Source organism: Streptomyces sp. GQFP, from assembly GCF_021545335.1.
GTDB lineage: Bacteria > Actinomycetota > Actinomycetes > Streptomycetales > Streptomycetaceae > Streptomyces.
Genome location: NZ_CP089312.1, coordinates 6,064,859 through 6,292,578, shown reverse-complemented (window position 1 = coordinate 6,292,578; position 227,720 = coordinate 6,064,859). Strand labels below are relative to the sequence as shown.

Here is a 227,720-nt window from a genome sequence, read left to right as displayed (position 1 = left end):
ATAGCCGACAAGGACGGCAAGCTCGTCGGCGACGGTTTCCAGTCGCAGGGCGGGAACTTCTGGGGCGACAAGGACGCCCGGTACCCGCTGAAGGACGGCACCGCGCCACGCGGCGCGAACCAGGTCGCCCTCGACGCGAAGACCGCCGAGCGGACCGGTTACCAGGTCGGCGACACCGTGCGCCTGTCGGTGGACGGACCGGTGCTCACCCCCACCGTCTCCGGCATCTTCACCACGGACGACGGCAATGTGGCGGCCGGCGGCAGCCTCGCCCTCTTCGACACGGCGACCGCGCAGCAGCTGTTCGGCAAGGTGGGCACGTATGACGAGATCGACGTCAAGGCGGCGGCGGGCACGAGCCAGAGCGCGCTCAAGGCGGCCCTGGACAAGGCCCTGCCGGGCGACACCATCGAGACCACGACGGGCACCCAACTCGCCGACGACCAGGCGAGGATCATCGCCTCGTCGATGAGCGGCCTCAAGCAGGGCCTGCTGGTCTTCGCGGGCATCGCGCTCTTCGTCGGTACGTTCATCATCGCCAACACCTTCACCATGCTGGTCGCCCAGCGCACCAAGGAACTGGCGCTGCTGCGCGCGGTCGGCGCCTCGCGCCGCCAGGTCACGCGGTCGGTGCTGATCGAGGCGTTCGTGGTCGGCGCGGTGGCGGCGGTGACCGGGCTGGTCACGGGCATCGGGATCGGGGCCGGACTGAAGGCGCTTCTCGGTCTGCTCGGCGCGACCGTGCCCGACGGGCCGCTGATCGTCACGCCCGGTACGGTCGGCGCGGCCCTCGCGGTCGGCATCCTCATCACGATGCTGGCGGCCTGGCTGCCCGGCCGCCGCGCCGCGAAGATCCCCCCGGTGGCCGCGATGAGCAGCGTCCACGCGACCGCGACGACCAAGTCGCTGGTGCTGCGCAACACGCTGGGCGCGCTCTTCTCGGGCGCGGGCGTCGCCGTGGTCCTCGCGGCCACGACGATGAGCGGCTCGGACGGCCAGGCCCCCATGGGCATAGGGGCGGTGTTGCTGATCATCGGGATCTTCATCCTCACCCCGCTGCTCTCCCGCCCGCTGATCGCCGCCGCGGCCCCGCTGATGCGCGTGTTCGGCGTCTCCGGGAAGCTGGCCCGCCAGAACTCGGTCCGCAATCCCCGTCGTACGGCCGCCACGGCCTCCGCGCTGATGATCGGGCTCACCCTCATCACCGGCATGACCGTGATGGCGGGCAGTCTCCAGAAGTCGATCGACAAGATGGCCTCGTCCTCGATCAGGGCGGACTACGTCGTCTCCATGGCCAACGGCATGGAGCTCTCCCCCGAGGTCGCCGAGAAGCTGGCGAGGACGACCGGAGTGACCGACCTCAGCCCCATGCGCAACACCCCCGCGCGCATCGACGGCTCCACGGAGTACCTGACCGGCGTCACCGGCTCCGCGTTCGGGAAGCTGACCCAACTGCCGATCAACGAAGGCACGTTCGCGATCGGCGGCACCCAGGTCGTCGTGGACGATTGGACGGCCGACTCCCATGGCTGGAAGGCGGGTTCGGCCTTCACCATCGGCTACGAGGACGGCAAGAAGCAGCAGCTGACGGTGGCGGGCGTGTACGAGGGCAACGAGATGATCAGCGGCCTCCTCGTCGACGACGGCCTTCTGGCCCCGCACCGGACGGCCGCCGACGACATCGGCGACATGCAGGTCATGGTGAAGACCTCGGGCGGCGCGACGGACGCGACGAAGGACAGGCTGGAGAAGGCCCTGGGCACCAACCCGGCCATCCAGATCCGGGACAAGAAGGACATCTCCAACGAGATCGCCAGCGTGTTCACCCTGATGCTGAACATGCTCTACGGCCTGCTGGCGATGGCGGTCCTGGTCGCGGTCCTCGGCGTCATCAACACCCTGGCCATGTCGGTCTTCGAACGCTCCCAGGAGATCGGCATGCTCCGCGCGATCGGCCTCGACCGCAAGGGCATCAAGCGCATGGTCCGCCTGGAATCCCTGGTCATCTCCGTCTTCGGCGGCGTCCTGGGCATCGGCCTGGGCGTGTTCTTCGGCTGGGCGGCCGGCGAACTCATCGGCACGACCATGCCGACGTACGAACTCGTCCTGCCCTGGGCCAGGATGGCGTTCTTCCTGCTCCTGGCCGCGACGGTGGGCGTCCTGGCGGCCCTGTGGCCGGCCCGGCGCGCGGCGCGGCTGAACATGCTGGCGGCGATCAAGTCGGAGTAGGCGGCGGGAGTACGGCAGCGGGGGCCCGCTGCCGTACTCCCGTTCGGTCGTTCAGTTCCAGGTACGGGCACGCAGAGGCATCCCGGAGTCACCCTCCCCCGAGGTCCGTACGGCGAGGACTTGGTTGACGCCGATCCGGTTGTGCTCGAAGGCGAGGGCGGAGGCGGCCATGTACAGCCGCCAGACGCGGGCCCGCCCCGGGCTGGTGAGCTGCTGGGCGCGTGCCCAGTCGCCCTCCAGGTTGGTGACCCACTGCCGCAGCGTCAGGGCGTAGTGCTCCCGGATGGACTCGACGTCACGCACCTCGAACCCGGCCCGTTCGAGCTGGGTGACGGTGGTGCCGATGGGCTCGAGTTCGCCGTCCGGAAAGACGTAGGCGTCGATGAACCCGTCGAGGGTGTACGCGTCCTCGTCCGCGTGCGGCCGACGGGCGATCTGATGATTGAGCAGCCGCCCACCGGGTTTCAGCAGGGCGTACAGATCACGTGCGTACGTCAGATACTGCTCGCTCCCCACGTGCTCGGCCATCCCCACGGAGGAGACGGCGTCGAAGGGCCCGTCGGTGACGTCCCGGTAGTCCTGCACCCGGATCTCGACCCGGTCCGTGAGCCCCTGGTCGGCGACGCGCTTACGGGCGTACGCGGCCTGCTCCTGCGAGAGGGTGACACCGACGACGTGTACGCCGTGCTCGCGGGCGGCGTGGATGGCGAGGGAGCCCCAGCCGCAGCCGACGTCGAGGAGCCGCAGACCGGGTGTGAGGGCGAGCTTGCGGCAGACGAGGTCGAGCTTGTCGCGCTGGGCGCCCTCAAGGGTGCCGGAGCCGGAGGTTCCTCCGGGGGCATCCCAGTAGGCGCAGGAGTACACCATGGACGGCCCGAGGACGATCTCGTAGAAGTCGTTGCCGACGTCGTAGTGGTGGCTGACGGCTCGCTTGTCGGTGCGCTTGGTGTGGAGGTGCCGGCGCCGGCGCGGAACCTCTTCACGGGGCGGAGCGGGAGGGAGGGGAAGCCCGGCGATCTTCACGAGCCCGCGCACCGCTGCCCGTACCTCGGGTTCGCGCAGTGCCTCGGTGAGGGTCCGGGCGTCCTCCCCGCGCTCCCAGACCAGCCCGGACAGCAGGTCGAGGGCGGCGTAGAAGTCCCCTTCGATGTCCAGGTCGCCTGCGACCCAGGCCCGGGCGAGTCCCAGTTCGCCCGGTTTCCACAGCAGCCGGCGCAGGGCGCGGCGGTTGCGGACGACCAGGGTGGGGGCGCCGGGCGGGCCTGCCTCGGAGCCGTCCCAGGCGCGGATGCGCATCGGGAGCGGGGCACCCAGCAACTGTTCGGCGAAGCTCTGCAGCCGCGACGCGGCTTCGGGCATGACGCACACCTCCGTTACGGCACAACCGTGAATGTCCAACACCCACGAAAACACCAACACGCCTGGCTCGCAGTCCCCCGGGGGGATCACAACTGGGCAAAGGGGCTGCCCAGGGGGACAGCGCGGCTGCGTCGGACGTCGATTTTCCTTCGCCCCCGCCGCCCCTACCCGTCCCATCCCTGGGGGCTGCGCCCCCAGACCCCCCTTTCGGCCTGAACGGCCTCGTCCTCAAACGCCGGACGGGCTGGAGGGTGGTGGCGGCCGGGTGGGTGGGAAAGTCGCGCTGAACGCGCTCGTCCTCAAACGCCGGACGGGCTGACTACCCAGCCCGTCCGGCGTTTGAGGACAAGGCCCGTTCAGGGCCGTAGCGGGGGTTCGGGGGCGGCAGCCCCCGAGGATGGGACGGGTAGGGGCGGCGGGGGCGAGGAAAAACCCGAAGGGGCCGCCCGCACCACGGATGGCGGGCGGCCCCTTCGGGCTCAAGCAGGGGTGATTCAGTGGACGGAGGTCAGGATGCCTTGGCCTCTGTCTTCTCTTCCGTCTTCTTCGCGGCAGCGACCGGCGCCGGCTTCGCAGCCTCGTAGAACTCCTCACGAGGAGTCTCCAACGCCCCCAGCGCCACAACCTCACGCTTCAGGAACATCGCCAGCGTCCAGTCCGCGAACACCCGGATCTTCCGGTTCCACGTCGGCATCGCCAGACCGTGGTACCCGCGGTGCATGTACCACGCGAGCCGGCCCTTGACCTTGATCTTCACCTTGCCGAAGACGATCATCGCGACGCCCTTGTGCAACCCGAGCCCCGCCACCGCACCCTTGTTGGAGTGCGAGTACTCCTTCTGCGGAAAGCCCCGCATACCGGAGACCACGTTGTCGCCGAGCACCTTCGCCTGCCGCAGAGCGTGCTGCGCGTTCGGCGGGCACCAGGCGTTCTCCACGCCGGCCTTGCGGGCGGCCACGTCCGGCACCTGGGCGTTGTCGCCCGCGGCCCAGATGTAGTCCGTACCCGTGACCTGGAGCGTCGGCTGCGCGTCCACGTGACCGCGCGGCCCGAGCGGCAGGCCGAACCGGGACAACACCGGGTTGGGCTTGACGCCAGCCGTCCACACGATCGTGTTGGAGTCGACCTCAAGGCCGTTCTTCAACACGACATGGCCGTCCACGCACGAGTCCATCGAAGTCGAAAGATAAATCTCGACCCCGCGGCTCTCCAGGTGCTCCTTGCCGTACTGGCCCAGCTTCGGCCCGACCTCGGGAAGGATCTTGTCGGCGGCGTCGACGAGCACGAACCGCATGTCCTCACGGGACACGCTGGGGTAGTACTTCGCCGCGTCGCGCGCCATGTCCTCGACCTCGCCGATGGTCTCCGCACCCGCGAAGCCACCGCCGATGAAGACGAAGGTGAGCGCCTTGCGGCGGATCTCCTCGTCGGTCGTGGACTCGGCCTTGTCCAGCTGCTCGAGGACGTGGTTCCGCAGGCCGATGGCCTCCTCGATGCCCTTCATGCCGATGCCCTGTTCGGCGAGGCCGGGGATCGGGAAGGTGCGGGAGACCGCGCCCATGGCGATGACGAGGTAGTCGAAAGGCAGCTCGTACGCCTCACCCACGAGGGGGGCGATCGTGGCGACCTTGCGGTCCTGGTCGATGGTGGTGACCCGACCGGTGAGGACTTCCGCCTTGGGCAGCACACGTCGCAGCGGTACGACGACGTGGCGCGGCGAAATGCTGCCGGCGGCGGTTTCGGGGAGGAAGGGCTGGTAGGTCATGTACGACCGGGGGTCGACGACCGTGACGGTCGCCTCGCCGTAGCGCATCTTCTTGAGAATGCGCCGAGCTGCGTACAGGCCTACGTACCCACCGCCTACTACGAGGATCCTGGGACGCTCCGTGGTGCTCATGCCATCGAGTATCCACCCGGCCCAGGGGGGTCGCTCGTGAGCCCCTTCACAAGCATATGGACCCCCTCTGCTACACTGCGCGGCCCGCATGGCCGAGGCCGTGTCGCGCGGGACGAACCAGCGGGCGGTACGCCCCGATGTCAATGCCGCGTGAACTGCCCTTCCGGGTCGCCGGAGTGACTGGACCAGCCTCCCGCCACACCCACCGGAAACGCCGCCGAAACGCTATCCCGAGCACGCTCCCGCCCCTGGTGAGCCCCCGAAAGGGCCCTGCGGAGCACGTTCGTCGCCCAACAGGGCCGAATTCCTTGTGAAGAACTTCACGAACTTTCCCGAGGGGGCGTCACCCGGGGGCCGCGAACAGCCCCACAAGTGCGCTCATACGTTATCCGACCTGCTCAGGAGAGGCCGAGTCGGGGGACTCGGAGGGGCTCCGCGGGGGCTCGGTGGACCCCCCGGGTAAGGGCTCAGCACACGTCCCGATACGGCACGTCGGGGAGGTAGCTCTTCCAGTCGGCGCGGGACAGTCCGCCGCCCGCCCGCTCGCACACGGTGGTGGCGACGTGCTCGGGATCGAGGTCGTAGGAACGGGAGCGGCGGTGGGTGCTCGCGGCGTACAGGGTGTCCCCGTCGGGGCCGAAGGCCACGGACTGCACACGGCCGCCCAGGGCGGGGAACACCGTGGGCTGGAGATGGGGAGCCTCGGTCTGCCAGATCTGCAGCGTTCCGCCGGCGGTGCCCACGGCGAGGTACCGGGCGTCCGGCGAGAAGGCGACCGCCGTGACGAACTGGGCGTCGTCGCCCGTGGCCCCGGCCGCGTCACCGTCGGGGACGGCCGGCAGGTGCGCCAGGCGTCGCCGGGCGTCCCCGTCCCAGATCGTGACCCCGCCCCTGCCGCCCACCGCGAGGTAGCGTCCGTCGGAGCTGAAGACCACGGCCGACAGGGGGTCCGAGGCGTTGCGGTGGGTCACCTTGCCGGAGGGCAGGTCCACGTAGTCGCCGCCCGATGTGGCCAGCAGACGTCCGTCGGGCCTGACGGCCGGGACGTCCCGCACGCCGCTGAGCACCCTGGTCCTGGTCCGGCTGCGGACGTCCCACAGTTCGATCGTCCCGCTTCCCTTGATCCTGGAAGCCAGGAAGGTCTTCCCGTCCGGGCTGAGCCCGATGCCCTCCACGCCGGCCGGAAGGGCCAGCGAGGCGATCTGGCGGTGGGTGCGGACGTCCCATACGTAGAAGGTGATCGTGGAGTAGCGGCCGGCCGGTGGCTCGGCGCCGTAGGCGAACGTCCCTCCGTCGGCGCTGAACGCGGTGTGGTTCTCGCAGTTGGGATCCGGCAGGCAGAACATCTGCGGGTTCGGCAGATCGGCCAGGACCTCGGCGGTCGCCGCGTCCAGGAGCTGGAAGCGGGTCGCGCCGTCGAGCCGTCGTACGGCGGCGAGGGTGCGGCCGTCCGGGCTGTAGGTGGCCGCCCGGACCGGGCCGACCGGGTAGGCGGAGTCCAGCGCCTCGTCGAGGGCCAGGGACGCCACCGAGATCCTGCGCTCCCAGCCGCGCTCCTCCAGGTAGCGGATCCTGCGCCGGTCCAGGTCCAGCCTGAGCGCCGAGGTCCCGCCGAGATCGTAGGAGCCGGTGGAACTGAGCGAGTGCCGCAGGACGGGAACGGCGGGGTCGGCGGTGCGCCACAGCAGGATCTCGTCGTCGTCCGTCACCGCGACGAACCCGCCGTCCGCGCCGAACGTCATGCGGGGGCGGGCGTTCTTCGGCCAGGAGTGTTCGATCCTCAGCCGCTGCTTTCCCGACGCCAGGTCCCAGGCGCGCACTCCGGAGCCGTCCGGGAAGTCGCCCACGACGGCCAGGGCACGGCTGTCCGGGGTGAACAGCAGCCGGCCCTCAAGGGAATCGCCGGCCGCCGAACCGAACCCGTCCGACCGGCCCGGGCAGAGATCCCGGTTCGCGGCCGCCCACGGAATCGGCAGTTTCCGCCGTTCGACGGTGTCCCACACCTGCACCGGTCCGAGGCGCCGGCAGATCGCCAGCAGTCGTCCGTCGGGGCTGACGACGGCGTCGGCGCCCGAGTCGTCCTTGAGGTTCTGTTCGAAGACCGCACGGCCGAGCGCGGTGTCCCACAGACGGAAGAGGTTGCCGGACCGTCCGACGTAACGGCTGGAGAGGAGTATCCGCGTGTCGGTGACGAACGAACCGGTCGTACCGGCAGAGAAATCGTCGGCCGAGCCGACGCGGGCGCCGACCAGCCGGCCGGCGTCGACGTCCCACAGCCGCAGACCGTCCTTCGTCCAGATCATGAGCGTGCCGCCGTCGGGACTGATGCCCTGGACGCCGGGGAACTCCAGGTCCCCCGTGCCGGGGAACGAGCCGGTCCGCCGCCGCGTGGAGGTGTCCCAGCGTTCGACACGGTCGTCCGTGACCGTGGTCAGAACGCGCCCGTCGCGGCTGAGGAACCGCTGCACCGGGTCGTCATCGTCGTCGGCCGCGGCTGCCCCCTCCCCGGGATCGAACCGGTCCAGCTCGGTCTGGGCGAACGAGTCGAGGAGGGCCGAGCGGCTGTCGGGCAGGTCGGCGAGCCCGTAGGCCGCCGCGCTGAGCCGCATGGCGGTCCTCGGGTCGGAGGAGCGGAGGCTGGCGGCCATCGCGGCGATCCGGCGGGCCTCGGCCTGGAGCTGCTGCCGGGTACTGGCCGTGCTCTGGTTCCAGGCGGTCAGTCCCGCCACGACCGCGAGGGCGACAAGGATCGTCAGCGCCGTGGTCAGTCCGCGCAACCGACGGCTCGTACGGGTGGCCTGGCGCTGTTCCTGCCGGCGGGCGTCGAGGCTCGCGGTGAGGAAGGCCCGCTCCAGCGGCGTGAGCGGATCGGGCTCGGCGACCGGCGTGAAGGCCTCCGTGGCCACGGTCAGCCGGGCCCCTCGGTACAGGACACCGGCGTCGCGGTCGAGCTGCTCCCAGGCGGTGGCGGCCTCGGTGAGCTGCCGGTGCCGGCGCAGCAGTTCGCGGTCGCTCTCGATCCAGCCGTTCAGCCGGGGCCAGGCGGTGATCAGCGCCTCGTGGGCGAGGTCGACGGTGTCGTCGTCGAGGGTGACCAGCCGGGCGCCGACCAGCCGGTCGAGGACGGCGGCGGCATCGGCGGCGAGTTCGGCGCGGCGGGCGGGCCGGCTGGTGTCGTCGGTCCCCTCGCCCGGCGCGACGAGCCGCAGCATCACCTGCCGGGCCAGCGTGGCTTCGCGCACGGAGAGCCCGCTGTAACACTCCTCCGCGGTACGGGCGATGGCACCATGCACCCCACCAACGGCTTCGTACCCCTTGACAGTCAACGCCCCGCCACGACGCCGCCGCCAGGTCTCCATCAGCGCGTGGGACATCAGCGGCAGCCCGCCGGGCTGGTCGGCGACGTCCGCGATGATCTGCGCGGTCAGGGCTCGCTCGACGACCAGCCCCTCGGCAGCGGCGGGCTTGACGATCGCCTCCCTCAACTCCTCCACGCTCATCGGCCCGACGAGCAGCCCGGCACCGCGCAGGGCGGCGGCGAGGTCACGATGCTCACCGCAGCGGCCGTAGAAGTCGGCGCGTACGGCGATCACGACACGCAGCCGTCTGTCCGGCCGTACGGCGGTGAGCAGCATGTCGATGAAGCGGGCACGCTCGGCGGGTTCCCGGCAGAGGGTGAAGACCTCCTCGAACTGGTCCACGACGACCCAGGTGTCCCCGCCGCCGTCGACAGGGACCAGCGCGCGGGCGTGCGCATGAGCGGGCCGCGCGCCCGGGGTGAGGATCCGGATGGCGGCAGGCCGCTCCCCGGCCCAGTCCCCACCCCGCAGCACCGGTATCAGCCCGGCCCGCAGCAAGGACGACTTCCCACTCCCGGAGGTACCCACGACGGCCACGAACCGACTGCCCAGCACCAGCTCCGCCAGATCGGCCACCAACTGGTCCCGCCCGAAGAAGCAGCCACTGTCCCCGGGTTCGAACCGCGCGAGCCCCCGATACGGCGCCGCGCTCCCGTCACCCTCGGGCAGCTGCCCGGCAGCGTCCTCGGCGGCCCGCTGCCAGCGCCGCTCCCACTCCTCGGCATCCCCACCACAGGCGGACACATACGCCAGAGCCACCGCCAGGGACGGAAGCCGCTCCCCCGCCGCGGCCTCGGACAGAGTCGCGGCCGTATACCCGGCCTCCACGGCCATGGCCCGGTAGGTGGTCCCCCCGGCCTCCCGCCGCAACTCCCGCAACGCGAAGGCGAACCGCTCAACCGGCCCACCCTCCGGATCCAACGGCCTCTCAGGGCGCCCCATCCGGCTTCCCTCCCGTACGAAGACGACGCCGTTCGAACCCCTCGATCGGCCGACGCACCGGAGTCCCCCGCCCTGGTGTCCCACGCTCCCTCCCCTGTTGGGAACGTGGGACACCACCCCCGATGCACCTCAAGTCCAGTCGCCGGAAGGTTGATTGGCAGCCCCGATCCGGCCCACCAATCAATTCACGGACGTGCGGTTGGCGCCAGATCAGGCGATGCCGTCGAGCATGTCCTCTGCAAGGACACTGGTCGTTCCCGACGCGGGCGAGGTCGACGGCTGGCGACACGGTCGAGCGACGGCAGGAACATCGTGCTCGGTCGGCACCATGTGGCGGAAAAGGCGCAGCAAGCGCGTGACCAGAACGTAAGCGCCCGACCTGAAAAGGTCGGGCGCTTACGTAGTCTCATTTCTGCTCGAACTCGCCGTCAGGCATCGTCCTCGCATTCGGCAATTACTCCGTCATGCCCTGCGGGCGACAAGTACTTACCGAACATCCAACCGCTATATTTATCCTCGCGGCTGCTTTTACCGATACTGTCGCTCGGCTGATCGCTGGGCCACAGAACCTTGTACCAGGTGGTGCCACCATCAGGCTCACCGCCGTTGAACCCCGAGTCCGTCTTGCATGACACCCAAACCGCATGGTTCTGCAACACGAGGCCGAGCTGTTCTCCAGAATCAGGGCCTTCACAGTCGTCGACGTTGCACACGCGGACCTTCAAGCCCTCATCGCGGTTATCCACAAAGGTGTTCACGACCCTGTACCGCCAAGGCCCTTTGTCCGCCGCCGCTTCCTCCCCCTGGAAGCTGTCGGACTCGTCGGCCTTGGGCTCATTGCAGGTGACGTTTCCGCCAGCCTGGATGGCTCCACAACTCACCTTGGAGTCATCGACAGAGTTCTTGTCTCCGTCAGAGTCAGACCCCTGACTCATCAGGACGGCACCCACGATGGTGGCAGATCCCGTGACGAGAGCCGCTCCCAGAATCACCTTGTGGCCTTTTTTCATGTCCCCTCACCTTTGAGGATGCGATGAGCGACGGGCGCCGCCGATATCAGTAAAGCGTCCCCGAAAGCTAACCGCCGATGAGCACCGAAGGAGGCAAGGTTTAGACCACCAAAAAGAGAAAGCGCTCTCCAGTGCACGCCGCTAGACATAGCGGCAGGTCACAAAAGATCCACACAGGTTACCAACAGTTTTACCGTTGAGTAAGATCTTGATTACCGATCGTTAACATGTGACCGAGATCACCGATCTCAAGGTGCGCCGTAAGGGGTGACGCACGGTCACATCCCTTTACTTGCACAGCTACCACTCCGCGGCCGCCTACTCGCGGACGAGTCCCGTACAGGCCAGGAAGTCCGACCCGGCCACCGTCGCCCTCGAACTGGAGCGGATACGCCGGGCGATCGAGGCGGGATCACCCGCACCCAGTAGACAGAAATGCGCCCCCGTCACCGACCCATGCAGGAGGCGGGGGCGCATTCGTGCCCTCAGCTCGTACGGCCGTCAGCTCTTCAGCGCCGCGACCTCCCGCGCGCGTCCGGCCAGTTCCCGCACGGGCCGCGCCGTCACGTGCCTCCGCAACTGTGTGCGCATCGTCTCGAAGTGGTCATCGCCGCGAGCCGATGAGACGTGCTCGTACTCGTCCAGAAACCGCCCCCACGAATCACACGACGCGTCGAGATGCCCATACCCGTACTGCCGTTGTGCCAGCAGCGCGTACGAATGCACGCGGCCTTGCCGCTCCACCTTCGGTTGCACCTTGATCGACTGCTGCAGAGCCTTGATGCTGCCGGGTAGGTCGCGCTCCTCGTACAGCACATGGGAGAGGTGAAACAGCCACGCCGTTTGGTCGTACCCGCCGATCGCGTCCCGGTGGTTGTCCGCCTGGGACAGCGCGGCCTCGGCCTCCCTCAACCGGCTGTGTGCCATGTCCCGATCGCCGACCATGCTCGCCGCGTGTGCCTGCTGTCCCCGCAGGAACGCCACCAGGCGAGGACCTGCGGCCGGTGCGGCCTCCGCAGCCGAGTCGGCAAGCTCCAGCGACTTTCGCCCGTAGCCGAGATTGGATGCCTGCAAGCTCATGCCGCGCAGCGTTCGGCAATAGGTCACGTGGTCCTCTGCCTCGTTCGCCAGCTTCAACGCCTTGACGTAATAGGTCTGGCCAAGGCCGTGGGCCTTTTCGTACATGGCCATCCACCCGGTCAGATACGTCAGGTCGGATGCGGCGGCGAGCATGTCGAGGCGTACCTGTTCGCTCGCCTGTGCCCGCAGCCACGGCCCCACTGTGTTGACGAGGAACGCAGCGGCCATGGGCCGGGCGTGCCCCGCGCCGAGTTCGTCGAGGATGTCCGCGATGCGCTCCGTCATGGTGCGCACCGCCGCGACCTGCGAGGCACCAACACGGATCGTCCTTTTGCCGGGGCTGACCGGCTGATCTGCGGCGTACGCAGGGCTGGAGAAGCCAGGAACAGCAAGGGCCGCCGAGAACACGCCTACAGCGAGCAGGCCGCGCCGGGATGGGTCCATATCCGCCCTTCCAAGGTCTATCAACTCCTCGACAGTGTCGGCCTGTTCGGACCCCAGAACTGACGGGGCGGGTGTGAGCCCTGCTTCGGCGTGGGTGACGGGCCGGCCCAACTGTGCCGAGAGCACCTCGACGATCAGGGCCCTGGCCTCGGGCTTCGGACGCGCCCCGGCGATCCAGTGCGAAACGGTGGATTGGCTGTAGTGGAGATCCAATCCTGCCTGTACGCCAAGGCGGTTCACGCGCTGAGCGAGCTGCGTCCGAGTCAGTTTTGCCTGGTCAAGTAACCCCGCAAGAGCAGGGTTGGGCGTGCGCTTGTTCCTGGCCATGGCTCATCTCCCGACGACATTCATGGCGTTCACGTTCCCCTCAGCCTCCAACGGTACCTGCGGAGGGTGACCACGCGGTTACCTCTTCAGAGAACCCCGCATGATCTCGGCCTACCAGGGGGCCTGGTTTGACCATGACCGAAGAGCACGTGTCCGGCACGGGCGAGCAAGTACGCCCGGCCGTCCACACTGAACCGCAACTCGACGCTGCCATCACCAAAAAGGTGATCCAGGACAGCAGACGGACACACCCACACCCAACACTGCAAGTCGGCCCGCCGCCGATCCTTTTGCTGGCGAGCGAACCTGAATCAGCAAGAGCAGCCCGCAAGTTCGTACGTGAGTACGTCGGCTACCACGTGCCAGAGGCGAGCGAGGACCACGTCGAGACCGTCGTACTGGTCACGTGCGAGCTGGTCACCAACTCCATCCGGTACGGCACCGAGCCCGATGACCTCGTACGCGTCGTGATCGACGCCGACGACGGCCGAACCCGCGTCGAGGTACACGACCCTGTCCGGCGCCGCCCTCGCGTACGGCCCGAATCCGACCAGCGCGACCGAGGGCGCGGCCTGCTCATCCTCGATTTCCTGTGCCATCGGTGGGGCGTGACCGATATCCCCCTCGGCAAGGCGGTATGGGCGGAGGTGACTGCACGGTGACAGTGCCCGAGACAAAAGCACCGCCCAGCCCCGGGTTCGTCGCCGGCATTTGCCTGGGGACCGGCGTGTACCGCGGCTACGTGTTCCCGGTTGCCCAACTGCTCGCCTACCACGCACCGCCGTGCTTCGACCATGAGAGCGTCGACAGCCTCCGCGAGGGCATGCAGGCGTTCGCCGAAGCGCTGCACCTCGGCCCGCACAACGACCCCCCACCACCCATCGGACACCGCATCCGCATACGGCAGGGCTCACCGTGGCTCGACTACGGCGACGGCGCGCGCCGCCTGCAACTTCCCGCCGCCCGCTCGTGGTTGGACGTCGTCGAAGCAGGCGGACCCGTCCGCGTCCTGATCTTGTTCGAGCCGCTCGCCGCCGGGACCGGACAAGCGGGCATCGAAGCGCACGTACGCGCATGCTACGAGCGCGGCGCGATGCGCTGGGGCACGACGTACCACGTCTGACCTGCTCACCACACGCAGAAGAACGGGCCGCCCCTCGGCCGCGCCACCCGTGCGACGGCCCCGAAACCTCCGAGCGAGGTACCGGGGCCGTCTCGCGCCTAATCTCGGCACGCCACCGCAGGTCAGTCCCCCTTCTTACCCTCTTCGGCCTCTTCTGCCACTTTGAAAGCGATCCCGTCGAGCATTGCGCACGTTTGACACTCAGCGACCCCACTTGCCGTCGTCGAGCGGTGCCCATACCGGAATCACCTCTGCCTCTGTCTCGTACCTGCTCGGCCGAGGATAGACACGGATGCACCTGATGATCTGTTTCAAGATCAAGTTTCGCTGCACGGTCCCGAACGTCTTCCACTCCGGCAGCATGCCGACGATCAGCGGCCGGATCTCCTCGCGCGTCGGCGGGGTGTCTTCTTCGGCTTCGAGTTCGCCGTCGCCGCCGAGTTCCGCGATCCGGGCAGCGAGCTTGTCGCGGTCCGACTCAAGGTCTTGGCGCGCCTTGTCGTAGGCGTCGGTCGGGTACCTCTGTGGGTTCTTCGCGTAGTCCACGATGAGCCGCGATAACGCATCTTGCAGGCCGGCGTGCTCGATTCGCAGCTCGCCGAGCTCTTGCTCGACGCTCGGCTCGATGGCTGGTGCGTTTGGCTCGGTGGCTGGTAGTTCGTCTACATCGTCGGCGACGTCTTGTAGGAACTCCAACACGATCCGGTCGAACTCACTACCAGTCCCCGTGACGCCCTCACAGTCACCGCCCGCATCGTGCCGGGCGCACCGCCAGAACACATCGGTGCGCTTGCCGTGCCCACCCATGGCTCCTCGGCAGCGTTGGCAGCGCGGTAGGCCGGTGGTGTCGTGGGCGACCGCGCTCGGCCGGGCCCGGATTGGTGTACGGGCGACGGACACACGGCGGGCGCGGTACTCCTGCCAGACCTCGTCGGGGTCGCGGCCCGAGCCATACGCGATGACCGGGGTGTGTGCTCCGCGGAAGTACCGCCAGTGCCCGCAGCTCTTATACGTCCTGCCGTTCCCGGCCTTGGGGCAGTTGCAGTCGTCTCGCACACGGAGGAGTCCGGCGGCGAATCCTGAATCGAGGTACCGCAGCAGGGAGTCTTGCCGCCACACCCCGCCAAGCATCGTGCGCAGGCTGGCCGCGTTGAGCTGCTTCGAGAGGTCGACTGCGCCCTTGCCCTCGATGTACTGCGTGTAGCAACTCGCCACGTATGGCGCGGTGTCGGGGTCCGGCTCGTAACGCTCCTCTTGCAGTCGGAATCCGGCGGGGGCGCTCGGGTCGGGCACGCGCCGCGGGTACCAGACGTAGCCGAACCGCGGTCGGCCGCCGGACGGAAGTAGCGCCTTGAGTCGGTGCTCGTGCACCTCTTTCCACTGCTCGCCGGTCCGGTCGCTCTCGAACGCACCGAACTCAAGGATCATGCCGCGCTGAAACCGGCCGATCGCGGTCGTCGCGTCGACTGGTTCCGTCGCCGACTCCAGTCGGCCGCCGATGGCCTCAAGCCGCGCGAGGTTGATCGCGTTGCCGACGCGGTCGCGACCGAAGCGCGAGTACCGCCATACGGCGATGCCGAGCGCCTCGCGCCGCTCGACGCGTTCGATCGCGCCCATGATCTTTCGCTGGAAGTTGCGCCCGGTCGCGTCGAGGTCGACAACCCATGCGACGATCCGGCCCCCGCGCCGGCGGGCCCATTCCATGATGGACGCCTTTTGTATGTCTGGGCTGATCTTCTCTTCACGCCATGTGGAGACCCGTACGTACCCGAGCCACGGCTCGCCGTCCGGCGAGCTTCTGAACGTGTCTGGTAAGTCGAGTTGGGTCACTGTGCCTTCCGTTCACGATCTGCACCTCCGCCCTCGGGCGGGCGGCGCAGGTGGATAACGTTGTCTGACGTGCTGGTTGCCCCTGGTCCGGGGGTCGGCATCGTGCCCTCGTCGAGCCGGCCGCTTGCGACGTCGGCAAGTGCTCTGCGGTAGCCGGTGTTTTCGGCGGTTGCGAGCTGGTCGTCACTGGCCTGGTGTGCTTGCAGGATCGTGCGGCGCACGGTTTCGAGGGCGCCGAGTGCCATCACAAGCGACCCGGTCCAGACGAGCCGCTTTTTGTTCAGGATGAGACCGAGTGAGGCGCCGGATATCCCGCCGGCCAGGAGTAACGGGGCGAGGACATCGGCGGCGCGGTTTCTCATTCGGTCTCTCCCATCTGAGGGTCAGGTTCCGGCGGCGCGGTTGACGCCTCCCGTCCTGGCCTGGTGCTGGTGCTGGAGTGCATTGGTGCTGGCGATGAACACGGATCGTTCCGGTTCAACGCCCTCGACGAATCCGAGGCCGTCGGCAGCCTGTTCGGGGGTGAGGTGGTGGCCGGTCGCCGCGGGGGGTGTGGGGTTTCGTACGGCGGCGAGTTCTTCCCAGGTGGTGATGCCGGCGCGCACGAGTACTTCCCCGTAGGGCACACCTAGGGTTTTCGCGATGGCCTTGAGTACCTCGGTGTCTGTGGCGCCCTTGCCGCCGAGGATGCGCCCGACCGTGGAGCGGCCGAGGCCGGCGTCTTCTGCGAAGCGGGATTGGCCGCCGCCGCGTGGCGAGAGGACGTAGCCGCGTTGTTCGAGGCGGGCGTGTAGCCAGTCGCCGAACTCGCGCCTTGTCTGTTCTGGGTCGCGCTCAGAGTCTTGTTCCATGCGTGGAACATACCGCGCGTGGGCGGTCCGTAGTCCCGGAGCTCATTTTTTGGCCCGCGGGCCGTCTGAAATATGCGCATGGCATGTTCGCCCCCATACCGAACAGGTGAGCGAAACCCTACCCGAACCTTGCGTTCCGTGGCCACTAATTGGCACCGCGTGATCAGAAAGCGCCCTCTGACCAGCATTGATGTGCATTTAGTGAAGGAAACGTAAGGATCTCCGTCACTTTCTGCCATCCATTCGATCTTGCGCCACCTGCCCACGCGTGTACTGTTCCACCCGTGGGCGGTACGTACCGCCCACGGGAAGGACTGGACAGTCACATGTACGACCGCACCGTTCTGCACGCCGCCGCCCAGACTCTCGGCGACTGCCGCCCCGTAGACCTACAGCACCGGTTGAAGGTTGCGCGGACCACGGCATGGCGTTTGTGGCACGGCCGCAACGCGCCGTCCGCCGCCCTCGCCGTTCGCGTCGAGGCGCACTACGGCGTGAACGCCGCCCAGCTCATCAAGACGACCGCGCCGGCCGTCGGCGAGCAGGCCGCCATATGAACGCCGACGTGATCCCCCGCGCGCAGGCCATCGCCAATGCGCGCCGTGCCCTCGATCTCGCCCGCGCTCGCCGCGACGCCGACCGCGCCGCCGGCCGCCTCGCCCCCGAGGCCGAGCTGATCATGCGGCGCCTCGAACGCGAGCAGCGCCAGCAGACCCCGGCCCGCGCGCACCGCGCCGCCGCCTGAAACACGACGGGCCGCCCGGTTGCCCCCGGACGGCCCGCCCGACAGCACCAGAAAGGCACCACCGTGAACACCCCGCAGCGTACCCGCGTGCCGCGCGCCGTCGCCGGCGTACAGGGCGCCCACCGCGCCCGCCGGCAGCTCACCCGCCGCAGCGTCATCGCCCGGCAGCTCGCCCAGATCGCCCCCGGTACCGTCACCGTGCAGACGCACGCCGGCGAGGACGGCCGCGCCAAGTGGGTTGTCCTCGCCGACAGCACCGGCCACCCCGTGGGCGCCGACGCCGAGCAGCACCGCGCCGCATACGGCCTGCTCCGCCGTCTGCTCCCAAATGTCGATTGGTCGGGCCCACGCACGTACAGCGTGGCCACCGGCACCGTCACCGAGACGGAGCCGGCCGCGTGATCACCCCTCAGCTCACCGGCAACGGGCAGGCCGTTCGCCTGCCCCTCAGCAGCCGCGTTGCTGCTCTGCTCGACGACCTCGCCCTGTCCTACACCGCCGACCCGGACGCCGTGGGCGCCCTGCTCAACGCGCACGCCGCGCGCGTGCTGCGCCTCGACTTCGCCCAGGTCTCCGCGGACGTGCCCGACCACGTGCGCGCCATACGCGCCGCCGAGGCCGACGGCACCCGCGAGGCCCTGCTCGACGAGTGCCCCAGCGCCGACCGCCTCGACGACGTGCTCACGCCCGACGACGCGATCACCCTCGGCACCCGCCTCACCAAGCACGCCGCCCACATCCGCCACACCCAGACTCGGAGCCCCCGCACGTGACCGTCACGACCCTGCCCGTTGCCACCCCGCAGGCGACCGCGCCGGCCGTCCGCGGCGGCGCCGGCGCCCTGTCCCTCGCCCACATGACCCCGTACGAGGCGTGGCAGTTCTGCGAATCGCTCGCCGCAACGCCCCTGCTCCCCGACCCCTACCGGCGACAGCCGGCGTCCATCCTGTGGGCGATGGAGTACGGCCGCGCCCTCGGCCTCGACGTGGTCACCACCATCACCACCATTCACGTCATCAAGGGCAAGCCCACACAGTCCGCGGACCTCATGTTGGGCCGTGCCCGCAGCGCCGGGCACCGCGTGCGCATCAAGTCGGAGCGGCGCCAGTGCGTTGTGTCCATCCAGCGGCACGACGACCTCGAGGACGAGACCGTGATCGAGTGGACGCTCGACGACGCCGTGACCGCCGAACTCTGCACGCTGCGGAACAACAAGCCGTACGCCCGTGACGACAAGGGCCGGCCCACGCCGTGGGAGAAGTTCCCGCGCGCCATGCTGCGGGCCCGCGCCATCGCCGAGGCCGTACGCGCCGCCTGCCCCGAGGTACTGCACGGCGCCATCTACACCCCCGAGGAACTGGGGGCAGTGGTCGACCAGGAAGGCAACCCGGTCATCGTGGAGCGGGCCGACGCGCCGCCCATGCAGACGGACGTGACCGTTGTGCAGTCGACGCCGAACGGGCCGCCCCCGGCCGAGGCGCCGCGCGACTATCTCGCCGAGGCCGTCGCCACCGTGGACGCCGACCAGCTCGCCGCCATCGTCGCGGGCGCGCAGGCCGCCGGCGCCCCCGCCGACTACCTCGCATGCCTCGGCGACGTCCTCGACGCGCACGCCGCCGAGGACGCGGCCGGCGTCCGTCGCCTGTACGACGCGGCCAAGGCCCGCAACGTGCACCCCGACCACCTCGACCGCCTCGCCGCCATCGGCGCCACCAAACCCGGAGCCAAGGCCCCGCAGCAGGACGCCCCCGACGAGACCCCGGGCACGCCGCCGGCGGGCGCCGAGGCCGGTCCCGCCCCTTACTCCGTGTCCGACGCCATCGCCGCCGAGGGCGCCGTGTCGACGCCGGCCGCGGACGCCGAGGCCGCCGCCGCGCGCGCCGAGGAACGGCTCAGGCTCGCCGCGTCCCGCGCCGGCATGCAGAGCCTCGACGCCGATTTCGAGCGCGCCTACGGCGTGCCGATCGAGCAGGCGCCCGCGCAGCAGATCAACGCCATGGCCGACATGATCGAAAAGGCGGCCCAGACGTGAGCGAGCAGCCCCTCACGGACATCGAACAGCACCACCTCGACACGATCACCGAGCGCATCGGCCTCAACCGCCTCGCCGTCGAGGAGGCCGCCGCCCGCGGCGAGGAGCCCACGGAGCCGACCCCCGAGGCCGCCGAGGAGCCGACCGCGCCGGCCCCGCCGGACGCAACCGCGGTCCGCGACGCCGTGACGCGTCAGGCCGTCCTCGGCGCCCTGCTCGACCAGGTCAAGGACGCGTACAACGACGCCCGCCGCGAAGCACACGACCTGTTGGAGAAGCAGCACAAGGCGACCGGCAGCACCAAGACGGACGCCACGTTGCCCGACGGAACGAAGGTTGGTTCCGTCTCCCGGCAGGGCGGCGAGCGGGCCGCGCAGGTGGTCGACGACGAGGCGTTCCGCGTATGGGTGCGCGACCACTACCCGTCCGAGCACGTCGTCGAGGTCATCCCCGCTCAGGTATCGGTCAGCGTCCGACCCGGTTTCTCCGGCAAGGTCCTCGCCGAGGCGACCGCGGCCGGCGTCGCCCGGTACGTCGCCCCCGTCACGGCCGAGGTTCACGAGTTGCCCGGCGTCCAGATACGGCCGTCCCGTGCCGCCTCGCACCGCATCAACTACAACCGCGGCAGCAAGGCGCAGCCGCTCACCGGGCGCGAGTTGGTCGCCGTCGCGTGGCGTACGAGCGCCCTTGCCACTCACGTACTGCCCGACCTCGCCCCGGCCGCCGCCTCGACCGAGGGGGGTGAGCAGTGACCCGCGCGACCGCCGCCAGCCTCGACCGCATGCGGCGCCGCCTCGACGAGCCGCCGCCCGAGAACGTGCCCGGACAGCTCGCCGTCGACGTCCCGGCCGGCGAGGACAAGCCGCCGAAGGTGTGCGACTACGGCAACCCCCGATGCGGAGCCGTGCCCGTCCGCTTCTACGCGAACGGCTGGAAGTGCGACGAGCACCAGCCGGCCCGTACGAGCCGGCGCACCGCCCACTGAGCAGGCCCGGCGGCGAGGACGAGCGCACGCGCCCCTCGCCGCCGCCCGCCCCACCCCGACAGGAGCAATCCCCGCCGTGACCCTCGACGCCATGGATTGGGTGTGGCAGCACTCCCGCACCCGCGGTAATCCGCGCATGGTCATGCTTGCGGTAGCCGACGCCATCACCGGGCCCGAGGCGACCGCGCGTATCGGCACCGCGACTCTTGTGCGCCGGTTGAACGCCACCAAGGGCACGACCCTCGCCGCCGTCGCCTCGGCCATCGAGTCGGGCGAGTTGGAGATCGAGCAGCCGGCCGCGGGCAGTCGCGCCGCCCTGTACCGGATCCCGGCCGCCGTCAACTACAGCCGCCGTTCCGGTCGGGAATCCGGACCACAACCCCAGCGGTCGGAATCTCCGACCACAAAGCGCTTGCGGTCCGAGGCCCCGACCACAACCGCGCCGGATAGCGGTCCGGAATCCGGTCCGCAAGGCGCAGTGTCCCAAGACGGTTTCTGGTCTGAGTTTCAGACCGCTAGTGGTCCGGATTCCGTACCCCATCACTCACCCATAGAGGGAGTGAGTGAAGGAGGGAGGGAGCGCGGGCGCGCGTCCGTGGCGGGGATCCCGGCATTCGCCCGCCCGCTGGTTGACGCGATCACCGCCGCCGGCGTGATCGTCCGATGGGACCTGAACCCCACCGAGTGGTTCACCGTGGACGCCCGGTTGAAGCAGTCCGGCGCCGACATGCTCGCCGCCGTCGCCGTCCGTGCCGCCGGCCGTAAGGACGTGTCCCACGCCCGCTACTTCCTGCGGGCATGGACCGGACTCCCCCCGGCCCCCGCCGCCGGCACTACGCCGGCCGCCGCCCCTGCCGCGGGCCCCGGGGCCGACGTGATCCCCCTGAACCGCCCCCGCACCGCCGGCACCGGCCGCGCCGCCCAGGCCGCGGATTGGTACGCCGACCTGCTCGCCGAGGAGAAGTAACCCGATGGACCGCCACCAGGTCGCCGCCCTGCTCGCGTACGCCGACCGCCTCGACCCGACCCGCGCCCCCGCCGACAAGGCCGCCGCCGGCGAACGCCTCGCCCAGTGGGCCGACCTGCTCGCCGACGTTGCCCCCACCGCGCCGCACCCCGAGGGGCGGCATTGGGACGCCTCGCAGGCCGTTCGCCGCCACATCGCCACCAGCCCGTACCCGATCAAGCCGTCGGATGTGTCCCGCCCGTGGGCCGACTTTCGCCGTGACGTCCTGTCGCGCCACGTCGACCCCGTGCCGGACGTCGACCCCGACGACCAGGCCGCTTACCGCGCCCGCCTCGCCGCCCACCGGTACGCCATCGAGACCGGCCAGACGTCCGCCACGCCGCGGGCCGCCCTCACCGCCGGCCCGGCCGCGGAAGAAGTCGCCCGCCGCCTCGCCGAGTTGGGCACGTACATGCCGCGCACCGTCGCCCAGCAGCTCGCCACTTATCGGCCCCGCCGGGCCGAACGCGAACGCCTCGCCGCCGAGAACGCGCCCGACCCGCTCACCGTCGCGTGCACGTGGTGCAACGCCGGCGAGGGCGAGCCGTGCCGAGGACGCCGCATCAACCCCAAGGGCGGAGAGATCAAGTACCGCCGCCGCGCCGCCGCGCATCACTGCCGCGTGGAGGACGCCACCACCACCCACCGAGCCCCGGAGACCGCCCGATGAGCCCGACCCCGAAGCAGGCCCGCCGGCACCACCGCAAGGCCAAGACGTCCGACCGCACGCACAACGTCAACAGCTACCGCGTGGAGGGGAGTTGGAACGACCGCCCCAACCGGCCGGCCGCGACCAAGACGCCCGACAAGCGCAAGGCGTACCGCATCGCCCGCCAGTGGGCCGCCGATGGGGCGTACGTGATCGTGCAGGAGCACACCGGTTGGGACACGTGGCGCACCCTCGACGAGTTCGACGGCCCGGCCCAGCTCGCTGAGCAGCGTAGGGCACAGCGCGAGGCCATCGAGGAGGCCCGCCGTACCGCTGAGGAGGCCGAGCGCCGCCTCGCCGCCGCCGAGGAGCGCGACCGCGAAACCGCCGCCCTCGAACGGCTCATGGTCCGCCCGCCCGTCCCGCGCGACGCCACCGGCCGCGTCACCGCCCGCCACACCGCAGGAGCCCGCCCGTGACCACGCCCCACGCCGCAACGGCCGTTGTCCGCGCCGCACTTGAAGACGCCACCGTGCGCGAGTTGCTGAACCGACCCGGCACGACCGCGTGGCGCATCATCCGCGCCCTCGAAACAGACGGATGGACGCTCATCTCCACCCCGGACGCCAACGGCCCAGAAACGGGCGTACAGAGCGCCCGCTAGCAGGTCACCCCCCAGAAAACCCGGATACCAGCGCAACTCTGCACCTGCTATCGTCCAGCCGTGGGCGGTACTTACCGCCCACGGCACATGCATGCAGCTCATACATCCCGGCGGAGGTACATCCCATGGCAGCGATAGCCCGGACCGTGCCGACGCCGGCCGAACGCTTCACCGCCAAGACGAAGCCCGGCCCCTGGTCACTCCGCCGAGACTGCCCCGGCCCCTGTCGACTGTGGGACGGAGCGATCAACGAGGACGGCTACGGGCACTTTTGGCTCGCCGGCCGCACCGTCAAGGCACACCGCGCCGCCGTCGCCCTCGCCGACGGAACGCCCGTCCCCGCACACCTCGACGTCGACCACCGATGCCGGCGCCGCGCATGCGTGAGCCGCGCCCACCTCGAACCGGTCACCCACCGCGAAAACGTGCTCCGCAGCTCAAACCACGTCGCCGCCCGCGCCGCCGTCACGCACTGCCCGGCCAGACACGCCTACGACGCGGCGAACACCATCCGCGCGAAGAACGGGACCCGGAAGTGCCGCGCGTGCAAGAACGCCGCCGCCCGCGCCCGCCGCGCCGAGGCCCGCGAGCAGCAGACCGCCCCCGTCATCACCCTGCCCACCCACCGCATCCCCGAGAGGACCGCCGCGTAATGGCTGGAGAAACCACCGTCACCGTCATCGGGAACGTCGTGAACGATCCCGAGTTGCGATTCACCCCGTCCGGCGCCGCCGTCGCCAACTTCCGCATTGCCTCGACCCCGCGCACGTTCGACCGCCAGACCAACGAATGGAAGGACGGCGACAGCCTGTTCCTGTCCGTGGCCGTGTGGCGCCAGCAGGCCGAGCACGTCGCCGAGTCCATCACCCGCGGCATGCGCGTGATCGTGGTCGGTCGCCTCGGACAACGCACGTACGAGGACAAGGAAGGCGCCAAGCGTTCGTCCTACGAGATCCAGGCCGACGAGGTGGCCCCGAGCCTCAAGAGCGCCACCGCCACCGTCACCAAGGCCAACGGCCGCCCGAGCACCACCGCGAACGGCTACGGCCAGCAGGCACAGAGCGGCTACGCCCAGCAGCAGGCACCCCAGGGCGGATACGGCCAGCAGCAGCCCCAGGGCGACCCCTGGCAGACAAGCGCCCCCGCCGGCCGCTACGCCGACGAGCCCCCGTTTTGACCGATCCCGCGCGCGCCCGCGACCGGTCGCCGGCCGCCCCGCGCGCGCGGGCCGACCGGTCGTGTTCATGGCGCCCGTGTTCACCGACGTGCCGCACACGAACGTGCAGTGGTTCACCGCCAACGCCGCGACGCCCGCATTTATCCCTGCACTTCCGGGCCACCGCGAACACCGACAACCGACTGATGAGGAACCGTCCATGCCCGAGCCCGCCGACTCCCAGAGCGCCGAGGTTGTCGACCTCGACCAGCACCGCGCCCCGCTCACCCCCGAGGCGCAGCACGGCCGTTGTGGTCGTGCCCTCGCCAGCGGCGCCCCGTGCCCCGATCACCCCGTGTCGCCCTCGGCAGCCCTGCTCGCCGCCTCGGCTGGCGCCGCCGAAGCCTTCACCCGCGCCATTGCCACCGTCGGGCCGAACGGCCGCCGCGCCGTCGAAGAGACGCGCCTGACCATCGAGTTCCACGCGAGCAGCACCTCGCCCACGCTGCACGCCCTCGCCGCCGCCCTGCTCGACCCCCAGCCGCGCACCGCCGATGCCGCGTACGCCACTGCCCGCACCCTGCTCGCCGCCCACACCCGCGAGTGCGCCCGCCTCGCCCGTGCCCGGCACGAGGAGACCCGCGAGCGATGGGGCGTGAACCGCGGAACCCGCGCCCTGCTCACCGGCATGGACAGCATCCGCAAGGCCCTCGACGCGCACGCCGTCGACCTCGACCCGGCCGAGGCGCAGCAGTGAGCGGCACCACCGGGACCGTCCTCGCCACCCTCGCCGGCGTCATCGCGTCCGGCATGCCGTTCGCCCTGCTCGCCTGCCACCGCGACCCCGGCCCCCTCGCCGACCGCGACCGCCTCGACCGCGGCGAGCGCCGCCGCGCACAGGACGACCGCGACCTGTTGCGGCTCGCCCGCAACCACGACCGCCGCAGACGGAGGAACCACCCGTGAAGCCCACCGCGCACCTCGCCGCCACCGAGGAGGAGCAGCGCGACCCGGATTTTTGCTGGACGTGCCGGCGCAAGTGCGGATCCCAAGCGCACCGGTGACGTGCCGGCGATGTGGCCGGCCCCTACGCCGGCCCGCCGCCGACCGCCTCGGCCCTGTCTGTCGCCGTCGCGACCGCGCCGCCGAGGCCGCACATGCCGGCGTAGTCCTCGCCCTCACCCGCGGCACCCGACAGCCCACCCTCGACCAACTCGCTTTCCCCGAGCAGGAGTTCACCCCGTGACCCAGCGCCAGCGCGCACCCAAGCCGTCCCACCACGACCGCCGCGACCGCCGCGCCACGGTCGACGTCCTGCTCGGTCGCATGCTCCGCGGAGTCCTCACGCCAGCCGAGGCCGCCCTACTCGCCGAGCACGCGCGCACCGAGCAGCGCCTCGGCGACGCCACGCGCAAGAGCCTCGGCGAGACCACCCGCGCCCTCGCCAAGAACCGCGAGGCCGCCGACGACGCGATACGCGAGATGGAACAGCGGGCCGTCGACGCCGAGGAACAGCTCAGGATGTATCGGGCCGTCGAGGAGCAGCGCCAGCAGACCGAGGCGACCGCGCTCCGCACGTGGCGAGAGAACGCCCGGAAGTACCGCAGCGACCTCAACACCGCCGAGGCCACGCTCAACCGCGTACGGACCGCGCCCAGCCTCGGCGACGCCCTCGCCGCCGTCGCCGCGTACGACGGCCTTTCACCCGAGCAGGTCGCCATACACACCGCGTTCGCCAAGGCCGCCGACAGTCCGCGCGCCCTGCTCGACGAGCAGGCCCGAGAGCACGCAATCGCCCTCGCCACCGAGCGCCGCCGCGGCGACGGATGGAAGCGGCACGCCCTCGACGCCGACCACAAGGCCGACCGGTACCGCACCGCATGGCTCGCCGCGCGCCGCGACCGCCGCGCCGACCGCGCCGCCATGGCCGCCGAGTTGCCCGACGTCATCGCCGGACAGCAGACCCGCGCCGCCGGCATCACCGCCACCGAAGCCACCCGCCGCGTGCGCCGGTACGCCGCCGCGGGCATCCCCGCAGCCCAGTTCGCCACCACCACGGAGCAGCCCCGATGAGCACCCCGACGTACACCGCGCCCACGACCCCGAGCACACCGCCCGCCGGCCGCCGCGCCGCCGTCAACCTCGCCGCCGTACGCGAGCAGTGGGGCGACCTGCTCGCCGCCATCGAGCAGCCCCCGGCCGCCGAATGGCCGCCGCGCGAGTGCGCCGGGTTCCTCGACCAGCTCGCCGCCACGCAGGCCGCCGACGACCCGATGCCCGCCGAACCGACCATCGGCCGCGTGCCGTTGATGCTGCGCGAGCACCCCGCCCCGCTCAACCTCACCGCCCTCGACGCGGCTCTGTCCGTCGAGCGCGACCTGTTCGACCTCGCCGACGCCGTGGCCGAGCAGGTACAGCGCCCCGCCATCGACGAGTACGACCGCGACAACCTCGCACGGTGGCGCCTGCCCACGTCCCGCGACATAGGCCCGGCCGCCGCCGCCTCGGCCGGATCCCGCGCGTACGGGCTGCATTGGGCCGCCGTGTGGCTGGAGGGTCGGGCCCTCGACGAGCCGGCCGGCGACCTGTTCCGGCCCATCCCTGCCCTGCTCGCCGAGCACGTCGCCGGCGTGGCCGCCCGCGCGCGCCGGACCGTCGAGCGCGCCCTGAACCGCGACAGCAGGTCGACGACGCTCGACTACCCGTGCCCATGGTGCGGCGGGCCGCTCACCGGCGTCACGCAGGCCGGCGACGTCCCGGCCGTGTTCTGCCCCCGCGGCGAGCAGTGCCCAGCCCCGGCCGTCCTCGACCGCCGGCGCCGCGTGTGGCAGGGCGCCGAGTTGGTCGATCTGTGGGCCGGCGTGATGGCCGCACGCAAACGGGCCGAGGAGCAGGCGTAGCAACTCACGGGGGCCGTATGGGAGTTGAGTCGGCCCCCGCACCACACAACATCTCTGAACAAAGTCCTGAACCGGGTTGTGAACTGAGTTCTGAACTGGATACAGTGGCGTTCCCGCCGGACGTCACCCGGCGGACCACAGACCGACGAGCCCAAGGGAGCAACCCCCAATGAGCGCAGTCACCATCCCCGGCGCCCTCGCCGACTACCTCACCGACCAGTTCATCGGCGACGACGAGACCGCCGCCGCCCTCGACGCCGCCCGCCGCGGTCGCGGCCGAACCCTGGTCATCGAGCCGACCAGCCCGCGCGTCCTGCACGTCATCAGCCGGTACGCCGAGGCCATCCTCGACACGAAGCGCAACCGCGCCCAGCGCGACGCCGCCCGTCTGTGGATCAAGCGCGCCGGCAACTCCCCTGCCCGCATGACGCATCACTTCACCAGCACCGAGACCGCCTACAACCACACGCAGACCCGCTACGACATCCGAGATGGTGACGTGCTGGTCGTCTTCTCCGAGCAGGTTGTCGGCATCCTGGTCAGCGCCTACCCCGCCGCCATCACCAAGGAAAACGGCCACCTTCACACCCTCACCGCGCCGGCCCGCGAGATCGAAGATGGCGCGTACGCGGCGAGCGCCGAGGCCGCCGAGCAGGCCGCCCGCAGCTACGGTTTCCCCCTCGCCGGCGAGGAGACCGAGCCGGCCCCCTACGCGGAAGGCGCCCGCGTTCAGCAGGGCAACCGCACCGGCACTGTGACCGCCGTCAACGTGCCCGTATTCCACCTCAACACGCAGACCACCACCCGCGACAACGTGACCATCAAGTGGGACCACGGCACGGAATCGACCATCCACCCGAGCCACGTCGAGCCGGCCGTCGAGGACGTCGAGGCACGGCAGGCCGTCGCCGAGGTGACCGAGGCCGAGGCCACCGCCGGCACGTGGCGGGGCGAGTGGATCGGCGAGCAGCCGGCCGGCACCACCCTGTTCGACGTCGAGCCGGCCGCGGAACAGGGCGCCCTGTTCGTCGAGGACGAGCAGCCCGCCCGCGAGGCCGTCACCGTGCGCATGACCCCGGAGCCGGCCGGCCTCGCCCGCATCCGCGCCAAGGCCGCCGCCGACCGCGAGGCGTACCGCGCCAAGATGGACGAGCGACAGGCCGCCGACCACATCGCCCACGGCGCCCCCGTGCCGCCCGCCGTACAGGCCCGTATCGACGCCCGCCGCGCCGCCGAGGCCACGCCCGAGCAGGGCGAGGAGTTGCCCGCCCGCCGCGTCATCGAGGGCGTCATCGTCGGGCACGCCGGCACGGCCGAGGGCAGCATGCCCGCGGACGCCGGGCACCCGAACGTGATCGCCGCGCGTGCCGCCCTCGCCAGCCTCGCCGCCGCCCGCATGACCGACCACCACGACGTGAGCGACCCCACCGACGCCGAGCAGGACGTACGCGGCTATCTGGTCGAGCCCCGAGGGGGCGCCCGCGTCGCCGTCTACTGGCTTGAGGGCGGGCGCATCATCCGCCGTGACACCCCCATCGACGGGGCCGCCCTCGATTGCCTCGCCCATACCCTCACCCGCCGCGGCTGGACGGTCGAGAAGATGCTCAAGTCCTCGCAGTGCGTCTTTGCCCACCGCCCAACGAACTGATCACCCACTGGCCCGCCCTCGCCCGAGGGCGGGCCCCGCCCGAACAGGAACACCGAAGATGAGCCCTCACGCGCCAACCGTCGCAGAGCTACGCGCAGACCTCGCCGCGGATCTGGAGAAGGCCCCGCCCGGCATCGGCGCCGACATGCTGCGGCAATTCGTCGCTGTATTGGACGACTACATGCAGCAGTGCGCCCCCCAACAACCGGCCTCCCCCACGATTCGCGAACGGCTCAATGAGGCAGGGCGCAAGCGCCGCGCGTGGAAAGCCTTTGAGCACGAGTTGCCGGCACTCTTCGCCGAGGCCAACGCAACCGGCCGCTACGGCGCCGAGAGCATCGCCGGAATCGTTGGCGTCTCCCCGTCATACGTCTATCGAAAGTTGCGTGAGCAGTCAGGCGAAGTGACCGGCGAGGCACCGCCAGTCGGCGAGTAACAGCTCAGCACTCGCAGCGACAACCACCAACCCGCACACAGGTGCGGCCCGCACACGGTGACGTCACCACCGGGCGGGCCGACTAACCGATGGGAGCAACCCCCATGGCCACCACAGAGACTACCGGCGCCCTCGACCTCGCCGAGCGCCGCGCCACCGTGCGCCGCCTCGCCGCCGACAGCCTGTCTAACCGCGAGATAGCGCGCCGCCTCGGTATCCATCACCGCACCGTGGCGCGCGATCTCGAAGCGCCGGCGCCGGCCGCAGCACCACAGACCGCGCCGCAAGCCGCGCCACCTGCCCCGACCAGCGGCGCATCACCCGCGCCACGGCGCCCGTCGCTCATCAAGGAACTCGACCCGCGGCTCATCCAGGACCTGAACGTGTTGGTGGACCGGCGCACCGGCGCACTTCCCGCGCCCTTGGATCGCATCGTCCGCGCCTACGCCGACCGGACACGCGCCGCGTGGAGCGCGGCGATGGAGCGCCGCGCCGAGGAGGAGGCGTAGCGCGCGACCGGACGCGCGCCGGCCCGCGCGTGCGAGTTGCGCCGTTATCGATCTGTGACCTAGAGTTGGGGCCGTCCCCGGCGTGCCCGGATACTGGCAGCACGCATGCAGCCGAACGCCCCACCGTCCGCCGCGGTGGGGCGTTCGCATGCACACTGCAACCTTCACACCCCCCTCACGCGTCACACACAGGAATCATCCGCACCCGTGGGGGGAACCACGTGAAGCACCGCAGCACCGCCGCCGCCGTCCTACTCGCCGCCCTCGCAGCGCTCACCGCTTGCAGCAGTGGCGATGACAGCAGCAGCGACAAGGCCGCCGACGTACCCGCGTACGAGATCACCAAGCAGGACACCAGCGGGAATCAGCGCACGGTCACGGTCGAGGTGAAGACGACCAAGGGACTGCGCGCCGTGTTTGACGACGTGGCCGGCAAGCTCCACGAGGACGCTGGTTACTTCGTGGAGATCAACTGTGCGACCGGCGGCACGGCCAGCGTGGACAATCGGTTGGCCAACGGCCGTAAGGCTGTCGGCAACATCGGCGCCGCCTCGACCGGCCTCGACGACGGGAAGACCGAATACGAGGCGCAGGAAGGCCGTACCTGCCCCGCCAAGTAGGAGCACCACCGGACCACGCCCCCACCGCGCCCCCGTAGCGGTGGGGGCGTTCCCATGCCCGAGGGGGTGAGCCGTGGGCCGCCCCATCGACGACGACGACCGCCGCCGCGTGCGCGAGCTGCACGCCGCGGGCAAGTCCCGCAACGACATCGCCCGCGCCATCAAGCGCAGCCCCTCGACCGTTTCGAAGATCGCCGCCGCGTTCGAGCCGCCCCTCACGTTCGACCGCGCCGCCGAGGTGGCCGCCGCCACCGCCGTACGCACGGCAGACCTCGCCGACCGCCGCGCCGCCCTCGCCCTCGCGCTGCACAACGACGCCGAGCGGCTACGCGCGCAGCTCTGGCAACCAACCGTCTACGGGGAGTTCGCCGGCAAGGACGGGAAGTGGCAACAGGTCCACCTCGACCAACCCCGTTTCGCCGACCAGCGCCAGATCATCGGCGCCACCGCGACCGCCATTCAGCAGTCCCTACGCCTCGCCCCTGTTGAGGGCGGCGAGGGATCCGAGCAGGTGCGTTCGATGTTGGGCGCCCTCGGCGACGCACTGACGCAGGCCGCCGGCGACCCGGACCCCGGGGAGGCCGCGGACGGGGGGTGAGCCGTGTTGCTCGACCTCGACCGCCTGCCCCTGTCCCGCAAACAGCTCACGTCCATCGGGCAGGCCACGGCCCGTATCAACCTCTGGCATGGGTCGGTCCGGTCCGGCAAGACGATCGCCTCGCTACTGGCGTTCGTCATCGCCATTGCCACGGCCGGCCCGTCGGGACTCATCATCATCTGTGGGCGCAGCCTTCAGACGATCGAACGCAACGTTCTCGAACCCCTGCAAGACCGCGCCCTGTTCGGCCCCCTCGCCCGGCACGTCGTGCACACCCGAGGCGCCACCACGGCCGTCATCCTCGGCCGCACCGTCCACCTGATCGGCGCCGCCGACGCGCGCGCCGAGGGCCGCCTACGTGGCCTCACCGCGCAGCTCGCCTACGTGGACGAGGCAACCCTGTTGCCCGAAGGGTTCTGGACTCAGCTACTCGCCCGCCTGTCCGTGCCCGGCGCCCGCCTGTTCGCCACGACCAACCCGGACAGCCCGAGGCACTGGCTCAAGACCGGATACATTGACCGCGCCGGCGAACTGAACTTGCGCGCGTGGCACTTCCGCCTCGCCGACAACCCGTCGTTGTCTGCCGAGTACGTCGCCGACCTCACTGCCGAGTACGTCGGACTGTGGCGCCGGCGGATGATCGATGGCGCATGGGTGGTCGCCGAGGGCGCCGTCTATGACATGTGGGACGAGGCCCGGCACGTGGTCGCCGAGCTACCGGCGATGCGCCGTTACTGGTGCGGCATCGACTACGGCACCACCAACCCGTTCGCCGCCGTCGTGTTGGGCGAGGGAGTCGACGGCCGCCTGTACGTCACGAACGAGTGGCGGCACGACTCCCGCGCCAAGCACCGCAGCATGACCGATGCGCAGTACAGCGGCGCCGTCCGGTCATGGCTCGCCGACCTCGCCATCACGCCCGAGTGGACGTTCATCGACCCCTCGGCCGCCTCTTTCACTACGCAGATGTGGCAGGACGGGCACCCGGGCCTCGCCCGCGCACGGAACGACGTGGTGGAAGGCATCCGCAGCGTGGCCGCCCTGCTCGCCGCCGGCCGGCTACTGGTGCACGAGTCCTGTACGGGCCTGCTCGACGAGTTGCCCGGTTACTCATGGGACCCCAAGGCCACCGAGCGCGGCGACGACGCCCCGATCAAGTCGGACGACCACAGCGCCGACGCACTGCGCTACGCCGTGCACTCCACCGCCCACGAGTGGCGGCACCTGCTCACCCTCGCCGCCTAGGAGGCCGCCGCCGTGGCGCACACCCCGCCCCTCTCGCCGACCGTTCACCTGCCCGTGCGCCTCGACATCGGGGGCCATGTGATCGAGGCCGGCACGCTCGCCCTCGACCCCGACCAGCCGACATGGCCGCAGTGCGCCGCCGCTTTGCGCGACCTTGCCGCCGCCCTGGTGCTCGCCGCCGACGAGCCCCCCGACGACGAGCAGGAGGTGACCGCCGATGCCGCTCCCCGCGAATAACACGCCGTGGCCGCCGCCGCAGTGGGCCCGCCACTACCGCGAGATGGCCGTAGACGATGCGTGGTACTCCGGTGACCGCCACCGCCTGTCCAACCTCTACCGCCACCAAGCCACCCGCGAGCGAAAGTGGCGACTGTGGGGGCGCCGCCGCAACGGCGACACCAGGCCGGACCACCGCCTACACATCCCCCTCGCCGGCGACATCGCCGCCACCTCGGCCGATCTCCTGTTCGCCGACATGCCGAAAGTCACGGCCGCCGACACCATGACTCAGGATCGCCTCGACGACCTCGCGGACCGCGGCCGGCTGCAATCTCTCTGCCTCGGCGCCGCCGAGCAGGCCGCCGCCCTGTCCGGCGTCTACCTGCGGACCACATGGGACCGCGAGGTTGCCGACTACCCGATGATCACGGCCATGCAGCCCGACCAGGCCATACCCGAGTTCAGGTTCGGCATGCTCCAGTCGGTCCAGTTCTGGCGAGAGTTGCCCGGCCCCGCCGGCGACCGCGAGGTATGGCGGCACATCGAGGCACACGAGCCCGGCTACGTCCGCCACGCCCTGTACCAGGGCACCCGCGACAACCTCGGCCGCCTCATGTCGCTCGCAGACCACCCCGACACCCGCGGCATGGTCGACAGCCTCGACCGCGAGGGCGACGGACAGACCATCAGCACCGGCATACCGCAGCTCACCGCGAGCTACGTGCCGAACATGCTTCCCAACCGGCTGCACCGCACCGCGCCGATCGGGCGCAGCGACTACGCCGCCCCGATTCACGACCTGCTCGACAGCCTCGACACAACATGGACGAGTTGGATGCGAGACATCCGCCTCGCCCGCGCGCGGCTGATCGTCCCGGACGGCTACCTACGCGACAACGGCCCCGGACAGGGCGCCACGTTCGACGAGGAAGCCGAGGTATGGGCCGGCCTCAAGATCCCGCCCACCGAGGGCGGGAACGGCATCACCCTCGCCCAGTTCGGGATCAGGGTCGACGAACACCGGTCCACCGCCGAGAGTCTGGTGAAGCAGGCAGCGCAGGCCGCCGGCTACTCGCCCAGTTCGTTCGGCCTCGACGCCGACGGGCAACCGGTGACCGCCACCGAGGTTGACGCCCGCACGCAGCGCAGCACGATCACCCGGACCAAGAAAGCCGGACACTGGCGCCACGCCCTCACCGAGCAACTGCACGTACAACTCATGCTCGACCGGCTGATGTTCGGCAGCAGGGTCACACCGCAGCGCCCCACGGTCGAGTTCGGATCGGGCGTGGCCGAGTCCATGCAGTCGGTCGGGACAACCCTCGACCTGCTCGCCCGCGCCGGCGCCGTCAGCACCGCGACCAAGGTCAAGGTGTTGCACCCCGAATGGGACGACACGGCAGTAAAAGCCGAGGTGGCGCTCTTCTCCGAACCAAGCACTGGGCCTGTGCAGGATGAGCAAGGGCGCCGCGTCCGCTTGTTCACGCCTTGGCGCGGGTCAGCCGCTCAGAAGCTTGGTCGCGTAGGGCGCCAAGCGCGATCGGCTGTTTCCCGTAGAGGACTTCTGTGCGGGCATTGTGAGCCGCAGGCCAAAGGCTGGCAGCCCAAGCGATCTGTAGCTCTTCGGTTGTGAAGGCACGTCCACGACTCTGTTGGTACACATCAAGGAAGACCGCAGAGCTCTCGACCGGAGCCAGGGTTGGGTGCTCGGCGCTGGCGAAGGTTCCGGAAGCCGCACCCGCGATTGCCGCCTCGGGAAGCCAGGCCAGGCTGTCCCAGTCGTGGACCGCGTAGGCTCTCCCGCCCTGCCACCGCACGTTCTGTGTCTCCCAGTCTGCGTGGCCGACCACGCTCGGCAGCTGGGTACGTGCCATCCGGGATCGAACGCGTATGGCGGTCTCCTCAAGATCGCGAGGCAGTTCGACTTGGTCCGCCCGTGCATCGTGCCAGTCGTAGGTCGGCCACACCTCGGAGTCCCGGTGGTCCCAGCGGACCCATGCCGGGTTCGGAAGCGGAGGCGGCACATCGACATGCAGTGCGCCGGTGACCAATTCTGCGAGCAGCGCAGCGAACTTCGCAGCGACATTCGGGCCATCGCCACGAAGCATGTCACCGCCCGGAAGCCACTCCTCGGCATGAACGGCCTGCCCTTCCATCACGGTCACGGCGGTGAGGGGCCGCGGGCAGGGGTACCCGCTGTCCGCCAGGAAGTGCTGGACGTCCACACAAGCCCTGGCGCGGCCTGCTTCATCGGGCCGGATCTTGACGACGATCCGGCGGCCGTCGTCCAGACGAACGGCCGCCACTTCCGACATCTGCGTGGTGGAGAGCAGTCTCTCGACGGGCGTTCCACCCAGCTCGCGCGTGCACCACTCGACCACGAGTGCTGGCAGTCCAACTGGTTCCTGCATCCGCTCAACGTAGAAGATCACAGGCCAACAGGGCGAGCAGGTTTCGCACTGCCGAGCACGACCACCGGTTACGGCACCGCCTTTAGCTGTCGGTGTACGAGGGCCAGTGGTCTTCTGCCCACTCCGACCACCCCGGCCAGCCCGGCGGCGGGCTGGGAATCTCGCCGCCATCGAGTTCGGCGGCGTCAGGCACCTGGAACTGCTCCCGCCATTGGTCTACGTCGGCCTCGCTCATCGGGAACGTCTGATGCGGTGTCGTCGCCTGGCGGTGCGCGATGCGGGCGAGTTGGACGTCCTTGTCCACGGGCACGTAGACCACCTGGCATGCTGCCCCGGCCGACCGTGCCAGCCAGCGCAGTGCCGACCGTTCATCGCGGCCCCAGAGCCCGTAGTCGAGCACGACGCTGGTCCCCAGCCGCAGCGCCTGCAGAGCGACCGAGATGAGCCGCCCTTCGAGCACAAAGCGCTTGCCGTCGGCCATCGAATCGCCAAACAGCGGGATCATCCAGTGATCTGGGGTCAGCCGCAGCGCCCGGTGCGTTGCGGCGAGCTCTTTGGCCCGGGTGGTTTTCCCGGCTCCGGGGAGCCCGACCATCAGGAGCAGGGTGGCGACACGCGGGTCCTGCGTGACGGGCCTGGCTGCATCCGGGCATGGGAATGGGTTTTCGTACTGTGAATCGAAACGCTGCGACTGAGACATGACTCCCCTGATCAGGCAGGATGGCCCGGCAGCACAGAATTAAGGGAGTGACTGCCGGCAGGACACTGATCCGGCGGTACGTCTTGGCGCTGGCCCCGGCAGGGGCAGCAATGAGGCCGCGGTTACAGCAACCTCGGGTACCGCCGCTAAGCGGCGGTACGGGTAGTCATGGGGCAGCACATGCCTTCACCATAGCCGACAGCCGACCTGCCAGGGACGGATATCCTTTCTACGCGAGGCTGTCAGCACCGGAACCAGCGTTCGTACTGTTCAGCGGGCAGAACGGACTCCGGCACTGGTCGGCTGGCGGTGCTGCCCGCCGTACGCGATCCGATACGCGCCCTGGCCTGTCGATGGTCAAGGCCGCCGCGTTTCGCTGTCTATCGACTCTGATTTCATCTCGTCGACTCATCTGGATCGCTGGCCCTGTGAAACCCTGGGCTTTCGCTTGTGCGGCCGACTACCTGATCAAACGAAGGGACTCCAAGGAAAATTGGAGACCTTTTTCGTTCTTCCCTAATGTTCAGTTGCGTGATCTTCTCATCAGCTGCGGTGAGACTGACCCGTAGCCCCTCTGCTTCTCCCAGCCACCCTTCACGCTCTGCTTCGGAGATGCGGTCTCGCAAGTTGTCCCGGATTTCAATCAGCCGGGGTCGTTCGGTAGGGCTGGTAATGAGTACGGGGCAGCGGACGCACGCATGCTCGTGACTGCATTCGGTTCCGTAGGCTCGCCCACACTCCCCGAGGGCGAGTTTCCTCCTTTCAAAATGGCCGAGGAATTCGTCCCATTCCTCTGGTGTGACTGTACGGTACTCTTCGGCAGGCCGGTCCTGGCGTCGGCGAGCGATGAAAGCACGGTGCGCCTCGATGGCTTCGGCAGGGTAGATTGCGGCGTAGCCCATCGTGCTCGTGAGGCTGTCATGGCCTGCGATAACTTGGGCAATGTGGGGCGGCAGGCCGTTCATGATGGCGTCGGTGATGAAGATCCTACGGAAGTCGTGCGGCCGAAAAATCAGCGGCATTCCGGATTTGTCTATGAGTCCGGATGCTTCGAGGGTTTCATCCAAGGCCCTGCGGATGGTGCCATATGAGATGGCTCTGTGTTCACCACTGACGGCCCACTGGAAGAGGATGGGCATCGGGGCATTCCAGACCCTTTCATGCGCGTCGTATGTTTGGATTGATGGAATAGTCCCGTCGGGTTGACGGGCGCGACTGATGACTGCGCTCAGAACGTCGGCAAGTTCTGGGTCGATGAGCAGCAGTCGCTCTTTGTCGGTCTTTGACGGCGCGATCTGAAGGAGGGGGACCGTCTCGCCGGTGGTGGGGAGCTTGTAGCGGATGATGCTGTGATGGCTGAGTTCTTGGAGCTCCTCAATCCGGATGCCTGTATGGCGCAGGATTTCGATCGTCGCCCACGCGAAGAACGCCCGCTTTTCTTCGCCACGGATGTCCCGGCTGGTCCCGTTGATGTCCCGGACGCGTCCTGGTTTTCCGTCGGCGCGGCTGGAGGACTCGGGGAGGGTGAAGGTCTCCCCGCGAAATTTCACGGTGGAGCCCAACGGAGCTGATTCAATAGTTTCGAGGCGTGCAGTGGCTTCTTTGAGGAGCAGCTCAGCGGTTTGGACAATAACCGGCAATACAGGCAGACGTTCACGGGTGCGTTGGTCTGACCTGGACTTCTTCCGCTGCTCATGCTTCTTCTTTGCCAACTCCGCTTCGCTGACCGGGCATGGTGCAGCCCAGTGCCCCCATCGTTCGGGCTCGTCGAGGGCCCACTCCGCGAGGTCCAGATAGAAGGCGCGTACCGAAATCTTGACGGCCGGTGCGCTCTCGCGGGGTTCGATCGTTGTCTGGACGGTGCCGTCAGGGCGACGCCGACGTGTGGTCTTCACCGCGATGCGTGCTTTCCAGGCGTCACTCACGTCTTTCGGCAGCCGGAGGGTGTCGATGCCGGGGTGGTGATGTTCGAGATCAGCCCAGAATAGGCGGCCCAGTTCGGAGGCGAGGCTCTTGAGACTGGTGTAATCGAGGGTGGGCTGGCGTTCGGTGAGGTAATCGACCAAGAGATCACGAACGGGCCGGCAGTGCAGCTTGTAGCGATCTATGAGCTCGGCTGGTCGCAGCTGTCCCGTGCGGACAGCCACGTGGTTGAGGGTGACGGGGGCATCAGGAGGGAACTGACCCCGGTTCCGGAGCCAGGTGTAGGCGAGTCGGACGGCTTTTCCGCTCGACCCTGCGACCAGCTTCGGATGAGTCAGCAGGTCGCCTACGACAATGTCGTCGACGCCACCGCCGTAAGCGGCGACGATTTGGGCGATGAACTTATAGGCTTCTGAGCTGTTGCGGTTGGCCCGGTCGTGTCCAGAGGTGTCACTTACCAAGCGGGCAAATCCAGTGGGGTCGCGCGTAGCGGCGATAGCGGGCCGCAGGTATCTCGAGGAGTTCCCGGCCAGCCATTCCATACTGGGGCGGATGACATCCGCGCAAGTCAAAGCCAGCAGGCCAGACTTGAGTGCAGTACGGCTGGGGCTCCTGCCGAGGGTAGACGCCCAGGCCAGGATTCCCTGCTGCCAGTTGTCGTAGGCAGCGGAGGCAGGAGCGGCGTTCCATCGTTCCTGCCAGGTCTCGCCGGGGAATGTCTCCAGCCAGCTCAGCAGCAGACGGGCTCCGACCATATGAGAGCTCCGAACTCCTGCGTTCTCTCTTCGGAGGGGCGGCTTGTCCAGGCGGTCAAGGACCGCCTCGCGTGGTGCTGTAGTCAGTGGCCACGAGGTTGTCCGGGAACGAGGCGGGAACGCTCGAAGCAGGGCGGCAGCCTCTTCTCCCCGATGAGTGGCCGACGCTGGGCGGGAGGGCACGGCGAGGCGGCTGGTCACGAAGAGGGCCTTCCGAAAAGGATGTTGAGAGAGTCGGGGTTATAGGCCGGGGCTGGCGGTGCCGGCGGCGGATTCTCTCGACGCTGCTGCTGCCGGGCATGGTGGGCGAGCCCGGCCGTGATGACGTCGTCTTTGGTGGGACGGTTGTAGATGTCCAAGGTCGACAGGTACTTGTGGCCCAGGATGTGCTGGACGTAGACGGGCGGCATGTCCGGGTCGTCCAGCATCAGGAACGTTGCGGTGTGCCGCAGATCGTGAAGGGTCCAGTTCGTGCCCAAGAGTTCGTTGGCCCGGTTGAACATCATGCGGGCCGCGTCGTACTGCAATGGCCGCCAGGGACGGCGCAGTGTCCACCACAGTGGCCGCTTACGTCCGCGAGGGACGCCCTTCTTCCAGGCTTCCTCCTGGTAGAGGCGCAGCCACACGAACGCGTCGCGAGTGGCAGGGAGTTCCTGGTAAGCGCGGCTGCCCTTACGAATCACACCGATGGTCTGCTCGCCGACGTCGGCGTCACTCTGAGTGGAGGTAAGCAGTTCCTCCGCGCGGGCCCCTGTCGCGACCCAGAACGCCAGCAGAGCCCGGTCGCGATGCGAGCGGAGGCCCGCGAAGACCTCGGTGTACTTCTCCTCGGGGATCTGCCGCGGGATCCGCTTGGGTAGTTTGGGCCGATATAGGCCGGTACGTTGGTTTCTGTAGGGCTTTTCAGGGCTGTGGTGCGCATTAGCACGGGCCGAGCGCCTGCTACGGACAAGAGGGAACGGGTTGACCAGCAGCGATCCGGTGTTGCGCTCCAAGTGGAAGTCGTAGAACGACCGCAGCACCGTCTCGCAGTGCGCTCGTGTGCTCGGCGCGTACTTCTTGCCGACGGAGGGCTTTCCGGTCACCGGATTCGGCGTACCGGGTTCCGGCCTGGCAGTCCGGGAGGAGGCTGGGATCTCCGCCGGGTCCTTGCCTCGATGACGCCAATGAATGCGCACCGGCTTGTCTGCAAGCCGCATCCACAGCATGAAGTCCCGGGCGTCTTCCCGAACCGCGCGGTCCCACTCGAGCCCGAACGCCCACAGGTACCGCCACCAACGCAGTAGATCCATACCGTATGAGCGCGGAGTCAGGGGTGAGCCGTCCGCTGCAACCAAATCCTTGAGGTACACCGCAACGGCCTCGATCGGTATGCCGTGCGGGTCCAGTACCTGGTACGGCTCCCAACAGTCTCCCGTCTCCAATAATCGGCCCACTTGAGGCAGGACGAAGTTCTTCAGGTCCCTTCCGGGACGTCGTTCGCCAGACACGGCGCGAAAACTAGCAGAAAGGCACTCTGACCTGCGAATACGCATGATTTAGTTCGGTCAACACGTCATCCTTGCCGAGACCGGCGCCGCAGCGCCCGACCCGGTTGGCAGTTTCCCAATGTGACCGCCTCCGCCGTGTCCTGAGGCGCCTCGGCGTAGAACAATCGCACTATTGCGAAGAATCCGACTCGCCGGCATCAGGCGCCTCACCACGCCGTGATTCCTGATCACCGGGCTCAGTACGCTCATTCAAGGAATCCGGTTCCGAAGGCTGCCGCGAATCATCAATCCCGAAAGCGGCTCGGATCTTCGCACTCACCCCCGCAGCCGTGGCGTTTCCAGCCTCGGCAACTACGGGGGTAAGGAATTTAACCAGGAAGATTCCCCCGAGGTAAGCCCCGACCATAGCCGGTCCGCTACTCCCCCACGTAACGCCAAGCCCTATAGCTGAAGCCTGCTCGGCAACCACCCTGACAGGCGCCCAAGTGGAGGGCGGAGAGTTGAAGTGCGGAACAACAGCTTCGTCACTGAAAAGAAGCTCAAGCAGGTATTCACGCAAATTCACCCCCTCCAACTGCGCAGCAGATTCGGCCAGAGAAGCGAATGCGTACATACCCACGGCTGGAAAGGCATAGTAGCGAGTGGCAACAAAATCGCTAAGCGTAGGGGAAGAAATTGGCCCCGTCCGGGCGACTCGCCGACGCTGAATCCTTGCCGCTTCCGAGTCAGTTAGTCGCTCGTCACTACCGCTTATTTCCAGGACCCCGACGTGACCCGCCCCCGGGACCTCGATATCTACTCGAAGGGTCACGGATCTACGCTGCACCCGCCCCGGGGGACGCCACGGAATCGATTCTCTGGCCTGCCCAGCCCCTCCATCGCTCGTCTCTCTTTGACTGGGCACTGGGCTGCTGGCACTCCGCCCAGCGGTCCCTATTCTCGGCTCCGACATTGCGTCTCCCCTCCGCCGCAACAGCGTAGACGGCCCAGTCTCCCTAGATCACTAGCTTTCGCGTCACTCGGGGGAGGGTGTCCGATGCCGATCCATCCGGGCATGGTCGAAGACCTCGCCGCGGGCACCCGCGACCTGTACGCGCAGGCCGAGGAACGCTTGTTGGGCATCATCGCCCGACAGCTCGCCGCCGGCCTCGACGCCCCGGGGTGGGCCGAGCGCAAGCTGTCCGCCGTGCAGGCCCTACGCACCGCCTCACAGGCCGTTGTCGACGAGGTGGGAAAGGCCGTCGCCCTTGACGTGTTCGACGCCGTGGCCGAGGCGTACAACACCGGTCACCGGTCCGCCGTCGCCGAGTTGGGCGCCCTGTCCGACGACGCGCGCCGGCTGGTCGACGACGTCACCCCGCAGGCTCAGGCCGTCGACCGCCTCGCACAGGAAACCGTCGACCTGCTCACCGACCGGCACCGATCGATTCTGCGGACCGTCGAGGACGGATACCGCGCCGTGGTCGCCGAGGTGACCGCAACGCCCCTGCTCGGTACCGGCACCCGCCGGCACGCCACTCAGGACGCCATGCGCGCATGGGCCGACCGCGGCATCACGTCGTTCACAGACCGCGCCGGCCGCCGATGGCAGCTCACGAGCTACGCCGAGATGGCCGTACGGACGTCCGTCGGACGGGCCGCGACCGAGGCGCACGCGCGCACCCTCACCGACGCCGGAATCGATCTGGTCATCGTGTCCGACGCCCCGCGCGAGTGCCCCCTGTGTCGCAGGTGGGAAGGCAAGGTGTTGTCCCTGTCCGGGGCCGCCGGCGCCCGCACGGTCGAGGTTGAGCACGCCGTCGAGGACGGCCGCATGGTCCGCGTGGACGTCGCCGGATCCCTCGACGAGGCCCGCCTCGCAGGGTTGCAGCACCCCAATTGCCGCCACTCGACGTCCGCCTACACCCCCGGCATCACCCGCCTCGACGAGCCGGACAGTGACCCCGACGGGTACGAGGCAGGGCAGCGACAGCGCGAGATCGAGCGGCACATCAGGAAGTACAAGAACCGCGCCGCCGCCACCGTCGACCCCGAGGCGAAGCGACAGGCGAACGCCAAGGTGAGGCAGTGGCAGAGCAACATGCGCGACCATCTCGCCGCCCACCCCGACCTACGCCGGCTCAGGCACCGCGAGCAGCCCGGAGCCTCGAACCTCCCGGATCCGCGCACGCCGGCGACGCCCGAGCAGGTCGACGCCGCCCGCGTGTGGTCCGGCGACGAGCGCAGCGTGCGCGCCATGACCGATGACCAGCTCGCCGCCGCGGAACGCTCCGGCCTGCTCGACCAGCAGGCCCGCGACCGCATCCGCGCCGAGGCCGACCGCCGCGACGTCGCCGACCTGCTCGACCGCGCCGCGCCCGGCGGACGCCTGTCCGACGACCTCACCGGGTTGTCGGACGACGAGTTGGGGCGCCTGCTCGCACACGTCGACACGTCCGACGCGTTGCGCATCGCCGGCGAGATGGACCGCCGCGACCTCGCCGCCCGCTTGCCCGACGTCCGCACGGACCTTGTCCGCCTGTCCGATGACCAGCTCGCCGCGCGTGTGCGCGAGGCCATCGCGCACGGCACCGACGACGTGGCCAGCCTCGCCGCCGAGGCGCACCGCCGCGACCTGCTCGCCGCGCACTTCCCGAACGGGACGCTTGCCGCGGATCTCTCGCAGGTGGGGGACGACGCGTTGGCGTGGTGCATGCAGTACGCCAACAACGACGAGCTACTACGGATCGCCGCGGAGATGGACCGCCGCGACGCCGTGCCCCTGCCCTCGCCGGCCGCGACCGGCGACGCCGTGGCCGACCTGCTCACCGACCGCGACGCCCTCGCCGACGCCATGGGCGACGCCCCCAACCCCGACGGTTGGGGCGCCCTCGCCGATGACGCCACGTGGGCCGACGAGTTGGCTACCGCCATTGCCGCGGACGCCGCCCGAGGAGTGACCGCGGAGACCGCCCGGAAGGTCACCCGCGCCGAGGCCCGCGCCATGTATGACGAGTACTGCTACCGGCAGATGCTCGCCGCCGAGGACGCCACGAACGGCTACCTACTCAATAAGAAGGCGCAGGCCGCCGGGCACAACCCACAGTCTCTGTTCAGCGGTCCGGCCCGCATCGCGTACGCGCGCGCGTCGGACGAGCTGAAAGAGTGGTGGGCGACGCACGGCCGTCTCACTCAGGCCGAGTTCATCGAGAAGGCGACCGGCCAGGAACAGCGTTGGGCGTCCGGCGCCCGCAAGAACGAGAGCGACCAACAGAACAAGAGGTGAGCAGTGGGGACCCGCGAGGACATCGTGCGCGCGCTACTGGCCGGCGCCGAGGCCGGACGCAACGGCGACGAGCCGAGGGCGTGCCCGTACCCCGCAACGTCTCTGCTCCGTACGGCGTGGATCAAGGGCTATGCCCGCGAGCGCCCGATCGCAGACCAGGGCGAGGACGCCGACACGTAGCGCTCACCCGACCACCTCACCCCCAGGGGGCCCGCCGCGGCGGGCCCCTTTTGCATGCCCGCGAACCCCAGGAAGGGACCCCCCGATGCCCGAGTCGACCCCCTCGAACGCCCCCGCCGCACCCGCCGCGCCGGCCGCCCCAGTGGCGCCCGCGGCCCCGGCCGCGCCGACCCCGACGCCGGCGGCACCTGCCGCGCCTGCCGTCCCGGCCGCGCCGCAGACCCCCGCCGTTCCGGCCGCGCCGGCGCCGGCCGCGCCGAACGCCCCGGAGGCGCAGGACGTCGCGAGCCTGCCCCAGTGGGCCCAGGACCTGATCAAGGGCGCCCAGCAGCCCGCCCAGGCCCCGCAGACGCCCGCCGCGCCGGCCGCGCCGGCGCCGCAGGCCCCGGCCGTCGAGGGCAACGTGACGAGCCTGCCGAGGTGGGCGCAGCAGGCCGTGACGGGCGGACAGGATGCCGCTCGACAGCTCGCCGCGCAGTCCGCCGTGATCGCCGCGGCGCCGGCCGCGGGCGCCGACGTGTCCCGCCTGCTCGACTCCCGCGCGTTCATGGACGCCATGGGCCAGGTGAACGCCGCCGACCCGAGCGCCGTCACCGCCGCCATCACGGCCGCCGTGCAGGCAAACCCGCACCTCGCCCTCACCGTCGGTCCGGCCCGCGGCGGCGCCGCGTTCGACGCCAACCCGGCCGGCGACACCAAGCCCACCACGCTCGACCAGGCCATTGCGGCGCGATTCGCCGCCAACGCCTGATCACCCTTCCCCGCCCCATCGGGCCCGTAGACAGGAGCACCACCCATGCCCGCCGTTTCTCTGGCCGAGGCCAAGAACAACGCCACCGATGATCTCGACGTCCAGGTCATCGACGAGTTCCGCAAGTCTTCCGCGGTCCTCGATTCCCTCCAGTTCGAGCAGGCCGTCAACCCGACCGGTGGCGGCGCGACCCTCACCTACGGGTACCGGCGCCTGATCACCCAGCCCACCGCCGGGTTCCGTGCGCTCAACAGCGAGTACACGACCAGCAACGTGACCACGCAGAAGTACAGCGTGGATCTCGCCGTCCTCGGTGGGGCGTTCGAGGTGGACCGCGTCATTGCGCAGATCGGCCCGGCCGCGTCCGGCTCTGTCGCGCTGAACATGGCGCAGAAGATCAAGGCGACGTCCACCCAGTTCCAGGACGCCGTGATCAACGGCGACACGGAGACGGACGAGAACGGGTTCGACGGCCTCGACAAGGCCCTGTCCGGTTCGAACACCGAGTTCCGCCTCGACCGCGTCACGAACTGGTCGGACTTCGACGCCGACCCCGCGAGCGTGCACAAGGCCCTCGACGCCATCGACGAGTTCCTGTCTCTGCTCGACGGAGCGCCGACCGTCATTCTCGGCAACGGCCTCGCCCTCGCCCGCGTTCGGGCCGCCGCGCGTCGGGCCGGCATGTACACCCGCAACCCGGTCGACGGCCTGCTCGGTCCCGGTGGCCGCCCGGTCGAGCGCGAGCAGTACGGGAACATCGTGTTCGCCGACCCGGGCACCAAGGCCGGATCCAACGACCCGATCATCCCGGTAGAGAACCGGACCGTGGGCGGCACCGCCGCGACCGGCCTCACCGACCTCTACGCCTACCGCGCCGGCCTCGACGGTTTCCACGCCGTGGCCACCGCCGGCGGACAGATCGTGTCCACCTACCTCCCCGACTTCACGACCGCCGGCGCCGTGAAGAAGGGCGAGGTGGAAATGGGACCGGTGGCCGTCGCGCTCAAGGCGACCAAGGCCGCCGCCGTGTTCCGCAACATCAAGGTCCGCTAATGGCCGTGATCCACACGCCCCGCGAGGGGTTCACCGGCCGTGGCGTGGCCGGCGTCCAGTTCGAGGACGGCCGCGCCGAAACCGACGACCCGGCCGTGATCGCCTACGCCAGGCGCCACGGCTACACCGTCACCGACGAGGACGCCCCGCCCGCGAAGAAGCCGGCGGGGCGTTCGCGTTCGAAGGGAGCGTGAGCCGTGGCCCGTCGCCTCTACGCGACCGCGGACGACTACTTGGGGTGGACCGGCGAGCAGACCGCGCCGGCCGACATCGCCCGACTCATCGCCCGTGCGTCCGAGGACATCGACGAGGCCCTACTCACCGCCGTCTACTGCACCGACGCCGCCGGCATGCCCGCGCACCCCGAGGTGATCGAGGCCCTGTCCAACGCCGTCTGTGCCCAAATCGAGTACTGGCAGGAGACCGGCGACACCGGCACAGGCGCCGCCGGCCGATGGGACTCCGTCAGCCTCGGCCCCCTGTCCCTGTCCGGCCGCCGCGGCGGGCCCACGTACCCGGGCGCCGTCGACCTCGCCGACCGCGCGCACCGCGCCCTCAACCGCGCCGGCCTGCTCCCGGGGGTGATCGGCGAATGCCCGCACTGCCACGGTGGCTACTGAGGCACCGGATCAAGGTCGAGGCGTACCGCGGCGATTCCGCGTACGGCGGACAGTACGAGCCGGCCGAGGACGTGCGCGCCCTGGTCACCGGGACCATCAAGCGCGTGCGGTCCGCGACCGGCGCCGAGGTGGTGAGCACCGCCCAGGTCTACGCCGCCCCGGGCCTCACCGCGCCGCCCGGATCCCGGATCACTCTCCCCGACGGCCGCACCACCACCGTCATCAGCTTTACCGAGCACACCGCCCCGGGCCTCGGCGCCCCGGAGTCGACGGAGGTGATGTGCGAGTGACGCAGCGCGTACGGATCACGTGGAACTCAGCGCCCGCCGTCCGCCGCACCCGAGCGGGCGCACTGCGAGGCGTACGAATGGCCGTCGAGCACGTGCTACAGGTCGCCCGCCGCCGCGTGCCGATCGAAGAGGGCACCCTCGAACGGTCCGGAGTCGCGTCGGTCGACGAGGCCAGCCTCACCGGCGCAGTCAGCTTTGATCAGCCCTACGCCGTGCGCCAGCACGAGGACATGACCCTTCGGCACGACGCCGGCCGCACCGCGAAATACCTCGAAGACCCGTTGAACGAGGAGTCGGCGACCGTCGAGGCCATCATCGCCGCGCAGGTACGGAGGGAACTTCGTGGCTGACCTGCTCGACGGCCTCGCCCGCTACCTCGACGGCCTCGGCCTGCTCGACTACGACCCGACCGGCACCACTGGTGACACGTTCATCGAGACCATGCCGCCCGGCCCCGACAAGGCCGTGTCCCTCGCCCTGTACGACGGCACACCGCCCGAGGCCCGCGACGACGCCGACACCCCCCGCCTACAAATCCGCGTCCGCGGCACCCCTGACCCCCGTGTGTCCCGCGCCCGCTGTACGGCCCTGTACCGCGCGCTGCACGGCCTCGCCGGCGTCGAGCTACCGGACGGCACGTGGCTCACCCTCGCCGCCGCACGCGGCACCCCCGCCCCGATGGGGCTCGACAGTAACGGCCGACACGAGCACGTCGTGAACGTCGACCTCGACGTGTCCGGCCCCACCCCGTAAGGAGGCCCGCCCCATGGCAGGCAGTACCCGCCCCATCGACGCCCGCGGCTGGATATTCCAGGTCGAGGACGCCAGCACGACGGACGAGACGTGGTTGCCCATCAGCGGACTCACCACGTTCACGCACAACCCCGGCGAGAACGAAGAGACCGCCGACACCACCGCGTTCGAGTCCGAAGGCCACTACGAGCAGGACGTCATGCAGCGCGGCGCGACCCTCGAACTTGAAGGACAGTTCCGCATCGACAAGACCACCAAGGCCCAGGACGCCGGACAGGCGTACGTGGACACCGAGTGGTCCCAGCGCCTCGGTATCGACTCCCGGAACATGGTCCGGTGGCGGCACGAGACACAGACCAAGTGGGTTGTGTGGGAGGCCACCGTCACGCCCGGAGAGCAGGGCGGAGGCACCAACGAGAAGACGTCATGGTCCGCCACCATCACGCGATGCGGCGCCCCGACGAGTACGGCGGTGGCCGGCTGATGACGACCGACACCACCGAGTGGGAAGACCTCGACGAGCAGCCCACAGCCGGCGCCCCCGCCGACTTTGACGCGTTCTTCGCCGAGCAGGACACCACACGGCCCCGGCAGGCACTCACCCTGTACGGCACCCGCTACGTGCTGCCCGACTCCCTGCCGCTCATGTTCACGCTCCAGATGGAACGCGTACAGAACAGCAGCGACCCGCGCGACGTGCGCAAGATGCTCGCCACCTTGTTCGGTACCGACACTCTCGACGTGTGGGCCGAACACGGCATGACCGACCGGCAGTTCGGCATCGTGCTCATCTACTCGGCCGCCAACGTCCGCACCCCCGACAGCGTGACCATGCAGCGCGCCGCCGAGCTGCACGACGAGCAGGAGCAGGCTCGCGCCGAGGGAAAAGCAGCGGCGCCGAACCGGGCGGCGCGCAGGACGAAGCCGAAGAACGGGAAGCGTCGGAGTTCTGGCAAGCGGTAATCCGGCACTGGTCAGCCGTCGAGGGTGACCTGTCCCGCGAACACCACGTGAAGCCGGCCGAGTTGGCCGCCATGTCCACCCGCAGGTTCCTCGCCCTGGTCGGCTCCCTGTCTGGGGACAGCCGCTTTGCCCGCGAGTGGCGCCGCACACCGCGCCGCGCCGACTCCCCCGAGGACATCGCCCGCATCACGGGCCTGCCCGCCCGGTAACACCCCGCACACCCCGGCACCACGGCCGGACCACCCGAGGAGGTGAGGCCGTGGCGTTGACCGTGGGCGAGCTACTGGCCACGATCGCCGTTGACGAATCCGGCGTCGATACGGGCCTGTCCCGCGCCGAGCAGGCCGTACGGGCAAGCGGCTCGACCATCGCCGACGACGCCGAGCGCGCCGGCCGCGACGCCGGTAACGCCCTCGGCGACGGCCTCGCCACCACCGCAGCGACCGCAGTACGGGACGCCGGCGGCGAGGTGGCCAAGGCCGGCGAAGACGTCGGAGAGGAGACCGGCGGAAGTCTCCGCGACCGCCTGTCGTCGAGCCTGCAAATCGGCCTCGCCGGCGTAGGCATGGCCGCCGGCGCCCTGCTCATGGAGGGATTCGGCCAGGCCCTCGAACAAAGCCAGATCACCGGGCGCCTCGCCGCTCAACTCGGCGCGACCCCCGCCGAGGCCAAGAAGTACGGCGAGATAGCCGGCGACATGTTCGCCGACGCCGTCACGGCCGACTTTCAGGGCGCCGCCGACGCGATATCGGCGACCATGCGCGCGGGAATCGCCCCGCCGGAAGCGACCAATGCGCAAATCCAGAGCATCGCAACGAAGGTTTCGGATCTTGCCTCGACGTTCGAATTGGACCTCGGCCAGACTGCAAACGCAGTTGGCCAGATGCTCAAGACGGGACTTGCGAAGAATGGCACGGAGGCCCTTGACGTACTGACAAAGGGTCTGCAAAACATGGGCCCCAGGGCCGATGACATTGCGGACACCTTCAATGAGTATTCGACGATCTTCCGTAACGTCGGCCTCGATGCGACCACGGCAACGGGCCTCATGTCGCAAGGTCTCAAGGCTGGCGCGAGAGATACGGATGTTGTCGCCGACAGCCTCAAGGAATTCTTGCTTACCGTGCAGGCCGGCGGGCCCGATGTCGATAAGGCTTTCGCCTCTATCGGCCTGAACGGCAAGGAAATGCAGGCCGCCTTTACGGAAGGCGGCCCGAAAGCCTCGGCCGCACTGGACAAGATTTTTGATTCCATGCGGAAGATCAAGGATCCCGCAGAGCGTAACGCCCTCGCCGTATCGCTTTTCAAGACCAAGTCCGAGGACATGCAGGCAGCGCTTTACGCGCTGGACCCGTCGAAGGCCGTCGACACGTTGGGCAAGGTAGGCGGCGCCGCCTCACAGATGGGCGATTCCCTGCGCGACAACGCAGGGACCAAGATCGAGGCTTTCAAGCGCGGCGCCATGCAGTCGTTGACCGAGTTCATCGGCAACACCGTGATCCCCGTACTGTCGAGCCTGTTCTCATTCGTCAGCGAACACCAAGACGTGTTCACCGCATTCGCCGCGGTACTCGCCGCCGTGGTCATCCCAACGATTACCGCCCTCGGTGTTCAGTCCCTCATTGCGGGCGCACAGATGGCGAAAGCATGGATTATGGGCATGGGCCCGATCGGTTGGGTTAGCCTCGCCATCGGCGCACTCGTCATTCTGATTATCGCTTACTGGGATGACGTCAAGAAGTGGACGTTAGCCGCTTGGGATTGGGTCGTCGATAAAGTCGTGTGGGCAAAGGATGCGCTCATAAACGCGTTCCTGAACTTCACGCTTATTGGTCTACTGATCAAGCACTGGTCGACCATCAAGTCGAACGCCGTCACATGGTGGAACGCCACCGTTAATTGGGTCAAGGGCATTCCGGGGATGCTGTATCAGGCATTCCTCAAGTGGACGCTACTCGGCCTGATCATCAGTCATTGGCAGAACATCAAAACGGCCACGGTCAACAAGGCCGGCGAAATGGTTTCGTGGGTGCGTGGCCTACCGCAGCGAATATCCGCCGCAATCGGCTCCCTAAAGCAACTGTTGTACGACAAGGGAACCGACGTTGTGCTCGGCCTGTGGAACGGCATCAAGTCCATGGGTTCCTGGCTCAAGTCCACGCTGATCAGTTGGGCCAAGGATCTCATTCCGGGCCCGATCGCCAAGGCACTTGGGATTCACAGCCCGAGCCGCGTCATGGCCAGGTCGGTTGGCCGTTGGATCCCGGCCGGCGTGGTCAAGGGCATCCGTGCCGGACAGGGCGCCCTGGACCGCGTCATGTCGACGCTGGTCACCCCGCCCGCCGTACCCGCGTTCGCCGGCGCCCCCACGGGCGCGTTCACCGCGCCGTCCGCCGGCGTGCACATCGAGCACTGGCACGCCGCCGAGACCGGCACACCCGACGACAACGCGCGCGCCCTCGCATGGGCCGCCAAGGCGAGGGGGTGAAGCGCGACCGTGACGACCACGCAGGGCGCCGCCCTCACCGCGGGCGCCCTGGTCACACGACCCGGGCATGTTCAGTACGGGGACCTGCTCATCGGGCCCGGCACTCCCTACCGGTGGAAGGCAATCACCGGTTGGGAGGAGCTACCGGCCCTCGACTCAGGGTCGGTCGCCCGCGCGGATGCGCACGGCTCGATACCGGGCCGCCTGCTCGCGCAGGCCCGCACCATCGGCCTCGACGGTTTGATGGTGCGGGCCCCCCGCGAGGGCATCGGCACCGCCGTCGCCGCCCTCAACCGCGCCACGGTGCCCGTCGAGGACGAGTTGCCGTTCGTGGCATGGCTCGACGAGCGCGGGCCCCTGCTCGCCTACGCGCGCGCCACGCGCCGCGCCATCCCGGCCGGCATCGGCTACCGCGTAGGCGTCATCACGGATGCGGCGATCCAGTGGGAGGCGAGCGACCCCCGCCGCTACGAGCTGGCCGAGCGCAGCGTGTCGACGACCCTGCCCATGTCCGAACCCGGTATCGAGTGGCCGCTCACGTGGCCGCTCGACTTTGGGCAACCGGGCAGCACCGGCGACCTCACCGCGGAGAACACCGGCGACGCCGCCACACACCCCGTGATCGAGTTCCGCGGGCCCGTCGACCGCCCGTCGCTCACCTGCCTCGCCACGGGCGACCAACTCGAATACGACCTCCCCCTGTCCGCCGAGGACCTGCTCACCGTGGACACGCGCGCCGGCACCGTCACCCTCAACGGCACCGCCAGCCGCCTCTACACCGCGACCACGCGCAGCGTGCCCGAGCAGACGTTCACACTCGCCCCCGGCATCACGAACCTGATCTACCGCGCCGCGCCCGGCAGCACGGACCCGGCCGCCTCGGCGACCGTCCGCTACCGCGCCGCCTACTGGTAAGGAGCCCCCTCGCATGTCCGTGCGCGCCGCATGGCTACTGCCCACCTCGCAGACCCGGGAAGACACCCGCCTGTCCCCCGTCGGCACCTTCACCCCCGAGGCCGAACTACGCACCCGATCCGGCGTGGTCCCCGGCGGCACCCCGTTCGCCGCGACCGGCGCCGGATCGATGTCGCTCCAGATCGGCACCGGCCGCGCCATCGTGCAGGGCACCGCCGCGCAGGGCGCCTACCCGGTCACGGTCGACGTCCCCGAAACCGTCACGTTCACCGACGGAGACGCCCAGTTCGGCCGGTACGACGCCGTGATCATCCGCGTCTACGACCAGCTTTTCGACCAGAGCGGGCAGAACCTCGCCCGCGTCGAGATCGTGAAGGGCGACCCGCTCGCGACCCCGGTTGCGCCGACCCTGCCCGCCGCGTCCCTGTTGCTGTGGCTGGTCACCGTGCCCGCGGGAACGTCCGCCGGCACCGGCGGCATCAGTTGGTCCTCGGCCCTCGCCGACCGCCGGCAATTCACCACCGCGGCCGGCGGCATCACCCCCGCCGGAGGCGGCACCGTCTACAACGGCGCCTATGACGGGCAGTACCGGGACACCGGCAGCGGCCTCGAACGATGGAACGCCACCGCGCGCGCGTGGCAGGCGTACCCACCGACCCCGACCCGACCCCTGATGACACGCCAGGTGACACAGGCGCCCATCGGCACCACCACCAGCGCATACGTCGACTTCACCGCCGCCCAGTGGCCCCGCATCACCTTCACCGTGCCCCCGTCCGGCACCGTATGGGTGTCCGTCGGTGGGCAGGTCAGCAACCGCAACACGACGGCCGCCACGTCATGGATGACGTGGCGAGCCACCGGCGGATACACCGAGGCCGCCGGCTCCCTCACCGGCCTGTCCGCCCAGGGTGGCCGTGTCATCGGAACCCGACGCGTCTACCGCAGCGGCCTCACCCCGGGCGCAAGCGTGACGATCATTCCCGGTTGGAACGTCTCGTCCATCGGTACGGACACGTTCATCAGTGACGGGCAACTCACGGTCGAACTAGTGCCGTAGGAGTCACTGGCTGTCCTCATTCCCGAAAGCGCGGTACAACGCGGCCAGAGCTGCACACACGCCTACGGTGCCCCCGAACGCGGCTCCAGCGCCGCCGAGAACATCGAGCCAGTCCGCCCCGGTTGACCGCGCTGCCCATGCTGCCACCACTCCAATCAGGGCTGCGAAGTCCACCACCAGGCCAATGGCCAGTAAGCGCAGTACCCGCGCGTTATTCATCCTCAGCACTCCGTCTTACTCGGTTCAACGCTTCTTGAGGTGAGCGGGAACCTAGCGATACCTCCATGTGGACACCCTGTTGGAAAGCAGTGATCCATCTGAGAAGCGCATCGGGTTTCTCGCTGAACGTGGCAGTTTCTTCCCATTCACACTGACAGCCACCACACACGACACGCCCAGAAAGTTTGACAGTGGCAATCACCACATTGCCCCTAGACCTGCTGAGTTCTTCGATCGACCCGACGAGGGGGTGAATGTCCTGCCTCCCTCGTACCGAGTACTGGTCTGCGACTTGCGCTCAGACCAACTACTCGACGTGCTGCCCGTACAGGGCGTGTCCCTCGACGACTACATAGGCAAGACGGGCCGGCTCACCGGAACCGTGCCGATCCCGAACGCGGAGATAGCAGCGCGGGCCCGCCGCGCGCTGCAACCCGGCCGTACGGCGGTATGGGTCGAGCGCGGTCGAGACATCTGGTGGGGCGGGATCCTGTGGACGCTGTCTCTGGCGAGCGACGACCGCGGGCGCCTCGGCGTACAACTCCAGTGCGGCGGTTGGGAGTCGTACCTGTACCGCCGCCTGTTGCTCACCTCGCAGCAGGCCGCCCAGGTCGACCAACTCGACATCGCCCGCGGGTTGGTCGACTACGTGCAGAACACAGCCGGCGGCGACATTGGCATCACGTACGACACCGCCGTTTCAGGCACGGTCCGGGACCGCACGTTCAGCCGCTACGACCTGTCGACCGTGGGCGACCTGCTCGACCAGCTCGCCGCCGTCGAGGGCGGTTTCGAGTGGCGCATCGGCTCACACCGCGACCCCGACGGCCGCCGCGTCAAGGTGATGCAACTCGGCTCGCCCACCATCCGCACGGGAACGTCAGACATCGTCCTCACGCACCCCGGACTGATCACGTCCTACACGTGGCCCGTCGACGCAACGTCGCTCGCCAACGCGTGGCAATCACGCGGCGCGTCCGTCAACAGCAACCAGGCCGAGACAAGTTACCCGCTCACCTCGCCCGTGCTGATCGACGACACCGCCATCGGCGAAGGATGGCCACGCCTCGACGGCTCATCGGACTACAGCACCGTGGAGCAACAGGGCACCCTCGACGCGCACGCGCGCGCCGACTCGACGGCCGCACGCTCGCCGGCGCAGATACCCGAGATCACGGTACGAGTCGACGGCACGCTCACCCCCGCCCTACTCGGCGCCACCGTCCGCGTGCGCATCCGCGACCTGTGGCACGCCACCGGCCTCGACGCCCGTTTCCGCGTGGTCGGCATGTCCCTCAACCCGCCCGAGCGCGGGCGCCCCGAGACAGCAAAGCTCTATCTGGAGGTTCCGTAGTGGCCGCCGTCCCACAGGATCTACTCGACCGCCTCAGCACCCTCGAACGGCAAGTTCGACAGCTCACCGGCCGCGCGAACATCCGGCCCGCCCTGAACGAGATCAACGGCGGCGCCGTCAAGATCGGCGAGGGCGGATCGTTGGAAGTGATCGGCCCCACCGGCGCATCCGCATTCCGAGCCGGCCAGTGGCCCCAGGACGGCTCTTACGGCACGCGCCTCGGCCGCGACGACGGCACCGCCGCATGGACCGTCGGAGGATCCGGCACCGACACCAACAACATGGTCCGCATGTGGTCGCGCGACCTGAACGCGCCGGCCCGCGTGCTCATCATGGACGACGCGTTCAGTGACCGGTTCCTCGGCCGCCCCTGGATGCCCCTCGAACTCCACCCGACGGAACGCCAGTCCTACACCGGCACCAACTACGAACCCGCATGGGCCGGCCGCGGGCCCGTATGGAACGCGGTCGCCGAGATGGCCCTCAACACCTACGCCAACACCGGTGGCGGACAGGTCAAGGTCACCCGGACGTACAACGGCGTCGAGACCACCCTCGACGAATGGGACTGCCCCGCCAACGTATGGACGAGCCGCACGGTTACCGCGCCGATGGACGGCATCGACTTCATGGACACCGTCGGGTGGGTGATCTACCACCGCGCCAAGTCCGCGAGTCAGAACGTCGAAACGCGCCTCACCCGGGCAATCAGCCGCAACACGATCACGGTTGACGAGACCCCCGCCGACCCCGTGCGCACCACCACCGCGGCCGAGGCCGCCACCGCGCCGGCCGCCGAGGAGCAGGCCGCCACCGCAGCAGCCGCCACGCCGGCACTCCGCCCCATCGACGACTAGGAGCCGTGCCCCCATGCCCCTGCCCGAGGGCATCCCCACCGTGGCCGTCACCGGCCGCTATCTCACCCTCGACGGCCGCCCCCTCGCCGGAACCGTGATCTTCCGCGCCCCGTCCGTCCTCACGATCCCCGACTCAGACGTGATCCTCGGCGGACCCGTCACGGCCAAGCTGGACAGCACAGGCGCCGTCGCCGTCACCCTGCCCGCGACCGACGCCCCGGGCATCGACCCGTCCGATTGGGCGTACATCGTTACCGAGCAGATCGAGGGCGTGCCCAGCAACCGCCCCCCGTACGCGATCCTGCTCCCTGCCGAAAACCCCGAGGCCGACCTCGCCGACATCGCCCCCACCGACCCGCGCACCCCGAACTACGTTGCCGTACGCGGCGATTCGGCGTACGAGGTGGCCGTGAAGAACGGGTTCCCGGGCACCGTCGCCCAGTGGCTCACCTCGCTACTCGGCCCGCAGGGCGTCAAGGGCGACACGGGCCCGCAGGGTTCCAAGGGCGATGCAGGATCCCAGGGCGTCAAGGGCGACACCGGCACGACCGGCGCCCCGGGCGTGGTGCAGTCCGTCAACGGCAAGAGCGCCGCCGCCGTTGTCCTCGCCGCCGCCGACGTGGGCGCCGTGGCCAACAACGGCGGGTACAGCCGCACAGACGGAACATTGCATGTGGTCTACGCAGGCACCCAAGCCGACGTATTCAAGGCGTCCGATGCGGCACAGTCGAAATACACAGCCGTCAACAAGAACGCCGAGCTAGTCACCAACGCCACCGCCACGTTCGCCGACGTACGGATCGGCGCAGTCGCCACCCTCGGTGGCGGAGCCGGGGGCGTCCTCGCGTTCGCCAACGCCGCTACTGCACCCACGACCAACCCCGCCGGCGCCGTCCTGTACGCCGAGGGCGGCGCCCTGAAAGTGCGGCAGGCCGACGGAACCGTGTTCACCGTCGGAGCCGGCGGAACCAGCGCCGTTACGTCCGTCAACACCAAGACCGGTGACGTAGTGCTTGCGGCGACCGACGTAGGCGCCGAGGCCGCCGGTACCGCCGTCCTGCTCGCCGGCACGCAGACCATCACCGGCACCAAGACGTTCAGCGCCATACCGTCGAGCAGCGTCGCCCCGACGACCGCAAACCACCTCGCCCGGAAGTCGTACGTGGACGCCGCCGCGTTCGCCGGCGAGTGGAGCCCCGCCGATCACGGCCTAGCCGCATGGGCGTTTGACCCCGCCCTCGCCGTGTCCACCGGCCTCTACCCGGGGTCAGGCCCGATGCGCGTAACGGCCGTGATCCTGCGGGCCGCGACCACCATCAACCGCATCGTATGGTTCGCCACCGGCTACGCCGGCGGACTCCTCACCGGATCATGGGCCGCCCTCTACAACAGCGCCGGAACCCGCGTTGCCGCGACCGGCGACATGTCGACGGCCGCCTACGAGCCGGCCGAGGAGCACGACGCCGGGGGCGGCACCATATCGAGCCCGCTCACGGCCGCCTACTCGGCCGCCGCCGGCACCTACTACGTGATGTGGCGCATGGTCTACAACACGACCACGCAGGACGGCCCCATGTTGCTCGCCGCCGAGTCCAGCGCCGGCGCCCCGCCCAACCAGTTCGGATACACGCTGGTCAGACGCTTCGGTGTCTACACGACCGGCGTTGCCGCCGCCCCCGCGACCATCACCGTGACGTCGATGGAGAACGGCGCGAACCGCTTTTGGGTCGGCCTCGCGTAGACCGCGCCGCCCTCTTCACACCGCACGCCCGAGCTCACCGCGCCGGGCGTTTTTTCATGCCTAGGAGGCAACATCATGACCAGCACTTCCCGCGGTATCGACGTGTCCATCTACCAGGCCGCGCAGAACTGGCCCAAGCTCAAGTCCGACGGCCTCACCTTCGCGTTCGCCAAGGCGTCCGAGGGACAGAGCAGCCGAGACAGCCGATTCGGAACCCACATACAGGGCATCAAGGCCGCCGGACTCATCCCGGGCGCGTATCACTTCGCGTGGCCGAACCAGGACGCCGCCAAGGAGGCCGCGAACTATATAGCCGCGGTGAAGCCGTACGCAGGCGCCGGGTTCCTGCACTGGCTCGACCTGGAGGCGTACAGCGACCGCCGGAACTACACCGGCCGGACCGCCGCGCAGATCAAGGCGTACGCCGTCGCGTGGATCGCCGCCGTACAGAAGGCTTTCCCCGGGCAGCGTGTCGGCATCTACACGTCCGCCTCGGACATCACCGCCGGGCACGTCCCCGCCGGCGTCACCCTGTGGTATCCGGCGTACCCGGGCGCGAGCGTCGACACGTACGCCGAGGCCGAGAAGCGCACCAAGCCGGCACCGTCCGGCCGGACCGTCGCCATCTGGCAGTTCACCAGCACGCCCGTTGACCGGAACCTTGCCTACATGTCCCCGACCGCCATGCGGACATGGGCCAAGGGCAGCGACGCCGACGAGGACGACGCCAAGCCGTACACCCCGCCCAAGTTCCCCACCGGCCTCGCCCCGAACAAGGCCGCGCCGTCCGCCGTGACGCTTCAGCGCGCGCTCAAGGCCGCCGGCTACATGTCCAAGTCCGTCGCCGAGTCGCCGCACTACGGCCCCGCGACGCAGGCCGGCGTGATCGCGTTCCACAACGCGCACCCGCGGTACCGCGCCGCGGGCAAGAAGTCTGACCCGGCCATCGGACCGAAGGGTTGGGCCGCCCTGTTCAGCCTCGCCTACGGCAAGTAGGCACCCCGCCCGCCCCGGCACCGCGCCGCCGCCCCCGGGGCGGGCCCCGCCGTCTCCCCCACTCTGAAATGAGGCACCACCCATGAGCCCCGAGAACAAGCGCGCCATCCGCACCGCCCTGCAAACCGTGCTCGCCATCGCCGCCGCCGTTCCCCTGCTCGCCGCCGCCATCGCGCAGGCCGGCGGACTGAACGAGGCCGCGCCGTGGCTCGCCGGCGCCGCATCCGAGGCCGTCGCCGTCGCCGCAGGGTTCGCCCGCATCATGGCCCTGCCCTCGGTTGAGGCGTTCCTCGACCGATTCGGCATCGGCCTCACCGACGAGGGAGGCAGCACCGAGTGACCACGCAGCCCCCGCTATCCGACCCGGCCGCCGTCGCCCTCGAACTGGAGCGGATACGCCGGACGATCGAGGTGGGATTCACCCGCACTGACGGAGCGCTCGCCCTACTCGTGCAGCGCCACGACCAGACCGACGAGGAGATCAAGGAACACGCGCGCCGACTCGACACCCTCGAACGCGGACGCTGGCCCCTGCCGTCCGTCGCCGCCCTGGTCGGTCTCATCGGCCTCGCCTTGTCCCTGTACACCTTTGCTACCCGCCCATAAGCGCGCCCCCACGCGGCCCCCGTACGGGGGCCGCGTGGGGGCGTTGTCCTGTTCCCCGGGCCGTCCTATCGCCGTAGGCTCGCCCCGGGCCCGCACGACGGACGGCCCGCCCCCGAATGCCGCGGGGGCGGGCCGTCGTTGCGCGCAGGATTCCTTACTTGATGCCGCCGAACCTGCCCTCGGCCACGGCCGAGACGAATGCAGACAGCGGCCCACGGTCGAGCAGCAGCGCAGGCCCCTGCGGGTTCTTGCTGTCTCGAACGGCGATCGTCTCAGCATCAACGATGCCGCACTCGACGCAGTCAGACTGTGCCGCGGACGCCGAGGACTTCCACCACGTCACGGGGAGAGTCGACGCGTCGTCAACATGGCTCATACGCTTATCTTCCTTATCTCAGTGATCAACTCGGCCGTAGCCTCGACCGAGAGCGCAGCAGACGACAGCCGTTGCCAGGCGTCCCGATACGAAGAGACTTTCTCCCGGTCCTCCACATACAGCGCCGCCGTCAGTGCCTCTGTGTGCACGACGTCGAGGTCAGTGTGCGCGCCGAATCCAAGGATGGTGAATGTCCCTGTCTGGCCAACGTGCAAGGGCGCGTCCGCCCGAAGAACCTGGATGTTCACGTTGGGCCGCTTCCCCATCGACAGCAGGCGGCCCAACTGTTCATCCATCACGCCCGGCGTCTCCGACGTCGACCGTAGGGCCTGCTCGGCAATGATCGCCCACAGCGCGAGCGGCTCCTCGCGGGTGAGTACTGCCTGACGCGCGAGCCGCACCTCGACCAGCGCATCGACACGCGCCTCGACCGCCTCGGACATCGCCGTTGCCCGGATGACCTCCCGCGCGTACTCAGCTGTCTGTAGCAGGCCAGGAATCAGGCCCAGTTGCCACGTCGAAACCGATTCCGCCTCGGCCTCAAGGCTGATCAAGTCCTCGTAAACGGGCGTGAGTACGCCTCGGTACGAGTGCCACCAGCCACGTTGGGCTCCCTCCCGAGTCAGCGTGAGCAGGGCGGCGCGTAGTTCATCGTCCACCTCGCGGCCCAGGTCGACGTACAGAGCGAGCAGAGCCTCGATGTCCTTCGCCTTGGCTGGACTTTTGGCCGTTTCGATCCTCGACAACTTCGAGGACACGAACGTCCCGTTGGACCTCTCCGCGACCTCTTCGAGGGTCAGATCGCCGCGTAGCGCCTTGAGTTTTGCGCCGAGGCGTCGCCGGCGCACGGTAGGCGCACTCACGTCGTATCCCTCCCCTTCTGCGGCTTGCCGAACAGTCTGCCGTGCCCCCTCTTCGGCTGTCACCTGCGTACTTAACACGAGACCTCCCCCTCGCACAGGCATATGCAATTTTCTACGAACACACGATAGGGCTTGCAGTAGTGTGAGTTGGGGGAGCAATCTGGTGTGACGAAATGCAACCTTGGCCGCGATCGTGCTACGAAGTAAGCGCGCAGCGTGGCGCCTTCCCGTGAGGGGACATGCATGATCGAACGCTGGCAGGCAACACCGCCCGCCTCTTGCACACTGCCCGATGGGCCACCGCCGATTTTGTTACTCGGTGGCGAGCCAGAGTCAGCCAAAGCCGCCCGAGATTTCGCACGTGAGTACGTCGGTTACCACGTTCCGGGCGCATCCGATGACTACCTCGATAGCGTCATCCTCGTGACGTGCGAGCTGGTCACGAACGCCGTGCGATACGGCACCGAACCCGGCGACTCCGTACGCGTGACGCTCGACGCCGACGACAACCGGACGCGCGTCGAGGTACAAGACCCTCGACGCCGGCCACCGCAGCGACGGCCCGAGTCCGATGAACGCGGCCGAGGTCGCGGCCTGTTCATCCTCGACGCTCTGTGCCCCGACGCCTGGGGACACACCCCGGCCCCGTTCGGGAAAGTCGTGTGGGCGGAGGTGAAGGCCACGTGACCACAGACGGCATCGCCGCCCCGCCCGGCCCCGGGTTCGTCGCCGGCATCTGCTTGGGGACCGGAGTGCACCGCGGTTACCTGTTCCCGGTTGCCCAACTGCTCGCCTATCACGCGCCGCCGCACCTCGACCATGAGAGCGTCGACAGCATCCGCGAGGGCATGCAGGCGTTCGCCGAAGGGCTGCGCCTCGGCCCGCACGACGGCCCCCCGCCGCGCATCGGGCACCGAATCCGCATACGGCAGGGCTCACCCTGGCTCGACTACGGCGACGGCGCACACCGCCTACAACTACCCGCCGCCCGCTCCTGGCTGGACGTTGTTGAAGCCGGCGGGCCCGTCCGCATCCTGGTCGTGTTCGAGCCGCTTGCCGACGGGGCCGGAAAAACAGAGATCGACGCGCACGTACGCGAGTGCTTTGAGCGCGGCGCGATGCGCTGGGGCACGACGTATCACGTCTGACCTACCCGCCATGCACGGAAGAACGGGCCGCCCCGAGGTGAGATGGACCCCGGGCCGACCCGCCAGAGGTCGAGCGTAACGGGCCTGAAGCCCCGCCCCGCCCACCAAGTAGGAGCAAGGCCGAAAGTGGGCGGGGCGGTCAGCAAGTGCAAGCAACCATCCACACAACATGGAGGCAAGCACGTGACCACGATGCAGGAACACCCCGCAACCGACGCGCGCACGCTGCTCAGCGCGGAGATGCGGGCAACCCTCGTGTCCAACATGATCGACAAGTTCCCGCAGCTCAGCGAGGACAAGGCAGACCGAGGTGTCGGGCAGATGCTCGCATTCCTCGCAGCGTGCAACTACGCCGGTCGCCCGCTCAGCCCGTCACCGCTCGTCGATGACTTCTGGCACGCCTTCCTGCTCCACACCAAGGCGTACGCCGAGTTCTGCGAGCAGCGGTTCGGCCGCTTCATGCACCACCAGCCCGGATTCCTCGACAAGGAGGAGCACGGCGGTGGCAAGGCACTGCGCGCGCTGACCGTCGACTCGATCACCCTCGCCGGGTACGAGATCGACATGGAGTTCTGGCCCGAGCTGGACCTCGCCGACTGCTCGCAGTGCCACGCGAACTGCTCGGACAGCCCGAACCACCCGTAGCGGTTCCGGTTCCCCTCTGTCGGTCCTCGGTCTGTGCCACGCTGTGGCCAGGTCGGGGGCCGACCCCGTTTTCGCTCGACCAACGCAGGAGACCGCGGGTGGACCGCATCGAATGGCACGACCTACCGGCAACGACCCGGGCCGCCGTCGAGCGGCATACAGGCCCGGTCGAGACGGCCGAGACCGCACCGCACGGCGTCATGTCCCGGCTCGCCTGCACCGTCCGCACACCAGCGGGGCGAGCATTCATCAAGGGCACTCGGCACGACGACCCCCAGGCATGGGTGTACCGCCACGAAGCGCGGGTCACACGATGCGCGCCTCTCGCCCCGCGCGTGCTGTGGGAGGCCGAGGCCGGCGGATGGATGCTCTACGGGTACGAGTACATCGAGGGGCGACACCCGAACCTGACTCCAGGGTCCGACGATCTCGCCCCACTGCTGCGCACGCTTACCGTCATGTCCCAGGAGCCATGGCCCGAGGAATTGAACAAGAAGCCGCTTCACACACGGTGGACCGAGTTTCTGCCCGAGGACGTGCCACCCGGACTGCAAGGCCGAGGACTCGCCCACACGGACATGTCCCCGCACAACATGCTGAGGACCCCCGGCGGCGAGTTGCTGCTACTGGACTGGGCCCTTTCCTGCCCCGCCCCCGCATGGGCAGACACCGCACTGACAGTGCCCCGGCTCATCTCCGCCGGCCACACACCAGAACAGGCCGAGACGATGGCCCGGCAAGTCCCCGCGTACCGAGTGGCCGACCCTGCCACCGTCACCACCTTCGCGCGCACCGTCTACGCCGCATGGGAAAACTGGGAACGCACGCGCCCCATGCCCCACAGGGCCGCCCTTACCGCCGCTGCCCAGGTATGGGCCACGCACCGCGAGAAAGGGCGCCAGACGGGCGCCCACGCCCTTTCTCCTTGATCAGCCGCACCGCCCTTGATCTCCCGAAGGGGCGGCGCGGTCCCCGCAAACAGAGCGCCCCCGGCAGTCCGCCGGGGGCGCTCCGCTGCGCCTCCCCCTTCATCGGGGGCGCGTTACCGCAGGTCAGCGCCAATGATCATCTGAGGCGCAATAGTGCGCAATCCCATCCAGAATGTCGTGCTCGCTCACCACGACCTCCGCCGCCCCGATCCGCTCCATGATCGACAGCAGTACGAGCGCCCCCGCGCCGATCACATCCACCCGCCCCGGATGCATGGACGGAATCGCGGCCCGCTCGGCATGAGTGGACCGGAGAAGCGTCTCGGTGATCTCGCGGACGCGGTCGTAGGAGACCCGGGAGTGGTGGATGGCCTCGGAGTCGTACTCGGGCAGGTTCTGCGCGATCGCCGACACCGTGGTGACGGACCCGGCCAGCCCGACGAGCGTGCGCGCCTCGCTCAGCGGGACGCTCTGCTCCGCCAGGTCGAGGGCGGCCTCGATGTCGGCGCGGATGGCGGCGACCTCCACCTCCCCCGGCGGATCCACGACGTGCCCGTCCCGCACGAGATGCCGCTCGGTCATCCGTACGCACCCGATGTCCACGGACCGCGCCCCGCGCACGTGGTCGTCGCCGACCACGAACTCGGTCGAGCCGCCGCCGATGTCCACGACGAGGTAGGGCTTGGCGAGGTCGTCGCGCCCCGTCAGTTCCTTGGTGGCGCCGGTGAAGGAGAACTCGGCCTCCTGGTCGCCCGAGATCACCTCGGGCTCGACACCGAGGATGTCCAGTACCCCCCGTACGAACTCGTCCCGGTTCTCCGCGTCCCGGGAGGCGGACGTCGCAACGAACCGCAGCCGCTCGGCACCGTGCTCCTTGATGACCCCGGCGTACTCCCGACAGGCCGCGAAGGTCCGCTCCAACGCCTCGGGGGCGAGTCGTCCCGTGCGGTCGACACCCTGACCGAGCCGGACAATGGTCATCCGCCGGTCCAGCTCGACGAGTTCCCCGGTGACGGGGTCTACGTCGGCGACGAGAAGGCGGATCGAGTTCGTACCGCAGTCGATGGCGGCGACGCGAGTCATGGGCGGGTCCTTCGGGTTGGCATTTCAGCCCGTCCGGCGTTTGAGGACGAGCGCGTTCAGCGCGAGCTTTTCCCACCCACCCCGGCCCGCCGTCCCAGCCCGTCCGGCGTTTGAGGACGAGGCCGTTCAGGCCGACAGCGGGGGTCTGGGGGCGCAGCCCCCAGGAACGGGATGGGACGGGTAGGGGCGGCGGGGGCGAAAGAAACTCACTCGCCCGGCACCACACACGCCCCCTTCGCCCACCACTCCGGCAGCATCGCGATCGCCTCGTCGCCCAGCGGGTTCACCCCGGGGCCCGCGGCCAGCGAGTGGCCCACCAGGACGTGCAGGCACTTCACCCGGTCCGGCATACCGCCCGCGCTCGGGAAGCCCTCCAGGACCTCGATCGCGTCACGGCGCGCGATGTAGTCCTCGTGCGCGGCCCGATACGCCGCGGCCAGCTCCGGATCCGTCGCCAGACGTTCCGTCATCTCCTTCATCACGCCGTTCGCCTCCAGCGTGCCGATCGCCGAGGCGGCGCGCGGGCACGTCAGGTAGTACGTCGTCGGGAAGGGCGTCCCGTCCGGCAGCCGCGGAGCCGTCTCCACGACGTCCGGCTGACCGCAGGGACAGCGGTGCGCGATCGCGCGCAGCCCGCGAGGCGGGCGGCCCAGCTGCTGCTTGAAGGCCTCGACGTCCGCGTCGGTGGGCTCGGTGCGCGGGGTGGGAGGCGGGGGCGTATGCATGCCTGTACGTGTGTCTCTCTAGTCAGTTCACTTCACTGGTTCACGGCGTCGGCCCGGCCGGACTGATCGGCCTTGTCCACGCCGTCCCAGACGTTCGCGTACCAGGGCCGGTCGGCCGCGCCCAGGTCGGCGCGCGACTGCTTCGCCGCGTCCGGGTCGATCACGACGTACCCGGTCTCGCCCGGCATCACATAGTGCAGCCGCTGCCGGATCTGCTGCTGCGCGTACGCGTCGTCCTGCCAGCGTGCCTTCTGGTCGCGGAGCTGCTCGACCCGCTGCCTGGCCTGGTCGCGTTCGCGTTCCAGTTCGGCGATGTCGGCGCGCTGGGAGACGTACTGCCTTATCGGGTAGGCGAGGGCCACGATCAGCGAGCACAGGACCAGGGCGAGCAGGGCCGCCCGGCCGGTCAGGCGGGAGCGGCGGGCCTGGCGCTTGGTCTGGGAACGGTAGACGCGGGCCGCCGTCTGTTCGCCGAGCAGCTTGATCCTGGTCGCCGTGGAGAAACGGTCCCGGTCCTTCACGGCCATGTCCCGCTTCCCCTTCCTACGCGCGTACGTCCCCGCACACGGTACGGGACCGGGTACGGGGACGTACGTACGACTCTTCTTACTGTTGCCGATCAGCCCTTGAAGCGGGGGAAGGCCGAGCGACCGGCGTACACCGCCGCGTCGTCGAGGATCTCCTCGATGCGCAGCAGCTGGTTGTACTTGGCGACGCGGTCCGAGCGGGCCGGGGCGCCGGTCTTGATCTGGCCGCAGTTCACGGCGACGGCGAGGTCGGCGATGGTGACGTCCTCGGTCTCGCCGGAGCGGTGGGACATCATGCACTTGAAGCCGTTGCGCTGGGCCAGCTCGACGGCGTCCAGGGTCTCGGTGAGCGAGCCGATCTGGTTCACCTTGACGAGCAGGGCGTTGGCCGAGCCCTCCTCGATGCCACGGGCGAGGCGCTCGGGGTTGGTGACGAAGAGGTCGTCGCCGACGATCTGGACCTTGTCGCCCAGCTTGTCGGTGATGGTCTTCCAGCCGTCCCAGTCGTCCTCGTACAGCGGGTCCTCGATGGAGATGAGCGGGTACGCGGAGACGAGCTCCTCGTAGTACTCGGTCATCTCGGCGGCCGTGCGGGACTTGCCCTCGAACTCGTACTTGCCGTCCTTGTAGAACTCGGACGCGGCGACGTCGAGCGCGAGACCGATCTGCTCACCGGGGACGTAGCCGGCCTGCTTGATGGCCTCGATGATGAGGTCGAGCGCGGCGCGGTTGGACTCCAGGTTCGGGGCGAAGCCGCCCTCGTCGCCGAGGCCGGTGGACAGGCCCTTGGTCTTCAGCACCTTCTTGAGGGTGTGGTAGATCTCCGCACCCCAGCGCAGCGCCTCGGAGAAGGACTCCGCGCCGATCGGGGCGATCATGAACTCCTGGATGTCCACGTTGGAGTCGGCGTGCGAGCCGCCGTTCAGGATGTTCATCATCGGAACGGGCAGCAGGTGCGCGTTCGGGCCGCCGAGGTAGCGGAAGAGGGGGAGGTCGCTGGCCTCGGAGGCGGCGTGGGCGACGGCGAGGGAGACGCCGAGGATGGCGTTGGCGCCGAGGGAGCCCTTGTTGTCGGTGGCGTCCAGGTCGAACATGGCCTGGTCGATCAGGCGCTGCTCGGTGGCGTCGTAGCCGACGAGCTCCGGGCCGATCTGCTCGATGACGGCGAGGACGGCCTTCTCGACACCCTTGCCGAGGTAGCGGTTGGGGTCACCGTCGCGCAGCTCGATGGCCTCGAAGGCGCCGGTGGAGGCGCCGGACGGGACGGCGGCACGACCGGTGCTGCCGTCATCGAGGCCGACCTCGACCTCGACGGTGGGGTTGCCTCGCGAGTCGAGGATTTCCCGGGCTACGACGACGTCGATGGACGGCACGAGCATCTCCTTCTGGGATGTGACGCGGGTACGCGGGGCTTTTTTCGCGGCCCTGCGGGATGAGCCTAACCGGCCGAGGCCGATCGGCCAGCCGTCCGACCACCCCATGGACGGAACATGGACCGAACCGAGGGTAAACATTGTTCCTCAGGGAAACAAAAAGCCCCGCCCCGGTGCGTACGGGGGAGAACGCACCGGAGCGGGGAGCCCGTGGGGGACGGGGGTGACCCTCACGAGGTCTTCACTATGGAAGGCACGGATGTGAGGGCGCTGTGGTTCACCTTCGGGCCGGCTGTTTATTTGGGGGAAGCCGGCCCGCGGGTGACCGGGGTCAGCTGAGGTGCAGCTGCTGGCCCGGGTAGATGAAGTCGGCGTCGTCGATGATGTCCTTGTTCAGCTGGAAGAGCTTCGCCCAGCCGCCCTTGACGTCGTGCGCCTCGGCGATCGCGCTGAGGGTGTCGCCCTTGACGACCTTGTACTCGCCGTCACCCTTCTCGACCTTCTTGCCGGTGGGGGTGGTGACGGTCTTCTTCGCGGCGGGCCGCTCCTGCGAACGGGAGGCCGACTGGTCGTCGGTGGAGCGGGTGCTGGTCTCGCTGGAGCCGCTGCTGGAGTTGCTGGAGCTGGAGCTACCGGAGTCGCTGGACGAGCCGCCGCTCGCACCGCCGTCGTAGGCGGCGCTGGACAGGCCCACGCCGCAGACCGGCCAGGCACCCTTGCCCTGGCCCGCGAGGACCTTCTCGGCGACGGATATCTGCGCGGACTTGGAGGCCTGGTCGGCGGTGGAGGCGTACGCGGTGCCGCCGTACGCGGCCCAGGTCGAGGCGGAGAACTGCAGACCGCCGTAGTAGCCGTTGCCGGTGTTGATGGACCAGTTGCCGCCGGACTCGCACTGGGCGACCGTGTCCCACTCGGCGGAGGTGGCGGCGGAGGCGGAGCCGGCCGCCAGCAGCGGAGCGGCGACCGCGGCGCCGGTCACACCGGCGATGGCGACGACACGGGTGGCCTTGGACGGACGACGGTGCTTGCCCTTACCGGAAAACAGCATGCGTGATCCCCTCACCGACGCCTGCGAGGTGAGCTGTCGGGTTCGGGCCGGTTGAGTTGCCCGGCCGTACGTCCGAGTCCTGGACGCACGACTTAACCCCAAGCCGCTCCGGTCAACTGCCCGGTGCGGCACTTACCTTGGGTCCCCCGCTCCTGCCTACGGCGCTTGATAGCGACGACTGTTCCCGTTCGGCCGTTGGCAGGATTCGGCGTTGCGACCGGCGGGGCCCACTGTGGCGGGCGTTGACGACCGTAAACAGGTGATCCCCTGAAATACAAAGACGATCAGGGCTTCTGAGACCTATCTCTCACTGCATTTATAACGGACATTCAGCGCGAAGCGGGACGCGAACTCTGGCTACTTTTGCCCCGGTTCGGCACCGACTTCGAGGATCTGACCGGGGAGGATGTGATTCGGGTCAGCACCGAGGAGACCCTCGTTCTCGGCGTACAGCTCGGACCATCCACCCTCAAGGCCAAGGGAGTCGGCGATGCCGCACAGGGTGTCGCCGGGACGGACGGTGTACGAGCTTTCCGCGCCCTGTGAGGAGTTGTCCCGTTCCTCACCCTTTGTCGCACCAGTGGATGAGCTGTCAGTTTCTTGTGAGGTGCCCTCGCCGGATGGCGAAGGGGACGGCGAGGGGGACGACTCGGCCACGTCGGTCGTCGCCTTGACGGAGGGCGAGGACTCGGCGGACTTGGCCTCGACCGAGGGCGCGGAGTCGGTGGAGGTGGAGGACGAGGGAGTGGGCGTGGGCATGGGCGAAGCTGACGTCGAAGTCGACTTCGGCGTCGAGGACGACGAGGAGGACGCGCCGTCCTCCGTCTCGGCCACACCCGTGTCGACGTTGGCCGAGCTGGTGTCCTTGCCCAGCCCGGACAGCAGCGCGCAGGCCTCCCAGACCCCGGCGCCCCGGTCGGCGAGCACACTCTCGGCGACGGCGATCTGCTGCGAACGGCTGGCCTGGTCGGCACTCGGGGCGTACGTGAGACCGCCGTACGCCTCCCAGTCCGCCTGCGTCAGCTGGAGCCCGCCGTAGAACCCGTTGCCGCTGTTGGCGCTCCAGGAGCCGCCGCTCTCGCACTCCGCGACCCTGTCCCACGTGGTGCCGCTTGCCGCGCTCGCGCCGGTCGCGGCGAGCAGCGGGATGGCGAGGGCGGAGCCGGTCACGCCGGCCGCGACAAGCAGAGCCGGGGCCTGACGGGGGCGACGATGACGACCGTTCCCGGAGAGCATGCGGTTGCCTTTCGCGAGACAGTGGGGGCCGGTGCGACGGATGTTGCAGGGCGTCGCACTAGTGGTCGAACGTATCGACAGACGATCACTTGTCACAAGTTAATGCCGCACAGATCACGTGAAGATCACATTGTTGAGGGAGTGTCACCTTCCCGTGATCCTCTACGGCACCACTGGCGGGGTATGCCCCGATTCGCGAACCGGCGTGAACTCGACGGGCAGGGTGCGCAGTCCACGCATGATGAGCCCGCCCCGCCATCGCAACTCGCTCACGGCGACGGCGAGTTGCAGGTCGGGGAGGCTGGTGAGGATGGTGCCGGGTCGCGGAGTTCTCTGTATGGGTCATCCACAGCCCCGGCACCGGATTGGCTACGGCTGCCCGTCCCGGTCCTCGGCAACCGCACTCCGGACCTCGCCGAGCAGCCCGGACGGGAACCGAGCGGTCACCGTGAGCTGCGGCAAGGTCGGCCGCTGGTAGGCACTGACTCCAGAGACATCGGCATCCAGAGTCTTCACGACCTCCGGCCACGCGCCCTTCTGCCACCAGGAGAGCTGGCGCTCGCGAATCGGGTTGATGGGCCCCCAGGTAAGCGGCATATCACCCCAGGTGAGGCCATGGCGAAGCCGGTGGAGCATCCCCTCGAACTGGAGCCGGATGTCGTACTTGCTCATGAAGTGACGCTTGGTGAAGTACGGCCGCAGTACCTCCAGCACCTTCTCCCACTGCTCGTCATCAGGATCCGGCGGGACCTTCGTGCCGGTTGTCCAGTGCCACTCGCTGACGGCGCACCTTCCGCCAGGCTTGCCGAAGATGGCTGTTTCGCCGGGGACGACCTTGACGTCGAACATGTCGAAGACCTGCTTGCGCTCTTCCAGAGTCAGGTTCCGCAGCCGCTCCTCGGCACTGCTCGCGATGCCGACGAGGTCGCCCGCCCGGCGTTCATGATCGGCGTACGCCTCCAGCCACTGCTGGGCGAACCTGCGCTGCGCCCGGAAATCCGCCACTTCGCTCTCGAGCGCTGCGATTGAGGCCTTGAGTACCGCTGGGTCGACACCGGCGCGTACGTACTCGGGGATCCGCACCTCGATCAGGTGCTCCTGTTCGGCGATTCTGGTCGTGAACTCGGAGACGCGCTTCTCGTACTTCTCCCTGTCCCCGGAGGGACTGCCCGCTCGCTCGGCAGACAGGCCCTCTGTACAACCTTCGGCTTCAAGGAGCCTGGCCATCAACGTCCAGACGGCACCTTCGATGCCGTCTGCCTCAAAGTGGGGCTCACCGCACGAGGGGACCTTGAAAAGCCCCTTGCAGCGGTATGAACGGCCGGCGGCCCTGCCTGCTCCGGTGTACACCTCGCCGCACAAACCGTGAATCCGCCCGGTGAGGGGATACACGCCGTTCCCACGCCGACCGTTCTGGAAGCCGAGCCTCTTCAGAGCAGCCATGAGCTGTGCGGCCCGTTCCATGGAGAAGATGGGCGGGACACCGATTTTGACCGGCGCGCCATGGACTGGTGTGCCGTCTTCACCACGTCGGGTGTGGTTCTTTCCGTTACCGCGATCGGTCTTTCGGTAGACCACGTAGCCATCGTGGATGGTTTCACTGTGAAGGCGGCTGCGGAGGTTGGCAACGCTCCAAGGGACGCCGCTGCGCGCGAAGATCCTGCGGCTGTTCAGCTCTCCACAAGCCTCGGTGAGGTTCATACCGTGGTCGACGATGAGTTCCGCGGCGACAGCGAGGACCATGGATTCATCGGCGTCGGTGACCAGGACGGAGAAGCGCTTGCGGCGTCCTCCGACATCTCTGACGTCCTTCTCGATCCTGTAGCCATAGGGAGCAGGGCCACCGGGCCAGCCGCCGTAACTGATCTTCAGCTCTCGGCCGGCGACGGTGCGCTCATTGATACGTCGCCAGTCCATCTCGGCGAAGGTGACGTACCGCGTGAACTGCTGCCAGCCGCCTTCGGTGCTGGTATCGATTCCTTCGGTGATCGAGATGAAGTGGACACCGACGTCAGCCATGTTCCACGCCCATTGGTAGGCGGCTCGGGCCGTGCGTCCGATGCGGTCAACCTTGGGAACGAGGATGCGGTTGAAGCACTGCTGGCGTGCCTCGACAACGAGTCGGTCCATCTCGGGGCGGCTCTCCAGGGCCCCGGACACAGCTTCGTCCACATAGGAGTCGTAGACAGTGACTTCGGGGTGCCGCTCGAGCCACTCGTCGGAGAGCCTGTCCTGGTCTTCGAGCCCGAAGCCGTCGAGCTGATCGAGTGTGGAGACGCGCGCGTACTTGGCTACGACGACGGCCGTTGGTGCTGCAGGGGCCGCAAGGCATGGGCGTGCCAGAATGGGCATGTTCAGTCCTCCGAGACTGTTCCGTCCCCGGGGTGTTGGCTCACCGCCGGGAAGGTTCCGGCTCCTTTGCGCTGTCGCAAGCGCTCTGGGGCCGGTGCCGTTTTGGGGAACTTTACCCGCCGCTCTGTACAGTTGAGGGCGAATTGCACAAGTCGGCGCCCCCTCCCACGCGATACGGCTACCGGTACCGTCACCCCGTGAACGCCCCTCATACCGAACCCGTGCTCTTCACCTGGGAATTCGCCGCCGATCCCTACCCTGCTTACGCGTGGCTCCGCGAACACTCACCCGTGCACCGCACGACGCTCCCCAGCGGAGTGGATGCCTGGCTGGTCACCCGGTACGCGGACGCCAAACAGGCGCTCGCCGACCAACGCCTGTCCAAGAACCCGGTGCACCATTCCGAGGGCGCCCAGGGCAAGAGCAAGACGGGCATCCCCGGCGAGCGCAGTGCCAACCTCATGACTCACCTGCTCAACATCGACCCGCCGGACCACACACGGCTCCGTCGCCTGGTCTCAAAGGCGTTCACGCCCCGCCGCGTGGCCGAGTTCGCGCCCCGCGTCCAGGAGTTGACCGACCATCTCATCGACCAGTTCGCGCATACCGGAAGCGCCGACCTCATCCACGAGTTCGCGTTCCCTCTCCCCATCTACGCCATTTGCGACCTGCTCGGCGTCCCCCGCGAGGACCAGGACGACTTCCGGGACTGGGCGGGGATGATGATCCGGCACGGCGGCGGCCCCAGAGGCGGCGTCGCACGGTCCGTGAAGAAGATGCGCGGCTATCTTGCCGAACTGATCCACCGCAAGCGCGAGGCGCTCCTGGACGACCCCGGTCCGAGCGAAGACCTCATCTCGGAGCTCATCCGCGCCTCCGACCACGGCGAGCACCTCACCGAGAACGAGGCCGCAGCCATGTGTTTCGTACTACTGTTCGCTGGTTTTGAGACCGTTATCAACTTGATCGGCAACGGCGTGTACACACTGCTGCGCAACCCGCAGCAGCGGGCGCAACTGCAGAGGTCGATCGAGCGTGGCGAACAGGAACTGCTCGACACCGGCGTCGAAGAGCTTCTCCGTTACGACGGCGCTGTCGAGTTGGCTACCTGGCGCTACGCAACCGAATCCCTCGAAGTAGGCGGACAACGAATCGCCTCAGGTGATCCCGTGCTCGTGGTCCTCGCCGCTGCCGACCGTGATCCCGCCCGCTTCGACGAGCCGGACACCCTCGACCTCTCCCGCAGGGACAACCAGCATCTTGGTTACGGACATGGCATCCACTACTGCATCGGCGCCCCACTCGCCCGCCTCGAAGGCCGGACCGCACTGGCCACTCTGCTGCGACGCCTGCCCGACCTGCGACTCGCCGCCGACCCCGCGGACCTGCGCTGGCGAGGTGGCCTGATCATGCGCGGACTACGGAACCTCCCGGTCGAGTTCACGGCCGCCTGACAGGCGTGCATCAGGACGTCGTCCAGGCCCTCGCACGGGATGCGTGAGAGATCGCAACTTTGCCGACCCACATCGACCTCAACCCGACCACCCCCGCCATGCCCTCCACACGCCGGTTCAGGGCGTCGGCACTCGGGCTCCGTCCTCACGAACTCCGGAGGGGCCTCGTCTCGGCGTCGCAGACAACCCCTTGACGTCGCTCACGGCGCCACAGGCTCTGGCGCGGACGCCGAATCGAGGCGGAAACCGACCTGGCTGACGATCCGGAACCGGACATGCTCCGGATGGAGGACAACATGCCCGACAGCCCACGCCTGCGGATCGGTGCTCCCGTCGTCGACCGACCTGCTCTCGATGCAGTCGGCGCATTCGACCCACCGTCGTGACGGCAGGGCGGATATCCCCAGGCTCGACCAGAGATCAGGGAAAGGTTCAGTCGTCACCGTTGCCCCTTCTTCCAGTCGTGCGGGTGGCGCCTGATCTCCACCGCGAGATCCGTCGCGTGCGACAGGTCGTAGGCAGGGCTCTTGGGGTTCGTAGCCTCCCGCCGCTGGCCTGCCAGAGCGGCGCAAACGTCACACCCACGAGCAGGCTGCGGCTCTTCCAGGGTGAGTGGATCAGACAGTTGGACGGGCGTCCCCGGCGTGCTTTGTGACGCCACGACTGCACCTCCCATTTCGCTTCATGCATCGAAGCTAGGCAGGGCGGAGAGGAGAGTTCCATCAAGTTCTATGAAGTTCTACGCAAACTCATCCCAGAGCATCAACGGCCGCAGCGATCAGAGCACGAGCGTTCGCCCCGTGGACAGCCAGGCTCGCCATTTCTTCGAACGCGTGGGCGTACTGAGAGATCTCGCCAGGGGTCGTTACGGTGACAGCGGCCGTCAGCAACTCCACGTGAACGCGCTCGTCGTCGAACATCGTGAACGTCTCAAGCGTCCACATGGTCCGTGATCGTCCGGCGGGGATGATCCCGACCGACACGGACGGAAGTGCCATGACCGAGAGCAGATAGCCCAGTTGGCCGGCCATGGTGGTCTCCTCTCCCACCACGTGACGGAGGACGGACTCCTCCAGCAGGATCCCGAACCGGTGCCCTCCCTCTCGGATGATGTGGGAGCGCTCGACACGGACGGCCGCGGCGTCGGCTACGTCGTCCGGCGCCCCGTGAACACGCGCGATGTTCCCCAGGAGTGCAATCGCGTACTCGTAGGTCTGGAGGAACCCGGGGATGACGGTAGAGCTGTAGACACGGAACTGTTGCGTTCGTTCGTACAGCGGGATGCGCGACTCCTGAAGCCGCCTGAGCCCTGTCCGCTGGACACGGCGCCACTCCAGGTACATCGAGTCTGCCGTGCGGTTTGCTGCCAGGAGATCCGGGATCCTGGCCTCCGCGTTGCACGCGCGACACCACGCCCGGATGTCGTCGTCCGACGGGGGCGTTGTTGCGCTTTGGAGGCGCGAAACCTTCGAGGGTTGCCAGCCGGTCAAGGCAGCAATCTCCCTACCCGTCAGCCCAGCATCACGCCGGATCTCGCTGAGTTGGTCCGCGATGGTACGGCGTGCGGCGTCAAGGGCCGTCGACGGGTAGGGAGATTGCATGGGTGCGCGTCGCTCAGATCCGGAAGTCCTCGTGCGGGATTGCCCGATCCCAGACCGCTTCGAACGCCTCCGCATGGCGCTTCACGACGTCGGCCGCGTCCTCCATCACGTCAGCGACGAACCTTCCGTCGCCCGCGAAGAGGCTGAAGCGGATCAGACGATCATCGAAGATCCACAGGTCGTTGCCGGGGATCAGGAGATCCGACGCCAGACGTCGCGGCAGCCACCGGACGTCTTCGCCGGCCGCGATGTTCTGCGGCGTGCACGCGTACTCGTAACGGATGTACTCGCTCACCGGTTCCGAAACGACGCGAGCGCGACGCATGACGACTCCGCGACTGATGGCATCCGACACGACGCCATGAAAGCCGTTCCACCACGACGAGCGGTCGCCTAGGTCATAGCTCCAACCATCGCGCCAGGCTGCGAAGCCGACGTCTTCGTCGTCGACTCCGTAGGCGTCGCGCGTCTCCAGGTGCACCGCAGAGCGATGACAGCCAGCGAGCAAGTCAGCAAACGGGGGCACGATCTGCGGCATCGAGCGCCTCCCTGATCTGCTGCGCCATACGGATGGGCAGCCGGACTACGGCTTCCGTGTCGGGGATCGGCCCCGTGGTCAGGCATTGTGCCTGAAGCACCTCGTCCGCCTTCCATCCCTGGAAGACGAACTCCTGCTCCTCCTCGTCGAGCCACACCGTCGGGCAGTGGTCGCCGTTGGTCTCGGGGTCTTTCCCGAACGAGCGTAGAGCCATGATGACCTCCGTCGTGACGCAGATTGCGCAATGTTCTACGACCATCACGCCGACGGGAGCCGCCGTCAAGAGCGCCTAGAACCGGCGGGGCTCACGTGACGGCGGTGAGAACATACGTGTCGGCCTGCTGCGCGGGCTCGTCGTGATGGGCGGGGTTCTTGGAGAGCCGGGGGTCGGCGAGGGCCTGCTTGGCGTCGCCGTAACGGGTGACCAGCCAGGCTTCGACGCCACTGGGGAGTGAGGAGTTTCGTCCGGTGCACGGGGGCGTGCTCACGGAGCCAGGCGTAGGCGGGGTAGGGGTCGGTCGCGAACTCCCAGGTGAAGAGTTCGGGTGCGGGGGTCGGGGGTGTGGCGGGGCTGGTTGGTCACTCGGTGACGGTATCGGGAGGGTCTAGGGGTTTACGGCTGGCCCAACGGATGGTGCGCAGCCACGCTTTGCCCGGCATGTCGGGCAACCATTCCTCTCCCTCAGGGGGCCCGTCCTTCTCCCCGGTCACGTTGCGGTCCGACGTCTCAGGGAGATAACCAGCCATCCGGAGCATCCGATTCGCCATCACCGGATCTTTCAGCCCCCCTGCTGTGAACCACTGCTCCGACCGGTCCGCAAGCAACCCCCCGAGCAATACCGCCGCCAGGCGGTCCCCTGCTTCCGCAGCCATCTCCAGGAACGGCTCCGCCTCCCTACGGTCTCCCCGCTTCACCAGCAGCTGCCCCAGCCGCCCTGCCGCCCCCGCCAGCCCGGCTTCCGCCGCCCGCCGGAACCAAGCCTCAGCCTCCTCACTCTCCTTCATGCTCTCGGCAAGCAGCCCCAGATTGAACAGGGCCCGCCCCTCCCCCGCCTCGGCAGCCGCCCGAAACGCCTCCCGCGCCCCCGCCACAACCACCTCGGAGTCGTACGCCGCATCCGCTCGGGCCACCCCCAGGGCAACCCACCACACCGCCCAGTCCACCGCCGGAAACGTCTCGACCTGGGACGCGGTGTCCACCAGATAGGGGGACGCCTCCCACATACTCGCGCCGCTTCTCCTCAGCATCCGCAGCACGCCATCCCGTTTCTCCGCCGCCCAGGCCAGGGCCTCGTCCACGGACTCCCGTTCCAGGCCGGCCATGGCCTCGTACCCCTCGTACACCTTCACGAGGAGGTCCTGGGGCAGCGGGCCCCGCAGTCCGCACCGGGCCAGGTCGACCGCCGCCCGGACCAGGGCGTACCCGCGCGGATGCCGATCCGCCCGCCGAGCCCGCTGCCACTCCTCCCACAGCATCGGACCAACGGCGAGATAGGCAGCCACGCCCTCGGCCCCGCACCGGCGGGCGGCATCCGTCAGCCGGGGGTCCTCGGTCTCCCCCGCCCGCTTCCGCTCCCCGTGGCTCCAGCCCCGGGGCAGCTCCACGATGTGCGCCAGATCGAGCACCCGCCCCCGGGACAACTTGCGGAACTTGTCGTACGTGTCCTCTCTCATCGTCGCGATCACAGGCACTCCCTGTGCCGCCAACTGCGCCAGCAGCCTCGGCTCCAGGCCGTCGGCTCCGAGGTGACCGTCAAGGTCGTCGAGCCACAGCGCGAAGCGTTCGCCCGGCAGGTCTCTCAGCAGGGCCGGCAGTCCGCGCAGGTTCTCGTGTCGGGCGGGCGCGAACACCCGTACGCCGGGGAGCACTCGGGCCATCGCCGCGAGAGCCGTACGCGTCTTGCCGACATACGCGTCCCCCTGTACGACGACCAGCCCGCCTTCCGAAGCGACCAACTCCACCGCCGAGTTGACCGCCGGATCGGCGTCCCGTTCGACGTACGGCGGCAGTTGGGGCAGGCCCTTGCCTCGCCGGGTCGGCCGCACCCCGTACGCCAGCGGCGCCATGCTTTCCGCCGACGGCCAGCCCACCGACCCGGGCCGAGGAGCGGCACCCGGCGCCTGCTGGACGTGCTGCACGCCGACGAACTGCCCGTTGACGGTGATCCCCTGGAAGTCGAAGCGGTCGCCCGGCGCGGTGGGCGCCGGAGCGGGGGTCGGTTCCTCGGGGCGGGCGGGCACGTCGAACTCCCTTATGAGGGAGGCGAGTTCGTCGGAGCCGTCCACGTCCCACGCGTCGGCGAGACCCTCACTCAGCCGGAAGCGCCACTCCAGCTTCCCGAACGCCGAACGAGGCCCCAACGGTCCTTTCAGACTCTGGAGTTCATGGACCCATTCGTCCTGCCCACGCAGCGCGAACCACTCCGCGAACCGGTCCCGTACCCGCTCCCAGTCCGCCGACCTGAGCCCATTGACCAGCGTCCTGGCGCCCTCGGCCGCCAGCTCGTCCATCGACCGTTCCACTCATGCCCCCCACGCCTCAACACCACCGTGGGTCAACGGTACTGACAAACCGTCGGAGCGATCAGGCCCCCGCCACCCCTTCCCGCACCCGCACCGCATCCCGGTAGGCCCGCGCGGCGACCCGCAGTGCCGCCTCCGGATCCACGCCCTCCGCCTCCGCCCGTACCGCCAGCTCCAGCAGCTCGTACCCGATGCCCTCGCCCTGCGGCAGCGGGACGTCCAGGGACGCCGTGTGTACCCGGGACGCCAGTTTCGCCGTGAGGGCGAGGGCGGGCTGGCCGAGGGGGATGCCGTCGGTCACCGACTCCCGCCGCTTCTCGACCGCCTTGGTGCGGAGCCAGTGCTCCTTCACCTCCTCCGGCGTCGTCGCCGTCTCGTCGCCGAAGACGTGTGGGTGGCGGTGGATCAGCTTGGTGACGATGCCGGCCGCGACGTCGTCGATCGAGAAGGGGGCAGTCCCGTCCTCCTCGCTCCCCTCCTCCGCGATACGCGCGTGGAACACGACCTGGAGCAGCACGTCCCCCAGTTCCTCGCGCAGCTCGTCCCGGTCGCCCTCCTCGATCGCCTCGACGAGTTCGTAGGCCTCCTCGATGCCGTACTTCGCGAGGCCCTTGTGGGTCTGGCGGGACGACCAGGGGCACTCCAGGCGGATGCGGTCCATGACCTGGACGAGGTCGAGGAGGCGGGCGCCGGGGAGGTCGTAGGAGGCGGGGAGGAGTTCCAGGTCGGGCATCCGGACGCGGCCGGAGCCCGCGAGGCGTGCCAGGCCGTCCGTGAGGGCCGGGTCGCCCTCGCCCGTCGTCACGACCACGACCGTCCGGCCGCCCGCGCAGGCGTCGATCAGCGCTTCGGCGGTCGGGGAGGCCTCCTCGACCGATATGCCGGCTTCCCGGAGGTACGGCAGCTGCGGATGCGTACCGTCCGCGCACAGCACCCGGTCGGCCGCGTGCAGCGTCTGCCAGGCGGGCCAGGACAGCAGGCCGGGCGCGACCCGGTGGCTGGTGGTGAGCAGGACGACACGACCGGGGTCGGTCCCCGTCTCCGGAGCGGTCTCGAAGCCGCTGGTTGCGTTCACCACCCGAACGTAACCCACGCCACCGACAGCCCCAGAGTTATCCACAGGTCAGGGGCGCGCACGGCCACACCGGCGTCAGCGCACCCGTACACCTATACGAATAACCGTTACGCCGTGCCCTGCGCCGCCGTGATCTCCCGTACCCACGGCGTCTTCGCGTCGACGCGGCTGCTCTTCTGGACGTCCCAAGTGCCGTAGCGCGGGTTGAGGTCGACGTCGAGGGTCTTCGAGGCCTCGGACATCGCCTTCCAGAAGGTGGCCTGGCCGTCCGTCGTGTTCATGTCGGCGCCGAGCACCGCGGCCAGCTTCTGGGCCGTGATCTCGGTGTGCAGGCTGTCGTCGAGGTGGGCCGGAGCGACGCCGTACTGCTGGAGCCAGGCCGTCTCCAGCTCCTTCGCGCCGCCCGCCTGCTGCTCCAGAGCGGCGCGCAGATCCTGGACGTCCTTGCGGGTCACGGTCACGCCCGCGTTCTTCGCGGCCTGGTTCAGGACGCGGTCGAGGACCATGGTGTGCAGGGTGTCGCGGGTGAGGCTGCCGGTTCTGGCGACGGTCTGCGCGTACTGGGCCTGGTCCGGGGTGGCCGCCCGCTGTGCCGCGCGTACCTCGTTCACCCTGCCCTCCAGCTGCGAGACCGTGATCCGCTGCCCGCCGACGACGGCCGCCGCGCCGGGATGCGCGTCGTTTCCGCAGGCGGTGAGGAGGGGTGCCGCGACGACGATCGCGGCGGAGAGGAAGAGCGCGGTGCGACGACGGCGGTGCAAGGAGGCCTCCCGAGGAGCGCTTGTGCGACGGTGCACAAAGTCTTGCGGTGATCGATGGTAGGCAGTGGCCGGGCTGTGGCCAAGCCATTCGACCAACGATTCACCGGGACTTCAGGCACCGCCGCGCCCGTCCCGCACTGCCCGGAGGGCCTCCGGCCCGCCTCAGCCGGTGATGGGCGGGGCAGATGGTGGCGGCCGTCGAGGACCACGCGGCGAGTCCGGCCCCGGCGACGACGGCCGTGCGGGCCACGAGCCACGCGGCACGGCGGCCACGGGTCACGGGTCACGGGTCACGGGTCACGGGTCACGGCCCAGGTGACGCAGGGTCTCCAGGAACCCGCAAGGTTCCCTGGGTTCCCTCGCGGCGCGGCGAATTCCGGCCACTCGCCGGTTCGGCTAGCCGCGGACCTGCCCCAGCCACTCCAAGGTCCGCCGGATCTCCGCCGCCAGTGGATGCCCGGGGCCGCGCAGGCGGTCCACGTCGTGGAGGAGGCGGGCGAGGGTGTCGCGGGCGGCGGTGCGGTCGCCTAGGGCGAGGAGGAGGTGGCCGATGCGGCGGCGGACGTCGAGGGAGAGTTCGGGGTCGCCGGCGACGTACTGGTTCTCGTAGTACGGCAGCAGGGCGCGGTACTCGGCGAGGGCCGCCGCCGGTTCGCCGAGCTGTTCGAGGCACTGGGCGGCCTCGTAGCGGAAGCGCAGTGACTGGGGGTCGGCCTGGCCGGCCTCGGCGGCGCGTTCGTCGGCGAGGCGGCGCAGTTCGGGCAGCGCGCGCCGGTACTGGCCGTCGTCCATGAGGGTGGCCGCGTACTGCTTGCGCAGGGTGCGGACGACCGGGGAGTGCTCGCCGTGCTGGTCGGCGGCGGCGGGCAGGATCGAGCCGAGGATGTCGACGGCCTGGGTGATGCGGCCCTCGCCGAGGAGGCGCTTGACCTCGTCGACGGCTCCGGCGACGTCGGGCCGCTCGGCGACCGGGGCGGCCGTCGGCTGCGGTGCGGGGGTGCGGGCGCGGTCCGGCCAGGGGGCGTGCGGGCGCAGGAAGGGGCGTGTGGGGTCGAGGGGCGCTCCGGTGGGCATCCCGCGCTCCGGGAGGAGCAGTGCCAGGTGCTCGTACACCTCCTGCGCGGAGGCGGGCCGGTGCTGCGGGTCCTTGGCGAGCAGCCGCAGGACGAGCGCCTCCAGGGCTTCCGGCACCTCGGGTCTGAGGCGGCGCACGGGCAGCGGCGGCTCGTACAGGTGCCGGTGGAGCACCCCGAGGGCCGTGGAGCCGGAGAACGGGACGTCCCCGCTGAGGAGTTCGTGGAGGAGTACGCCGAGTGCGTACAGGTCCGTGTACGGGCCGACCGCGCCGCCCATCGCCTGCTCGGGGGCCATGTAGGCGGGCGAGCCGATGGGCGAACCGGTGTGCGTGAGGCGGGTCGTGTCGGTGTCCATGACCGAGGCGACGCCCAGGTCGAGGACGGTCACCGTGCCGTCCTGCTTCACCATCACGTTGCGCGGCTTGAGGTCGCGGTGGACGATCGGGACGGCGTGCACGGCGCTCAGCACGGCGCACAGTTGCGCGGCCACCGCGACCGCCCACTGCCAGGGGTACGGGTCGTGTTCGGCGTGGTGGTCGGCGAGGTCGGCGCCGTCGACGTACTGCATGACGAGGAACAGTTCCTCGCCCTCACTGCCCGCGTCGTGCACGGTGACGAGCCCGGGGTGGTCGACCTGCGCGGTCACCCGGCACTCGCGCACGAAGCGGCGGCGCAGCTCGTCGGCCTCCTGGCCCGCGACCTTGTCAGGCCGCAGCAGTTTCACGGCCACCCGCCGGTCGAGCCGCTGGTCGTACGCCGTCCACACCTGGCCCATGCCGCCCTGCCCGATGAGCGTGGACAGTTCGTACCGGTCGGCGATGACGCGTCCCGTCGTCCCCACGCTCACCGTCCGCCCTCGTGGCTGCCATTGCCGTGGCCGTTACCGTCGTGCTTGCGCAGGTAGTCGCTCAGCTCGTCGAGTTCGGCGCGCACCTGGTCGATACGGGCGGGCGCGGGGCGCCGCGCCGGGGGCAGCGGCACGGGGCCGGGGCCAGGGCCGTGGGAGACGGGCGGCTGGGGTGCAGGAGCCTGCGGCTGAGGTATCGGTGTGTGGGGCATGGCGGGCACAGGGGGATGCTGCGGCCCGGTCGGCATGGCCGCGTACGGCGACATGGGCTGGGGCGGGTAGCCGTACCCGGAGGGCACGGTCGGGGCCTGGGTGGGCGCGTAACCGGCGTACTGCCGCCGTTGGCTGTCCACCAACCGAATGTCCATGACCAGGAAGTACACGCTGCTGAGGGCGCCCAGGATCATGACGGTGGCGAGGGCGATGTCGCCCTTGGCGTCGCTCTCCTTCAGCGTGCCGACCACCGCGAAGCACACGATGGACAGCGGCAGACTCACCCAGGCCGCCGTCCAGTTGAACCACCGGCCGCGCAGCATGGCGACCCGGAACAGCGGCACGCACGAGAGGAAGCCGCACGTGAGCAAGCCGGCCGCGGTGAAGAGCACGCGCAGGGTGATGACGGTGTTCTCGCTGCGGATGGGCGGCGGCGCGCCGGGGCCGTACATGACTGCTCCTGGACCGGATGATGCCGACGGGGACGGACGTACGAGTGATACGAGCGACAGGTACAAGTGACAGGTTGGGTGTCGGAGTCCGAGCGTATAGGCCGACACCGACAACGGGTCCGGGTTGTACCGAACCGTTGTCGTGACCGTTGTGCCGCCGATCGCGGCACGCGGGGCGTCGGAAGCCGCCGGACCGTCAGTCGGGCGCGACGGTCCCGTCGGTCAGCCCGTCGTACATGCCCCGCACGAGCTGTCCGCCGAGCCGGCCCGCGTGCCGCAGTGCCTCCTCGAACTCGGCGAGCGCCCTGAACCGCGCCCCGTAACGCCGCTGTTCGTCCAGCGTCAGCCGGGGCAGCTGCAGTCGGCGCACGTCGAGCCGGGTCGCGGTGGACGCGTAGCTGCTGGCCTGCCGGTTGTTGGCGGTGCCGCGCAGGAACCCGGCGAGGAACCACGGGTCGAGGGCGGCCGGATCGGGCCGCAGGAGGACGAGGCTGCGGCCGAGAACGGCCCCCGCGGTCGCGTCGTCGACCACGCGCGCGACGGACCCGCCGCCGAGCACCGGGACAACGACATCACCGGCCTCGACGAGCACGGCCTCCTCGTCGCTCTCGGGCAGCGTCCCGGAGGGGGCGGTTCCGGCGAGGACGTCGTGGTCGGTGAGCACGGGCACGCGCGCGTGGCCGCCGTTTCCGCCCGTACGCATCACCAGGGCGCCCCCGCGCGCGAGTTCACCGATGGTGATGATCGGCCAGCGCCCGGCCGATCCCTCGGCGGGTCCGGTGGGTGCGGGCGGGGTGAGATCGGCGGTCAGCCGGAGGGTCTCGCCGAGGCGTTCCCGTACGTCGCCCAGGTGCTCGCCGTCGCCCGCGGCGGCCGGCGGGAGGTGGCGGGCGGGGGCCAGGTCGACGTCGTCGTCGAGGAGTTCGATGACGGGCACGGAACGCGACACCCCCGGCTGCTCGACCGCCGTACCGGCCCGCTCGAAGGGCCGCCAGGCGCCGAGGACGGCGGTGCGAACGGCCTCCCAGTCGAGCCCACCGCGCCCGGAGTGCCCGGTGAGGTCGGCAACGCTCCCGGTGTCGGCGAGCAGCACCTCGGGCTGCGCGGGCGCCTTGTCGGGCCGCCGCAGCACCCACAGATGCAGCGGGATGTTGTACGGGGGTGCCGCGCCGACCGGCAGCGCGATCACCGCGCGCAGGGCCCCGCGCCGCAGCAGATCGGCGCGGATACGGCGCCCCGAACGCCGGGAGGCCGCGGCCGGCGGCATCAGCAGTACGGCGGTGCCACCGTCCCGGAGCCGCGCGAGCGCGTGCTGCACCCAGGCCAGCTCGGACTCGTTGCGCGCAGGGAAGCCGTACTCCCAGCGGGCGTCGTACGCGAGTTCGTCGTGCCCCCAGTTCCGCTCGTTGAACGGCGGATGGCAGAGCACGACATCGGCCCTGAGCCCGGGATACGCGTCGGCCCTGAGCGTGTCCCCGACAGCCGTACGCACGACCACGGTCCGCCCCTGCAGCGCGAGCCGGAGCGCGGTGAGCGTGGCCAGCTCGGGGGCGCTGTCCTGCCCGTACAGCTCCCGCTCGACCTCGTCCCGTTCGGCCTCCCGCGCGCCGGGTACGGGAACGGCCCGTAGCAGCGCCCCGGTCCCACAGGCCGGATCGAGCACGGTACGCGCCGCCCCGGCGAGATCCCCCATGAGCCGGGCCAACTCGGCCGGCGTGAGCGTGTACTGCCGCGGATTGGCATCAAGATGCCGCCCGACCAGAAACTCGTACGCCTGCCGCGCCCCCATCTCGGCCGCGAGTTCCGCGACACCGCGGAGGAGGGGGACGGAGGGGAGGAGTTCGGGGCCGGTGGGGGTGTGAACGGCGGGCCACGCGTTCACGGCACCCGGGGTGTTCACACCCTCCGAGCCGGCGGGGGCGCCGGATGAGGCGTGTACACCACCCGGACTGTTCACACTCCCCGGCCCGTTCACACTCACCCCGCCCCCCACCCCCTGCGGTGTGTGAACACCCCGAACATCAGTCGGACTGTGAACTCCTTGCGCGACGGACGGCGTGTGAACCCCCCGCCCCGCACCCTGCCTGTGAACACCACGCTTCCCCGCGACACCGAAGCGCGGGACGATCACCTGCTCCAGCGTGCCGGGGAGACGTGCGGCGAGCCGTTCGTCGGAGACCGCGCCCAGCTCCAGCCAGACGGTCGGGCGGTCGTGGATGAGCAGCAGGACGCAGCCCGCGTGGACGAGGGCGGTGGCCGGGCCCTCGGGGTGGCCGACGAGTTGTTGCCAGACGCGTTCACGGAGGGGTACTTCGGCGAGTTTTCCCTGGCGGCGGAGCCAGGACTCGACCTCGGCGAGGGCGAAGGCGGGGCTGGTCTCGGTGCCGCCGACCGGCTTGGGGAAGTCGGCGTGACGGCGGCGCCAGTTGCTGACGGCGGCGCGTCCGACGCCCGCGAGCCGTGCGATTCCGGCGGCGGTCACTTCCGTGGCGTTGTCCTGCACGCGCCGCGCTCCCCTCGTTCCGCGCACGGCCCCGGCGTTCCCGTGTACGGCTCTGGTCACCCGTACACAGCCCTGGTCGTGCAGCCCTCGTTTCACGTGTGACGCCGAGCATAGCGGCGTACGCAAGATCTACCCATTCACGGGCGTGTACACAAGACATCGCGTAAACCGTGTTGACTCGGTTCACACGCTCTGATCTTATTGACCCAGCGAACGAGCGGGCCGCCACAAGGAGGCGGTCGCCGTAACGGGGAGGGGACTGTCATGGGTATGAAGGGCAAGGTCGCGCTGGGGGCCGTCGTGGGGATCGTCGTCATCGGGGTCGCGTCGGCGACGTCCGGGGGCGACGGGGACGGGGGTTCCGGGGGCAGCGGAGACAAGGGGTCGTCGGCGTCGGCGGGGCAGAAGCCCGGGGGCAGCGGGTCGAGCGCCGGATCCGCGGACGGCGCGGACAGTGCGGAGGTCGTCGACAAGGTGGTCGCGATCGAGGGGGACGGGGACTTCCAGGTCGGCAGTGATGTCAAGCCCGGTACGTACCGGACCAGCGGGAACACCGACGACATGTGCTACTGGGAGCGTGCCAAGGACGCCTCCGGTGAGATCGACTCGCTGCTCGCCAACGACAACGTCAGCGGCACCAGCTATGTGACGATCCTGGCGACCGACAAGCTCTTCAAGTCCAGCGGCTGCAAGGACTGGGAGGCCGTCGACCTGAAGGCGAAGGGCACGCCCGCGGCGAAGATGGCCGGCAACGGCGGCATGTTCAGGGTGGGCGCGGACATCGCGCCGGGGACGTACAAGTCCACGGGCAACGCCGACGACCTCTGCTACTGGGAGCGGTCGAAGGACGCCTCGCACGGGATCGACTCGATCATCGCGAACAACAACGTCAACGGCACCGCCGTCGCGACGATCAGCGCCTCCGACGGCTACTTCAAGACGACGGGCTGCAAGGACTGGGTGAAGACGGGCTGACGTCCCGTTCCCTGCCCCCCTTTCCCTCCCCCCCTTTTCTCTCCCCCCTTTCTCTCTCCTCCCCTCCCCAGCCGGGCGGCGGTGGCGCAGCGCCGGGGACCGCGCCACCGCCGCCCGCATTTCTCAGCTCAGCTCGTCACTTCTCAGCTCAGTTCGTCCCTCACCAAGAACCCTCGCTCGAAGGAACTGCCATGCGCCGAACCACACTCGCCGCCCTCTGTCTCACCGTCGTCAGCGTCGCCGGAGTCGCCGGCTGTCTGCCCGGTGAGGACAAGGCGGCCGACAAGACAGCAGACAAGACCGCCGACAACGCGGCCACCAAAACGAAGGCCCCGTTCGACGGGCTGACCGGTGGCGAGATAGCCGAGCGCGCGCTGACGGCGACCTCGGGTGCCTCGTCGCTCCGTATGACGGGCGATGTGCCGGACGACGAGAGCGGCGGCACGATCCGGATCGACATGGCGCTGGACAAGCGGGGCGAGTGCGCCGGGACGATGAGCATGGGCGGTGAGGGCAAGGCCGACGTCGTGAAGACCGGCGGCACCCTCTACATGAAGTACGACGAGAAGTTCCTGCGGGCGCAGAGCGACGGCTCGTCGAAGGAGGAGACCGACGGGGTCGTGGCCATGCTCGCCGGGAAGTGGACCAAGATGGCCGCGACCGGCGCCGACGCCAAGGACATCGCGGGGTTCTGCGACCTGGACAGTGTGCTGGCCGACTTCAAGGACGCCCAGTCCGGCGGCAGCGCCGGCGCCGCGTCCGACACCGACGCGACACGCGGTGCCACGACCACCGTGGACGGTACGCCGGCCCTCGTCGTCAACGAGAAGGACGGCAAGGACAGTTACACGCTGTACGTCGCCACGCAGGGCAAGCCCTACATCCTCCGGCTCGAGAGCAAGTCCGCGAAGGACCCGGGGACCATCGCCTTCAGCGAGTACGACAAGCCGGTCGCGGCCACGAAGCCCACCGGCGAGATCCTCGACCTGGACGCGCTGGGCGGATAGCGGCCCCCACCGGTCACAGCTGGTGCCGCATCCACACATTGGGCTCTACGTACACCCCGTACCCGTGTTCGAGGTCGCACCGCACCGGTGCCAGCGCCCCGGGCACCTCCACCTCGCCCTCGCGGTCGAAGGGCAGCCCCGTCCAGGCGCGCCACTCCTCCAGTGAGGCCGCGATACACATCGACGCCGGTGCCATGGCGACAATCGTGGCGCCGGCTCGGGTGTGCACGCGCAGCCACGGGTCGTGGGGCAGTCCGTCCGCGCGGACCCGGTACGCGTACTCGGCGATCGGGGTCCGTGGCTCCAGGTGCTTGGCGCTGGGCCGGACCGGGGCGACGACCTCGCGGAAGCCGTGTGCGGCGGCGTTGTCCCGCATCGCCGCGAGCATACGTCCGGACAGTCCCGTGCCCTGCGTGTGCGGGGAGACGACGATCGAGATCGCGCTCACCGTGTCGGACCGGGTCCCGGAGCGCAGGTCCTGGAACGCCCACACCAGCACCTGGTCCCAGCCACGGGCGGGCAGTTCGCCCCGCCCGTCGGCGGCGAGTGCGAAGGGCACGGCGTAGGCGTGGGCGACGACCTCGCCCCGCCCGTCCTCGGCGAACAGGACGTACTCGGGGAGTTCGGTGGCGATCCGGTCGTAGTGGGCGTTGCCCGTGAAGTCGTGGTGCATGAACTCCGGCCAGGTGTCGGGCATTTCGACGACCTGGCGATACATCTCGGGGCGTTCGGCGAGGGACGAGACCTTCAGCTCCATGGAAAGTCACGGTAGCCGGATCGGGGCCACGCCCCCAGCCCCGGGCGGCACCATCCAGCTCCACCCGGCACCATCCAGCTCCGCGCGGACCATCCAGCTCCGCGCGGCACCATCCAGCCCCGCGCGTGCACTATCCAGCCCCGGCCCGCATTTCCAGCCCGTCCGGCGTTTGAGGACGAGGCCGTTCAGGCCGAAGCGGGGGCCTGGGGGCGGCAGCCCCCAGCAGACGCCCACCCCAACGCCGGTTCACCAACTCCCCGGCCCCAAACTCAGCTCGCATGGAACCGCGCGGGCGCCTCCGTCGGATTACCGCCGGTCGGCAGCTTCTGCCCGTCGCACCCCGACAGCACCTTCTTCATCGCGGCCTTCTCCGCCTCCGTCACCCACAGCTCGTACTTCTTCTTGACGGCGACCTGGTTGGCGACATACGTGCAGCGGTACGCCTTGTTCGGCGGCAGCCACGTCGCCGTATCGCCGTCGCCCTTGCTGCGGTTGGTGCTCGCGTCGACGGCACGCAGGTTGAGCGGGTCGTTGGCCAGGGCTATGCGCTTGCTGGCGTCCCAGTACTTGGCGCCCTTCTGCCAGGCGTCCGAGAGGGCGACGATGTGGTCGATGTCCACCTCACTGCGGCCCCGAGTGAACGTCACGTCCTTGCCGCTGTACGGGTCCGGCTCCAGCTCCCCCGAGGCCACCTTGCAGTCGTCGCCGCTGCGGAACTTCACGGCGGCCAGGTCCCGTTGGAGGATGTCGTCGCGGGTGTCGCACTTGTTGGAGTCCGTGTCCGCCCACGCACTGCCGAACCGGTCCCGGTCGTACCCCGTCTTGGGCGCCCGCCCCTTCACGGTCAGCGAGTCGACGGCGGCGAGCGCCGCACCCCCGCCGCCACCGCCCCCGCCGGCCGCACCACTCGCGCTCTCCTCGGGCCCGGCGGACCCCAGGGTCGTACCGTCGCACCCGCCGACAGCGAACCCCACCACGAGTACGACGGCGGCGACGCCCCCACCCCTCACACGCATCACGCTGCGTCCCTCCCCTGCTCCCCGTGCACGGAATTCCCATGTGCGACTGTTCGACCTGTTTTCCCTGGTCGCCAGGCTAGCGGTCGGGCTTTCCGCACCACAGGGCGCCCACCGGCACTCAAGGGGCGTATTCCGCATACCGGGCGTATCGTCGTTGCTGACTCACCTCCGGAAGGAGCTCTGGATGGGCATCTTCGACAAGATCAAGGAGCAGATGCGCGGCAAGGCGGGACAGAACGCCTCCGACACTGCGGAAAAACAGATCAACAAGAAGACGGGCAACAAGTACGAGAGCCAGGTCGACGACGCTCAGCAGAGGGTCGAGGGCACGATGGGCATGGACCGCGACCGCGATCCCAACAGGCCCGACCAGTCCTAGGGCCTGCCCTGGCCCCGGAGGTCGCGAAGACCCCACCGAGGGGAAGACCCACCAAGTAACGGAAGCCGTCCGCGGATGCCAACCTGCCGCGGACGGCTTTCCGTAAGTCCCGTATGCACCAGGAAAGTTCGTATGTACTAGGACCCTAGGACCCCAGGATCGAAGCCAGGAACTCCCCGGTCCACCCCAGCAACTCCCGCCCGACCAACGGCTTTCCGCCGACCTTCGCGGTCTTGGGGCGCGGTACGAGGATCTGGTGGGCGGCCGGCTTGATGACCGTCCCGGGATACAGCCGCTTCAGCCGCAGCTCCTGCGACTCCCTCAACTCCACCGGCGCGAAGCGGATGTTGGTGCCCTGGAGCACGATCTCGCCGACCCCGCAGGCCCGCGCGAGCATCCGCAGCCCCGCCACGAGCAGCAGGTTCTCGACCGGCTCGGGCAACTTGCCGTAGCGGTCGACGAGTTCCTCCCGTACGGCCTTGATGTCGGCCTCGGTGTTCGCGGCGGCGATGGCACGGTAGGCGGCCAGGCGCAGTCGCTCGCCGGGGGCGTAGTCGTGCGGGACGTGGGCGTCGACCGGCAGCTCGATCTTGACCTCCAGCGGCACTTCCTCCTCCACCGCGCCTTCCAGGGAGGCCCGGTAGTCCGCGACGGCCTCGCCGACCATCCGCACGTACAGATCGAACCCAACTCCCGCGATATGCCCGGACTGTTCGCCGCCGAGGAGGTTTCCGGCGCCACGGATCTCCAGGTCCTTCATGGCGACATACATGCCCGCGCCCATCTCGGTGTGCTGGGCGATGGTCGCGAGCCGCTCGTGCGCGGTCTCGGTCAGGGGCTTCTCCGGCGGGTAGAGGAAGTAGGCGTAACCGCGCTCCCTCCCACGCCCAACTCGCCCGCGCAGCTGGTGGAGTTGGGACAGCCCGAAGTTGTCGCCGCGCTCCACGATCAGTGTGTTGGCGTTGGAGATGTCGATGCCGGACTCGACGATCGTCGTCGACACGAGGACGTCGTACCGCTTCTCCCAGAAGTCGACGACGACCTGCTCCAGCGCCTGCTCGGACATCTGGCCGTGGGCGGTCGCGATCCGCGCCTCCGGGACGATCTCGCGCAGCCGTGCCGCCGCCCGGTCGATGGACTCGACCCGGTTGTGGATGTAGAACACCTGGCCCTCGCGCAGGAGTTCACGGCGGATCGCGGCGCCGATCTGCTTCTCCTCGTACGGTCCGACGAAGGTCAGCACCGGGTGGCGTTCCTCGGGCGGGGTGGTGATCGTCGACATCTCGCGGATGCCGGTGACGGCCATTTCGAGCGTACGGGGAATGGGGGTGGCGGACATGGTCAGCACATCCACATTCGCGCGAAGCTTCTTCAGCTGCTCCTTGTGCTCGACGCCGAACCGCTGCTCCTCGTCGACGATGACAAGCCCGAGATCCTTGAACTTGGTCTCGGAGGAGAAGAGTCGGTGCGTACCGATGACGACATCGACCGAGCCCTCCCGCAAGCCCTCCAGGGTGGCCTTGGCCTCGGTGTCCGTCTGGAAGCGGCTCAACGCCCGCACATTGACCGGGAATTGGGAGTAGCGCTCGCCGAAGGTCCCAAAGTGCTGCTGTACAAGGAGAGTTGTGGGGACGAGGACAGCCACCTGCTTGCCGTCCTGGACCGCCTTGAAGGCGGCACGGACGGCGATCTCCGTCTTGCCGTAGCCGACGTCGCCGCAGATCAGGCGGTCCATCGGGACCGTCTTCTCCATGTCGTCCTTGACCTCGGCGATCGTGGTCAGCTGGTCGGGCGTCTCGGCGTACGGGAAGGCGTCCTCCAGCTCGCGCTGCCAGGGCGTGTCCGGCCCGAACGCGTGCCCGGGGGCCGCCATCCGCGCGCTGTACAGCTTGATGAGATCGGCGGCGATCTCCTTGACGGCCTTCTTGGCACGGGCCTTGGTCTTGGTCCAGTCGGCGCCGCCGAGCCGGTGGAGGGTGGGTGCTTCGCCACCGACGTACTTGGTGATCTGTTCGAGCTGGTCGGTGGGGATGTAGAGCCGGTCGCCGGGCTGACCACGCTTGGCGGGCGCGTACTCCACCACCAGATACTCACGAGTGGCACCCTGCACGGTCCGCTGGACCATCTCGATGTACCGGCCCACACCGTGCTGTTCGTGCACGATGTAGTCGCCGGTTTCGAGGGTCAGCGGGTCGATGGTCTTGCGGCGCCGGGCGGGCATCCGGGCGCCGTCCTTGCCCGCCGCCTTCTGCCCGGAGAGGTCGGTCTCGGTCAGCACTGCGAGCTTGAGAGCTGTATCCACGAACCCGAAGTCGATCGAGCCGCACGCCACATGCACGACGGACGGCGTCAGGGAGGTCAGGTCGGACTCCAGGCGGGCGGCGATGCCCTCCCCGCCCAGCACCTCGACCGTACGGGCAGCCGGGCCGTGCGCCTCGGTGACGTACACCGTGCGCCAGCCGTCCGCGAGCCAGCCCTTGGTGTCGGCGAGCGCCTTCGCGGTGTCCCCGCGGTAGGTCTCGGGCGCGTGCATGCCCAGCTTGAGGGTGTCCGCGTCCAGTTCCTCGTCGGCGGCGAAGGGCGAGACCGACCACCACATCATGTCCAGCTCGCGCGCCCGGTCCCGTACGTCCGCGATGGACCACAGCGAGGCCGCGCCGACATCGATGGGCGCCTCGCCGCCGCCCGCCGTGGCCGCCCAGGAGGCCTGCAGGAACTCCTGCGAGGTCGCCACAAGATCCGCGGCCCGCGTCCGCACCCGCTCCGGATCGCATACGACGGCCATGGAGCCCTTGGGCAGGACGTCGAGCAGCAGTTCCATGTCGTCGACGAGAACCGGGGCGAGGGACTCCATGCCCTCCACCGCGATCCCCTCGGCGATCTTGCCGAGCAGCTCGCCGAGTTCGGGGTGGGCCTCGGCGAGCGCGGCGGCCCGCTCCCGTACCTGGTCGGTGAGGAGCAGTTCGCGGCAGGGCGGAGCCCACAACCCATGCTCAGCGACTTCGAGGGACCGTTGGTCGGCGACCTTGAAGTACCGGATCTCCTCGATGTCGTCGCCCCAGAACTCCACCCGGAGGGGGTGCTCCTCGGTGGGCGGGAAGACGTCGAGGATGCCACCGCGTACGGCGAACTCGCCCCGCTTCTCGACCAGCTCGACGCGCGAGTACGCGGCGGCGGCCAGCGCCTCGACGACGGTGTTGAGGTCGGCCGTACGCCCGGTCCGCAGCGCCACCGGCTCCAGGTCGCCGAGCCCCTTGACCTGCGGCTGGAGTACGGAACGTACGGGTGCCACGACGACGGAGACCGGGCCGGTCTCCGGGTCGTCGGTGGTGGGGTGGGCGAGGCGGCGCAGTACGGCGAGGCGGCGGCCGACGGTGTCGCTGCGCGGGGAGAGGCGCTCGTGCGGGAGGGTCTCCCAGGCCGGGTACTCCACGACCCCGTCCGGCGGCAGCAGCGACCTGAGGGCGGCGGCGAGATCCTCGGCCTCCCGGCCGGTCGCGGTCACGGCCAGCACCGGGCGCCCGGCCTCCCGGGCCAGCGCGGCCACGGCGAAGGGGCGCGCGGCGGGCGGTCCGACCAGGTCGACATGCATCCGGTTGCCGCCACCGGCGGCCTTGACCGCTTCCGCGAGGGCGGCGTCCTTGACGACGACATCGAGCAGACCGTGCAGGCTCATGAGGGGGCTTTCGTCCGAGGTTCGGCTGGGGTTCGTCAGGAGTGGGCAACGCGAACCGCCCGACACGTGTGACGGGCCGGGGGGTGTCCAGGGTACGTCGCCACGTGGGCAGGCGTGGCGCCTGTGGACAACGTGCGCCGCACCGGCTTCCTGAAATGGTCCGATCCTCGCAACCGTGTTTCCCGCCCACCCGCCCCGGCCGCTTCTTCAGCCCAGGCCCGGACGCCCATCTGGCTGAGCGCATGAGCAGAGGAAAGCCCCGCCCATGCGCGACTGGGGAGGCACACGAACGGGGCGGTGCCGGCCGCTGGAGGTTGCTCGCCGTCCAGCGGGCGGGGGCCTACTCGGCCCGCGTTACGCGAGCATGGTCGGTGACGACACGACGGAAGAGGTCATGACCGGTACGGCCGGTGTGGCGCAGACACCAGTCCTGGGCCGGTTCCTGCGCCTCCTGCGAGCCGGAATTCTCGTCACAGCCGGGTGTCACACAGAAGGCTTCGAAGGCGACTCCGCCTTCCGGCTCATGGTGGATCGTGTGGAGGACGTAGCCCAGCACGGCCCGGCTCATGCGGACACCTCGGCGGGTTGTGCGGGGCTGTCGTCGACTTCGTCGGCTTCGTTGTCCTCGTCGCCCTCGGGGACGGACAGACGAAGCCCTCGGCTCTCCGCGATCAGCAGCGCGCCGGCCAGGCATTCCGTCAGCCGCAGCAGCGCGTACCGCACCTCGGCATGCGTGGACATGGGATTGTCCAGCACCTCGGACGCTTCGGTGAGCGTCTCCGCGCCCATGGCGAGCTGCGCGGCTTCGAAGTCGTCGGCGAGCCGGGACATGAACCCGCCTTCGTCGGTGCTCAGCAAGCACCGCTTGCCGTCCTCCGTCGTCCAGGGCAGTAACCGGGGTCGGTGTCCCGATCGCGTAGCGGCAGGATCAAGCCGCTGCCGCCGGTCGCTGTCCGTTCTCTGCATCGCTTCGGCCCCCTCTGATCTGTTGCTCGGTAGAGGGAACCTATGCGCGCTCAGAAGCTCATTCCACGTGCTCAGAGCGGTAGTCCAGCGCGTTGAGCGACCGAAGTACCACGCAGCGCAACGACTACCCGGCAACCCGGAGATGAGCCGCCATGCTGCGCATGTCTTCCGTCAACGTCCGCTTGCGGGTCTTGAGGATGTCCGCCATCACGAGCCGGGCCATGGGCTGATGGGTCATCCACTCGCTGGACGTACGCCGGATGCGGGTCAGCTCGTCCATGGCATCCTGGTGCGACCCGAGCCCGACGTGAGCGCGGGCGACGTCCAGCCGATGCCGGCCCCAGTTGTTCGGGCTCAACGCCCCGTAGTTCCGCATCGCCTTGGCGCTCAGCGGCCCGTCATCGACCTGTCGGAGCACACCCCGCGAATCCCCGACCAGCGCCAGATCTTCAACAGCCTTCGCACCAACGGTGACGGGGCCGAACGCGCCCCAATGGGTGGGGAAGTCGACGTGTTCAGCGTCCAGCGCGCCCCCAGCGGTCCGCGCCATCCTGCGCGCTTCCTGCGCCACATCCGGCCGGTTGTTGCGCACCGATGCCGCCGCAACCCTCAGCCACAACTCACCCCACACAGCAAGGCTCGCAGGCGTCGCACCGGACATACGCGGCTCGACCTGCTCTGCCGTCTGCGCCGCAAGCTGCTCCGACTCGTCGAACCGGTCCTGCCGCAGCAGGAGCCAGCACAGCCCCACAACTCCCGTCGCCGCCAACTGAGTCTGACCCGTCTCACGGGCAAGGCGGATAGCCTCGGCGAGCGCGAAATACGCCATGTCGTACTGCCGAACCTGGGTCAGGAACTTGCCCGTGAGCAACAGGGCATGAGCCCGCGCGATCACGGCATGCTGCCGCTCCTCACCTTCAAGGACGGCAACGGCAGCTTCTGAGGAACGCAGCAGGCCAGGCAACTTCCGCGCGACGGACGTGTACCGGTCGGCCTGGTAGAGCGCGTGACCGTCCTGCACACCTTGCCGAATGGCGGACACTTCCCCAGCGTCACCGGGTTCGGACAACGGCACCGACAGCCCGATAGGTGGCATGAGAGCCCGCCTCAACTCCGCCAGATAGCGCCGATTCACCTCATCCTCCGTACCCAGTACGGACTTCGGCGCCTCCGTGGCGAACAGGGCAGACGTCGAGACCCCCAACGCACGGGCAAGGGCAGCAAGCGTGTCCATACTGAGGTGCCCGCCCTGCTCCGCCTTGCGCACGGTACTCAGCGAGAGATCTGCCGCCTCAGCCAAGCCCTCCTGGCTGAGCCCGGCCGTACGCCGAAACTTCCTGACGTTGTCTGCCAACCCTGTAGACATCGGCACTCACCTCACGCCAAGCGTATGCCCCTGCCGTAGTCGGGCGACGGGTAATCACGACCGGTCGCCGAGTGCCGCGCTGGGGATCGACGACGAGGGCCACGCCCGTTGCCTCCTCCCAGGCGTCCACGTCTACGGTCCGCCCGGTCACCGTTTCCGTGTCGGTGAAGATCGCGAGCCAGCCCGTTCCGTTGAAGTAATGCATGCGGTCATCGTCCATGACGGCCGCCAGCTTCACTGCGAGAGCAGCCGACTTCGGCGCTCTGCCGGGACCTCAGCTGCGGAAGCTTGGGGTTTTCGGCGGCCGTTGCTGCGCTGACGCGGCAGAGGGGAGTTGGCGTCCTGGTTGCGCCTGGGGCCAGTCCCCCGCTGTTCCCCGTGGTTTCCCGCAAGATCTGGCACGCGAATGGCACGACCCGTTCGCCACGGAGAACCCTGGGTGGAAGCTCGGTCTTGGGGCCTGTGCCTCAGCCGACGACAGCCAGCCACGATGGCGTGTGCCTCGACCGATCAGGCGCGCGTGTGTCTCGCTGCACCCCCACCGGCTTCACCCACGCTATCCAAAGTTTTCGTCGACCAGAGCAACCGGTGACGGCCAACCCGTGACGATCCCGCAGCCTTCTGATCCGTTGTATAGCCAGGCCTCCAGTGTCCGTGCCCGACTGAGTAACAACGTTCTTCACGGGGTGTGTTGACACGTATTGCTCGACACTTGACCCTGGATCTGACCTGCGCACGGGCAAGATTCGTCTCTTGGACACGTGTGTCAAGGAATGACGTTCGAGATTCCTTGACACACGCCCCTCTCCCACGGACAGTCGCGGTCCCGGGTTGGTCGGGCCGGGCGGACCGGATCCGGGCCATCGGGCGGCGCTCCCTGGGTTCAGGTTGCTGAGCGCCCGTCGGCGATGAGGTCGAGAAGCTGGTCGGGGGTGAGAGTGGCAAGGTCGACGGAGTGGTCTTCGCACACGAGTCGTGCCGCCGCCTGCTGCGCCCTGAGCTGTTGGGCACGTTCGATGAGCTCGCCAGCGCGGCGCCGTTTGTGGATACGGTCGGCGATGTCCGCGACCGCGAGCATGGCCGATGGAATGGACACGACCAGGGACGCCACCGCGACAGGATCGACGCCCTTGGTGTCCGGATCGTTCGCCGGTTCCGCTGTCGGAGCTGGTTCGGGTGGGTAGCCCCAGCTCGAGGCCAACGCGGTGACGCTCTTCTCGGCAGCTTCGACATCCGCTCCAACAAACTCGATGATCATAATTCCTCGTTTCCGTCGCCTGTGGCCTTCAGTAGCTCATCAAGCTGGTCAACAGTGTCCGCGAAACCGATCTTGGCGGCAGCGGCTCGGCTCGTCTGAAACACCTGTCGGGCCTGCCCGCATTCACCTGCGGCCAGCAGAATTTGCCCCAACGTAGCCCCGACGACCGCGATGCCATCCGGCCGTTGAAGCTTCAGAAGGAGCTGAAACGAGGTGACCAGCCTCGGCACCGCCGCGTCGAGATCCTGGCGACTCAGATCGATTCGCGCAAGGTCCCAGTTGGCTGTCGCGATACCGTCCATGTCGCCGAGCTGCTCATTGACTTCCAAACGCTTGAGCTGCAGTTCGACGGCCTCGTCGACCTCACCCCGCTGCTCGAAGATGTCGGCGATCTTTCCCCAGGTGACCGCGACCGAGCGGGTGTCACCGATCCGCTCGTACACCGGCAGGGTGACCTCGCGGCGAATCCGCAACGCCTCGTCGACCTCACCCCGCTGCTGAAAGATGTTGGCGATCTGGCCCCAGGTGACCGCGGCCTCGCGGGTGTCACCGATCCGCTCGTACACCGGCAGTTCGACCTCGCGGCGAATCCGCAACGCCTCGTCGACCTCACCCCGCTGCTGAAAGATGTTGGCGATCTTTCCCCAGGTGACCGCGACCTCGCGGGTGTCACCGGCGTCGATGAACAGATGGCGGGCCTGGTGGAGCAGGTCCTCGGCATGGTCGACCTCGCCGCGGGTGATCAGGCGATTGGCGTGGTCGTAGAGGAGTGCGGCGTGGCCGACCGGGTTGGTCTGCCGGTCGCTGGTCCGGGTCTGCTGGACGGCACGGTGGAGCAGGGTGTCGGCGTGGTCGCCGTCGCCGCTGGTGACGGCCGCGTCGGCGACGGCCCGTAGCAGGGTGACAGAAACCTCGTGGTTGTGGCGGTCGAGGAGGGTGATCGCGTGGTGGCCGAGCTCGGCGGCGGTGGAGGCCGGGCCTTGCCGCAGGGCAGACACGGCCGTGGCGGCGCAGTCGGCGGTGATGGTCGGGTTGTCGGCGGCCAGGGCCAGTTGGGTCAGCTGCAGGTCCAGGTCGCTGTCGCGGGCGGATCGGGGTGTGGCACCGCCCCACTGGGCGTACAGCGGTTCGGCGGCCACGGTGGCGAGGGCGGTCCGCTCGTCGGGGGTGAGGGGGGTCAGGCGTCCGGCCGCGAGGGCGTTGACGGCCAAGGCCGGGAAGCCGGGGCGGTGCTGGTCGGGAAAGGTGTCAAGGAGCCCGAGGCCGCACAGGCGGGACGCCGATCCGCCAACAGCGGCGGCAAGGACGTCGATGACGGGTTGCGGGACCGGGACAGTGAACAGGGTGCAGGCCCGCAACAGGTCGCGGTGGGCGGGCCCGGCCTGGTCGAGGAGGGTGTCGAGAGCCAGGTTTTCCAGGAACTCGCCGATGTCGGAGTTGTCGGCTGGGAGGTCACCCTGGTGAAGGTAGGCCTCCATGCCGGTGACGGCGGCCTCGGCGCGGGCCTGGTCGACCTGGCTGCTGTAGACCAGGCGCAGCCCGATGAGGTCCTGCAGCCCGGGGTTGCCGCAACTGACGTCCAGAGCCCGCTGAGCCAGGTCGGCGCGCTGGGTCCGGTACCCGGCCGGGGCGAGGTCCTGCTGACGGCGTTGGAGCTTGCGCTGGGCCGCCGACGACAGTGGCTGCAACTGGACAGGTTCCAGCCTGGCCTCCAGCCCGCCGAGAGTGAATGTGTAGCGACTGGTGACCAGCAGTCGACTGTCGGTGATGGCCGGGTCGAACGCGGAGAGCACGTCGGCGAGCACCGTGGCATGACCGGGGTCGAGCCGGTGCGGGCCGTCAGGGTTGGTGGTGGGGATCTGTTCGAGATCGTCGATGATCAGCAGGAGGGGTTTGCGAACGTCGTCGAGTTCCTGGGCGCACGGTCCGGCCAGCAGGTCGGTCAGTAGCGGTTTGAGGCGGTCCGGCTGTTGGCGGACCTCGGCGCGCCTCGCTTCGATGAGGGAGCGGGCGTCGGGGTTGGCGGCGACGGCGTCGGCTATGGCGTCGAGGATCGCCGTCGGGGTGTAGTCGCCGAACACGACCGCGACGGCCCGGTTGGGGTGACGGTCGGCGATCCGGGCGGCCAGGCTCGACTTGCCCAACCGGCCCTGCCCGTGGAGCAGGACCCCGGCCTTCTGCCCGCCGCGCAGGGCCCGCAGCGTGTGCTGCAGTTCCGGGCGGCGGCCGACGAACATTTCCGCGGCCGCGACCGGTAGCCGGTGCTTGCGGTCCAGGAACGTCTTGGTCACATGGTGCGGGGGCACCATCTGGCGTTTGCGGGTTCCCTCGACCAGCGGGCCGCCACCAGCGGGCCCCAGCCACAGCCGCGCCAGGTGCCATTCGGCGCGCTGGCGCTCATCGGAACAGGCCAACAGATGGCGGCGGGCGTCGGCGACGGCCTCGGCCACCTCGACACGGCGGCTGAGCTGCCGGTAGAGGCGTTCGGCGAAACGAGTGGCGGCCTGGTCGCTGACCGAGCCGTCCCAGCCGATGACCGCGGGAATCCCGGCAGCCACCAGCCCGGTGGCCATCGAGTGCGCCACCGACACGCCGGGCTCGTCTGTCGGACCGCCGCGGTGGCCGGCGCCGGCAGGAACGTGCCCGGTCACGTCGGCACCGGTGGCGGTCAGGCAGGCAGACACGAACGCCAGCCGCGGCCGAGGAGTCAACAGGCCCACCAGCACGTCCGCGCTCGTCGGATACCCGTCCCCGAGATCATCTTCCATCAGCAGGACGGGGGCGGCGGGCCCATCGGGCCCCGGGCGCCAGTTGTGCAGCCCGTGACACGACAGATGAACCACCGGCATCCCGCCGAGCTCGGACAGACGCAGGCCAAGATGCTCGGGATTGCCGGAGTCCTCGACAACCAGATCAAGGCTCGTCTCCCCGACTGCGTTGAGGATGGCCATCTCCTCGGCCTCGAAGTCCAGCTCGTGCTGGCCCCGGGGTGCCGAGGCCATGAACGCCACCCCGAGCCGGTGCCTGTCCAGGGCCTGTGTCGGGCTCGGGTGACCGAGCCGACGCGCCACGGCGAACAGCTTCGGCGCCTCGGCGAGGAACCCGCCCTCGGGGGCGGCCAGCAGCTCGTACGGGGCCCGCAGCAGTGCCCACGCCGCTGCGGACGGTCTCGCCGGCGCTCGGATCTCGAACACCAGCGGCGCCGACGCCTCATCGAGCAGGCGCGTCAACTGGCCGAGGTCGCCGTCGAGCCACCGATACAACTCGCGTCCCACCGCGAGCAGCGCCTGCTCCTTGGAGCCATTACGCACGGCATCCACATACTGGCCAGCAACGGCATTGAGCAGGTCGACGTCAGAGGTCTGCAACATCCGACGGGGACCGACCCGCTGGCCATCAACGACCAGCTCAAACCCGTTGGCGTCCACAACCAGCACGGTAACCATGCGTCATCTTAACGTTGCTGACCGCCACCACTCCAGGGCCCGTATAGCGGCTCAGCCGTTCGATTGGATCCGTTCCGCAGCTGCCTCGTCCATTACGAGGCACCGGGGATCGCGGGCAGCGTTCTCGCCACGGGGCAGGCATACTTGACACCGCTTGCCTCGGTTTGGCTGTGCGCCTGGATTGGGTGCATGGCGAGGGCCGGGGCCGTGCTGGTGGAGCTGAGCGTGGTCGAGCAGCGCTAACACGCGGTGATGCACACCGTCCAAGGCTCCCGGCGCAATAGTGCACTGTGCCCATGCCGCCTGATTTCGCGACTCGTTCATCACCGCGAAGGGTTCCACCATGGCCTCGGCTTCCGCCAAGTCACCGCAGCACCGGTTTTTGAACTCCGTGTCGGCGGGCTGCACTTGACGGTCAGCGCATCCCTAGGTGGCTCATTTCGCTGGTGACGACCGCCACCGGAGCAGGTACCACGTGGTGGACGGACCACCGAACGCACCTCAACACAAAACCCGGCGCCAAGGAGTCCGCAGACTCCCCAGCGCCGGATTCCCCCGTCCCCCCGTTCCCCTAGTCCGTAGCGATAGCGCCCAGCACATTCATCCGCCCCGCCCGGAACGCCGGCACCAGCGCCGCGAACAACCCCACGAACGCCGACCCGGCAAACACCCCGCCGATCGTCATCCACGGAATCTCCAGCACCTTCAGCCCCTCAAGGGCGAGCAGTTGCTGAGCCGTAGCCCCCCAGCCCATTCCCAGGCCGAGGCCGAGCAGCGCTCCGAACAACGCGATCACCACGGACTCCAGGCGGATCATCCGGCGCAGCTGGCGTCGCGACAGGCCGATCGCCCGCATCAGGCCGATCTCCCGGGTCCGCTCCACCACCGACAAGGCCAGGGTGTTGACGACCCCCAGCACCGCCACCACGATCGCCAGGGCGAGCAGGCCGTAGACCATGTTCAGGAGCTGGCCGATCTGGTCCTTCAGTTCCTGCTTGTAGTCGGTCTGGTCGCGGACCTGGTATTGCGGGTAGGGGTCGAGTGCCGTCTTCAGGGCGGCGTACGCCTCCTTCTCCTGGCCCTTCTCGGCCTTGCCGAACAGCAGGTCGCTCGGTGGGATCTTGTCGGCCGGCAAGTACTTCTCCATCGTCGCGATCGAGAGGTACTGCGAGCCCTTGTCGATGGCCACGTCGTCGTCCGTGATCGCGGCGACCTTGAGCTTCGCCGTCGAGCCGCCCTTGAAGGCGACGGTCATCGTGTCGCCGACCTTCACGCCGTGCTCCTTGGCGTAGCCGGAGCCCACCGACATCGCGTCCTTGCCGTACGCGGCGGTCAGCGTCCCCGAGGTGGTGGCGCGGCGCAGATCGGAGGCGTACGTCGGGTCGGCGGCCGTCAGCTCGGTCTTCTCGGCCTTGCCGCCGGGCGGGGTCAGGGTGACCTCGACCTCCTTGTAGCGGGTGACGTGGGCCAGGCCGGGCGAGTTCTGCATCGCCTTCTCCGCCTGCGGCACGAACCGCTGGTTGCCCTGGACGATGAAGTCCGCGCCGACCGACTTGTCGAGTTCGTCAGTCGCCGAGGCCACCATCGACGAGCCGACCACCGAGAGGCAGGCGACCAGGGCGAGCCCGATCATCAGGGCCGCGCCGGTGGCGCCCGTCCGGCGGGGGTTGCGCAGGGCGTTGCGCTCGGCCAGGCGGCCGACGGGTCCGAAGCCCCGCAGCAGTACGGCGCTGAGCACCCGTACGACACCGCCCGCGAGCACCGGGCCGATGATCACGAACCCGATGAGCGTGAGCACGATGCCCGCACCGAGGACCAGCGAGCCGTCCTTCGCCTTGTCGGCGGTGGCCGCCAGGTACAACGCACAACCGCCCGCGCCCGTCAGGGCCAGGCCGATCAGGCCCCTCACCAGACCCGCCTTGCCGTCCGCCGGGGTGCCGGCGTCGCGGAGTGCGGCCATCGGGGAGACCTTGCCCGCGCGGCGGGCCGGGAGGTAGGCGGCGAGGACGGTGACGACGACGCCGAGGACCAGGCCGATCACCGGGGTGGCCGTCTTGATCGTCAGATCGTCGGTGGAGAGGTTCATGCCGGCCATCGACATCAGCTTCATCAGGCCGACCGCGATGCCGACCCCCGCGCCGACACCGAGGACGGACCCGACGAAGCCGAGCAGCAACGCCTCCACCAGCACCGACCGGTTGACCTGCTTGCGCGAGGAACCGATCGCCCGCATCAGACCGATCTCGCGGGTCCGCTGGGCGACCAGCATCGAGAAGGTGTTGATGATCAGGAAGATGCCGACCAGGAACGCGATCCCGGCAAAGCCGAGCATGGCGTACTTGATGACGTTCATGAACTCGCCGACGCCCTCACGGTTCTCGGCGGAGAACTCCTTCTGCGTCTGCACCTTGAACACACCGGTCGCGGTAAGGGTGTTGGTGACGTTCTGCTTCAACTGGGCGTCGGTGACCCCGCTCGCCGCCGTGACGTTGAGCTGGGTGAACCGCCCTGTGGCGCCCAGGAGTTCACGCTGTGCGGTGGCCGTGTCGAAGTAGACGACGGCGGCACCGGGGTTGGTCACCTTGAAGGTGGCGATGCCGACGATCCGCGCCTTGATGTCGCCGGTCTGCGCGATGGTGCGCAGCTCGTCGCCCATCTTCAGGTGGTGCTTGTCGGCGGTGTCGGCGTCGACCATCACCTCGGTGGGCCCGCGCGGTGCGTGACCGCTGGTGATCTCCATCGAACGCAGGTCGTTGCGCGTCCAGTTGCCCGCGATGGTCGGGGCGCCGGTGCTGGACCCCATGTTCTCGTTGTCGCTGTCGACGACGGTCACGTTCATCGAACTGACCGCGCCCTCCGCCGACTTGACGCCCTGGGCCTGCTTCGCCTGTGCAAGTACGGAGGCCGGCAGCGACTCGGGCACCCCGTTCTGCGGGGTGCTGCCGTCGCTCTTGGCCCCCTTCGGCGAGACCGTGACGTCGGACGCCGTGGTCGAGAAGAGCTTGTCGAACGTCGTGTTCATGGTGTCCGTGAAGACAAGGGTCCCGCACACGAACGCCACCGACAGCATCACGGCCACCGCCGACAGGGCCATCCGGCCCTTGTGCGCGAAGAAGTTGCGCATCGAGGTCTTCAGCACAGTCATGACGTACGCCCCCGCGCGTCGAAGTCCTTCATCCGGTCGAGGACGGTGTCGGCGGTCGGCCGGAACATCTCGTCGACGATCCGTCCGTCGGCGAGATACAGCACACGGTCCGCGTACGAGGCGGCCACCGGGTCGTGCGTGACCATGACGATGGTCTGCCCCAGCTCGTCGACGGACCGCCGCAGGAAGCCCAACACTTCAGCGCCCGCACGGGAGTCGAGGTTTCCGGTCGGCTCGTCACCGAAGATGATCTCGGGCCGCGCGGCCAACGCCCGTGCCACGGCGACGCGTTGCTGCTGACCGCCGGAGAGCTGGTTGGGCCGGTGCTTCAGCCGGTCCTTCAGCCCGACCGTCTCCACGACCTGGGCCAACCACCCCTTGTCCGGCTTGCGCCCTGCGATGTCCATGGGAAGCGTGATGTTCTCCAACGCACTGAGCGTCGGCAGCAGGTTGAACGCCTGGAAGATGAACCCGACCCGGTCCCGGCGCAGTTGGGTCAGCTTCTTGTCCTTGAGACCGGTGATCTCGGTGTCGTCAAGGTAGATCTGGCCGCTGGTGACGGTGTCGAGTCCGGCGAGGCAGTGCATGAGGGTGGACTTGCCGGACCCGGAAGGGCCCATGATCGCGGTGAACTGTCCCCGCGCGATGTCCACGTCCACATGGTCCAGGGCGACGACGCGGGTCTCACCGGACCCGTACGCCTTCACGACCTGCCGCGCCCGCGCGGCAACGGCCGTACGCCCGCCAGTGCCCCCGTGCCTGGTGATGGTCACAGCCGATGTCACGGTATGTCTCCTAAGTCGGTCGGCGCGGAGCCGCACTGATGCCCGGTAGTAGCCAGTAGCGCGTTGCTGCTCTGCGGTACGTGTATGAGTCTGCTGTCGGGAGGGGGTCCGGGTCTCTGACGCCCAGCGCAGTCTTCTGCGGGGGAAAACCCCACCCCCGGAGGTCCTGCACACCGCCCTTCAGCGGCATAAAGCCAGGTTAAGGACGGTCGACGCCCCGTCTCGTCCTCCGCCGGTACGAACCCTCCCCGAGCCGAAGTACGGAGGTCCCCCTAGGGCGTGTTTCGAAAGTGCTGGTCACAGCCACTCGTTGATGGCTGCGACCAGCACGGTCGCCTCGTAGCGGACGGCGAGCTTGTCGTACCTCGTCGCCACCGCACGGTGGCGCTTGAGGCGATTGATCCCGCACTCCACCGCGTGGCGCTCTTTGTAGTCGGCCGCGTCGAACTTCGGTGGCCGGCCGCCGTGGGATCCGCGCTTCTTGCGGTGGGCGATCTGGTCCCGTTTCTCCGGGATCGTGCAGCGGATACCGCGCCTGCGCAGGTAGGCGCGGTTCGCGCGGGAGCCGTACGCCTTGTCGGCACGAACCTTGTCCGGTCGGGTGCGCGGGCGGCCCGGCCCGAGCCGGGGCACCCTGATACGGCCCAGGACCACCTGGAACTGTGGGGAGTCACCGCGCTGCCCGGCCGTGATCACCAGCGACATCGGCTTCTGGGCCTGCTCGACCGCCAGGTGGAGCTTGGTCGTCAGCCCGCCCCGGGAGCGTCCGAGCCCGTGGTCGTCAGGCTCGGTGAACACACCACCTGGCGGCTCGACTTGCAGATCCCCTTTTTGCGGGCACCCGCCGCATGCTGGTGGGCGCGGGCGATGGTCGAGTCCACCGAGACGTCCCAGGTGATCAGCCCCTCGGCCTCGGCCCGGGCCTGCAGCTGCTCGAAGATGCGGTGCCAGGTGCCGTCCCGCTGCCAACGCCGAAACAGTCCGTACACCGTCTCCCATGGGCCGTACCGCTCGGGCACGTCCCGCCACGGAGCACCAGCGCGGGTGCGCCAGCGTATGCCGTCTATCAGCTGTCGCTTGGTGTGCACCGGTGGCCGTCCGGACTTCTTCCCAGCGGGAAGCAGGGGCTCTAGCTTCGCCCACTGCGCATGCGTCAGATCGTGCCTCCCCATGAAGTAGATCTTGACACATCAAGATCCACTTCTGAAACACGCCCTAGGGGCTGTCCACCTCACGGTGGAGCCGGTCTCAGGGTTGCCTCGCCCCTCCGACCCGGTCAGGCTCCACCCTCCCGCCGCGTCAGGGTCAAGTGGCAGAGTGGTCGGCGGCCGATAGATGCATGGGGAAAGGACTCGGGTGGGCAGCAGCCGCCGTACGAAATCCGCGATACCCAGCGCCGCACAGAGCGCGGGGGCCGGCACGGAGAAGCGGGGAGCCGTCGTCGCCGCGCTCATGCTCGCGATGGCGCTGGCCGCGCTCGACTCCACGATCGTCTCGACCGCCGTACCGCAGATCGTCGGCGACCTCGGCGGCTTCTCCGTCTTCTCCTGGCTGTTCTCGGGCTATCTGCTCGCCGTCACGGTCACCCTCCCCGTGTACGGCAAGCTCTCCGACACCTTCGGCCGCAAACCGGTCCTGATCGCGGGCGCGGCCCTGTTCCTCCTCGGCTCCCTCCTCTGCGCGCTGGCCTGGAACATGGGCGCGCTGATCGCGTTCCGGATCGTCCAGGGCCTGGGCGGCGGCGCCCTCCAGGGCACGGTCCAGACACTCGCCGCCGACCTGTACCCACTGGAGCAACGCCCGCGAATCCAGGCGAAGTTGTCGACGGTGTGGGCGACCTCGGCGGTGGCGGGCCCAGCGGTGGGCGGGGTGCTGGCGGCCTACGCCGACTGGCGCTGGATCTTCCTCGTCAACCTCCCCGTCGGCGCGGTCGCGATGTGGCTCCTGGCCCGCCACCTCCACGAACCGCAGCGCGACACCTCCGGCCCCCGCCCGCGCATCGACTGGTCGGGCGCGCTCGCGGTGTTCGCGTGCGGCGGCGTCCTACTGACGGCCCTCGTCCAGGGCGGAGTGGCCTGGCCCTGGCTGTCTGCACCGTCAACCGCCTTCTTCGGTACGGGACTTGCGCTGGTGTTCCTCGTGGTCGTGATCGAACGGCGAGCAGCGGAACCGATCATCCCCGGGTGGGTGTGGCGGCGCCCCACGATCGCGGCGGTCAACCTGGCGCTCGGCGCGCTGGGCCTGCTGATGGTGGCTCCAACCGTATTCCTGCCGACGTACGCCCAGTCGGTACTGGGCCTGGCCCCGATAGCCGCCGGATTCGTGCTGTCCGTATGGACGTTGAGCTGGCCGGTGTCGGCGGCGCTGAGCCAGCACGTGTACCGCAGGATCGGCTTCCGCAACACGGCGATGCTCGGCATCGGCACGGCGACCCTGATCCTGCTGGCGTTCCCCTTCCTCCCGTACCCCGGCTCCGCCTGGCAGCCCACCCTCCTGATGCTGCTGCTCGGCGGCGCCCTCGGCCTCTTCCAACTCCCGCTGATCATCGGCGTCCAGTCGACGGTCGGCTGGTCGGAGCGGGGTACGGCGACGGCCTCCGTCCTCTTCTGCCGCCAGACCGGCCAGACGATCGGCGCGGCCCTGTTCGGCGCGGTCGCCAACGGCGTACTCGCGTCCCGGCTGGGCGGCGCGAGCGACCTGGACTCGGTGACCCGGGCGCTCGACTCGACCGCCGCGCCGGAGGCGACCCGGCGGGCCATCGCGGACGCGGTGCACGCGGTCTACTTCGGCGCGGCGGGGGCGGCGGCGCTGGCGTTCGTGGCACTGCTGGTACTGGCGCCGCGCCGCTTCCCGGTGCTCAAGGACCCCGGGGACTCCGGGAGTTGACCGAGGGCGGCGCGGGGCCAGGAACCACTTGCCGCTCAGCCGGGCAGCCGCCACGTGTGCCGGTGTTCCCACGTCAGCGTGTTCCACCAGCGGCCGGACCAGTCGTCGCTGCGGGTCCGGTAGAGGGTGACCGTGTCTCCGGCGAAGGTCTCCGGGAAGGGCACGGGCAGGCCCCGTACGTACTCCTCCACCTCCCCGGACAGGTCGGGCCGCACATACAGGTCGTGCGAGACCAGCGAGAGGTGGGCCCGGAACGTGTCCGCGTCGAAGCGGTGTTCGGCGGGGTTCGGTGCGGGCGTCACCAGGGGCGCGACCGCCTTGTCGATGCGGGCGGCGAGGTTCACGAACGCCTCGTTCGGGGTGACGCCGTCCGCGAGATGGTGGACGTCGTAGACGAAGCCCACACCCAGGTTCCGTACGCCCGCGTTGTGGACGTCGAAGGCGGGCACCCCGGCCAGCGCGTCGGTGACAGCGGCGACGATCTCCCTGTCCGGGGCGGTGATGTGCTGGCTGCCGATCAGGGTCGCGTGGGGCGGGAACGCGCCGGCCGACACGAGTCCGTACTGGGCCCGCAGTTGCCCGGTCACGGCGGTCACCGCAGCGCAGGTCGTGGGGTCGGGGCGGAGGTAGACGCCGTAGCGGTACGGGTCCCCGGGGGCCTCGGCGAAGCGTTCGGTCACTGTCACTGTCCGGCCTGCTTCCGGTAGTCCTGGATCTTGGCGGTGGCGGCCTTCTCGGCGGCCTTGAGAGCGGTATCGAGCGGGACTGCTCCGCTGAACGCCCGCTGCATCTCGGGCACGACCGCGGCCCGTACGCCCGTCATCGCGCCGGTGAGGCAGCCGGAGGTGGCGGTCGTGGCCGCGGTGTCGGCGAACTGCTTGCCGAGGACGGCGTAGGGCTCGTTCTCGGCGAGGAACTGCTTCCAGGTGGCCGAGTTGTCGACGGCGGTGTTGATGGGGGCGTACCCGGACGCCTTGGCGAATCGTTCCTGTGCGTCGGCGGAGGCCAGGTGGCTGATCAGCTTCCAGCTCGCCACCTGCTCGGCGGCGCTGTGGCCGACCTGGTCCACCCACATCGCGGCGCCGCCGATCGCGGCCCCCGCACTCGACTTCGCACCGGAGAGCGGATACGGCAGCGCCGTGAAGCCGCTCATGCCCGCCTGCCTGATACCGCCGATGGCACCGCTGGAGTTGAACATCATGGCGGTCTTGCCGGAGACGAACGCCGTCAGGGCCGCGTTGCCGTCGGTGCCGGTGTCGAGTGCGACGCCGTCGGTGTAGAGCTTCGCCACGGTCCCGATCGCGCCGCGCTGCGCCTCGCTGGTCAGCGACAACGCCGTGGCGCCGGCGCCCTTGCGGCCGTTGTCCGGAGTGCAGTAGGGCACTCCGGCCGCAGCGGTGAGCTGCTCGAACCACCAGCCGTCGAACGGCTGGTCGAGGCCCTTCACGCCAGGCACCTCGGCACGCACCTTGCGGGCCGCCGCGGCCACCCCGTCCAGCGTGCCGAGTGTCGAACGGTCCACCCCGGCCTTGGCCAGCAGCTTGTCGTTGACGTACAGCAGCGGCATGGACGTGTTCAGTGGTACGGCGAGCAGCGTGCCGTCGGCCGTGTAGTAGTTGCGGGCCGCCGGACGCAGCTGGTCGAGGTCGAGGTCCGACGGGTTGGCCGCCGCCATCGCCTGCGCGGAGACCGTCTGCTTGGCGTCACGCAGATAGCCGGTGGTGACGTCGTTGGACACCATGACGCTCGGGGTGCCGCCGTCGCGGATCGACGACGTGTACTTGGCGATGGCGTCGGCGTAGCTGCCCTGGAACGACGCCTTCACCACGATCTTCCCGGTGTTGGCCTTGTTGAACGCGTCGATCTCGTCCTGGAACGCCTCCCCTGCGGGGCCGCCGAGCCCGTGCCACAGGGTCACGGTCACCGGCTCCTTGGCGCCGGCCAGCGCCGACGGCCCCGGCGCGGCTCCGGTCGCCTCACCGCCGCCGGAGCCGCCGCAGGCGGTGAGGGCCGCCGCGCAGGCGGTGGCCAGGAGGGCGGCAGCGAGGCGCGGGCGTCCACGCGGTCGTCTGGGCCGGGAGGGCATGGGAGGCGCTGAGGGCATGGAGAGCCTGGGGGACATGACGGATGACCTTTCTTGCCTTGTTTCTCAGGTGGTGACCCGGGCGGCCAGGCCCCGGATCAGGAACCGCTGCCCGAACAGCACGAGCAGCAGCGTCGGCAGCAGGACGAGCAGGGTGCCGGCGTAGATCACGGCCGGTGAGGTGGCCTGGTCGACGACGAGTTGGGCGAGGCCGACCTGGATGGTGCGGCGCTGGGGGGAGTCGGTGATCAGCAGCGGCCAGAAGTAGCCGTTCCACGCCGACAGCGCGCACCACATCGCCGCCGTGACGACCTGCGGACGAGCCATCGGCAGGACGACGTGCAGCAGTGCCCGCAGATCGCCGCAGCCGTCCAGCCGGGCGGCCTCCCAGGTCTCGCGCGGCAGCGCCAGGAACGCCTGGCGCAGCAGGAACACCGCGTATCCGGCGGCGAGATAGGGGACGACGACGCCGGCCACGGTGTCGCGCAGCCCGAGTTCCGTGACGGTCTCGAAGTTGGGGATGACCAGGCTCTCCCCGGGGAACGCCAGGGTGGCCAGCACCAGCGCGAAGGCGACTCCCCGGCCGCGCCACCGCGGGAACACGAAGGCGTACGCCGCCAGCGCGGCCGTGGTCAACTGGGCCGCCGACTGCACCACCGTGACCGCCACGCTGACCAGGTACTGCCGGGCCAGCGGAGCCGAGTCCAGCGCCTGGCGCACGTTGTCCAGGGTCAGCCGGGTCGGCACCGGGACAAGGCGGCCGGCGGCGACGTCGCCCTGCGGCAGCAGCGCGGTGACGACGGTGACGTAGACGGGGAACGTGACGGCGACGACGATCGCGCCGAGCCACAGCCAGCGCAGGACGGAGCTCACCGGCAGACGGTTCGGCCCACCCTTGGGCGAACGATTCGACGGACGGTTCGACTTGCGGTTCACGCCGACCCCCTCCGCAGCACCAGGAACTGGACCGCCGTGATCGTCAGGACGAGGGCCAGCAGGACCATGGCCAGGGCGGAGGCCGAGCCGAGGTCGGGCAGCGCCTCGCCGAACGCCCGCTGGTACAGCTCGTACACCAGGGTCGAGGTCGCGCCGGACGGGCCGCCGCGGGTGAGGATCTGCACCTGGGTGAAGATCTGGAGTCCGCTGATCGTCTGCGTGACGAGGAGGAACACCAGGCTCGGGCGGAGCATGGGGATGATCACCGACCGGGCCATCCGCAGGCCGGACGCGCCGTCCAGCGCCGCGGCCTCGATGACGCCCTGGTCGAGCTGGCTCACCGCGGCCAGCAGGACGAGGAAGGCGAACCCGAACTCGTACCAGGCGGTCGCGAGCGAGACGCTGAGCACGGCCCAGGCGGGCGACGCCAGCCAGGCAGGCCCCGTGACGCCGAGGCCGGCCAGCACCTCGTTGAGCGTTCCGATCGCCGGCGCGAACAGCCCGGCGAACACGGCCGAGGACGCGGCGGCGGAGTAGGCGAAGGGCAGGGAGAGCAGCAGCGACACCACGGCGCGCGGCCGGCGGGCGGCCCGGCGCAGCGGGAGTACGGCGGCCAGGGCGCCGCCCACGGAGAGCACGACGCTGAGCACGGCGATGGTGCCGGTGGCCAGCAGCGCCCGGCGCAGACCGGGGTCGGTGACCACGTCGGCGTAGTGCGAGACCCCGACGAACCGGGAGGGGTTGCCGAGCAGATCGGTGCCGTAGAGGCTCAGCGCGACCCCACGGACGACCGGCCAGTACGCGAAGACCAGCAGCAGACCGACACACGGCAGGACCATCAGGGGTCCGGAGAGGCCGCGTGGCGAGCCGGTGCGGCCGTACGACTTTCCGGCCGACTTTCCGGCCGGCCCGTGCGGCCCACCGCGACGGAGTGGAACGTTCCCAAACATGTGTGGAACGTTCCCATTCCCGACCTGACAGAGACAGGGGGCGCGCGGTGAACAACTCGTAAATAACCCGTCGCGCCGGGGCGCGCTCCGGGGCGAACTAGCTGTCGCGGGCCGGAGCCGCCGTCGTCCGCCCCGTCACGAGCGAGCCGGGCAGCGCCTGATGATGCGCGGGCGGCTGTTCGCCGTCCAGCAGTTGCACCACCGTGTCCACCGCCCGGCCGCCGACCAGGTCGATCGGCTGCCGCCAGCACGTCAGCCCGATCAGGGGTGACGCCAGATCCCCGATCCCGTCATAGCCGGTGACGGACAACTGCCCCGGCACGGCCACGCCCCTCAGCTGGAGCTGTTCCAGCAGGGCGGCGGCGTGCCGGTCACTGGGCGCCATCACGGCGGTGACGGCGGGATGCCGCAGCACCTCGGTCACCCAGGCGCCGGCCGTCTCCCGGTGCGGCCCGGCGATCTCCAGAACCCGCACCCCGCGCTCGCGCAACCGGCGCGCCATGGCCGCCGTACGCGGTCCCATCGTCACGGAACTGCTCGTCGGCACGGTGATCACCGCGACGTCACGGTGCCCCAGGCCGACGAGATGGTCCGCCAGCGCGGCACCGCCCTCCTCCTCGTCGCAGTAGACGCTGGTGATGCTCGGGTGGGTCTCGGGGCGTCCGGCGACGACGGTCGGCAGCCGGGCCGCGAAGGGCAGGATCCGCTCGGAGGGCAACAGGCCGCTGCACACGATCAGCGCCTCGACGCGCAGCATCGCCAGGGTCTCCAGCGCCCGGTGCTCGTCCTCCACGTCGAACCGCCCGGACCCGGTCGCGGTGACCACGCGGTACCCGTGGAAGGCGGCGCGTTCCTGCATCGCGGTCAGCAGATGGCCGTAGAACGGCGTCGCCGCGTCCCGGACGAACACCCCGACGGTGTACGTCCGATGGGCCACCATGGCCCGGGCGACCGCGTTGACGACGTAACCCAGTTCCCGCGCGGCGTCCAGAACCCGCAGCCGGGTCTCCTCGCCCACGCTGCCCCGGCCGGAGACGACCCGGGAGACCACCGACTTGGACACACCGGCCCGGCGGGCCACATCTATGATCGTGGGGCTGCGCGGCCGGTCAGCCATCGATCAGGCTGTCGTCATCGACAGTCAGGTTCTCGTCGGCGAGTACCGCCGTGGCCGCCGCGCCCCCGGTCCACACATGGGCGCGCCAGCCGTGCGCGCGGGCCGCCTCGACGTTCTCCGGCCGGTCGTCGAAGAACACGACATCCGACGGCGCCCGGCCCAGCAGCCGGTCGGCCGCCCGGTACACCAGCGGGTCGGGCTTCTTCAGCCCGAGGTCGCAGGAGAAGACCAGCGTCTCGAAGACCCCGCTCCACGACGCCCCCCGGACCGCTTTCGCCAGCGACGCGGGCGCGTTGGAGAGGACGCCCAGCGCGATCCCGCGCCGCGCGAGCCGGTCGAGCAGTGCCGCCGCGTCCGGGGCGAGCGTCGCCCAGCAGTCGGTGTCGAGCCGGTCGAGCCGCTCGACCCGGGCCGCGTCCAGCGAACGCCCGAGCCCGGCACCGACCGCCCCCCAGTACTCGCCCGGGGAGGCACCCAGGTCGTAGGCGTCCCGGTGGGCCCAGTACGGCCCGGCCAACTCGGACTCCGGCACGTCGAGGGCCCCGGCGAGTACGGCCAAGGCTCGGCCGGAGGGCGCCAGGACACCGCCGAGATCCCAAACGACGACGGTCGGCGAGGCATTCTGGGCACACTGAGCACTCTGGGAACGTTCCACACGCAGGATGATAGCCAACTCCCCCACCGACAGCGCGAGCGGAGTCCATCCACCACCCTGGACGATTCCCTTCGGCCCCTACTCGGCCGCCGCGGCCCGCCCCGTGAGCGTGGTCAGGCTACTGCGTACGTGGTCCATGTGGGCCTGTACGTCGTCCCACTCCTCCCCGTGCTCCCGCAGGACGCGCTCCGTCTCGCGGGCGATGCGGTCCTCCTGGACGCGGGCCTCGGCGAGGATCTCGGCGGCGCGGACCCGGGCGCCGTCCTCGATACGCCCGACCGACTCCTCGGCGTCCACGAAGGCCCGCTTCGCCTCCGACAGCGCCGCCTCGGCAGCCGTCACACGCTCCATGTACCGCGCATCCAGGGCGACTTCGCGCTCGCCGGCGAGCCGCTCCTCCGCGGCCCACCTCTCCGCATACTCCTTCTCCTGCTCGGCGAGCAGCCCCGAGGTCCGCGCCCGCATCTCGCGCAGCGCGGCCAGCGCCTCGCCCCGCCCCTCCTTGATCTCCCGCCGGGCGCCGATCCGGATCTCGTCGGCCTCGGCGCGGGCGGCGAGCAGCCGGTGCCGGGCACGTTCGTCGGCCTCGGCGCGTACGGCCTGGGCAGCGGCCTCCGTGGCCTCCCGCAGGGCGTCCGCGCGGGCCTCGGCAGCCGCGACCAGCTGCCGCGCCTCGCCGCGCCCCCGCTCCCGCACGGCGCCTGCCTCCTCGGCGCCCAACTCCCAGAGCCGCCGGGCGCGTTCACCGAGGCTGTCGTACGTCTGCGGAGCGAGCCCCGCGACGACCTCCCGCAGCCGCTCCGACTCGGCGCCCATCTGCCGGGCCAGCACGGTCAGCCGCGCGGCCCGCTCCCAGGCGGCGTCCCGCTCCGCGGAGAGCGCGGCGGCATACGCGTCGACCTGATCGGGCCGGTAACCACGCCCTCGTCCGGCCCCGAACCCGTACGACGACATCACTGCGTTGCTCATCCCGCAACCCCTCTCCACGTACGAAGTAATGATTTCGCGCACATCTTGATGGATTGGGATGAAATGTGCCTAACGCGACACTCCGGGCGGGGTCACGGTCCGTATCTCGGCATGCGGAAGGGAGGGGGTGGGTGACCGTACGGTCACCCACCCCCTCCCTTCCTGGAACGGCTCTGGAGTTACAGCAACCCGTCCCACATCTGCTCGAGCAGCACCGACCACCAGCTCTCCGGCGAGCCGAGCGCCGCCGGGTCGAGGGAGGCAAGTTGGGCCTGGAAGTCGACGGTCCAGCGGCCCGCCTGCTCCTGGTTCAGGCCGTAGCGCAGCCGCCACATACGGCCCAGCAGCGCGAGACAGCGCGCGAACTCGGGCAGGCCCGTGTTCACGAACTGCGGCGGTACGGGTGCGCCGCCCGGCCCCGGCTCCACAGGCACGGCGACGATGTTGGCGGTGCCGTACTGCACGCAGATCGCCTTGCCGAAGTCGCTGCCCATGACGAGGTACGAGCCCGCGTCCGACGCCGGCCGCACCCCGCGCTCCTGCGCCAGCTCGGCAAGCGTCGGCACCGGCCGCCCCGGCTGGGCCTGCGCCCAGAAGAACGGCCCCATGTCGGCGGGCAGCCCGGCGACGACCAGGGTGTGCGCCACGATCGGCGGCACGCCCTGCCGCGACACCGCGGCCTGGTCGAACCGGAAGACCCCCGGCCCGAACGCACCGGCCAGCTCCTGCGCGACCGCCTCCGGCGGGATCGGCGGCGCGGGCTGGATGGGCGGGAGGGGCGCGCGTACGGGCCCGGGTCGCGCGGGTCCGTCCGCGACCTGGTGCAACTCGCCCTGGTGCGCGAGGAGTTGGGCCATGCCCTGCTGACGGCTCGCGTGGTCGGTGCCGTAGGGGGCGATGCTCGTGATCCGGGCGTTCGGCCACTGCTCGCGGATCATGCGCGCACAGTAGGCCCCCGGCAGCTCGCAGCTCTCCAACTCGGTGTGAAGTTCGAGGACTTGATCCGGCGGGACGCTCATCGCCCGCAACTCATGAAAGATCTGCCACTCCGGATGCGGCGTCCCCGGCGCGGACCGCCGAATCAACTGCTGCTCCGACCCATCGGGGGCGCGGTAGCGAAGAACGGCCTGGTAGCCGGGGCCGACGGTGGGCTGACCCGGCGGGGGGTAGCCGTAGGAGGGGGCGGGCGGCGGCGGGAACCCGGGGGTGGGCGCACCGGGGGCGTGCATCCCCGGCGCCGACTGGGCGGGGGCGGCGGGGCCGGGGGGGGCCATTCCGGGTGCCGCCAATCCGGGGGCGGGCCGACCGGCGGGGGTGGGCATGCCGGGGTTGGGCTGACCGCCCGGAGCGGGCATACCGGGGGCGGACTGGCCACCGGGGGTGGGCGTGCCCGGGGCGGGCTGACCACCCGGAGCAGGCATGCCGGGGTTGGGCTGGCCACCCGGCGCCGGGATACCGGCGACAGGCTGACCACCCGGTGCGGGCATGCCGTGCGCCGACCGACCGCCGGGGGGCGGGGGCACGGCACCGGGAGGCGCCGGGGACTGGGGGGAACTCGGGGGCGCGCCGGGGGTGCCCTGAGCACCGGGAGGGCTCTGGGCACCGGGGGCACTCTGGGTACCAGGAGCGCCCTGAGCGCCAGGCACGCCAGGGAAACCAGGAGTGCCCTGGGAGCCGAGGGCACTTTGCGCGCCTGGGGAACCGGGGGTGCCTGGAGTACCCGGGTAACCAGGGGCGCCTGGGGCACCGGGGGTTCCTGGAGCCCCGGGGAAGGCCGGGGCGTCTTGGGGACCGGGGGAACCGGGAGCACCAGCAGTGCCCGGAGCCCCACGGAAGCCGTGTGCGCCGGGAGCGCCAGCGGTTCCGGGAGCCCCGGGGAATCCCGATGCGCCCTGGGAGCCGGGGGCGCCAGGAGTGCCTGGAGCCCCGCGGAAGTCAGGTGCGCCGGGAGTACCGGCGGTTCCCGGAGCCCCAGAGAAACCCGGGGCGCCCTGCGAACCCTGCGCCTGGGAACCAGGACTGCCAGGAACCCCACGGAAATCAGGTGCGCCAGGAGCACCAGCAGTTCCCGGAGCCCCAGAGAAACCCGGGGCGCCCTGCGAACCCTGCGCCTGGGAACCAGGACTGCCAGGAACCCCACGGAAATCAGGTGCGCCAGGAGCACCAGCAGTTCCCGGAGCCCCAGAGAAACCCGGGGCGCCCTGCGAACCCTGCGCCTGGGAACCAGGACTGCCAGGACTGCCCGCAGCCCCACGGAAGCCCGGAGCGCCGGATCCGCCAGGCTGACCAGGAGCGCCTGGGGCACCGGGAGCCTGAGGCGGCGGAGGCACACCGGGGGCGCCGACCGGAGGACCGGCCAGCATGGTCTCGGCGCGATGCACGGAATCGGGGGCGCCAGAGCCGCCGGGAGCACCGGGAGCGGGCGGTACGCCTTGCGCACCGGGCACGCCGGGGGCACCCGGAGGCTGCGGAGCGCCAGGGGCGCCCGGCGGACGGGGTGCGTTGGCGCCGCCGCCCTGCTTGGGGTCGGCGAACATCGTCGCGGCCTGGTGAACGCCCTCAGGAGGCACACCCCCGGGCGAGTTGGGAGCACCAGGCCGGTTCGGGGCACCAGGAGCACCCGGCGGCAACGGAGCGCCAGGCGGATTCGGCGCACCCGGAGCCCCGGCCACACCGGGCCGCCCAGGCGTACCCGGAGGCTGGGGCGCACCCGGCCCACCAGGCGTACCGGGAGCACCCGGAGCACCCGGCGGCGGAACCGCACCCGCACCCCCGAGAGCCCCCGAGGGCTGAGCCCCACCGGGCCCACCGGGCCGACCAGGACCGGAGAACATCGTCGCGGCCTGATGAACACCACCAGAAGGCGCACCCCCGGGCGAGTTGGGACCACCGGGCGGATTCGGAGCACCCGGAGCACCCGGAGCACCCGGAGCACCCGGAGCACCCGGAGCACCCGGCGGATTCAACCCGCCAGACCCCCCAGCAGCAGCACCAGAACCCTCACCACCGGACCCACCGGACCCACCGGCCCCCTCAACCCCCTCCGACCCAAGCGCCGAAACAAACTGCGTAGGCACATACCCACCCGCAGGACCGGCCCCCGCCGCCGGAGGCACACCCCCCGGACGGGCGCCCGGAGTTCCCGGTGCGCCCGGCGGTGGCGGAGTGCCCGCGCCCCGGGCGCCGCGCGGCGGCGGGGCCTTGCTGGTCGTCGCGTCGGCGATGTCGCCGGCGTTGGGCGCGAGTGCACGCCCCGGAGGGTTCGGCGCACCCTGCGGATAGCCGTACGAGGGCCCACTCGCCCCCTGCGGGTAGCCATACGCCGGACCCGAAGCCCCCGCCGGCCCCGACGCCCCCGCCGTCCCCGGAGGCCCCGCCGGCCCCGACGCCCCGTCGAAGGCGTCCCGGGCACGCGGAAGGTCCTCGTCGCCCAGCGGCGGCGAGAACACCGTCGCCGGCAGCGGTACGGAACGGTCCTCGCCCGCGTCCACGCTGGTCGTGTCGGTCCCCGTCCAGGGCGTGGCCCCCGGCGGCACCGCGTCCGACGGGGGCGCCACCCCACCCGCGTCACCGCCGGAGGCACCCGTACCCGCCCGCCGGTCCGGAATCCCCAGCTTGTCCGCCGCCTCCTGCAACCACTCCGGCGGAGTCAGCAGGAACGACGTCTGGTTCAGGTCGACCCTCGCCGGAGGCGCCGGTACCGCGTCCTCGACGGCGTCCGGACGGCCGTACTCCTCCTCGTACCGGCGGATCACCTCGCCCACCGGCAGAGCGGGCCACAGCGTGGCCTCACCGCTGTCCCGGGCGAGTACCAGCCGCTGGGCGCCCCCGTCCGAACGCGGACCCTCGGCGCGGTCCTCCGCCCAGACCACGAACCCCAGCTCGAACTCCCGTACCCGCGCCTCCCGGTGCTGGTACGACGGCACATCCCCGTTGACCCATTCCTCGGCGCGCTCCTGCGCCTGCGCGAAGGTCACCATCGGTCAGTTCACTCCCCCACCGAAGTCACCCGAAGAAGCAGAAGAAGCAGAAGAACCCGAAGAACCCGAATTCGCCGTAGGCACGACGCGCGCGAAGCCGCCGTCCACCATCAGGTTCGCCACCGTCTCCAGCTCCGGCGGATTGCCCGCGAGCCGGGACAGGAACTGGTCGAAGTCGTCGCCGCACGGCAGCAGCAGCCGCCGCACCCGGTCGGCCGGCGGCCACGTCGGATCGACGTCCCGCGCGTCGTCGTACGCGCAGAACCACACCGAACCGAGCCGCTCACCCTTCACCTTCAGGGCCAGCAGACCGCCCTGCACGAAGGCGACGCACAGGTAGTCCTTGGTCAGGTGGTCGCGCAGACACTTGTTGACGTACACGAGGTCGTTCACCGCGGCCTCTTCCCGCACCGTGAAGAACGGCTGGTCCACCAGCAGCCCCAGCTCGGCGTCGAGCGCGGCGCCCACCGGCGCGCAGCCGCCCGCCGCCTTCAGGAACGAGCGGTAGGCCCCCGGCAGGCGGTAGCCGAGGTCCTCCTCGACGCCCTGCACCTGCTGCTCGGTCACCGCGACCGCCGACTTCGGCAGCGCGAAGTGCACCGGCCGCGTCTCCTGCAACGGACGCGTGCCCCGCTTGTGCTGGTCGACCGTCGACGTCGCGATGCCGCCGTGGTGCCGCAGCAGCGCCTTCACCTCGACCGGGACCAACTCCAGCCGCCGGCCTCCCGGCGCGTGGTGCCACGTCCAGCCGTGCGGCGTCGCCACCGCCGGGACCGTGTCCCACAGCTCGTGCCCGGACGCGGCCAGCGCCGCGTTCGCCGACACGTAGTCCGTCAGCCGCAGTTCGTCGACGCCGAAGCCCTCGGGCGGCTCGGCGATCTCCGCCACCGCACGCGCGTAGAGCGAGAAGTCCGGATAGCCGTGTTCGTCGACCCGTACCCCTCTCGGGTGCCGGGTGGCCCGTACCGGGTCCGGGAAGTGCACGACCTGCCCGGCATAGGCCGCGTTCGGCGGCACGGCTCGCTGCCCGAGCCGACCTGTCGTCATGGCGGTTGCCCCCTGCGGCGTTCTGTAAGGCCCGCACATCAGTGCGGTCCGTACGTCTGTCACATCACGTGCACGTCACATCCCGTACCCCCGCACCCGTCCCGACCGCCAGCACATCAGTACGGACAGCCACCCGGACGAGGCCGCGGTTCGCGGTTGCCCGACAGCCTATGCGGTACGCCGACACCGGTCACCGGCACCAGCCACCGGCCCTCCGGTTCCGTGACCTGCCGTCACCCTGCCGTGACGGTCCGCCGAAGCCCTGGCGTGTCACACCGCCCCAGCTTCCGCACCAGCCACGCCATTTGGCACTCTGTGTCCGCCGGGGGGATGTACGGGGGAGGCACCGGAGGGGATGACGATCATGAACGCGACACAGACGGGGACACAGACAGGCAGGCCCACAGGCAGGCCGACGGACGGTTCCACGGGAACACCCGCGCCCGGAACGCACGGCACGGGCGGCAGACCCGGCGGCGACCCACGCGTCGGCTGGAGCGCGAGCGAGACGCCCCGCGTCCCCACCCTCCGCCACCGCCGCGACGGCATACTCCCGACCGTCGCCGCCGCCCTCTCCGTACGCGGCGCCACCCTCACCGGCACAGCCGCCCGCGGCGACCAACCACCCGCCCTGCACCCCCTCGTCCAGGACTTCCTCGACACCCTCACCAGCACCCAGCGCGACCGCGCCACCGGCCGCTGCGCCGAGGCGCTCCTCATATCCCGGCAGATCACCGTCGCCGACGAGGCCCGCAGCAAGCGCGCCGCCCGCAAACCCATGACCCACGGCGAGGCCCGCAGGGCACTGAAACAAGCCAAACTCACCACCCGCCACATCCGCGAGGACGGCGACCCCCTCCACGGCGGCTTCGCCGCGCCCTGCCGCTCCTGCACAGCACTCAGCGCCCACTTCGGCGTCCGCATAGTCGACCCGTCGGCCCCGACCGACTGACGCCCGCACCCCCACCCCCACCCCCCCACCTGCACGACGGCGCCACGCGCCGGTCCATGACCTCGACGATCGAAGGGCAGATGCACACCGACCGCACCTCCTCCCCCATTCCCCCGCATCCGTTCGGGCCAGGGGAAACCTCGTCCCGCTTCCCCACACCCGTCGACGCCGCACTGCGCGCCGCCGGCTGGCAGCCCGGACGCTGGGACATAAAGCAGGCGGAGATCTGGGCCGACGCCCTACGGGGCCACACCTCCCCCGCCGGCCACCGCCACGCGGTCTTCCCCGCCGCCGTCGAGGCCTGGGCCGAATTCGGCGGCCTGCACATCACACCCCCCGGCCCCGGCCGCCAGGTCGCCCCCACCGCCCTGCACCTGGACCCCCTGCACGGCCTCCACATGGCCCGCACCCTCGCCGACCTCGGCCGCGCCCTCGACACCGAGGTCTGCCCCCTCGGCGAGGAACAGGAGACCCAGTCCCTCCTCGCCATCGACACAGAAGGCCGCGTCTACGCCCTCGACCACACCGGCGACTGGTACCTCGGCCCCGACATCGACCAGGCCCTGTCCACCCTGGTCACCGGCCTGGAACCGATACGCCTGACGGCACCCTGAGCCCCCCTCTCGGACCGAGTCGGGTGCGCAACCGCGCCCAGAAAGAGCCCGAAAGGGGCGCGGGGAACTGCGCGACCAACCCCCACCGGGCCCGCGCTGAAAGAACCGCACAACCAGCGGAGCGCTCACGTCGGAATGACCGCCGACACCCGAAACCCCCCGGCCTCCGTCGGCCCGGACACGAAAACACCGCCCAGCGCGGCGACCCGCTCCTTCATCCCGAGCAGGCCATTCCCACCCGACGGCAACCCCACCGACGAGGCCGAAGCCGGCTCGGGCGGCGGCTCGTTCTCCACCTGCATCGCGATCTCACCACCACGATGAGCAAGCCGTACGTGCGTCTTCGCACCGGCCGCGTGCTTGTGGACGTTCGTCAACGCCTCCTGCACCACGCGGTACGCGGTCTGCTCCACCTCCGCGCCATACAGCCGCACATCCCCCTCCACCGACAGATCCACGACCATCCCCGCAGCCGCCGACTGCCCGATCAACTCCTCCAACTCCTCCAGACAAGGCCCGTCCCCCACACCGTCACCACCCTCAGCAGCACGAGAAGCAGCCACCGCCGCAGCCACCCCCACCGCCGCCAACGGCACACCCTGCACCCGCCGTTCGAACCCCTCCCCCGACCGCAGCACCCCGAGCATCTCCCGCAGCTCGGTCAAGGCCTGCCGCCCCATGTCCCCCACCAGGGCGGCATTCCGCACAGCCTTCTCGGGATCCTTCCGGGCAACGGCCTGCAGCGCCGCAGCATGCACGACCATCAAACTCACCCGATGCGCGACGACGTCGTGCATCTCCCGCGCGATACGCGTCCGCTCCTCGTTGCGCGCCCACTCCGCCCGCTCCTCGGCCCGCTCGGCCAGCAACTGAAGCTCCCGCTCCAGACTGTCGGCCCGCTCCCGAAGACTCTCCATCAGCCGCCGCCGGGCCCCCACGTACAGCCCGAGCAGCAAGGGCGGCGCGGTCACGCCCAGCGAAGTAGTAATGGCAACGACGGGAACGAACCAGTCCCCGATCTTCAAACTCCCATTGGCCATGTCCTGATGCGACCGCACGAACGTCACGATGAGCGTCCCGACCATCGCCATGCCTGCCAAGGCCCCGATGATCCGCCGAGGCAGTTCGCTGGCGGCAAGCGTGTAAAGCCCGACGACCCCCATCAGGAAGCCCATCTGAGCGGGCGTAATGGCAATGGCGACCAGCACAACAGCAATAGGCCACCGCCGCCGCAACACCAGAACAGACCCGGCGACAAGCCCGAACACGGCCCCGGCGGCCACGGGAATCCCCGCGTCCCGCGCGAACGGCACCCCCTCCGCCGCACACTCCCCGGCGGACAGCACCGCGAGCCCCACGTCCAGCACCGCACTGCGCCACCTGGCCCACCACCACGGCCCGGTCAAGGCCGCGGCGTGGTCTTCCCCCGTAGTGGTCATGCGTCCAGCCTACGGGCGCACACCCCCGCTTTTCCGGCGAGTTTCGACGACTGGCCTACACCACACGGCGCCGCGACACCGCAATCGAACAGAAGCGAAACCCACCAGAATCCCTCGAACTGCTGAATCGCGCACCGTTCGACCCCGGAAGCGACGATTCCGCCCCGAGGGTTTGCCTATGGAACATGCATGCGGCAAGTACGCGGATTTCGAGGCACTGCGGGAGCGGGCGGTGGCGCTGCGGCGGGAAGGCCTCAGCCGTCGCCAGATCCGCGACCAACTGCGCGTACACAACAACGACATCCTCAACCGCCTCCTGGAGGGCGAGCCGCCCCCGGAGTGGACGAAGCGCCCGAACGCGAAGGACGACCTGAGGCACCGGGCAAGGGAACTCCGCCTCCAGGGCTGGACGTACGACCGAATCCAGATGGAACTGGGGTGCTCGAAGAGTTCGATCTCGCTGTGGGTACGGGATCTGCCGAAGCCGGAACGACGGGATCCTGCGGAGCAGGCGAGGCTGGCGGGCCGGAAACGGTGGGAGCACGAACTGGCGGTGCGGGACGAGGAACGGCAGCGGACCAAGGCGGCGGCATCCCAGGAAATCGGCGAGATGTCCGATCGCGACTTGTTCATGACGGGCGTCGCGCTCTACTGGGCCGAAGGCAGCAAGGACAAGCCCTACGCCCGTCGAGAGAACGTCATCTTCGTCAACAGCGATCCCGGCATGATCAAGGTTTTCGGGGCCTGGCTGAACCTTCTCGGGATTGAGCGCGAGCGCCTGCGCTACAGCGTCATGATCCACGAGACGGCGGACGTGGCCGCAGCCGAGCAGTACTGGGCCGCTCTCGTGGGCGCCGACCGCTCCGCGTTCTACAAGACGACCCTCAAGAAGCACAACCCCAAGACGGTCCGGAAGAACGTCGGCGACTCCTACCGAGGATGCTTGGCCGTCAGAGTCCTGAAGGGAGCCGACTTGTACCGCCGCATCGAGGGGTGGTGGTCTGGCATGGTGGTGGAGGCCGAGCGGCGAACCGCGTAGGCTACCCCCATATTCCCCCGTGGTGTAATCGGCAACACACTCCGCTTTGGACGGTGTATTTCAGGTTCGAGTCCTGGCGGGGGAGCCATGCTCGGTTCGGGTCCTGACAGCTCAGTCAGGGCCCTTACTCATGTCCCACACGAAACGCCCCGGTATCCTGCGGATGTCCGCCCCTCCCCCTCCGCAGCCGAAAGGCACACCCCGTGAGCGCCAATCGCCCCGCCGCCGTCGTCGTACTCGCAGCGGGTGAGGGCACCCGTATGAAGTCGGCCACACCCAAGGTCCTGCACGAACTCTGTGGCCGTTCGCTGGTGGGTCATGTGCTCGCCGCCGCCCGCGAGTTGGACCCCGAGAACCTGGTCGTCGTCGTGGGGCACGCCCGCGAACAAGTCACCGCCCACCTCACCGAGACCGACGCCAACATCCGTACCGCCTACCAGGCACAGCAGAACGGCACCGGTCACGCCGTACGCATGGGACTCGAAGAGCTTGGCGGGACCGTCGACGGGACTGTGGTGGTCGTCTGTGGCGACACCCCCCTCCTCACCGGAACCACTCTCCGCTCCCTCGCCGCCACCCACTCCGCCGACGGCAACGCCGTCACCGTGCTGACCGCCGAGGTGCCCGACGCGACCGGGTACGGGCGGATCGTGCGGGACGGGGCGTCCGGGGCGGTTACCGCGATCGTCGAGCACAAGGACGCCAGCGACTCGCAGCGAGCCATCCGTGAGATCAACTCCGGGGTTTTCGCCTTCGACGGGCAGCTCCTCGCCGACGCTCTCGGCAAGGTGCGGACGGACAACTCTCAGGGTGAGGAGTACCTCACCGACGTACTCGGCATCCTCCGCGAGGCCGGGCATCGCGTTGGGGCCTCCGTCGCCGCCGATCATCGTGAGATCGCCGGGATCAACAACCGTGTGCAGCTCGCCGAGGCGCGGCGGATTCTCAACGACCGGCTGCTGACCGCGGCCATGCTCGCGGGGGTCAGTGTCATCGACCCGGCGAGCACCTGGGTCGATGTGACGGTCACCTTCGAGCAGGACTCGATCGTGCACCCGAACACGCTCCTCCAGGGCGCCACGCACCTCGCCGAGGGTGCCGAGGTCGGGCCCAACTCGCGGCTCAAGGACACCCGGGTGGGGGCGGGGGCCAGGGTGGACAACACCGTTGCCGACAGTGCCGAGGTGGGCCCCCAAGCCACCGTCGGGCCGTACGCGTACCTGCGGCCCGGGACGCGCCTCGGGGTGAAGTCCAAGATCGGGACGTACGTCGAGACGAAGAACGCGTCGATCGGTGACGGGACGAAGGTGCCGCATCTGTCGTATGTCGGGGACGCGACGATCGGGGAGTACACCAACATCGGTGCCGCGAGTGTGTTCGTGAACTATGACGGCGAGGCGAAGCATCACACCACCGTGGGGTCGCACTGCAAGACGGGTTCCGACAACATGTTTGTGGCGCCTGTCACGGTCGGGGACGGTGCGTACACTGCGGCCGGCTCTGTGATCACGAAGGATGTGCCGCCTGGTTCGCTGGCCGTGGCCCGGGGCCAGCAGCGGAATATCGAGGGTTGGGTGGCTCGTAAGCGTCCGGGGAGTGCCGCGGCGAAGGCTGCCGAGGCTGCTTCCCGGGAGCAGGGCGACGGAAGCTGACCGGAAACAGGTAGGTCGGACTCGGGCTACCGTGATAGGTGCACACCCGCACACCCCCAGCTGAGCAGGCCTGTCAGGGCTGATCACGGCTGAGACACCACCTCTGAGGAGACAGTGCTGTGACCGGGACCAAGACGACCGGCGAGAAGAAGAAGATGATGTTCTTCTCCGGCCGCGCCCACCCCGAGCTTGCCGAGGAGGTCGCCCAGCAGTTGGGGGTCGGGGTTGTCCCGACGAAGGCCTTCGACTTCGCGAACGGTGAGATCTACGTTCGTTACGAGGAATCGGCGCGTGGCGCGGACTGCTTCGTGATCCAGAGCCACACGGCTCCGATCAACCAGTGGATCATGGAGCAGTTGATCATGATCGACGCGCTGAAGCGTGCGTCGGCTCGTTCCATCACCGTGATCGTGCCGTTCTACGGTTACGCGCGGCAGGACAAGAAGCACCGCGGACGTGAACCGATCTCGGCGCGTCTGATCGCGGACATGATGAAGACGGCGGGTGCGGACCGCATCCTCACCGTCGACCTGCACACGGACCAGATCCAGGGCTTCTTCGACGGCCCGGTCGATCATCTCTTCGCGCTGCCGCTGCTCGCCGACTACGTGGGCGACAAGGTGGACAAGGGCAAGCTGACGGTCGTCTCGCCGGACGCGGGCCGGGTGCGCGTGGCCGACCGCTGGTGCGACCGTCTGGGTGCGCCGCTGGCGATCGTGCACAAGCGGCGCGACAAGGACGTGGCGAACCAGGTGACCGTCCACGAGGTCGTGGGTGAGGTCAAGGGCCGCGTGTGCGTTCTCGTCGACGACATGATCGACACCGGTGGCACGATCTGCGCCGCGGCGGACGCGTTGTTCGCGCACGGTGCCGAAGACGTCATCGTGACGGCGACGCATGGTGTGCTGTCGGGTCCGGCGGCGGACCGGCTGAAGAACTCCCGGGTGAGTGAGTTCATCTTCACGAACACGCTGCCGACGCCGGGTGAGCTGAGCGCGGACCTGGACAAGATCAAGGTGCTGTCGATCGCGCCGACGATCGCGAGTGCGGTGCGTGAGGTGTTCGAGGACGGTTCGGTGACGAGCCTGTTCGACGAGCAGTAAGCCTGCCCCTGTGGAGGCAGAACGCTTCTGCATGATCGATTTTTCTGCGGCCTCCCCTGCCGAGTAGTCTGTCCAAGTTGCTCGGCGAGGGAGGCCGTACCCATCTGGTACGGCTGTCCGTTATCGACGCGCTCTTCGTAGCAGGCCGTTCGTGGCCGGGTGACCTGTCCGTCTCTCACCCGTACGAGGAGTGAAACGCATGTCCGAGGTAAAGCTCACCGCCGAGACCCGCACCGAGTTCGGCAAGGGCGCCGCCCGCCGCATCCGCCGCGAGGCCAAGGTGCCTGCGGTCGTCTACGGCCACGGTGCCGACCCCGTCCACATCGCGCTGCCGGGCCACGAGCTGGCGCTCGCCCTGCGTACCCCGAACGTCCTGCTCACCCTGGACATCGAGGGCCGCACCGAGCTGGCGATCCCGAAGGCCGTGCAGCGTGACCCGCTGAAGGGCTTCCTGGAGCACGTCGACCTGCTCACCGTGAAGCGCGGCGAGAAGGTCACCGTCGAGGTCTACGTCCACACCGAGGGCGAGCTTGCCCCGGGTGCGTACCTGCTTGAGCACGTGCTGAGCACGCTGACGGTCGAGGCCGAGGCGACTCACATCCCCGAGTCCGTCACGGTGTCCATCGCGGGCCTGGAGGCCGGTGCCTCCATCCTCGCCAAGGACATCCCGCTGCCCGCCGGGACCACGCTGGTGATCGACGAGGACGCGGTCGTCCTCCAGGTCCTCGCCGCGCAGGCGGAGGAGGCTCCCGCCGAGTCCGAGGCCGCCGAGAGCACCGAGGGCTGATCCTCAGCTCGGTAGAGTTCGTCGGCCGCCGCTTCCGTACCGGAGCGGCGGCCGACGCGCGTATCAAGGACTCGTATCAAGCACTCGTATCAAGGACGCGTATCAAGAGGGAGAGATGAACGTGACGACGGATGCGTCCGCCCCCTGGCTGGTCGTCGGTCTCGGCAACCCCGGGCCGGAGTACGCGGCCAACCGCCACAACGTCGGCTTCATGGTGGCCGATCTGCTGGCCGGGCGGATCGGCGGGAAGTTCAAGCGGGCCGGGAAGGCGCAGGCGCAGGTCGTGGAGGGGCGGATCGGGCCGCCGGGGCCGTTGAACCGCCGGGTGATCCTGGCAAAGCCGATGTCGTACATGAATCTGTCGGGCGGGCCGGTGAACGCGCTGAAGGACTTCTACAAGGTGCCCGTCGCCAATGTCGTCGCGATCCACGACGAGTTGGACATCGACTACGGCACCCTGCGGCTGAAGTTCGCCGGCGGGGACAACGGGCACAACGGGCTGAAGTCGATGACGAAGGCCTTCTCCGCCGAGTACCACCGGGTGCGGTTCGGGATCGGGCGCCCGCCGGGCCGGATGCCGGTCGCCGACTTCGTGCTGAAGGACTTCTCCGCCGCGGAGCGCAAGGAGCTGGACTACTTCGTGGACCGGGCCGCGGATGCCGTGGAGTGTCTGGTGATCGAGGGTCTTGAACGGGCGCAAAGCACGTACAACTCCTGACTTGTCCGGTCGTCCGGGCCGCCCGAGGTTGACTCTTCGTCGAGGCATGGCCAATGATCCCCGCCATGCCTGCCACAGCCACTTCTTCCCGCCAGGCCTCGGTCGCCGCCCTCCGGTTCGGACAGCTCGCGGCGATGGGTACGGTCGCCGCGCTGATCCTGATCGCGGGCGTCTGGGCGTCCTGGGGGACGGCCCAGCACGTGATGCTCGCCAAGGGCCGTGAGCAGGGCACGATGACCGTGGCGGAGTGCGAGGACGGCGTCTGTACGGGGTCGTACCGGCCGGTGTCGGTGGGGTCCGAGGCGCGGGGCGAGGTGGTCCTGGACCAGACGGTCGGGGTCGGCGCGGGCGAGACGTACACCGTGGTCGTGAAGCCCGGCAGCCGTGATGTCGTACGGTCCGGTCCGGCCGGTTTCCTGTACGCCTGGGTGCCGTTGGGTGGCGCGCTGCTGCTGGCGTCGGTCGTGGTGGCGGGCGGTCTGGGGCTGCCGCGGACGGGCTGGGCGCTGGCGGGGACCGGTTTCGCGCTGGTGACGGCGGCGTGGGTGGCGTTGTAGAGGACATGAGGGTGCCCTCGTACGCATGTACGGGGGCACCCTCAGCCGTCTCTGTCCGTCCGGCTCAGCCGGTGTTGCGCAGTCCCGCCGCCACTCCGTTGACCGTGAGGAGCAGGGCGCGGGCGAGGAGCGGGTCGGGCTCGGCGCCCGCTGCCGCCGCGTCGCGCTGGCGCTTGAGCAGGGTCACCTGGAGGTAGGAGATCGGGTCCAGGTAGGCGTCGCGGATGGTGAAGGTCTGCTGGAGGACCGGGTTGGCCTCCAGGAGCTTGCTCTCGCCGGTGACGCGGAGGACCTCGCGGACCGTCAGTTCGTGTTCGGCGCGGATGACGTCGAACACGTGCTTGAGGTTCTCGGGGACGAGGGTGTCGACGTAGTGCTGGGCGATGCGCAGGTCGGTCTTCGCGAGGGTCATCTCGACGTTGGAGATGAAGTTGCGGAAGAAGTGCCACTGCTCGTGCATCTCGTCGAGCACGGTGTCGAGGCCGGCTTCACGCAGCGCCTTCAGGCCCGACCCGACGCCGAACCAGCCCGGCACGATCTGCCGTGACTGGGTCCAGCCGAACACCCACGGGATGGCGCGCAGTCCGTCCAGCGAGACGCCCGAGCCGGGGCGGCGGGAGGGCCGCGAGCCCAGGTGGAGATCGGCGAGCTGGTCCACCGGCGTGGAGGCGAGGAAGTACGTCGGCAGGTGCGGGTCCTCGACCAGCCTGCGGTAGGCGGCGTGGGCGGCGTCGGACACCACGTCCATGGCCGCGTCCCAGCGGGCGAGGGACTCGTCGGACTGGCGCGGGGAGGTGTGCAGGGCGGAGGCCTGGAGGGTGGCGGCGACCGTCAGTTCGAGGTTCTCGCGGGCCAGCGAGGGGACCAGGTACTTGTCGGAGATGACCTCGCCCTGCTCGGTGACCTTGATCTCGCCCTCCAGGGTGCCCCAGGGCTGGGCGAGGATCGCGTCGTGCGAGGGGCCGCCGCCTCGGCCGACGGTGCCGCCGCGGCCGTGGAAGAGCCGCAGCCGTACGCCGTAGCGGTGCGCCACGTCACGCAGGCGGCGCTGAGCGCGGTGGATCTCCCACTGCGAGGTGGTGATGCCACCGAACTTGGAGGAGTCCGAGTACCCGAGCATGACCTCCTGGACATCGCCCCGGAGCGCTACCAGCCGCCGGTACGACGGGTCGGAGAGCATGTCCTCCAGGATCGTGTCGGCGGCCTTCAGCTCGTCGGTGGTCTCCAGGAGCGGCACGATGCCGATCTTGGCCCAGCCGCCGTGCAGGTCGATCAGACCGGCCTCGCGGGCGAGGACGGCAGCCGCGAAGACGTCGTCGGAGCCCTGGCACATCGAGATGATGTACGACTCGATGACCTCGGGCCCGAAGACGGCGAGGGCCTTCTTGACGGTCTCGAACACGCCGAGCGTCTTGGCGCCGGCCGCGTCGAGGGGCGCCGGGGTGGGCGCGAGGGGTCGGCGCGACCGCAGTTCCTTCGCGAGGAGCTTGTTGCGGTACTCGCGGGGCATGTCCTCATACCGCCAGGACTCCTCGCCGAGGCGGTCGAAGAGCTGGCCGAGGGCGTGGTGGTGGGCGTCGGCGTGTTCCCGTACGTCCATGGTCGCGAGCTGGAGGCCGAAGGCGGCGAGCGTGCGGATCGTACGGTCCATGCGGCCGTCGGCGAAGAGGCCGCCGCGGTGTTCGCGCAGGGAGGTCTGGATGAGGGTGAGGTCCGCGAGGAGCTGGCCGGTGCCGAGGTAGTCGCGGCCGGGCTGGTGCGGGGTGTCCTTGGCCAGGCGCTGCTTGGTGTTCTCGAGCTTCTGGCGGATGCAGGTGGCCTTGAGGCGGTAGGGCTCCTCGGAGTTGAGGCGCTTGTAGCGGGGGCTGATCTCGGGCAGCAGTTCGATGTCGGCGCGGAGGGACTCCAGGAGTTCCTCGGTGGCTCCGGTGTAGCGGATGGAGTTGGAGAGGAAGCCGCGCAGTTCGTCGATCAGTTCGAGCGCGTCGTTGATGCCGTGTTCGTGCTGGAGGATCAGGACGTCCCAGGTGACCTGCGGGGTCACGTTGGGGTTGCCGTCGCGGTCGCCGCCGATCCAGGTGCCGAAGGTGAGGGGGCGGGTGTCGTCGGGGAGCTTGACCCCGACGCGTTCGAGTTCGGCGGTGAGGTCTTCGAGGACGTCCCCGACGGCGCCCGCGTGGAGTTCGTCGAGGTAGTAGATGGCGTTGCGGGCCTCGTCCGCGGGCTCGGGGCGTACGACGCGCAGTTCGTCCGTCTGCCATACCAGGTCGATGTTCTCGGCCAGACGGGTGTCGTAGCGGCGGCGGTCCGCCTCGATGACGGGGGTCTCCAGGAGGGCGGCGATACGGCGCAGCTTGTTGAGGACGGAGCGCCTGGCCGCCTCCGTCGGGTGAGCCGTGAAAACTGGGCGAACGTTGAGGTTCTTGACCGTTGCGCGCAGGTGGTCGGGGTCGGCGTCCTTGAGGCGGTCGGCCGTGCGGGCGAGGAGGCCGCCCTCGGCGGCGCGCTTGGCGCGCAGTTCGCGGCCTCGGTGGACCTGCTCGGTGACGTTCGCGAGGTGGAAGTAGGTGGAGAAGGCGCGGACGAGCTTGGCGGCGGTCTCCAGCTCGGTGCCGCGCAGCAGCTCGGCGGCCGCCTCGCCGTCCTCGCGGGTCAGACGGCGGACCTTCTCCACGAGTTCCAGCAGCTCAGGGCCCTCTTGCCGGACGAGGGTCTCGCCGAGCAGGTCGCCCAGGCGCCGGATGTCGGCGCGTAGTTCGTTGCTGGTCGTTGTAGTGGCCTGGCCATGGTCGTCGGCACTGCTCACAGGTGCGGCTCCTTGCAGTGTGGAGGCTCGGCGGGCATAGGGGCGGAACATCCGGGAACTAAACAAAGCGGACCGCGCTGTCCGACGGACCTAAGGATAGGTGTCGATGGGGACGCGCAGGATTTCGGGCTCTTGCCGCCGGGCGACGCGCTGCCATACTTACGATGCCGTAGGTTACGCAACCGTAGGGAGCCCGAGGATCCGAAGGCCTCCTCGGATTCCGTACCCCGGTGTCTGCCCGATCTGGACTGGACCCATCACCCCACAGGGGACGCGCATGACCACCTCAGGTTCCGAAGTGATCGAAGACGCTTCGAACTCGAACCCGACCGTGCCCGACGGCACCCCACTGCCCTCGGCCACCCTCGGCGGCGAACGGAAACGGTCGCTCGAACAGATCACGCTCCTTCTCTTCATCATCGTCCCGTTCCTCGCTGTGCTGGCGGCGGTGCCGCTGGCGTGGGGCTGGGGGGTGAGCTGGCTGGACCTCGGCCTGCTCGTCTTCTTCTACTACCTGGGCTGTCACGGCATCACGATCGGTTTCCACCGCTACTTCACGCACGGTGCCTTCAAGGCGAAGCGACCGCTGCGGATCGCCCTCGCGATCGCCGGTTCGATGGCGGTCGAGGGTCCGCTGGTGCGCTGGGTGGCCGACCATCGCAAGCACCACAAGTTCTCGGACGCGGAGGGCGACCCGCATTCGCCGTGGCGGTTCGGGGAGACGGTTCCGGCGCTGATGAAGGGCCTGTGGTGGGCCCACATCGGCTGGATGTTCGACGAGGAGCAGACTCCGCAGGACAAGTACGCGCCGGACCTGATCAAGGACACGGCGATCCGTACGATCTCGCGCCAGTTCCTGCTCTGGGCGGGCCTGTCCCTGATGCTGCCGGCGCTGATCGGCGGCCTGGTGACGATGTCCTGGTGGGGCGCGTTCACGGGCTTCTTCTGGGGCTCGCTGGTAAGGGTCTGTCTCCTCCACCACGTCACGTGGTCGATCAACTCGATCTGCCACGCGGTGGGCAAGCGGCCGTTCAAGTCGCGGGACCGCTCGGGGAACGTCTGGTGGCTGGCCGTCCTGTCCTGCGGTGAGTCCTGGCACAACCTGCACCATGCCGATCCGACGTCGGCGCGGCACGGTGTGATGCGTGGGCAGATCGATTCCTCGGCGCGACTTGTCCGCTGGTTCGAGATGCTCGGCTGGGCCTATGACGTGCGCTGGCCGTCACGCTCGCGTATCGATTCCCGTCGAAACACGGACGATGACAGTCCTCGGCGCCGGAAGGAGCCCGCGAAGGCGGCATGATTGACGCCGTGGCGACCGACTCCAGCAGCACTCCGAGCAATGAGAAACCGCGGCGCCCCCGCCGCACCCGGATGACGGGTGCCGAGCGCCGGGCCCAGTTGCTGGAGATCGGCCGCACCCTGTTCGCCGCGAAGGGCTTCGAGGCGACGTCGGTGGAGGAGATCGCGGCGAAGGCCGGCGTGTCCAAGCCCGTCGTCTACGAGCACTTCGGCGGCAAGGAGGGCCTGTACGCGGTGGTGGTGGACCGCGAGATGCGGCGCCTGCTGGACATGGTGACGAGCTCGCTGACGGCGGGCCACCCCAGAGAACTGTGCGAACAAGCGGCCTTCGCGCTCCTCGACTACATCGAGGAGTACACGGACGGCTTCCGCATCCTGGTCCGCGACTCCCCCATCCCCCAGTCGACAGGCTCCTTCGCATCCCTGATCTCGGACATCGCCACCCAAGTGGAGGACATCCTGGGCCGCGAGTTCAAGAGCCGCGGCTTCGACCCGAAACTGGCCCCCCTGTACGCCCAGGCCCTGGTCGGCATGGTCGCCCTGACAGGCCAGTGGTGGCTGGACGTACGCCGCCCGAAGAAGGCGGAGGTGGCGGCCCATCTGGTGAACCTGGCGTGGAACGGGCTGGACGGTCTGGAGGCGAAGCCGCACCTGATCGGGCGACGGAAGAGCTGACGGGGTCAAGCGCGGGTGATCGCGTCCCCGATCACGAGGCCCTTGGCGGGGCCGACGGGGATGACTACGTCCACGCCGTAGGGGACACGCTGCTCTGCCTTGTAGATGGCCTTCTTGTAATCGGGCTCGGTCAACACCAACACGGCGCCGCCGTCGTCGAAGTCATCGATGATCACGTAGATGGGGATGTCTGCCCGGGCGTACTCGCGGCGCTTGCGTACCCGGTCGCGCTCGATGTTCCGACGGCCGGGAGAAACGACTTCGACGACCATGAGAACTCCCGCCGCGTCGACTCCCAGGTCGTCCTCGTCGGGGATGTCGTCCAGGTCCCTGGGAGCGATGAAGAGGTCGGGGATCCAGGACTTGCGACGGTGGATGACGTTGATGTCCTGGTAGGGCGCATGGTCACCATGCGCCATGTGAACCTCCAGCGCCCGCCGGAGGCGGTTGATGAGCACGCCGTGACGACGGCGACCGGTCGGCGACACCTCGATGGACCCTTCGATGATCTCGGCGCGGTAGCCCTCGGGAAGGTCCATGGACTTCCAGGTCTCCCAAAGGATCTCGTCGAGCGTCGAGCCCGGCTCGTCCTCCACCACGGGAATCACCTCATGCGCAAGAGCGGTCATCAAGAAGCACCTCCTCCTTCAGTGTGGGCGCGGGCGCCACTGCGGCACAAGCGACACCCGAACGCTACGGAGGCGAAACGCCTGGTACCGCCCCTTCCCACCTGATCATCCGAACGAGTGATCGCGTTCCAGGAACTCCAGCCGGTTGCCCACCGGGTCGTAGGAGAAGAAGCGCCGGTGCCCCGGCAGGTCGCCGTCCCAGGTGACCGTCGCCCCACGGGCGGCGAGCAGTTCTGCGTACGCCCCGATGCCGATGACCCGCAGGCCCGGGTGGGCCTTCCTGGCCGGGCGGAAGTCCTTCTCGATCCCGAGATGCAACTGCACCGGGCCCGCCTGGAACCAGCAGCCGCCCCGGGCGGCCAGGGTCGGTGGCTTCGGGATCTCGGTCATGCCGAGGGTGTCGGCGTAATAGGCCCGCAGGGCGTCCTCCGTGCCGGGCGGGGCGGCCAGCTGCACATGGTCGACGGCGGCGATCATCGCTCAGCCCGCCTTCCGTGCCACGGCGAACAGCCGCTGGAACGGCAGCACCGTGCCGTACTCCTCCGTCGGGTAGACGGCCCGCAGCAGGTCGCGGTACTCCGTGATGAAGGCGTCCCTCGCCTCCGGGTCGGCCGCCAGAGCCGTCAGTACCGGGCGCAGGCCCGTGCCCTTGACCCAGTCCAGGACCGGGTCCTCGCCCTTCAGGACGTGGAGGTACGTCGTCTCCCAGACGTCCGTCTCGCAGCCGAGGCGGGCCAGGCGGTCGAGGTAGACGAGGGGGGCGTGGACCGAGTCCTCGTGGCGCAGTACCTCGCCGAGGCGGCTTCGCCAGCGGGCGCCTGTGCCCAGTTCGCGCATCAGGGTGTGCAGGGGTGCGTCGAGGTTGTTCGGGACCTGGAAGGCGAAGGTGCCGCCGGGGGCGACCGCGTCCAGCCAGGCCGGGAAGGCGTCGAGGTGGCCGTCGACCCACTGGAGGGCGGCGTTCGAGACGATCAGGTCGTACGTCTCCGAGGGCGCCCACGCCGTGGCGTCCGCGTGGGCGAAGTCGAGGCGCCCGCCGCCCGCCGTGGGGCCCGCGTGGCGCGCGGCCCGTTCCAGCATCGGTGCGGAGTTGTCGTACCCGGTGATGTGCGCGGTGGGCCAGCGGTCGGCGAGGACCGTGGTGACGTTGCCGGGGCCGCAGCCCAGGTCGGCGATGCGGGGCTCGGCGGAGGGGAGGGTGGGTACTCGGGCCAGGAGGTCGGTGAAGGGGCGGGCTCGGTGGTCGGCGTGGCGGAGGTACTGGGTGGGGTCCCAGGTGGGGGCGGGGGTGGAAGTCGGCATGCGTGGGGCTCCTGTCGGTCTCGCCCATGGTCTTCGGGTCCAGCCTGACCCCACAAGTATCTCGACGTCAAGAGACTTGATCCCAAGAGACTTCACGTCGACACAACCACTACACTGATCGTCATGGAGGACGAGGTCGATCGACTGGTCGCTGCGTGGCGCCGGGAGCGCCCGGACCTCGACGTGGAACCGCTCGAAGTGCTCAGCCGGGTCAGCAGGCTGGCCCGGCATCTGGACCGTGCGCGCAGGCTCGCCTTCGCCGAGCACGCCCTGGAGCCATGGGAGTTCGACGTTCTGACCGCGCTACGGCGTGCCGGGAACCCGTATCAGCTCTCCCCCGGACAGCTCCTCACCCAGACCCTGGTCACCTCCGGCACGATGACGAACCGTATCGACCGGCTGACGAAGAAGGGTCTGGTGGAGCGGCTCCCCGACCCCAGTGACCGGCGGGGGGTGCTGGTGCGGCTCACGGTGGAGGGGCAGGACAGGGCGGATCAGGCGCTGGCCGGGCTGCTGGACCAGGAGCGCGCGATCCTGGCGGAGCTGTCGCGGGCGCAGCGGGGCGAACTCGCCGGGCTGCTGCGCCAGTTGACGGCGCCCTTCGACAACATCCCCGGCTGAGCGCCGAAGGCGTCCCCGGTCAGGCGCTGCTGCTCTCCTCCACGCCGATCCGGACAGCCGGGCCCAGGTCGACGGGGCCGACGCCGGCCCGTCGGGCGAGGGCGACGGCGGCGAGGGTGGAGTGGACGCCGAGCTTGCCCAGCACGTTCTGCATGTGGGTGCGCACGGTGTGCGGGGAGAGGAACAGGCGTTCGGCGACGGCCTTGCGGCCGAGGCCGGCGACCATGCACCGCAGTACCTCCCGCTCCCGGGGAGTGAGTGACTCCACGAGCCGCTCGCTCTCGGTGCGGTGCTTGCGGGCGGCGGTCAGCTCGCGCAGTACGCCCGTCAGCAGCGCCGGCGGAAGGTGCGTCTCGTCCCGGAGCACGCCCCGGATGACGGTCAGCAGCCGGGACAGCGAGCAGTCCTTGGCGACCCAGCCGGAGGCCCCGGCCTGGAGGGCGAGTGCGGCCCGCCTCGGGTCGTCCTTCTCGGCGAGGACGACTGTTCGTACATGCGGATGGCCCGTACGGACGCCCGCGACCAGCGAGATACCGTCGACCAGCCCTTCCTCGTTGCCCTCCTGCACGGGCACCGCCGGACGTGCCCCGGGCACATTGCCGCCCAGGTCGGAGTCGACGAGCAGGACGTCGAACCTGCGGCCCTCGGCCACCGCGCGCTCCAGACTGCGCAGCGCGGCGGGACCGCTGCCGGCGGCGGAGACGTCGACGTCGGGCTCCGCGGCCAGTGCGGCGGCGAGCGACTCGGCGAAGATGCGGTGGTCGTCGACGACCAGGACTCGGATGCGAACCACTGAAACCCCCTTCCCCGAGCTCCTCAAGAGCTGGGGACACCCAATCGTCGGGGGGACAACCCGTGCGGACACGACGCCCGGAGCAGTCCCCGGCTGTTGGTTCTGGCCTGGGACGGGGCTGCCGCAGTCACTCCGCGCGGCCGCCGCCGTGCGATGACTGCTACCCCCACTCCGGGCGTCGTACCCGACTGTCTCGCCCCCTGATCAGCACCGGCCCCCACCGGTGCTGTTCATCAGGGTACGGCCGGGAGGCAGGAGCGGAAGCTAATTCGCAGAACTGATTGGCCAGCACGTTTATGGTGTGCCGCATGTTTCGTATTGAGACAGAAGTCGACAAGGAATGGCTCTCTCTTCTCCGATCAAGGTTGCGCGACACGAACACGGCGGCATCACCGGTGCTGCGCGCCCTGCGCGGAACCCCGGCAGAACGAGAACTCCCGCTCCACGTATGGGCGTTGGATGCGAAGGGTGAGCTGGCGGGGGGCCTGGTCGGCCACACCTGGACGACCTGGCTGCATGTGACGTACCTCTGGGTCGACGCCCCGCACCGGGGCAGCGGCCTCGGCTCCCGTCTCCTCGCCGAAGCGGAGCACAAGGCGCGCGGGGAGCGCGCGTGCACCGACGTACGCCTGGAGACCTGGGACTTCCAGGCGCCGGACTTCTACCGGAAGCAGGGGTACGAGGTGGTGTGCGTGATCCCGGACTATCCGCCGGGGGTGACGGAGTACACGCTGACGAAGCGGTTGCTGCCAGGGGCTTGAAGGCCGGGCTTGAAAGAGATGGGGCGCTCACCAAGGGCCTTTTACTTCCGTCTCAGGCAAGACAAAGGTAAGTCTCAGGTAAGAGTTCTAGCGTGCCGCCCCATGAGCATCCTGCGGAAGTTGAACTCCAAGATCGCCGAGACGACCGGCTACCAGGTGCGCCGCGTCCCCGCGTCCAAGACCGTCGCGGGTGCGAAGGCCGGCACCCTGGACGCCATGCCGAAGCCGCGCCAGCCGCGTCCGGCCCGGCCGCCGGCCGCGCCCCGGCATCCGGTGGACCCGGAGATCGACCGGCTCCTGGACCGTCCGGTCTTCGTCCTGGCGCCCGTGCGGTCGGGCTCGACACTGCTCCGCATGATGCTGGGCGCCCACTCCGAGCTGCACGCCTCGCACGAACTGCATCTGACCGGCCTGGAGGTGTACTTCAAGTCCGGCAGCCCCACCGAACGCTCCTTCGAGGCGCTCGGTCTCGGCTACGAGGATCTGGAGGGCCTGCTCTGGGACCGTGCCCTGCACCGGGAACTGGTCAAGTCGGGCAAGCCGTTCATCGTGGAGAAGACCCCGGGCAACACCTTCCAGTGGCAGCGCATCGCCGAGACCTGGCCCGACGCCCGCTTCGTCTTCCTGCGCCGCCACCCGGCCTCGGTCGCCCGCTCCTGGCACGAGGCGGTACCCGACCGCACCCGCGAGGAGGCGGCGTCCCGGGTGCTGCAGTACATGGTGGCGATGGAGGAGGCCCACGCGAAACTGGGCGGCCACATCCTCACGTACGAGGACCTCACCGCCGACCCCGCCACCGAACTCCGCGCCCTGTGCGACTTCCTGGACCTGGAGTGGCAGCCCGGCATGCTGGAGTACGGCAGCAGCCTGGAGGGCGCGGTCCTGGGCGGCGGCTTCGGCGACTGGAACGACAAGATCCGCTCGGGGAAGGTCCAGCCGGACCGGCCGGCTCCGGCTGCCGAGGAGATACCCGAGGTGCTGCGGGAGATGTGTCGGACGTGGGGGTATCTGTAGTCCCGTTCGCCCCTTGGCCGGTCAGGAGGACAGGACCTTCTCCTTGGCGTGCTGGAACTCCGTCTCCGTGAGGTCGCCCCTGTTCTTCAGCTCGGAGAGCTTGGCCAGTTCGTCCGCGTGGCCGCCGTTGCCCGGACTCCCCGCGGTCTGGCGGACGTACGCGTCCAGCGACTCCTGCCGTGCCCTGGCGGCCTGCTGTTCGCGCTTGCCCATGTCGCGGCCCCGTGCGATCAGGTACACGAAGATGCCGAGGAACGGCAGGACGAGCAGGAAGAGGGTCCAGCCCGTCTTCGCCCAGCCGCTCAGCGCGTCGTCGCGGAAGACGTCCCCGAGGACGCGGAACAGCAGGATGATCCACAGGATCCAGAGGAAGACCCACATGAGCGTCCAGAACGCGCCCAGCAGCGGATAGTCGTACGCCAGGTAGAGGCTGTCGCTCATGGTCGTTCTCCTGTCTCCCGCCCTTCGAATCATGCGCTCTGCGCGCGGACCCGGCCGGTGTGCACGGCGTCGACGAGGGCTTGGTGGTCGCGTTCGTTCTGGTCGGCGTAGCTTTCGGCGAAGACCGTGAGTGCGCGGTCGAAGGCGCCGCCGCCGCCGAGGTAGGCGGCGATGGCGATGCGGTCGCCGGAGCGGGCGTGGGCGCGGGCGAGGGTGGCGCCGCAGATCTCACCGAAGGCACGCATGGTTCTGGGGACCATGAACTGGGGTTCGGCGATGCCCTTCCAGTCCCGCAACTGGCGGACGTAGAAGTCGCGTTGGCGTCCGTCGATGCCGATGACGCGTTCCCAGCCCAGGAAGATGTCGCTGGTGGCCTGCATGAGGCGCTGCCCGGCGACGACCCGCTGGCCCTGGTTGTCGTGGGCGCTCGCCCCGGCGTACGGGGCCAGCACCGACCGGTCGGCTTCCTTGGCCTGGAGGAGCAGCGGGTCCTCGTCGTCCCTGCCCAGCAGCAGGATGATCCAGCAGCGGGTGCCGACGCTGCCGACCCCGACGACCTTGCGGGCCATGTCGACGACCCGGTACTGCCGCAGCAGATGGCGGCGGTCGGACTGCACGCTGTGGCCGTACCGCTTGATCAGCTCGCGCAGCTGTTCCTCCAGGGCGTCGCGCTCGCCGCCCGTCAGCAGGTCCTGGGCCGGCACGATCAGGGGCGGGTCGGCGGCGATCCTGCGTCGGCCGTCGACCACCTCCGTGAGCTTCTCGAAGGCCTGGAGGCTGTCGCGGCGGCGGGCCTTGGTCATGGCCCGCTGTGTGCGCTCGCGGGCCCGCGAGCCCAGCTTCCGGTCCGCCAGTGCCTGCAGCGTGCCCATGTCGACCTGGGTGTACCAGACATCGAGGTTGCCCTGGCCGGCGAAGTCGCGCATCCGCTCGCGGTAGGACCGTACGGCGGCGCGTACGACGGAGGCCCGTTCGGCGTCCGTGTAGCCGTTCTCGCGTCCGGCGATGGCGAGGCTCGCGGCCAGCCTCTTGACGTCCCACTCCCAGGGGCCGGGCAGGGTCTCGTCGAAGTCGTTGATGTCGAACACCAGATGCCGCTCGGGCGAGGCGAGCAGCCGGAAGTTCAGCAGGTGCGCGTCGCCGCAGAGCTGGGCGGTGATGCCCGAGCGGGGGGTGTCGGCCAGGTCGCCGGCCATGATGGCGGCGGCGCCCCGGTAGAAGCGGAAGGGGGACTCCAGCATCCGGCCGTAGCGGATGGGCACGAGTTCCGGGACCCGGGCGGCGGACTGTGCCTCGATGGTGTCCACCGGGTCCGGCCGTTTCGCCGCGGGCCGGTACTCCGCGTGGGCGGAGCGCGGCGCGTCCGCCCGGGCGGCCCGTCCCCGCGCTGCCCGTTCTTCGGGAAGGTTTCCGTCGACCTGGTCAGCCATGTCCTCACCTCCAGGGCGGAGCCGCCCGGTGGAGAACGTGCCCCGGCCCCTCTTCCACCGTTCCACACTCCGCACCCTCGGGCATCTCGGGCATCTCGGGCGGCCAGGTCATCTGTGGCGAGCCACGGGCTGGAGGAGGACGCTGGACGCAGGGGCACCGTGACCGAGGGACATCCCATGGTCGTAACCAGCACGGACCAGCAGATCCGCCTTCTCTTCCCGGAGGTGACCATGCCGTTGCGGGGTGCCCTACTGATCGTCCGGGCTCTCGGCGTGATCGCCTGCGCCCGTCTTCAGGAAAGGAACCAGCCATGGCCAGTCATGTGACCGGAGCCCACTCGGGTGCGGCGGCGCGGAGTTCCGCGCACACGGGGATCGGCAGCGGCTGGGTGGTATTCGCCGGCGTCCTGATGATCTTCGGCGGACTGATGGCGCTCTTCTCGGGCATCGCCGCCATCGCCGACGACGACGTGTTCGTCACCACCCGCAACTACGTGTACGAGTTCGATCTCACCGCATGGGGCTGGATCCATCTGGTCCTGGGTGTGGTCATCACTCTCGCCGGTGCCGCTCTGTTCCAGGGCGCCACCTGGGCCAGGGTCGTCGGCGTGGGGCTGGCCGGCCTGGCCATGCTCGCGAACTTCCTCTGGATCCCGTACGCGCCGTTCTGGGCCATCGTCCTGATCGCGCTCAACGCCCTGGTGATCTGGGCACTGTGCACCGCGCCCAGCCCGTCGGAACGCTAGCGGGGCTGTGTCTTCGGGATCCTGTGCGTGAAGAACAGCGCGAGGAGGGCGGTGAGGGCGAGGATGGCGAGGGCGGCGCGCAGACCGTCGATCCTGGCGTCGGCGTTCGCGTCGAGTGCCGCCTGGGTCACCTCGCTGCTCGCGCCCTCTTTGGCCAGGGCGGTCTTGAGCTGGGCGTCCGACAGGAAGGGCGCGCCGTCCTGGAGTTCGACGGCGGCCTGGCTCTTGACGCCGGACGGGACATCGGGATTCTGGTCCACGGCGGTCAGGAACGAGGACGTGAGGGTGGCGATCAGGATCGACCCGGCGAGTGCCGTACCCATCGACGCGCCGAGGTTGGTCACGGCGTTCTGCACACCGCCGACCTCCGCGGTCTGTGCCTTCGGCACCGCGGACACGGTGACAGAACCGAGCTGGGACGCCAGCGCTCCCATCCCGAGCCCGATCAGCAGGAGGGGCACGGTGACGACCGACGCACCGGAGTCCGCGTCGAGCGCGGCCATCAGGACCACCGCGCCCGCGAGCAGGGCGAGGACCCCGAGCCGCACCACCCGCCGCGGCGAGACGTCCGGGAGGAACCGCGGGATCAGGATCGCGGCCGCCAGCAGCGTCAGCGAGAGCGGCAGGATGCGGGCACCGGTCGAGAGCGCGGACAGGCCCAGGGCCACCGACAGATAGAGCGGTACGACGAAGAACACGCCCATCTGTACGAGGTACTGGAAGAAGAACATCGTCAGCCCGCCGGTGAACTGCTTGTTGTGCAGCATGGCCGGGTCGACGAGCGGCTCGCCGTGCCGTTCCTCCAGGCGGGCCTCCCAGCGGAGGAAGAGCCAGATCAGCAGCAGCCCTGCCAGCATCAGCCACACGGTCAGCGAGACCCCGAGCCACGAAGGCGCGTCGGGCTTCGGCCGGAACCAGCCCCATTCGCTGGAGCGGAGTACGCCGTAGACGAAGACCCCCAGCCCCAGGGCGGACAGCAGCGCGCCGACGAGATCGATGCGCGGGCGTTCGCCGACCGGCACATCCGCGATACGGCGGCCCAGCACCAGGATGCCGAGCACCACGACGACCTCGCCGGCGAAGACCCAGCGCCAGGAGAAGTACGTCGTCGCGACACCGCCGATGAGCGGCCCGAGCGCGATGGCCACGGCCCCCGCCGCCGCGACGAGTCCATAGGCGGCGGGACGGCGTTCAGCGGCGAAGTTGCTTGCCACGAGCGCCACGATCGCGGGCATGATGAGTGCCGCCCCGATCCCCTCCAGGAACGACCAGCCGATCAGCAGCACGGTCAGGTTCGGTGCCAGGGACGTGGTGAGGGAGCCGCAGCCGTAGATGACGCAGCCGATCAGGAACGCGCGTTTGCGTCCGATCAGCGCCCCCACCTTGCCGCCGGGGATCATGAACATCGCCATCACGAGGGTGTAGGCCGTGATGGCGCCCTGGACACCCGTCACCGTCGTACCGACGTCCTCGGCCACCGTCGCGATCGAGACGTTCATGACAGAGCTGTCGAGCGCCATCAGGAACTGACCGGCGGCGAGTGTCAGCAGGACGAGTCGCGCTGTCGCCGCACTCTCGGCTGTGCCTGTTCCGGGTGCCATGGGCGAATCGTCCCAGCCGACCCGAGAGGCGACCCGTGACCCGCCACGAACGTCAACCGGTTGGCGGACCGCCTCCTCAGAGGGCGGCTACGGCGTCACCGAACCCGCCGCGCCCCCGCCGAAGGCACCGCCGCAAAAACCCGGGGTGCCGTGTACCCGGCCGCGCCGAACGCCTCCTCGACCGCCTTGCCGACGCGGTCCGCGTCCTCCGCCTCCACCAGGACGATGGCCGAGCCGCCGAAGCCGCCGCCCGTCATCCGGGCGCCCAGGGCGCCGGACTCCACCGCGGACTCGACCACCAGGTCCAGTTCCGGGCAGGAGACCTGGAAGTCGTCGCGGAGGGAGGCGTGGCCCTCGGTGAGGATCGGGCCGATGGCGCGGGTGTCGCCGCCCGACTTCAGCAGGGCGACGACTCGCTCGACCCTGTGGTCCTCCGTCACCACGTGGCGTACCAGGCGCCGTACCTCTTCCTCGTCGCCCAGGCGGGTCAGCGCCGCGTCCAGGTCCTCGTACGCCACGTCCCGCAGCGCCTCGACGCCCAGCAGCTCCGCGCCGCGTTCGCAGCCCGCGCGGCGCTTGCCGTACTCGCCCTCGCTGTGGGAGTGCTTGACCTGGGTGTCCACCACGAGCAGGGTCATGCCCTCGGCCGCGAGGTCGAAGGGGATCTGCTGCTGCGAGAGGTCCCTCGTGTCGAGGAACAAGGCGTGACCTGCGGTGCAGCACGCCGACGCCGTCTGGTCCATGATGCCGGTCGGGGCGCCCACGTACACGTTCTCCGCGCGCTGGCACAGGCGGGCCAACTGCCAGCGCTGCAGGCCCAGTTCGTACAGGTCGTTCAGGGCCAGGGCGACCACGACCTCCAGCGCCGCCGACGACGACAGGCCCGCGCCCGTCGGGACCGTCGAGGTGAGGTGGATGTCCGCGCCGGACGAGACCGACCCATGGCCCGCGTCCTTCAGTGCCCAGACCACGCCCGCCGGGTACGCCGTCCAGTTCCTGTCCGACTCGGGCAGCAGGGCGTCGACCCGAAGCTCGGTCACCCCGCCCTCCACGTCCGACGAGTGCAGGCGCAGGACGCCGTCCGTGCGGCGGGAGACGGCTGCCAGCGCCGTGTGCGGGAGGGCGAAGGGCATGACGAAGCCGTCGTTGTAGTCGGTGTGCTCGCCGATCAGGTTGACCCGGCCCGGCGCCGCCCACACTCCCTCCGGTGCCGACCCGTACAGCCCCTTGAATGCCTCGGCGACATCCACAGTCGTCATGCCCGTCATGCCCTCTACCTCTGGCCCTTCTTCGTACGTTCTACGTGCTACTTGGCGTTGCGCTGCGCGAATTCCCACGCGTCCGCGACGATTCCCGCCAGGTCCGAGCGGGTCGGGTTCCAGCCGAGGCGGGTCCTGGCCCGGTCTGCCGACGCGACCAGGACCGCCGGGTCGCCGCCCCTGCGCGGGGCCACGACCTCCGGGATCGGGTGGCCGGTGACCCGGCGCACCGTCTCGACGACCTCGCGGACCGAGAAGCCCTCGCCGTTGCCGAGGTTGCAGATCAGGTGTTCGCCCGCCGTCGCGGCCGTGAGGGCGAGGAGGTGGGCGTCCGCCAGGTCCGCGACGTGGATGTAGTCCCGTACGCAGGTGCCGTCGGGGGTGGGATAGTCCTCGCCGTAGATCGAGATCGCGTCCCGCTTGCCCTGGGCGACCTGGAGGACGAGGGGGATCAGGTGGGACTCCGGGTCGTGGCGCTCGCCCTGGGTGGAGTAGGCGCCCGCCACGTTGAAGTAGCGGAGGGAGACCGCCGCGAGGCCGTGGGCCGTCGCCTCACTCGTGATCATGTGGTCTACGGCCAACTTCGAGGCCCCGTAGGGGTTCGTCGGGGACGTGCGGGCCGACTCGACGATCGGGGTCTCCTCCGGCTCGCCGTACGTCGCCGCCGTGGACGAGAAGACCAGCTTGCGGACGCCCGCCTCGCGCATCGCCGTGAGCAGCGCCATCGAGCCGCCGACGTTGTTGTCCCAGTACTTCTCGGGCTTCACGACCGACTCGCCGACCTGGGACGACGCCGCGAAGTGGAGTACTCCGTCGAACGACCCGTCCAGCCACTTGGCGGCGTCGCGGATGTCGCCCTCCACGAACGTGGCACCTGCCGGGACGCCCTCCCGGAAGCCCGTCGAGAGGTTGTCGAGGACGACGACCTCGTGGCCGGCCTCCAGCAGATGCTGGGCGACCACCCCGCCGACATAGCCCGCACCGCCGGTGACCAGGTACTTACCGCTCATCAACTCGCTACCTCTCGCAGTCGCTGTGCCGCCGACTCCGGCTGGATGTCGTTGATGAACACGCTCATCCCCGACTCGGAGCCCGCGAGGAACTTCAGCTTGCCGGAAGTACGGCGAATGGTGAAAAGCTCGAGGTGGAGCGCGAAGTCGTCCCGGTTGACGCCCTCGAACTCCTCCAGCGTGCCGAACGGCGCCTGGTGCCAGGCCGCGATGTACGGCGTCGGAGGCTCACCCTCACCGAAGATCCGGTCGAAGCGCCTCAAGAGTTCCAGGTAGACCTTGGGGAACTCTGTGCGTGCCTCCTCGTCGAGCCCCAGCAGGTCCGGCACCCGGCGACGCGGGTACAGGTGGACCTCGTACGGCCAGTGGGCCGCGTACGGCACGAAGGCGACCCAGTGGTCGGTGGCGAGGACGAGCCGCTCACCCGACGCGAGTTCCTTCTCCAGGATGTCGTCGAAGAGGTTCTCGCCGCCCGTCGCCTCCTTGTGCGCGGCCACCGAGCGGAGCATCAGGGCCGTACGGGGGGTGGTGAAGGGGTACGCGTAGATCTGGCCGTGCGGATGGCCGAGAGTGACGCCGATCTCGGCGCCGCGGTTCTCGAAGCAGAACACCTGCTCGACAGAGGGGAGGTGGGACAGCTCCGACGTCCGGTCGGTCCACGCCTCCAGGACGAGGCGCGTCTGCTCCTCGGTGAGGTCGGCGAAGGACGAGTTGTGGTCGGAGGTGAAGCAGACCACCTCGCAGCGCCCGGAGTCGCCGGCCAGGGAGGGGAAGCGGTTCTCGAAGACCGCCACGTCGTACGAGGAGTCCGGGATCTCGCTCAGCCGGTCGCCCTCGGAGGGGCACAGGGGGCACTCGTCGGCCGGGGGGTGGTAGGTGCGGCCCTGGCGGTGCGAGGCGATCGCCACCGCGTCGCCGAGCAGCGGGTCCCGGCGCACCTGCGACGTGGTCACCGTGCGCTCCAGGGGGCGCCGGTCCACCGCGTCACGCACCGTGTCGTCGCGCAGGTCGTAGTAGATGAGCTCACGACCGTCGGCGAGCCTCGTCGAGGTCTTCTTCACGCCGGACTCTCCATCCGTACCCAAACCAGCCAGTACAAGCCAAGACAAGCTTCAAACAGAACCGAACACATCAAATCATAAATCCACAAGCATGGGTATCCCTGAGCGGGCCGTGAAACGCCAGCGGAGCCGGAGTTCACGAGAACTTCGGCTCCGCGTCGGGAAGTGCCGTCAGTGCTGCTGCTGCACCGGACCCGCCCGGTCCAGCAGGCCCGTACGGGCCGCCAGTGCCGCCGCCTCCAGCCTCGACCCCACGCCCAGCTTCATCAGCACCCGCTGCACATGCGTACGGGCCGTGCTGGGCGCGATGCCCATGCCGGCCGCGATCAGCCGGGTGTCCTCGCCGTCGGCGACCCGGACCAGGACCTCGACCTCCCTCGGCGTGAGCATCTGGAGGAGGCGCTGGCCCTCGTCGTCGGGCTGGGCGGCGGGGTTGAGGAGTTCACTGAAGGCGCCCTGGAGCAGCGCGGGCGCGACCGCCGCCTCGCCCGCCCTGGCCTTCATGATGGCGCGCTCGACGCCCTCTATGCGCTCGTCGTGACGTACATACCCGGAAGCTCCGGCCGCGAAGGCGGCGGCGATTCCGCGCGGGCTGGGCACCGGGCCCAGCACCAGGACCGCCACCTGCGGACGCTCGCGCTTGATCCGCACCACCGGGTCGAACATGCCCGGCTCGGCCGGTGTGGCCGTGCCCAGCAGGCAGACCTCCGGCGCACGCGTGATCACCAGCTCCGCCGCGCCCGCGGCGGGCGCCGCCGCGGCGAGCACCCGGTGCCCGCGCAGCTTCAACGCCGAGGCAAGCGCCTCGGCGAGCAGTCGGTGGTCGTCGACCACCATGAGCCGCACTCCCACTGAGCCACCCCCCAGTCCCCCCAATGGCTGTCCCTTCTGGATGCCCATTGGTCCGCACGGACAGGAGCCCCCCGGCTCCCCCCGCTTCCCATGCCCCCGGAAGCTACACGCTTGTTCGACGTTGCGCTTCCCCTACTGGAGAGAAGTGCCCCGGATCGTCGAAAATCCTCTCATTCGAGGGTGATGATGTAGTACGTGCATCACCCCGTCCCTGAGCAGGGGTTCAGCCGGTGCCGTACGCGATGGCCAGATACCTCGTCCCGCCCGTACTGGAGGGCTTGTGGGCGAAGACCTGGGACATGTAGAGGCGGCCGTCGGCGTAGATCAGTTCGGCGAACTCGGGCTGCATGCTGAACTCGACCTCGCGCACCGCCTTCGTCGCCGGGTTCTCCATCAGTTTGGTCTGCGCGAAGGTGCCGGCGTCGATGCTGACGACCTGGCCGCCCTTGTCGTAGGGCGGGCGCTTGTACGCGATCAGGTTGCCGCCGTCCATGCGCAGCGGGGAGATCGTCCAGCCGTCGCCCGCGTCGGCCCGCTGTCCGTCCAGCTTGCCGGTGGCGAGGTCGAAGGCGACGATCTCGTTGGTCTTGCTGTACTCGCCGGTGCCGTCGTGGTCCTCGGTGGGGAGGTAGATCCTGTCGTTGCCGACGGCGAGCTTGGTGCAGTACTCGATCCTGGTGATGCCCTCGCACTCGGCGGCGTACTTGTCGCCGGGCACCGAGATCTTCGTACGCAGCTGTCCCGTCTTGTTGTCGATGGAGAAGATGTCCGAGATGCCGCTGCCGTCCCCGGCGGAGCGGTTGACGTCGGCGGCCACGACCAGGGGGTTCGTCGTGACGATGCTGGCGCCCTCGATGCCCTTGGCCATGGCGTACTCGGAGAGGACCTTGCCGGAGACCGGGTCGATGGTCTGGATGTCCAGCTGGCGGGCGCCGTACGCACCGCACTTGCGGACCGCGACCAGTTTCTCGCCGCCGCCGTAGCCCGCGTCGTAGCAGGTGTCGGTGGGTTTGGGGGCCCAGAGAGCCTTGCCGGTGATGTCGAAGGCGGCGCCGCCGCTGGTGCTGCCGACGGCGACGGTGTTCGCGCTGATCGTCACGTTGTTGAGGTTGATCACCTGGTCGCCGGACTTGACCGTCCGCGTCCACAGCTGCTTGCCCGCGTCGAGGTCGATCGCCGCGACCTGGCTGCAGCCGTGCGAGGGCTTGTCCTTGGTCGGCATGGCGGGCTCGTACACGATCGCGGTCTGGTCGCTGTCGGTGGTGTGACGGCTGGCGGCGCAGACCGGTCCCGGCAGTGGGACCGTCCAGAGCTTGGTGCCCTTCTCGGGGTCGTACCCGACGATCTCGGCGTGCCCGCTCTTGGCGTACACCGAGTCGGTCAGCCAGGACCCGACGACGGTGGCGCTGTTCTCGTCGGCGCCGATGGCGGGCTCGGGGACCTGGAAGAGGACCTTGGAGGCGGTGTCGGCGGGGGCCTTTGTGTCCGGGGTGCTGCCGCTGGTCGCTCCGGTGCCGGTGCCGGTGGCGTTGTTCTTGTCGTCGCTCTGGCTGTTCTTGGAGGAGGAGTACCAGACCCCGCCGCCGATGATCAGTGCGATCGCGGCGACTGCCGAGACGATGATGACCGCCTGCGCGTTCAACTTCCGCTTGGGGGTGGGGGGTTGGGGCGGATAGACGGGTTGCGGCTGCTGCGGGTAGCCGTACCCGTACGGGGGATGGTTGGGCGGGGGCGGGGGCGGCGGCTGGGTCATGGCGTGCGTACCTCGGGAGCGGAGAGGAAGGGGAGGGGAAGGAAAAGGGGGCGTGTTACTTGCCGTAGGCGAGCATCAGCTTCTCCTTCAGCTCGTCCTTGCCGCTCAGCCTGGTGGAGGAGAGATAGAAGCGGCCGTCGACCCAGTCGTACGCCTTGGAGTAGAAGCCGTTCTCGACGTCGGCGGCGGACGCCGGGTTCTGGAGCAGCTTCACCGGGGTGTGACCGCTGCCGGTGAGCGGGATCGACACGACCTGGCCGCCGGTGTCGTACGACGGCTCGACATAGGCGATGAGCTGCGCGCCCTCGACCTTGATCGGCAGCATGGTCTCGTCGGCCGGTGACTTGGCGCGCCACTTCTGCTTGCCGGTGGCGAGGTCTATGGCGACGATCTCGTTGGCGCCGGTGGTGGCCTCGGTCGGGAGGTAGAGGGTCTGGGCGTCGGTGGCGACGCCCTGGCAGCCCTGGAGGTCGCGTTCGAGGATCGCCCAGCCGCACACGGGTGCGAAGGACTCGTCGACGGTCACCTCGGAACGGAAGCTGCCGTCGGGCTTGAGCGTGGAGATGTTCCACGACTTCTTGTCCTCGTTGGTGAGGTAGAGGACGACGGGATCGACGGAGTACGTACGGCCGACCGCCCAGCCCTTCGGGATCGCCCGGGTCCACTTGGCGGCCCCGGTCCTCGGGTCCAGCTCCTGCACCTCGTCGTGCTCGGTGGAGGTGGCGGCCCCGCACGCCGACACGGCGATCAGGCGGGCGCCGCCCGCGAAGGCGGCGGGGAAGCAGGCGGCGCCGTACTTCACCTTGTCGAACAGCTTGGCGCCGGTGTTCAGGTCGTACGCCGTGCCGGACTGCGAGCGCCCGACCATCAGCGTCGACTTGGTGATCGTCAGCTCGACGCTGAGCGAGCTGTCGAACAGCGCCCCGTCGGCGACCTCACCGCTCCAGCCCTTCGCACCCGTGTTCAGGTCGAGCAGCTGGAGCCTGTTGCACTTGGCGCGCTGGCTGTCGCCGTTCATATAGGCGACCACGATCTTGTCGTCGGCCGACTTCTGTGGGGTGACGGCGCAGATCTTCTGGGGGAAGGAGATCGGCCCCCAGGCCGTCTCCCCGTCGGCGACCCGGAACGCGAACAGTTCCTTGTACGCCGCCTTCACGGCGACCTTGTCGGTGATCCACATGCCGTTGGCGTCGGCGCCGGAGGCGGGCGCGTCCGGGGCGTCCTTGGACCAGAGCACCTTCGACTCGCCTGCCTGGCGCCCCTCGTTGAGGTCGCCGGGGTCGGCACCGGCGACACCGCCGCCGTTGTCGCCGTCGCTGTCGCTGTCGCTGTCGGCACCGGAGTCGGCGGGGCCGGAGGCGGGCGCGGAGAGGTCGGGACCGGCCGCCGGCTTCTTGCCGTCGTCACCCCCACTGGTTACGGCGTACACCGTGCCGCCGATGACGAGCAGCGCGGCGGCGGCCGCCCCGAGCATCAGTGCGGGGCGCCCCTTGAAGGGGGTGCGGGAACCGCCGCCGGGCGGGGGCGGTACGGGGGCGCCGGGGAACTGAGGAGGCTGCTGGCCGGGGTAGCCGTATCCGGGCGCGGAACCGTAGGCATAGGGGCCCGGTTGGCCGGGCGGGCTGCCGTACGGGCCCGGCTGGGCGTAGGGGCCGGGCTGGGGCGGATGGCCGTAACCGGACTGGGGCGGGACGGAGGGCAGGGGTGGCGGCGGGGACTGCGGGGGCGGCGGGGCGCCGTACGGCGTTCCCTGCGGTACCTCCGGTGGCGGTCCGAAGCCACCCTGGGGTGGTTGGCTGGGCGGCTGGGTCATCAGCGCGTTCCCCCTTCAGCTGATTTTTAGCCACGCCCTGAGGTACCGAAAGGTACGGAATCGCGGTCGCTCAGGGAGTTCTCAGGGGGCTCTTTCTACCACTCCGTGGCCGTCCCGCACCGGACTGTATCCACCCCTCCCCCCTCTGTTCCCAAGGGCGAACGGCCCCGTGATGCCGCCGTTATGCGCGTTCACGTGCTCTTCATGCGATGTCCGCGAGTTCTACGCGTCGTCCGCGAGTTCCAGCCACCGAAGTTCGAGTTCGTCGCGTTCGCCGGAGAGTTCGCGCAGTTCGGCATCGAGTTTGGCCACTTTCTCGAAGTCGGTGGCGTTGTCGGCGATTTGGGTGTGCAGCTTGCTCTCGCGCTCGGAGAGCTTGTCCAACTGCCGCTCGATCTTCTGGAGTTCCTTCTTCGCTGCACGGGTGTCGGCGGCGCTCTTCTCGGCGACGGCCTTGGTGGCGGGGGCGGCGGCCTGGATGGCGGCTGCCGCGACCTCCTCCATGCGCCGGCGTCGCTCCAGGTACTCGTCGATGCCGCGCGGCAGCATGCGGAGGGTGGCGTCGCCGAGGAGGGCGAAGACGCGGTCGGTGGTCCGCTCGACGAAGAACCGGTCGTGGGAGATGACGACCATGGAGCCGGGCCAGCCGTCGAGCAGATCTTCGAGCTGCGTCAGCGTCTCGATGTCGAGGTCGTTGGTGGGCTCGTCGAGGAAGAGGACGTTGGGCTCGTCCATGAGGAGCCGGAGGATCTGCAGCCGACGCCGCTCACCACCGCTCAGGTCCCCCACCGGGGTCCACTGCTTCTCCTTCCCGAACCCGAAGGTCTCGCACAGCTGTCCGGCGGTCAGCTCGCGCCCCTTGCCGAGGTCGACGCGGTCGCGGATCTGCTGGACGGCTTCCAACACCCGCAGATTCGGGTTGAGTTCGCCGACCTCCTGGGAGAGATAGGCGAGCTTGACGGTCTTCCCGACGACGACCTTCCCGGCGGCGGGCTGCGTCTCGCCCTCGCTGGTGGCGGCCTCGGCCATGGCACGGAGGAGGGAGGTCTTGCCGGCGCCGTTGACCCCGACGAGCCCGATGCGGTCGCCGGGGCCGAGCTGCCAGGTGAGGTGCTTGAGGAGCACCTTGGGCCCGGCCTGCACGGTGACGTCCTTCAGATCGAACACGGTCTTGCCGAGCCGCGACGAGGCGAACTTCATCAGCTCGCTGCTGTCGCGGGGCGGCGGTACGTCGGCGATCAGCTCGTTGGCGGCCTCGACGCGGAAGCGCGGCTTGGAGGTACGGGCGGGCGCGCCGCGCCGCAGCCAGGCCAGCTCCTTGCGGACGAGGTTCTGCCGCTTGACTTCCTCGGTGGCGGCGATGCGCTCACGCTCGGCGCGGGCGAAGACGTAGTCGGAGTAGCCACCTTCGTACTCGTACACATCGCCCTTCTGCACGTCCCACATGCGGGTGCAGACCTGGTCGAGGAACCAGCGGTCGTGGGTGACGCAGACGAGCGCGGAGCGGCGCTCGCGCAGATGCTTGGCCAGCCAGGAGATGCCTTCGACGTCGAGATGGTTGGTCGGCTCGTCGAGAACGATCAGGTCGGGCTCGTCGATGAGCAGCTTGGCGAGCGCGATCCGACGCCGCTCACCGCCGGAGAGCGGCCCGATGACGGTGTCGAGCCCCTGCGGGAACCCCGGCAGGTCGAGCCCGCCGAAGAGTCCGGTGAGTACGTCCCTGACCTTGGCGTTTCCGGCCCACTCGTGGTCCGCCATGTCCCGGATGACCTCGTGGCGGACGGTGGCGGTGGGGTCGAGGGAGTCGTGCTGGGTGAGCACACCGAGGCGCAGTCCGCCGGAGTGGGTCACGCGTCCGGTGTCGGCCTCCTCCAGCTTGGCGAGCATCCGGATGAGGGTGGTCTTACCGTCGCCGTTACGCCCCACGACCCCGATCCGGTCCCCCTCGGACACCCCGAGCGAGATCCCGTCGAGCAGGGCACGGGTCCCGTACACCTTGCTGACGTTCTCGACATTGACGAGGTTGACGGCCATTTTTCTCCTGACGCGGGGGTGGGTCGACCTTCCAGGGTAGTGGGCGGGGTGGGTGGGGTGTCGGGGGTGGGCTGTCGGGGGCCCGGAGCGCCCTCACGTGCGGTTCGGTCCGTACCACCGCGACCGGGTCGCCGAGACCGTCAACTCCGGTCACTTTGTCCATGAAGTGTGGGACTCTACGGTCGCAGGCCCTCGATGATCGCGGAGTTGCACGTACGGATGACGCAATGGCTGGCACGACGAGGCATTCACTACCTGTTCCTCCTCTTCTCCGCAGCCCTCGGTGTGGCTGTTGCCGTTGTCTCGGTGTGGGCCGACGGGACAACGGGCGCGGACAAGGAACGCTGGGCTCTCATAGCCGGCGTCTCCGCCTTCGGTGTCGTGCTGATCACCCACTTCGAGAAACGCCTGGTGGAAAAGGCCAAGAAGCGGGCAGAGGAACGCGCCATCCGGGCGGAGGCGGACATGACGATGCTGTACTCGACGACGCTTCGCCCCCTGAGCGACAAGGTCAAGGCGCTGACCGCGCTGTACGCGACCGCAGCCCCACTACCGTCCTCCGTCCCGTCTCAGACGGTCTTCGATCTCGATCAGGCGCGTAAGGACATCCTCGATCAGGTCTTGCTGGGAGCGATCGCCCTTACCGCTCCGCCGGTGGGGCCGAGTTTCATCCCACGGGCCCGGTGCAGCTTCTACCTGTACGACGCCACCACGGGCGGTTTCACACTCGCGCGCTCCCTTCCCGGGTACCGGACTCCCAGGGCGGTCATCGACCCGGTCGGCGCGGCGCACATGAAGAACGAGATTCTCGCCGGAGGCGGGAAGACGTTCCGGATCGACGGCGCCCAGGTGACGCAGTCCTATCTGGTCCCCGCCGGCACCGGATACAAGGCGGTGATCGCCGTCCCGGTCATCCACGGAACGCGGGAGATAGGCGTTCTCTCCCTCGACGCCCCCAGCTTCTCGGACTTCATCGATCCGCATGTCACGCTCATGGAGTCACTGGCCGACATTCTCGCGGCTTCCTACGCACTGAAGTAGGGGGAGGCTCTCGATGGCACAACCCAACCCTCGACGTCGTCGGCGCAGGCAGTCCCGTGAGCCTCACATGCCTGAACGCATGGAGGGCGTCAGCCCCGAGGACTGGGAGTTGCTGGTGGGGCACGAGTACGCGCGCCGCGACGCTCTTGAGGCAGCACGCCGTCACCTGGATGCCGAACTGGCTCGGCCACGCGAGAAGAACCTGTCGAACCTGAGCGTCACAGTTGTCGCGTCGTTCGCGTTCGGCGTCATCGCCGTCGCTCTGTTCACTATGGGGTTCGGATGGTGGAGCCTTCTGGCAGTGGCTCTGCTCTTGCCGGCGCTCGCTCTGGCCCTTCACTTCGCCTGGCAGTTGCTTCGTCCGGAGCCTGAGAGCCATGCCCCTGACCCTGAACCAAGTCCTGATCCCGGACCAAGGCCTGCCCCTGATCCGGGGCGTGGGTCTGGACCCAGCGGTAGCGGTGCACCTGGATGATGGCTGGCACACACCTCCGCGCGGAACCATACGAGCAGGCCGCCAGAGTGCAGGTCGTCATAGATCAACTCAGATCGAGAACCATGGCGTCGTACCGAGGAGAGTCTTCGAACGGCTGCATCTGCCCGGCCTTCCGGTAACCCCAACTCTCATAGAGCGCCCGGACTTTGGGGTGCTCGCTGTCCACCAGCAGGGACGCGCGTTGTTCGGGTCGGCGGCCCATGAGTTCGTCGTGAATACCTCGGGCGATGCCTTGTCCTCGCCAGGGCCCGCGGACCATGATCTCGCAGAGGCCGAAAGTGCCTTCCTCGCCATATGCCCGTACGGCGGGATCGACGGGGTCAAGGATCTCGTGCCACTCCCGGACACTGTCGAGGCGTCCGTAGGCGTAGCCGACGGGCTCGCCGTCGATATTCCCGGCGACGCATGCCCAACTGGAGCCTGCCGCATGGCCGGAGAGCCGCTCCTCGAAGCGTTGCACGGAATGGAACGGGTCTGCCGCGTCCCTGCTGTACACCTCGGCGTACACGTCCACGAGCATGGAACGGATCAGCTGCAGGTGTTCGCGCTGGTAGTGGCTGAGCGTGAGTACATCCAGCGTCATGCTGTCGCCTCCCGGTAGTGGTCTGCGAAGGCCGGGGACCCGTGTGGGGCAAGGGCAAGTACGTCGTTGTGGAACGTCGCCAGATGCGCACTCCAGCGTGCGCTGCGTACTTGGCGAAGGAGTCCAACGGCTTCGTGACCGCGTTCGAGGGCTCCGTCAGCCTCTCCGGCTGCGAGGAGGTTCCTGGCCAGGCTGACCTGCGCGGCGAATGCGTTCCGGCGGAACTCCTCCGCGTCCATGAGTGCCAGCGAGTCGAGGTCGGCCTCAACCGCCCCGGTAAAGTCGCCCATGTTGAAGGAGCACATTGCCCTCTGCCCTGCCAGTTCCTCCGGGTCGCAGAACGTCAGCCATCATAGATATGGGCCGCCCTCCTCGCCGGAGCGCGCCGCCGCCGGGCCCCGTGGCTGTGGCCACCCGCCGCGCTGCCCGCCTTCACCGCACACCTGGACACGAGCGCCCTCGTGCGTACTTACGTCCTCCGACCGGAAGAGCACCAACTCGCCTGTTTGGAACGGCAGTTCAAGGAAAAACTCCGGTGAGCGACGAAAAACCCACGGCAGCCGTACGGAACACCGAGGACCCCACGCTGCGCGCCTACCGCCTCTGGTTCGAGCACACCCGCAAGTGCGACGGGTGCAAGCGTGTGCACAAGGCATCGGACGGCTGCGAGGACGGACGGGAGCTGTGGGGCACGTACCGCCTCGCGCGCATCGACCGGCCCGAGAGGAAGGGGGAGCCGTCATGACCTGGAAGGTCGAGCGCACCCCCGGTCGCCCCGGCATCGCACCGACGACGACCGCCTGGCCCTCCCCTTGCGCCTGACCCGCGACAGCGGCCACCCGGCCGACACCGAACTGACCCTCACCCTGGCCGAGGCCGAACACCTCCACGCCGCCCTCTGCCACGCCCTCGACGGCCACCCGGCACCGCCGTCCGGGCCGGAGTGCCGCCAGTCCGTCCAGGTGTCGCCCAGCACCGCGCGCATCGCGGGACGCGCGTAACAAACGCCCCCTCGCCCGAACGCCCTCCACACCAAAACAGCCCTCCGCCCCAACAGAGCCCAAACAGGCCTTGTTGGGGCCCCATTCGCGCCCAGCAGCGCTACGGCGCACCCGAGCGCGTAGCACGCACGCTCAGCTGCCGGGCAAGCCGGGATGTCCTCCTCGTCGAGGTGGTTGGCGGGCTCATGGAGAACGACCGGATCCCGTTCCGGGTTCCTCGCTGATCAGCTTGGTGAGCACGATGCGATGTCGCTCGGCGCCGGAGAGCGGCCCGTCAGTACGTCCCGGGTGGATCGCCCCTCCGGCGTAGTCGGCGGCGCGGGTGGGGCGTCGGCGGATTCCCTCCCCTTCTCCCTGCCACACCAGCCGGACAGCGGCATCGTGTTGCCGCACGCGCGGGCGCGGAGCAATAATCACCGGCATGCCACCGCAGTCCTTCTCCAGCTCCTCGCCCTCCACGGCCGACGTGCTGCGAGCGCGCTACGCGGACCGGCTCCCGGACGCCATCGAGGACCTCACCGGTCCGACACACGGCCAGGTTCCGCTGCCCCTCCACATCGCCTGGTCAGGCCTGCGCAGCTACGACCTGGACCGGCGCCGACAGTGCATGAGCCTGTACCGCACCGTCCTGGCCGAAGGGCAGCGGGACGATCTGGTGGCCTTCCTCCACCACGATCTGCTGATCGAGCAGTGGCCCGTTCTGCGCACCCTCATCAGTCGGCACATCCGCGCCGTGTGGGAAGACACATTCCCCGAACTCGTGAGCCGGACCGGATCCATCCCGGCGTGAACCTCAGCGGCCTCCACCGCCGGCTCCTCGCCGATGTCATTTCCATCGGCACTCCTTATCCGCTGGTCATCACGGGCGGGTACGCCGTCCAGGCGCACGGGCTCGTCGACCGGCTGAGCCAGGACATCGACGTCGCGACGGAGAACCCGGCTCCCATGGCCACCATTGCCCAGGATCTGCAACAGGGTCTTGCACACCGAGGCTGGCAGGCCACCGTCATCAGCGTCGACCCACTCTCCGCTCGTCTGCTGGTGGCCAGCCCCGACACGGGCGCGGACTGCGAAGTGGACGTCCTCAAGGAGAACTTCTGGGCGCCGCCCGAGCTGACCGAACACGGCCCGGTACTCGCCTTCGACGACGTCATCGGGACCAAGGTCCGCGCCTTGGCCGACCGTGGTGCCGTCAGAGACCTCATCGACGTTCACGCCGCCGCCGACAGCCACACCCTTCAAGATCTCGAACGGCTCGGCGAGCGGCATGGTCGCGGGGAGTTCCGGCTCCAGGACCTCCGTGAGCGTCTCGGCGGTGCGGAGTGGCTCGATGACGACGAATTCGCCGCGTATGGCCTCACTCCGGACGCGACGGAAGAGCTCAGAATCTGGGCGCAGCAGTGGGTGAGCGACCTCGACCAGCGGCTGACGGCGGTGGCAGAGGACCACGACGACTGACAGCGGTCCGTTCTGTCCGTGTCGGGCCCTCCCCTGCCCCACTGAGTGCGTTGTGGCAAAGGGAGTCCCTGTTCGATGAGCAGGGGCTTCTTCGTGTGTGGGGCATGACGGCGACGGTGTAGGGGCAGGCAGCGGACGGCTTGTTGTGGATCGAGGAGGGTGCGATGCCGTCGGTGCTGGGGTTGATGGAAGAGCGTGAGGCGCGGGCGAGGCAGGATCTGGAGTCCTGGACGGAGGTTCTGGAGCAGGCTCAGGCGGAGGTGGATGCCGCGCGGGAGCGCGTTGAGCGGGCCCGGGTGGGGCGTGAGGAGCTTGTGTCGGTGCTGGCCGGGCAGAGCCCGGTGAATACGCCGGTTCCGGTGCCGTCTGGTGGTGAGATGGCTGCCGCCGTGGGGTCGGGCGGCTTGGGCGCGGGGTATGGCGAGAGGCCGCCGGTGTGGCGGTCGGGTATGGGTGAGGATGTGCTCGGCGGCCTGTATCGGGAGGTGTTCGCCGCGGTGGTGGCCGCTTCGGGGCCGGTGAACGGAGTGGAGCTGACGCGGGCGGTGGGCCGGGAAGCGGAGATCAAGAACGAGGTGGAGAAAATCCGGCACCGTGCCTATGTGCTGGAGAAGCGGGGCTGGCTGGTGCGGGCGCAGGACGGACGGTTCATGCCCGCGCCCGGAGCAGTCGGGCGGGGCGTTTCTCCGGCCAGCGCGGAGCGTCTGCGGCCAGGCGCCGGGACAGTCTGATCACGGCGGCCCACCACACCATCTGGGCGTGGTGGTCGGGGCGGCGTTCGTGGTCGCGGTTGAGGCGGCGTGAGCGGGCGAGCCAGCTCAGCGTTCGCTCCACGACCCACCTGCGGGCCAGTACGACAAATCCGCGTTGTCCGTCACAGCGGCGCACGACCTCGGTCCGCACTCCGTGACGGGCGAACGCCTTCGCCAGCGCCGGACCCTGGTAGGCGCTGTCGACCCACACCAGTTTCAGCAGCCGTCCCGGCTGCTGCATGAACGTCTCCAGCAGTGCGGGGGCGGCCTTGGAGTCGTGCACATCGGCCGTGGTCACGGTCACCTCCAGGAGCAGACCGTCGGTGTCGGTCAGGATGTGACGCTTGCGCCCGTCACGTGACTTGCCGCCGTCGTATCCGCGGCTGTCCTCGCCGACGGTCTCGGAGGCGTCCACCGACTGACTGTCGATGATCCCCGCGCTGGGCTCGGCGTTGCGGCCTGCGCGTTCTCTCGCCGAACGTCGCAGGCGTTCGTACAGCTCACGCACATAGCCGTAGGCCCGCCAGCGGCGGAAGAAGTCGTAGACCGCCCGCCAGCAAGGGAAATCGACCGGCAGAGCCGTCCACTTCACGCCGTTGTCGACCAGGTAGCGCACCGCGTCGAGCATTGTCCGGTGGCAGTACGCCTCCGGACGCCCGCCCCGCTTGAGGAGCCAGGCCGGCACCGGCATCGCGGCGCGGACCTCGGCCCACTCCGCATCCGTCATGTCACTCGGATAGCAGCCTGCCCGCCGTCCCGGAGTGAGCGAACCGAACCGGTGCACGTAGCAGTCACACCCAGGGGTGACCGCGGTGGACGCATACGCAGAGACAGTGCTCAACTGATCAGGCAACGGGCTTCCTTGGTCGTGCTGGTGTCGTAACCGCGTCACTACCAAGGGGCCCGTTCTCTCATGCCCGCGACCGCACCCGAACCTCCGTCCAGATGGTCACCCGCTGCCGCCCGAACAAGATCCGGTTTGCCACAACGCACTGAGACAGGTCGTCCTCTGTGACCGCCCTGGACTCCAGCAGACGCCCAACCTACGACCGCCACACTCAACCGCAGGTCAAGGTGCAGGCCGAGGTCCCGTGACCCGGCAGGCGGGTGGGCCACGGGACCTCGGGGTCCGGTCCTGCCAATCAGGTCAGGTCAGGTCAGGTCAGACCAGGTCAGGTCAGACCAGGTCACTTCAGCTTGTACGCCTTCTTCACCGTCAGCGCGAAGGTCGACACCCGGTCGGCGCCCCGGACGCGCAGGCTGACGTACCCGTTGCCGTTCTTGTCGACGGCGTCGGCGGGCAGATCGGTGAGCTCAGGGTGGCGTACCACCGCCGTCCCGCGCTCGCCGTGCAGTACCACCGGCGCCTTCTCCCAGGTCAGACCGCCGTCGAAGGAGGCCTCGACGGTCAGCTGCCGAATCCGGCCCCGGTCCTCACCCGTGCGCTGCACCGTGAACGGCACGAGCGCCCGGCGGCCGGCCTCGGCCCGCGACTGCTCGTCGACCTCCGGCTGCCAGCGGACGGAGGTGAGGGGCACCTGGGAGGTCGCCGACGTGCCCGAGGCGGCGGAACGGAACGTCCAGGACGCCTCGACCTCGGTCGCCAGGGTGTACCAGAGGTTCCGTTTGACATGGGCCTTCAGCGTGTACGTGTGCGGGCCGGACGGAAGCTGCCAGGCGTTCGCCCAGGGGGCGCGCGGGAGTTGTTCCGCGCCGTCGAAGGACTTCGGGACCGTCGTGCCGTCCGCGTCGGTGAGCGTGTAGTCGAGCGAGTCGGCCATGCTGCGGTCGCCCATGGCCCGGTGGGCGGGCTCGGAGTCGGCGAACAACGGGAGGTCGGCGGTCAGGGTGTCGCCGCTGCGGATGAGCTGACGGCCGTCGGCGGACAGGGCCGGGCCGCCGGCCGGGTAGTTCCAGTCCTCCTCGCGCCGCACCCCGCGCCGGAACACCTCGGGGTCCTTGACCAGGGCATTCGCGGTGAGTGGGCGGTCGCCTTCGTAGTTCTGGCGGTACTGGCGCAGCTCCTGGACCCAGGCGACGCCGGGGGCGGCGGTGTGGAACTCGGTGCGTGTCCCCGGGGACTTGACGTTGATCCGCCGCCCCTCGGTCTGGATGCCGTCGACGGTGGCGGTGACCAGCTTGCTCTTCAGCGGGGACTGGCCGTTGTAGTCCGTGGTCGCCTCGGAGGAGGCGTAGCGGGCGTCGGTCCGGGCGAGGTCGCGGTCCCGCACCCGGCCCGTGAGCCGCGCCGGAATCCCGCCGGTGTGGGAGTTGGCCAGGTAGTAGACGGGCCCGGTGGCGGTCGGCAGGCTGTAGTAGCTGTCCTCGTCGTAGGTGAAGCCCGCCGCCAGGTCCTCACGGTAGTACGTGGTGTACGTCGATCCCTTGGCCTTCGTCTTCGACGGCACCGTCCAGTAGGCGGGCGCGCGGTGCCCGTACTGCACGGAGATGTCCGTGCTCAGCGGAGAGGTGCCGTCGATGCCGCGCTTCTGCTGCTGCTTGAGGCCGGACTCCTGGTAGACGCGCTGGGCGTCCGGGTTGTCGACGGTGTTGCCGAGCCTGGTCGCCGCGGTGCCGCCGAGGGTCAGACTGGTGTCCCCGGTGACCTCGACGTACGGCTCACCGGCCAGGACGTTGTCCGAGTCGTACCAGTACGACGTCGGCTCGTGGCGGCTGATGATCGCCGAGATGCCGTACTTCCCGGCCGGGACACGGACCGTGAGGGTCGCGTCGTCGGTGACCCTGATGGGTGACTCGAAGGGTTCCAGGGTGCGGTCGAGCGGCAGCACGCTGAGGAGGGAGACGCTGTTGGCGCCCTCGCCCTTCTGGTCGAGGAGGTGGACGGTCAGCTCGTGGCTCTCGGGTTCGAGGGTGAGGCCGACGGGGAGGCGTACCTCCACGTCCTGGGCCGTCACGTTCTGGGCCGTCACGTTCTGGGCCGTCACGTTCTGGGCCGTGGCGACGATCTGCGCGGACAGGGTGCCGCTCTGCGTGGTGCCGTCGTCGTGGAGGACGACCTCCGCCGATGCCTCGCCGTGGGCGGGGACGGTGAGGCGGTCGGTCGACAGCCCGAGGAGCCCGGTGGAGAGCTTGCCGCGGGTCACCTTCGTCTCAAGGGCCAGGTCCAGGGTGACCGGGGCGTCGGAGGTGTTGCGGAAGGTCGCCTTCCGGGTGATCGGGTCGGTGCTGCGGGGCCAGGAGAGCCGGCCGAAGTCGACGGTGTTGGCGGTCGGGACGACCTGCTGGCCGACGGCGCGCTCGACGTCGATCAGACCGGCGCCCTGGTCGTAGACCGACTCGTCGGCGCTGGGGCGGGCGCTGGAGACGAGCGCCGCGCCGACCTGCTGGGGCGTCCAGTCCGGGTGCGCCTGCATCACGAGGGCGGCGGCTCCGGTGACCGCGGGCGCCGCCATCGACGTACCCGAGAGGCGGGTGTAGTTGTCGTCGACCGGGCCGTCGGGGCCCTCACGTTCGGCGTCGCCGATCTGCGTGCCCTTGGCGCGGGCGGCGGTGACGGCGACGCCGGGGGCCTTGATGTTGGGCTTGACGCCGAGGTCGCCGTAGAGGGGGCCGCGGCTGGAGAAGGAGGCGATGGCGTCGTCGCCCTGGGCCGCGCCGACGGCGAGGGCGCCGTCCGCGGCGGCGGGCGGGGTGACGGTGTAGGAGCCGGGTCCGCTGTTGCCCGCGGAGACGACGGGCAGTACGCCCTGGTCCAGCAGAGCGTCCGTGGCCAGCGACCAGGGGTCGGTGCCGTCGGTGACCGCGCTGGATCCGAGGCTCATGTTGACGATGTCGGCGCCCTCGTCAGCCGCCCACTCCATGCCGTCGATGATGGAGGAGAGCTGGCCGAGGGAGCCGCTCAGCACGCGCCCGCTGATGAGGTCGGCACCGGGTGCCACCCCCTCGTACTTCCCCCCGGAGGCCGCGCCGCTGCCCGCCACGATGCCGGCGACATGCGTGCCGTGCCCGTCGTGGTCGTCCGCGTCGGTCTCCCAGGGGATGAAGTTGGCGGACTTCGAGACGCGGTCCTTGAGGTCGGGGTGCGAGGCGAGGACGCCGGTGTCGAGGACGGCGACCTTGACGCCGTTGCCGTCGAGGCCGCGGGACTTGGGGCCCTTGGCGTTGATCTGCCCGAGGAGGTCGCTGACGGCGATGTCGCCGTCGGGGGTGGTTTCGGGCTCCTCGGTCGCCGCGGTCGCCTCGACGGGCCGGTCGAGCCAGATGTTCTTGACGGAGGTGCGGAGCCCGGCGCGGTCGGTGGTGAGGGACTTCCACAGGTCGGTGGTGTCCTTCGCCTGCACGGTGACGGCGGTGGAGTCGATGGACTCCAGGGACACGGCGTCCTCCTTGTCCACCTCGGCGCGGGCGGCGGAGGGCAACTGGCTGCCGCTGTGGCGGATGATCAGCGGCAGCGACCCCGCACGGGTGCGCTCCAACTCGGCGATGTCGAAGAGCAGTCCGTCGACCTCGCCGGAGGCCACCAGGGGAGCCACGTCGGTCGGGATCACTCTGAGGTCGCCGTCGTTCGTTCTGGTCCGCAGGAAGCCGACGCCTTCACGGCCGCGGGCCGGGGCGACATCGATGGCTGGCGTGCCGTCGGGCGAGTCGGCCGGTCCGACGGTGACCACATCGCCGGTGACGAGGGTGAGTTGCCTGCTCTGGGAGGCGGGGGCGTCGGCCGCGGGGGTGACCGCGGAGACGTCGGCCGCGGAGGTGGCCGCGGGGGTGTCGGCCACCGGGTCGGCGGCGGTGGATATACCGCTCTGGGTGGCGGCGAGCACGACGGCCGCGAGGGCGCCGCCCGTCCATGTCATGGCGCGAGGTCTGGACATACGAGATCTGGGCACGCGAGATCTGGGCACGCGAGATCTGGGCACGCGAACTCCGCTTGGTGTGAGGGGTGATGGAAGCGAGCCCCAAAGGTAACTCACAACTTAGGGTTACCTAACTAAAATAGGCCACGGCGCGGAGAGTGGATCGGGGCACGCACCTCGCGAGGTGCACCGCCCGCCGGGCACCGTCGGCACCCCGCAACACCGCACCCCCAACAGGCCCCAGAACAACCCAAGTTGCGGGCGCATCCCGGGCGCATCCCCACATCACACCGCCCCCTACCCGGACGTAGGGATTCCCCTAATTGACGTGATCTCTTCAATTCCGCCACGGTGTGCGCACGGAGACGCCACCCCCCTCACCCCCCACACGTCCCCGTACCACTCGTGCACCTCGAACAAGAGGGGAACCACCCCGTGTCCGTACCGCACTCCCCCACAGCCATGCCCTCCTCCGGGTCCCGCAGACGTGGCGCCCTCGCCGCGCTCGCCGCCGCGGCCTCCGTGCTGGCACTCGGCGGTGCCGCCATCACCCCCGCCTCCGCGGCCACCCCGGCCGTCGGTGTGATCCAGGGCGCCGGTGCCGAAGGCGCCATCAAGGACAGCTACATCGTCACGCTCAAGGACAGCGCCGGTTTCCGCGCCGCGTCCAGCAAGGGCAAGGCGCTCGCCACCAAGTACGGCGCCGAGGTCGAGCAGACCTACACGGCCGCCCTCAACGGGTACGCGACCGAGATGACCGAGGCCGAGGCCAAGCGGCTCGCCGCCGACCCGGCCGTCGCGTCGGTCGCGCAGAACAAGACCGTCCACATCAACGACACCCAGTCCGGGCCCACTTGGGGCCTCGACCGGATCGACCAGGCCGATCTGCCGCTCGACTCCGCCTACACCTACCCGTCCAGCGCGGGCAGCGGCGTGACCGCGTACATCATCGACACCGGCGTACGGATCACGCACACCGACTTCGGCGGCCGGGCCTCGTACGGCTACGACGCCGTCGACGACGACTCCAGCGCCGACGACGGCAACGGCCACGGCACGCACGTCGCCGGCACCGTCGCGGGCACCACCTACGGTGTCGCCAAGGCCGCGAACATCGTCGCCGTGCGCGTGCTCGACGACGACGGTTCCGGTACGACCGCAGGTGTGGTCGCGGGCATCGACTGGGTGACCGAGAACGCCGAGTTCCCGGCCGTCGCGAACATGTCGCTCGGCGGCAGCGCGGACTCCACCCTCGACACCGCCGTCGCCAACTCCATCGCGGCGGGCATCACTTACGCCGTCGCGGCGGGCAACGACAACGCCAACGCGTCGAGTTACTCACCGGCCCGTGTCGCCTCCGCGATCACCGTGGGCGCCACCACCAGCGCCGACGCCCGCTCGTCCTTCTCCAACTACGGCTCCACGCTGGACATCTTCGCGCCGGGGTCGAGCATCACCTCGACGTACAACACCTCCAACTCGGCCACCGCGTCCCTCTCCGGTACGTCGATGGCGTCCCCGCACGTCGCCGGCGCGGCCGCGGTCTACCTCGGCGAGAACCCGAGCGCCACGCCCTCCGCGGTCACCTCGGCGCTGACCTCGGCGGCCTCCGCGTCCACCCTCACCAGCGTCGGCACGGGCAGCCCCAACCTGCTGCTCCAGGTGACCCCGGCCGGGGACGACGACGGTGGGGACGACGGCGGCGACACCGGTACGGCCTTCGAGTCGACCACCGACGTCTCCATCCCGGACGCCGGCTCGGCCGTCTACTCGCCCGTCACCGTCAGCGGCCTCACCGGCAGCGCGCCCAGCGACCTGTCCGTGTACGTCAACATCGTGCACACCTACCGCGGTGACCTGGTCATCGACCTGGTCGCCCCGGACGGCTCCACCTACCGCCTGAAGAGCAGCAGTTCCTCGGACTCGACCGACAACGTCGACGCCACCTACACGGTCGACGCGTCCAGCGAGACCACCGTCAACGGGACCTGGCAGCTCAAGGTCCAGGACGTGTACAGCGCCGACACCGGCTACATCAACAGCTGGAAGCTCACCTTCTGATCCACCTCAGCAGCTCTGCCGGATGACAGAAGCCGTGCGCCCCGGGGACACCACTCACCCGAGGCGCACGGCCGTTCCATGGGGATCCGCTACGGCTGCTGGCCCCGCTGCTGCGGAATCAGCGCCGACGCCGGTGCCAGCGCCCGGCCGCCGCCGCCCACCGCCTGCAGCTCGTGCTCATGCACCGGCATGTCGTCGCGCAGCAGGTTCTCGGGGATGAGGACGGCCGCGGTGACGCCGCCGTTCGGGGAGTCGCGGAGTTCGACGCGCAGGCCCTGGCGTTCCGCGAGGCGGTTCACCACGAACAGGCCGATCTGCTTGGCGTCGAGGAGGTCGACCTTCTCCGACTGGATCTTGCTGTTGGCGTCGGCCATCGCGTCCTCGTTCATACCGAAGCCGCTGTCCTCGACCTCGATGAGGACGCCGTCACGCAGCCGGGCCGCGCGCAGCTGCACCTTGGTGCTGGGCGGGGAGAACGAGGAGGCGTTCTCGACGAGTTCGGCGAGCAGATGGATGACGTCGGCGACCGAGCCGCCGTTCAGGGACACGCGCGGGACCGCCCAGATCTGGACGCGGCTGCCGTCCTCGATCTCGGCCACGGCCGCGCGCAGGGTGTCCGCCAGCGGGATCGGGTCCCGCCAGCCACGGCCGGGCGCGATGCCGGACAGGATGAGGAGGCTCTCGGAGTGGCGGCGCATCCGGGTGGCGAGGTAGTCGACGCGGTACAGCTCGTGCAACTCGGCTGCCTCGCGCGGGCGTTGCTCCAGCTGGTCGAGGATGTCGAGCTGGCGGTGGAGCAGCACCTGGCTGCGGCGGGCGAGGCTGACGTACACGCCCGAGATGCCGCTGAGGAGTTCGGCGCGCTCGGAGGCGGCCTTGAGCGCGGCGCGCTGCACGGCCGTCAACGCGGTGCCCACCTGGGCGAGTTCGTCTCCGGCGAGGCGGCGCATCGGGGCCTCGGCGTCGATGTCGACGCCCTGCCCGGCGTGCAGCCGCCGCATGGCCTGCGGCAGCCGCCGCCCGGCGACTTCGAGCGCCGAGTTGCGCAGATCCAGCAGCTCCACGATCAGCCCGCGCCCAACAGACACAGAGACGAGCAACGACAGCAGCACACCCACCAGGCCCAGCACCACGGCGATTCCGGAGGCGCCGAGGGTGTCCCAGCCGAACGGGTTGGCCTTGGCGGCGGCGGCCGTACCGGCCTCGGTCTCGGCCTTGCCGAGGGCACGCAGCACACTGCTCGCGGACTCGTCCCAGCCCTTCAACAGACCGTCGGCCACGGCCGATTCACCGGGTCCTGCACTGCGTACCCGGTTCTCGACCGCTGCCATCTGCCCGTAACTCCCGCTCTCCAGCAGAGCGTTGTACGCCTTCTGGTGCTCGGGCTTCAGATCGGCGACGGCCGGCTCCAGCAGACCGCGCTGGACGGTGACCGCGCCGACGAACAGCGCGTACTGCTCGTCGGTGAGCGTTCCGGCGGCGGCGCCCGCCGCGAGGAGCGCCTGCTCCTGGGCCAACGCCTCGCGGGCACGGGAGAGTTCGAGCACGACACGGGCCTCGGAGGCGGTGGTCGTGCCCTTCTCCCCGGTGAGCGCGCCGGTGACGGCGAAGGCGTCCTCGACGATGCCGGTGTACGCCGTGTAGGCGTCCTGCGTGGCGTTCTTGCCGCCGCCCTCCTGAGACGCGCGCAGTGCCGCGAGCCCCTTGGCATCGCCGGTGAGCTTGTCGAGGCGTTCGGGGAGCGCGGAGTTGAGGAGCGCGGCGTCGGAACTGGCGGAGTTGATGCCGTCGAGCAGGGCCTCGGTGGCCTTGTCGGTGACCGTCCGGGTCCGCTTCAGGACATCGGCGTCGCCGGTGGCGGCGGTCCGCTCGGCCTGTATCGCGGTGACGAAGTCGGCGACCGGGGCGAGCAGTTCGGAGTTGACGTCCTTGGCCCGCTCGGCATCACCGATGGTGGACGCGGTGGTGACCGCGGCAAAGCTCCACAGAGCCATGAGCGAGACGACGGGCAGCATCAGCAGGGCGACGATCTTCGCACGGACGGATCTGGGGCGGAGTCGTTCGGAGGTACGAGCCATACTCATGGAAACCTCGTTGCCTTTGGTCTTTGTTTTCAGCCCGTCCGGCGTTTGAGGACGAGCGCGTTCAGCGCGAAATGGGGGGGTCTGGGGGCGCAGCCCCCAGGGGACGGGAATGGGTAGGGGCGGCGGGGGCGAGAAAAATCAGGCGGTGGACAGCTCGACCTCACGCAGCATCTCCGCCGCGAACGCCGCCTCCGCCCGCTTCCCCGTAGGCGACAACGCGACATAAGCCGAAGCCAGGAACAGGAACGACCCGAGCAGCACAGCCAACGGGAACAGGAACTCCGTAGACGTCGCCCCCGGCAACTCCGCACTGCTGGGCGCCAACGTCACATCAACCGCGAACATCGCGGTGTAGTGCATGCTGCTCACCGCAAGCCCCATCACCAGCGCCGCAACGGTAGCGAGCACAGGCCCCCGCACAATCAGCGTGAGCGTCAACGCGGCGGTGGCGGCGACAACAGCGATCGCCACGGACGCGATGACGAGCAGCGGGTCGTACGAGATGGCGCCGTGCAGATTGAGCGCGTACATCCCGGCGTAGTGCATCGCGGCGACCCCGAGCCCGGCACCAAGCCCGCCGAGGATCACGGACCTGACCCGGGAGCGCCCGTACCCGGCGGTGAAGACACCGGCGGCGACGACGGCGATCGCGATGACAAGGCTGAGGACGGTCAGCGGAACGTCGTAGCGGATGGGGGTGCCCTCGACGCTGAAGCCCATCATCGCGACGAAGTGCATGGTCCAGATGCCCGACCCGATCGCGAAGGAGGCCAGCGTCAGCCAGTTCCGCTTGGAGGCGCCGTCCGATTCCAACGCCCGTACGGTGCAGCGCAGTCCGAGTGCGGAGCCGAGACAGGCCATCGCGTAGGAAAGAACGGGGGTGACCCATCCGGCACTGAAGTGGTCCATGTGACCCATGGGGGGAGTTCCTCTCGCCCAGGTAGTACCGCCGGTAACAGGGAACCGGGATCGGCCGATCATGCCACCACTTCCCATGCGCCAGATGGCGCGAAAGGGACCTTGGGGTGGATTGACGGAAATTCAAATACGGTGATGTAGGTAACAGTTGGCCCGAATTTTTATGCAGGTCAACGACAGATGAGCCGACTTCAGGCCGACCCCTCAGCGCTCTTCAGCACCATTACGCATCGACGCTAATGAGCCATGATCAAGTAATTACGGAGACTACTTGCCGGCGACGGCCGTACGGACCTCGCCCAGCAGGTCGTACATCGTCTGGCCGGGGCAGTCGGTCGCCAGCCAGTCGCGGTGGCCGCTGATCGCGTTGACGTCCTTCGTCACGCCGTTGACCGGGTTCACATAGGTCAGCTTCGCCTGCGGGTCCAGGCCCTTGAAGCGGGCGATCACCTTGATCAGGCGGATCAGCGACGCCTTGGCCGCGTCGGTCGGCGGCTGGGAGACCAGGTTGCCGAGCAGCGCGATGCCGAGGTTGCCGGAGTTGAAGCCGCCGGTGTGGAAGGCGGTGACGAGGTTGCCGTCCGCGTCGAAGGCCGGGACGAGATCGTCGCCGGAGTAGCGGCCCTCGTAGACGACACCCGCCTCGTCGATGAGGAAGTGGTAGCCGATGTCGCCCCAGTCGAGGGTGACCGCGTGGTACTCGTAGATGGCCCGCACGGTCGCCGCCGGGTCGGGGTCGTTGTTCACGCCGTCCGTGTGGTGGACGGTGATCGTCTGGAACGGGTAGTACACCTCGGGCGAGTTGACCTTGCCGTCCTTGTACCGCTTCGACTCGTCCGCGCCCCACGCCGGCCGCGACAGGTACTGCACTCCGCGCACCCGGGTCGGCTCGGTCGGCACCCGGAAGGTCTTGTCGGCCCCGCCGGTCGTGTCGATCGCCAGCGACCGCACCCCGCTCACGCTCGCGCCGTCGGGCAGCTTCAGCTCGTACGCGGTGGCGTCCCCCGCCGCCACCAGCGCCGTGCCGCCGCCCTCGACGGTCGCGCAACCGCTGCCCAGGTCCTGCCACTTGCCGGGCGCCGAGTCGCCGTCCGCGAACTTGATCCCGGCGCCGTCCGCCGCTCCGCTCCAGCGCACACCGACGTACGAGATGGCGAACGCGGCGCTCGCCTCGGCGGTGCCGGCGGCGGCCTCGGTACGGGTCGCCGGGAACTTCTGCGGCTCGGTACCGGCGGCGCCGGACGCGCTGTCCGTCGTAACGGACGCACCGGAGTCGCCTCCGCTGCCGGCCGCGAAGACCACCGGGGTCAGCGCGCCGCCGACGGCGACGGCACCCGCGGCGCCGATCATGCCGCGCCGGGTGAGGGGGACTTTCCGACGATGGGAAGGGGGAGGTACGGACACGGAGATGCCTTCCGAAAGTGCTGGGGGAGGTGGCAACTCAAGGGGGACCCCACGCCGCGCGCACTCATGGAACTCATGGACTCATGACTCATGACTCATGATGAGATCTGCGACGGCGAGTGCTTGAAGTTGAAAAAACCCTACGTGTCACGCCCACCCCACCCGCACCTCCTGATGCCAAGGAACGGTGAATTCCCTGTGGGGATCGGGCAATTCGGGTAACCCGAAAGTAACTCCCTGTACACGCTGTTACAGCACGCTGGCGCCCGGTGCCGGCCCCGCCGCAACCCGTACGGACCGGCACGTGCCGGACACCGACAGCGCCTCCGCGACCTGCCGCGCGGCCACCGCGTCCCGGGCGAGAAACGCCGTCGTCGGACCGGATCCCGAGACCAGGGCGGTCAGGGCACCGGCGGCGCGGCCGGCGTCGAGGGTGTCGGCGAGGGCCGGGAAGAGGGAAAGGGCGGCGGGCTGAAGGTCGTTGGAGACGGTCGCGGCGAGCGCGTCCGGGTCACCCTTGGCGAGCGCGTCGAGCAGCTCGGGCGAGGCGACAGGCACCGGAACCTCACTGTCAGCAACCGCGACCAGCCGGTCGAACTCCCGGAAGACGGCGGGCGTCGACAGCCCGCGCTCCGCCATGGCGAACACCCAGTGGAAGTCACCGCCGGTCTCCAGAACGGTCAGCTTCTCCCCACGCCCGATCCCCAGTGCGGCACCCCCCACCAGACTGAAGGGCACATCGCTGCCCAACTCGGCGCAGATGTCGAGGAGTTCGACACGAGAGGCGCCGGTCCCCCAGAGCGCGTCGCAGGCGAGCAGCGCACCGGCGCCGTCCGCACTGCCGCCCGCCATCCCCCCGGCGACGGGGATGTCCTTGGCGATGTGGATGTGCACGGCGGGCGTACGGCCGTACCGCTCGGCGAGCGCGACGGCGGCACGGGCGGCGAGATTCGTACGGTCGAGAGGCACTTGGTCGGCGTCCGGGCCCTCACAGGTGACCCGGAGCCGGTCGGCCGGGGTGACGGTGACCTCGTCGAAGAGCCCGACGGCGAGGAAGACGTTGGCGAGGTCGTGGAAGCCGTCGGGGCGGGCGGCACCGACGGCGAGCTGGACGTTGACCTTGGCGGGAACCCGTACGGTGACGCTCACAGCTGCCCGGACTCCTCGTCGTGGTTCTTCTCGCTCTTCTCCTGGACCTTGTTCTCCGCGATACGGACGAAGTCCTCGACGCCGATGGACTCGCCGCGGGCCTGCGGGGAGACACCGGCGGCGACGAGGGCGGCCTCGGCGGCGGCGGCCGATCCGGCCCACCCGGCGAGCGCGGCGCGCAGGGTCTTGCGCCGCTGGGCGAAGGCGGCGTCGACGACGGCGAACACTTCGAGCCGCGAGGCGGTCGTCTTGAGGGGCTCGGCCCGCCGGACGAGGGAGACGAGCCCGCTGTCGACGTTGGGCGCGGGCCAGAAGACAGTGCGCCCGATGGAACCGGCCCGCTTGACCTCGGCGTACCAGTTGGCCTTGACGGAGGGGACGCCGTACACCTTGGACCCGGGCGGCGCGGCGAGCCGATCAGCGACCTCGGCCTGCACCATGACGAGAGTCCGCTCAATACTCGGAAATGTCTCCAGCATGTGCAGCAGCACGGGCACGGCGACGTTGTACGGCAGATTGGCGACCAGTGCGGTGGGCGGGGGACCCGGCAGTTCGGTGACGCGCATGGCGTCGGAGTGCACGAGCGAGAACCGGTCGGCGCGGGTCGGCATCCGGGCGGCGACGGTGGCGGGGAGCGCGCCCGCGAGCACGTCGTCGATCTCTACGGCGACGACCCGGTCGGCGGCCTCCAGCAGCGCGAGGGTGAGGGACCCGAGCCCCGGCCCGACCTCGACGACCACGTCGTCGGGCCGCACATCGGCGGTGCGCACGATACGGCGGACGGTGTTGGCGTCGATGACGAAGTTCTGCCCGCGCTGCTTGGTGGGCCGGACACCGAGGACATCGGCCAGCTCACGGATGTCGGCGGGGCCGAGGAGGGCGTCGGAGGAGGCATCGGGGGCGGGGCTGGTACTCACGGGTCCAGGGTACGGGGGGTGGGGGGTGGGGGTGCGCAGTCGGGCTGGGGATCAGCAGGACCTCGATGGGCCGCCGCCGGTGTCACCGGCACGTTGTCAGTCGCTACTGGTAGAACTCCCGTACGTCTTGCCCACCTGACACGTCGCACGGCAGGAGCAACCCGAATGAGAACCCAGGACCACCACCTTGAGGGGCTGTACGGTCTCCCCGCCTTCACGTTTCCCGCGCCCGGCGAGACAACGAGGCTGCCTGAGCCAGACGCCGTGGCCTGGCGGATCGGTTACGAGAGGTGGACGTCCGAGGAGCCGTGGGCGGAGACGTTCGGCCGCTTCTGCGCCGAGGTCGACACCACGCGCGTCCGTGCTCTGATCGTCGGCAACTGGCACGACATGGAATCCGACGATCCCTCCGAGGTCATTGAAGCGCTGTTGAGCAAGCGTGACCGGCTTCCCGCCCTCCGGTCGATGTTCCTCGGTGACATCACGGACATCGAGTGCAAGCTCTCCCGGATCAGCCAGACCGACGTCACGCCGCTGCTGGCCGGCTTCCCCGCGCTGGAGGAATTCGGGGTGCGCGCGGGGGAGGGCGTCAGCATGGAAGGAGTGATGAGGCTGGAGTTCCCCGCTCTGCGCCACACCGCGCTGCGCAGGCTGACCGTGGAAAGCAGTGGTCTGCCGGTTGAGGTCGTGCGTGGTGTGGGGGCGAGCGACCTGCCCGCGCTGGAGCACCTTGAGCTGTGGCTGGGCAGCTCGGACGAGGGTGTGGACTGTTGTGAGGTGGCCGACCTGGAGCCGATCCTGTCCGGTGCGCGGTTGCCCCGGCTGCGGCACCTGGCCCTCCGCAACAGCGAGATCCTGGACGAGGTCGCTGCCGCCATGGCGTCCGCCCCGGTGGTCGCCCGGCTGGACGTGCTCGACCTGTCCCTGGGCACCCTGGGCGACGACGGCGCCGCCGCCCTCCTCGGCGGCCAGCCGCTGACCCACCTCAAGAGACTGGACCTGCACCACAACTTCCTCAGCGAGCCCTTCCGGCAGCGCATACGCCAGGCACTCGAACCCGCGGGCGTCGAGATGGACCTCGACCAGGACGACGCCGAGTCGTACGTGGGAGGCGACGGCACCGTCTGGCGTGAGATCTGCGTGGGGCCAGTCAGCTACTGAGGGTTCCGTGTTTCGCCGGTCGGGTCCTGGTCGGGTCCTAGTCCGGGAGTTCGAGCATGGGTTCACCGCAGGACTGGCACTCGGCGTAGACATCGAGGTCGTTGAGGGTCAAGGCCTCGGGTAGGGCACGACGGTAGGCATCCGCGATGTCGCCGGGAAGATCGTCCGAGACTTCCCCGAGGCCGCCGGAGCACATGGCCACGAGGCCGATGACGTACAGACAGGTAGTCATCGCGCTCACCAGCAGGAAGACCACGGGCGATGCCGACGAGATGCGGCACCGAGGCGTAGGCCGCCGGCCAGGCGGTGCCCTCGGAACACAGGTACGGCCACAGCTCGTTGAACCGCCCACCGGACGCGGGGTGGTCCACCAGATACCGCAACTCGTCGGGCACGAAAGGCGCGTCCTCCGTGCCCTTCCCCTCGGACCAACCTCGGTGGGACCTCAACGGGGGTTCAGCGCATGCCTGGCCGCGTTGATGACCTTCTGGGCGTCGGCCCCGTACACGGCCGACTCGGACAGGGTCTTCCAGACCCGCAGGTAGGTGGCGATGCTGTCCGAGTCGTCGAGCCACAGTTCCGCGTGCCAGTCCTCGACAATCACGAGGCGTTCGTCGTAGACCCAGAAGCTGTTGCCCGGCCAGATCTTCAGCGAGGCGCTGAACGGAACGATGCCGAGTTCGACGGTGTCCAGGCCGATGACGCCGGCCAGGTGGTGGAGCTGCGCCACGAGAACGGGTGGCGGGCAGACCAGGGAGCGCAGAGCGCCCTCCCACATCATGATCCGGTACTTGCGGCCTCGCTGGTACAGCTTCTCCTGTCGCTGGATTCGGGCACGTACCGCGTCCTCCGTGTCCCGTGGCGACCGCATGAGTTCGGCGTGCCGGGCGAAGACATGGCGGGCGTAGTCCGGGATTTGCAGCATGCCGGGGATCAGGCAGTTCTCCCAGATGGTGAGGACCCGCGTCCGCTCGTGTTCCGCTGCGGCGGCGTCCTGGACGGACTTGTGCCCTGAGGTCAGTTGGCGACGCCATGAGCGGATGTGCGATTCGAACCCCGCCAGCCTGGCCCGCAGTTCGTCGTATGCGGCGGGCTGGCCGCATGCCTCGGCCCACTGCTGAAGGTCTTCCGGGGTGGCCGTCTGCTTGCCCAACTCCAGCTTCGAGACCTTCGAGTTGGGCCAGCCGAGTTTCCGGGCGAGCGCGATACCGGTGAGCCGACCGTCAGGGGCGGACAGCCGAAGTTCCCGGAGCCGCACCCCGAGCCCTTCGCGGGCCTGCTGATAGTCCGTGCTCACCGGCACCCACCTGCTTAGTCTCCCTTCGCAGCCAGTTGTGCCGCGAAGTCCTTGTACGGAACGGCGTAGTGCTGCGCGACGTCGCGCAGCCGGTTGTACTGGTTGACGCGCGCCGGCTCCGAGATCAGCTCGGCACCCGTGAGGTTGTCATCATCGTCGAAGACGCACAGGGCGACGATGTGCGAGTCGAAGATCCAGAAGTCCTCGTCAGGGAGGTTGACGCGCTGGGCGTCCTCCCGCCACATGTTGCGGACGTCTTCGCCCAACGCATCGTTGTACGCGGCATGCGCGAGGAGGTACAGCTGTCCCTCGCTCGGCGGGTTGTCGACGATGCGGACGCGTCCGACGGCCGCGCCGTCCCGTGTCTTGGGGCTGATGGTGCGGGCCCACTGCCCTTCCATGTCCCACGTCGGCGTCTCGCCCCGGGCGAACTGCGCGTACGTGTCGGTCTGTTCGTCGACCGTGTAGCGGCGGCGCATCTCCAGGTGCCAGGCGCTGTGCTGGAAGTTCTCGAACAGCCGGGCGAAGGTGGCCGGGTCGATGATGCGGGGTTCGGTGTCGCGGTCCTTCGGCCCGAAGTCGATCAGCGTGTTGCGGGGCATCACGATCGGGATCTCGTCCTCGTCGATGTGCTGGAGCTGGGCGAGCGCCTCGGGGTCGGTGAGACGCGGCCCGTGCACGATGACCTCGCCCGTGTCGAGATCCTCATGGATCGCGGGGCAGGAACCGCCGCCGCTGCCCGTGCCGTTGAAGCGCAGTCGTCGGGCCATGACCAGAGTCCTTTCGCCGGAAGCCGATCACCTCAGCATCACCGGGTCGCCCGCTCCGAACCATGGGGTTCTACCACCTTTGTGAGAAAAACCGAGCCAAGCAAGAGAGGGCACGAGAAATATCGAGAAAACACCGTCGCGCGCCTCAATCCCTCGTCCCTAACGTCCCGTTCATGACCAAGAAGGAGCTGCGGGACCTCGACCCTCATGCGGCGATGGAGTCCCTGCGAACAGCACTCATCGAGAACGACATCGTCCTCCCCTCCCTGAGCGTCGACATCGCGTCCCCTGATCTGAAGCTCGTCGAGTTGGGGCGTGTGCGTGCCGACGTGGCCGAACGCCTGGCCCAAGCACTTCAGCGAGGGGGCCGAGAGTGACGGAGGCGACGGAGAAGCCGCCGACGATGCTGAGTCATGGCGAACTGCCATACCCGGCGGGGACCCTCGTGGTGGACACCGTCTCTGAACGGACGGGGCAGTTGGTCGGCGTGATCGAGGAACGTCTCAAGGAGTCGGGCAAGGTGGTCAGCCGGCAAGGGTTCCTGCGGCCGGAGGGTGGCGGCAGGGAATGGGATGTGCCGCTCAACCGAATCGAGATCGCGAGGGGTGACGGGTGACCACCCCGACCAAGGTCGCTGCCCTCCTCGGGCCTGGTGACCACATCGGCTATGAGGGGCAGTGGCGCACGGTGAAGACCACCAAGACCGACATCGGCGCGATGGGCGGCCTGTTCGTGGTCGTCGCCTGGGAGGAGGGCGGCGCGGACCGATTCCGAGCGGGTGATGAGCTGCTGGTGAGCGAACCGGACTCCGCCTGACCACTACTTGAGCCCCACCCACATCCACAGACTCGGCCACCCACGCGACGGTGAGTTCCCGCTCGGGTTCTCACCCACCCGGCCCGGTCCTGTCGGCCCTACGAGCCCGGGACACGCAGCTGGCTGGCGTGGTCCCGACGCTACGAGGGGAAAGGCCGGCCCCCGTCCGCTCGAAGGGCGAAAGAGGCGTTGCAGATGGGCGACTTGACGGACTCCACGAAGGAAACGAAGGCACCCATCGGGAAGGCGAGGGCCGCTCGCGTCGGGGTCTTGGAGTCGCGGACGGCTATGCGTGTGCGCGAGTTGGCGATCTCCACGCAGCCGTTGCCATCGCCGCCGCCGGAGTAGGACGACTTCCGCCAGTTGCCGAGGGTGTCCATGGAATGCCTCACAGCTCCTTCGCCAGCCTATGGATGAGGTCCCGCGACCGTTCGGGGTCAAGCGCCACCCCCTCCACTCTACGGAAATGCGTTCGGAAGACGCCGAGTTGAGCCTCGGAGTCGATGAGGACCGCGCCATGGGGGGCATCGCGTACCACGGTGTCCAGCTTCGGAACGGCACCGCCCACGTACAACATGGCGCTTCCGGTGTCGGCGAAGCTGTCCAGGTCGAAGGGGATTACGCGCACGGTGATGTGTTCGGCGTCGGAGAGTTCCAGAATGCGGGCGAGCTGGACCTGCATGGCGGCACGGCCGCCGACCTTGATCCGCAGCGCCGCCTCGTGGATCAGCGCTTGGTACGGAACTGGATGAGCACCCTCGAAGATGACTCGCCGCTGCATACGATGCCGGACGCGCAACTCCAGCTCACTCTCAAGGAGTTCGGGAACGCGGCTCGAAAAGAGCGCGCGTGCGCAGTCCTCCGTCTGGAGCAACCCAGGGATGTGCAGAAGGTCCACGTCCCAGCGGTAGTTGGCGTGGTATTCCAACTCGGACAGGTCGAGGAACGACGTGGGCAGCAGGCCCCGGTACTCCTCCCACCAGCCGTGCGTCCGGTCGGTCGCCATCGCCACCAAGGCTTCGATCAGCTCGTCGTCCGTACAGGAGTACTGAGCCGCGAGCCGACGCACTCGATCCTCACTCACGCCCGCTGTACCGAACTCGATCTGGCTGATCTGGGCCGAGTCGGTCCCGAGCAATGCAGCGGCTTCCAGTCCCTTGAGTCCTGCTGCCTCGCGTAGTTTCCGCAGCTCGGAACCCAGACGCTCCTGGCGCGCCGTGGGCTGCTTTCTACGTGCCATGTAGTTCTCCTTGCGCCCAACTGCCCTGGTGCAGGGACCTCGTTCGAGGGCAGATTACGACAACGACTTGCACGGTCCCAAATTATGGCCCTACCGTCAGTGACGCGACGCACACCCTGCGGAACCCCGGGACCCCCGGAAGCGCACCACTCCGCCCTGCCAGGACGGCTGCGGCATGCCACCGCCCGCCAACCCCGCAACCCCCCACCACCGAACGGGAGTTGACGCATGCCCGAAACCGACAAGGACCCCCAGCCCGCCCCCTGGGAGTACTCCCTCTACATCCCCAACGACCCCCGAGCCGTCACCGTAAGTCGCCGCACCCTCCGCCTCATCCTCACCATGCACGGACTCATCGGCCTCGTCGACGTAGCCGAACTCCTCGCCACCGAGCTGGTCAGCAACGCCGTACGGCACACCAAGGGCCCCGCCGCCCTGCGCGTCCGCTGGTCCGCCGGCGTACTCCGTATCGGAGCGTGGGACGCCGACCCCCAACCGCCGCAGCCTCCACAGGAGTTGACCCATCTCGTCGACTCGGAAGACGGACGAGGCATGGGCATGATCCAGGCCTGTTCCGACCTCTGGGGATGGCAGCCGCTCTCCCGGTTCGGGCACCGGGGCAAGTACGTCTGGTGTGAACTCGCCGTCGCCTAACCGCAACCGGAGGCGAAGGACGAAGGCGGCTCAGCCGTGCAACCGCCCCCCACAATGCGGCCAAGGCCCCGCCCCCCGCTTCACATACAACTTCTTCGCCCGGAACGTCTGTTCACTCACCGTCGCGTCCTGCGGGCGCCCCGCACCTCCGAGGCTCTGCCAGGTCTGTGTGTCGAACTGGTACAGCCCCCCGTACGTCCCCGACGGGTCCACCGCGTCAGGGCGCCCCCCGGACTCGCACGCCGCCAGCGACCCCCAGTCCAGACCATCCGCCCCCTGCACCGACGTCGGCAGCGGTTTCGCGCCCACCCTCACCAGCTGGGCCCTTGGCCGGCGCACCACCTCCGTCCGCACCCGGCGCGGTTTGCCCTTCACGCCGTTGACCGTGCGCACCGCGAAGGTGACCCGGCGCAGGCCCGGTCGGCCCGCCTGGTCGACCACCTCCGTGCCCTTGAACAAGGACATGTCCTGGGTGCGCCGGACGTCGTAGGGGATCGGCTCCTCGCGTACCTCCTTCGTGCCCGTCACCCGCAGCACCGTCACCGTCTGGCCGTCGCGCGGGAAACTCGCGGCGGCCACCGAGATCGTGTCCTCGCCGCGGAGCGTGATCCCGGCCTCCGCCACCGCCTCGCCGACCGTCGCCACGTTCGTACGGATCGTGCGGGCCCGGCCGTCCGCCATGATCGTGACCGTGCGCTCGGTGCGGACGTCGATGGTGAGGCCCTGGCGACCGATCTTCTGGGAGCGCGCGAGCGACAGGTACGCGCCCTCCGCACGCACCCCGAGCTGCCTGAGTGCCTCGTCCACCGTCCGCGCCGTCGTCCACAGCTCACGCCGTTCACCGTCCAGAGTGATCCGTACGGGTCGCCCGTAGTGGACGCGGACCTCGTCGCCGCTGGCCAGCGCGGTGCCCGGCGCAGGGGCGACGACGTCGTGGGCGCCGACCGCGACCCCCTCGTCGGCCAGCAGTTCGGTCACGTCGTCGGCGAAGGTGTGCAGGGTGCGCGGCTTGCCGTCGACGCTCAGCTCGATCGCCTTGTCCTTGGCGACGAAGGCCGTCGTACCGCCCGCCAGGAAGGCCACGACGAGCGCCTGCGGGAGCAGCCTGCGGATGGCGTCCGGCCGTTCGGAACCCTTGCGGCGCCTGGCCGCCCGACGATCCCGGGCCCTCCCGCCGACCGCCTGCTGGGGGAGGGTCGGTGGCGGCTCGTAGGCGGGCCGGTACGTGTCCTCGTACGGCAGCGGCACCGTCACTGGCCCCGGCATCGACATCCCGTACGCCACCGTCTCGGCGGCGTGCGGGTCATACCCCTCGTACGGCTCTGGCCCGCTGACGGTGCTGTACGTCTCGTACGGCGGCGAACTGCTCACGACGACACGCTCCAGGTTCCGGCGACGGGCACCAGAACCTAGCGGAGCGGCCGTCACTCTCCAAAGCGACGCGACTACGGAGCGTCAACGCACGTGAGTGCGTGTCAGTAATCGAAGGCGCGTGCGGTGTTCGTCGCGATCGCCGTCGCCAGGGTGTCCTCGTCGATGCCGCGTACGTCGGCCATCGCCCGCAGGGTGATCGGGATGAGGTAGGGAGCGTTGGGGCGGCCTCGGTACGGCGCCGGGGTGAGGAAGGGGGCGTCCGTCTCGACCAGGACCAGCTCCAGGGGGGCCACGGCCAGCGCGTCGCGCAGTGGCTGGGCGTTCTTGAAGGTCATGTTGCCGGCGAAGGACATGAAGTAGCCGTTCGCCGCACAGACCTCGGCCATCTCCGCGTCGCCGGAGTAGCAGTGGAAGACGGTCCGCTCAGGGGCGCCCTCCTCCTTCAGCACCCGCAGGACGTCGGCGTGGGCGTCCCGGTCATGGATGACCAGCGCCTTGCCGTGCCGCTTGGCGATCTCGATGTGGGCGCGGAAGGACCGTTCCTGGGCCGACTTCCCCTCCGGGCCGGTACGGAAGTAGTCGAGCCCTGTCTCTCCCACACCCTTGACCTGCGGGAGCCCGGCCAGCCGGTCGATCTCGGCCAGCGCCTCGTCCAGGGCCGCAACTCCGCCGGGGACCCGCGCGCCCTGCCGGGACCAGCCGTCCGGATCGCCGTGGACGATCCGGGGCGCCTCGTTCGGGTGCAGGGCGACGGTCGCGTGGACACTCTCGTACGTGGCCGCCGTCTCGGCCGCCCACCGCGAGCCCTTGATGTCACAACCGACCTGCACGACCGTCGTCACCCCGACCGAAGCGGCCTTGGCAAGCCCCTCCGCGACGCTCCCGGACTGCATGTCGAGGTGGGTGTGGGAATCGGCCACCGCCACACGGAGGGGCTCGGGCAGCGGCGGTGCTTCGGCAGTTTCGGACTTGGCAGGCATGCCCCCGATCCTACGAAAGAGGCATGCCTGCAACTCCCTAAGGGGCGCGGGGAACCGCGCGACCAGCCCCCACCGGGGCCGCAGCCAACAAACTACCCAGCCGCCGGAACTAACTGGCCTTGCGATGGAACGGGTGGAGAAGATCCGAGAAGTGCCAGTGATGCGGTTCCTTCGGCACCTCGACAGCCCCGACAGCCCCGACAGCCCCGTCGGCCGCAGGCGCCGCCTCAGGAGCCGACCGCTGCCGCTGCCGCTGCACCGACCGCTGCACAGCGGACACCTGCCCCGCCCGCATGATGCGCACCACATGGTTGTCGCAGTTCTGGCAGGTGGGCCGGGTCAGCGGCGACGGCACGACCCGGCCGTCCGCCACGTACATCACCATGTCGGCACCATTGCCGTCGACGTGATGCTCGATCTCGTACGACTGTTCCCAGCCGTGCCCGCAACGCATGCAGGCGAAGGAATACGACTCGTGAACGACGGCGGTGGCCGTGCTGCGGTGGCCGGTGATCTCGCTCATGCCAGCTCCTCTTGTCCGCTGGACACAGGACGGGTGCGTCCCTGTGAACCAGTGGACGCCTCCACCGGCGTGAAGGCATCAGCCCCTGTCGACTGTTGAAGGCGTTTTGGGCATTCCTTGTGGGAACAGCCCGGATCCGAGGCCTGCCCTTTGCCGTTCGCCGCCCGCCTTTGCCCCGCTATGGCGTGACGGACGCCGCATTGGCGGCATTCTTCGCGGCCACCACCGCGTCGAACACCTCCCGCTTGGGCACCCCCACCTCGGCGGCGACGGCCGCGATGGCCTCCTTGCGCCGCTCCCCCGCCTCCTCGCGCACCCGCACCCGCCGCACCAACTCGGCCGCGTCGAGCCCCTCCGCGCCCTTCTCGGAGGCGCCCTCGACGACGACGGTGATCTCACCCCGTACGCCCTCCGCCGCCCACTCGGCCAGCTCGCCCAGCGGACCGCGCTTGACCTCCTCGTACGTCTTCGTCAGTTCGCGGCAGACGGCGGCCCGTCGGTCGGACCCGAACACCTCCGCCATGGCGGCGAGGGTGTCGTCGAGGCGGTGCGGGGCCTCGAAGTAGACGAGCGTGCGCCGCTCCTCGGCCACCTCCCGCAGCCGCGACAGCCGTTCGCCCGCCTTCCTCGGCAGGAAGCCCTCGAAGCAGAAGCGGTCGACGGGCAGCCCGGAGAGCGCGAGCGCGGTGAGAACGGCGGACGGACCGGGTACGGCCGTCACCTTCACATCGCGTTCCACCGCCGCGGCCACCAGCCGGTACCCGGGGTCGGAGACGGACGGCATCCCCGCGTCCGTGACCAACAACACCCGCGAGCCGCCGACCAACGCCTCCACCAGCTCGGGGGTGCGCGCGGCCTCGTTGCCCTCGAAGTACGACACCACGCGCCCCTTGGGCTGCACCCCGAGCGCCTGCGTGAGCCGGCGCAGCCGCCGGGTGTCCTCGGCCGCGATGACGTCGGCGCCGGACAGCTCCGCCGCGAGCCGGGGCGGCGCGTCCGTGATGTCGCCGATGGGTGTGCCCGCCAAAACCAGTGTTCCTGTCACGTTTCCATCCTCGCAGGGCCCCAAGGACCCCTTACACGGGACGCACACAGCGCTGTTCCCTACGATGGCGCGGTGACCAGTACCGCGCCCTCCACGGACACCCGGCATAGCGCATCCTCGCCAGAGCAGCGGCCGTCGTGGCAACAGCGGCTGCGCCGCTACGGATACACGGCGAAGCCGAGAAGCGACGTCCGGGACCGGCTGGTGCCGCCGTACACCGCGCCGAGCCCCCGGTTGTGGGCGACCCTCGGGGTGCCGCCGACCCTCACCGACCGGATCAACCGATGGTCGGGCTGGGGCGGCCCGCTGCTGGTGACGCTGCTCGCGGGCCTGCTGCGCTTCTGGGACCTGGGCAATCCGAAGCGGGTGATGTTCGACGAGACGTACTACGCGAAGGACGCGTGGGGTCTCATCCACCGCGGCTTCGAGGTCAACTGGGACAAGAACGTCAACGACCTGATCCTGAAGTCCGACGGGAACGTCCCGATCCCGTCCGACCCGGCCTATGTCGTGCATCCGCCCGTCGGCAAGTACGTCATCGGGCTCGGCGAATGGATGTTCGGGTTCAATCCGTTCGGCTGGCGCTTCATGACGGCGCTGCTGGGCACGCTGTCCGTCCTGATCCTGTGCCGGATCGGCCGCCGCCTCTTCCGCTCGACCTTCCTGGGCTGCCTGGCGGGCGCCCTGATGGCCGTGGACGGCCTCGCCTTCGTGATGAGCCGCACCTCGCTGCTCGACGGCGTCCTGCAGTTCTTCGTCCTCGCCGCCTTCGGCTGCCTGATCATCGACCGCGACAAGGCCCGCGAACGGCTGGCGGCGGCGCTACCGCCGGACGCCGACGGTGTCGTACGGCCGGACGCGCACGTCGCCGAGACGACCCGCTTCGGCTTCCGCCCCTGGCGCTGGACGGCGGGCCTGATGCTGGGCCTGGCCATCGGCACGAAGTGGAACGGCCTGTACATCCTGGTCGCGTTCTGTGTGATGGCGGTGCTGTGGGACGTCGGCTCCCGCAAGGTCGCCGGCGCCCGCCACCCGTACGAGGCGGTCATCAAGCGCGACCTGGGCTGGGCGTTCCTCGCGACGGTCCCGGTCGCGATCCTCACGTACATCCTGTCCTGGACGGCGTGGATCCTCTCCCCGTCGGACGGCACCGGCGGCTACTACCGCAACTGGGCGGCCACCGAGGGCAAGGGCGGCAGCTGGACCTGGCTGTTCCCGGACTGGTGGCGCAGCCTCTGGCACTACGAGCACGCGGTGTACGAGTTCCACGTGGGCCTGAGTTCCCCGCACAACTACCAGTCCAACCCGTGGAGTTGGCTCGTCCTGGGCCGCCCGGTCTCGTTCTTCTACGAGTCCCCCGCACCCGGCAAGGACGGCTGCCCCACGGACGCGGGCGAGCAGTGCGCCCGCGAGGTCCTGGCCCTGGGCACCCCCCTGCTGTGGTGGGCGGCCTGCTTCGCGGTCCTGTACGTCCTGTGGCGCTGGCTGTTCCGGCGCGACTGGCGCGCGGGCGCGATCGCCTGCGCCGTCGCGGCGGGCTACCTCCCCTGGTTCATGTACCAGGAGCGCACGATCTTCTTCTTCTACGCGATCGTCTTCCTGCCCTTCCTCTGCCTGGCCGTGGCGATGATGATCGGCGCGATCGTCGGCCCACCGGGGTCGAGCGAACGCCGCCGGGTCGTGGGGGCGGCGGGCGCGGGCGTACTGGTGCTGCTGATCGCGTGGAACTTCATCTACTTCTGGCCGCTGTACACGGGGACGGCGATTCCGCTCGATTCGTGGCGTTCGCGGATGTGGCTGGACACCTGGGTCTAGTCACTCGGGTCCTGTCGCTCTGGTCACTCTTGGGCCAAGAAGACGGGAACTTCCCTCACAGCAGCCCCTCAGGCCACTTACAGTGCTGTGGCCAACGGGGAGGGAAGTTACACATGCGCAAGGGAGCGAAGGCCGCCGTCATCGGGACCGTGTTCACGGTGATGGTCGGTGGGGCCGGGTACGGCGCGTTCAACGTCGTGTCCGCGCTCAGCGGGGACAGCGGTACGGGCGTGAAGACCGGGCCGCCGTCGAAGGACGAGATCGCCGAGGCCGGCGAGGAGTTCTTCGCGGCCTGGGAGAAGGGGCAGGCGCAGGCCGCCGCCGACCTCACCAACAACGCGATACCCGCGAAGAACCTGCTCACCGGGTACAGCGCGGACGCGCACATCACCGGGGTGAAGATCACCCCCGGAACGGCCACCGGAGCGACCGTGCCGTTCTCGGTGAAGGCCACGGTGTCGTACGAGGGGAAGAGCAAGCCGCTCGCCTACAAGAGCAGCCTGACGATCGTCCGGGGTACGACGACCGGGCGGGCGCTGGTCGACTGGAAGCCGTCGGTCGTGCACCCCGGCCTCGCCGTCTCCGGGGACAAGCTGGTCACCGGGGAGGCCGCGAACCCGCCGATCGAGGCCGTGGACCGGGACGGCAAGGTGCTGACGAAGGAGAAGTACCCGTCGCTCGGGCCGATCCTGGACACGCTGCGGGCGCGCTACGGCGACAAGGCGGGCGGTACGCCGGGCATCGAGCTGATGGTCCGGCACGCGGACACCGAGACGGCCGACACCTCGCTGCTGACCCTCTCCGAGGGCACCCCGGGCAAGCTCCCGACGACGCTCAGCGCGAGCGCGCAGGCCGCCGCCGAGAAGGCGGTGAAGCAGTACTCCGAGTCGTCCGTGGTCGCCGTACAGCCGAGCACGGGTGAGGTGCTGGCGGTCGCCAACCACCGTGCGGACCAGTTCAACGCGGCCTTCGAGGGCACGTTGGCGCCGGGCTCCACGATGAAGATCCTCACGTCGGCGATGCTGATCGACAACGGTGTCGCGACGATGAACAGCCCGGCGCCCTGCCCGCCGACCGCGACCTGGCAGAGCCAGACCTTCAACAACCTCAAGGGCATGGATCCGAACGAGGGCGCCACCCTCGCCAATGACTTCCTGCGCTCCTGCAACACCGGTTTCATCAAGCTGATCGACGGCACCGAGGCGAACCCGCTCACCGACGAGTCGCTGACGACCGAGGCCCAGGAGCGGTTCGGGCTCGGGCAGGACAACTGGAAGACCGGGATCACCTCCTTCGACGGCAGCGTCCCGGCCTCCCCCGGCCCGGACCGCGCGGCCAACGCGATCGGGCAGGGCCAGGTCCAGATGAGCCCGCTGAACATGGCGTCGGTGACGGCGACGGCGATCACCGGTGAGTTCCGCCAGCCGTATCTCGTATCGCCGGACCTGGACGACCGTGAGCTGGCGACGGCGAAGGGGCTGCCGGCGAGTACGTCCGCGCAGCTCAAGGAGATGATGCGGATGACGGCGACCCAGGGCACCGCCCAGGAGGCCATGTCCGGGCTGAGCGGGGACATCGGCGCGAAGACCGGGTCCGCCGAGGTGGACGGGCAGGACAAGTCCAACAGCTGGTTCACCGGGTTCCGGGGCGACATCGCGGCGGCGGCCATGACCCTGGAGGGCGGCCACGGCGGCGACGCGGCCGGCCCGATTGTCGCAGCCGTGCTACGGACCGGCGGCTGAACTCACCCGCACAGGACGGGACTCTAGGGTGGTCGTTGTCGTTGAGGTGTAAGTGAGGGCAACGGGGACCCTGGGGATTACCGCGAAGGATCGGGAGCTGTGGGCAAGAGGGGCAAGAAGAGGCACGTCGCCGAGCGGCAAAGTGCACGGAAGACCAGGCCCGCCGTGATCGGCGGGATGATCGCCGTGGTCGTCGGCGGCGCCGGTCTCGGCGTCTACGGGCTGTACGGCGGCGGAGCGGCGGCCGAGGACGGCTCCTCGACCGCCACCACGGCCGACCAGAAGCCGAAGGTGCCGACGGGCCCGGTGTCGGCGGCCCAGGTCAAGGCGATCTCCACCCAGTTCCTGACGGCCTGGCAGACGGGCAAGGTCGCCCAAGCGGCGGCAGCCACGAACGACACGACGAAAGCAGCATCGACCCTCCTCACCGGCTACACCAAGGACGCCCACATCACCGGTGTGACGATCACACCCGGAGTGGCGACGGGCGCCAAGGTCCCCTTCTCGGTCAAGGGCACGGTGACGTTCGGCGGCACGAGCAAGCCGCTGGCGTACACCGGCGCCCTGACCGTGGTCCGTCGTACGTCCGACGGGAAGCCGCTGGTCGACTGGCACGCGTCGGTGATCCACCCCGACCTGGCCGACGGCGACAAGCTGCTGACGGGGGAGGCCGGCACCCCGCCGATCAAGGCGGTGGACCGCGACGGCGGTGAGTTGACGGTCAAGAAGTACCCGTCGCTGGGCACCGTCCTGGACAGCCTGCGCGAGAAATACGGCGACAAGGCGGGCGGCAAGGCGGGCATCGAGCTTCAGGTCGTCCGGGGTACGGCGTCCAAGGCGGCGAAGTCGGCCGACAAGACCCTGCTGGAGCTGAGCAAGGGCACGCCGGGTGTGGTGAAGACGACGCTGAGCCCGTCGCTGCAGGCGGCGGCGGAGGCGCAGGTCGCGAAGAAGGCGAAGTCGTCCGTGGTCCTCATCCGTCCGTCGACGGGCGAGATCCTGGCGGTGGCGAATCAATCCCACGGCTTCAACACGGCGTTCCAGGGTTCGCTCGCGCCCGGTTCGACGATGAAGGTGATCACGTCGTCGCTGCTGATCGAGAAGGGGCTGGCGTCGGCGGACAAGGCGCACCCCTGCCCGAAGTACTCGACGTACGGCGGCTGGAAGTTCCAGAACGACGACGAGTTCGAGATCAAGGGCGGCACCTTCAAGGCGAGTTTCGCGCGGTCCTGCAACACGGCCTTCATCAGCCAGGCGAAGAAGCTCGACAACGACAGCCTGACCAAGCAGGCGCAGCAGGTGTTCGGCCTCGGCATGGACAACTGGGCGATCGGGGTCTCGACCTTCGACGGGTCGGTACCGGTGCAGTCGCAGGCGCAGATGGCGGCGTCGTTGATCGGGCAGGGCGGGGTCCGTATGAACCCGCTGAACATGGCGTCGGTGGCGGCGACGGTGGAGTCCGGGGTGTTCCGGCAGCCGTACCTGGTGTCGGCGGAGGTGGACGGCCGCACGCTGGCGACCGCCTCCCGGACGATGTCGTCGTCGACGCTGTCGCAGCTGCGGGAGCTGATGCAGTACACGGCGGCGTACGGGACGGCGGCCGAGGCGATGGTTGGGCTGGGCCCTGACTACGGGGCGAAGACGGGGTCGGCGGAGGTCGACGGCCAGGAACAGCCGAACGGTTGGTTCACGGCGTACCGGGGGGATCTGGCGGGCGCGGGTGTGGTTGTGCAGGGCGGGCACGGGGGGAGCACGGCGGGGCCGATTGTTGCGGCGCTGCTGAAGGCTGGGGGGTAGTTTTTTCGCCCGCCCACCCGCCCGTCTGGGTCCGTTTGCGGGGCGCCCTCGAAAAACGTCTGGCGTCGCCCGAGCTCTGCCGCCCACCCGCCCCCGCCGCAGCGAGTTGGAGGTAGGTCGGCACTTGCCCTTCTGACGATCTACTCCCGCCAAACATGCGCCGGCCCCTGCGCGACGCATCGCGCAGGGGCCAGATGAGAGGTTACGCGGGGCGGTCGGCCGCCTGGACGCGCGGGCCTGGACGACCAGGGAGGGGCCGAAGGCGCTGTTCGACGCGGCGGTGGGGTGCGTGACGGCTCGCGGCCGACCCGACCTGCGACGGTTACTGCGCGGGAGAACTACACGCATGCTGTTCGGTGCCGTTCTCTGATCCCGTTGAGTAGTTCGGGACGGGGACCGGGGAGGTGGACAGGTGCCAGGTGAGAATCCAGCCAGCGGTAAGAGCCACCGCGCCGCCTGCCAGGGCAATTGCGCCGCCTGTTCCAATGCCTGCGGCCGCCAAGCCCAAGCAAACCGGCCCGACGCCCTGCAGCGTCATGCTGCCGGAGCCGAGCAAGCCGAAGGCCTGACCTTGGCCATCCTGCGGCAGGGCGTCCAGAAACGGGCGTTGCAGGCCGAGACCGTAGGCGAATCCGAGGCCGCTGACCAGCAGCAGACAGGACGAGACGCCCACTCCGGGCTCGGCAGCAAAGCCGATCAGCGGCAGCCCCGCCAGCGCAACCAACGGGACTACCAGTCGCTCCCGGGCACGTGGCCGTAGCAGTCGACCCACCAGCAGGTCACCGACAAGCATGCCGACCGGCAGACAGCCCATCAGCACCGCGTACCAGCCGGGCGCGAAGTGGCGTTCTCCCACGTAGGAGACGATGAGACCTTCCGCGCCCGCTACGAACGCGGGCGGCAGCCACTGGGCCAGCATCAGTCGTCGCACCATGCGTCCGCGTAGCAGCAGGCCCGCACCCTGCAGGCTTGCACGGACGGCCCCGCCATCGCCCCCAGCGCTGCCGGGTATGTCGCCGAACTCTCCCGGCTGCAGCCGGGGCAGTCGGATACGGATAGCAAGCGCGCAGCCGAGGTAAAGGACGGCGCTGACCGCGAGCGCCCGGCGCGGGCCAAGTGCCGCGACGACCGCGCCTCCCAGCGCCAGGCCGAACAATTGCGCGCCGGCGCCAGCGATGTTGTTCAGTGAACGGCCCAGTACATAGGCGTCGCCCTCCAGCGACTGCGCGACCAGCCGACTCGACGCGCCGTGAAACACCGGTGTGGCGAGGGCGACCAGCGCCACGACACCGAGGCTTGCCGCGATCGGCATCCGCACCAGGGCGAGCACCAGGGCGGCGGCGCACGTCAAGGTGTAGCCGCCGGTGATGAGCGCGCGGGGCGGCAGTCGGTCGGCCAGTGAGCCCAGCAACAGCGAACCGAACAGCTGCGGGATGAAGCCGATGCCGAAGGCCACTGCGCTCAGCAGCGCAGAGCCGGTGGCCGAGAAGACCAGAACCGAGAACGTGGTGATCCGCAGCGCGTCCGCAGTGATCGCGACGGCGCGGGTTGAGAAGAGCAGCCGGAATCGCGGCTCGGCCAGCACCTCCCGGTAGGTGGCACGGCGGTTGCCCTGCGCGGGCTCGGCGGTTGGGGTCATGACGCGCAGCCTCGCCGTGCGCCCACGCCACTCACCAATGATTCGTCGCTGGACGAATCGGAACAATGTCCCGCGGTAGCGTGGCAGGGTGCTGCGCTTCGAAGTCTCCGTCGAGGACCTGCTGCGCAGCCGCTTCGCGCTGTCGCCCGCGCTGGACCTCTGCTTGCTGCTGCGCTCGCTCATCGGCCAGGGCCAGCCGCTGCCGCGAGCCTGGGCCGCCCGGCTCATGCCGGCCTTTGAACGGCTTCGCCGCGAGACCGAACTGGACGCCGCCCTCGCTCTGCAGGCCCCGCAATCAGGACCGAACTTCGTCGCCCCGCCTCCGCGCGGCCTCAACCAGACCTGGGCAGACGACCTGGCCATGATCCGGGCCACACCGCTGGAAGCGGCCCGCCACGAATTCGCCACCACCGCGACCGGCCCGTCCGCCCGCGATCCCCGCGTACGCGCGGTGCTGGATTCGCCGGACGCCGTCTCCAGGATCGCCGAGGCGATGGACCGGGCATGGCACGAGCTGCTCGCCGCGGACTGGCCGCAACTGCGCGCGATCTGTGAGCGCGATGTCGTGCACCGGGTGGGTGTGATCGGCGAACACGGATGGGCCACGACCATCGAGAGCCTGCACCCGGGCATCGCCTGGCGCGCCGGCGGTATCGAGGTCGGCTTCTTCCGAGGCGGAACGGTCCGCCTCGCCGGCGACGGGCTGCTGCTGATCCCTTCGGTCTTCGTCGGGCATATCGCCGCCCACCTGGAAGACCCCTGGCCCAGGACCTTGATCTATCGTGCCCGCGGCACCGCCGCCCTGTGGGGCGAACAGGAGAGCGTCCCTCGACCGGACGCGCTGACCGCTCTGATCGGCCGGTCCCGAGCCCGGCTGCTGTTGGCGCTGGACGCCCCGGCCAGTACCAGCCACCTCGCCCGAAGCCTCGCCATGACACCCGGCGCGGTAGGAGACCACCTCGCCATCCTGCGAGGCGCGGGACTGCTCGTCCGCGCCCGGTCCGGACGGTCGGTGCTCTACCGGCGCACCCCGCTCGGCGAGGCACTGGTCGCCCGTTCGGGCTGAGGGCTCGGATCAGCACAGCAGCTCTACGACCAGCAGATCGTCCGACTCCCAGGCGTCCAACGCCTGACTTCCACCTGGTCATGAAGAACGTCGTCCAGGACAGATCGCTGCCCGAATAGCCACACCCTCGCCCCGGCCGCCCTCTCTGTCGGCAAACGATCGAATGACGACAGGTTGGGCGGACGTCCAATGAACCCCAGATTTTCGGGGCCTGACGACGACTCGGATCCAATGAGATCCGATGGGGAAGAGCGTGGCCAATCTCGTCTACAAGCGGGTATCGATCGACCAGCAGTCGATCGCCCGGCAGAACCTCGTCCTGGCCGAGGCCGGGATCGAGGACCCGGTCGTCTTCGAGGAAGAGGCCGGTACCGCCAGCCGCCTCCACCCGCTCCAGCGACCAAATTTCGGCTAGCGCACTCCGGGAACACCGCTGTCCCGGGGCTCCGCGTCCCGGCACCGGTCATGGGTGCCGATCGTGCAGCGCCCGGACACGTACGGGTGTTCCGGCATCCAACTCGACTGTTCCACAGGTGAGTTCATCACTCACCCGCCCCCTTGTCGGTGTTGACCCTGGGGTGGAACAGGTTCACGTTCCACCTGCGGTCCCAGGGGTCGCTGTGGTCCCCGTCGTGTCCGTGGGGACGGACGCAGGCGCCCAACTCGCTGAGGATTGGGGCGCCGTGGAAGAGAGACGCGCGCGCCTTCCCGCGCCGGTCTGTGTTCATCGGTGTCGTCATCGAGACTCCCCGGCGTAGGCGCGGCGGTAGGCCGCCCACAGTTCCCGCCCGGTCTCGCAGCCGTCCAGCGCCTTGCCCGCGCCCTTGCAGGCGTCGGCGCACTTGCGGGTGTGCTCGTGCCACAGCCGGTAGGCGCGCAGCATGGCGTCTTCGGCGAGCTTCACGGACGCTCTGATCCTCGGGCCGGTCATCGGGACCCCACCCCGTTCAGCGCGGCGTGAATGTTGCGGGCGTCGAGGTCGAGCCCGAAGTCCGCGGCCAGCACGAGGGCGGTACGCCTGCCGAATTGGACCACGCATTCCCCGCCGTACGCGGACTCGAAGGCACCTCGGGCGTCATGTCGGCGAGAGCGGGCAGGTACGGCCGCGACAGCCGGGATGCGGAACCGTCGAGCACTCCCCGGTCAGCGCTGTACGGCGACCGACGCTGAGCGGGCACTCGTGCTACCAGGCGCGCATCATCCTTTACTTCTTTGCAGGTCACGACGGTTCGAATTGCTGTCGGCACCTTCCGGCGGGTGCCGGTGGGCGGGAACAGCCGGGTGAGCCCCCATACGGCCAGGGGCACCACAAGCCAGTGCAGCGCAGCCGCGCTACGCTCGGCCATGTTCATCAACTCCCAATCAGTTGGTGGGCCGCGCCCCCGGACCGGTCGCACGGTCGCGGGGGTCTTCGCGTCTTGGCAGCGTAAGGGAGGTGTACTACCCCCGTCTACCCTCTAGGGTAGCTATGGCAGGTACACGCTCGCCGCCTACTGTCCCGATCATGAGTATTGATCGGGAGGGGCCGGTCCCGCCGTACCGTCAGATTGCCGCGATCGTGCGCGCCCGCATCGAGGCCGGGAGCATCCCGCCCGGCCGTCGCATCCCGAGCCTTGTCGAGCTGGAAGCCGAATTCGGCGTAGCTCGCGACACCTTGCGGAAGGCCGTGAAGGTGCTGAAGGACGAGGGTCTCGTGGAGACGGTCACGGGCATGGGCGTGTACGTGGTGGACAAGCCCACCAAGGGTGGCGAGTCCGTCGACTGACGTACGGCGTCCGGCTCGCCCCGCGCAAGTGGGAGACACACCCCCTACGCCGAGTGCTCCCCACGCCCGCACATGCCACCGCCGTCGGCAGAGACGGAGACGACGTGCAGCGCAGGGAATTCTTCAAGGCGTCGGCCGTGGCCGGGCTCGCCGTAGGGCTCCCCGACCTCACCCGCTCTCTGACGGGCCGCCGGGCCGGAAGCGACTTCCCCCAGCGGCTACGGGAACGTACAGCGCGCCTGCGCCGGCTTGACGACATCCTGGGCGGCGGGGACACGTACCTGGTCTACCTCGGGGAGTACCAGGCCACGAAAGCCCTCATCCGCGAAGCCACCTACACCGAGGAGACCGGCCGGGCCCTGCTCTCCGTGCTTGCCGAGCAGGCACAGCAAGCCGGTTGGGCCGCATTCGATGGCGGCGTACACAACGACGCGACCGGCCTGTACGAGGACAGCTACCAGGCAGCCACGGACGCCGGAGACGCGGCGCTCGCGGGCAACGCGCTCGCCTTCCTCGCCTACCAGAAGGTCAACGGCGACCGTCAGGCGGGAATAGAGACCGCAGCCCGATCCTGCGAGACCGCGGGCCCTGTCGCACCGTCAGGAGTGCGCGCACTGTTGTATGAGCGGCTGGCTTGGGCGTACGCCGTCGCCGGACTCGCCGACGAGACGGAACGCGCCCTGGAGACCGCAGGCGCCGCGCTCACCGAGACCAGCGACGAGCCGCAACCCGACTGGGTCGCATGGGTCGACGAGAACGAACTACGGATCATGACCGGCCGCTGCTGGACGGAACTCCGGCGCCCGCTGCGCGCGATTCCCGCCCTGGAGAGCGCCCTGGCTCAGTACGACGACGCCCATGCACGGGACAAGAGCCTGTACCTGTCATGGCTCGCCGAGTCGTACATGACGGCCGGAGAGGTCGAGCAAGCCGCCGCCGTCACCGGCCGCGCCCTCGACCTCTGCGCCGGGGTCTCCTCCGTACGGCCTCGGCAACGGCTCGCACCGGTTCTGGGACAGCTCAGTCAGCACCAGGACATCCCAGCCGTCACCGACGTTCTTGAGAAAACCCGAGCCTGACCGCTGAACGATTCACTCGGACTCCGGCGGACCTACGATCGCGCTCACCCAACGGAGATACGCCTCCGACCCGGCCGTGATCGGCACGGCCGACACCTCCGGGTTCTTCCACGGGTGATCCCTCAACAGACGCGACTCCAACTCGGCGTACCTGTCCGTCCTGGTCTTCAGCAGGAGTTGCCACTCCTCACCAGTTCCGAACTGACCCTCATGCCAGAAGACGGAGACAACCGGGCCAACGATCTGTGCTCCGGCCGCCAGTCGGCCGGTGACCACCGACCGAGCCAGCTCCACCGCCTGCTCTCGCGTCTCCGTCGCCGTCGACACCTGCACGTACTCAGCCATACGAGCGACCATATCCCCGAGCGTCCCGCGTAACCGAGGTCATCGAAGTCGAGCGGAGCGCGGGGTGGGGCGGGTGCTCCTCAAACGCCGGAGGGGCTGGATCTTTCAGCCCGTCCGGCGTTTGAGGACGAGGCCCGTTCAGGGCCGGAGCGGGGGTCTGGGGGCGCAGCCCCCAGAAGGACGGGACGGGTAGGGGCGGCGGGGGCGAAGGAAATCAGCCCGCCACCCTCGCCCCGCCCGCCATATACGTCCGCCTCAAAAACCTCATCAGCGTCTTCGTCTCGAACTGCACCACCGACACACCCCCCGCCGAGTGGAACTCCACCACCGCCTGCACCCGCCCGCACGGCCACACCCGCACCTCCCCCGACCCCGCCGGCGCCCGCAACCCCTCCTCCAGCAACGACCGCGAGAACGTCCACTCGTGCGGACCGGGCAGGCTCATACGGACCGCACGCGGATCCGTATCCGGGTCGTAGCGCAGGACCACGGGGACCGCGTCGCGATCGTCGTCCTGGGTGTCCGTGACGATATGGGCTCGGGCGTACTGCTCGACTGCGGACATCGGACGGCCCCTTACGCTGCGTGACCTGTGCAGAAGCTGTGAATCCACTTCCTCTCCAATGTCGCACATTTTCCCGATCGCGCCTCAGATTGCTCTCTCATCGCTCTTGCAAGGAGTTCGCAACAAGCCTCTATTATCGAACGGTGCATGTGCCCGATGGATTCATCAACGCCCCCGTCTCCGTAGCGGCCGGAGTCGTCGCCGCCGGTGCCGTCGCCGTGAGCCTGCGCGGCGCCCGGCGCGAGCTGGACGAACGGACCGCGCCGCTCGCCGGTCTGGTGGCCGCGTTCATCTTCGCCGTGCAGATGCTGAACTTCCCGGTCGCGGCCGGGACCAGCGGACATCTGCTCGGCGGTGCGCTGGCCGCGATACTCGTGGGCCCCTACACAGGGGTCCTGTGCGTGTCCGTCGTGCTGCTCATGCAGGGCATCCTCTTCGCGGACGGCGGCCTGACCGCGCTCGGCGTGAACATCACGGTCATGGCCGTCGTGACGAGCGTCGTCGCCTACGCCACCTTCCGCGGACTGGTGAAGGTGCTGCCCAAGAAGCGCCGTTCGGTCACCGCCTCCGCCTTCGTCGCCGCCGCGATCTCCGTACCGGCCGCCGCGTTCGCCTTCACCCTCGTGTACGCGATCGGTGGCACGACGGACGTACCGATCGGGCGGGTCCTGACTGCCATGGTCGGCGTGCACGTGCTCATCGGGCTCGGCGAGGCCGCGATCACCGCGTTCACGGTCGGCGCCGTCATCGCCGTACGGCCGGACCTCGTCCACGGCGCCCGGGGCCTGACCCGGAAGCTCCAGCTGCGGGTCGGCGGCGAACTCGTCGACGTGGCCCCGGAACAACCGGAGCCGGCCCTCGCGCCCGTCCCCTCCCACCGCACCCGCAACGTCTGGCTCACCGGCCTCGCCGCCTCCCTCGTCCTCGCCGGTGGCGTCAGCTTCTACGCCTCCGCCAGCCCCGACGGCCTGGAGAAGGTCGCCGCCGACAAGGGCATCGACGCCAAGGTCGAGGAGCACGCCGCCGCCGACTCCCCGCTCGCCGACTACGGTGTCGAGGGCATCAGCGACGGACGGCTGTCCGGTGGCCTCGCCGGGGTGATCGGCGTCGGCGTCACGGTCGTCGCCGGAACCGGTGTCTTCTGGGCGGTGCGCAGGCGCCGTACGGATGAGGACCCCTCGGCCGCTGCCACCCCCACCGCGAGCGTCTGACATGGGTGCGGGGCACGCCCACCGGCTCTACCGGCACGCCCACTCACCTGTCCACACACTCCCGCCGCACACCAAGCTCGCCGCCGCCTTCGCCTTCGTGATCGTGGTCGTGTCCACGCCCCGGGAGGCCGTGTGGGCCTTCGCCGCGTACGCCGTGCTCCTGGCGGGCGTGGCCCGCGCCGCCCACGTACCCGCCGCCTTCCTCCTCAAGCGGCTGCTGATCGAGGTGCCATTCGTCGCCTTCGCCGTGCTCATGCCGTTCGTGGCGGAGGGCGAGCGGGTCGAGGTGCTGGGGATGTCGCTCAGCGTCAGCGGGCTGTGGGGCGCCTGGAACGTCCTCGCCAAGGGCACCCTCGGCGTCGCCACCTCCGTACTCCTCGCCTCCACCACCGAACTGCGCGCCCTCCTCCTCGGGCTCCAGCGGCTCAAGCTGCCTCCGCTGCTCGTGCAGATCGCCTCCTTCATGATCCGGTACGGCGATGTCATCGCCGACGAGATGCGGCGGATGCGGATCGCGCGGGAGTCGCGAGGGTTCGAGGCGAGCGGCGTACGGCACTGGGGGGTGCTGGCGAAGTCCGCCGGGGCGCTGTTCATCCGGTCGTACGAGCGGGGTGAGCGCGTGTATCTGGCCATGGTCAGCCGGGGGTACGCCGGGTCCATGCCCGTCATCGACGAGGTGACCGCGTCCCGGGCGCAATGGTCGTACGCCTTCGCCCTGCCGGTCGCCGCCCTCGTCGTCTGTCTGTTGGGATGGACCCTGTGACAACCTCAGCCTCACCCTCACTTGAAGTGGCCGGACTCGCCTACGCCTATCCCGACGGCCACCAGGCCCTCTTCGGCGTCGACTTCTCCGTCGGGCGCGGTGAACGGGTGGCGCTGCTCGGGCCGAACGGGGCCGGCAAGACGACCCTCGTACTGCATCTCAACGGCATCCTCACCGCGGGCGCCGGGTCGGTCACCGTGGCCGGACTGCCCGTCGGCAAGCGGCACATGGCCGAAATCCGACGCAAAGTCGGGATCGTCTTCCAGGACCCCGACGACCAGCTCTTCATGCCGACCGTCAGGGAAGACGTCGCCTTCGGGCCCGCTGCGGCAGGCATGAAGGGCGAGGAGTTGGAGGGGCGCGTCCGTACGGCCCTCGAACTCGTCGGGATGGCCGGCTTCGCCGACCGGCCGCCGCACCATCTCTCCTTCGGGCAGCGGCGCCGGGTGGCGGTGGCGACCGTGCTCGCGATGGAGCCCGAGATCCTCGTCCTCGACGAGCCGTCGTCCAACCTCGACCCCGCCTCGCGCCGCGAACTGGCCGACATCCTGCGGTCGTTGGACGTCACCGTCCTCATGGTCACGCACGATCTGCCGTACGCCCTGGAGCTGTGCCCGCGCGCGCTGATCCTCAGCGAGGGCGTCATCGCCGCCGACGGCCCCACCGGCGAACTCCTCGCCGACGACGCCCTGATGAGCGCGCACCGCCTGGAGTTGCCGTTCGGTTTCGACCCGCGCTCCGTCTCCGCCACCCGTACCTCGTGACGACGGGCGCGTGGACAATGGGCGCGTGATCGAACAAGAGGACGCGCACGACGATGTGTACGACGCCGGATCGCCGCGCCTCGACGACCAGTTGTGCTTCGCGCTGTACGCGGCCCAGCGCGCGGTGACCGCCGCCTACCGTCCGCTCCTGGACGAGCTGGGCCTCACGTACCCGCAGTACCTCGTGCTGCTGGTCCTGTGGGAGCGCGGCGAGGTGACCGTGAAGGAGCTGGGCGCCGCCCTGTGCCTCGACTACGGCACGGTCTCGCCGCTGCTCAAGCGGCTGGAGGCGGCCGATCTTGTCCGCCGGGAGCGGTCGGAGCTGGACGAGCGTTCGGTGTCGGTCCGGGTCACCGGGCGCGGCGACGAACTCCGGGAGCGCGCGGCGCACGTACCGGGCGCAATGCTCGCGGCGACGGAGCTGAGCGGGGGCGAGGTCGCGCGGCTGCGGGGCGAGCTGTGGGAGCTGGCGGAGCGGGCACAGTGGGCGGCGGACCGGGCCCGCCGCTGATGTGACCTGATGTGACCTGACCTGAGGTTACCCGCGGTTTCTACCCCCGGGTAATGAGCACTTCCCTACCAGTCGGTACCTTGTGCACGATGTAATTGATGTAGTTGTTTTTGGGGGAGGTTCCGCCGTGACCGACGAAGGTACCGCTGTCGACACCCGTCCGACGAAGATCATGTACGTCGCCGAGGCCACCGCCCACGGCGGCCGGGACGGTGACGTCACCAGCCAGGACGGCCAGATCGCGCTGAAGGTGGCGATGCCGCCGGAGCTGGGCGGCGACGGCAACGGCACCAACCCGGAGCAGCTGTTCGCGGCCGGTTACAGCTCCTGCTTCCACAACGCGCTGGTCCTGGTCGGCCGCCGCGAGGGCTTCGACCTGTCCGGCTCCACGGTCGCCGCGAAGGTCGGCATCGGCCCCAACAAGCAGCGCGGCTACGGCCTAGCGGTCGCCCTGAGCGTCTCGCTGCCGGTCCTGGACCAGGACATCGCGGCGAAGCTGGTGGACGCGGCGCACATGGTCTGCCCGTACTCGAACGCCACCCGCGACAACATCGATGTGACGATCATCCTGGGCTGATCTCCTGGGGCGAGGAATCGTCGGCGGGTGAGTGGGCGTTGCACCGGCGTGGACTTGAACGTGATGAACGTGCATGGCGTGGTGGCCGAGGGTTTCGAGCCGGTCAGGGACGCGTTCGTACGGAACTTCGCGACCGGCGGCGAGCGCGGCGCCGCCGTCACCGTGTACCGGGACGGGCACCGGGTCGTCGACCTGTGGGCCGGTACCCGCGACGTTGACGGCGACGCGCCCTGGGAGCACGGCACCGCGCAGATCGTGCGCTCGGCGACGAAGGGCGTCGCCGCCGCCGTACTCCTGATGCTGGCCCAGCGCGGCGAGCTGGATCTGGACGCTCCCGTCGGCGAGTACTGGCCCGAGTTCAAGGCGGCGGGCAAGGAGCGGACCCTCGTACGGCATCTGCTCTCGCACCGCGCGGGCGTCCCCGTGCTCGACCGGCCGCTCACGCCCGCGCAGGCCGTCGATCCCGCCCTCGGCGCGGCGGCGGTCGCCGCCCAGGCACCGGTCTGGGCGCCGGGCACGGACCACGGTTACCACGCACAGACGTACAGCTGGCTGACGGCCGAACTCGTACGGCGGGTCAGTGGCCGTCCGATCGGCGAGTGGGTCGCGACGGAGATCGCGGGCCCGGCCGGGCTCGACCTCTGGATCGGACTGCCGGAGGCGGAGGCCGAGGCGGGGCGCGTGGGCCGGGTCGGACGGGTCCCCACGCCCGAGACCCCTGAGTCGGGGGCCCTCAAGACGCGCCCCAAGCGGTCCGTCGCCGCCGCCTACGCCGACCCGGAGTCCCTCACCAGCCGCGCCTTCGCCGCGATCACCCCGCTCCCGGACGAGAACGACCCCGCGTACCGGGCCGCCGCCCTGCCCGCCTCCAACGGCATCGCCACGTCCGACGGACTCGCCCGCTTCTACGCCTCCCTGATCGGCCAAGTGGACGGCGGGACACGCCTGTTCACCCCGGAGACGGTCGAACTGGCCCGGCGCGAGGAATCCGCAGGGCCGGACCGCGTCCTGGTGATCGGCACCCGCTTCGGCCTCGGCTACATGCTCCACGGCGCCGCCTCGCCGCTCCTGTCCCCCGGCTCGTTCGGCCACCCCGGCCGCGGCGGCGCCCTCGGCTTCGCCGACCCCGAGTCGGGCATCGCCTTCGGCTACGTCACGAACGGCCTCCGCAAGAGCGTGACGGCTGATGCGCGGGCGCAGGCGTTGGTTCGGGCGGTGCGGGTGGGGCTCCAGACAGGGCTCCAGACAGGGCTGCAGGCGGGACTGTAGGGGCTCCAGGTTGCCTACCCGAGACCCAGCGAACGCGACGTCCGCCCCGACGCCTCGTCGATCTCGTCGTGCGCCTTTGTCAGCAGCTTCATCGCCAGTTCGTTGAGGGCGCGCGCCCCGGCGATCTCCTCGCCGACGCGTGGCTGGTTCTCGTCGGAACGGTGACGGCTGGCGTAGCCGTGGGCCCGTACCTCGCTCCCGTCCGCGAGCCGTACGAGCGCCGCGGCCCTCGTGCGCTGCTCGTCCTCTTCGAACTCCAGCTCGACATGCCATCCCACTGCGGTGTGCGTCATGACGATCACCTCCGGTACCGGTACCGCTGATTCCAGGGTGCTCCTGTCGGTCGCCGCACGCACGCCCGTTGTGTGACGTTCGTCGCGATGACCCTACTTACTGTGTCCTCGGGCCTCCCACCGTGCTCTGCTGAAAGCTTCCCGACACACCAAGGAGTTGTCGTGCCCCATACCTCGCGCCGCCGCCATCCCCACGGCAGCCGTTAACGGGCCACGGGCACGTACCTACCCATGCGCTGCTGTCTCTCCGCTCCCCTGGCCGCCCTGGCGGCGTTCCCCTCCCCCCGCGACCTGGCCCGTTCCGGCGCGCTCCTCACGCCCGCCGTGCTCCGCTCCGCGCTCGCCGCGCGCCGGGAGCGTCTCGCCCACCCCGACACCGTGACGGCCCTCAACTTGGAGCTGGTCACGCTCACCGAGGACCGCGCCGTCATCACGTGGTACACGGCCGTGCCCGGCACCGACGACGGCTTCGGCCACCTGGTCCCGGCGGTCACCGAGGGCGAGGTGGTGTACGGCACCCACCCCGCGCACCTCGACCGCACGGCGGCGGAGGACCACCCGACGGCCCACCACTATGTGGAGCTGACTGACCTGGAGCCGGGCCAGACGTACTACTACCGGGCCCGTTCGCGGGGCAGGGCGGCCACACCGACCCCGCTGCACCTGGTGCGCGGCAACGCGGTCGGCACCTCCCTGCACGGCCTGGGCTCGCACGGCGGCCCGTACTCCTTCACGACCCCCCAGCCGCCCCCCGGCCGCCACCTCCTCTCCATCGCGCTCTGCAACGACCTGCACCTCGGCGAGACGACGGCGGGCCTGGTGGCCGGCGTACCGATGCTGCGCGGGGTCTCGCAGCAGCCCGGCCTGGACCCGTACCCGGAGATCATGAGCCGGGCGATGGTGGAGGAGGCGCATCGACGCGGAGCGGACGTCCTACTGGCCGCCGGTGACATCTCGGCGGCGGGCGCCCCCCGGGACCTGGCCGAGGCCCGCCGCATCCTGGACGGCTTCGGCGCCCACGGACGGGACTACTTCGTCGTACGGGGCAACCACGACCGCCCGAGACACCCCGACGACGACTCGTTCCGGGACTCCTTCCGCGACGGCTTCCTGGGCGGCGCCGACGGCCTCGGCTACTTCGCGCGCGACCTGGGCGGCCTGCGCCTGATCGGCCTGGACACGTACGAGAAGAGCGGCAACGGCGGCGACGCGGGCGGCCTGAGCCCAGACCAACTGGCGTGGTTCAGAACCCAGTTGAGGTCGGACGCCGACCAGCCAACCCTCGTCTTCGGCCACCACCCCCTCACCACAAGGGACTCGGTGTTCCCGATGGGCCGCGGCCAGCGCCTGGACCGCGCCCAGGCGCGCTCGATCGTCGACGCGTACGCCTCCGCCCCGGGCGTCTTCCTGCACCACGCCGGCCACACTCACCGCAACAAGCGCACGGCCCTGACCAGCGCACCGCACGTGACCCAGCAGGAGGTCAGCGCGGTGAAGGACTACCCGGGCGGCTTCTGCCTCCTGCGCATCCACACCGGCGGCTACGCCCTCAACTACTACAAGAACAGCAGCGTCCCGGCCCGAGCGTGGGTCGAACGCAGCCGCCGTACGGCGGGCGGCCTCTGGCCCCACCACGCCTTCGGCCGCGCGGTGACCGACCGCAACAGCATGCGTCTCCACGACCTGTCCGGCGTACGTGCCTACATGCCCGTGTGACAGCCGACAACCCGGCAAAAGCAGCCCTGTTCCGCATCCGCCGTCGCACGGAGGCCGACCTGGAAGCGTGCGTACGCGTACTGGCGACGGTCCACGAGCGGAACGTGTATCCCCTCAACTGGCCGCCGGACCCGCCCACTTGGCTGACCCCGCCGTCACTCCTCGCGGCGTGGGTGGCGGAAGGGGAGGACGGCGAGGGGATAGTCGGCCACATCGTCCTGTCCCGCAGCGAGGAGGGGGACGCGGCGGCGGCCCTGTGGACCGGGGGCCCGACGGCCGTGATCAACCGCCTGTACGTGGATCCGGCGGCCCGGGGTCGCGGGATCGGCGCGGCGCTGATGACCCGGGCGATGACAGACGCCAACTCCCGTGCCCTGCACCCGGTCCTGGACGTGGCGTCGACGGACACAGCGGCGGCGGCCCTGTACGAGCGCCTGGGCTGGACGCTGCTGGCGGCGGAGGTGGAGCAGGAGTGGGGGCCGGGCCAGCGGGTGAAGGTCCGCTGCTATGCGGCACCGACACCCTCGACCCGCTCGGAACTTGATCAGGAAGGAATGCCCAGGCATCCGCCGGGGTTGACCCCCCACATGATCTCCGACTCCGACCAGCGCACGATCACCAACCCGCCCGCCCTGCACGACCCGACACCCTTCGGCTACAGCCACGTGGTGTCGGCACCCGGCGAGCCCGTGTACATCGGTGGCCAGTACGCCTCGGACGCCACCGGCGCCCCTGTCCCCGGTGACTTCGCCGCCCAGGTGGAGCTGGCCTTCGACCGGCTGCGCTCGGCACTCGAAGGGGTCGGCCTCGGCTACGAACACGTCGTCCGGCTGGGCACGTTCATCGTCGACCACGACCTCGGCAAGCTGGAGACCCTCGGCAAGGCGCTGCACGCCCGCTTCGGCGACCGGCTGCCGGCGCAGACACTGAGCGGTGTCGCCTCGCTGGCCCTGCCGGGGATGCTGTTCGAGGTGGACGCGGTGGCGATCCGCCCGTAGGGGGCCGGGGTGCCGCCACCTAACCGGCGTGCAGCATCAGCCCGATCCCGATGACCAGCAGTCCGGCGGCGGCGATACGCGACGCCCCGAACCGCTCCTTGAAGAACACGGCTCCGATGGCCGCGCCCACGAGGATCGAGGATTCCCTGAGGGCGGCGATCGGCGCCAGTTCGGCTTTGGTCTGGGCCCACAGGACCAGCCCGTACGCCGCCACGGACAACGCGGCGCCGAGCAGCCCGACCCCGGCGAACGGCCGTACCTTCGCGAGGAATTGCCCCCGCCAGCGGTAAAGGGCATAGCCGGGGATGGCGATGCCCTCAAGAGCCATCAGCCAGGCGATATAGCCGAGCGCGGACCCCGACGCCCGTACCCCCAACCCGTCGACGACGGTGTACGCGGCGATGGACAGCCCGGTCGCCAACGCGGCGCCGATCGCTGCCCAGTTGGGCCGCCGGCCGCGCAGCCCCCACAGCGCGACCCCGGTAAGTCCCGTGCAGGACAAGGCGATTCCGGCGGCAGCCCAGCCGTCGGGCACCTCGTGCGCGAACACGGCGGCGAGCAGGGTGACGACGAGGGGCGCGGTACCGCGCGCGATCGGATACGCCTGCCCGAAGTCACCGAGCCGGAACGACCGCATGAGCAGCACGAAGTAGACGAGGTGGACGACGGCCGAGACGACGAGATACGGCCACGCGCCGGCAGCGGGAAGAGGAACGAACGGCACGGCGACCAGCCCGATCACCATCCCGCCCCCGGCGATGAGCGTGAACCCGACCAGCTTGTCGGTGATGCGGTGCGCGAGCGCGTTCCAGGAGGCGTGGGTGACGGCGGCGAGCAGTACGGCGGCGGTGACGGTCGGGGTCACGAAGCCGCCGACTCCCGCACATCGACGAGGGTGGCTCCGGCGTGGGCGATCAGTGCCTTCGGTTCCATGGGGAACACGGTGTACGGGGTACCGGCGGCGGCCCAGACGAGGTCGTGCTCCAGCAGCGAACGGTCGGCGAGCACAGGTGTCCTGGTCCGGTGCCCGAAGGGCGGTACGCCCCCGATGGCGTACCCGGTGGTCTCCCGTACGACGTCCACCTTGGCGCGGGTGACCTTCGCGGCGCCGAGTTCGCGCCGGACGAGCTCGACGTCGACACGGGAGGCCCCGTCCATGAGGACGAGCACCGGGACCCCGTCGGCGGAGAAGATCAGCGACTTGCAGATCTGGCTCAACTGACACCCGATCGCGGCAGCGGCCTCGACAGCGGTACGCGTCTCGTCGGGGAACCGCCGGATACGGGAGGTGAGTTCACCGAGCCCCAGTTGTTCGAGGGCCTCGGCGAAACGGGGGGACGTGGTCATGCCCGGCACGTTAGCGGGCGGGCAGACGCGTCGCGAACCAATTCCGGTCAGCCGTACGCCCAGGTCATGAAAGAAGCCGGTGAGGGCTCCCCGTCCCCACGGGGCCCTCACCGGCCGGCTTTTCTCGGGCTCGGTACGTCAGGAGACGCGGTGCGTCAGGCTCGTACCAGCTCCCTGTCCTCGTCCTTCGGGCGGTTGTCGTCGTCCAGGGTGCGCAGGCCCTCGCCCTCCACGTCGACGTTCGGCAGGGCGCGGTCCAGCCACTTCGGGAGCCACCAGGCCTTCTTGCCCAGCAGGGCCAGTACCGCCGGGACGATCGCCATGCGGACCACGAACGCGTCGAAGAAGACCGCGATCGCCAGGCCGAAGCCGAAGAGCTTGATCATCGACTCGCTGGAGCTGATGAAGCCGCCGAAGACGGCCATCATGATGATCGCGGCGGCGGCCACGACCCGGGCGCTGTGCCTGAAGCCGGTGACCACGGCCTCGGACGGCGACTCGCCGTGGACGTACGCCTCCCGCATCCGGGTCACGAGGAACACCTCGTAGTCCATCGCGAGACCGAAGACCACGCCGACCATGAAGATCGGCACCATCGACATGATCGGGCCGGTCTCCTCGACGCCGAGCAGGCCGCCCAGCCAGCCCCACTGGAAGACCGCGACCACGGCACCGAGCGCGGCGAGGACGCTGAGCAGGAAGCCCAGGGCCGCCTTGAGCGGGACCAGGATGGAGCGGAAGACCAGGATCAGGAGCAGGAAGGCGAGGCCGACCACCAGGCCCAGATACGGGATCAGGGCGTCGTTGAGCTTCTGCGAGAAGTCGATGTTCATCGCGGTGGTGCCGGTGACCAGCACCGTCGCACCCGTGTCGGCCCTGACGTCGGCGGCCTGGTCACGGATCGCGTGCACCAGCTCCTCGGTCTGCACCGAGGACGGCTTGGAGTCCGGGATCACGGTGATCGTCGCGGTGTCGCCGGCCTTGTTGAACGCGGCCGGGCTGACCGTGACGACATCCTTGAGCCCCTTGATCCCGTCGGCCACCGTGCCGGCCGCGGCCTGCGGGTCGTCGCTGTCCGTGGCGTCGACGACGATCATCAGCGGACCGTTGAAGCCGGGCCCGAAGCCCTCCGAGAGCAGGTCGTACGCCCGGCGCTGTGTCGTGGACGTGGGCTGCGAGCTGTCGTCGGGCAGGCCCAGCTCCAGCTGGGTGACCGGGAGCGCGATCGTACCCAGACCGACCACACCGAACAGCAGTACGGCGACGGGCCGCCGGATGACGAAACGCGCCCAGCGGGTGCCCAGGTTGGCCCTGGCCGGCGTCGCGGACGGGTCGCCCGTGCCGTCTCCCTTGGCCTCGGCGAGCTGCTCGCCCTTCTTCCGCCTGCTCTTCTTGTGGCCCGTCGGCGTGACCTTGCGGCCCGCGTATCCGAGCAGCGCCGGGACCATCGTCAGCGCGATGAGGACGGCGACCACGACCGTGCCCGAGGCCGCGAGGCCCATCTTGGTCAGCACCGGGACGTTGACGACCGCGAGGCCCGCCAGGGCGATCACGACCGTGAGGCCCGCGAAGACCACCGCCGAACCGGCGGTGCCGGTGGCGCGGCCGGCCGCTTCCTCGCGGTCGCGGCCCTCGGCCAGTTCGCTCCGGTAACGGGAGGCGATGAACAGCGCGTAGTCGATGCCGACCGCGAGGCCGATCATCAGCGCGAGTGTGGACGTGGTGTCGCCGAGGTCGAGCGCGTTGGCGAGGGCGGAGATGGTGGCGCCGGCTATGCCGACGCCGATGACCGCCGTCAGCAGCGGCAGTCCGGCCGCGACCAGCGAGCCCAGGGTGATGACGAGGACGACCGCGGCGATGGCGATGCCGATGACCTCGCCGATCGCCCCCGGCTCGGACGCGGCCTGCAGCGCGTCACCCCCGAGATCGACGGTCAGCCCGGTGGCCCGGGCCTCGTCGCCGGCCTTCTCCAGGGCGTCCTTGGTCGAGTCCGCCAGCTCCATGCCGGGAAGGTCGTACTTCACCGAGGTGTAGGCGACCGACCCGTCCTTGCTGACGGCGTTCGTCGTGAACGGGTCGGTGACGGAGACGACCTCGGAGCCGTCGGCCAGTTGCTTGACGGTCTTCGCGACGGTCGCCCTGTTGTCGGCGTCCGTCATCTTCTCGCCCTCGGGCGCCTTGAAGACCATGCGCCCGGTCGCTCCGTCGGCGCTGGCGCCGGGGAAACGCTGTTCCAGCAGGTCGAAGGCCTTCTGGGCCTCCGTACCCGGAATGGAGAAGGAGGTGGTGCCCGCAGCGGGCGCGCTGGCCGCGCCGACTCCCGCGAGCGTCAGCAGCGCCACCCAGAAGAGGGCGACGAAATGCCGTCGCCTGAAGGCGAGCCGGCCGAGTTTATAGAGGAACGTGGCCACTGGGGCGTACTCCCGGTCAGGTCGTGGAGGTACAAATGGGCAGGGTTGATCGGCCTGTTGGGGACAGAGGTGATCAGCCCGACGACGTGAGCGGTCGCGTCAGGTGCAAGTGGGGTTGTCTACAAGGCCGTACGAGGTTCGTACGGGAGTTGGGCGAGGGTTGGGCGAGGGCCTACCGAACCGGCACACCGAGGGCGGGGAGCACCACGGCGTCGATGTAGTCACGCAAGTAGGCCTGCGTCGGGGGCAGTTCGTCGATGAGCGTGCGCGCCGCGAAGCCGCCGATCATCATGTGCAGCACATAGCCGGTCGCCGGGTTGTCCGCACGGACCTCACCCCGGTCGATGGCACGTTGGAGCACCTTGTGGAACTCGGCCATCTCCGGCTCGATGAGCAGCTCCCGGAACGCCTGGAGGAGATCCGGGTTCCCGTGGACCGCCATGCCCAGGGCCCGCATCAGCGCGGAGTTCTGTTCCATGACACAGTCGTCCTCGCGGCCCAGCAGGGCGTGGAAGTCGCCGCGCAGGGACCCGGTGTCGACGTCGGCGGCGACGCCACCAGGTTTGAAGTGCCGCATCGCCCTGGCGACCAGTTCGGCCTTGCCGCCCCACTGGCGGTAGAGCGTGGCCTTGCTGGACTTCGTACGGGCGGCGACGGCGTCCATGGTGAGCGCCTCGTAGCCGACTTCCCGGAGCAGGTCGAGCGTGGCGCCGTACAACTCGGCCTCCCGCTCGGGCGTGATCCGACTACGACGCGCCGTTGCGACCTCGGTCATGCCACTCACCCTTCCGGTTCCAGTACGGACGACACCGTTTCGTACAGCTCCGCCGTACGTCAATGAGCATAGCCTGAGAACGACAGAAACGAAACTGTTTCGTACGTGCCCTGCACATGTCCTGCAGGTGATTTCAGAAGTTGCTGGGGCCCGTTTCCCGGAAAAGCATGGGGAGGTGAGCTATCTGCGCCTGCCCCACCTCAGCGGCGACCTGCTGTGCTTCGTAGCCGAGGACGACCTCTGGCTGGCCTCCCTCGACGGCCCCGGCCGAGCCTGGCGGCTCACCGTCGACCGTACGAAGGTCGGGCACCCACGCTTCTCGCCGGACGGCCGGCACATCGCGTACACGAGCTGGCGCAGTCTCGTGCCCGAGATCCACCGGGCGCCGGTCGACGGCGGCCCGGCGCGGCGGCTCACCTACTGGGGCAGCGCCGACACCCAGGTCTGCGGCTGGTCCCCGGACGGGGACATCCTCGCCGTCGCCTCCCACGGCCAGCCCTTCTCCTACTTCACCTGGGCCTACAGCGTCCCGGCGGGCGGCGGCCCCGGCGGCCGGCTCCCCTGGGGCCCGGTCTCCGACATCCAGGTCGCCGACATCGAGGGCGAGCGCAAAACCCTCCTCCTCACGGGCACCCCACCGCACGAACCGGCCGCCTGGAAGCGCTACCGCGGCGGCGCCACGGGCCGCCTCTGGCTGCACGGCGAACGCCTCCTCCCCGACCTCGACGGCCACCTCCACTCCCCCATGTTCGTCGGCGACCGCATCGCCTTCCTCTCCGACCACGAGGGCATCGGCAACCTGTACTCGTGCGCGTACGACGGCTCCGGCCTGCGCCGGCACACCGACCACGACGCCTTCTACGCCCGGCACGCCTCCAGCGACGGCACCCGGGTCGTGTACCAGTGCGCGGGCGACCTGTGGATCGTGGACGACCTCGCCGCCGACTCCCTCCCCCGCCGCCTCGACGTACGGCTCGGCGGTCCGCGCGCGGGCCGGCGTACGTACCAGGTGCCCGCCGCGCAGCACGTCGACGGCATCTCGGTCGACGAGACGGGCCGCGCGAGCGCCGTCGTCGTACGCGGCAGCCTGTACTGGCTGACCCATCGCGACGGCCCGGCGAGGACGATCACGGACACCCCCGGCGTACGGGTCCGGCTCCCCGAGATGCTCGGCTCGGGCGGCCAGGTCGCGTACGTCACGGACGCGGAGGGCGAGGACGCGATCGAGATCGCCTACCTCCCGAGGGCCAGCGGGGAGCGCGAGCCGAGGCGGCTGGCGTCGGGCGCGCTGGGCCGGGTACTGGAACTGGCGTCCGACCCGGCGGGCGAACGCCTGGCCGTCGCCGCGCACGACGGCCGCCTCCTGCTGCTGGACGCCACAGAGGAGTCGAACGGGGACGTGACGGAGCTGATCTGCTCCCTCAACGGCCCGGTCACGGACCTCGCGTTCTCCCCGGACGGCCACTGGCTGACCTGGTCGCACCCGGGCATCGGCCGCTCCCTCCGCCAGATCAAGATGGCCCGTATAAAGGACCGCCTGATCGTCGACGTGACGAACGGCCGCTTCGAGGACGAGAACCCGGTCTTCACGCGCGACGGCCGCTATCTGGCCTTCCTCTCCTGGCGGGGCTTCGACCCGGTGTACGACGTCCACACGGGCGACCTGTCCTTCCCGCTCGGCTGCCGCCCCTACCTGGTCCCCCTCTCCTCCGCGACCCCCTCCCCCTTCGCACTCTCCCCCGACGGCCGCCCGGCCGCCGGTGGCCTGGACCCGGCCGAGGACGAGGGCACCGAAGGCGGCACGGACGGCACGGTCACCGTCGAGGTCGAGGGCCTGGAGAGCCGAGTCACCCCCTTCCCGGTGACCGCCTCCAAGTACTCGGCGCTGTACCCGGTCGCGGGCGGCGGACTGGTCTGGCTGCGCTGGCCGATCTCGGGCGCACTGGGCGAGACGTTCGCGAACCCGGCGGACACGAGCGGCCGTCCGACGCTCGAATACTTCAACATCAGCAAGGCCAAGAAGTCCGAACTCGTCGACCACCTCGACTGGTTCGCGGTGAGCGGCGACGCCTCACGGCTGGTGGTCGTGGACGACGACGAGCTACGGGCTGTCCCGTCCACCGACCCGGGCGACGGCGACACGACCGTCTGGATCGACCTGCGCCGGGTCCTGCACGAGGTCGATCCCCCGGCGGAGTGGCGCCAGTCCTACGAGGAGGCGGGCCGCCTGATCCGCGCCTACTTCTGGGAACCCCAGATGTGCGGCATCAACTGGGACGCGGTGCTGGAGCAGTACCGCCCGCTGGTCGAACGGGTCGCGTCCCCGGACGAGTTCGCGGATCTGCTCCGGGAGGTGCTGGGCGAACTGGGCACCTCCCACGCGTACGTCACGGCCGCCCGCCGCAACGAGGGCCCACCGCACTACCAGCGCAGGCAGGGCCTCCTGGGCGCCAACTTCGTACGCAGGGAGGGCGGTTGGATGCTGGACCGCATCCTCCCCGGCGACTCCTCGGACTCCAAGGCCCGTTCCCCGCTGGCCGGTTCGGGAATCCGGGAGGGCGCGCTGCTCACGCATGTGGACGGGCGTCCGGTGGATCCGGTGACGGGCCCGTTCCCGTTGCTGGCGGGGGCAGGCGGCACGACGGTGGAGCTGACGTTCACACCGGCGGAGGGCTCCGGGAACGGCGAGGGCCGGGCAAGGCGGGTCGCGGTGGTCCCCCTGATCGACGAGCGGCCGTTGCGCTACCAGGACTGGGTGGCCAAACGCCGCGAAGTCGTACGGGAGTTGAGTGGCGGCCGCTGCGGCTATCTGCACATCCCCGACATGGGCGGCTCGGGCTGGGCCCAGTTCAACCGCGACCTGCGCATGGAGGTGTCAAGGCCCGCGCTCATCGTCGACGTACGCGGCAACGCGGGCGGCCACATCAGCGAGCTGGTGGTGGAGAAACTGACCCGCACGATCCTGGGCTGGGACCTGACCCGCAACGCCCAGCCGGTGTCGTACGCGTCAAATGCGCCCAGGGGCCCGGTGGTCGCCCTGGCCGACGAGGCGACATCGTCGGACGGCGACATGATCACGGCAGCCTTCAAACTCCTGGAACTGGGCCCGGTGGTGGGCCAACGAACCTGGGGTGGAGTGGTCGGCATGACCGGCCGCCACCGCCTGGGCGACGGCACGGTGATCACGGTCCCGATGAACGCGGCCTGGTTCGACACATACGGCTGGACGGTGGAAAACCAGGGCGTGGCCCCCGACTTGGAGGTCCTGCGCACCCCCTTGGACTGGGCAGAGGGCCGCCACGTGGAAATGGACGACGCAATCCGCCTGGCCCTGACCCTCCTGGATACACATCCGGCGGCCACCCCTCCGACGTACGACGGAGTCCCGAACAGAGCAAGACCAAAACTCCCCCCACGCTGTTAAGACACGGGGACCGTACCTACCTAGGGGCGCGGGGAACTGCGCGACAAGCCCCCACCGGGCGGCACCCGACAACGCACCACGCAAAGCAAGATGTGGGGTGCCCTCAAATCCAAGGGCACCCCACATCATCGGCTCAAGCCAGGACTAGATGTCGTAGTCCTGGTTCAACCGGTCCTCTTCCTCCCGCATGGCCCGCTCCGTGTCCTCGTCACGCGGACGCCCACGCTCCGGAGTCTCCTCCCGGCCCTGCTTACGCTCTTGGCCCTGCTTACGCTCCTGGCCAGGGCCGCGCTCCTGACCCTGCCGGCGCTCGCCCTGCTGACGCTCGCCCTGCTGACGCTCGCCCGGCTGACCCTGCTGGCGCTCGCCCTGCTGGCGCTCGCCCTGCTGGCGCTGACCCTCCCGGGCCCGCTCCATCTTCTCCTTGGCCTGCCGAGCCTTCTCCTGCATCTCGTCCTTCATGCCCATGTGAGTTCACTCCCGTAAGTGGGTGAGGGGATCGGGGCTCGACCAGACTCACACGCCAGCACAAAGCACGCATTTCGATCAGTAACGTTCAGTCACCATTCACGCCCGACCCACCCCCGACCCGCCCCCCGACCTGCCCCGAGCCTCCTCATCGGCCGCCCCGCCCGCCCCGACCAACCCCGTCCCCATCCCCTGCAACCGCCCCGAGAACCGCCCGACCTCACGCTGCCCGACCGCCCCGATCAGCCCCGGCAGATACCCCCGTACCCCCTGCATCCCACGCAGCCACCACTGCCCGTACACATGGCTGGACCGCCGCTCGATCCCGGCCACGAGCCGGTCGACGGCAGGCCCCAGCGGATACGTCTTGCCGGCCGGCCCCGGCAACCGCTGCCTCAACTCCCGCATGACGTCGTCCTGATCGGCCCCGCGGACCATGTCGGTGTCGGTCCAGGACAGATACGCGACCCCCACCCGGACCCCCTTGTACCCGACCTCGGCCCGCAGACAGTGCGCGTACGCCTCGACGCCCGCCTTGGACGCGCAGTACGCGGTCATCATCGGCGCCGGGGCGATGGCGGCAAGCGACGCGATCTGCAGCAGATACCCCCTGCTCTCCATCAGCACCGGCAGAAACGCCCGCGCCGTGACCGCCGACCCGATCAGATTGACCTCGATGACCCGCCGCCAGGACTCCGGATCGGAGTCGACGAAGGGCCCGCCGCTCGCGACCCCCGCGTTGGCGACGACGATGTCGACCTTCCCGAACCGTTCCTTGACCTCCGCCGCCACCCGGGACATCGCCTCGTGGTCGGTAACGTCGGCGTACCAGGCCTGGCTCTCGGTGTGCAGCCGCTCGGAGACCTGCTTGAGCGCGTCGGCCTCCAGCCCGACCAGCGCGACCTTGGCCCCGCGCGCGGATAGCTTGCGCGCGAGCAGCTCACCGACCCCCCGAGCCGCCCCGGTCACGACAGCGACCTGCCCGTCCAGACTGACCCTGCTCATGCGCCCTCCTCGATCCGTACGTCGACCTCAGCACCGTGCGCGTCCAACTGCCCGTACGCCACCACGAGTTCACGAATCACCCCGGCCACCGCCTCCGGCGCCTCGACCGGAGTCATGTGCCCCAGCCCGGCCAGCTCGGTCACACCGTGGCAGTCGGGCAACGCGGCGGCCAGGGCGCGCGCGTGCACGGGCGGCGTCAGCCGATCGACCGTACCGACAACAACAGCGGCCGGTACGGTCAACTCCCCTATATTGGCGTCGAGTTGAACCCCGTCCAGTACCCGCGCCCACGCGTACCGCACCTTGCGCGGGCACGCGTGCACGATCCGGGCGCACGCCTCGACCATGGCGACCGACGAACCGGCGCCCATGGTCGCGTACTTGAGGATGCGCCGGGAGACGGGCGTGACCGGACCGAACGGCGCGCGCGAACTGAGCCCCCGCCGCGTGAGCCACGTCCGCAGCCGCCCGGCCCGCATCGGCACGACCAGCGCCTCGGCGACGAGCCGCGAACTGCCGGTGCTGCACAGCAGTACGGCCGCCGCGTGCTCCCGGAACCCCGGCCGCGCGGACGCGGCCAGTATCGTCATCCCGCCCATGGAGTGCCCGACGACCACGGCCTTCTCGCCGGGCGCGAGGGTGGCCGCGAGTACGGCTTCCAGGTCGTCGGCGAGTACGTCGGTGCTGTGGACGGGGCTCGCCGGGCTGCGTCCGTGGCCGCGCTGGTCATAGGCCACGACCCGGTGATCGGGGGCGAGTTGGCGAATCTGGGCGGCCCAGTAGGCGGTGGAGCAGGTCCAGCCGTGCGAGAGGACGACCACGGGTCCGTCATCGACGCCGTGCACCTCGACGTGCAGCCGGGCCCCGTCGGCGGAGACTGCGGTGAGTTCCCGGACGGGGACGGGCGGGGCGTACGGGCCGCCCGTCATAGACATCAACCGGCTCACGCGCCCACCTCGGCACGGGAGTTGGCATCGCCGCTGCCGACGGTCGCCGCCCGCAGAACCTCGTACTCGGAAAGATCCACGCGCCGGGTAGCCCGCCGGAACTCGGACGTCGTACCGGGCCAGACAGTGGTGTTACGCCCCTCAGCGTCGAGGTACCAGCTACTGCACCCACCGGTGTTCCACACCGTGCGCCGCATCCGCTCCTGCACCCGCCCGTTCCAGGCGTCGACGGCGGAAGCCCGGGCATCCAGGGCCACCCGCCCCCCGAGTACGCCCAACTGCCGTACGTAGTCGGCCATGTAGTTCAGCTGGGACTCGATCATCAGGATCATGGAGGAGTTCCCGAGGCCGGTGTTGGGCCCGATGATCGTCATCCAGTTGGGGAACCCGGCGGCGGAGGCCCCGCGCAGCGCCCGCATCCCGCTGCCCGCCCAGGCCTCGGCGAGCGTACGCCCGTCGGCGCCGACGACCCGGTCGGCGATGGGCATGTCGGTGACGTGGAACCCCGTACCGAAGACGATGGCGTCGACCTCGGCGGTGCTCCCGTCGGCCCCGACGACAGTGGACCCGCGGACCTCGCTCAGCCCACTGGCGACGACGTCCACATTGGGGCGGGTGAGGGCCGGGTAGTACTCGCTCGACAGCAGGATGCGCTTGCAACCGATGCGATAGTCGGGGGTGAGCTTGGCGCGCAGGGCCGGGTCCTTGATGGAACGGCTCATGTTCCGCTTGGCCAGCGCCTCCACCACACCCAGCTCGCCCGGATGCTTGGTGAACGCCTGGACCTGCAACTCCCGCATGCCCCACAGGAGTCCGCGCCGCAGCCGGGTGGTGAAGGGCAGCGCGCGGTGCACGGCGCGCTCGGCGTCGCCGATGGCCCGGTCGACGCGGGGCATCACCCAGGGCGGGGTGCGCTGGAAGAGGGTGAGGCGCGAGACGTCGGGCTGGATGGCGGGCACGATCTGGATGGCGGAGGCCCCGGTACCGACCATCGCGACCCGCTTGCCGCGCAGGTCGTAGTCGTGGTCCCAGCGGGCGGAGTGGAAGACCTTGCCGGGAAAGGTGTCGAGCCCCGGGATGTCCGGCACCTTGGGATCGGAGAGGGGCCCGGTGGCGGAGACGACGAGATCGGCGAGGAGAGTCCCACTACTGGTCTCGACAACCCACACCAACCGCCTCCCATCCCAAGTCATGTTCTTCACCTCGGAGTTGAGGCGGAGATGGGGCCGCAGCCCGAAGACGTCGGTGACGTGCTCCAGGTAGGCGCGGATGTGCTCCTGCCCGGAGAAGGCGCGCGGCCAGTCGGGATTGGGCGCGAAGGAGAAGGAGTAGAGGTGGGAGGGAACGTCACAGGCGCACCCCGGATAGCTGTTGTCCCGCCAGGTCCCGCCGACGCCGCCGGCCCGCTCCAGCACGACGAAGTCGGTGATCCCTTCGCGGCGCAGCCGCACGGCGGCCCCGAGCCCCCCGAACCCGGACCCGATCACCGCCACCCGCACATGCTCGTGTTCGGCCATGCCGATGCCTCCATGCGTCGTACGCGACTCCGCCAGTGAACACTGGCGCAATGGGGAGAGTAGAGGAGGGGCGTACTGACCGGTAGGGGCCGGGAGAGGGAAAGTTACCGGCAGTACGCCATAGGGTTCCGACGTGGCAGACGCAGACGCAGCTGAGAACGCCGAACAGCACGAGCACCGGACGGAGTACCGGATGGAGGAGCTGGCCAGGCTGGCCGGCATCACCGTCCGCACCCTGCGCTTCTACCGCGAACGCAAACTGATCCCACCGCCCCGCCGCGAGGGCCGCATCGTCTGGTACGACGACCACCACCTGGCCCGGCTGCGCACGATCTCGGCGCTGCTGGAACGCGGCCACACCCTCAACGGCATCGCGGAACTCGCCGAAGCCTTCGACCACGGCCGGGATGTCGCCGACCTGCTCGGCCTCGGCGCCCCCACCGAGGAGACCCCGGTCCGCCTCACCCCCGAGGACCTCGCCGACCGCTTCGGCCCGGACGCCACCCCCGAGAACCTCGCGGCCTCGATGGACCTCGGCTATCTGGGCATCGACGGCGACCAGATCGTCCACATCAGCCGCAGCCTCCTGGAGGCGTCGGCGGCACTGGTCCAGGAGGGCATCCCGCTGTCGGCGGTCCTCGCGGCGGGCAAGCGGGTACGCGACCACGCGGACGCCCTGGCCGAGATCTTCACGGACGTGATCCTCACCCACGCCCCGGAGGGCGACCCCGCCCGCCTGCGCCCACTGGCCCGCCGGGTGGTGGAGGCGGAACTGTCACTGGCGCTGGACCGCAGACTGCGCCAGAACCCATGAAAGTCAGGCGGCTCAGAGGTCGTAGACGACGGTGACGGGAGCATGATCGGACCAGCGCTCGGCATGGGTCGCCGCGCGCTCGACGTACCCCTTGACCGCCTTGCCGGCCAGCCCCGCCGTGGAAATCTGATAATCGATCCGCCATCCTGAATCGTTGTCAAAGGCCCGCCCCCGATAAGACCACCACGAGTACGGCCCCTCAACCTCCGGATGCAGCGCCCGCACCACATCCACGTACCCGCCGTCCCCCGCATCGAGCACCCGCCCGAGCCACTCCCGCTCCTCCGGCAGGAACCCGGAGTTCTTCTGGTTGGCGCGCCAGTTCTTGAGGTCGGCCGGCTGGTGGGCGATGTTCCAGTCACCGCAGACGACGACCTCGCGCCCGTCGGCGGCGGCCCGCTCCCGCAGGTCCTTCAGATAGGCGAGGAACTCGTCCATGAAGCGGATCTTCTCGTCCTGCCGGTCCGTACCGACCTCCCCGGAAGGCAGATACAGACTGGCGACGGTGATACCGGGCAGGTCGGCCTCGACGTACCGGCCGCTGCCGTCGAACTCGGCGGAGCCGAAGCCGACCTGGACGCGGTCGGGCTCGCGGCGGCTGTAGAGGGAGACGCCGGCGCGGCCCTTGGCGGCGGCGGGCGCGTGCGTGACGTACCAGCCCTCGGGCGCGCGGACCTCCTCCGGCAGCTGCTGGGGCTCGGCGCGCACCTCCTGGAGGCACAGCACATCGGCGGAGGTCCCGGCGAGCCACTCCACGAAGCCCTTCTTCGCGGCGGCCCGCAGTCCGTTCACATTCACAGAGGTCACTGTCAGCACGCGGGCACGATACCCGGAGACCGAAAACACATGGCGGCGACACAATGCATAGATGTACCGTGCTTGACATGAATATCCGCCGGGTCTCCTTCGACCACCCCGACGCCGTCAAGCTCAACGACCAGGTCCAGGCCGAGTACGCCGCCCGCTACAACGACGACGGCGACGTCACGCACCTCGACCCGGCGATGTTCGACCCGCCGTCCGGCCTGTATCTGATCGCGTACGACGAGCAGGACCGCCCGGTGGCCACCGGCGGCTGGCGCGGCCATGACGAGGAGTCCGAGGAAGGCTATCTGCCCGGCGACGCCGAGTTGAAGCGGATGTACGTCGTCGAGGAGGCCCGCGGCCTGGGCCTGGCCCGCCGCATACTCGCCGCCCTGGAGGAGGACGCCCGCACCGCCGGCCGCATCCGCATGGTCCTGGAGACGGGCGACAGACAGCCGGAGGCCATCGCCCTCTACACCTCCAGCGGCTACGAACCCTGCGAGAAGTTCGGCTACTACCGCCACTTCGAATCGAGCCGCTGCTTCGCGAAGAGCCTGTAGGCCGGGTACGGGCCGACCACTCACGCCCGCAGACGGATTCCTTACGCCCGTAGATGGGTTCCTCACGCCCGCAGACGGGTTCCTCACGCCCGCAGACGGGTTCCTCACGCCCGCAGACGGGTTCCTCACGCCCGCAGACGGGTTCCTCACGCCCGCAGATAGGTGAGCACCGCCAGCACCCGCCGATGCGTCTCGTCCGCCGGAGGCAACTCCAGCTTGGCGAGAATGCCACCGATGTGCTTGCCGACGGCAGCCTCGGAGACGACCAGTTCCCGCGCTATCGAGCCGTTGGACCGGCCCTCCGCCATCAGCGCCAGCACCTCGCGCTCACGCGGGGTCAGCCGCTCCAACGGGTCGCGCCGCCGGCGCAGCAACTGCCGTACGACCTCGGGGTCGACGACCGTACCCCCGTCCGCGACCCGCCCCAGCGCGTCGACGAACTCCTCGACCTGCCCGACCCGGTCCTTGAGCAGATAGCCGACACCGGTGCCGTCCCCGGAGTCGAGCAACTCGGCGGCGTAGGCCCGCTGGACGTACTGACTGAGGACGAGCACAGGCAGCGACGGCCGCGCCTCACGCAGCCGCACCGCGGCGTGCAGCCCCTCGTCCCGAAACCCGGGCGGCATGCGTACGTCCGTGACCACGATGTCGGGCTCATGCTCGGCGACCGCCACGAGCAGCGCCTCCGCGTCCCCGACGGCAGCCACGACCTCGTGGCCGACGCGGGTGAGCAGCCCGATCAGCCCCTCCCGCAGCAGCACGCTGTCCTCGGCGAGGACTACGCGGAGCGCCGGCCGCGATCCGTCAACTGGCTCCACTCGCAAGGAATCTCCACCCGCAGCGCCGTAGGTCCACCCGGCGGGCTGGACAGGGAAAGTCTGCCATCGAGCACTGACACCCGGTCCGAGAGCCCGGTGAGCCCGCTGCCACCCCCGGGATCGGCCCCACCGCACCCGTCGTCCCGCACCTCGACGAACAGCCGCCCATCACGATGGCCGCCCCCGACCTCGGCCCGACTGGCCCCGCTGTGCCGGTCGACGTTGGTGAGCGCCTCGCAGACCACGAAGTACGCGGCCGACTCGACGGCCCGGGGCAGACGTCCGGGCAGGTCGAGGCTGACATCCACGGGCACGGCCGCACGATCCGCGGCGTCGGCGACGGCAGCCTGAAGCCCGTAATCCGTGAGCACCTGGGGATGGATCCCATGGATCAGCTCGCGCAGTTCCTCCAGCGCGCTCCCCACCTCCCCCTGGGCCTTGGCCAGTTGCTCGGCGAGCGGCGACCCCGGCGGCGCGTCCAGCCGGGCCACTCCAAGAGTCACCGACAGGGCGACCAGCCGCTGCTGTGCCCCGTCGTGCAGATCGCGCTCGATCCGCCGCCGCTCGGCCTCGAAGGCGTCCACCAACCGCACACGGGAACGGGCGAGTTCGACGACCCGCTCCCCCAACTCGACGTCACGGGCGGCGATCAGCAGCCGCGTCAGCCCGGCCCGCGCCCCGGCGACAACCCCGAGCGCATAAGCACACAGGGCAAGCAGAACCAGCCCGCCGACCGAGCATCCAAAGGCGGTCGGCCAGTCGGTGACCGTCCACTCCTTGAGCACCTTGGCCTCCTGCCCGTCACCGACGGTGGCCATCAGCACCGGAGTCGCCACCAGGGACACCGGTACGAGCAGCCCGACGGCGACGACAAGAGCGTCCACGGGCCACAACAGCCCCGCGAACAGCACCACATACCCCAGCTCCCGCCAGGTGGCCCGCTCCCGCAACCGCACGACCAGCCAGGCCCGCAGCCCCGGCACCACGGGCTCCCGATGCGGATCGGGCACCGCCTCAGCGTCGACGATCCGCAGCCTGAGCCGCTCGACCCGGGCGACGGGAGGCCCGGAGAGCGCGAGGGCGACCAGCAGCGGCAGCCCCACAAGCACCACGGCGAGCGCCCCACCGGCCACCACCATGAGCACGACCAGCACAAAGACAAAGGCCCCGATCACGGCCCCACTGACGAGATAGACGACCGCCCGCCAAGGCCACCACGACACCAGAAACCCCGGCCGGACCATGGCCTGCCACACGCTCTTCGGCTGCATGACGATCACGGTAGGAGGCGCATGTTGGTCCCACCATGGGCCCAGCGGGCGGGTTGGGGGTATGCCTGCCCCTACCCCAAGTCACAAGGAACCCCTCGGACTTGGGGTGTTCACGAGTGGGGCTGACGTGCGGTGAAAGGGCCTACGCGGAGATCGCTTCCCGTGTGCGAAAAGATCGTTTCCCGCCCGATCTTCCGATCGGGCGGGATCTCGTCAACTACCCCTGAGCCAACTCAAGAACAGTCGTGATCACCCACGACGAAGACTCAATGCACCACAGACCCCGTCAGGGCATTGTGAACGCGGATGAGCGGACCGGCTCGGGGCGGTGCACACCCCGTGGCCGATACCCCAGCCGATCCGCCACTCCCACCAGATCGGCCAGCAGCCAGATGATGGCCAGCCACATTTCGGTACCCTGCAGCCCCGGCTCCCGGCCGGGACCCGAGCCGCCCTCTCCCGCCGGACCGAAGCCGAAACCGGCCCCGTCACGCCAGCGCCCCAGCGCCGGTGCCAACTGCTCCCGCGCCCACGCCCGCACCTCATCCTCCCGATGACGGGTCTGACGTCCCGCAAGCCACAACGGATGCGCCACGTCCAGCACATTGCACGCGTTCTGACGTTCCGCCGCGAACCAGCGCGGATCGCCGGCATGGGCCAGCACGGTGTCCACCACACGCTCCGCATGCGGCACGGGAAGTCCGAACTGTGCGAACGAGCCACGGGTCAGCCGGTAATAGCCGTTGACCAGTTGAAGCCGACCCTCGGTCGGCGAGGCCGCCGCACCCCACATCCCGGTCCACGGATCCACCCGCGTACCCAGCCAGCCGAACAGCGCCTCCAGGGCACCGGAACCGCCGGAAGCCTCACCCCGGAGGTCAAGATTGCGATACGCGGCAGTCGCCCAGCAGTCCACCCACGCGCCCGCCGACCACGCCCCGGTCCGCCAAGGCAACGTCTCCAGCCGCGCCACCAGCTGACCTGCCGTCATCCGGTCCACGACGTGAACGGGATGGGTGAACCGGGAGCCCAGCAACTCCAGCGCATAGCCCACCGACAGCACGTGGTACTCGGCACCGCCGTCCTCGATCCACCCATCGTGTGCCGGATCGGGCAGCGTGCCCGGACCTCCTGCAGGGGCGAGCTCAGGCACCAGCCCGCTCACCGGGTCCTGCAGCGCACGCAGTCGCTCGGCATGCTCGGCGGCGGCCATCTGCTGCGGTGGCGCACCCAGCAGCAGATCGGCGATCTCCACAGCGTCGCAGTGCGCGCGCACCGTCGCCGAAACGCCCGGCCGATCGCTGTAGCGGCCGGTGTCGTCGTTCCAGCAACGAGCCAGGACATCGGCAGCCTGCGCCCGGGCCTGCTCGGCGAAACTCGCCACGGCATCACCCAGGTCACCTGCCGGTGGCCGGGTTCCCGATCCGCCGCTCTCTCGGCGATCACGCAGCGGGCGGGCCGGGTTCCCGGCGGCGATCGACCATGGCGCGAGGTCTTTGGTGACGACTGCTCCCGCTCCCACCACGCAGTGATCGCCGATCGTCACCCCGTCCAGGACGACGACGTTCGAGCCGATCCACACGTCATCCCCGACGACGATGCCCTTGCTCGTCAGCGGCTGCCGGTGCACGGGCTGGTCCGGGGCGAAACCATGATTGAAACCGAGCAGAGAAGCGTGCGCGCCGATACGCACCCCATCCCCGAGCGTCACCTGCCCACGCACCGTCGCGTACGGATTGACCGAGCAGTCACGCCCGGCCCGCACCTCGCCCGTGACATAGGCGTACCCCGCGATGTAGGAGTCGGCGCCCAGACACAGAACATCGGTGAACACGGCAGCAGTTGAAGAGACGTAGCATCGCGGCCCAAGCCTCGCACCGGATTCGACCAGACTCTTCTGGTGCGCGGTCTGCGCCACACGCTGTGCGGCGGAGGCCCGACGCGTGAAATCCCAGGGACAGTAGTCGAAGTAAGAGTCCTTGCCAACGCCTTCTGAATCCACGCCCGCCAGCATAGAGAGCGCTTTCTGTCTCGGCAATCCCCGACCCTTCCGGGAGGGGACGAAGCGCTTCCACAGATCCGCACCACACATGCCGCCGCCCGGCCCACGATCCACATCTCCGACGCCGAACGCCTCGCGCCGCCGCCCAGAGGATGCCCTGCCTCCGGCGTGCGTCGGAGGCTCCTTCACCGTTCCCGCCGACTCCGAGGCCGCCGACTGGCGTCTGGCCAAGTACCGCCAGGACGTCCATTACCTCCACACGTCCTGGCTGAACGCCTACAGGCCCATCCGCAACCACAACGAAGGAGCCAACGGCCGCCTCAAGAGCGGAACTCTCGACATCGGCAACCCCAAGCACCGGCCCGCTCACGGGCAAGTCGCCCAGACACTCCTCCTCGCCATCATGCTCACCGTCGCCAACCTGAGAATCCTGGAGACCTGGCTCACCGACGCCGACTACGACGCCACCGGCCCCCTGCCTCCGCTCAGCACCCCGGCCAACACGCCGCCGACCGAAGGCCCCTGGCGGCATCCGCCTCCGCACCTCCGCTGACACCAGGCCCGTACGACAACCCCGAATCGTCCACGCACGCCGATCGCCCCGCGGTTCGGCGTGCACACCCATGCCCAAGCACAGGCAGCCAGCCGTACGGCGTTCAGCGAACCACCCCGGCCCACGCACCAAGACCTCCCAACCAGCCCAGAAACAACGAAATCCCGCCCGATCAAAGTGATCGGACGGGATTTCGTGAACCGCTTACGAGCCAACTCGTGAACGGCCCGTGCGTGGACCTGTGGGGATTTGAACCCCAGACCCCCTCGATGCGAACGAGGTGCGCTACCAGACTGCGCCACAGGCCCTTGCAACGAGTGAAACTCTAGCATCCCGATCCGGGTGCTCGGAAATCCGTTCCGGACCCTCGGTCGAGGCCCCCGCACGCTCCCCCACCTGCCCGAAGTGCAGGGCGAGTGCGGCCGGGCGGAGGCGTGTGGTGCTCGTTACTCGTTGGCCGCGCGGGGCCGCTCGCCGTCCTCGTACTGGTCGAACAGAGGCGTGCGGCCACGCTCGCGGGCCCGGCGGGCGGATGCCGCGCGGCGGGCGTCGGTGCGGCCGTCCGCACCCTCCGGGCCTTCGTGGCCCTGCTCCGACTCCGACTCCGACGACAGGTCCGGCTCCGACTCGGCCGCGTCCTCCGTCGTCGCCGACTCCTCCGACTCTCGCCCCACCGTGCTCGACCGCGCCGAACTCCACGCGTCCGGTGCGCCGAGGTCCACGTCGGACGTGGCGCGGGGGGCGACCGGGGCGGTCACGTACGTCGGCAGGGGTACCGGGACCGGGTCCCAGCTGTCGCCGTGGCCGGGGCGGCGCTGGCGTTCGCGCTGCTGGTCGACCCACTCCGCGTGGTCGGTCTGCTCGACCAGCGCACGCCGGTCCGCAGCGAGCGCGGACAGGGCCGACAGACCGGGGTCCGTCTCCGGCTCCGGGTGCTCGTCCTGGTCCTCGGCGCCGGGGTCGGTGGACGGCCGCCGCCGAGGCTGGCGCTCACGCAGTCGCTGCGCGGCGAGTTCGGCCTGGCGTCGGTCCATCTGGTAGGCGAAACGGCCCCGTTCCTGCGTACGCAGATAGGCGATGTAGCCGCTGAGCATGACCGCCGGGACTGCGGGGGCCCAGAGGAGCGCGAGTCCGCCGACCGCCGCGACGATCGCGCCGAGCGTGAAGGCGAAGAACAGCATCACCGTCGTACGCCGACGGCGCGCGAGCACCTTCGAGCGCCGGGCGCGCGCGGCGGCTTCCGCCGAGGTGCCCGCGCTCCGACGAGCCGCCGGTACGCGCTCGCGCTCCCGTTCCCTCATCGGGGCCGGGGCCGGCGCCTGCTGCTCCCGCTTCGGCGCCCGCTGCTGCGCCGGAGCCTGCTCCTGTTGAACCTGTTCCTGTACCTGGGCCTTCGCCTGGGGACGGGCCGGGGGCATGGCGAAGGCCCGGACGTCCACCGAGTCGGTGACACCCTCCGGGTCTCCGGCGCTGTGCTCCCCCTCGTCGGTGGAGCGCGCCCGCAGGTCCTTGGCGTACCGGCGCTCCATGCCCGCCCGTCCGGACAGGAGCCGGATGGCGGTGCTGAAGCGTTCCGTCGGACGAGCCTCGTTCAGCTCGTCCTGCCTACGGAGCCACATCGGCACCAAGTAGGCGGCCCAGGCCCCGACAATGACTGCGTAGATGAGGCCGCTGCTGCTCACGCCTCACACGGTAGAGGGGTTTGTGTGAGGCCATCTGCCAATTGAGCCGGTGTGTCGCACGATCTGGCTGATATTTCGAGCTTTTTTTGTGATCGGTGCGATCAGGGGGTCATCGAGGGTGCGCATTTGACACCCGAAGTCGATCGCTTTCGAACACTTATTCAATTTACGCGGGATTCCGCGGCGTGTTCTGGGATCGTGCCCGCTGCCAGCGGCTCAGCAACCCCTCGGGCACCTCTTCCGCTGTGAGCGCGAAGACAAGATGGTCGCGCCAAGCCCCGTCGATGTGGAGATAGCGGGGTCTGAGTCCCTCCTCGCGGAATCCGAGTTTCTCCACGACCCGGCGGCTGGGCCCGTTCTCGGGGCGAATGCAGACTTCGATGCGGTGCAGTCCGACCGTGCGGAAGCAGTGGTCGACAGCGAGGGCGACCGCCGTCGGCATGACGCCACGGCCCGCCACCGCCTCGTCCACCCAGTAGCCGACATGGCCCGAGCACATCGAGCCCCAGGTGATGCCTGCGACCGTCAACTGGCCGACCAGCTGCCCCTGGTACTCGATGGCGAACGGCAGCATCCGGCCCGCGTTCGCCTCCGCGCGCAGATGGCGGACCATCTGACGGTAGGTCGGCCGGTGGGCGATCGGGCCGCTCGGTGTCGGAGGCGGGATCGTCGCCTCCCAGGGGCGCAGCCAGTCCCGGTTGCGCCGGTTGACCTCGCGCCAGACCCGCTGGTCGCGCAGCCTGACGGGCCGGAGGACGACATCGCCGTCCACCAGCTCGACCGGCCAGGATGGGCTGTTCAGCTCGCACCCCCACTGCTGCCGCCGGGTCTGGGGTGATCGCCGCCCCGGATCTGGTCGACGGCGTGCTTCAACAGGGGTTCCAGCACCGCCAGTCCGTCCTTCACGCCGCCGCTGGAACCCGGCAGGTTGACGATCAGCGTGCCGTCCGCGACTCCGGCGAGTCCGCGCGACAGCGCCGACGCCGGCACCTTCTCCCGGCCGTACGCCCGGATGGCCTCGGCGATGCCCGGGACCTCCCGGTCGAGCACCGCGCGGGTGGCCTCCGGGGTGCGGTCGGTCGGCGAGATGCCGGTGCCGCCGGTGGTGACGACGACGTCGTACCCGGCCTGGACGGCGGCCCGCAGGGCGTTCTCCACCGGGTCGCCGTCGGGCACGACCCACGGTCCGTCGACGGCGAAGCCGAACTTCTCCAGCCCGGCCACGAGCACCGGGCCGCTCTTGTCCTCGTAGACGCCCGCCGCCGCGCGGTTGGAGGCGGTCACGACCAGGGCGGCGTACGGCGCGAGCAGCGCGCCCCCGGCATCGGCAGGCAGCGTCACCGGTGTCATGACCGGCTCCAGTCGCCCGACTTCCCGCCGGTCTTCTCCTCCACCCGGACGTCCGTGATGACCGCTCCCTTGTCGACCGCCTTGACCATGTCGATCACGGTGAGCGCGGCGACCGAGACCGCGGTGAGGGCCTCCATCTCGACGCCCGTGCGGTCCGTCGTCTTCACGGTGGCCAGGATCTCGACGGCGTCGTCCGCGACCGACAGATCCAGTTTCACACCCGACACCGACAACGGGTGGCAGAGCGGGATGAGATCCGGGGTGCGCTTGGCGCCCATGATGCCCGCGATCCGCGCGGTGGCCAGGGCATCGCCCTTGGGGACGCCCTCCCCGCGCAGCAGCTCGATCACACGGGGCGAGACGAGGACACGTCCGCTGGCACGGGCGGTCCGCGCGGTCACGTCCTTCCCGGATACGTCGACCATGCGGGCGGCGCCCGCCTCGTCGATGTGCGTCAGTCGGTCGTCCTGCGTGCTCATGTGCTGCGGCGCTCCCGGTCGGGCCTGTTGTGCGCGACACGGTACTCCCAACCCGCGCCCCTCAGCCGCCCCAGCCCACAGGTCAGCCGAGCAGCACGACCTCGACCTCGGCGCCGGGCTCCAGGGACTCCGTGTCCTCGGGTACGACGATCAGCGCGTCGGCGTGCGCGAGGGCCGCGATCAGGTGGGAGCCGGCGCCGCCGACCGGCGTCACGCGCCCGTCCGCGTAGGTGCCGCGCAGGAACTGGCGGCGCCCCGCGGGCGAGGTCAGCGCCTTGCCCGTCTCCAGGACCGCTCTGGCCGTGGGCCGGTGGACGTCGGGCAGGCCCATCAGGGCACGGATCGCGGGCCGCACGAACAGTTCGAAGGAGACGTACGACGACACCGGGTTGCCCGGCAGGGCGAGCAGCGGGGTGTGGTCGGGGCCGACGGTGCCGAAGCCCTGGGGTTTGCCGGGCTGCATGGCGAGCTTGCGGAAGTCGACGCCGGCGCCGGGCTCGTCCTCGTCGGCCACGTGCGAGAGGGCCTCCTTGACCACGTCGTAGGCGCCCACGCTGACGCCTCCGGTGGTGACGACGAGGTCGGCGCGGACGAGCTGGTCCTCGATGGTGGAGCGGAGGGTCTCGGCGTCGTCGGCGACCGCGCCCACGCGGTAGGCGATCGCTCCGGCGTCCCGGGCGGCGGCGGTGAGGGCGAAGCTGTTGGAGTCGTAGATCTGGCCGCCGGTGAGCTTCTCGTCGGGCTGGATCAGCTCGCTGCCGGTGGACATGACGACCACGCGCGGGCGCGGGCGCACGCGTACGGTGCCACGGCCGATCGCGGCGAGCAGGGCGATCTGCGGCGGGCCGAGGACGGTGCCCTCGGCGAGGGCGCGGTCACCGGCCTGGACGTCGCTGCCCTGCGCGCGCACATGCGCGCGTGCCGGTGCCGGGCGGTGCACGCGCACCTGGCCCTGAGGGCCCTCGGGGTCCGCGCTGCCGGGCCGCATCCCGGTGACGGGGCCCTCGCCGAGGCCGCCGTCGGTCCACTCCACGGGGACGACGGTCTCGGCGCCGGGCGGGAGCGGGGCGCCGGTCATGATGCGGGCGGCCTGGCCGGGGCCCACGTGGAGCAGCCCGTCCTGGCCGGCCGCGACGTCCCCGATCACCGTCAGGGCGGCCGGGTACTCCTCGCTCGCGCCCGCGACATCGGCGACCCGGACCGCGTACCCGTCCATGGAGCTGTTGTCGAACGGCGGCAGGGAGACCTGCACCGTGACGTCCTCGACCAGGACACAGCCCTGGGCGTCGAGGATCTGCAGCTCGATGGGTTCGAGGGGGCGGACGGTCGCGAGGATGTCCTCCAGGTGTTCGTCCACCGACCACAGGTGGTCCTGGCCGGTGGTGCGGGGCGCGGCGCTGCTCAACGTTGCTACATCTCCTCGGCTACGTAACTGCGAAGCCAGGTCCGGAAGTCCGGGCCCAGGTCTTCACGTTCGCATGCGAGTCTGACAATGGCACGCAGGTAGTCGCCGCGGTCCCCGGTGTCATAGCGGCGGCCCTTGAAGACGACGCCGTGGACGGGGCCGCCGACCTTCTCGTCGTCGGCGAGCTGCTGGAGGGCGTCGGTGAGCTGGATCTCGCCGCCGCGGCCGGGCTCGGTCTCGCGGAGTATGCCGAAGATGTGCGGGTCGAGGACGTAGCGGCCGATGATCGCGTAGTTCGACGGGGCGTCGGCCGCCTCGGGCTTCTCGACCAGGCCGGTGACCTTGACGACGTCACCGTCGTCGGTGGCCTCGACGGCCGCGCAGCCGTACATGTGGATCTGCTCGGGGGCGACCTCCATGAGGGCGATGACGCTGCCGCCGTGCTGCTCCTGGACCTCGACCATGCGCTGGAGGAGGGGGTCGCGGGGGTCGATGAGGTCGTCGCCGAGGAGGACGGCGAAGGGCTCGTGGCCGACGTGCGGGGCGGCGCACAGGACGGCGTGGCCGAGGCCCTTGGGGTCGCCCTGACGGACGTAGTGCATGGTGGCGAGGTCGCTGGACTCCTGGACCTTGGCGAGTCGCGCGGCGTCGCCCTTCTTCTGAAGGGCGGACTCCAGCTCGTAGTTGCGGTCGAAGTGGTCCTCGAGGGGGCGCTTGTTGCGTCCCGTGATCATGAGGACGTCGTCGAGGCCCGCGGAGACGGCCTCCTCGACCACGTACTGGATCGCCGGCTTGTCGACGACCGGCAGCATCTCCTTGGGAGTGGCCTTGGTGGCCGGCAGGAACCGGGTGCCGAGGCCTGCTGCGGGGATGACAGCCTTGCTGATCCTGGGGTGCGACTCAGTCATGGCCGCAACCTTATCCGGTGCCTTTGGGCCGATTCTGAGGCTCCGATTAATTGACACTCATATCAGCATATGAACCATATGAGAGTTCCGGGAACGACAGTGGGAGAGCCGTGGAGGCACAGCCTGACAAGCGAATGTTGCGGCGGGACTTCCTGGCGGTGAGAAGCAGGTTGACGGCCGACGACGTCCAAGAGGCGGCGACGGCCCTGGCCGCCCGCGCGCTCGGCCTGCCCGAACTCGCGCACGCGCGCACGGTGGCCGCGTACGTCTCCGTCGGCACCGAACCCGGCACCCGCGCCCTTCTGGACGCTCTCCACGCGCGCGGGGTGCGCGTCCTGCTGCCGGTCCTCCTCCCGGACAACGACCTCGACTGGGGCACGTACAACGGGGATGGGTCCTTGGTGGAGGTGCGGCACAGGGGGCGGATGGCCCTGCTGGAGCCGTCCGGCGAGCGCCTCGGCGCGGACGCCGTGACGACCGCCGACGCCGTCCTGCTGCCCGGCCTGGCCGTGGACGACCGGGGGATGCGCCTGGGGCGCGGCGGAGGCTCGTACGACCGGGTGCTGGCCCGGCTGGAGCGGTCGGGCGCCGATCCGGCCCTGGTGGTACTGCTGTACGACTCCGAGGTCGTCCCCCGTGTCCCGGCCGAGCCGCACGACCGGCCGGTGCACGCGGTGGTCACGCCTTCGGGAGCACGCCGGTTCCGCGGGCCCTCGTAGAACGGGAAACGGCCCTCCACGCGCGCGTGGAGGGCCGTTTCGGGACTACCGCGGGCTCATGGCTTCAGCAGCAGTGTGTCGTTCGTGCTGTCCTCGACCGCCTTGTCCGTGAAGGACCAGTCCAGGAGTTCGCCGTCGACCCACTTGCCCGTCTGGTCGGTGTAGTGGTCGCTGAAGGCGTGCCCGGAGGCTCCCGTCAGGTTGATCCACTTCGACTTGTCGAGGTCGCCGAGGTTGACCACCATCCGCATCGACGGCACCCAGACGACGCCGTAGCCGCCGGCCGCGTTCCAGCCGGTCGCGTTGACCGTCGCCTCGCCGCCGCCGAGCTTCCAGGGGCCGCGGTTGAGGATGTACTGCAGGAAACCGGGGCCCTCGGTGCCCAGGGTCTGGTTCTTCAGGAACAGGCGGTGCAGCCGGCCCCAGCTCCAGGTGTCGATGTCCTTGCCGAGCTTGGCGGTCAGCTCCCAGCGGGCGTCCGTCATGGCGCGCGAGAACAGCTGGTCGCGGTTGGTCGCGGCCTTCTCGGTGCGGGTCTTCGGCGTGCTCCACCAGTCGTTGTCCGTGTCGTTGATGATCCTGCGGACCACCTCGAACCAGCGGTCGCCGCCGTCCGGCTGCGCCTGGTCCGCGTCCCGCTGACCGCATTCGAGGACGCGCTGGTCCGCGTCGGCGGGGCTGGTGGTGTTGACCGGCTTCACGTAGAGGCACTGGCCCTTGACCCGCACCTCCTTGGGCAGCTTGTTGCCGAAGGCGAGCTTCAGGATGTTGCGCCAGACCGCGTTGAAGTAGGCCGCCGCGGCCGAGTCGGCGTCCTGGGTGTAGTCCCAGCCCACCAGGAGCTTCTGCGCCTCGCGGACGTACTTGTCCTTGACGTCGATCGCCAGCAGCTTGGGCACCAGCAGCCTGGCGATCTCGCTGCTGTTGTCCAGCTGCATCTGGCGCATGTCGTCGGTGGAGATCTTGCCGCCGCCCTTGATCTTCGAGGCGATCAGGTCGGCGATGCGCTGGCTGCGGGTGCCGTAACCCCAGTCCGTGGTGAGCGTGTACGGGTACTTGGCCTTGTCGACCACTGCCTGGTTGGCGGTCACGATGTAGCCGCGCGAGGGGTTGTACTCGAAGGGCAGCTCGGACTGCTTGAGGTAGCCGGTCCAGCGGTACTTGGAGTCCCAGCCGGGGACCGGGAGCGAGCCGTCGTCGCCCGCCGCGCGCGTGGGGATGAGTCCGGGCAGCTGGTAGCCGATGTTGCCCTCGGTGTCCGCGTAGACGAGGTTCTGCGAGGGCACGTCGAAGGAGGCCGCCGCCGCGCGGAACTCGGTCCAGTTGGACGCCTTGTCCATCAGGAAGACGGCGTCCATGGACTTGCCGGGGTCCAGCGCGGTCCAGCGCAGCGCGATGCCGTAGCCGTCGCCCCGGTCGGGGGCCGAGGCGTCGACGGTGGCCTTCTTGCCGACCTTGACCAGCTCGTCGTCGCGGTCGGACAGCAGGGGCCCGTTGTCGGTCTCGCGGACGACGATCGTCTTGGACGCGCCGCCGGCGACCTTGATGGTCTCCTCGCGGGTGGTGAACGGCTTGGTCTTGCCGTCGTAGAGGTAGCCGTCGCCGGAGAGCTTCTCCAGGTAGAGGTCGGTGACGTCGGCGCCCGAGTTGGTCATGCCCCAGGCGATGTCACCGTTGTGCCCGATTATCACACCGGGCATGCCCGCGAAGGTGTACCCGGAGACGTCGTACTGGCACTTGGCGGAGACGCTGCGGCAGTGCAGGCCCATCTGGTACCAGACGGACGGCAGCGAGGGCGACAGGTGCGGGTCGTTGGCCAGCAGCGGCTTGCCGGTGATGGTGTGGGCGCCCGAGACGACCCAGGAGTTCGAGCCGATGCCGTTGCCGTTCACACCGACGGCCGTCGGGACGTCGTCCAGGACCCGGTAGAGGCCCTCCAGCTGGCTCTGGAGCGCCGCGGAGTCCACGGAGGCGTAGGACGACGTACTCGACCCCGAGGAGCCGGTCTGCGTGCTCGTGCCGGTGCCGCTCTTGACGAAGGTCCCGGAGGAGGCGTCGTACTCGCCCTCCTGGACGATCGGCTTGTTGCGGCTGTACGGGTACTCGGGGTACAGGTCGGCGATCTGCTGCGGGCCGAGGCGGCTGGTCAGCAGGGAGCGGTCGATCTCGTCCTGCATGTTGCCGCGCAGGTCCCAGGCCATCGCCTTCAGCCACGCGACCGAGTCGACCGGGGTCCACGCCTGCGGCTCGTAGTCGTTGCTGAAGCCGAGGGCCGCGTACTCCAGGGAGATGTCCGCGCCGTCCTTGCCCTTGAGGTAGGCGTTGACCCCCTTGGCGTAGGCCTGGAGGTACTTCTTCGTGGCGGCCGACAGGGTCTTGTCGTACTCCTCCTTGGCCACCCGGTCCCAGCCCAGGGTGCGCAGGAACTCGTCGTTGTCGACCTGCCCCTTGCCGAACATCTCGGAGAGCCGGCCCGACGTCATGTGCCGGCGGACGTCCATCTCGTAGAACCGGTCCTGCGCCTGGACGTAGCCCTGCGCCATGAACAGGTCCTCGTCGGAGGAGGCGTAGATCTGCGGGATGCCGTAGCTGTCGCGCTTGACGTCGACGGGCCCCGACAGGCCTTCGAGCGAGATCGAACCCTTGGTCTGCGGGAAGGAGGCCCGGACGGTGCTGACGGACCAGAACGCGCCGAAGGCGACGCCTCCGATGATCGCCAGAACCAGGACGATCACGAACAGTCGGGCTTTGCGCCCCTTCTTCCTGCCGGACTTGCCGGGCTTGTGGCCGGAAGAGCTGGTGGTAGTGGGGGGCATCGCTGTCCTTGCTGTCCTAACGCGAGCGGCAGGCGGTACTGGAGTGCTGGAGCAACCATAGGCGCAGGGCCCGACGCGACTTGACGCGGAGTCGGGTACGCGAACGGACGGGCGTTCGATCATGCCTGCGGAAGCGTCAAGAAATCGTCAAGAGTTAGGTAAGGTAACGAAGTACTCGGGTACGCGGTGACCTCACGTCGTGTCCGATGTACGTGACCCGCGCGCGTGCCGCGTCCGGGCCAGTGAAGGGAACGGCCGCTGACTGTCCACCATCTCAACCAGCTCCTGCTCGTCTGCTCGCTCGTCCTCCTCATCGCTGTGGCAGCGGTCCGGATCTCCTCGCGCAGCGGGCTCCCCAGCCTGCTCGTCTACCTGGGGATCGGCGTCGCCATGGGCCAGGACGGCATCGGCGACATCCACTTCGACAACGCCGAACTGACCCAGGTCATCGGATACGCGGCCCTGGTCGTGATCCTGGCCGAGGGCGGACTCGCCACGAAGTGGAAGGAGATCAAGCCCGCCCTCCCGGCCGCCTCCGCGCTGGCGCTGGCGGGGGTCGCGGTCAGCGTCGGGATCACGGCGACGGCCGCGCACCACCTGATCGGGCTGGAATGGCGGCAGGCGTTCATCATCGGAGCGGTCGTCTCCTCGACGGACGCGGCGGCGGTCTTCTCCGTCCTGCGGAAAATCCCCCTCCCCGCGCGCGTGACGGGCACGCTGGAGGCCGAGTCGGGTTTCAACGACGCCCCCGTGGTCATCCTGGTCGTCTCACTGTCCACCGCGGGCCCGGTCGAGCACTGGTACACGCTGTTGGGCATCATCCTTCTGGAACTGGCCATCGGCGCGGCCATCGGCATCGCGGTCGGCTGGCTCGGCTCCTGGGGCCTCAGGCACGTGGCCCTGCCCGCGTCCGGCCTCTACCCCATCGCCGTGATGGCGATCGCGGTCACCGCGTACGCCGCCGGCGCACTGGCCCACGGCAGCGGCTTCCTCGCGGTCTATCTGGCCGCCATGGTCCTCGGCAACGCCAAACTGCCGCACTGGCCGGCCACCCGCGGCTTCGCCGACGGACTCGGCTGGATCGCCCAGATCGGCATGTTCGTCCTGCTCGGCCTGCAGGTCACCCCGCACGAGATGGGCGACGACATCTGGCCCGCACTCGTCATCGGCCTGGTCCTGACCATGGTGGCGCGCCCGCTCAGCGTGATCGTCAGCCTGACGCCGTTCCGGGTGCCGTGGCAGGAGCAGACCCTGATGTCCTGGGCCGGGCTGCGCGGCGCCGTGCCCATCATCCTGGCGACGATCCCCATGGTGAGCGGCATCGAGGACAGCCGCCGCATCTTCAACATCGTCTTCGTCCTGGTCGTCGTCTACACCCTCGTCCAGGGCCCGACGCTCCCCTGGCTGGCCCGCAAACTGCACCTGGGCCAGGGCGAGGGGCCCGCCGACCTCGGCATCGAATCAGCACCCCTGGAGCGGCTGCGCGGGCATCTGCTGTCCGTCGCGATCCCCGACGGCTCCAAGATGCACGGCGTCGAGGTGGGCGAGCTGAGGCTGCCGCCGGGCGCCGCCGTCACCCTCGTCGTCCGCGATGAAAAATCGTTCGTTCCGCTTCCCACGACGGTCCTGCGCCGTGGCGACGAACTCCTCGTGGTGACCACCGACCCCGTCCGCGACGCGACGGAACGCCGCCTGCGGGCCGTCGGCCAGGGCGGCAAGCTGGCCCAGTGGCTGGGGACGGGCGGCAACGGAGCAGAGGCGTGACGCACCTCTCCGCTTCCTTTCAGAGGTACGGGGCCCCATCGCCCCTGTACAGTGAAGGCGCACCCTGATCGAACCAACTCTGTCTGAAGCAGAGCTGGCGCGACCGTATGGCGGCCGGGACATCCTCTGCGGGGGCGTCGGCATCTACCGCAGTCCGCGCAAGAGGACAGCTCTCGGCGCCCCTCGCCCGCACAGTGGGGTCGCGCTACCAGGCAGCAGAAAGGCACGGCCGTGGCATCCACGGTCACCTACGGACAGCTGCTCCGCACCCCCGGCGCCTGGACGTTCCTGCTCCCCGGCTTCGCCGCGCGACAGCCGTTCGCGATGCTCACCATCTCCATCGTGCTGCTCGTCCAGCACACCACCGGCTCGTACGGCACCGCCGGCGCCGTGGCCGCCGTCACCGGTGTCTCCATGGCCCTGTGCGCGCCCTACGGGGGCCGTCTCGCCGACCGCCACGGACAGCGCGCGGTCCTCGTCCCCGGTGTCGTCCTGCACACCCTGTCCGGCCTCGCCCTGACGACGCTGGCGCTGACCGGCGCCCCCCTGTGGACCCTGTTCGCCGCCGCCGTCCTGACCGGCGCCTCCACGCCCCAGATCGGCCCCATGGTCCGCGCCCGCTGGGCGACCAAGCTCCAGGACTCACCCCTGATGCCGACGG

216 protein-coding genes, 2 tRNA genes, 4 pseudogenes and 1 riboswitch (2 of these 223 running past the window's edge) are annotated in these 227,720 nt (G+C 69.6%); of the genes and pseudogenes, 108 read left to right on the top strand and 114 right to left on the bottom strand.

Going from position 1 to position 227,720, the window contains the following annotated elements; translation table 11 throughout:
* On the top strand, positions 1–2,229 hold the 3' portion of the coding sequence (locus LUX31_RS28270; RefSeq protein ID WP_235478133.1) for an ABC transporter permease. The gene continues 309 nt to the left of window position 1, outside the view; the window shows 2,229 of its 2,538 coding nt (coding positions 310–2,538); its start codon lies beyond the left edge, outside the window; its stop codon occupies positions 2,227–2,229.
* Between the two features lie 51 nt (positions 2,230–2,280).
* Here LUX31_RS28270 and LUX31_RS28265 read toward each other — a convergent pair whose 3' ends face one another.
* The 5 genes from LUX31_RS28265 to LUX31_RS28245 all read right to left on the bottom strand — a co-directional run bounded on the left by LUX31_RS28265 (position 2,281) and on the right by LUX31_RS28245 (position 12,647).
* Positions 2,281–3,588: an SAM-dependent methyltransferase gene (locus LUX31_RS28265; RefSeq protein WP_235478132.1), complete on the bottom strand. Its 1,308-nt coding sequence runs from the start codon at positions 3,586–3,588 to the stop codon at positions 2,281–2,283.
* A gap of 508 nt (positions 3,589–4,096) precedes the next feature.
* Positions 4,097–5,485, bottom strand: a complete 1,389-nt coding sequence (locus tag LUX31_RS28260; protein ID WP_235478131.1) for an NAD(P)/FAD-dependent oxidoreductase — start codon at positions 5,483–5,485, stop codon at positions 4,097–4,099.
* 467 nt (positions 5,486–5,952) lie between these two features.
* Positions 5,953–9,786: an nSTAND1 domain-containing NTPase gene (locus LUX31_RS28255; protein ID WP_235478130.1), complete on the bottom strand. Its 3,834-nt coding sequence runs from the start codon at positions 9,784–9,786 to the stop codon at positions 5,953–5,955.
* Between the two features lie 428 nt (positions 9,787–10,214).
* On the bottom strand, positions 10,215–10,796 hold the full coding sequence (locus tag LUX31_RS28250) for a hypothetical protein (protein WP_235478129.1): 582 nt from the start codon (positions 10,794–10,796) through the stop codon (positions 10,215–10,217).
* A gap of 501 nt (positions 10,797–11,297) precedes the next feature.
* Entirely contained in the window at positions 11,298–12,647 is a 1,350-nt protein-coding gene (locus LUX31_RS28245) for a hypothetical protein (protein WP_235478128.1), read from the bottom strand.
* A 227-nt stretch (positions 12,648–12,874) separates the two neighbouring features.
* Here LUX31_RS28245 and LUX31_RS28240 point away from each other — a divergent pair, with 227 nt between their 5' ends.
* A complete protein-coding gene (locus tag LUX31_RS28240; protein ID WP_235480088.1) occupies positions 12,875–13,309 on the top strand; it encodes an ATP-binding protein in 435 nt (144 codons plus the stop codon).
* Positions 13,306–13,770 (top strand): hypothetical protein, encoded by a 465-nt coding sequence (locus tag LUX31_RS28235; protein WP_235478127.1) that lies wholly within the window; start codon positions 13,306–13,308, stop codon positions 13,768–13,770. Before LUX31_RS28240 ends, LUX31_RS28235 begins: the two co-directional genes overlap by 4 nt.
* A 201-nt stretch (positions 13,771–13,971) precedes the next feature.
* On the opposite strand, the gene LUX31_RS28230 is transcribed toward LUX31_RS28235, so the two are convergent.
* From LUX31_RS28230 to LUX31_RS28220, 3 genes are read right to left on the bottom strand one after another with little or no spacing between them, the layout of a single operon-like run.
* Positions 13,972–15,600 carry a recombinase family protein gene (locus tag LUX31_RS28230; RefSeq protein WP_235478126.1) on the bottom strand — a complete coding sequence of 543 codons (1,629 nt, stop codon included), beginning with the start codon at positions 15,598–15,600 and terminating at the stop codon, positions 13,972–13,974.
* Entirely contained in the window at positions 15,597–15,962 is a 366-nt protein-coding gene (locus tag LUX31_RS28225; RefSeq protein WP_235478125.1) for a hypothetical protein, read from the bottom strand. The genes LUX31_RS28230 and LUX31_RS28225 overlap by 4 nt, the downstream gene beginning before the upstream one ends.
* A gap of 21 nt (positions 15,963–15,983) precedes the next feature.
* Positions 15,984–16,451, bottom strand: a complete 468-nt coding sequence (locus LUX31_RS28220) for a helix-turn-helix domain-containing protein (protein WP_235478124.1) — start codon at positions 16,449–16,451, stop codon at positions 15,984–15,986.
* A 326-nt stretch (positions 16,452–16,777) separates the two neighbouring features.
* On the opposite strand from LUX31_RS28220, the gene LUX31_RS28215 reads away from it, so the two are divergent.
* The 15 genes from LUX31_RS28215 (at position 16,778) to LUX31_RS28145 (ending at position 24,654) form a co-directional block, all read left to right on the top strand.
* Complete coding sequence (locus LUX31_RS28215; RefSeq protein ID WP_235478123.1) at positions 16,778–17,008, top strand: XRE family transcriptional regulator; 231 nt, start codon at positions 16,778–16,780, stop codon at positions 17,006–17,008.
* A gap of 8 nt (positions 17,009–17,016) precedes the next feature.
* A complete protein-coding gene (locus LUX31_RS28210; protein WP_235478122.1) occupies positions 17,017–17,196 on the top strand; it encodes a hypothetical protein in 180 nt (59 codons plus the stop codon).
* Between the two features lie 63 nt (positions 17,197–17,259).
* The gene (locus LUX31_RS28205; protein ID WP_235478121.1) at positions 17,260–17,598 is read left to right on the top strand and encodes a hypothetical protein; all 339 of its coding nucleotides are present in this window, start codon (positions 17,260–17,262) and stop codon (positions 17,596–17,598) included.
* Positions 17,595–17,969 carry a hypothetical protein gene (locus LUX31_RS28200; protein WP_235478120.1) on the top strand — a complete coding sequence of 125 codons (375 nt, stop codon included), beginning with the start codon at positions 17,595–17,597 and terminating at the stop codon, positions 17,967–17,969. Before LUX31_RS28205 ends, LUX31_RS28200 begins: the two co-directional genes overlap by 4 nt.
* Positions 17,966–19,228, top strand: a complete 1,263-nt coding sequence (locus LUX31_RS28195; RefSeq protein ID WP_235478119.1) for a recombinase RecT — start codon at positions 17,966–17,968, stop codon at positions 19,226–19,228. The genes LUX31_RS28200 and LUX31_RS28195 overlap by 4 nt, the downstream gene beginning before the upstream one ends.
* A complete protein-coding gene (locus LUX31_RS28190) occupies positions 19,225–19,980 on the top strand; it encodes a hypothetical protein (RefSeq protein ID WP_235478118.1) in 756 nt (251 codons plus the stop codon). The genes LUX31_RS28195 and LUX31_RS28190 overlap by 4 nt, the downstream gene beginning before the upstream one ends.
* Positions 19,977–20,213, top strand: a complete 237-nt coding sequence (locus LUX31_RS28185; RefSeq protein ID WP_235478117.1) for an aromatic ring-opening dioxygenase LigA — start codon at positions 19,977–19,979, stop codon at positions 20,211–20,213. Before LUX31_RS28190 ends, LUX31_RS28185 begins: the two co-directional genes overlap by 4 nt.
* A gap of 76 nt (positions 20,214–20,289) precedes the next feature.
* Entirely contained in the window at positions 20,290–21,180 is an 891-nt protein-coding gene (locus tag LUX31_RS28180; protein ID WP_235478116.1) for a hypothetical protein, read from the top strand.
* Positions 21,181–21,184: 4 nt separating this feature from the next.
* Positions 21,185–21,889: a zinc finger domain-containing protein gene (locus LUX31_RS28175; RefSeq protein ID WP_235478115.1), complete on the top strand. Its 705-nt coding sequence runs from the start codon at positions 21,185–21,187 to the stop codon at positions 21,887–21,889.
* Complete coding sequence (locus LUX31_RS28170) at positions 21,886–22,347, top strand: hypothetical protein (protein WP_235478114.1); 462 nt, start codon at positions 21,886–21,888, stop codon at positions 22,345–22,347. The genes LUX31_RS28175 and LUX31_RS28170 overlap by 4 nt, the downstream gene beginning before the upstream one ends.
* Complete coding sequence (locus LUX31_RS28165; RefSeq protein ID WP_235478113.1) at positions 22,344–22,532, top strand: hypothetical protein; 189 nt, start codon at positions 22,344–22,346, stop codon at positions 22,530–22,532. Before LUX31_RS28170 ends, LUX31_RS28165 begins: the two co-directional genes overlap by 4 nt.
* A 125-nt stretch (positions 22,533–22,657) precedes the next feature.
* Entirely contained in the window at positions 22,658–23,185 is a 528-nt protein-coding gene (locus tag LUX31_RS28160; protein WP_235478112.1) for an HNH endonuclease, read from the top strand.
* Positions 23,185–23,709, top strand: coding sequence for a single-stranded DNA-binding protein (locus LUX31_RS28155; protein WP_235478111.1), 525 nt, complete (start codon positions 23,185–23,187; stop codon positions 23,707–23,709). The genes LUX31_RS28160 and LUX31_RS28155 overlap by 1 nt, the downstream gene beginning before the upstream one ends.
* Before the next feature lie 199 nt (positions 23,710–23,908).
* On the top strand, positions 23,909–24,445 hold the full coding sequence (locus LUX31_RS28150) for a hypothetical protein (RefSeq protein ID WP_235478110.1): 537 nt from the start codon (positions 23,909–23,911) through the stop codon (positions 24,443–24,445).
* Positions 24,442–24,654 (top strand): hypothetical protein, encoded by a 213-nt coding sequence (locus tag LUX31_RS28145; protein ID WP_235478109.1) that lies wholly within the window; start codon positions 24,442–24,444, stop codon positions 24,652–24,654. The genes LUX31_RS28150 and LUX31_RS28145 overlap by 4 nt, the downstream gene beginning before the upstream one ends.
* A 121-nt stretch (positions 24,655–24,775) precedes the next feature.
* On the opposite strand, the gene LUX31_RS37545 is transcribed toward LUX31_RS28145, so the two are convergent.
* Positions 24,776–24,901 (bottom strand): hypothetical protein, encoded by a 126-nt coding sequence (locus LUX31_RS37545; RefSeq protein WP_268828209.1) that lies wholly within the window; start codon positions 24,899–24,901, stop codon positions 24,776–24,778.
* Between the two features lie 29 nt (positions 24,902–24,930).
* Between LUX31_RS37545 and LUX31_RS28140 the strand changes: the two genes are divergently transcribed.
* The 10 genes from LUX31_RS28140 to LUX31_RS28095 all read left to right on the top strand — a co-directional run bounded on the left by LUX31_RS28140 (position 24,931) and on the right by LUX31_RS28095 (position 33,496).
* Positions 24,931–25,761 carry a hypothetical protein gene (locus LUX31_RS28140; protein ID WP_235478108.1) on the top strand — a complete coding sequence of 277 codons (831 nt, stop codon included), beginning with the start codon at positions 24,931–24,933 and terminating at the stop codon, positions 25,759–25,761.
* Positions 25,758–26,588 carry a hypothetical protein gene (locus tag LUX31_RS28135; RefSeq protein ID WP_235478107.1) on the top strand — a complete coding sequence of 277 codons (831 nt, stop codon included), beginning with the start codon at positions 25,758–25,760 and terminating at the stop codon, positions 26,586–26,588. Before LUX31_RS28140 ends, LUX31_RS28135 begins: the two co-directional genes overlap by 4 nt.
* 169 nt (positions 26,589–26,757) lie before the next feature.
* A complete protein-coding gene (locus LUX31_RS28130) occupies positions 26,758–28,236 on the top strand; it encodes a hypothetical protein (protein WP_235478106.1) in 1,479 nt (492 codons plus the stop codon).
* Positions 28,237–28,294: 58 nt separating this feature from the next.
* The gene (locus LUX31_RS28125; RefSeq protein ID WP_235478105.1) at positions 28,295–28,672 is read left to right on the top strand and encodes a hypothetical protein; all 378 of its coding nucleotides are present in this window, start codon (positions 28,295–28,297) and stop codon (positions 28,670–28,672) included.
* A gap of 104 nt (positions 28,673–28,776) precedes the next feature.
* The gene (locus LUX31_RS28120) at positions 28,777–29,181 is read left to right on the top strand and encodes a helix-turn-helix domain-containing protein (protein ID WP_235478104.1); all 405 of its coding nucleotides are present in this window, start codon (positions 28,777–28,779) and stop codon (positions 29,179–29,181) included.
* 221 nt (positions 29,182–29,402) lie between these two features.
* On the top strand, positions 29,403–29,801 hold the full coding sequence (locus LUX31_RS28115; protein ID WP_235478103.1) for a hypothetical protein: 399 nt from the start codon (positions 29,403–29,405) through the stop codon (positions 29,799–29,801).
* Between the two features lie 73 nt (positions 29,802–29,874).
* Positions 29,875–30,399: a helix-turn-helix domain-containing protein gene (locus LUX31_RS28110; RefSeq protein WP_235478102.1), complete on the top strand. Its 525-nt coding sequence runs from the start codon at positions 29,875–29,877 to the stop codon at positions 30,397–30,399.
* A gap of 6 nt (positions 30,400–30,405) precedes the next feature.
* On the top strand, positions 30,406–31,644 hold the full coding sequence (locus tag LUX31_RS28105) for a PBSX family phage terminase large subunit (protein ID WP_235480087.1): 1,239 nt from the start codon (positions 30,406–30,408) through the stop codon (positions 31,642–31,644).
* 12 nt (positions 31,645–31,656) lie between these two features.
* The gene (locus tag LUX31_RS28100) at positions 31,657–31,881 is read left to right on the top strand and encodes a hypothetical protein (RefSeq protein ID WP_235478101.1); all 225 of its coding nucleotides are present in this window, start codon (positions 31,657–31,659) and stop codon (positions 31,879–31,881) included.
* Entirely contained in the window at positions 31,862–33,496 is a 1,635-nt protein-coding gene (locus LUX31_RS28095) for a phage capsid protein (protein ID WP_235478100.1), read from the top strand. The genes LUX31_RS28100 and LUX31_RS28095 overlap by 20 nt, the downstream gene beginning before the upstream one ends.
* Positions 33,497–33,635: 139 nt before the next feature.
* Here LUX31_RS28095 and LUX31_RS28090 read toward each other — a convergent pair.
* The 4 genes and pseudogenes from LUX31_RS28090 to LUX31_RS28075 form a co-directional block, all read right to left on the bottom strand.
* A pseudogene (locus tag LUX31_RS28090) lies at positions 33,636–34,178 on the bottom strand (aminoglycoside phosphotransferase family protein); the annotation flags it as partial.
* A 178-nt stretch (positions 34,179–34,356) separates the two neighbouring features.
* A complete protein-coding gene (locus LUX31_RS28085) occupies positions 34,357–34,869 on the bottom strand; it encodes an AAA family ATPase (RefSeq protein ID WP_235480086.1) in 513 nt (170 codons plus the stop codon).
* A 500-nt stretch (positions 34,870–35,369) separates the two neighbouring features.
* On the bottom strand, positions 35,370–37,652 hold the full coding sequence (locus LUX31_RS28080; protein ID WP_235478099.1) for a tyrosine-type recombinase/integrase: 2,283 nt from the start codon (positions 37,650–37,652) through the stop codon (positions 35,370–35,372).
* 197 nt (positions 37,653–37,849) lie between these two features.
* Positions 37,850–39,142: a tyrosine-type recombinase/integrase gene (locus LUX31_RS28075; RefSeq protein ID WP_235478098.1), complete on the bottom strand. Its 1,293-nt coding sequence runs from the start codon at positions 39,140–39,142 to the stop codon at positions 37,850–37,852.
* A 1,036-nt stretch (positions 39,143–40,178) separates the two neighbouring features.
* Here LUX31_RS28075 and LUX31_RS28070 point away from each other — a divergent pair.
* The 21 genes from LUX31_RS28070 (at position 40,179) to LUX31_RS27970 (ending at position 57,253) form a co-directional block, all read left to right on the top strand.
* Positions 40,179–42,407, top strand: coding sequence for a phage minor capsid protein (locus LUX31_RS28070; protein ID WP_235478097.1), 2,229 nt, complete (start codon positions 40,179–40,181; stop codon positions 42,405–42,407).
* Positions 42,408–42,410: 3 nt separating this feature from the next.
* Positions 42,411–42,587: an Rmf/CrpP fold protein gene (locus LUX31_RS28065; RefSeq protein WP_235478096.1), complete on the top strand. Its 177-nt coding sequence runs from the start codon at positions 42,411–42,413 to the stop codon at positions 42,585–42,587.
* 85 nt (positions 42,588–42,672) lie between these two features.
* On the top strand, positions 42,673–43,338 hold the full coding sequence (locus tag LUX31_RS28060) for a hypothetical protein (protein WP_235480209.1): 666 nt from the start codon (positions 42,673–42,675) through the stop codon (positions 43,336–43,338).
* Positions 43,339–43,383: 45 nt separating this feature from the next.
* Complete coding sequence (locus LUX31_RS28055) at positions 43,384–44,391, top strand: major capsid protein (protein WP_235478095.1); 1,008 nt, start codon at positions 43,384–43,386, stop codon at positions 44,389–44,391.
* Positions 44,391–44,585: a DUF4411 family protein gene (locus tag LUX31_RS28050; RefSeq protein WP_235478094.1), complete on the top strand. Its 195-nt coding sequence runs from the start codon at positions 44,391–44,393 to the stop codon at positions 44,583–44,585. The genes LUX31_RS28055 and LUX31_RS28050 overlap by 1 nt, the downstream gene beginning before the upstream one ends.
* A gap of 3 nt (positions 44,586–44,588) precedes the next feature.
* Complete coding sequence (locus LUX31_RS28045; protein ID WP_235478093.1) at positions 44,589–45,011, top strand: hypothetical protein; 423 nt, start codon at positions 44,589–44,591, stop codon at positions 45,009–45,011.
* Positions 44,984–45,301, top strand: coding sequence for a hypothetical protein (locus tag LUX31_RS28040; RefSeq protein ID WP_235478092.1), 318 nt, complete (start codon positions 44,984–44,986; stop codon positions 45,299–45,301). The genes LUX31_RS28045 and LUX31_RS28040 overlap by 28 nt, the downstream gene beginning before the upstream one ends.
* Positions 45,302–45,378: 77 nt before the next feature.
* Positions 45,379–45,651 carry a hypothetical protein gene (locus LUX31_RS28035; RefSeq protein ID WP_328285701.1) on the top strand — a complete coding sequence of 91 codons (273 nt, stop codon included), beginning with the start codon at positions 45,379–45,381 and terminating at the stop codon, positions 45,649–45,651.
* Entirely contained in the window at positions 45,644–46,054 is a 411-nt protein-coding gene (locus tag LUX31_RS28030) for a minor capsid protein (protein WP_235478090.1), read from the top strand. The genes LUX31_RS28035 and LUX31_RS28030 overlap by 8 nt, the downstream gene beginning before the upstream one ends.
* Before the next feature lie 13 nt (positions 46,055–46,067).
* Positions 46,068–46,538 (top strand): phage tail tube protein, encoded by a 471-nt coding sequence (locus LUX31_RS28025; RefSeq protein WP_235478089.1) that lies wholly within the window; start codon positions 46,068–46,070, stop codon positions 46,536–46,538.
* Positions 46,502–47,017: a hypothetical protein gene (locus LUX31_RS28020; protein ID WP_235478088.1), complete on the top strand. Its 516-nt coding sequence runs from the start codon at positions 46,502–46,504 to the stop codon at positions 47,015–47,017. The genes LUX31_RS28025 and LUX31_RS28020 overlap by 37 nt, the downstream gene beginning before the upstream one ends.
* Positions 47,018–47,088: 71 nt before the next feature.
* Complete coding sequence (locus LUX31_RS28015; protein ID WP_235478087.1) at positions 47,089–47,226, top strand: hypothetical protein; 138 nt, start codon at positions 47,089–47,091, stop codon at positions 47,224–47,226.
* A gap of 50 nt (positions 47,227–47,276) precedes the next feature.
* Entirely contained in the window at positions 47,277–49,505 is a 2,229-nt protein-coding gene (locus tag LUX31_RS28010) for a phage tail tape measure protein (RefSeq protein ID WP_235478086.1), read from the top strand.
* Between the two features lie 9 nt (positions 49,506–49,514).
* Positions 49,515–50,420, top strand: coding sequence for a phage distal tail protein (locus tag LUX31_RS28005; protein ID WP_235478085.1), 906 nt, complete (start codon positions 49,515–49,517; stop codon positions 50,418–50,420).
* 13 nt (positions 50,421–50,433) lie between these two features.
* Positions 50,434–51,480: a hypothetical protein gene (locus LUX31_RS28000; RefSeq protein WP_235478084.1), complete on the top strand. Its 1,047-nt coding sequence runs from the start codon at positions 50,434–50,436 to the stop codon at positions 51,478–51,480.
* A gap of 511 nt (positions 51,481–51,991) precedes the next feature.
* Entirely contained in the window at positions 51,992–53,053 is a 1,062-nt protein-coding gene (locus LUX31_RS27995) for a hypothetical protein (protein ID WP_235478083.1), read from the top strand.
* Entirely contained in the window at positions 53,053–53,910 is an 858-nt protein-coding gene (locus LUX31_RS27990; RefSeq protein ID WP_235478082.1) for a hypothetical protein, read from the top strand. Before LUX31_RS27995 ends, LUX31_RS27990 begins: the two co-directional genes overlap by 1 nt.
* A 13-nt stretch (positions 53,911–53,923) precedes the next feature.
* Positions 53,924–55,651 (top strand): collagen-like triple helix repeat-containing protein, encoded by a 1,728-nt coding sequence (locus LUX31_RS27985; protein WP_235478081.1) that lies wholly within the window; start codon positions 53,924–53,926, stop codon positions 55,649–55,651.
* Between the two features lie 75 nt (positions 55,652–55,726).
* Positions 55,727–56,647, top strand: a complete 921-nt coding sequence (locus LUX31_RS27980) for a glycoside hydrolase family 25 protein (protein ID WP_235478080.1) — start codon at positions 55,727–55,729, stop codon at positions 56,645–56,647.
* 82 nt (positions 56,648–56,729) lie between these two features.
* A complete protein-coding gene (locus LUX31_RS27975; protein ID WP_235478079.1) occupies positions 56,730–56,987 on the top strand; it encodes a hypothetical protein in 258 nt (85 codons plus the stop codon).
* Positions 56,984–57,253, top strand: a complete 270-nt coding sequence (locus tag LUX31_RS27970) for a hypothetical protein (RefSeq protein WP_235478078.1) — start codon at positions 56,984–56,986, stop codon at positions 57,251–57,253. The genes LUX31_RS27975 and LUX31_RS27970 overlap by 4 nt, the downstream gene beginning before the upstream one ends.
* Before the next feature lie 154 nt (positions 57,254–57,407).
* Here LUX31_RS27970 and LUX31_RS27965 read toward each other — a convergent pair whose 3' ends face one another.
* A complete protein-coding gene (locus LUX31_RS27965) occupies positions 57,408–57,629 on the bottom strand; it encodes a DUF397 domain-containing protein (protein ID WP_235478077.1) in 222 nt (73 codons plus the stop codon).
* Complete coding sequence (locus LUX31_RS27960; protein WP_328285737.1) at positions 57,626–58,492, bottom strand: DUF5753 domain-containing protein; 867 nt, start codon at positions 58,490–58,492, stop codon at positions 57,626–57,628. Before LUX31_RS27960 ends, LUX31_RS27965 begins: the two co-directional genes overlap by 4 nt.
* Positions 58,493–58,735: 243 nt before the next feature.
* Here LUX31_RS27960 and LUX31_RS27955 point away from each other — a divergent pair, with 243 nt between their 5' ends.
* The 4 genes from LUX31_RS27955 (at position 58,736) to LUX31_RS27940 (ending at position 61,214) form a co-directional block, all read left to right on the top strand.
* The gene (locus tag LUX31_RS27955) at positions 58,736–59,179 is read left to right on the top strand and encodes an ATP-binding protein (protein ID WP_235478075.1); all 444 of its coding nucleotides are present in this window, start codon (positions 58,736–58,738) and stop codon (positions 59,177–59,179) included.
* Positions 59,176–59,640: a hypothetical protein gene (locus LUX31_RS27950; RefSeq protein WP_235478074.1), complete on the top strand. Its 465-nt coding sequence runs from the start codon at positions 59,176–59,178 to the stop codon at positions 59,638–59,640. Before LUX31_RS27955 ends, LUX31_RS27950 begins: the two co-directional genes overlap by 4 nt.
* Positions 59,641–59,823: 183 nt before the next feature.
* Positions 59,824–60,285, top strand: a complete 462-nt coding sequence (locus tag LUX31_RS27945) for a glycine-rich domain-containing protein (protein ID WP_235478073.1) — start codon at positions 59,824–59,826, stop codon at positions 60,283–60,285.
* A gap of 98 nt (positions 60,286–60,383) precedes the next feature.
* Positions 60,384–61,214: a phosphotransferase gene (locus LUX31_RS27940; RefSeq protein WP_235478072.1), complete on the top strand. Its 831-nt coding sequence runs from the start codon at positions 60,384–60,386 to the stop codon at positions 61,212–61,214.
* A 123-nt stretch (positions 61,215–61,337) separates the two neighbouring features.
* Here LUX31_RS27940 and LUX31_RS27935 read toward each other — a convergent pair whose 3' ends face one another.
* From LUX31_RS27935 to LUX31_RS27900, 8 genes and pseudogenes are all read right to left on the bottom strand, one after another.
* The gene (locus LUX31_RS27935; RefSeq protein ID WP_235478071.1) at positions 61,338–62,297 is read right to left on the bottom strand and encodes a Ppx/GppA phosphatase family protein; all 960 of its coding nucleotides are present in this window, start codon (positions 62,295–62,297) and stop codon (positions 61,338–61,340) included.
* 206 nt (positions 62,298–62,503) lie between these two features.
* Positions 62,504–63,022 (bottom strand): DUF501 domain-containing protein, encoded by a 519-nt coding sequence (locus LUX31_RS27930; protein ID WP_235478070.1) that lies wholly within the window; start codon positions 63,020–63,022, stop codon positions 62,504–62,506.
* 32 nt (positions 63,023–63,054) lie between these two features.
* Positions 63,055–63,549 (bottom strand): FtsB family cell division protein, encoded by a 495-nt coding sequence (locus LUX31_RS27925; RefSeq protein ID WP_235478069.1) that lies wholly within the window; start codon positions 63,547–63,549, stop codon positions 63,055–63,057.
* A gap of 92 nt (positions 63,550–63,641) precedes the next feature.
* Positions 63,642–64,922, bottom strand: a complete 1,281-nt coding sequence (eno, locus tag LUX31_RS27920) for a phosphopyruvate hydratase (RefSeq protein ID WP_235478068.1) — start codon at positions 64,920–64,922, stop codon at positions 63,642–63,644.
* A 331-nt stretch (positions 64,923–65,253) separates the two neighbouring features.
* A complete protein-coding gene (locus LUX31_RS27915) occupies positions 65,254–65,970 on the bottom strand; it encodes a LysM peptidoglycan-binding domain-containing protein (protein ID WP_235478067.1) in 717 nt (238 codons plus the stop codon).
* A 3-nt stretch (positions 65,971–65,973) separates the two neighbouring features.
* A riboswitch (cyclic di-AMP (ydaO/yuaA leader) is annotated at positions 65,974–66,144 on the bottom strand.
* A gap of 183 nt (positions 66,145–66,327) precedes the next feature.
* Positions 66,328–67,206 carry a LysM peptidoglycan-binding domain-containing protein gene (locus LUX31_RS27910; RefSeq protein WP_235478066.1) on the bottom strand — a complete coding sequence of 293 codons (879 nt, stop codon included), beginning with the start codon at positions 67,204–67,206 and terminating at the stop codon, positions 66,328–66,330.
* A 162-nt stretch (positions 67,207–67,368) separates the two neighbouring features.
* Positions 67,369–67,521 (bottom strand): annotated as a pseudogene (locus tag LUX31_RS27905) (cytochrome P450); the annotation flags it as partial.
* A 54-nt stretch (positions 67,522–67,575) separates the two neighbouring features.
* Positions 67,576–69,558, bottom strand: a complete 1,983-nt coding sequence (locus tag LUX31_RS27900; protein WP_235478065.1) for a recombinase family protein — start codon at positions 69,556–69,558, stop codon at positions 67,576–67,578.
* A 197-nt stretch (positions 69,559–69,755) separates the two neighbouring features.
* Between LUX31_RS27900 and LUX31_RS27895 the strand changes: the two genes are divergently transcribed.
* Positions 69,756–71,012 carry a cytochrome P450 family protein gene (locus LUX31_RS27895; RefSeq protein ID WP_235478064.1) on the top strand — a complete coding sequence of 419 codons (1,257 nt, stop codon included), beginning with the start codon at positions 69,756–69,758 and terminating at the stop codon, positions 71,010–71,012.
* A gap of 200 nt (positions 71,013–71,212) precedes the next feature.
* Here LUX31_RS27895 and LUX31_RS37985 read toward each other — a convergent pair whose 3' ends face one another.
* The 11 genes and pseudogenes from LUX31_RS37985 to LUX31_RS27845 all read right to left on the bottom strand — a co-directional run bounded on the left by LUX31_RS37985 (position 71,213) and on the right by LUX31_RS27845 (position 82,601).
* Complete coding sequence (locus LUX31_RS37985) at positions 71,213–71,455, bottom strand: DUF7848 domain-containing protein (protein WP_443046007.1); 243 nt, start codon at positions 71,453–71,455, stop codon at positions 71,213–71,215.
* A gap of 306 nt (positions 71,456–71,761) precedes the next feature.
* Positions 71,762–72,613, bottom strand: coding sequence for a helix-turn-helix domain-containing protein (locus tag LUX31_RS27890; protein ID WP_235478063.1), 852 nt, complete (start codon positions 72,611–72,613; stop codon positions 71,762–71,764).
* A 13-nt stretch (positions 72,614–72,626) separates the two neighbouring features.
* On the bottom strand, positions 72,627–73,151 hold the full coding sequence (locus LUX31_RS27885) for a DUF6879 family protein (protein ID WP_235478062.1): 525 nt from the start codon (positions 73,149–73,151) through the stop codon (positions 72,627–72,629).
* Positions 73,123–73,365, bottom strand: coding sequence for a hypothetical protein (locus tag LUX31_RS27880; RefSeq protein WP_235478061.1), 243 nt, complete (start codon positions 73,363–73,365; stop codon positions 73,123–73,125). Before LUX31_RS27880 ends, LUX31_RS27885 begins: the two co-directional genes overlap by 29 nt.
* A 130-nt stretch (positions 73,366–73,495) precedes the next feature.
* Positions 73,496–73,706 (bottom strand): annotated as a pseudogene (locus tag LUX31_RS27875) (cytochrome P450); the annotation flags it as partial.
* 24 nt (positions 73,707–73,730) lie between these two features.
* The gene (locus tag LUX31_RS27870) at positions 73,731–75,662 is read right to left on the bottom strand and encodes a hypothetical protein (protein ID WP_235478060.1); all 1,932 of its coding nucleotides are present in this window, start codon (positions 75,660–75,662) and stop codon (positions 73,731–73,733) included.
* Between the two features lie 73 nt (positions 75,663–75,735).
* A complete protein-coding gene (locus LUX31_RS27865) occupies positions 75,736–76,749 on the bottom strand; it encodes a nucleoside triphosphate pyrophosphohydrolase (RefSeq protein WP_235478059.1) in 1,014 nt (337 codons plus the stop codon).
* 107 nt (positions 76,750–76,856) lie between these two features.
* Complete coding sequence (locus tag LUX31_RS27860; protein ID WP_235478058.1) at positions 76,857–77,510, bottom strand: SurA N-terminal domain-containing protein; 654 nt, start codon at positions 77,508–77,510, stop codon at positions 76,857–76,859.
* A 396-nt stretch (positions 77,511–77,906) separates the two neighbouring features.
* On the bottom strand, positions 77,907–79,388 hold the full coding sequence (locus LUX31_RS27855) for a serine/threonine-protein kinase (protein ID WP_268828268.1): 1,482 nt from the start codon (positions 79,386–79,388) through the stop codon (positions 77,907–77,909).
* A 41-nt stretch (positions 79,389–79,429) separates the two neighbouring features.
* Entirely contained in the window at positions 79,430–80,098 is a 669-nt protein-coding gene (locus tag LUX31_RS27850; protein ID WP_235478057.1) for a hypothetical protein, read from the bottom strand.
* A 196-nt stretch (positions 80,099–80,294) separates the two neighbouring features.
* Positions 80,295–82,601: an N-6 DNA methylase gene (locus tag LUX31_RS27845; protein ID WP_235478056.1), complete on the bottom strand. Its 2,307-nt coding sequence runs from the start codon at positions 82,599–82,601 to the stop codon at positions 80,295–80,297.
* A 264-nt stretch (positions 82,602–82,865) separates the two neighbouring features.
* On the opposite strand from LUX31_RS27845, the gene LUX31_RS27840 reads away from it, so the two are divergent.
* Together LUX31_RS27840 and LUX31_RS27835 are read left to right on the top strand one after the other, a co-directional pair.
* On the top strand, positions 82,866–83,576 hold the full coding sequence (locus LUX31_RS27840) for a hypothetical protein (protein ID WP_235478055.1): 711 nt from the start codon (positions 82,866–82,868) through the stop codon (positions 83,574–83,576).
* A 191-nt stretch (positions 83,577–83,767) separates the two neighbouring features.
* Positions 83,768–84,583 carry a hypothetical protein gene (locus LUX31_RS27835; protein ID WP_235478054.1) on the top strand — a complete coding sequence of 272 codons (816 nt, stop codon included), beginning with the start codon at positions 83,768–83,770 and terminating at the stop codon, positions 84,581–84,583.
* Positions 84,584–84,596: 13 nt separating this feature from the next.
* Here the strand turns inward: LUX31_RS27835 and LUX31_RS27830 are convergent, their stop codons facing one another.
* Entirely contained in the window at positions 84,597–85,340 is a 744-nt protein-coding gene (locus LUX31_RS27830) for an N-acetyltransferase (protein ID WP_235478053.1), read from the bottom strand.
* Between the two features lie 269 nt (positions 85,341–85,609).
* Positions 85,610–86,356, bottom strand: coding sequence for an HNH endonuclease family protein (locus LUX31_RS27825; protein ID WP_235480084.1), 747 nt, complete (start codon positions 86,354–86,356; stop codon positions 85,610–85,612).
* A gap of 187 nt (positions 86,357–86,543) precedes the next feature.
* Between LUX31_RS27825 and LUX31_RS27820 the strand changes: the two genes are divergently transcribed.
* Positions 86,544–86,738 (top strand): antitoxin, encoded by a 195-nt coding sequence (locus tag LUX31_RS27820; protein WP_235478052.1) that lies wholly within the window; start codon positions 86,544–86,546, stop codon positions 86,736–86,738.
* Positions 86,739–86,883: 145 nt separating this feature from the next.
* Here the strand turns inward: LUX31_RS27820 and mfd are convergent, their stop codons facing one another.
* From mfd to LUX31_RS27770, 9 genes are all read right to left on the bottom strand, one after another.
* A complete protein-coding gene (gene mfd / locus LUX31_RS27815) occupies positions 86,884–90,414 on the bottom strand; it encodes a transcription-repair coupling factor (RefSeq protein WP_235478051.1) in 3,531 nt (1,176 codons plus the stop codon).
* A gap of 340 nt (positions 90,415–90,754) precedes the next feature.
* Entirely contained in the window at positions 90,755–90,982 is a 228-nt protein-coding gene (locus LUX31_RS27810; protein WP_235478050.1) for a DUF7848 domain-containing protein, read from the bottom strand.
* Complete coding sequence (locus tag LUX31_RS27805; protein WP_235478049.1) at positions 90,979–91,272, bottom strand: hypothetical protein; 294 nt, start codon at positions 91,270–91,272, stop codon at positions 90,979–90,981. The genes LUX31_RS27810 and LUX31_RS27805 overlap by 4 nt, the downstream gene beginning before the upstream one ends.
* A gap of 232 nt (positions 91,273–91,504) precedes the next feature.
* Positions 91,505–92,746 (bottom strand): helix-turn-helix domain-containing protein, encoded by a 1,242-nt coding sequence (locus LUX31_RS27800; RefSeq protein ID WP_235478048.1) that lies wholly within the window; start codon positions 92,744–92,746, stop codon positions 91,505–91,507.
* A gap of 883 nt (positions 92,747–93,629) precedes the next feature.
* Positions 93,630–94,004, bottom strand: a complete 375-nt coding sequence (locus tag LUX31_RS27795; protein ID WP_235478047.1) for a hypothetical protein — start codon at positions 94,002–94,004, stop codon at positions 93,630–93,632.
* On the bottom strand, positions 94,001–97,375 hold the full coding sequence (locus LUX31_RS27790) for a CHAT domain-containing protein (protein WP_235478046.1): 3,375 nt from the start codon (positions 97,373–97,375) through the stop codon (positions 94,001–94,003). The genes LUX31_RS27795 and LUX31_RS27790 overlap by 4 nt, the downstream gene beginning before the upstream one ends.
* A gap of 646 nt (positions 97,376–98,021) precedes the next feature.
* Entirely contained in the window at positions 98,022–100,595 is a 2,574-nt protein-coding gene (locus tag LUX31_RS27780; RefSeq protein WP_235478045.1) for an ABC transporter permease, read from the bottom strand.
* On the bottom strand, positions 100,592–101,380 hold the full coding sequence (locus LUX31_RS27775) for an ABC transporter ATP-binding protein (RefSeq protein WP_235478044.1): 789 nt from the start codon (positions 101,378–101,380) through the stop codon (positions 100,592–100,594). The genes LUX31_RS27780 and LUX31_RS27775 overlap by 4 nt, the downstream gene beginning before the upstream one ends.
* Before the next feature lie 297 nt (positions 101,381–101,677).
* Positions 101,678–102,552 (bottom strand): IS5 family transposase gene (locus tag LUX31_RS27770; protein WP_235474839.1). Its coding sequence is split into 2 segments (ribosomal slippage): positions 101,678–102,205 and positions 102,208–102,552, totalling 873 coding nucleotides; the frame shifts between segments, so codons are not numbered across the junction.
* Between the two features lie 163 nt (positions 102,553–102,715).
* Here LUX31_RS27770 and LUX31_RS27765 point away from each other — a divergent pair.
* The gene (locus LUX31_RS27765; protein WP_235478043.1) at positions 102,716–104,266 is read left to right on the top strand and encodes an MFS transporter; all 1,551 of its coding nucleotides are present in this window, start codon (positions 102,716–102,718) and stop codon (positions 104,264–104,266) included.
* 35 nt (positions 104,267–104,301) lie between these two features.
* Here the strand turns inward: LUX31_RS27765 and LUX31_RS27760 are convergent, their stop codons facing one another.
* From LUX31_RS27760 to LUX31_RS27720, 9 genes are all read right to left on the bottom strand, one after another.
* Positions 104,302–104,952 (bottom strand): 2'-5' RNA ligase family protein, encoded by a 651-nt coding sequence (locus LUX31_RS27760; RefSeq protein WP_235478042.1) that lies wholly within the window; start codon positions 104,950–104,952, stop codon positions 104,302–104,304.
* A complete protein-coding gene (locus tag LUX31_RS27755; protein ID WP_235478041.1) occupies positions 104,949–106,388 on the bottom strand; it encodes an extracellular solute-binding protein in 1,440 nt (479 codons plus the stop codon). Before LUX31_RS27755 ends, LUX31_RS27760 begins: the two co-directional genes overlap by 4 nt.
* Before the next feature lie 27 nt (positions 106,389–106,415).
* Positions 106,416–107,222, bottom strand: coding sequence for a carbohydrate ABC transporter permease (locus LUX31_RS27750; RefSeq protein ID WP_235478040.1), 807 nt, complete (start codon positions 107,220–107,222; stop codon positions 106,416–106,418).
* 59 nt (positions 107,223–107,281) lie between these two features.
* On the bottom strand, positions 107,282–108,235 hold the full coding sequence (locus LUX31_RS27745) for a carbohydrate ABC transporter permease (RefSeq protein WP_235478039.1): 954 nt from the start codon (positions 108,233–108,235) through the stop codon (positions 107,282–107,284).
* Positions 108,236–108,332: 97 nt separating this feature from the next.
* Positions 108,333–109,352: a LacI family DNA-binding transcriptional regulator gene (locus LUX31_RS27740; RefSeq protein WP_235478038.1), complete on the bottom strand. Its 1,020-nt coding sequence runs from the start codon at positions 109,350–109,352 to the stop codon at positions 108,333–108,335.
* Positions 109,345–110,007, bottom strand: a complete 663-nt coding sequence (locus tag LUX31_RS27735; protein ID WP_235478037.1) for an HAD family hydrolase — start codon at positions 110,005–110,007, stop codon at positions 109,345–109,347. Before LUX31_RS27735 ends, LUX31_RS27740 begins: the two co-directional genes overlap by 8 nt.
* A gap of 78 nt (positions 110,008–110,085) precedes the next feature.
* Entirely contained in the window at positions 110,086–110,976 is an 891-nt protein-coding gene (locus LUX31_RS27730; RefSeq protein WP_235478036.1) for a cellulose-binding protein, read from the bottom strand.
* Positions 110,977–111,155: 179 nt separating this feature from the next.
* Positions 111,156–114,956, bottom strand: coding sequence for an SUKH-4 family immunity protein (locus LUX31_RS27725; protein ID WP_443046006.1), 3,801 nt, complete (start codon positions 114,954–114,956; stop codon positions 111,156–111,158).
* 3 nt (positions 114,957–114,959) lie between these two features.
* On the bottom strand, positions 114,960–116,003 hold the full coding sequence (locus LUX31_RS27720; protein WP_235478035.1) for an SMI1/KNR4 family protein: 1,044 nt from the start codon (positions 116,001–116,003) through the stop codon (positions 114,960–114,962).
* A 355-nt stretch (positions 116,004–116,358) separates the two neighbouring features.
* On the opposite strand from LUX31_RS27720, the gene LUX31_RS27715 reads away from it, so the two are divergent.
* On the top strand, positions 116,359–116,955 hold the full coding sequence (locus LUX31_RS27715) for a YwqJ-related putative deaminase (RefSeq protein ID WP_235478034.1): 597 nt from the start codon (positions 116,359–116,361) through the stop codon (positions 116,953–116,955).
* 80 nt (positions 116,956–117,035) lie between these two features.
* Positions 117,036–117,569, top strand: a complete 534-nt coding sequence (locus tag LUX31_RS27710) for an SUKH-3 domain-containing protein (RefSeq protein WP_235480082.1) — start codon at positions 117,036–117,038, stop codon at positions 117,567–117,569.
* A gap of 125 nt (positions 117,570–117,694) precedes the next feature.
* Here LUX31_RS27710 and LUX31_RS27705 read toward each other — a convergent pair whose 3' ends face one another.
* Positions 117,695–119,008: a sensor histidine kinase gene (locus LUX31_RS27705; protein WP_235478033.1), complete on the bottom strand. Its 1,314-nt coding sequence runs from the start codon at positions 119,006–119,008 to the stop codon at positions 117,695–117,697.
* A gap of 178 nt (positions 119,009–119,186) precedes the next feature.
* On the opposite strand from LUX31_RS27705, the gene LUX31_RS27700 reads away from it, so the two are divergent.
* From LUX31_RS27700 to LUX31_RS27670, 7 genes are all read left to right on the top strand, one after another.
* Positions 119,187–120,047 (top strand): hypothetical protein, encoded by an 861-nt coding sequence (locus tag LUX31_RS27700; RefSeq protein WP_235478032.1) that lies wholly within the window; start codon positions 119,187–119,189, stop codon positions 120,045–120,047.
* 13 nt (positions 120,048–120,060) lie between these two features.
* Positions 120,061–120,135: transfer RNA gene (locus tag LUX31_RS27695), tRNA-Gln, on the top strand.
* Between the two features lie 115 nt (positions 120,136–120,250).
* Positions 120,251–121,699: a bifunctional UDP-N-acetylglucosamine diphosphorylase/glucosamine-1-phosphate N-acetyltransferase GlmU gene (gene glmU, locus LUX31_RS27690; RefSeq protein ID WP_235478031.1), complete on the top strand. Its 1,449-nt coding sequence runs from the start codon at positions 120,251–120,253 to the stop codon at positions 121,697–121,699.
* A 119-nt stretch (positions 121,700–121,818) separates the two neighbouring features.
* A complete protein-coding gene (locus tag LUX31_RS27685; RefSeq protein ID WP_235478030.1) occupies positions 121,819–122,802 on the top strand; it encodes a ribose-phosphate diphosphokinase in 984 nt (327 codons plus the stop codon).
* Between the two features lie 199 nt (positions 122,803–123,001).
* Positions 123,002–123,589, top strand: a complete 588-nt coding sequence (locus LUX31_RS27680) for a 50S ribosomal protein L25/general stress protein Ctc (RefSeq protein WP_235478029.1) — start codon at positions 123,002–123,004, stop codon at positions 123,587–123,589.
* Between the two features lie 115 nt (positions 123,590–123,704).
* Positions 123,705–124,307 carry an aminoacyl-tRNA hydrolase gene (gene pth, locus LUX31_RS27675; protein ID WP_235478028.1) on the top strand — a complete coding sequence of 201 codons (603 nt, stop codon included), beginning with the start codon at positions 123,705–123,707 and terminating at the stop codon, positions 124,305–124,307.
* A 65-nt stretch (positions 124,308–124,372) separates the two neighbouring features.
* On the top strand, positions 124,373–124,864 hold the full coding sequence (locus LUX31_RS27670) for a hypothetical protein (RefSeq protein WP_235478027.1): 492 nt from the start codon (positions 124,373–124,375) through the stop codon (positions 124,862–124,864).
* A 64-nt stretch (positions 124,865–124,928) separates the two neighbouring features.
* Here the strand turns inward: LUX31_RS27670 and ppc are convergent, their stop codons facing one another.
* Positions 124,929–127,670: a phosphoenolpyruvate carboxylase gene (gene ppc, locus LUX31_RS27665; RefSeq protein WP_235478026.1), complete on the bottom strand. Its 2,742-nt coding sequence runs from the start codon at positions 127,668–127,670 to the stop codon at positions 124,929–124,931.
* A gap of 277 nt (positions 127,671–127,947) precedes the next feature.
* On the opposite strand from ppc, the gene LUX31_RS27660 reads away from it, so the two are divergent.
* Positions 127,948–128,973, top strand: coding sequence for an acyl-CoA desaturase (locus LUX31_RS27660; RefSeq protein WP_235478025.1), 1,026 nt, complete (start codon positions 127,948–127,950; stop codon positions 128,971–128,973).
* Positions 128,970–129,647, top strand: coding sequence for a TetR/AcrR family transcriptional regulator (locus LUX31_RS27655; protein WP_235478024.1), 678 nt, complete (start codon positions 128,970–128,972; stop codon positions 129,645–129,647). Before LUX31_RS27660 ends, LUX31_RS27655 begins: the two co-directional genes overlap by 4 nt.
* 5 nt (positions 129,648–129,652) lie before the next feature.
* Here LUX31_RS27655 and LUX31_RS27650 read toward each other — a convergent pair whose 3' ends face one another.
* The 3 genes from LUX31_RS27650 to LUX31_RS27640 all read right to left on the bottom strand — a co-directional run bounded on the left by LUX31_RS27650 (position 129,653) and on the right by LUX31_RS27640 (position 131,578).
* Entirely contained in the window at positions 129,653–130,276 is a 624-nt protein-coding gene (locus LUX31_RS27650; protein ID WP_235478023.1) for a Uma2 family endonuclease, read from the bottom strand.
* A 105-nt stretch (positions 130,277–130,381) separates the two neighbouring features.
* On the bottom strand, positions 130,382–130,753 hold the full coding sequence (locus LUX31_RS27645; protein ID WP_235478022.1) for a glyoxalase: 372 nt from the start codon (positions 130,751–130,753) through the stop codon (positions 130,382–130,384).
* A 3-nt stretch (positions 130,754–130,756) separates the two neighbouring features.
* Positions 130,757–131,578 (bottom strand): trans-aconitate 2-methyltransferase, encoded by an 822-nt coding sequence (locus LUX31_RS27640; RefSeq protein ID WP_235478021.1) that lies wholly within the window; start codon positions 131,576–131,578, stop codon positions 130,757–130,759.
* Positions 131,579–131,701: 123 nt separating this feature from the next.
* Between LUX31_RS27640 and LUX31_RS27635 the strand changes: the two genes are divergently transcribed.
* On the top strand, positions 131,702–132,199 hold the full coding sequence (locus tag LUX31_RS27635) for a MarR family winged helix-turn-helix transcriptional regulator (protein ID WP_105974558.1): 498 nt from the start codon (positions 131,702–131,704) through the stop codon (positions 132,197–132,199).
* A 19-nt stretch (positions 132,200–132,218) separates the two neighbouring features.
* Here the strand turns inward: LUX31_RS27635 and LUX31_RS27630 are convergent, their stop codons facing one another.
* On the bottom strand, positions 132,219–132,992 hold the full coding sequence (locus LUX31_RS27630) for a LuxR C-terminal-related transcriptional regulator (protein ID WP_235478020.1): 774 nt from the start codon (positions 132,990–132,992) through the stop codon (positions 132,219–132,221).
* Positions 132,993–133,288: 296 nt separating this feature from the next.
* Between LUX31_RS27630 and LUX31_RS27625 the strand changes: the two genes are divergently transcribed.
* Both LUX31_RS27625 and LUX31_RS27620 read left to right on the top strand, forming a co-directional pair.
* The gene (locus LUX31_RS27625; protein WP_235480081.1) at positions 133,289–133,753 is read left to right on the top strand and encodes a GNAT family N-acetyltransferase; all 465 of its coding nucleotides are present in this window, start codon (positions 133,289–133,291) and stop codon (positions 133,751–133,753) included.
* A 102-nt stretch (positions 133,754–133,855) separates the two neighbouring features.
* Complete coding sequence (locus LUX31_RS27620) at positions 133,856–134,767, top strand: sulfotransferase family protein (protein ID WP_235478019.1); 912 nt, start codon at positions 133,856–133,858, stop codon at positions 134,765–134,767.
* Positions 134,768–134,788: 21 nt separating this feature from the next.
* Here the strand turns inward: LUX31_RS27620 and LUX31_RS27615 are convergent, their stop codons facing one another.
* Positions 134,789–135,208 (bottom strand): SHOCT domain-containing protein, encoded by a 420-nt coding sequence (locus LUX31_RS27615; protein WP_235478018.1) that lies wholly within the window; start codon positions 135,206–135,208, stop codon positions 134,789–134,791.
* Between the two features lie 29 nt (positions 135,209–135,237).
* Positions 135,238–136,638, bottom strand: a complete 1,401-nt coding sequence (locus tag LUX31_RS27610) for a DUF2252 domain-containing protein (RefSeq protein WP_235478017.1) — start codon at positions 136,636–136,638, stop codon at positions 135,238–135,240.
* A 311-nt stretch (positions 136,639–136,949) separates the two neighbouring features.
* Between LUX31_RS27610 and LUX31_RS27605 the strand changes: the two genes are divergently transcribed.
* A complete protein-coding gene (locus LUX31_RS27605) occupies positions 136,950–137,384 on the top strand; it encodes a DUF7144 family membrane protein (RefSeq protein ID WP_235478016.1) in 435 nt (144 codons plus the stop codon).
* On the opposite strand, the gene LUX31_RS27600 is transcribed toward LUX31_RS27605, so the two are convergent.
* The 8 genes from LUX31_RS27600 to LUX31_RS27565 form a co-directional block, all read right to left on the bottom strand.
* Positions 137,381–138,985 carry an MFS transporter gene (locus LUX31_RS27600; RefSeq protein ID WP_235478015.1) on the bottom strand — a complete coding sequence of 535 codons (1,605 nt, stop codon included), beginning with the start codon at positions 138,983–138,985 and terminating at the stop codon, positions 137,381–137,383. The two genes, LUX31_RS27605 and LUX31_RS27600, sit on opposite strands and share 4 nt — an antisense overlap.
* A 95-nt stretch (positions 138,986–139,080) precedes the next feature.
* Positions 139,081–140,244: a galactokinase gene (gene galK, locus LUX31_RS27595; RefSeq protein ID WP_235480080.1), complete on the bottom strand. Its 1,164-nt coding sequence runs from the start codon at positions 140,242–140,244 to the stop codon at positions 139,081–139,083.
* Positions 140,245–140,291: 47 nt separating this feature from the next.
* A complete protein-coding gene (galE, locus tag LUX31_RS27590) occupies positions 140,292–141,254 on the bottom strand; it encodes a UDP-glucose 4-epimerase GalE (protein WP_235478014.1) in 963 nt (320 codons plus the stop codon).
* The gene (galT, locus tag LUX31_RS27585; protein WP_235478013.1) at positions 141,254–142,315 is read right to left on the bottom strand and encodes a galactose-1-phosphate uridylyltransferase; all 1,062 of its coding nucleotides are present in this window, start codon (positions 142,313–142,315) and stop codon (positions 141,254–141,256) included. Before galT ends, galE begins: the two co-directional genes overlap by 1 nt.
* A 171-nt stretch (positions 142,316–142,486) precedes the next feature.
* Positions 142,487–143,152 carry a helix-turn-helix transcriptional regulator gene (locus LUX31_RS27580; protein ID WP_443046005.1) on the bottom strand — a complete coding sequence of 222 codons (666 nt, stop codon included), beginning with the start codon at positions 143,150–143,152 and terminating at the stop codon, positions 142,487–142,489.
* 238 nt (positions 143,153–143,390) lie between these two features.
* Positions 143,391–144,920, bottom strand: a complete 1,530-nt coding sequence (locus LUX31_RS27575; RefSeq protein WP_235478011.1) for an outer membrane protein assembly factor BamB family protein — start codon at positions 144,918–144,920, stop codon at positions 143,391–143,393.
* A gap of 55 nt (positions 144,921–144,975) precedes the next feature.
* Complete coding sequence (locus tag LUX31_RS27570; RefSeq protein ID WP_235478010.1) at positions 144,976–146,733, bottom strand: outer membrane protein assembly factor BamB family protein; 1,758 nt, start codon at positions 146,731–146,733, stop codon at positions 144,976–144,978.
* Positions 146,734–146,955: 222 nt separating this feature from the next.
* The gene (locus tag LUX31_RS27565) at positions 146,956–148,767 is read right to left on the bottom strand and encodes an ABC-F family ATP-binding cassette domain-containing protein (RefSeq protein WP_235478009.1); all 1,812 of its coding nucleotides are present in this window, start codon (positions 148,765–148,767) and stop codon (positions 146,956–146,958) included.
* 168 nt (positions 148,768–148,935) lie between these two features.
* Between LUX31_RS27565 and LUX31_RS27560 the strand changes: the two genes are divergently transcribed.
* Positions 148,936–149,808, top strand: coding sequence for a GAF domain-containing protein (locus LUX31_RS27560; RefSeq protein WP_235478008.1), 873 nt, complete (start codon positions 148,936–148,938; stop codon positions 149,806–149,808).
* A 539-nt stretch (positions 149,809–150,347) separates the two neighbouring features.
* On the opposite strand, the gene LUX31_RS27555 is transcribed toward LUX31_RS27560, so the two are convergent.
* Both LUX31_RS27555 and LUX31_RS27550 read right to left on the bottom strand, forming a co-directional pair.
* Complete coding sequence (locus LUX31_RS27555; RefSeq protein ID WP_235478007.1) at positions 150,348–150,887, bottom strand: GNAT family N-acetyltransferase; 540 nt, start codon at positions 150,885–150,887, stop codon at positions 150,348–150,350.
* Positions 150,884–151,177 carry a hypothetical protein gene (locus tag LUX31_RS27550; protein ID WP_235478006.1) on the bottom strand — a complete coding sequence of 98 codons (294 nt, stop codon included), beginning with the start codon at positions 151,175–151,177 and terminating at the stop codon, positions 150,884–150,886. Before LUX31_RS27550 ends, LUX31_RS27555 begins: the two co-directional genes overlap by 4 nt.
* 245 nt (positions 151,178–151,422) lie before the next feature.
* On the opposite strand from LUX31_RS27550, the gene LUX31_RS27545 reads away from it, so the two are divergent.
* From LUX31_RS27545 to LUX31_RS27525, 5 genes are all read left to right on the top strand, one after another.
* Complete coding sequence (locus LUX31_RS27545; RefSeq protein ID WP_235478005.1) at positions 151,423–151,632, top strand: hypothetical protein; 210 nt, start codon at positions 151,423–151,425, stop codon at positions 151,630–151,632.
* Positions 151,633–151,699: 67 nt separating this feature from the next.
* Complete coding sequence (locus LUX31_RS27540; protein WP_235478004.1) at positions 151,700–151,888, top strand: hypothetical protein; 189 nt, start codon at positions 151,700–151,702, stop codon at positions 151,886–151,888.
* Between the two features lie 421 nt (positions 151,889–152,309).
* Positions 152,310–152,678, top strand: a complete 369-nt coding sequence (locus tag LUX31_RS27535; protein WP_235478003.1) for a hypothetical protein — start codon at positions 152,310–152,312, stop codon at positions 152,676–152,678.
* A complete protein-coding gene (locus LUX31_RS27530) occupies positions 152,675–153,346 on the top strand; it encodes a nucleotidyl transferase AbiEii/AbiGii toxin family protein (protein WP_235478002.1) in 672 nt (223 codons plus the stop codon). Before LUX31_RS27535 ends, LUX31_RS27530 begins: the two co-directional genes overlap by 4 nt.
* Positions 153,347–153,510: 164 nt before the next feature.
* On the top strand, positions 153,511–154,077 hold the full coding sequence (locus LUX31_RS27525; protein WP_235475859.1) for a hypothetical protein: 567 nt from the start codon (positions 153,511–153,513) through the stop codon (positions 154,075–154,077).
* Here LUX31_RS27525 and LUX31_RS27520 read toward each other — a convergent pair.
* Entirely contained in the window at positions 153,995–154,825 is an 831-nt protein-coding gene (locus LUX31_RS27520) for an IS5 family transposase (RefSeq protein ID WP_235475860.1), read from the bottom strand. The two genes, LUX31_RS27525 and LUX31_RS27520, sit on opposite strands and share 83 nt — an antisense overlap.
* A gap of 460 nt (positions 154,826–155,285) precedes the next feature.
* Positions 155,286–158,912, bottom strand: coding sequence for a S8 family peptidase (locus LUX31_RS27515; RefSeq protein WP_235478001.1), 3,627 nt, complete (start codon positions 158,910–158,912; stop codon positions 155,286–155,288).
* Between the two features lie 462 nt (positions 158,913–159,374).
* Between LUX31_RS27515 and LUX31_RS27510 the strand changes: the two genes are divergently transcribed.
* Positions 159,375–160,973: a S8 family peptidase gene (locus LUX31_RS27510; protein ID WP_235480079.1), complete on the top strand. Its 1,599-nt coding sequence runs from the start codon at positions 159,375–159,377 to the stop codon at positions 160,971–160,973.
* Positions 160,974–161,062: 89 nt separating this feature from the next.
* On the opposite strand, the gene LUX31_RS27505 is transcribed toward LUX31_RS27510, so the two are convergent.
* The 5 genes from LUX31_RS27505 to rsmA form a co-directional block, all read right to left on the bottom strand.
* Positions 161,063–163,051 (bottom strand): sensor histidine kinase, encoded by a 1,989-nt coding sequence (locus tag LUX31_RS27505; RefSeq protein ID WP_443046077.1) that lies wholly within the window; start codon positions 163,049–163,051, stop codon positions 161,063–161,065.
* A 144-nt stretch (positions 163,052–163,195) separates the two neighbouring features.
* On the bottom strand, positions 163,196–163,975 hold the full coding sequence (locus LUX31_RS27500; protein ID WP_235477999.1) for an MHYT domain-containing protein: 780 nt from the start codon (positions 163,973–163,975) through the stop codon (positions 163,196–163,198).
* A 267-nt stretch (positions 163,976–164,242) separates the two neighbouring features.
* Positions 164,243–165,325 carry a peptidoglycan recognition protein family protein gene (locus LUX31_RS27495; protein ID WP_235477998.1) on the bottom strand — a complete coding sequence of 361 codons (1,083 nt, stop codon included), beginning with the start codon at positions 165,323–165,325 and terminating at the stop codon, positions 164,243–164,245.
* Positions 165,326–165,628: 303 nt separating this feature from the next.
* On the bottom strand, positions 165,629–166,528 hold the full coding sequence (locus LUX31_RS27490; RefSeq protein WP_235477997.1) for a 4-(cytidine 5'-diphospho)-2-C-methyl-D-erythritol kinase: 900 nt from the start codon (positions 166,526–166,528) through the stop codon (positions 165,629–165,631).
* Positions 166,525–167,445 (bottom strand): 16S rRNA (adenine(1518)-N(6)/adenine(1519)-N(6))-dimethyltransferase RsmA, encoded by a 921-nt coding sequence (gene rsmA, locus LUX31_RS27485; RefSeq protein WP_235477996.1) that lies wholly within the window; start codon positions 167,443–167,445, stop codon positions 166,525–166,527. The genes LUX31_RS27490 and rsmA overlap by 4 nt, the downstream gene beginning before the upstream one ends.
* 165 nt (positions 167,446–167,610) lie before the next feature.
* On the opposite strand from rsmA, the gene LUX31_RS27480 reads away from it, so the two are divergent.
* Positions 167,611–168,606, top strand: a complete 996-nt coding sequence (locus LUX31_RS27480) for an STM4015 family protein (RefSeq protein WP_235477995.1) — start codon at positions 167,611–167,613, stop codon at positions 168,604–168,606.
* A gap of 37 nt (positions 168,607–168,643) precedes the next feature.
* Here LUX31_RS27480 and LUX31_RS27475 read toward each other — a convergent pair whose 3' ends face one another.
* The 3 genes from LUX31_RS27475 to LUX31_RS27465 all read right to left on the bottom strand — a co-directional run bounded on the left by LUX31_RS27475 (position 168,644) and on the right by LUX31_RS27465 (position 170,673).
* The gene (locus LUX31_RS27475; protein WP_235477994.1) at positions 168,644–168,838 is read right to left on the bottom strand and encodes a hypothetical protein; all 195 of its coding nucleotides are present in this window, start codon (positions 168,836–168,838) and stop codon (positions 168,644–168,646) included.
* A 213-nt stretch (positions 168,839–169,051) separates the two neighbouring features.
* Positions 169,052–169,903 carry a helix-turn-helix domain-containing protein gene (locus LUX31_RS27470; protein WP_235477993.1) on the bottom strand — a complete coding sequence of 284 codons (852 nt, stop codon included), beginning with the start codon at positions 169,901–169,903 and terminating at the stop codon, positions 169,052–169,054.
* A 14-nt stretch (positions 169,904–169,917) separates the two neighbouring features.
* Positions 169,918–170,673 (bottom strand): DUF6879 family protein, encoded by a 756-nt coding sequence (locus LUX31_RS27465; RefSeq protein WP_235477992.1) that lies wholly within the window; start codon positions 170,671–170,673, stop codon positions 169,918–169,920.
* A gap of 173 nt (positions 170,674–170,846) precedes the next feature.
* Here LUX31_RS27465 and LUX31_RS27460 point away from each other — a divergent pair, with 173 nt between their 5' ends.
* From LUX31_RS27460 to LUX31_RS27450, 3 genes are read left to right on the top strand one after another with little or no spacing between them, the layout of a single operon-like run.
* Positions 170,847–171,050, top strand: a complete 204-nt coding sequence (locus LUX31_RS27460; protein WP_235477991.1) for a hypothetical protein — start codon at positions 170,847–170,849, stop codon at positions 171,048–171,050.
* Positions 171,047–171,289, top strand: coding sequence for a hypothetical protein (locus LUX31_RS27455; RefSeq protein WP_235477990.1), 243 nt, complete (start codon positions 171,047–171,049; stop codon positions 171,287–171,289). The genes LUX31_RS27460 and LUX31_RS27455 overlap by 4 nt, the downstream gene beginning before the upstream one ends.
* Positions 171,286–171,489, top strand: coding sequence for a hypothetical protein (locus LUX31_RS27450; protein WP_235477989.1), 204 nt, complete (start codon positions 171,286–171,288; stop codon positions 171,487–171,489). The genes LUX31_RS27455 and LUX31_RS27450 overlap by 4 nt, the downstream gene beginning before the upstream one ends.
* 140 nt (positions 171,490–171,629) lie before the next feature.
* Here the strand turns inward: LUX31_RS27450 and LUX31_RS27445 are convergent, their stop codons facing one another.
* Complete coding sequence (locus LUX31_RS27445; RefSeq protein ID WP_235480078.1) at positions 171,630–171,869, bottom strand: DUF397 domain-containing protein; 240 nt, start codon at positions 171,867–171,869, stop codon at positions 171,630–171,632.
* 8 nt (positions 171,870–171,877) lie between these two features.
* On the bottom strand, positions 171,878–172,729 hold the full coding sequence (locus LUX31_RS27440; RefSeq protein ID WP_235477988.1) for a helix-turn-helix domain-containing protein: 852 nt from the start codon (positions 172,727–172,729) through the stop codon (positions 171,878–171,880).
* A 228-nt stretch (positions 172,730–172,957) separates the two neighbouring features.
* Here LUX31_RS27440 and LUX31_RS27435 point away from each other — a divergent pair, with 228 nt between their 5' ends.
* Positions 172,958–173,383: an ATP-binding protein gene (locus LUX31_RS27435; protein WP_235477987.1), complete on the top strand. Its 426-nt coding sequence runs from the start codon at positions 172,958–172,960 to the stop codon at positions 173,381–173,383.
* A 30-nt stretch (positions 173,384–173,413) separates the two neighbouring features.
* Here the strand turns inward: LUX31_RS27435 and LUX31_RS27430 are convergent, their stop codons facing one another.
* From LUX31_RS27430 to rsmI, 4 genes are all read right to left on the bottom strand, one after another.
* Positions 173,414–174,754 (bottom strand): ubiquitin-like domain-containing protein, encoded by a 1,341-nt coding sequence (locus tag LUX31_RS27430; RefSeq protein WP_328285700.1) that lies wholly within the window; start codon positions 174,752–174,754, stop codon positions 173,414–173,416.
* A 104-nt stretch (positions 174,755–174,858) separates the two neighbouring features.
* Positions 174,859–175,737 carry a TatD family hydrolase gene (locus tag LUX31_RS27425; protein WP_235477986.1) on the bottom strand — a complete coding sequence of 293 codons (879 nt, stop codon included), beginning with the start codon at positions 175,735–175,737 and terminating at the stop codon, positions 174,859–174,861.
* Between the two features lie 109 nt (positions 175,738–175,846).
* Complete coding sequence (locus tag LUX31_RS27420; RefSeq protein WP_235477985.1) at positions 175,847–176,260, bottom strand: hypothetical protein; 414 nt, start codon at positions 176,258–176,260, stop codon at positions 175,847–175,849.
* A 178-nt stretch (positions 176,261–176,438) separates the two neighbouring features.
* On the bottom strand, positions 176,439–177,305 hold the full coding sequence (gene rsmI / locus LUX31_RS27415) for a 16S rRNA (cytidine(1402)-2'-O)-methyltransferase (protein ID WP_235477984.1): 867 nt from the start codon (positions 177,303–177,305) through the stop codon (positions 176,439–176,441).
* Between the two features lie 72 nt (positions 177,306–177,377).
* Here rsmI and LUX31_RS27410 point away from each other — a divergent pair, with 72 nt between their 5' ends.
* The 3 genes from LUX31_RS27410 to LUX31_RS27400 all read left to right on the top strand — a co-directional run bounded on the left by LUX31_RS27410 (position 177,378) and on the right by LUX31_RS27400 (position 182,659).
* The gene (locus tag LUX31_RS27410; RefSeq protein WP_235477983.1) at positions 177,378–179,120 is read left to right on the top strand and encodes a dolichyl-phosphate-mannose--protein mannosyltransferase; all 1,743 of its coding nucleotides are present in this window, start codon (positions 177,378–177,380) and stop codon (positions 179,118–179,120) included.
* A 113-nt stretch (positions 179,121–179,233) separates the two neighbouring features.
* Positions 179,234–180,862: a penicillin-binding transpeptidase domain-containing protein gene (locus LUX31_RS27405; RefSeq protein WP_235477982.1), complete on the top strand. Its 1,629-nt coding sequence runs from the start codon at positions 179,234–179,236 to the stop codon at positions 180,860–180,862.
* A gap of 177 nt (positions 180,863–181,039) precedes the next feature.
* Positions 181,040–182,659: a penicillin-binding transpeptidase domain-containing protein gene (locus LUX31_RS27400; RefSeq protein ID WP_443046076.1), complete on the top strand. Its 1,620-nt coding sequence runs from the start codon at positions 181,040–181,042 to the stop codon at positions 182,657–182,659.
* Between the two features lie 322 nt (positions 182,660–182,981).
* Here the strand turns inward: LUX31_RS27400 and LUX31_RS27395 are convergent, their stop codons facing one another.
* Positions 182,982–184,298: an MFS transporter gene (locus LUX31_RS27395; RefSeq protein WP_235477980.1), complete on the bottom strand. Its 1,317-nt coding sequence runs from the start codon at positions 184,296–184,298 to the stop codon at positions 182,982–182,984.
* An 88-nt stretch (positions 184,299–184,386) separates the two neighbouring features.
* Here LUX31_RS27395 and LUX31_RS27390 point away from each other — a divergent pair, with 88 nt between their 5' ends.
* Positions 184,387–185,364: a winged helix-turn-helix domain-containing protein gene (locus LUX31_RS27390; RefSeq protein ID WP_235477979.1), complete on the top strand. Its 978-nt coding sequence runs from the start codon at positions 184,387–184,389 to the stop codon at positions 185,362–185,364.
* A 241-nt stretch (positions 185,365–185,605) separates the two neighbouring features.
* Entirely contained in the window at positions 185,606–185,779 is a 174-nt protein-coding gene (locus LUX31_RS27385) for a hypothetical protein (protein ID WP_235477978.1), read from the top strand.
* Between the two features lie 127 nt (positions 185,780–185,906).
* Here the strand turns inward: LUX31_RS27385 and LUX31_RS27380 are convergent, their stop codons facing one another.
* Positions 185,907–186,104, bottom strand: coding sequence for a hypothetical protein (locus LUX31_RS27380; RefSeq protein WP_235477977.1), 198 nt, complete (start codon positions 186,102–186,104; stop codon positions 185,907–185,909).
* Positions 186,101–186,268: a hypothetical protein gene (locus LUX31_RS27375; protein WP_235477975.1), complete on the bottom strand. Its 168-nt coding sequence runs from the start codon at positions 186,266–186,268 to the stop codon at positions 186,101–186,103. The genes LUX31_RS27380 and LUX31_RS27375 overlap by 4 nt, the downstream gene beginning before the upstream one ends.
* A gap of 600 nt (positions 186,269–186,868) precedes the next feature.
* Here LUX31_RS27375 and LUX31_RS27370 point away from each other — a divergent pair.
* Both LUX31_RS27370 and LUX31_RS27365 read left to right on the top strand, forming a co-directional pair.
* A complete protein-coding gene (locus LUX31_RS27370) occupies positions 186,869–187,129 on the top strand; it encodes a GntR family transcriptional regulator (protein ID WP_235477973.1) in 261 nt (86 codons plus the stop codon).
* A 104-nt stretch (positions 187,130–187,233) separates the two neighbouring features.
* Positions 187,234–188,208 carry an XRE family transcriptional regulator gene (locus LUX31_RS27365; protein ID WP_235477971.1) on the top strand — a complete coding sequence of 325 codons (975 nt, stop codon included), beginning with the start codon at positions 187,234–187,236 and terminating at the stop codon, positions 188,206–188,208.
* A 12-nt stretch (positions 188,209–188,220) separates the two neighbouring features.
* Here LUX31_RS27365 and cutA read toward each other — a convergent pair whose 3' ends face one another.
* Together cutA and LUX31_RS27355 are read right to left on the bottom strand one after the other, a co-directional pair.
* Positions 188,221–188,553: a divalent-cation tolerance protein CutA gene (gene cutA / locus LUX31_RS27360; RefSeq protein WP_235477970.1), complete on the bottom strand. Its 333-nt coding sequence runs from the start codon at positions 188,551–188,553 to the stop codon at positions 188,221–188,223.
* 214 nt (positions 188,554–188,767) lie between these two features.
* Positions 188,768–189,118 (bottom strand): SsgA family sporulation/cell division regulator, encoded by a 351-nt coding sequence (locus LUX31_RS27355; protein ID WP_235477968.1) that lies wholly within the window; start codon positions 189,116–189,118, stop codon positions 188,768–188,770.
* A 143-nt stretch (positions 189,119–189,261) separates the two neighbouring features.
* Here LUX31_RS27355 and LUX31_RS27350 point away from each other — a divergent pair, with 143 nt between their 5' ends.
* From LUX31_RS27350 to LUX31_RS27325, 6 genes are all read left to right on the top strand, one after another.
* Entirely contained in the window at positions 189,262–190,329 is a 1,068-nt protein-coding gene (locus LUX31_RS27350) for an energy-coupling factor ABC transporter permease (protein WP_235477967.1), read from the top strand.
* Position 190,330: 1 nt separating this feature from the next.
* On the top strand, positions 190,331–191,092 hold the full coding sequence (gene cbiQ, locus LUX31_RS27345; protein ID WP_235477965.1) for a cobalt ECF transporter T component CbiQ: 762 nt from the start codon (positions 190,331–190,333) through the stop codon (positions 191,090–191,092).
* Positions 191,080–191,856, top strand: a complete 777-nt coding sequence (locus LUX31_RS27340) for an energy-coupling factor ABC transporter ATP-binding protein (RefSeq protein WP_235477963.1) — start codon at positions 191,080–191,082, stop codon at positions 191,854–191,856. The genes cbiQ and LUX31_RS27340 overlap by 13 nt, the downstream gene beginning before the upstream one ends.
* 25 nt (positions 191,857–191,881) lie before the next feature.
* The gene (locus LUX31_RS27335) at positions 191,882–192,367 is read left to right on the top strand and encodes a MarR family winged helix-turn-helix transcriptional regulator (protein ID WP_235477961.1); all 486 of its coding nucleotides are present in this window, start codon (positions 191,882–191,884) and stop codon (positions 192,365–192,367) included.
* 172 nt (positions 192,368–192,539) lie between these two features.
* Entirely contained in the window at positions 192,540–192,944 is a 405-nt protein-coding gene (locus LUX31_RS27330) for an organic hydroperoxide resistance protein (protein WP_235480076.1), read from the top strand.
* A gap of 63 nt (positions 192,945–193,007) precedes the next feature.
* Positions 193,008–194,213 (top strand): serine hydrolase domain-containing protein, encoded by a 1,206-nt coding sequence (locus LUX31_RS27325; protein ID WP_235480075.1) that lies wholly within the window; start codon positions 193,008–193,010, stop codon positions 194,211–194,213.
* 14 nt (positions 194,214–194,227) lie between these two features.
* Here the strand turns inward: LUX31_RS27325 and LUX31_RS27320 are convergent, their stop codons facing one another.
* The gene (locus LUX31_RS27320) at positions 194,228–194,506 is read right to left on the bottom strand and encodes a DUF1876 domain-containing protein (RefSeq protein WP_235477959.1); all 279 of its coding nucleotides are present in this window, start codon (positions 194,504–194,506) and stop codon (positions 194,228–194,230) included.
* Positions 194,507–194,737: 231 nt separating this feature from the next.
* Between LUX31_RS27320 and LUX31_RS27315 the strand changes: the two genes are divergently transcribed.
* The 3 genes and pseudogenes from LUX31_RS27315 to LUX31_RS27305 all read left to right on the top strand — a co-directional run bounded on the left by LUX31_RS27315 (position 194,738) and on the right by LUX31_RS27305 (position 197,220).
* Positions 194,738–196,222 carry a purple acid phosphatase family protein gene (locus LUX31_RS27315; RefSeq protein ID WP_235477957.1) on the top strand — a complete coding sequence of 495 codons (1,485 nt, stop codon included), beginning with the start codon at positions 194,738–194,740 and terminating at the stop codon, positions 196,220–196,222.
* Positions 196,219–196,686, top strand: a pseudogene (locus LUX31_RS27310) (GNAT family N-acetyltransferase); the annotation flags it as partial. The gene LUX31_RS27315 and the pseudogene LUX31_RS27310, both read left to right, overlap by 4 nt.
* Positions 196,687–196,809: 123 nt before the next feature.
* Positions 196,810–197,220, top strand: a complete 411-nt coding sequence (locus LUX31_RS27305; RefSeq protein WP_235480074.1) for a RidA family protein — start codon at positions 196,810–196,812, stop codon at positions 197,218–197,220.
* A gap of 19 nt (positions 197,221–197,239) precedes the next feature.
* Here the strand turns inward: LUX31_RS27305 and LUX31_RS27300 are convergent, their stop codons facing one another.
* The 4 genes from LUX31_RS27300 to LUX31_RS27285 form a co-directional block, all read right to left on the bottom strand.
* A complete protein-coding gene (locus tag LUX31_RS27300) occupies positions 197,240–198,085 on the bottom strand; it encodes a DMT family transporter (protein ID WP_235477956.1) in 846 nt (281 codons plus the stop codon).
* Positions 198,082–198,567, bottom strand: a complete 486-nt coding sequence (locus tag LUX31_RS27295; RefSeq protein WP_235477950.1) for a YbaK/EbsC family protein — start codon at positions 198,565–198,567, stop codon at positions 198,082–198,084. Before LUX31_RS27295 ends, LUX31_RS27300 begins: the two co-directional genes overlap by 4 nt.
* Before the next feature lie 155 nt (positions 198,568–198,722).
* The gene (locus tag LUX31_RS27290) at positions 198,723–200,978 is read right to left on the bottom strand and encodes an MMPL family transporter (RefSeq protein WP_235477946.1); all 2,256 of its coding nucleotides are present in this window, start codon (positions 200,976–200,978) and stop codon (positions 198,723–198,725) included.
* A 172-nt stretch (positions 200,979–201,150) separates the two neighbouring features.
* Entirely contained in the window at positions 201,151–201,753 is a 603-nt protein-coding gene (locus LUX31_RS27285; protein ID WP_235477945.1) for a TetR/AcrR family transcriptional regulator, read from the bottom strand.
* A gap of 175 nt (positions 201,754–201,928) precedes the next feature.
* On the opposite strand from LUX31_RS27285, the gene LUX31_RS27280 reads away from it, so the two are divergent.
* Positions 201,929–205,177, top strand: a complete 3,249-nt coding sequence (locus tag LUX31_RS27280; RefSeq protein ID WP_235477943.1) for a S41 family peptidase — start codon at positions 201,929–201,931, stop codon at positions 205,175–205,177.
* A 144-nt stretch (positions 205,178–205,321) separates the two neighbouring features.
* On the opposite strand, the gene LUX31_RS27275 is transcribed toward LUX31_RS27280, so the two are convergent.
* The 4 genes from LUX31_RS27275 to LUX31_RS27260 all read right to left on the bottom strand — a co-directional run bounded on the left by LUX31_RS27275 (position 205,322) and on the right by LUX31_RS27260 (position 209,114).
* A complete protein-coding gene (locus LUX31_RS27275) occupies positions 205,322–205,645 on the bottom strand; it encodes a hypothetical protein (protein WP_235477942.1) in 324 nt (107 codons plus the stop codon).
* A 99-nt stretch (positions 205,646–205,744) separates the two neighbouring features.
* Positions 205,745–206,650, bottom strand: coding sequence for an SDR family oxidoreductase (locus LUX31_RS27270; RefSeq protein WP_235477941.1), 906 nt, complete (start codon positions 206,648–206,650; stop codon positions 205,745–205,747).
* A complete protein-coding gene (locus LUX31_RS27265; RefSeq protein WP_235477937.1) occupies positions 206,647–207,597 on the bottom strand; it encodes an alpha/beta fold hydrolase in 951 nt (316 codons plus the stop codon). Before LUX31_RS27265 ends, LUX31_RS27270 begins: the two co-directional genes overlap by 4 nt.
* Complete coding sequence (locus LUX31_RS27260; protein WP_235477935.1) at positions 207,594–209,114, bottom strand: flavin-containing monooxygenase; 1,521 nt, start codon at positions 209,112–209,114, stop codon at positions 207,594–207,596. The genes LUX31_RS27265 and LUX31_RS27260 overlap by 4 nt, the downstream gene beginning before the upstream one ends.
* A 193-nt stretch (positions 209,115–209,307) precedes the next feature.
* Between LUX31_RS27260 and LUX31_RS27255 the strand changes: the two genes are divergently transcribed.
* On the top strand, positions 209,308–209,928 hold the full coding sequence (locus LUX31_RS27255) for a MerR family transcriptional regulator (protein WP_235480073.1): 621 nt from the start codon (positions 209,308–209,310) through the stop codon (positions 209,926–209,928).
* Positions 209,929–209,940: 12 nt separating this feature from the next.
* Here the strand turns inward: LUX31_RS27255 and LUX31_RS27250 are convergent, their stop codons facing one another.
* Positions 209,941–210,744, bottom strand: a complete 804-nt coding sequence (locus LUX31_RS27250) for an exodeoxyribonuclease III (protein WP_235477933.1) — start codon at positions 210,742–210,744, stop codon at positions 209,941–209,943.
* A 68-nt stretch (positions 210,745–210,812) separates the two neighbouring features.
* Between LUX31_RS27250 and LUX31_RS27245 the strand changes: the two genes are divergently transcribed.
* The gene (locus LUX31_RS27245; RefSeq protein WP_235477932.1) at positions 210,813–211,292 is read left to right on the top strand and encodes a GNAT family N-acetyltransferase; all 480 of its coding nucleotides are present in this window, start codon (positions 210,813–210,815) and stop codon (positions 211,290–211,292) included.
* A gap of 146 nt (positions 211,293–211,438) precedes the next feature.
* Here the strand turns inward: LUX31_RS27245 and LUX31_RS27240 are convergent, their stop codons facing one another.
* The 3 genes from LUX31_RS27240 to LUX31_RS27230 all read right to left on the bottom strand — a co-directional run bounded on the left by LUX31_RS27240 (position 211,439) and on the right by LUX31_RS27230 (position 215,395).
* Positions 211,439–212,110, bottom strand: a complete 672-nt coding sequence (locus LUX31_RS27240) for a response regulator transcription factor (protein WP_328285698.1) — start codon at positions 212,108–212,110, stop codon at positions 211,439–211,441.
* A complete protein-coding gene (locus LUX31_RS27235; protein ID WP_235477930.1) occupies positions 212,071–213,381 on the bottom strand; it encodes a sensor histidine kinase in 1,311 nt (436 codons plus the stop codon). Before LUX31_RS27235 ends, LUX31_RS27240 begins: the two co-directional genes overlap by 40 nt.
* Positions 213,382–213,667: 286 nt before the next feature.
* Positions 213,668–215,395, bottom strand: coding sequence for an acyltransferase (locus LUX31_RS27230; protein ID WP_235477929.1), 1,728 nt, complete (start codon positions 215,393–215,395; stop codon positions 213,668–213,670).
* A gap of 76 nt (positions 215,396–215,471) precedes the next feature.
* On the opposite strand from LUX31_RS27230, the gene LUX31_RS27225 reads away from it, so the two are divergent.
* Positions 215,472–215,936 (top strand): hypothetical protein, encoded by a 465-nt coding sequence (locus tag LUX31_RS27225; RefSeq protein WP_235477928.1) that lies wholly within the window; start codon positions 215,472–215,474, stop codon positions 215,934–215,936.
* Between the two features lie 234 nt (positions 215,937–216,170).
* Here the strand turns inward: LUX31_RS27225 and LUX31_RS27220 are convergent.
* From LUX31_RS27220 to galU, 7 genes are all read right to left on the bottom strand, one after another.
* Positions 216,171–216,244, bottom strand: a tRNA-Ala gene (locus LUX31_RS27220).
* 138 nt (positions 216,245–216,382) lie between these two features.
* Entirely contained in the window at positions 216,383–217,618 is a 1,236-nt protein-coding gene (gene sepX / locus LUX31_RS27215) for a divisome protein SepX/GlpR (protein ID WP_235477927.1), read from the bottom strand.
* A 166-nt stretch (positions 217,619–217,784) separates the two neighbouring features.
* Positions 217,785–218,390, bottom strand: a complete 606-nt coding sequence (locus LUX31_RS27210; RefSeq protein WP_235477925.1) for a GNAT family N-acetyltransferase — start codon at positions 218,388–218,390, stop codon at positions 217,785–217,787.
* Between the two features lie 26 nt (positions 218,391–218,416).
* The gene (locus LUX31_RS27205; RefSeq protein WP_235477923.1) at positions 218,417–218,968 is read right to left on the bottom strand and encodes a MogA/MoaB family molybdenum cofactor biosynthesis protein; all 552 of its coding nucleotides are present in this window, start codon (positions 218,966–218,968) and stop codon (positions 218,417–218,419) included.
* Entirely contained in the window at positions 218,965–219,447 is a 483-nt protein-coding gene (gene moaC / locus LUX31_RS27200) for a cyclic pyranopterin monophosphate synthase MoaC (RefSeq protein WP_235477922.1), read from the bottom strand. Before moaC ends, LUX31_RS27205 begins: the two co-directional genes overlap by 4 nt.
* A gap of 82 nt (positions 219,448–219,529) precedes the next feature.
* A complete protein-coding gene (gene glp / locus LUX31_RS27195; protein WP_235477920.1) occupies positions 219,530–220,852 on the bottom strand; it encodes a molybdotransferase-like divisome protein Glp in 1,323 nt (440 codons plus the stop codon).
* Positions 220,853–220,857: 5 nt separating this feature from the next.
* Entirely contained in the window at positions 220,858–221,760 is a 903-nt protein-coding gene (galU, locus tag LUX31_RS27190; protein WP_235477918.1) for a UTP--glucose-1-phosphate uridylyltransferase GalU, read from the bottom strand.
* Between the two features lie 134 nt (positions 221,761–221,894).
* Here galU and LUX31_RS27185 point away from each other — a divergent pair, with 134 nt between their 5' ends.
* Entirely contained in the window at positions 221,895–222,479 is a 585-nt protein-coding gene (locus LUX31_RS27185; RefSeq protein ID WP_235480072.1) for a 5-formyltetrahydrofolate cyclo-ligase, read from the top strand.
* Positions 222,480–222,535: 56 nt separating this feature from the next.
* On the opposite strand, the gene LUX31_RS27180 is transcribed toward LUX31_RS27185, so the two are convergent.
* Positions 222,536–225,295 carry a penicillin acylase family protein gene (locus LUX31_RS27180; protein WP_235477913.1) on the bottom strand — a complete coding sequence of 920 codons (2,760 nt, stop codon included), beginning with the start codon at positions 225,293–225,295 and terminating at the stop codon, positions 222,536–222,538.
* A 258-nt stretch (positions 225,296–225,553) separates the two neighbouring features.
* Here LUX31_RS27180 and LUX31_RS27175 point away from each other — a divergent pair, with 258 nt between their 5' ends.
* On the top strand, positions 225,554–227,059 hold the full coding sequence (locus LUX31_RS27175) for a potassium/proton antiporter (protein WP_235480071.1): 1,506 nt from the start codon (positions 225,554–225,556) through the stop codon (positions 227,057–227,059).
* Between the two features lie 231 nt (positions 227,060–227,290).
* Positions 227,291–227,720, top strand: partial view of an MFS transporter gene (locus LUX31_RS27170; RefSeq protein WP_235477911.1) — the 5' end (the start) only. It continues 848 nt past the right edge of the window; only the first 430 of its 1,278 coding nucleotides appear in the window; the start codon lies at positions 227,291–227,293; the stop codon falls past the right edge of the window.

Excerpts from the sequence above, each read along its gene's own strand:
- LUX31_RS27205 (WP_235477923.1), bottom strand. The coding sequence starts at position 218,968 with ATGACACCGGTGACGCTGCCTGCCGATGCCGGGGGCGCGCTGCTCGCG.
- LUX31_RS27620 (WP_235478019.1), top strand. The coding sequence starts at position 133,856 with ATGAGCATCCTGCGGAAGTTGAACTCCAAGATCGCCGAGACGACCGGC.
- LUX31_RS28170 (WP_235478114.1), top strand. The coding sequence starts at position 21,886 with ATGAGCCCGACCCCGAAGCAGGCCCGCCGGCACCACCGCAAGGCCAAG.
- LUX31_RS27790 (WP_235478046.1), bottom strand. The coding sequence starts at position 97,375 with ATGTTGCAGACCTCTGACGTCGACCTGCTCAATGCCGTTGCTGGCCAG.
- LUX31_RS27890 (WP_235478063.1), bottom strand. The coding sequence starts at position 72,613 with ATGCAATCTCCCTACCCGTCGACGGCCCTTGACGCCGCACGCCGTACC.
- LUX31_RS28015 (WP_235478087.1), top strand. The coding sequence starts at position 47,089 with ATGTCCACCCGCAGGTTCCTCGCCCTGGTCGGCTCCCTGTCTGGGGAC.
- LUX31_RS27725 (WP_443046006.1), bottom strand. The coding sequence starts at position 114,956 with ATGGTGACCTTCGCGCAGGCGCAGGAGCGCGCCGAGGAATGGGTCAAC.
- LUX31_RS27500 (WP_235477999.1), bottom strand. The coding sequence starts at position 163,975 with ATGGGTCACATGGACCACTTCAGTGCCGGATGGGTCACCCCCGTTCTT.
- LUX31_RS27405 (WP_235477982.1), top strand. The coding sequence starts at position 179,234 with ATGCGCAAGGGAGCGAAGGCCGCCGTCATCGGGACCGTGTTCACGGTG.
- LUX31_RS27615 (WP_235478018.1), bottom strand. The coding sequence starts at position 135,208 with ATGAGCGACAGCCTCTACCTGGCGTACGACTATCCGCTGCTGGGCGCG.
- LUX31_RS27385 (WP_235477978.1), top strand. The coding sequence starts at position 185,606 with ATGGGGAAGAGCGTGGCCAATCTCGTCTACAAGCGGGTATCGATCGAC.
- LUX31_RS27820 (WP_235478052.1), top strand. The coding sequence starts at position 86,544 with ATGGGCATCTTCGACAAGATCAAGGAGCAGATGCGCGGCAAGGCGGGA.
- LUX31_RS27640 (WP_235478021.1), bottom strand. The coding sequence starts at position 131,578 with ATGCCGACTTCCACCCCCGCCCCCACCTGGGACCCCACCCAGTACCTC.
- LUX31_RS27825 (WP_235480084.1), bottom strand. The coding sequence starts at position 86,356 with ATGCGTGTGAGGGGTGGGGGCGTCGCCGCCGTCGTACTCGTGGTGGGG.
- LUX31_RS27600 (WP_235478015.1), bottom strand. The coding sequence starts at position 138,985 with ATGGCACCCGGAACAGGCACAGCCGAGAGTGCGGCGACAGCGCGACTC.
- LUX31_RS27465 (WP_235477992.1), bottom strand. The coding sequence starts at position 170,673 with ATGGCCCGACGACTGCGCTTCAACGGCACGGGCAGCGGCGGCGGTTCC.
- LUX31_RS27925 (WP_235478069.1), bottom strand. The coding sequence starts at position 63,549 with ATGGCCGTGAAGGACCGGGACCGTTTCTCCACGGCGACCAGGATCAAG.
- LUX31_RS27420 (WP_235477985.1), bottom strand. The coding sequence starts at position 176,260 with ATGAGCGAGATCACCGGCCACCGCAGCACGGCCACCGCCGTCGTTCAC.
- LUX31_RS27305 (WP_235480074.1), top strand. The coding sequence starts at position 196,810 with ATGATCTCCGACTCCGACCAGCGCACGATCACCAACCCGCCCGCCCTG.
- LUX31_RS27475 (WP_235477994.1), bottom strand. The coding sequence starts at position 168,838 with ATGACTACCTGTCTGTACGTCATCGGCCTCGTGGCCATGTGCTCCGGC.
- LUX31_RS27955 (WP_235478075.1), top strand. The coding sequence starts at position 58,736 with ATGATCGAACGCTGGCAGGCAACACCGCCCGCCTCTTGCACACTGCCC.
- LUX31_RS27965 (WP_235478077.1), bottom strand. The coding sequence starts at position 57,629 with ATGAGCCATGTTGACGACGCGTCGACTCTCCCCGTGACGTGGTGGAAG.
- LUX31_RS27495 (WP_235477998.1), bottom strand. The coding sequence starts at position 165,325 with ATGATCGGCGCCGCGGGTGCCGTCGCCGTCGGCGGCGCGCTGACCCCG.
- LUX31_RS28215 (WP_235478123.1), top strand. The coding sequence starts at position 16,778 with ATGTACGACCGCACCGTTCTGCACGCCGCCGCCCAGACTCTCGGCGAC.
- LUX31_RS28070 (WP_235478097.1), top strand. The coding sequence starts at position 40,179 with ATGCCGATCCATCCGGGCATGGTCGAAGACCTCGCCGCGGGCACCCGC.
- LUX31_RS27225 (WP_235477928.1), top strand. The coding sequence starts at position 215,472 with ATGCCGCCGCCCGGCCCACGATCCACATCTCCGACGCCGAACGCCTCG.
- LUX31_RS28245 (WP_235478128.1), bottom strand. The coding sequence starts at position 12,647 with ATGGCCAGGAACAAGCGCACGCCCAACCCTGCTCTTGCGGGGTTACTT.
- LUX31_RS27655 (WP_235478024.1), top strand. The coding sequence starts at position 128,970 with ATGATTGACGCCGTGGCGACCGACTCCAGCAGCACTCCGAGCAATGAG.
- LUX31_RS27435 (WP_235477987.1), top strand. The coding sequence starts at position 172,958 with ATGCCCGAAACCGACAAGGACCCCCAGCCCGCCCCCTGGGAGTACTCC.
- LUX31_RS27555 (WP_235478007.1), bottom strand. The coding sequence starts at position 150,887 with ATGACGCTGGATGTACTCACGCTCAGCCACTACCAGCGCGAACACCTG.
- LUX31_RS28150 (WP_235478110.1), top strand. The coding sequence starts at position 23,909 with ATGCCCGAGCCCGCCGACTCCCAGAGCGCCGAGGTTGTCGACCTCGAC.
- LUX31_RS27670 (WP_235478027.1), top strand. The coding sequence starts at position 124,373 with ATGCCTGCCACAGCCACTTCTTCCCGCCAGGCCTCGGTCGCCGCCCTC.
- LUX31_RS27850 (WP_235478057.1), bottom strand. The coding sequence starts at position 80,098 with ATGTACGGCCCCGGCGCGCCGCCGCCCATCCGCAGCGAGAACACCGTC.
- galU (WP_235477918.1), bottom strand. The coding sequence starts at position 221,760 with ATGACTGAGTCGCACCCCAGGATCAGCAAGGCTGTCATCCCCGCAGCA.
- LUX31_RS27610 (WP_235478017.1), bottom strand. The coding sequence starts at position 136,638 with ATGGCTGACCAGGTCGACGGAAACCTTCCCGAAGAACGGGCAGCGCGG.
- LUX31_RS27715 (WP_235478034.1), top strand. The coding sequence starts at position 116,359 with ATGACGATCATGAACGCGACACAGACGGGGACACAGACAGGCAGGCCC.
- LUX31_RS27370 (WP_235477973.1), top strand. The coding sequence starts at position 186,869 with ATGAGTATTGATCGGGAGGGGCCGGTCCCGCCGTACCGTCAGATTGCC.
- LUX31_RS27900 (WP_235478065.1), bottom strand. The coding sequence starts at position 69,558 with ATGCCCATTCTGGCACGCCCATGCCTTGCGGCCCCTGCAGCACCAACG.
- LUX31_RS27425 (WP_235477986.1), bottom strand. The coding sequence starts at position 175,737 with ATGCCTGCCAAGTCCGAAACTGCCGAAGCACCGCCGCTGCCCGAGCCC.
- LUX31_RS27880 (WP_235478061.1), bottom strand. The coding sequence starts at position 73,365 with ATGGCTCTACGCTCGTTCGGGAAAGACCCCGAGACCAACGGCGACCAC.
- LUX31_RS27800 (WP_235478048.1), bottom strand. The coding sequence starts at position 92,746 with ATGTCTACAGGGTTGGCAGACAACGTCAGGAAGTTTCGGCGTACGGCC.
- pth (WP_235478028.1), top strand. The coding sequence starts at position 123,705 with ATGAACGTGACGACGGATGCGTCCGCCCCCTGGCTGGTCGTCGGTCTC.
- LUX31_RS28225 (WP_235478125.1), bottom strand. The coding sequence starts at position 15,962 with ATGAGAAACCGCGCCGCCGATGTCCTCGCCCCGTTACTCCTGGCCGGC.
- LUX31_RS27705 (WP_235478033.1), bottom strand. The coding sequence starts at position 119,008 with ATGACCACTACGGGGGAAGACCACGCCGCGGCCTTGACCGGGCCGTGG.
- LUX31_RS27980 (WP_235478080.1), top strand. The coding sequence starts at position 55,727 with ATGACCAGCACTTCCCGCGGTATCGACGTGTCCATCTACCAGGCCGCG.
- cbiQ (WP_235477965.1), top strand. The coding sequence starts at position 190,331 with ATGGGTGCGGGGCACGCCCACCGGCTCTACCGGCACGCCCACTCACCT.
- LUX31_RS27835 (WP_235478054.1), top strand. The coding sequence starts at position 83,768 with ATGCGCCGAACCACACTCGCCGCCCTCTGTCTCACCGTCGTCAGCGTC.
- LUX31_RS27400 (WP_443046076.1), top strand. The coding sequence starts at position 181,040 with ATGATCGCCGTGGTCGTCGGCGGCGCCGGTCTCGGCGTCTACGGGCTG.
- LUX31_RS28040 (WP_235478092.1), top strand. The coding sequence starts at position 44,984 with ATGCCCGCACTGCCACGGTGGCTACTGAGGCACCGGATCAAGGTCGAG.
- LUX31_RS27445 (WP_235480078.1), bottom strand. The coding sequence starts at position 171,869 with ATGGACACCCTCGGCAACTGGCGGAAGTCGTCCTACTCCGGCGGCGGC.
- LUX31_RS27260 (WP_235477935.1), bottom strand. The coding sequence starts at position 209,114 with ATGGCCGAACACGAGCATGTGCGGGTGGCGGTGATCGGGTCCGGGTTC.
- LUX31_RS27575 (WP_235478011.1), bottom strand. The coding sequence starts at position 144,920 with ATGACCCAGCCGCCGCCCCCGCCCCCGCCCAACCATCCCCCGTACGGG.
- LUX31_RS27935 (WP_235478071.1), bottom strand. The coding sequence starts at position 62,297 with ATGACTCGCGTCGCCGCCATCGACTGCGGTACGAACTCGATCCGCCTT.
- LUX31_RS27745 (WP_235478039.1), bottom strand. The coding sequence starts at position 108,235 with ATGTTTGGGAACGTTCCACTCCGTCGCGGTGGGCCGCACGGGCCGGCC.
- LUX31_RS27605 (WP_235478016.1), top strand. The coding sequence starts at position 136,950 with ATGGCCAGTCATGTGACCGGAGCCCACTCGGGTGCGGCGGCGCGGAGT.
- LUX31_RS27460 (WP_235477991.1), top strand. The coding sequence starts at position 170,847 with ATGACCAAGAAGGAGCTGCGGGACCTCGACCCTCATGCGGCGATGGAG.
- LUX31_RS27700 (WP_235478032.1), top strand. The coding sequence starts at position 119,187 with ATGGAACATGCATGCGGCAAGTACGCGGATTTCGAGGCACTGCGGGAG.
- LUX31_RS28035 (WP_328285701.1), top strand. The coding sequence starts at position 45,379 with ATGGCCGTCGAGCACGTGCTACAGGTCGCCCGCCGCCGCGTGCCGATC.
- LUX31_RS28130 (WP_235478106.1), top strand. The coding sequence starts at position 26,758 with ATGAGCGCAGTCACCATCCCCGGCGCCCTCGCCGACTACCTCACCGAC.
- LUX31_RS27325 (WP_235480075.1), top strand. The coding sequence starts at position 193,008 with ATGAACGTGCATGGCGTGGTGGCCGAGGGTTTCGAGCCGGTCAGGGAC.
- LUX31_RS28125 (WP_235478105.1), top strand. The coding sequence starts at position 28,295 with ATGAGCCCTCACGCGCCAACCGTCGCAGAGCTACGCGCAGACCTCGCC.
- mfd (WP_235478051.1), bottom strand. The coding sequence starts at position 90,414 with ATGAGCCTGCACGGTCTGCTCGATGTCGTCGTCAAGGACGCCGCCCTC.
- LUX31_RS28020 (WP_235478088.1), top strand. The coding sequence starts at position 46,502 with ATGCGGCGCCCCGACGAGTACGGCGGTGGCCGGCTGATGACGACCGAC.
- LUX31_RS27230 (WP_235477929.1), bottom strand. The coding sequence starts at position 215,395 with ATGCTGGCGGGCGTGGATTCAGAAGGCGTTGGCAAGGACTCTTACTTC.
- LUX31_RS27505 (WP_443046077.1), bottom strand. The coding sequence starts at position 163,051 with ATGGCTCGTACCTCCGAACGACTCCGCCCCAGATCCGTCCGTGCGAAG.
- LUX31_RS27740 (WP_235478038.1), bottom strand. The coding sequence starts at position 109,352 with ATGGCTGACCGGCCGCGCAGCCCCACGATCATAGATGTGGCCCGCCGG.
- LUX31_RS28220 (WP_235478124.1), bottom strand. The coding sequence starts at position 16,451 with ATGGAACAAGACTCTGAGCGCGACCCAGAACAGACAAGGCGCGAGTTC.
- cutA (WP_235477970.1), bottom strand. The coding sequence starts at position 188,553 with ATGGCTGAGTACGTGCAGGTGTCGACGGCGACGGAGACGCGAGAGCAG.
- LUX31_RS27780 (WP_235478045.1), bottom strand. The coding sequence starts at position 100,595 with ATGACTGTGCTGAAGACCTCGATGCGCAACTTCTTCGCGCACAAGGGC.
- LUX31_RS27330 (WP_235480076.1), top strand. The coding sequence starts at position 192,540 with ATGTACGTCGCCGAGGCCACCGCCCACGGCGGCCGGGACGGTGACGTC.
- LUX31_RS27755 (WP_235478041.1), bottom strand. The coding sequence starts at position 106,388 with ATGTCCCCCAGGCTCTCCATGCCCTCAGCGCCTCCCATGCCCTCCCGG.
- LUX31_RS27840 (WP_235478055.1), top strand. The coding sequence starts at position 82,866 with ATGGGTATGAAGGGCAAGGTCGCGCTGGGGGCCGTCGTGGGGATCGTC.
- LUX31_RS27380 (WP_235477977.1), bottom strand. The coding sequence starts at position 186,104 with ATGACGACACCGATGAACACAGACCGGCGCGGGAAGGCGCGCGCGTCT.
- LUX31_RS27235 (WP_235477930.1), bottom strand. The coding sequence starts at position 213,381 with ATGCAGCCGAAGAGCGTGTGGCAGGCCATGGTCCGGCCGGGGTTTCTG.
- LUX31_RS27295 (WP_235477950.1), bottom strand. The coding sequence starts at position 198,567 with ATGACCACGTCCCCCCGTTTCGCCGAGGCCCTCGAACAACTGGGGCTC.
- LUX31_RS27830 (WP_235478053.1), bottom strand. The coding sequence starts at position 85,340 with ATGGAGCTGAAGGTCTCGTCCCTCGCCGAACGCCCCGAGATGTATCGC.
- LUX31_RS28260 (WP_235478131.1), bottom strand. The coding sequence starts at position 5,485 with ATGAGCACCACGGAGCGTCCCAGGATCCTCGTAGTAGGCGGTGGGTAC.
- LUX31_RS27730 (WP_235478036.1), bottom strand. The coding sequence starts at position 110,976 with ATGAGCAACGCAGTGATGTCGTCGTACGGGTTCGGGGCCGGACGAGGG.
- LUX31_RS27660 (WP_235478025.1), top strand. The coding sequence starts at position 127,948 with ATGACCACCTCAGGTTCCGAAGTGATCGAAGACGCTTCGAACTCGAAC.
- LUX31_RS27635 (WP_105974558.1), top strand. The coding sequence starts at position 131,702 with ATGGAGGACGAGGTCGATCGACTGGTCGCTGCGTGGCGCCGGGAGCGC.
- LUX31_RS27795 (WP_235478047.1), bottom strand. The coding sequence starts at position 94,004 with ATGATCATCGAGTTTGTTGGAGCGGATGTCGAAGCTGCCGAGAAGAGC.
- LUX31_RS27340 (WP_235477963.1), top strand. The coding sequence starts at position 191,080 with ATGGACCCTGTGACAACCTCAGCCTCACCCTCACTTGAAGTGGCCGGA.
- LUX31_RS27185 (WP_235480072.1), top strand. The coding sequence starts at position 221,895 with ATGTTGCGGCGGGACTTCCTGGCGGTGAGAAGCAGGTTGACGGCCGAC.
- LUX31_RS28080 (WP_235478099.1), bottom strand. The coding sequence starts at position 37,652 with ATGGTCGGAGCCCGTCTGCTGCTGAGCTGGCTGGAGACATTCCCCGGC.
- galK (WP_235480080.1), bottom strand. The coding sequence starts at position 140,244 with ATGACGACTGTGGATGTCGCCGAGGCATTCAAGGGGCTGTACGGGTCG.
- LUX31_RS27515 (WP_235478001.1), bottom strand. The coding sequence starts at position 158,912 with ATGACATGGACGGGCGGCGCCCTCGCGGCCGTCGTGCTCGCCGCCACC.
- LUX31_RS28155 (WP_235478111.1), top strand. The coding sequence starts at position 23,185 with ATGGCTGGAGAAACCACCGTCACCGTCATCGGGAACGTCGTGAACGAT.
- LUX31_RS27480 (WP_235477995.1), top strand. The coding sequence starts at position 167,611 with ATGAGAACCCAGGACCACCACCTTGAGGGGCTGTACGGTCTCCCCGCC.
- LUX31_RS28160 (WP_235478112.1), top strand. The coding sequence starts at position 22,658 with ATGGCAGCGATAGCCCGGACCGTGCCGACGCCGGCCGAACGCTTCACC.
- LUX31_RS27520 (WP_235475860.1), bottom strand. The coding sequence starts at position 154,825 with ATGACGGATGCGGAGTGGGCCGAGGTCCGCGCCGCGATGCCGGTGCCG.
- LUX31_RS28120 (WP_235478104.1), top strand. The coding sequence starts at position 28,777 with ATGGCCACCACAGAGACTACCGGCGCCCTCGACCTCGCCGAGCGCCGC.
- LUX31_RS27535 (WP_235478003.1), top strand. The coding sequence starts at position 152,310 with ATGCCACCGCAGTCCTTCTCCAGCTCCTCGCCCTCCACGGCCGACGTG.
- LUX31_RS27930 (WP_235478070.1), bottom strand. The coding sequence starts at position 63,022 with ATGCATACGCCCCCGCCTCCCACCCCGCGCACCGAGCCCACCGACGCG.
- LUX31_RS27510 (WP_235480079.1), top strand. The coding sequence starts at position 159,375 with ATGCCCTCCTCCGGGTCCCGCAGACGTGGCGCCCTCGCCGCGCTCGCC.
- LUX31_RS27255 (WP_235480073.1), top strand. The coding sequence starts at position 209,308 with ATGGAGGAGCTGGCCAGGCTGGCCGGCATCACCGTCCGCACCCTGCGC.
- LUX31_RS27180 (WP_235477913.1), bottom strand. The coding sequence starts at position 225,295 with ATGCCCCCCACTACCACCAGCTCTTCCGGCCACAAGCCCGGCAAGTCC.
- LUX31_RS27580 (WP_443046005.1), bottom strand. The coding sequence starts at position 143,152 with ATGGTGGTCGACGACCACCGACTGCTCGCCGAGGCGCTTGCCTCGGCG.
- LUX31_RS28085 (WP_235480086.1), bottom strand. The coding sequence starts at position 34,869 with ATGGTCGGGCTCCCCGGAGCCGGGAAAACCACCCGGGCCAAAGAGCTC.
- LUX31_RS28055 (WP_235478095.1), top strand. The coding sequence starts at position 43,384 with ATGCCCGCCGTTTCTCTGGCCGAGGCCAAGAACAACGCCACCGATGAT.
- LUX31_RS28050 (WP_235478094.1), top strand. The coding sequence starts at position 44,391 with ATGGCCGTGATCCACACGCCCCGCGAGGGGTTCACCGGCCGTGGCGTG.
- LUX31_RS27645 (WP_235478022.1), bottom strand. The coding sequence starts at position 130,753 with ATGATCGCCGCCGTCGACCATGTGCAGCTGGCCGCCCCGCCCGGCACG.
- LUX31_RS27650 (WP_235478023.1), bottom strand. The coding sequence starts at position 130,276 with ATGACCGCTCTTGCGCATGAGGTGATTCCCGTGGTGGAGGACGAGCCG.
- LUX31_RS27680 (WP_235478029.1), top strand. The coding sequence starts at position 123,002 with ATGTCCGAGGTAAAGCTCACCGCCGAGACCCGCACCGAGTTCGGCAAG.
- LUX31_RS27245 (WP_235477932.1), top strand. The coding sequence starts at position 210,813 with ATGAATATCCGCCGGGTCTCCTTCGACCACCCCGACGCCGTCAAGCTC.
- LUX31_RS27625 (WP_235480081.1), top strand. The coding sequence starts at position 133,289 with ATGGTGTGCCGCATGTTTCGTATTGAGACAGAAGTCGACAAGGAATGG.
- LUX31_RS28025 (WP_235478089.1), top strand. The coding sequence starts at position 46,068 with ATGGCAGGCAGTACCCGCCCCATCGACGCCCGCGGCTGGATATTCCAG.
- LUX31_RS27720 (WP_235478035.1), bottom strand. The coding sequence starts at position 116,003 with ATGACGACAGGTCGGCTCGGGCAGCGAGCCGTGCCGCCGAACGCGGCC.
- LUX31_RS27270 (WP_235477941.1), bottom strand. The coding sequence starts at position 206,650 with ATGAGCAGGGTCAGTCTGGACGGGCAGGTCGCTGTCGTGACCGGGGCG.
- LUX31_RS27570 (WP_235478010.1), bottom strand. The coding sequence starts at position 146,733 with ATGACCCAGCCGCCCAGCCAACCACCCCAGGGTGGCTTCGGACCGCCA.
- LUX31_RS28095 (WP_235478100.1), top strand. The coding sequence starts at position 31,862 with ATGCCGCTCCCCGCGAATAACACGCCGTGGCCGCCGCCGCAGTGGGCC.
- LUX31_RS27320 (WP_235477959.1), bottom strand. The coding sequence starts at position 194,506 with ATGACGCACACCGCAGTGGGATGGCATGTCGAGCTGGAGTTCGAAGAG.
- LUX31_RS27915 (WP_235478067.1), bottom strand. The coding sequence starts at position 65,970 with ATGCTGTTTTCCGGTAAGGGCAAGCACCGTCGTCCGTCCAAGGCCACC.
- LUX31_RS27565 (WP_235478009.1), bottom strand. The coding sequence starts at position 148,767 with ATGGCCGTCAACCTCGTCAATGTCGAGAACGTCAGCAAGGTGTACGGG.
- LUX31_RS27885 (WP_235478062.1), bottom strand. The coding sequence starts at position 73,151 with ATGCCGCAGATCGTGCCCCCGTTTGCTGACTTGCTCGCTGGCTGTCAT.
- LUX31_RS27810 (WP_235478050.1), bottom strand. The coding sequence starts at position 90,982 with ATGAGCCGGGCCGTGCTGGGCTACGTCCTCCACACGATCCACCATGAG.
- LUX31_RS27315 (WP_235477957.1), top strand. The coding sequence starts at position 194,738 with ATGCGCTGCTGTCTCTCCGCTCCCCTGGCCGCCCTGGCGGCGTTCCCC.
- LUX31_RS27440 (WP_235477988.1), bottom strand. The coding sequence starts at position 172,729 with ATGGCACGTAGAAAGCAGCCCACGGCGCGCCAGGAGCGTCTGGGTTCC.
- LUX31_RS27355 (WP_235477968.1), bottom strand. The coding sequence starts at position 189,118 with ATGTCCGCAGTCGAGCAGTACGCCCGAGCCCATATCGTCACGGACACC.
- LUX31_RS28255 (WP_235478130.1), bottom strand. The coding sequence starts at position 9,786 with ATGGGGCGCCCTGAGAGGCCGTTGGATCCGGAGGGTGGGCCGGTTGAG.
- LUX31_RS27910 (WP_235478066.1), bottom strand. The coding sequence starts at position 67,206 with ATGCTCTCCGGGAACGGTCGTCATCGTCGCCCCCGTCAGGCCCCGGCT.
- moaC (WP_235477922.1), bottom strand. The coding sequence starts at position 219,447 with ATGAGCACGCAGGACGACCGACTGACGCACATCGACGAGGCGGGCGCC.
- LUX31_RS27765 (WP_235478043.1), top strand. The coding sequence starts at position 102,716 with ATGCATGGGGAAAGGACTCGGGTGGGCAGCAGCCGCCGTACGAAATCC.
- LUX31_RS28265 (WP_235478132.1), bottom strand. The coding sequence starts at position 3,588 with ATGCCCGAAGCCGCGTCGCGGCTGCAGAGCTTCGCCGAACAGTTGCTG.
- LUX31_RS28000 (WP_235478084.1), top strand. The coding sequence starts at position 50,434 with ATGTCCGTGCGCGCCGCATGGCTACTGCCCACCTCGCAGACCCGGGAA.
- LUX31_RS27870 (WP_235478060.1), bottom strand. The coding sequence starts at position 75,662 with ATGGACGAGCTGGCGGCCGAGGGCGCCAGGACGCTGGTCAATGGGCTC.
- LUX31_RS27985 (WP_235478081.1), top strand. The coding sequence starts at position 53,924 with ATGCCCCTGCCCGAGGGCATCCCCACCGTGGCCGTCACCGGCCGCTAT.
- LUX31_RS27395 (WP_235477980.1), bottom strand. The coding sequence starts at position 184,298 with ATGACCCCAACCGCCGAGCCCGCGCAGGGCAACCGCCGTGCCACCTAC.
- LUX31_RS27285 (WP_235477945.1), bottom strand. The coding sequence starts at position 201,753 with ATGACCGAGGTCGCAACGGCGCGTCGTAGTCGGATCACGCCCGAGCGG.
- LUX31_RS28060 (WP_235480209.1), top strand. The coding sequence starts at position 42,673 with ATGCCCGAGTCGACCCCCTCGAACGCCCCCGCCGCACCCGCCGCGCCG.
- LUX31_RS27710 (WP_235480082.1), top strand. The coding sequence starts at position 117,036 with ATGCACACCGACCGCACCTCCTCCCCCATTCCCCCGCATCCGTTCGGG.
- LUX31_RS27975 (WP_235478079.1), top strand. The coding sequence starts at position 56,730 with ATGAGCCCCGAGAACAAGCGCGCCATCCGCACCGCCCTGCAAACCGTG.
- LUX31_RS28175 (WP_235478115.1), top strand. The coding sequence starts at position 21,185 with ATGGACCGCCACCAGGTCGCCGCCCTGCTCGCGTACGCCGACCGCCTC.
- LUX31_RS28135 (WP_235478107.1), top strand. The coding sequence starts at position 25,758 with ATGAGCACCCCGACGTACACCGCGCCCACGACCCCGAGCACACCGCCC.
- LUX31_RS27550 (WP_235478006.1), bottom strand. The coding sequence starts at position 151,177 with ATGGGCGACTTTACCGGGGCGGTTGAGGCCGACCTCGACTCGCTGGCA.
- galE (WP_235478014.1), bottom strand. The coding sequence starts at position 141,254 with ATGAGCGGTAAGTACCTGGTCACCGGCGGTGCGGGCTATGTCGGCGGG.
- LUX31_RS28250 (WP_235478129.1), bottom strand. The coding sequence starts at position 10,796 with ATGAAAAAAGGCCACAAGGTGATTCTGGGAGCGGCTCTCGTCACGGGA.
- LUX31_RS27275 (WP_235477942.1), bottom strand. The coding sequence starts at position 205,645 with ATGGGCATGAAGGACGAGATGCAGGAGAAGGCTCGGCAGGCCAAGGAG.
- LUX31_RS27525 (WP_235475859.1), top strand. The coding sequence starts at position 153,511 with ATGCCGTCGGTGCTGGGGTTGATGGAAGAGCGTGAGGCGCGGGCGAGG.